This window comes from Chromobacterium subtsugae (genome assembly GCF_001676875.1).
GTDB lineage: Bacteria > Pseudomonadota > Gammaproteobacteria > Burkholderiales > Chromobacteriaceae > Chromobacterium > Chromobacterium subtsugae.
Window position 1 is genome coordinate 1 of the sequence record NZ_JYKA01000006.1, and the last position, 222,236, is coordinate 222,236.

The window sequence follows — 222,236 nt, forward strand, 5'->3', positions numbered from 1 at the left end:
GGTGCTTGTGCGCCTTCTTGGCTACCGGAGCGGAAGCGTCGGCCTTGGCGGCTTGGGCTTTTCTGAGCGGAAGCTTCTTTCTTCACAGCGTGCTTTTTAGCGGCGTGCTTGTGAGCCTTCTTGGCTTTCGGAGCGGAAGCGTCGGCCTTGGCGGCTTGGGCTTTCTGAGCGGCGGAAGCGTCTTTCTTGGCTACGTGCTTTTTAGCGTGCTTTTTGGCAGCTTTTTTAGCCGGAGCGGAAGCGTCAGCCTTGGCGGCTTGAGCTTTTTGAGCAGCGGAAGCTACTTTTTTCTTTTCAACTTTTTTGGCCTTGTGGATGGCCGGAGCGGAAGCAGCAGCTTTTTCAGCGGCGAAACCGTTAGCGGATACCAGGCTGAAAGCAGCGGTCAGGGCGAGCAGAGCCAGCTTTTTCATTTACGAAACTCCTAAGTTTCTTTCGATTGGGGTGAAACGGACCCGTAAAAGTCCTAATTCAGGCCGTGATGCTATCTATGGCAAGGGGGAGCGTCTAGGGGAGGCGTGTATCTCTATGTTACAAAATGTACATCAGGCTGTCGGCCAGCGAAGCAAAAAGCGCGCGCCGCCCATCGGCGAGCTTTCCACTTTGACGTCGCCGCCATGGGCGCGGGCAATGCCGGCGACGATGGCGAGGCCCAGGCCGTGGCCGCCGGTCTTGCGGCCGCGGCTCTCGTCCAGCCGCACGAAGGGGTCGAACACCCGCTCGCGGTCTTCGGCCGGAATGCCGGGGCCATCGTCGTCGACGATGATGCAGTAGTGCTGCTTGTCGATCAGGATATGGGTGGCGACGATGGAGCCGGCGTGGCGGCGGGCGTTGGACAGCAGATTGTCCAGCGCGCGGGTGATCAGGTGCTCGTCGGCGATGATTTCCAGCGTGTCGCCCACTGGTTCTATCCAGTGGATTTCCTGCGCCAGCGCCGCCTGGCCGGCGATGCGGTCGCGCGCCCAGGGGATGGCGTTGAAGCTGGTCAGCTTCAGCGGCGCTTCCGGGCGGTCCAGCCGGGCGTGGAACAGCAGCTCTTCCACCAGCTTGTCGATGGCGGTGAGGTCGCGTTCTATCGCCTGGCGCTCCTTGGACTCCTCGTCGCCCTCCAGCAGCGCCAGCCGGTAGCGCAACCGCGCCAGCGGCGTGCGCAGCTCATGGGCGACGGCGTTGGTCAGCGTTTTCTTGCTGTTGATCAGCGCGCCGATGTTGTCGGCCATGTGGTTGAACGCCACGGCCAGGTGCTGGACGCCGGAGTGCGGCGGCAGGTCGACGCGGGCGGAGAGGTCGCCGTTGGCCAGCCGGCCGGAGGCGCGCTCCAGCGCCACCAGGTCGCGCCAGTGCGGCCGCATCCACAGGAACACCGGTATCGCCAGCGACAGGCCCAACAGGCCCAGCAGCGCGTAGTCGAACCACTTGAGCCTATGCAGGAAGAACAGGTAGCGCAGCGGGCCGGCCACCAGCAGGTAATTGCTGTCCTGCAGCTTTTGCAGGAACAGGTATTTGTCCTCCAGCATCACGATTTCGCCGCGGTCCAGCGCCTGCCTGGACTCGTCGTCCAGGATGTAGTTGCTCATCTTTTCCACTTTGACGCGGAAGGTGAAGCCGTAGTCGGCGTTGGCCAGGGTTTCGCTCCAGCGGTCCTCCGGCACGCCGCGCAGGTCGGCCTCGATCAGCGACAGCGTGGTGCGCAGCAGGTCGGCCAGGTAGCGTTCGCCGACATCGTCCACCGCCTGCTTGTAAACCACGCCAACCATGATCACCGCCACCAGGAAACAGGACATCAGCAGCAGGTAGAACTGGATGAAAAGACGGCGCATCCGCGCTTACTCCCAGCCGGACAGCGAGAACAGATAGCCGCGGTTGCGCACCGTCTTGATGCGGAACGGTTCGCTGGGGTTGTCGCCCAGCTTCTTGCGCAGCCGCGAGATGGCCACGTCTATGCTGCGGTCGAGGCCGTCGTAGCTGACGCCGCGCATTTCCTTCAGCAGCACGTCGCGGTTCAGCGTTTCGCCGGCGTGGCTGGCCAACAGCCACAGCAGGTCGAAGTCCGAGGTGGACAGCGGGATCTTCTCGCCGGCCAGCACCACGTCGCGGCTGACCGGGTCGATCGACAGCTGGCCGAACACCGCCTTGCGCGAGCCCTTGGCCGGCTGCTGCGCTTCCGCGGCCGTTTGCGCCGGGCGCAGATTGCGCAGCTGCGCGCGCAGCCGCGCCACCAGCACCGACGGCGGCGTGGTTTTCAGGATGTAGTCGTTGGCGCCCAGCTCCAGGCCCAAGATCTGGTTCATGTCGCTGTCCAGCGAGGTCAGCATGATGATGGGGCCGTCGAACTTGGGGCGCAGCTCGCGGCAGATCGACAGGCCGTCCTTGCCGGGCAGCATGATGTCCAGCAGCACCATGTCCGGCGCTTGGCGCGCGATGGTGTCCAGCGCGGCGTCGCCGCGCGGCTCCACCACCACTTCCATTTCATGGCGCGACAGGAAGTCGCTGATCAGTTCCGCCAGATCGGCGTCGTCTTCTACAAATACGATGCGGTGGGTCATGCGTGCGTCCATGCGAGTGATTGCCGGTTTGACGGCAAGTATCTCGCGCCGGGGGCCGCGGCTCAAGTGCGGGCGGATCTCAAGCCGGCTCCCGGCCAGGCAGAAACAGCGGATTGAAGCCGATGCGGGCGAAGCCGGCCTCGCCGGCCAGCAGGTCCAGCGCCAGGCTGGCCAGGTCGTCGGCGCCGGCTTCCGCGCTGGTGTCCAGCAGCAGCGAGATCTGCTTCAGCGCGCCATGGCACTCGCCGCAGGCTTCCACTTCGCGCGCGCCGCGCGCCTGGTGCGGTTGCTGATGGTCGGGCGCGGCGGGGACATGGTCCTGCGCCGCCAGCGAGTAGTAATGCAGGTCCCGGCTGTTGCCGCAGGACAGGCAGCGCACCCGCCCCACCGGCCAGGCATGGCTGCACATCGAGCACAGCACGTAGCGCTGGGCATGGCCGCTGTCGCCGCGCAGCAGCAGCGAGGCCAAGGGCAGGCCGCCGCAGCACGGGCACCTCGCCTGTTGGCTTTGCGGCTCGGGCAGCGGGCGCTGGCGGATGCTGCGCGTGGCCTGCGCCTGCAGCGCGGCGCCCAGCAGCGGCAAGGCGGCGAACAGCGGGCCGTCCGTCGGATACTCGCCGTTGAGCAGATGTTCCGCCAGCCGGCTGAGCGCGGCGGCGTCCTGCGCCAGCAAGAGGCCCGCAGAGCCCCGGACCGGATCGGGCAGTTCCGACTCCAGCGACTGGAGCAGTTTTTCCAGCGCGGAGCGCGGATCCAGCCGGGAGGCGTCGTGCAGCGCCTGCTGTTGCTGGCAGATGGCGGCGCACAGCCGCAGAAAATCGGCCATCGCGTGGCCGTCGGCCAATTGCAGCAGCCGCGCGGCGCGGCGGGCGAAGATGTCGGGCGGCGGCCGCAGCACGGGCAGGCTCATCAGCGGGGCGTCGCCGGCGCGGATCTGCTCGGCGGGGAGGATGGGTTGGGTGGGTGTCATGGTTGATATTGAGGCTTTGAGATTGTTTGCCATTTACATCGTAAGAAATCGATCTTTATCGACGCTAGGATCGAGTCGACGTGGCTGATTCCCCATCAGCGCAAGCCGGCTCCAAAGCCATTTCTAAGGTTTTAAGACGCCGGTTGTTCGACGCGGGGCGACGTTAGCGCCCCGCTAGTTCCGGCGGCTCCTTGGGAATGGGTTTGGTGCCGGGGTTTCGCCGCGCTGTTGGGGCGGCCTGGGATTGCCTCTGCGTGTGAATCTTCGATTCACTCAGCGATAGGGCTGGCCGCTCAGCCCCTGGCCCGTCTGCCGGGCGGAACCGGCACCTAAACATGTCGTCCGCGCAGCGGACACTCGCTATTTCTTCCCCGTCATTTCCTTATACCAGCCGGGATGGTGCTTCTTGGCCCAGGCATGGGTGACCACCCCCTCCACCATCGCCCGTATCGTGCCCTTCACCCACAGCGCGGCGTAGACGTGGACGATGATGCTGGCGATCAGCGCGGTGGCGGCCCAGGCGTGCAGCAGCAGCGCCAGCCGGATCACCGGGATGGGAAAATAGCCGGAAAAGTACTGGCGCCAGGCGATGACGCCGGTGACCAGCATGGTGGCCACGCACAGGGTCATGGTCCAGAACATCGCCTTCTGGCCGCCGTTGTACTTGCCCACCTCCACCGTCTCATGGCCGCGCAGCACGTCCTTCACCGCCAGCATCCACTGGATGTCCTGGCCGTTGATCAGGTTGCGCCGCCAGTAGCGGAAAAACTGGACGAAGAAGCCGACGAACATCAGCACGCCGACGAAGGGGTGCACCATGCGCGCCAGCTGCGGCGTGCCGAACACGCCGGTCAGCCAGAAGAAGGCCGGGTAGAACAGCGCCAGTCCCGACAGCGCCAGCAGCACGAAGCAGATGGCGACGATCCAATGGTTGATCCGCTCGGCGGCGCTGTAGCGTTGCAGCAGTTTTTCCTTCATCGCTTATCCTCCTCGCGGGTTTCGTTTTCCTCATCGCCGTCGGCGCGGTTGGGGCCGACGGTGATGTAGTGCAGGAAGCCGAACAGGCCGGCGGCGGCGATGCCTATCGTCGCCAGCGGCTTGAGCCAGCCCTTCCACAATTGCACGGTGGGGCTGATCTCCGGGTTGTTGGGCAGGCCGGAGTACTGCTCCGGCTTGTCGGCGTGGTGCAGCACGTACATCACGTGGGTGCCGCCTACGCCTTGCGGATCGTACAGGCCGGCATGCTGATAGCCGCGCCGCTGCAGGTCGGCCACCCGTTCCGCCGCCACTTCCTTCATGTCCTCCTTGGAGCCGAACTGGATGGCTCCGGTGGGACAGGTCTTGACGCAGGCCGGCTCCAGGCCGACGGCGACGCGATCCGAGCACAGCGTGCACTTGTAGGCTTTGTTGTCTTCCTTGCTGATGCGCGGGATGTCGAACGGACAGCCGGCGATGCAGTAGCCGCAGCCTATGCAGTTTTCCTGGTGGAAATCGACGATGCCGTTGCTGTACTGGACGATGGCGCCCGGCGACGGACAGGCTTTCAGACAGCCCGGGTCGGCGCAGTGCATGCAGCCGTCCTTGCGGATCAGCCATTCCAGCTTGCCGTTGCTTTCCTCCTCGGCGAAGCGCATCACCGTCCAGGCCTTGGCGGACAGGTCGGTGGGATTGTCGTAGACGCCGATGTTGTGGCCGACCTCCTCGCGGATGTCGTTCCATTCGGAACAGGCCACCTGGCACGCCTTGCAGCCTATGCAGGTGGAGGTGTCGATCAGCTTGGCCACTTCCAGCGTCTGGCGGACCTTGGGGCTTTCGGTCGGGCTGGCGGAGCGGCGCTTGATATCCAGGGATTGCAATGGCATGGCGGCGGCTCCTTACAGTTTTTCCAGTTTGACCAGGAAGGCCTTGTACTCGGGCGTCTGGGTGTTGCAGTCGCCGACCGCGGGCGGCAGCGCATTGGTCAGATAGCCCGGCCGCGCCACGCCCTCCCAGCCCCAGTGCAGCGGGATGCCGATTTGGTGCACGGTCTGGCCGTTGACCTTCAGCGCCATCAGCCGCTTGGTGACCACCGCCTTGGCCTTGACGAAGCCGCGGTTGGAGCTGACCTTGACCATGTCGCCCTGGACGATGCCTTTTTCGCGGGCCAGCGCCTCGCCGATTTCGACGAACTGCTCGGGCTGGGCGATGGCGCTCAAGAGCACCGACTTGGTCCAGAATTGGAAGTGCTCGGTCAGCCGGTACGTGGTCCCGACATAGGGGAAGTCTTTGTGCGTGCCCAGCCGCTTCTTGTCGCTGTCGAACAGCCGCACCGCCGGGCTGGAGACAACTTTAGGATGCAGCGGGTTGGTGCCGATCGGGCTTTCCATCGGCTCGTAGTGTTCGGGGAAGGGGCCGTCCACCAGCTTGTCGGCGCAGAACAGCCGGCCCACGCCCTCGGGGTTCATGATGAAGGGCATCATGCCGGAGTCCGGCGCGGCGTCGGCCTTGAAGTCCGGCACGTCGCCGCCCACCCATTTGTCGCCGTTCCAGCTGATCAGCTTGCGCTTCGGGTCCCACGGCTTGCCGGACGGATCGCAGGAGGCGCGGTTGTACAGGATGCGGCGGTTGGCCGGCCACGACCACGACCAGCCCGGCGTATTGCCGAGGCCGGTGTCGGTGTTGTCGCGGCGCGCCATCTGGTTGCCGGCCTGCGGCCAGCAGCCGGAGAAGATCCAACAGGCGCAGGCGGTGCGGCCGTCGTCCTGCAGTACGGCGAAGCCGGGAATCTGCTCGCCCTTCTTCACCAAGGTCTTGCTGGGGTCGGCCGGGTCCGGCAGGTCGGCCAGCGCTTTGCCGTTCATTTCCATCGCCAGCTCGCTCGGCGTCGGGGCCTTCGGGTCGCGGTAGTTCCAGTTCACTTTCAGGATCGGTTCGGCCAGCTTGCCGCCTTCCTTGCGGTAGAGGTCGCGGATGGCGACGAACAATTCGCCGATGATCTCGTTGTCGCCGCGGGCCTCGCCCGGCGGTTCGGCGCCTTTCCAGTGCCATTGCAGCCAGCGCGCGGAGTTGACGATGGAGCCGTCCTCTTCGGCGAAACAGGTGGAGGGCAGCCGGAACACCGTGGTCTGGATCTTGGCCGGGTCGACGTCATGCGCCTCGCCGTGGTTTTGCCAGAAGGTGGAGGTCTCGGTGGCGATCGGGTCGATGATCACCATGTACTTGAGCTTGGAGAAGGCCTCGGTCACCTTGGCGGCGTCAGGGAAGCTGGCCAGCGGGTTGAAGCCCTGCACGATGAAGCCGTTCATCTTGCCCTGGTACATCAGCTCCGCCATGTGCAGCACGTCGTACATCTTGTCCCACTTGGGCAGCCAATCGTAGCCCCAGTCGTTTTCCTTGCTCGCGTTGTCGCCCCACATCCATTTCATCAGGCTGACGAAGAACTTCGGCGTGTTGCTCCAGTAGTTGAACTGGTTGGCCTGCAGGCTCTTGGGCGTGGTCTTGGCCAGATAAGTGGCCAGGTCGGGATGGTCGGCTTCGCTCGGCAGCGTCAGGTAGCCGGGCAGACTGGTGGACAACAGGCCCAGGTCGGACAGGCCCTGGATGTTGGAGTGGCCGCGCAGCGCGTTGACGCCGCCGCCGGGCATGCCGACGTTGCCGAGCAAGAGCTGGATCATCGCCATGGTGCGGATGTTCTGCGTGCCGGTGGTGTGCTGGGTCCAGCCCAGCGCGTACAGGATGGTGCCGGCCTTGTCGGGGCGGGCGGTCTCGCCCAGTTCCTTGCACACCTGCAGAAAGCCGTCCACCGGCGTGCCGCAGATATTGTTGACTACTTCCGGCGTGTAGCGCGCGTAGTGCTGCTTCAACAGCTGCCAGACGCAGCGCGGGTGTTGCAGCGTGGGGTCGGTCTTGGCGTAGCCGTCGTCGCCCAGCTCGTAGTTCCAGCTGCTCTTGTCGTACTTGCCTTTGGCGGCGTCGTAGCCGGAGAACAGGCCATCGTCGAAATGATAATCCTCGCGCACGATCAGCGCGGCGTTGGTGTAGGCCTTGACGTAGTCCCAGTGAATCTTGTCGTTTTGGATCAGCCAGTTGATCACGCCGCCCAGGAAGGCGATGTCCGAGCCGACGCGGATCGGCAGGTAGAGGTCGGACACCGAGGCGGTGCGGTTGTAGCGCGGGTCCACCACGATCAGCCGCGTGCCGCGGGTCTTTTTCGCCTCTATCGCCCACTTGAAGCCCACCGGGTGCGCCTCGGCGGCATTGCCGCCCATCACCAGGATGAAGTCGGCGTTCTTGATGTCCACCCAGCTGTTGGTCATGGCGCCGCGGCCGAAGGTGGAGGCCAGCGCCGACACCGTCGGGCCGTGGCAGACACGGGCCTGGGCGTCGGTGGCGACGATGCCCAGGCTGCGGATGAATTTCTGCGAGATGATGCCGGTTTCGTTGGAGCCGGCCGAGGCGGTCAGCATCGCGGTGGACAGCCAGCGGTTGATCGGCACGCCGGCGGCGTTCTTCTCGACGATATGCGCGTCGCGGTCGTCCTTCATCAGCCGGGCGATGCGGGAAACCGCCTCGTCCCAGCTGATTCGCTTCCACTCGCCGCTGCCGGCTTCGCGCACTTCGGGGTATTTCAGCCGCTTGGGGCTGTGGATGAAGTCGAGCAGGCCGGCGCCCTTCGGACAGAGCGAGCCGCGGCTGACCGGATGGTCCGGATCGCCCTCGATATGGTAGATCTCGCCGTGCGTGTTCTTGGCACCGTCGCCCAGGCCGTACAGGATCAGGCCGCAGCCGACGGAACAGTAGGTACAGGTGTTGCGGGTTTCGCGCGCGCCCATCAGCTTGAACTGCCTCACTTCGGCCAGCGCCAGCTGCGGCGCGAAACCCATGGCGACCAGGCTGGATGCTCCCAGCTGCGCGGCGGTCAGCTTGAACAGCTGGCGTCGGGTGACTTCCATCGTCCATCTCCTCCAGGCGATCCGCCGATTGGCAGGATGCGGATATTCCCATTTCATGCAAGTGCTGCGGTCGGTATTTTTTTATCGTACTCCGATACGGAGTTTATGACCATTTTATTGACATGGTTTTGCGGTGGGCATCGCGCCTGGAACGGCGCCGCGCGGCAGGATGCCGCGGGGGAGGGGAAGAAAGCCTGCCGCTGTGAAACCGTCCGCTCAGCCCGAAGGGGCCGAGCGGCCTGTTCCATTCTTTGTAGCAGTTTTATTACGATTTACAGAATGCAATTGCAGAATATGCGAATTCAATCGCCGCTTTGCCAGCCGCCGCCCAGGGCCTTCAGCAGGCTGACGCTGGCGATCAACTGGCTGCCGCGCAGTTGCGCCAGCGTCCGCCGGGCCGCCAGCTGGCTTTGCTGGGCGATGGCCAGCGTCAGCGCGCTGTCCAGCCCCTCGCGGTAGCGCAGTTGGGTGATGGCATAGGCCTGGTCCTGATTGCGGACGGCGATGTCCTGCTGCCGGCGCGCCTCGTCCAGGCCGCGCAGCGCGCCCAGCGCGTCCTGGGCTTCCTGCACCGCCTGCAGCACGGTCTGGCGGTAATTGGCCAGCGCGGCGCGGTAGCCGGCTTCGGCGTAGCCGACATTGGCGCGGGTCTTGCCGTTGTCGAACACGGTCTGGCTGGCTTGCAGGCCGATGGACCAGATCAGCGCCGGGGTGGAGAACAGGCCGGCCAGCGACGCCGATTCGCTGCCGGCGTAGGTCGGCGTCAGCGTCAATTGCGGGAAATAGGCCGCCTTGGCCACGCCGATCTGGGCATTGGCCGCCGCCATCGCGCGTTCGGCCGAGGCGATGTCCGGCCGGCGCTGCAGCAACTGGCTGGGGGCGCCGGCCGGCGCCGCCGGCATGGCCGCCGGCAGCGCGCCGGGCGCCAGGCGAAAGGCGGGAGCGGGCGCGCCGCTCAGCGTGGCCAGCAGGTCTTCGCCGACGCGGCGCTGGTTCAGCAGCAATTCTCGCTGGGCGCGGCTGGCGCTCACCGCCGCCGCTTGCAGCGCTTCGTCGCCGGCGGCGGCCAGTCCGGCCTGATGGCGGATGCGGGTCAGCTCCAGCACGCGCTGCTGCGCGGCGATGGTGCCGTCCAACAGCCGGATTTCCTCGTCCTCTTGGCGCAGCTGCAGGTAGGCGCTGGCCAGCTGGGCGGTGAGCAGCAGCTCGACGTTGGCGCGGTCGGCGGCGGCTTGTTCGGCGCCGGCGCGCGCGCTTTCGATGTCGCGGCGCACCCGGCCCAGCCAGTCGATCTCATAGCTGACGCTGAGCGTCGGCTTCAGGTCGTTCTGCACGGCGCTGCTGTTGACGCTGCCGTAGCTGGACAGCGGCCGGTCGGCCGAGACGCGGCTGCGCGCGGCGGCGGCGCCCAGGCTGACGGCCGGCAGCGCGGCCGCGCCATGGACGCGGCTTTGCGCTTCGGCCTGGTCCAGCCGGGCCAGCGCCGCCTGCAGCGTCGGGCTGCGCGCCAGCGCCTCGGCTTCCAGCCGGTTCAGCTCGTCGTCGCCGAAGGTGCGCCACCATTCGGTTTTGGGCTCGGCGTCGGCGGGGGCGGCCGGCAGCCAGCCGTCGCCGCTTTTCCATTGCGCCGGCAGTTCGCTGGGCGGGCGGACGTAATCGGGTCCGACGGCGGAGCAGGCGCCAAGGCTCAGCGCGATCAGCAGGGGAAGGGCGCGCATCGCCTCACTCCCCGGCGGCGGCGATGGCGACCGCCTGGCCGTCGCGGATCGAGTCCGGCGGATTGACGATCACCTTGTCGCCGGCTTGCAGCCCGGCCTTGATTTCCACCTCGTGGCCGTAGTCGGTGCCCAGCGCCACGGTTTGCAGCTTGACCCGGTGGTGGGCGTCCACCAGCGCGACGCGGCTGCCCTTGGCGCCGAATTGCAGGGTGTTGGTGGGCAGGGTCAGCTTGCCGCCGTTGGGCAGCTTGAACGACACGTCGACGTATTGGCCCGGCAGCAGGCCATGGCCGGCGTTGGCCACTTCCACCTCCACTTGCAGCGTGCGGGTGGCGGGGTCGATGGCGCCGGCGGTGCGCGCCACCCTGCCGACGCTAGGCTGGCCGGGCGCTTCCTGGCGCGCGATGTCGGCCTTGTCGCCGACGCGGATGGCGCCGGCCTGGGCTTGCGGCACGTAGGCGTACAGATGCAGGCGGTCGATCTGGGCGGTGGCGAACAGGGCCTGCGCGCTGCCGCCGTTGCCGGCGTTGACCAGGCTGCCGGTGTCGATGTTGCGGCGGGTGACGATGCCGTCGAACGGCGCGACGACGCGGGCGAAGTCTTGCTGGTCGCGCAGGCGCTTCAGCTCGGCCTCGGTCTGGCGGTAGGCGCTTTCCTTCTCATCCAGTTCCTGCTGCGACACCGCGTCCTGCGCGCGCAGCGTCTTCCAGCGCAGGTAGGCGGTTTTGGCCAGGCCGAAATTGGCCTGGGCTTCCTGCACCTGCTTGTCGATGTCGGGAATGTCCAGCTCGGCCAGCAGCTCGCCCTTTTTCACCGGCTGGCCGATGTCCTTGTACCAGCGCTTGATGTAGCCGTTGGTGCGGGCGTAGATCTGCGCCTCGGCCATGCCTTGCAGCGTGGCGGGCAGGGTGAGGCGGGCGTCGGCGCGGGCGGGCGACGGCGTGACCACGCTGACGGTCAGCACCGCGCGGCGCTCGGCCTCCCGGGCCAGCGCCGCGGCGTCGGCGTGGCGCACCAGCAGCGTGCGGGCGAGGCCGGCCAGCAGCAGGATCACGATCACGGCGGCGGCGACGCGGGCCTTGCGCGCCACCGCGCCGCGGCGTTCATGGTGCAAATGCAGTTCGGGCAGGCCCTGGTGGGCATGGCGGGATTCGGTCATGTCATGCGTCCTGTGCGGCAGCCGGCGCGTCGGCCGCCTGTTGTTTGCGTTTGGCCAGATGGCGGTGGAAGCTGGCGAACACCACCGGCACGAACAGCAGCGTGGAGACGGTGGCGAACAGGAGGCCGCCTATCACCGCGCGGCCCAGCGGCGCGTTCTGCTCGGCGCCTTCGCCGAAGCCGATGGCCATCGGGATCATGCCTATGATCATCGCCAGCGCCGTCATCAGCACCGGGCGCAGCCGGGTGGCGCCGGCTTCCAGCGCGGCCGACAGCGGCGGCAGGCCCTCGTCCAGCCGCTGGCGGGCGAAGGACACCACCAGGATGCTGTTGGCGGTGGCCACCCCCATGGTCATGATGGCGCCGGTCAGCGCCGGCACCGACAGGTCGGTGCCGGTGAGAATCAGCATCCAGGCGATGCCGGCCAGCGCTGCCGGCAGCGCGCTGACGATGATGAAGGGGTCGAGCCAGGACTGGAAATTCACCACGATCAGCAGGTAGACCAGCACGATGGCGCCGAGAATGCCGACCGACAGGCCCAGGTAGGAGGACTGCATGGTTTCCACCTGGCCGCGCATGTGGATCTGGCTGCCCTTGGGCAGGTGGGCCTTTTCCTCGTCGATGATGCGCTGGATGGCGGCGGCCACCGAGCCCAGGTCACGGCCGCGCGCGCTGGCGTAGATGTCGATCGACGGCAGGATGTTGTAGCGGGTGACGATGGCGGCTTCGCGTCCCGGCGCGGCGGTGACCAGATTGCCCAGCGTCTGCTGGCTGGCGGCGTGGCCGCCGGGCGGGTTGATCGGCAGCTGCATCAACTGGTCCAGGGTGCCGATCTGGTACTGCGGCGTCTGCGCCTGCATGTTGTAGACGATGCTGTTGGCCGGATTCAGCCAGAACGCCGGCTGGGTCTGCTGGCTGCCGGACAGCGGCAGCAGCAGGTTCTGCGCCACGTCGAACGGCGCGATGCCCATGCCCTGCAGCCGGGTCCGGTCCATGTTCAGCCGAATCGACGGCGCGTCCAGCCGCTGGTGCACGTGGACGTCGGCGGCGCCCGGCACCGCCTGGATCCGGGTCAGCAGCCGGCCGGCGAAGGCGGCGTTGTCGGCCTGGCTCTTGCCGACGATTTGCACGTCGATGGCGGCCGGCGAGCCGAAGTTGAGGATCTGGGTGATGATGTCGGCCGGCTGGAAGAAGAACTCCACGCCGGGGAAGCGCTTTTCCAGCGCCTTGGGCAGCGCGTCGACATAGCCTGCGCTGGGGCGGTGGCCGGGCTTCAGCGAGATCAGCACTTCGTCGTCCAGCGTGCCTATGGTGCCGGAGTTGCTGTAGGACAGGTTGATGCCGCTGTAGGGCAGGCCGATGTTGTCGATGATGGAGTCCAGGTCTTCCGGCGGGATCGCCTTGCGGATTTCGGCGTCCACCTGGTCGGCCAGGATGGCGGTGTTCTCGATGCGGGTGCCGGTGGGCGCGCGCACGTGCAGCTTGATCTGGCCGGTGTCCACTTCCGGGAACAGGTCGCGGCCCAGCAGCAGGTATAGCGCGCAGGAGGCCAGGCAGAAGCCGAGGAAGCCGGCGATGAAGCGCTTGCGGTGGGTCAAGAGGTGGCTGAGCAGGTGCACATAGGTTTCGCGCAGCCGCTCGAAGCGGGCATTGAAGCGCTCGTGCACGCGGTGGATCCAGGCGTCGACGCGGCCGCCGCGGTGCTGGTGCCCCATCAGCAGCAGCGCCAGCGTCGGCACCAGCGTGCGCGACAGCACGTAGGAAGCCAGCATCGCGAACACCACGGCCTCGGCCATCGGCACGAACAGATAGCGCGCCACCCCTTCCAGGAAGAACATCGGCACGAACACGATGCAGATGCACAGCGTGGAGACGAAAGCCGGGATGGCGATTTCGCCGGCGCCGTCCAGAATGGCGGTGTACAGCGGCGAGCCCATGTGCAGGTGGCGCTCGATGTTTTCTATCGTCACCGTGGCGTCGTCCACCAGGATGCCCACCGCCAGCGCCAGGCCGCCCAGCGTCATCACGTTGATGGTCTCGCCTATCGCGTGCAGCGCGACGATGGACGAGAAGATGGACAGCGGGATGGAGACGGCGATGATGGAGGTGGTGCGCCAGTTGCCGAGGAACAGCAGCAGCATCACCGCGGTCAGCGCGGCGGCCACCAGCGCCTCGTGGATCACGCCTTCCACCGCGGTTTTGACGAAGATCGACTGGTCGGCCAGCAGGCTGACCTGGATGCCCTTCGGCAGCAGCGGCAACAGGCCGGGCAGCTTTTCCTTCAGGTGGCCGACCACGTCCAGCGTGGAGGCGCCGCCGTTTTTGTAGATCGACATCATCAGGCCGCGCTGGCCGTTTTGCTTGACGATATTGGTCTGTGGCGAGAAGCCGTCGCGCACGTGCGCCACTTCGCGCAGGAATACCGTGGCGCCGTTCGTCGTCTTCACCGGGATGTTGTTGAGGCCGGCGATGCTGTCGGGCGAGCCGTTCAGCGCCACATCGTATTCGGTGCCGCCGATCTTGGCGGTGCCGGAGGGCAGGGCCAGGTTTTGCGCGTTGACCGCGTTGACCACGTCGGCGGGCGTCAGCCCCTTGGCGGCGATGGCGCGGGTGTCCAGGTCCACCGACAGCAGGCGCACCTTGCCGCCGTAGGGATAGGTGATGGCGACGCCCGGTATCGTCACCAGCTGCGGCCGCAGCGTGTTGACGGCGGTGTCGAACACGTCCTGTTCCGACAGCGTCTTGCTGGACAGCCCCAGCTGGATCACCGGCACGCTGGAGGCGGTGTACTTGATGATCAGCGGCGCGGTGGCTCCGGGCGGCATCTGCTTGACCACCGCCTGCGACACCGCCACCACCTGGGCGATGGCGGTCTGGATGTTGACGCCGGGCTGGAAGAAGATCTTGATGATGGCGATGCCGGACAGCGATTGCGACTCGATGTGCTCGATGTCGTTGACGGTGGTGGTCAGCACCCGTTCATGAATCTGGGTGATGCGGTCGGCCATCTGCTGCGGCGGCAAGCCGCCATAGCCCCAGATCACGCTGATCACCGGAATGTCGATTTCCGGCAGCACGTCCACCGGCGTGCGCATGATCGCCAGCGGCGTGGCCAGCAGGATGATGATGGCCATCACGATGAAGGTATAGGGCCGTTTCAGGGCCGTTTCTACAATCCACATCTGGACGTGTTGCCTCTTGATTGCGGCGCGCGCGGCGGGCGCATGGCTGGGGGCGGCGAGCGGCCGCCCAAGCAGGCATGAGCCGCGCGGGCTGGCCGGTGGTGCCGATGGCAATCCGGGCCGCCCTTGTTGCAGCTTATGTCAGCTTTGGCGCGGTTTGGGGCCGGATTGTGCTTGCGGACGCCGCGGCGCATCGCCAGGGGTCCAAGCTGCATTAACTGGCCAGGCGGCCATGCCGTTGACACTTTTTCCCATCGTAGTAAAAAAATAATCTACTTTACTATTTCGGCTAGTAAAAACCCCGCGGCGCATCGGGCGCGGCGGGGTTGGCAGCGGCGCGCCGGACGGCTCAGGCGTGCTTGCTGTGGGCGTAGGTGTTGAGCGAAACCACCCGGGTCTTGCCGATGCGGTGGCGGTAGATCTCGCGCAGATAACACACCGCTTTTTGCACGTGCTCGCGGGTCAGGCGGATGTCGTTGATCGAGACGAACTTCTTGGAGTCGCGGATCAGCTCGCGGTATTTCTTCTCGTACATCGGCTTGATGGCGAACCAGTTGGTGTCGAGGATCTTGGCCGGATTCTCGTACTCGTTCAGCAGCCGCTCCAGCACCGTTTCATCGAAATGCTCGGCGGTGATCAGGTCCAGTATCGTCTTGTCCAGGCTGTCGTCGAAACGGTGGTTGCCGTGGGCGAAGCAGCGCTTGATGAAGGCGACGATCAGCGTGAGGAAGTCGTCGCTCAGGCAGGGGCTCTTCGCCACCAGCGTGGTCAGGGACAGATTGGTGGACGCGCCTATCACCAGCGCGTAGCGCTTCAGCGTGGTGCTGGGGAACAGGTCGTTCAGGTGGCGCTTCAGGCGGTTCAGGTCCAGGTAGGACAGCTTGTAGCCCTTGGGCAGCGACAGGATGGCCACCACCGACGAGCAGTTCTGGAAGAAGAACAGCTGGTTCAGTTTTTCCGCCGCGTAGCCGGACTGCTTGTAGTCGGCCAGCGCCGCGCGGTAGCTGGCCGATTCTATCGGCAGCAGGCTGATGCCTTCTATCGCCTGGGTCTGCTGGTTGAAGTGCGGCAGGTCGATCGAGCGGAAGAACAGGTCGTCGATGTCCAGCTTGTTGACGAAGCCGTCCGATCCCAGCGGGTCGGATACCACCGATTCGGCGTAAGCCACCGCCACCGGGCCGGCCAGGCTCATGAACAGGTCGTTGGCGTCCAGCCGTATGGTTTCGCCCATGTCGATGCCGGCGCGCAGGAAGTAGTTTTCGTCGTAGTCGCTGGTGACGGCCTGGGCGGTGAGGATGTTGAAGATCTGCTGCGAGATGTACTGGTTGGCGTGGCGCTCCATCGCGTTGACGTCGAGGTTTTCGATGCTGCCGGCGTCGTTTTCCTCGGCGTAGCGCATGATGTCGTTGGAGATCAGCATCATCGCGTTCCACGGCCGGATCCGACGCATCACGCTTTCGGCGCCGGCTTCCTCGTTGTCGAAGTTGTAGGAGAAGTCCCACTCTTCCGACAGGTATTTGCACAGCAGCCGGCCGGCGTTGATGTGCAGCGCTTCCGAGCCCTCGGCGTGCTGGCCGGAGATATTGGGCAGGATGCAGATGCCGCTGGTGAAGATGGGCTCGAATACGAAGCTGTAGTCGTCGGCTTGCTCCGGCTTGCCTTCGCTGCGGGTTTCGAAGGTCTTGCTCATGTAGGCGTACTGCTGGGCCAGGCCGAATTCCGAGGCCATGCCCGAGCCGGTGCCGCCGCCGGCGCTGAAGATGTAGAAGTACAGCCGCGACTGGTTGGCCTTGATGCCGCAGGAGTCCACCAGATAGGAATGGATCAGCGTCCAGTCCGGATCGGAGAAGCTCAGCGTGTCCTTGTTGAGGATGATCTTGGCCAGGTATTGGCCCAGTATCGGCGCGTTGCCGGCGCCGCCGGCGTGGACCTCGGCCAGGTCCATGATCTTCAGCTTGTTGTAGTTGTTGATGAAGTCGCCCTGCTCGCCGCGGCGCGAGAAGCGGATGCGGCCCTTGATGTCCTTGTCCAGGTCGCCCAGCATCACCATCGGCTCGATCAGGAAGGCCGGCTTGGCCGCCTTGTGCGGCGACAGCAGGTTGCGGCGTATCCAGCGCCGCGGCCGCTGCTCCTGTTCCGGCGCGCTCTTGTCGTCCTGGTTGAACTCGTTCAGGTAGAACTTGCGGGCGTTGTAGACCAGCGTCGCCACGTCCAGCGCGATATTGGAGCCGCAGCGGCCGAGGCCGATCAGGCAGACCGACGGGAACGGCCGCTCCGGCGGGCCGACCTGGCCGTCTTCGGCGTCCTGGGTGAAGGCCATGCCGCGCAGCGTGTCCAGATGCTGCAGGATGCGGTTGGTGTCGTGCTCGATGAAGTACTGGTACAGCCCGGCATGGCCGCGCTCGTTCAGGCTGAGCAGGTGACGGGCGGACACCGGCGGCGGGGAGGCGGTCGCGGCGTCGTTGTCGTCGGTGGATGGGGTGTTCGAGGATTGGTCGTACATTGATTGCATGATCATCCATTCTCTATTCAGGTTACCCGGGTGAGGGGTGGTTGCGCCGGCGCGGGGCCTTGCGTCCTGTTGCAGCGAAGCTTTTTTGATAATTTTTGGTGTTATTCACACTACATTGTCAGGTGCAATTACCTTTTTGACTACAAAATTCTGTGATAGGCGGCGGGATGGGCCAGGCGCGTGCGGCGAACATGCCGCAGCGGATGGAGGCGGGGATGCGCGCGCGGCGCGCGGCAATGAAAAACGCCGCCTGCAGGCAGGCGGCGCGTGGCGGTGCGGGACGGCGGCGCGTCAGATGCGGCGCGCCAGCTCCTCGGCCTTGCCCAGGTAGTTGGCCGGGGTCAGCTCCAGCAGCGAGGCCTTGACGCTTTCCGGCAGGTCCAGGCTCTTGATGAAGGCGTGCAGCGTCTCGCGGGTGATGCCGCCCTTGCCGCGGGTCAGCTCTTTCAGCTGCTCGTACGGGTTGGCGATGCCGTAGCGGCGCATCACGGTTTGCACCGGCTCGGCCAGCAGCTCCCAGGCATTGTCCAGCTCGGCGGCGATCAGCGCCGGGTTGATCTCCAGCTTGTTCAGGCCCTTCAGGCAGGACTTCAGGCCCAGCATGGTGTAGCCGAAGCCGACGCCCATATTGCGCAGCACGGTGGAGTCGGTCAGGTCGCGCTGCCAGCGGGAAAGCGGCAGTTTTTCCGCCAGGTGGCCCATGATGGCGTTGGCCATGCCCAGATTGCCTTCGGAGTTTTCGAAGTCGATCGGGTTGACCTTGTGCGGCATGGTGGAGCTGCCCACTTCGTCTTTCTTCACCTTTTGCTTGAAGTAGCCCAGCGAGATGTAGCCCCAGATGTCGCGGTTGAGGTCGATCAGGATGGTGTTGACCCGCATCGCCACCTGGTACAGCTCGGCCATGTAGTCATGCGGCTCGATCTGGATGGTGTACGGATTGAAGGTGATGCCGAGGCCGGTGACGAAGCGGCCGCACAGGCTTTCCCAGTCGATGTCCGGGTAGGCCACCAGGTGGGCGTTGTAGTTGCCCACCGCGCCGTTGATCTTGCCCAGGATTTCCTGGTGCACCAGCTGTTCGCGCTGGCGCTTCAGGCGGTGAACGGCGTTGGCCAGTTCCTTGCCCATGGTCGACGGGGTGGCCGGCTGGCCGTGGGTGCGACACATCATCGGCACATTCGCCAGCTCGTGCGCCAGCTTCTGCAGCTTGTGGATGACTTCGTCCAGCGTCGGCAGCAGCACGGTGTTGCGCGCGGTTTTCAGCATCAGCGCGTGGCTGAGGTTGTTGATGTCTTCGGAGGTGCAGGCGAAGTGGATGAATTCGCTGGCGGCCATCACTTCCGGGTTGCCCGACAGGCGTTCCTTCAGCCAGTACTCGATCGCCTTGACGTCGTGGTTGGTGCGGACTTCGATCGCCTTCACCTCTTCGCCGTGCTCGACGCTGAAGTTGGCGATCACGTCGTCGATTTCGCGGATGGTGGCGTCGGAGAACGGCTTGACCTCTTCGATGCCCGGCTCGGCGGCCAGCATCTTCAGCCATTCCAGCTCCACCTTGACGCGGCATTTCATCAAACCGAACTCGGAGAACAGGTTGCGCAGGGCTTCGACCTGGCTGGCGTAGCGGCCATCCAGCGGGCTCAGGGCGGTCAACGTAGTCAGATTCATGCGGGGTATTTCCAAACGTGGTTTGCCAAACAGCGGCAGGTTGCAATACAAACGGCGCTAAGCCGGGCGTCGGGCATGTCGGCCATGCCTTCGCTGCGTGCTATTCAATGTAGCGGGTCGGCGCGGGCTTGCCGCCGATTCGCAGCTTGTCTTCATCTCAAAACAAACGGGCGACTGGCGCCCGTTTGTTTTCGCTTACATGCCGGGCATCATGCCCTTCATGCCGCGCATCATTTTCATCAGCCCGCCCTTGGAGGAGAACTGCTTCATCATTTTCTGCATCTGCTCGAACTGGGCCAGCAGACGGTTCACCTCCTGCACCGTCACGCCGGAGCCGGTGGCGATGCGGCGCTTGCGGCTGGCCTTGATCAGTTCCGGCTTGCGGCGCTCGTCCGGCGTCATCGAGTTGATGATGCCTTCGATGCGGCGCATCGATTTTTCCGCCTCGGCGCCCTGGATGCCCTTGGCCATCTGGCCGATCTGCCCAGGCATCTTTTCCAAGAGATTGGACATGCCGCCCATCTTCTTCATCTGCTGCATCTGGGCCTTGAAGTCTTCCAGGTCGAAACCCTTGCCGGACTTCAGCTTCTTGGCCATCGCCGCGGCTTCGTCCTGATCGATGCCCTTCTGCACTTCCTCGATCAGCGACAGCACGTCGCCCATGCCCAGGATGCGGCTGGCGATCCGGTCGGGGTGGAAGGGCTCGATGGCGGCGACCTTCTCGCCGACGCCGATGAACTTGATCGGTTTGCCGGTGACGTGTCGCACCGACAGCGCGGCGCCGCCGCGCGAGTCGCCGTCCATCTTGGTGAGGATCACGCCGGTCAGCGGCAGCGCTTCATTGAAGGCCTTGGCGGTGTTGACCGCGTCCTGGCCCTGCATCGCGTCGACCACGAACAGCGTTTCGATCGGATTGACCGCGGCGTGCAGCGCCTTGATCTCGTCCATCATCGCTTCGTCGATGGCGAGGCGGCCGGCGGTATCCACCAGCAGCACGTCGAAGAAGTGGCGGCGGGCATGGTCTATCGCGGCGCGGGCGATGTCGACCGGCTTTTGCGCCGCGTCGGACGGGAACCATTCGACGCCGACCTGCGCGGCCAGCAGTTTCAGCTGCTCGATGGCGGCCGGACGATAGACGTCGGCCGAAACCACCAGCACCTTCTTTTTCTGGGTTTCCTTCAGCCTTTTGGCCAGTTTGCCGACGGTGGTGGTCTTGCCGGCGCCCTGCAGGCCGGCCATCAGTACGATGGCGGGGGGAACGGCGGCCAGGTTAAGCTCGTCGTTCTTGTCGCCCATCAGCTTGACGAGCTCTTCGTTGACCACGCCGACCAGCGCCTGGCCCGGGGTCAGGCTGCCCATCACGTCCTGGCCCAGCGCGCGCTCTTTCACCTGGGCGATAAAGGTTTTGACGACGGGCAGCGCCACATCGGCTTCCAACAGCGCCATGCGCACTTCGCGCATCGCGTCCTGGATGTTGGATTCGGTCAGCCGCGCGTTGCCGCGCAAGGTTTTCATCACGCCGGACAGGCGGTTGGTCAGGTTGTCTAGCATGGTGCTGTCCTTACTCTCTGCCACCGGACGGCAGGTTGGTGTAGACTTTCAAACTGTCGATTTTACCACGAGCCGCCGGGTGAGCGCCCGGATTTGATCACACTCCATAAATAATATGACCAGCATCCTGCTCGTTTTGTCGCTGTTCCTGATCCTGTCCTACGGGGCGTTTACCTGGCACTACCTGGCCAACTGGCGGGGCACGGCCCGCTGGCCGCGCAATCCGAGGGTGGAGCACAGCCTGCTTGGCGTGCTGTTGCTGGTGCAGGCGCTGGTGGTGGTGGCGCCGCTCAGCGTCAGCGGCGGTCTGTCGCTGGGCGTCGGCCACGCGCTGGGGGTGATGGTATGGATCATGCTGCTGATTTACTGGACCTGCAGCTTCTTTTATCGAGTGGAAGGCCTGCAGCTGTTCATGATGCCGCTGGCGATGGCCGCGCTGGCCTTCGCCATCGCCTTCCCCGGCCGGCACATGGTGAGCGACCTGTCCAATCCGGCCTTCGTGCTGCACATCCTGGTGTCGATGCTGGCCTACAGCCTGTTCGCCATCGGCGCGCTGATCGCGGTGCTGATGCTGTTGCTGGAGCGTTCGCTGCACCATAAGCGGATGTCGCTGCTGGCGCGGCAGTTGCCGCCGCTGCTGACGCTGGAAAAAATGATGTTCCAGGTGATCGCCGTCGGCTTCCTGCTGCTGACCGTGGCGCTGGTGACGGGGGTGGTGTTCTCCGAAGAGGTGTTCGGCAAGGCCGCCGCGCTGACCCACAAAACCGTGTTCAGCGTGATTTCCTGGCTGTTGTTCGCGGCTTTGCTGCTGGGGCGCCGCCTGCAGGGATGGCGCGGCAGGGTGGCGATACGCTGGACGCTGGCCGGTTTCCTGTCATTGATGCTGGCATACGTGGGCAGCAAGGTGGTTTTAGAATTGATCCTGCAGCGCGGCTGAGCGCTGCGATGTCCATTCAATGACAAAACCCGTCTTGCACCTTCAATCAAGGAGTTTGCCATGAAGAAGCTGTTCGCTGCCTTTGCCGGCCTGATGCTGCTGTGCAATTTCGCCTGGGCCGCCGTCAACCTGAACACCGCCACCGCGCCGCAACTGGAGGCGCTGCAGGGAATCGGCCCGGCCAAGGCCAAGGCTATCATCGACTACCGCGCCAAAAACGGTCCGTTCAAGACGGTGGATGATTTGAAGAAGGTTTCCGGCATCGGCGACAAGACGCTGGATAAGCTGCGCAAGGACCTGACCGTGGGCGGCGCGGCGCCGGCCGCCAAACCGGGCGCCAAGCCGGTGGCCGCCAAGTAGTTTCCCCGCATTCGCGCCGGCCTTTCCGGCGCGGCCGACATCACCGCCAGTCAGCGAGCCGCCGACTGGCGGTTTTTTCATGCATTCGCGATTTATGGCGGGTTGGGAAAACCGGCCGTGGCGGGAAATTAACTGTTGTGAAATTGAAACAATTGGATGGTTTTGTTGTTTTTCCATCGCCGTTTGGCAGGTTCTGGTCGAGTTAGAACTATTTGTTAACAATGGTTTAGCGGGATGCTGTTGTTTTTTTGGTAATTTTCACTGGTCTTTCCTGGGTGAGCTTTGTTTTTTTGCAACGCCGGTCTTATATTGCTTTCAGCGATCGGCGGAATATACCGTCGGCACATAAATGTCCGGACAGACGGCGCTGCCGCGAAGTCAACAGGACAAAATCAACTGACTTGAAAGGATCTGCAATGAACAAGAAGCTCATCGCACTCGCACTGGCCGCCCTGCCTGCCGCCGCCATGGCGGACGTCACCATCTACGGCACCATCGCGGCCGGCGTCGAATCCCTGAAAACCTACAACGCCAACACCACGTCGTTCGGCGGCGCGCTGCAGGCCGGCGGCCTGCAATCCCGCACCGAGATCAATGACTGGGTCTCCTACATCGGCTTCAAGGGCAATGAGGACCTGGGCAGCGGCCTGAAGGCGATCTGGCAGGTGGAAAGCCGCCTGAACATGGACGGCAGCAACAGCACCGGCTTCGGCACCCGCGACAGCTTCATCGGCCTGGCCGGCGACAGCTGGGGCAAGGTGCGCGTCGGCAAACTGTCCGACTACGCGAACTCCGACATGGAGCAGGTTGACCCGGGCCATTACTCCAACAATGGCGGCGCGACATTCGGCGGCGCGCCCAGCGTGGGCGGCCTGGCGATGTTCACCCGCGTGGACGGTCGCCACAACAACGCCGTCCGCTACGACGGCCCCGAGTTCTACGGCTTCAACATCTCCGTGCTGTACGCGGCGGACGAGGCTCGCAAGAACGTAGCCGGCATCGTGACCAACGGCCAGTTCTCCAACATCGGCCTGAGCTATGAAAACTCCGGCTTCTTCGGCAAGTACAACTTCGGCAGCTGGGGTTCCCCGAGCGAGCTGGCCTCGCTGAAGGACTGGCACCGCTTCGAGGGCGGCTATAACGCCAACAACATCTACGTAGCCTTGGGCTTCCAGCAAGTGCGCGGCTATGTAGGCATCAACTCGGCGGGCGGCGTGGCTACCAGCATTACCGACAATGGCGGGCTGCTGTACAACGGCAACGCCGCGAGCGCGAACTTGGCTGGCCTGGTTGCGCAGAATCCGGGGCTGGTGAATTCCAAGACGGTGCAACTGGGGCGCACGCGTGAAATCGCGCTGACCGGCGGCTACACCTTCGGCGCTTTCACTCCGTACCTCAGCTATGCCAAGGGTTACAATGTCAACTTGGCGAACTTCGGCGACGTGAGCAACTCCGGCTACGACCAATGGGTGCTGGGCCTTGATTACGCGGTGTCCAAGCGCACCGACGTCTACACCTCCTACGGCCACGTCAACTGGAAGCTGCAAGGCGCGCAAAACGAAAGCTCCTTCGGCCTCGGCCTGATTCACCACTTCTGATCCGGCGCTTCGCCTATCGGAAAGGGACTGCCTCGGCAGTCCCTTTTTCATGGCAATATGGCGTTTGCCCCACCCGATTCGGATGCCGCGGCAGGCCTGGCGGGATTCGCGGCGGAGGCGCGGCCGGATTTTGCATATAATATCGTCACAGCCTGCGCCTGATCGTGACCACAACGTCAAAACTGGATCGATTTCGCCTATGGAAGCTTCGGCAGGGATTTCCGGCCTGGGTAGGGCCCTGGTTCAGCACAATATGCTGCTGCAGCAGGACGCGGACGCCATCATGCGCCAGGCGGGCGCTTCGCATATCACTTTTGTCGAGCAACTGATACTCAGCAAGAAAATGAGCGCGCGGGACATCGCGGTATTCGCGTCGCGGGTTTTCGGCTACCCCTTGCTGGACATGAGCTCTCTGGATACCGAACAGCTGCCCAAGGGGCTGATCGACGACGAGTTGATCGCCAGCCGGCGCCTGCTGCCGCTGCTCAAGCGCGGCAACAAGCTCTATATCGGCACTTCCGACCCCACCCAGACTTCCGCTTATCACGCGATCACCTTCAAGACCGGTCTGACGGTGGAAATCGTCGTGGTCGAGGATGACAAGCTGTCCAAGACGCTGGGACGCTATCAGGACAATTCCACCTCGGCGCTGAAGGAGCTGGAAAACGAGGATTTCGGCGACCTGGAGTTCGCCGATCCGGACGCCCAGGTAGACAGCGGTCCCCAGGTGGAGGTGGACGACGCGCCGGTGGTCAAATTCATCCACAAGATGCTGCTGGACGCCATTGCCGGCAGCGCGTCGGACATCCACTTCGAACCGTATGAAAAGTATTACCGCATACGCTACCGGATAGACGGCGAGTTGAAGGAGGTGGCGCAGCCGCCGCTGATCCTGAAGGAAAAGATCGCCTCGCGCATCAAGGTGATTTCCAAGCTCGACATTTCGGAAAAGCGTCTGCCGCAGGATGGCCGCCTCAAGCTGGTGATCTCCAAGAGCCGCGCCATCGATTTCCGCGTCAGCACGCTGCCGACGCTGTATGGCGAAAAGATCGTGATGCGGATACTGGATTCGTCGGCGGCGACGCTGGACATCGAGCAGCTGGGCTTCGAGCCGGAACAAAAACAGCTGCTGATGACGACGATAGCGCGTCCCTACGGCATGGTGCTGGTGACCGGGCCGACCGGCAGCGGCAAAACGGTGTCGCTGTATACTTTCCTTAACCTTTTGAACCGGCCGGACACCAATATTTCCACCGCGGAGGACCCGGTGGAGATCAACCTGCCCGGCATCAACCAGGTCAACGTCAACGAGCGGGCGGGCCTGACTTTCGCTTCGGCGCTGAAGGCTTTCCTGCGGCAGGACCCGGATGTGATCATGGTGGGCGAGATCCGCGACTTTGAAACCGCCGACATCGCGATCAAGGCGGCGCAGACCGGCCATATGGTATTTTCCACCCTGCACACCAATAATGCGCCGGCGACGCTGACCCGGATGCTGAACATGGGGGTGGCGCCGTTCAATATCGCCAGCTCGGTGCTGCTGATCATGGCGCAGCGGCTGGCGCGCCGCCTGTGCAGCCATTGCAAGAAGCCGGTCGACATTCCGGAGGAGGCGCTGCTGCGCGCCGGCTTTCGCAAGGAAGACCTGGACGGCAGCTGGCAGCCCTATGGCCCGGTCGGCTGCGAGGAGTGCCGCAATACCGGCTATCGCGGGCGCACCGGCATTTACGAGGTGATGCCGATCACCGACGCGATGACGCGGCTGATCATGAAAAACGGCACCGCGGTCGATATTTCCGACCTGGCCCTGCAGGAGGGCATGGTTGATTTGCGCCACGCCGGCTTGCTCAAGGTCAAGCGCGGGGTGACCTCGCTGGCGGAAATCGAAGCGGTGACCAACGACTGAGCGCGTACGGTCTTCAAGCGCGGATGGCATGCAGACAGGGAAGGTTGGATCGATGGCGACGACAGCTGCGAAAAAGACGAATCCCGGCTACATCTGGGAATGGGAAGGGAAAGACCGGGCCGGCAAGGCGATACGCGGAGAATTGCGCGCCGAGTCGGAAACCGTGGCCAAGACTCAATTGCGGCGCCAAGGCATCAACGTATCCAAAATCCGCAAGCGCCGCACCGGCTTCGGCAAGCGGATCACCGAAAAGGACATTGCGTTGTTCACGCGCCAACTGTCGACGATGATGCGGGCGGGGGTGCCGCTGCTGCAGGCTTTCGACATCGCGGCGAAAGGCCACAGCAATCCGGCGGTGACGCGGATGCTGCTGGAGGTGCGCGCCGACGTGGAAACCGGGCTGTCGCTGGCCGAGGCCTTCCGCAAGCGCCCGCTGTATTTCGACAAGCTGTTCTGCAACATCATCGCCGCCGGCGAAACCGGCGGCGTGCTGGACACGCTGCTGGACAAGCTCGCCACCTACAAGGAAAAGGTGATGGCGATCAAGGCCAAGATCAAGTCGGCGATGATCTACCCGTCGGCCATCGTCGGCACCGCTTTCATCATCACCGCGGTGATCATGATCTACGTGATCCCGGCCTTCAAGGACTTGTTCTCCAGCTTCGGCGCCAATCTGCCGGCGCCGACGCTGTTCGTGATCTGGCTGTCCGATCAGTTCGTCCATTTCTGGTGGCTGATCTTCGGCACGATTTTCGGCGGCCTGTTCGCCTTCTTTTACGCGTTCAAGCGCACCCCCAAGATGCAGGAGCAGATGGACCGCATCCTGCTGCGGCTGCCGGTGATAGGCGACATCATCCGCAAGGCCACCATCGCGCGCTGGGCGCGCACGCTGTCCACGCTGTTTTCCGCCGGCGTGCCGCTGGTGGAGGCGCTGGATTCGGTGGGCGGCGCCGCCGGCAACCAGGTGTACGCCGAGGCCACGCGCCGGATCCAGGCTGATGTCAGCACCGGATCCAGTCTCAACTATTCGATGCAGCGCACCGATCTGTTCCCCAATATGGTGCTGCAGATGACCTCGATAGGCGAGGAGTCCGGCTCTCTGGACCAGATGCTGGACAAGGTGGCCGACTTTTACGAAGAAGAAGTGGATAATGCGGTGGCCGCGCTGTCCAGCCTGCTGGAGCCGGCCATCATGGTGATACTGGGGGTATTGATCGGCGGTCTGGTGATCGCGATGTACATGCCTATCTTCAAAATGGGTCAGGTGGTGGGTTGATGCTGGAGGATATTACGTGGTTGCTGGCCACGCATCCGGGTTGTCTGACGGGCGTGGCGCTGGTGTTGGGCTTATTGGTGGGCAGCTTTCTCAATGTGGTGATCCACCGGCTGCCGCAGATGCTGGATGGCGAGTTTTTGGCGGACAGCGTCGAATACCTGGCGGAAAACCGCCGCTTTCCCGAATTGCGGCTGGCGGCGCAGGGCGCGGCGGCGGCGATGGAGGGCGAGGCGGGCTGCAATCTGTGGCGGCCCGGCTCGCATTGTCCGGCTTGCGGCGCGCCGGTGCGGCCCTGGCAGAACGTGCCGCTGCTGAGCTTTGTTTTGCTGCGCGGCCGTTGCCGCGCTTGCGGCGTCGCGATCAGCCTGCGCTACCCGCTGGTGGAGGCATTGTGCGCGGCGATGTTCGGTTTTCTGGCCTGGACGCTGGGCTGGGGCTGGCCGCTGGCCGGCGCTTTGGCGCTGACGGCTTGCCTGCTGGCCTTGGCTTTCATCGATCTGGACACCAAGCTGCTGCCGGATAGCCTGACTCTGCCGCTGCTGTGGGGCGGCTTGCTTTTCAACCTGCACACCGGCTTGGTGCCGCTGAGCGATGCGATATGGGGCGCGGCATTCGGCTATCTGTCGCTGTGGCTGGTGTTCCATGGCTTCCGGCTGCTGACCGGCAAGAATGGCTTCGGCTACGGCGACTTCAAGCTGCTGGCGGCGCTGGGGGCCTGGCTGGGATGGGGCATGCTGCCGCTGATCGTGCTGCTGTCGTCGCTGGTGGGCGCGGTGTGCGGGCTGGCGATGCGCTGCGCCTCGCGGATCGGCCCCGGTCAGGAAATCCCGTTTGGCCCCTATCTCGCCGCCGCCGGCTGGATCGCGCTGGTGTGGGGGCCGCAAATCGTAAATGGATATTTGACATGGCTATCCCGGTAGTCGGTTTGACCGGCGGCATAGGCTCAGGCAAGAGCGCCGCGGCCGACAGGTTTGCCGAGCTGGGCGTGCCGGTGGTGGATACCGACCGCATCGCGCATCAGCTGACCGGCCCGCAAGGCGCGGCGATGGCGGCGATCGCGCGCGAATTCGGCGCCGCGGCGCTGACGGCGGACGGCGCGCTGGACCGGGCGGCGATGCGCGAATTGGCCTTCGCCGATCCGGCTTGCCGGCGCCGGCTGGAGGCGATCCTCCATCCCGCCATCCATGAGGAAAGCCTGCGGCAGCTGGCGGCGGCGCGCGGCGATTACGCGCTGCTGGTGGTGCCGCTGCTGTTCGAGAGCGAGCGCTACACGCCCTTGCTGGCGCGCAGCCTGGTGGTGGATTGTCGCGAGGAGATCCAGTTGGAAAGGGTGATGCGGCGCAGCGGCCTGGAGGAAAGCGCGGTGCGCGCGATCATGGCCGCGCAGCTGCCGCGGGAGCGTCGGCGCCAGTTGGCCGACGATATCATCGACAACAATGGCGGCTTGGCAGAATTGAGGCTTCAAGTTGATGCCAAACACAGTTATTATCTGGCAAATCTTGTCAATGCATTGTTATAGGCTTGCTGCAAGCCTTGGAGAAGGGCAGATCTGCCGTGATCAGTTTTGAATTTCCTGTCACCGAGCGCACCCGTATTCTGCTTCGCCTGGAATACCTGTATGGGCGGCTGTCCTACTTCGTCGGCAAGGATGACCCTTACGATCACCACGCCGCGCTGCTGGTGTTGTTCGAGCTGATGGAGACCGCCTCGCGCGCCGATCTCAAAGCGGATCTGCTGCAGGAGCTGGAGCGGCAGAAGCAGGTGCTGGAGGCGCTGCGCGAGAATCCCAACGTGGCCGAGGAGACGCTGGAAGGCGTGCTGGAGGAAATCGAACGGGCGTCGGGCAAGCTGCTGGCATTGACAGGGAAATTCGGCCAGAACCTGCGCGAGAACGAATGGCTGATGGCCATCAAGCAGCGCGCCGGCATTCCCGGCGGCACCTGCCAGTTCGACCTGCCGTCCTATCACCTGTGGCAGCAGCGCTCGGCGGAGACGCGCCGCCAGGACCTGCTGCGCTGGGCGGCGCCGCTGATGCCCACCGCCGACGCGTCGGACATCCTGCTGCGGCTGTTGCGCGACAGCGGCAAGACCCATCATTACGTCGCGCGCAAGGGCGCGTTCCAGCAGATGTCGGGCGGCAAGGTGGTGCAGCTGATCCGCGTCGCCTACGATGACAATCTCGAATTGCTGCCCGAGCTGTCGGCCAACAAATACGCGCTCAACATCCGCTTCATCAACGCGGTCACCGGCGAAGCCCGGCCGCGCCAGATCGAGCAGGATGTCGAGTTTTACCTCACCAATTGCAAATTCTGAGTTTCATGTCCGATTCCGTCCGCATCGTCGCCTGTCCCACCTGCCGCGCAGAAGTGCGCTGGGAGCCGCAAAGCCGCTACCGTCCGTTCTGCAGCGAGCGCTGCCGTCTGATCGACCTGGGGCAATGGGCCAGCGAGTCGTACAAGGTGCCGGCCGAGGAAGAGTCGCCGTCAGGCGACGCCCTGCCGCCGGCGCATTGAGCCGCGCCCGTCAGACGATAAAAAAACCGCCGGCAGAGACCGGCGGTTTTCATTTGGGGCGGCGCGCTCAGGCGCGGGCGGCCAGCGCGGCGCCGGAGGCGAAGTAGTGCTTGACGCCGCTGAAGATGGCGTTGGCCATCTGCTGCTGGAATTCGGCGGTCAGCAAGCGCTGTTCTTCGTCCGGATTGGAGATGAAGGCGGTTTCCACCAGGATGGACGGAATGTCCGGCGCTTTCAGCACCGCGAAGCCGGCTTGTTCCACCGCGTTCTTGTGCAGCTTGTTGAGGCCTCCCAGCTGGCCCAGCACCGTCTTGCCCAGTTTCAGGCTGTCGTTGATGGTGGCGGTCTGGGTCAGGTCCAGCAAGGTGTGGGCCAGGTATTTGTCCTTGCTGCCTATCTTGACGCCGCCGATCAGGTCGGAGTCGTTCTGCGTCTGCGCCAGCGCCTTGGCGAAGGCGCTGGTGGCGCCCTTTTCCGACAGCGCGAACACCGACGAGCCGCGGGCGGCGCGGTTGGGCGCGGCGTCGGCGTGGATGGAGACGAACAGGTCGGCGTTGAGCTTGCGCGCTTTTGCCACCCGCACGCCCAGCGGGATGAAGACGTCGTCGCTGCGCGTCATGTAGGCGCGCATATTCGGCTCGGCGTCGATCAGCTGCTTGAGCTGATGACCTATCTTCAACACCACGTCCTTTTCGCGGGTGCCGACCATGCCGATGGCGCCGGGGTCCTCGCCGCCATGGCCGGGGTCCAGCATCACGATGATGGGGCGGCCGTTGTTCTTGGCCTTGGGCTTCACTTGCGCCGGCGGCTGTTCCAGCTTGCCCTTGTTGTAGTCCTGCAAGAGCGCCAGCAGCGGGTCGTCCTGCTGGCCGCTGGCCGGGTACAGGTCCACCACCAGCCGGTGCTGGTATTCGGCGACCGGCGTCAGCGAGAAGGCCTGCGGCTTGACGTCGGTTTTCAGTTCCAGCACCAGCCGCACGGTGTCCTGGTCGAACTGGCCGGCGCGGGCGGTGGCGATATAGGGATCGGCGGCGGCGATCTGGCCGCTGATGTCCTTCAGCACGCCGTTCAGCTGCACGCCTTGCAGATCTATCACCAGCCGGCTGGGATTGGCCAGCGTGAACTGCTTGTACTGGATGGCGGCGCTGGACTCCAGCGTGATGCGGGTGTAAGTGGAGGAGGGCCAGATGCGCAGGGCGACGATCTGGCTGCCGGCAGCGAAACCATTGCGGCTGACGGCGAGCAAAAAGGTGGCGGCGGCTGCGCCTAGCAGCGCGCGGCGCTTGGGGTCGAAAGTCGATTGAGGCATGACTGTCCGGTTTGAGTCTGGGCTTTGAAATGATAAGTGCGACCCTCGCCGGCTACGGCAAGTTCCAGCACGATGTCGGCGGGCGGCAGCAGGTCGCCGGCCTTGTCCGGCCATTCCACCAGGCACAGGCTGTCCTGGCCGAAGTATTCGCTGAAGCCGGCGTCGTTCCACTCTTCCGGATCGGCGAAGCGGTACAGATCGAAATGGTGGACACTATATTCGTTAAGGGCGTAGCTTTCCACCAGGGTATAGGTGGGACTTTTCACCTTGCCGGCATGCCCCAGCGCGCGCAGCAGGCCGCGGGTGAAGGTGGTCTTGCCGGCGCCCAGGTCGCCGTGCAGCTGGACGGTCAGGCCGGGGGCTGCGGCGGCGGCGAAGGCCGCGCCCAGCGCCAGGGTCGCGCCCTCGTCCGGCAAGCTGCCGCTGTGAACGCTGGTATCATCCATCGCCATGACTGAGAATCCTCCTCAAAAACCGGATTATCCCGAATTGTCGCGCCAAATCAAAGCCTGGGCCGTCGAGGCCGGCTTCGCCGAGGCGCGCATCACTCGCGCCAGCCTGCCGGCCGAGGCCGAGCAGCGGCTGGCGGCTTGGCTGGCGGCGGGCTTCCATGGCGAGATGGAGTATATGGAACGCCATGGCGCGCTGCGCCTGCGGCCCGCCGAGCTGGTGCCGGGCACGCTGTCGGTGATCTCGCTGCGGATGAACTATTGGCCGGCGGCGCGGGCCGCCGAGCAAGTGCTGGCCGACCCGTCGCGCGCCTACCTGTCGCGCTACGCGCTGGGCCGCGACTACCACAAGGTGCTGCGCAACCGGCTGCAGAAGCTGGCTGAACGCATCGAAGCCGCCGCCGGGGCTTTCGGCTACCGGGTGTTCACCGACAGCGCGCCGCTGGCCGAGGTGGCGCTGGCGTCGCAGGCCGGCCTTGGCTGGCGCGGCAAGCATACCTTGCTGCTGACCAAGCGCCAGGGCTCACTGTTCTTCCTGGGGGAAATCCTCACCGATCTGCCGCTGCCGGCCGACGACACCGAGGACGGCCACTGCGGCCGCTGCCGCAAGTGCCTGGACGTCTGTCCCACCGGCGCCATCGTCGAGCCGTACTCAGTGGATGCCCGCCGCTGCATTTCCTACCTGACTATAGAATTGAAGGCCGCGATTCCCCAGGCATTGCGCCCTTTGATTGGTAACCGAGTGTACGGCTGCGACGACTGTCAGCTGTTCTGTCCATGGAACCGTTTCGCGGTGCAGACGGCGGAAACCGATTTTGCGGTGCGTCATGGTTTGGACGACGTGAGTCTGGTAGAACTGTTCGGCTGGAGCGCGGACGATTTTCGCGAGCGGATGGCGGGCAGTCCCATTTACCGCATCGGCTATCACAAATGGCTGTCCAATCTGGCGGTGGGGCTGGGCAATGCGCCTAGCTCTGCGGAAGTGATCGCCGCCTTGCGGCGGCGGCTGGATTTTCCCGACGAGCTGGTGGCCGAACCGGTGCGCTGGGCGCTGGCCCGGCACGGCGAGTCCTGTTGACTCAGCCGCGCGACGGCGCGATCACCAGCGACTCGCCTTCCAACACCACCTTGTCGCCCACCAGGCACTGGGTGGCCAGCTTGACCCGCTTCTTTTCCGGAAACAGCTCCACCACGCTGACCCGGGTGGTGACGGTTTCGCCTATGCGCACCGCGGATTTGAAGCGGGTGGATTGCGACAGGTAGATGGTGCCGTAGCCGGGCAGCTGGGTGCCGATCACGCCGGAGATCAGGCTGGCGGTCAGCATGCCGTGGACGATGCGGGTTTCGAACTTGGTGGCGGCGGCGTAAACCTGGTTCAGGTGCACCGGGTTGTTGTCGCCGCTGACGGCGGAGAACAGCAGCACGTCGGCTTCGGTGAGGGTTCTGCCGGCTTCGGCGCTGTCGCCGACGGCGATGTCTTCGAAATAGACGGTCATGAGGACTCCCGCTGGTTATGACAGGGAAATGCTGCGGTGCATTGTGACAGCTTCCGCCTGAAATGCAAACCACCGGCAAATGGCGTACTATCGACGCCGAGTTGCATTTTCACCACGCGCCATGCGCTGGCGCACAAACCAAACGCTCGTTTGAATTTTGCTTGGGGCATAATCAGGCTCAGCTGGCCGTCGTTGCCTTCCGCGTTCGATTAACCCACAGATGTTTGCTGGAGGAATATGAAAGTTCTAGTCGCAGTGAAGCGCGTTGTCGATTACAACGTGAAAGTCCGCGTCAAAGCCGACGGCAGTGACGTAGACATCGCCAACGTCAAGATGTCGATGAACCCGTTCGACGAAATCGCCGTGGAAGAGGCTGTGCGTCTGAAGGAAGCCGGCAAGGTCAGCGAGATCGTCGTCGTTTCGATGGGCGTCAAGCAGTGCGAGGAAACCCTGCGCACCGCGCTGGCGATGGGAGCCGACCGCGCCATTCTGGTGGAAACCGACACCGAACTGCAGCCGCTGGCGGTGGCCAAGCTGCTGAAGGCGGTGGCCGACAAAGAACAGCCGCAACTGGTGATTCTGGGCAAGCAAGCGATCGACGACGACGCCAACCAGACCGGCCAGATGACTGCCGCGCTGTTGGGCTGGGCGCAAGGCACTTTCGCCTCCAAGGTGGACGTGGCGGCCGAAACCGTCGAAGTGATCCGCGAGATCGACGGCGGCCTGGAAACCGTCAAGCTGCGCCTGCCGGCGGTGGTCACCGCCGACCTGCGCCTGAACGAGCCGCGCTTCATCAAGCTGCCCAACATCATGGCCGCCAAGAAAAAGCCGCTGGACAAGACCACGCCGGCCGATCTGGGCGTCGACGCCGCTCCGCGCCTGAAGACGCTGAAAGTGGCCGAGCCGGCCAAGCGTTCCGCCGGCATCAAGGTGGCCAACGCCGCCGAACTGGTCGCCAAACTCAAGAACGAAGCAAAGGTGCTGTAAGACATGGCTATTCTCGTTATCGCTGAACACGACAACCAGAGCCTGAAAGCAGGCACCCTGAACACCATCACCGCCGCCGCCAAGCTCGGCGAAGTGCACGTGCTGGTGGCCGGCCACAACGCCGCCGCCGCCGCCGACGCCGCCAAGAGCGTGGCCGGCGTGGCCAAGGTGCTGCTGGCCGACGCCGCCCACTACGCGCACGGCCTGGCCGAAAGCCTGTCCGCGCTGGCGGTGGACCTGGCCAAGGGCTACAGCCACGTGCTGGCCCCGGCTTCGTCCTTCGGCAAGAACCTGCTGCCGCGCGTCGCCGCGCTGCTGGATGTCGCCCAGATTTCCGAAATCGTCGCCATCGAATCGGCCGACACCTTCGTGCGCCCGATCTACGCCGGCAACGTGCTGGCCACCGTGCAGTCGGCTGACGCCATCAAGGTGATCACCGTGCGCACCACGGCCTTCGACGCCGCCGGCCAGGGCGGCTCCGCCGCCGTGGAAAGCATCGCCGCCGCGGCCGACGGCCAGCTGTCCGCCTTCGTCGGCCAGGAGCTGACCAAGTCCGACCGCCCGGAGCTGGGCTCGGCCAAGGTCATCGTCTCCGGCGGCCGCGCGCTGGGCTCGGAGGAGCAGTTCAAGGCGGTGATCGAGCCGCTGGCCGACAAGCTGTCCGCCGCCGTCGGCGCCTCCCGCGCCGCTGTCGATGCCGGCTACGCGCCGAACGACTACCAGGTTGGCCAAACCGGCAAGGTGGTGGCGCCGCAACTGTACTTCGCGGTCGGCATTTCCGGCGCGATCCAGCACCTGGCCGGCATGAAGGACTCCAAGGTGATCGTCGCGATCAACAAGGACGAAGAGGCCCCGATCTTCCAGGTGGCCGATTACGGCATCGTCGGCGACCTGTTCACGGTGGTGCCGGAGCTGATCGCCGAGCTGTCGAAATAATCGGCAGCCGGGGGCGCGGCCGCAAGCGCCCCCGACCGAGCAGGCAGCATAGCCGCCGGAACCCACAACAGCAGCCGGCGCCCAATCAGGGAGCGCCGGCTTTTTCACGGCCCGGTCTAGTCGGGCCAACGCGAGAAAACAGAGGAGAGGGCGATGATTTACCAAGCACCCGTCAAAGACATGCGTTTCGTACTGAACGAGCTGGCCGAGCTGCCGGCGATCTGCGGCCTGCCGGGCTACGGCGAATGCTCGGTGGAGCTGGTGGACGCCGTGCTGGAGGAAGGGGCCAAGTTCGCCGAGGGCGTGCTGGCGCCGATCAACAAGCAGGGCGACCAGGGCGCCAAGTGGCACGATGGCGACGTGACCGCCGCGCCGGGCTTCAAGGACGCTTGGCAGCAATATGTCGAATCCGGCTGGGTGGGCCTGCGCGCGCCGGAGGAGTTCGGCGGCCAGGGCATGCCGGCGCTGGTGGCGGCCGCGGTGGAGGAAATGTGGTGCGCGTCCAACCTGGCGTTTTCGCTGGCGCCGCTGTTGACGCTGGGCGCGGTGGAGGCCATCCATCACCACGCCTCCGATGAACTGAAACAGATCTACCTGCCGATGATGGCCGGCGGCCAGTGGACCGGCACCATGAACCTGACCGAACCGCAAGCCGGCTCCGACCTGGCCCAGGTGCGTTCGCGCGCCGTGCCGGCGGCGGACGGCAGCTACCGCGTGAGCGGCCAGAAGATCTTCATCACCTGGGGTGAGCACGACATGGCCGAGAACATCGTCCATCTGGTGCTGGCGCGCCTGCCGGACGCGCCGGCCGGGGTGAAGGGCATCTCGCTGTTCATCGTGCCCAAGTTCCTGGTGAACGCCGACGGCTCGCTCGGCGCGCGCAACGACGTGCGCTGCGTGTCGCTGGAGCACAAGCTGGGCATCCATGGCAGCCCGACCGCTGTGATGAGCTTCGGCGACAACGACGGCGCGGTCGGCTACCTGGTGGGCGAGCCCAACAAGGGCCTCAACTACATGTTCACCATGATGAACCACGCCCGGCTGGGCGTGGGCATCGAGGGCATGGCGGTGTCGGAGCGCGCCTATCAGAAAGCGGTGGAGTACGCGCGCGATCGGGTGCAGAGCCGCGCCGTCGGCTCGCCGGACCCGGCCGGCGTGCCCATCATCCAGCACCCGGACGTGCGCCGCATGCTGATGACCATGCGCGCCCAGATCGAGGCGCAGCGCGCGCTGACCTTCTATACCGCCGCCGCGCTGGACCGCGCCGGCCGCCACCCGGCGCCGGGCGAAGCCGCGCGCAACCAGGCGCTGCTGAATTTCCTGATTCCCATCGTCAAGGGCTGGAATACCGAGCAGGCCAACGAGATCACCAGCCTGGCCATCCAGGTGCACGGCGGCATGGGCTTCATCGAGGAAACCGGCGTCGCCCAGTACTATCGCGACGCCCGCATCACCGCCATTTACGAAGGCACCACCGGCATCCAGGCGCTGGACCTGATCGGCCGCAAGACGGCTGCCGATCACGGCGTCGCCGCGCGCGCGCTGCTGGGCGAGGCGCATGCCACGGTCGCCAAGCTGCAGGCGGCGGGGTTCGCCAGCATCGCTGCCAATCTTGAAGCGGCCAGCGCCGACGCCGAGCGCTGCGTGGCCTTCATCCTGGAGACCTTCGGCAGCCAGCCGCAGCTGGCGGCCGCCGGCTCGGTGCCGTTCCTGAAGCTGATGGGCATCGTTCTGGGCGGCTGGCAGCTGGGCCGCGCCGCATTGATCGCCAAGGACAAATTGCAGGAGGCCGACGCCGACGTCGAATTCCTCAATGCCAAGATCGTCACCGCGCGCTTCTTCGCCGAGCATCTGCTGCCGCAGGTATCCGGTTTGGCCGCCGCCATCCTGCATGGCGCGGACAGCGCGCTGGCGCTGGATGACAGCCAGTTCTGAGCGGAAAAAAACCAGAGACGGCGCCACGGCCTTGCCGTGGCGTTTTTTTATGCGAAAATGCCAAAAATTTGCTTTTACGTGTCGGTAAATCCATTGGCAATGAGCGTGAAACCAAGAACTGGGTTGTCTGGCTGTAAATATTAACAATGGCTGAATTTCCACTTGTCATCAAATCTGCGAGCCGGCTATTGCAAAAGCACCCTCTTGCTGCTTAATCTAGCAAGCCTGCAGCCACAGCTGTTCAGCATAATTTTTATAACGGGAAGCCGATGGGTTCTGGGGATAAGACAAGATTGGGTCGCAAGCCGGATTTCAGCCGCTGGACGCTGCCTGGCCGGCAATGGCACAAGGGACTGCCGGTCCTGGCCATGGGGCTGGCCGCGTTCTGGCTGGGCCAGCAGCTGACCGCCCTGTTGGCGCCGTCGGCGCAGACCTACCGCACCCTCGCCCCGGCCCAGCCGCAAACCGCGGCGGCCGCCGCCGCGCAGGCGCACTGGTTTGGCGAGGCGCCGCAGCAGCCGGTGGCCGCGCCGCCGCCGATACGCTTGCTGGGCGTGTACGCGCCGACCCGGCCCGGCGTGGAGGGCTTCGCCATCATAGACAGCAACGGCCACAGCCAGCCGCTGTTGCAGGGCAAGCAGACCGCCGACGGCTGGGAGCTGGTGAAGGTCGCGCCTAATGGCGTCACCATCCGCTCCGGCGGCAATGAGCAATTCGTGCCGTTGCAGGCGCGCAGCGGCGGCGCGGTTGCCGGCGACGGCGATGCCGGACAGCCGCTGCCGCCCCCGCAACCCGGCCAGGCGCCGCAGGCCGGTCCCGGCGCCGTGCCGGTGCCTGTCCCCAGCCAGAATTCCGTACCCGATACTCCGCCCCAACCCGCGGTCGATCCTGCCGCGATGATTCGCCAATAAGAGAGTGCAATGCGAATTTCCAAACTCGTCGCCACCCTGGCCCTGGCATATAGCTGCCAACTGCTGGCAGCCCCGCAGAACGACACGGTCATGCTCAATTTCGTCAACGCCGACATCGAGACCGTGGTCAAGGCGATAGGCGAGATCAGCGGCAAGAATTTCATCATCGACCCGCGCGTCAAGGGCACGGTCAACATCGTCTCCAGCCGGCCGGTGCCGCGCGCGATGTCCTACCAGGTGCTGCTGTCGTCGCTGCGGCTGCAGGGCTTCGCCGCTGTGGAGGGCAACGGCGTGGTCAAGATCGTGCCGGAGGCCGACGCCAAGCTGCATGCCAAGGCGAGCCGCGGCATTCCGCGTGGCGACGGCGACCGGCTGATCACCAAGGTGTTCGCGTTGAAGAACAGCAACGCCAACCAGCTGGTGCCGGTGATCCGCCCCATCGTCTCGCCCAACAACACCGTGGCGGCCTATCCGCAATCCAACGCGCTGATCGTCACCGACTACGCGGACAACATCCAGCGCATCGAATCCATCATCGAATCGGTGGAGTCCGCCGCCGCCGGCGACACCGTGGTGCTGCCGGTGCTGTTCGGCTCGGCGGTGGAGTTGTCCAACACCCTGAACAAGCTGATGCAGGAAGGCGGCGCCGACGGCGGCAAGACCACCATCCTGGCCGACCCGCGCGCCAATGTGCTGATGGTGCGCGCCGACACCCCGGGCAAAATAGGCAAGATCAAGAGCCTGCTGAAAATGCTGGATCAACCTAGCCAGGCCGGCTCCAACGTCCGGGTGGTGTACCTGAAGAACGCCGAGGCCGGCAAGGTGGCGCAGACGCTGCGCGCGCTGCTGACCGGCGATCCGGGCCCGCTGCAGGGCCGCACCGCGGTCACCACCAACGGCGGCAGCTCGGCCGGCAGCAGCGCGCTGAGCGGCAACACTTCCAGCTCCGGCTTGGGCAGCAGCGCCAGCAATAATGCGGTAGGCGGCGCGCCGGCCAACGCCAACGCGCCGGCGGCGGCCAGCCCGCTGGTCAACGACAGCGCCAGCAGCGGCGCCGGCGGCGGCGGCTCGATGATCCAGGCCGACCCCACCAACAACGCGCTGATCCTCAACGTGCCGGACAGCATGTACCAGAACCTGCGCAACGTGATCGACATGCTGGACAAGCGCCGCGCCCAGGTATTGGTCGAAGCGCTGGTGGTCGAGGTGTCGGCCACCCGGGCGATGGAACTAGGCGTGCAGTGGCAGGCGGCCGGCGGCGCGGTGATAGGCGGCACCAACTTCTCCGGCGCGACCACCAGCGGCACCAGCGGCACCTCCATCATCGGCGCCGGCGCGGCGCTGGCCGCCGGCGGCGTCGGCGGACTGGCCACCAGCCTGGCGGGCTCCGGCGGGGTGAACCTGGGCTGGATCCGGCACGGCAATCTGGCCGCGCTGGCCAAGGCGCTGGAAAGCGAGAGCGGCAGCAATGTGGTGGCCAGCCCCTCCTTGCTGGCCACCGACAATGAAAAGGCGCGCATCCTGATCGGCCAGGAAGTGCCGATCCCGATCGGCAACCAGAGCACGCCCAGCAGCAGCACCAGCGGCCAGCCGGTGATAACCACCAGCTACGACCGCAAGACCATAGGCTTCAACCTGGAAATCACGCCGCAGATTTCCGAGGGCGGCAGCATCCGGCTGAAGATCCTGCAGGAAACCGCCAGCCTGGTGGCGTCCAGCCCCAATCTGAACGCCGGGAGCAACGCCGGCCCCACCACCAACCGCCGCGTGCTGGAAACCATCGCCAATGTCGACGACGGCAGCATCCTGGCGATAGGCGGCCTGCTGCAGGACCAGGTGGACGACGCCGAACAGAAGGTGCCGCTCTTGGGCGACATCCCCTGGCTGGGCGCGCTGTTCCGCTACAGCGCCAAGACCCATAACAAGACCAACCTGATGATATTCCTCAAGCCGACCATCCTGCGCGGCGAGCAGGACGGCCGCGTCATCGCGCAGGATCGCTACCAGTACATCCTGGGAGATCTCAAGCGCGACGGGAAAAAACTGCCGCTGGACTTGGAGTCGGCGATCCAGTCGCTGCCGGAAGGCGGGATCAAGGCCAGCCTGGAGCGGGACGTGAAGGCCGTGCCGAAATGAACAAGCCCACGCTGATGCCGCTGCTGGCCTTCCCCTTTGCCCGCGCCAACGGTGTGATCCTGCTGGACGGCGAAAGCGGCCGCCAGCTGCTGCTGCGCGAAGACGCGCGGCCGGCGGCGTGGGCGGAGGCGCTGCGCCTGCACGGCGGCACGCTGGTGGGGGTGGAGACGCTGACGCAGGCCCAGTTCGAGAAGCGGCTGTCCGAGCACTACGCCAGCCGCGACGGCGCGGCGGCGGAGATGGTGGACGACATCGGCCAGGACATGGACCTCAACCAGATGGTGGAGTCGCTGCCGACGGTGGAGGACCTGCTGGAAAGCGAGGGCGACGCGCCCATCATCCGCATGATCAACGCGCTGCTGACCCAGGCGCTGCGCGACGGCGCGTCCGACATCCACATCGAGGCCTTCGAGGATCGCTCGGTGGTGCGCTTCCGTCTGGACGGCACGCTGCGCGACGTGGTCAGCCCGCACCGCGCGCTGCACGCGGCGATGGTGTCGCGGATCAAGATCATGTCCGGCATGGACATCGCCGAGAAGCGCATCCCGCAGGACGGCCGCATCTCGCTGCGGCTGGGCGGCCGGCCCGTGGACGTGCGGGTGTCGACGCTGCCGACCAGCCACGGCGAACGGGTGGTGCTGCGTTTGCTGGACAAGGAAAACGCGCGGCTGGACCTGGCCACCCTGGGCATGGCCGCCGACACGCTGGCCTCGGTGGACAAGCTGATCAACCAGCCGCACGGCATCCTGCTGGTCACCGGCCCCACCGGCTCCGGCAAGACCACCACGCTGTACGCGGCCTTGTCGCGGCTGGACGCCAGCCACACCAACATCATGACGGTGGAAGACCCGGTGGAGTACCACCTGGACGGCGTCGGCCAGACCCAGGTCAACCCCAAGATAGACATGAGCTTCGCCAAGGCGCTGCGCGCCATCCTGCGCCAAGACCCGGACGTGGTGATGATAGGCGAGATCCGCGATCTGGAAACCGCGCAGATCGCGGTGCAGGCGTCGCTGACCGGCCACCTGGTGTTGGCCACCTTGCACACCAACGACGCCGCCAGCGCGGTGACCCGCCTCACCGACATGGGGGTGGAGCCCTTCCTGCTGGCTTCCAGCCTGCTGGGCGTGATGGCGCAGCGGCTGGTGCGGCGCGTCTGCCCGCAGTGCAAGGCGCCGCATCCGGTGCCGCTGGAAGACGAGCCGGATGCCATTCATTACCGTCCGGTGGGCTGCCCGGCCTGCGGCAACTCCGGCTACAAGGGGCGCTACGGCGTGTATGAATTGATGCTGGTGGACGACACCATGCAGCGGCTGATCCACGACCGCGCCTCCGAGCAGCGGCTGCGCGACCACGCGCAGCGCCACGGCATGCGCAGCCTGCGCGACGACGGCCTGCGCTGGGTCAAGGCCGGCGAAACCAGCCTGGAAGAAATCCTGCGGGTGACGAGAAGCTGATATGGCCGCCTTCCGATACACCGCCTACGATGCGGCCGGCAAGGAGCAGAATGGCCTGCTGGAGGCCGACTCCGCCCGCGCCGCCCGCGCGCAGCTGCGCGAGCGCGGCCTGCTGCCGGTGGCGGTGGACAGCGTCAACGCCAAGACCGGCAACTCCGGCAGCAATGTGTTGCGCCGCGGCCTGCCGCGCGCCGAGCTGGTGATGCTCACCGAGCAGCTGTCGACGCTGCTCAACGCCGGCCTGACCCTGGAGAAGGCGCTGACCGCGGTGACCGAGCAGGCGGAAAGCCCGCGCGCCCGCACCGTGCTGGCGGCGCTGCGCAGCGACATCCTGGAAGGCAAGAGCTTCGCCCAGGCGCTGTCCGCCGCGCCCGGCGTGTTCTCGCCCTTGTACCGCTCGCTGGTGCAGGCCGGCGAGCAGTCCGGCCACCTCGACATGGTGATGGCGCGGCTGGCGGAATACCTGGATAAGCGGCAGAACACCCAGCAGAAAGTGACGCTGGCGCTCGCCTACCCGGCGGTGGTGACCTTCGTCGCCATCCTGGTGGTGTCCGGCCTGATGACCTATGTGGTGCCGCAGGTGGTCAGCGTGTTCGCGCAGACCAAGCAATCGCTGCCTTTCCTCACCCGCGCGCTGGTGGCGTGCAGCGATTTCCTGCGCCAATGGGGCCTGCTGCTGCTGGCGTCCATCGTCGCGGCGGTGGCGCTGACGGTGCGCGCCTTGCGCGCGCCGCTGCTCAAGCGCCGTTTCCATGCCTGGGTGCTGAGGCTGCCGGTGTTCGGCCGCCTGTTCCGCGCGCTCAACACCGCGCGCATGGCCAGCACCATGTCCATTCTGGTGGGTTCGGGCGTGCCGCTCTTGACCGCGCTGGAGACCGCGCGCGGCCTGATGACCATGCTGCCGATGCAGGACGCGGTGGCCGACGCGATGGCCAAGGTGCGCGAAGGCGTGTCGCTGTCGCGCGCGCTCAACGCCAGCAAGCAGTTCCCGCCGGTGCTGATCCACCTGATTTCCAGCGGCGAGGCCAGCGGCACGCTGTCGCAGATGCTGGACCGCGCCGCGCAGCAGCAGGAACAGGAGGTGGAGCGCAAGCTGGCCACCTTCACCACGCTGATGGAGCCCTTGCTGATCCTGGTGATGGGCGGCATGGTGCTGCTGATCGTGCTGGCGATCATGATGCCCATCATCGACATGAACCAGATGGTGCATTGAGCCGTGCCCATGGCGAAAGACAAGATGCTGGACGCCGACCCGATCCGCAACCGCGAATACCGGAAATTGCTGGACGCGGTGGCGGATAGGGACAAGGCGCGCGCCGCGCTGGCGGCGCGGCGGCCCTTGCCCATCCAGGCCTGGCATCCGGCGCTATGGCTGGCGGTTGCCGCCAGCATCGGCGCCGTGGTTTTTCTTCAGTCGGGAGCGTGGATGGCCTTGCTGGCCCTGACGGCCATCGCGGGCTATCTGTTTGCCGTGTCGGCCTTGCGCGAGTGCATCAGCCTGCGCCGGCGCGTCGACGCGCTGCAGACGCTGCTGCAACAGGCGCTCGATCAGGAAAAATGACTTGCAGGCCGGGAGGATGAGATCCTGCCCGGCTGTTTGACGGATATTCGGAAATTGGAAGCAACCCGGCATGGCCAAGCGCCGCCGGATCAAATGATGGAGAAGCGATGAAACAGTTGAAACGTACCGCCCAGCGCGGTTTCACCCTGATCGAGATCATGGTGGTGATCGTCATCCTCGGCGTGCTGGCCGCGCTGGTGGTGCCCAAGGTGATGAGCCGTCCGGACGAGGCGCGCATCGTCGCCGCCAAGCAGGACATCGGCGCCATCAGTCAGGCGCTGAAGCTGTACCGGCTGGACAATGGCCGCTATCCCAGCTCTGACCAGGGCTTGTCGGCGCTGGTGCAGAAACCGACCGCGGCGCCGGAGCCGAAGAACTGGAAGCCGGGCGGCTACCTGGAGCGCCTGCCGAAAGACCCGTGGGGCAACGCCTACCAGTACGCCAACCCGGGCACGCACGGCGAAATCGACATCTGGAGCTTCGGCGCCGACGGCGAGCCGGGCGGCGAGGGCAACGACGCCGACATCGGCAACTGGGACAGCGGCAAGTAAGCGCGCCTGAGCGAGAACCGGCATGATGCGCCCGCGCCAGCGCGGCTTCACGCTGATCGAGGTGATGGTGGTGATGCTGATCATCGGCGTCCTGGCCACCACCGTGACCCTCAGCCTGCGGCCCGACACCCATCGTCTGCTGAACGACGAGGCCTATCGCTTCGCGCGGGTGCTGGAGCAAGCCGGCGACGCCGCCGAAATGGGCGACACGCTGGCCTTGAGCTGGAACGCCAAGGGCTATGCCTTCAGCCGGCAGGACGACGACGGCAACTGGGTGGCGGCCGGCGACGACCTGCTGGCTGAGCATCCTTGGCCGGACGGCATCCAGGGCGAGGGCGTGCTGTTGGACGGCAAGCCCTGGCCGGCGGGCAGGCCCCTGCTGTTGTGGCAGGACGGCCGGGCGGCGACGCTGGCGCTCAGGCTGGGCGGCGCGGGCCGGCGCTTGACGATATTGCAGTCGCCGCTGGGCCGGGTGACGGTGGCGGACGGCTCATGAGGCGGCAGCAAGGTTTCACTCTGTTCGAAGTGCTGGTGGCGCTGGCCATCATCGCGGTGGCGCTGGGAGCGTTGCTGCGCGCCACCGGCCTCGCCGCCGACAACGCCGAAGGCATGGAGCGGCGGATGCAGGCCAATTGGGAGGCGCAGAACCAGATCGCCGCGCTGCAGGCGCTGCGGCAGTTCCCCGAACCCGGGCAGCAGGCCGGCGAGAGCAAGGAGGACGGCATCGCCTGGCGCTGGGAGCGCGATATCACGCCGACTCCCAATCCCAATTTCCGCAAGGTGGTGGTGCGCATCCTGGCGCCGGGCAGCGGCCATTACGTGTTGGCCGAAGTCACCGGCTACCTGCGCCAGACGGCCGGGAGCGGCGGTTGAGCGCGCGCGGGCAGGGCGGCATGACGCTGCTGGAAATCCTGGTGGCGATGAGCCTGCTGGCCATCTTGTCGGTGATGGGTTACAAGGCGTTCGGTTCGCTGCTGATCGCGCGGGAGCGGCTGATGCAGACCGGCGAGCAATGGGTGGACGCGGCGCGCGCCTTCCGCCGGCTGGAGAGCGACCTGAGCGGCCAGCAGCCGCAGCCCAGCGCCGGAGACCAGCAGCAGGGGCTGGCGCTGGGCGCCAGCAGCCTGACGCTGTTGCAGGACGGCAAGGGCCAGTCGCTGGTGCTGGAGTCGGTGTCCGCCCGTTATCCGAGCGGCATGGAGCGGATTTCCTATCACGCCGGCGGCGGCGTACTCAGCTGGTCGGCCGGCGACGCCGCCGGCGGCGAGCCGATCCGCTACGCGCTGCTGGGGCCGGACATGAAGGTGAGCTGGCGGGTGATGTTGAACGACGGCAGTTGGCAGGACGCCTGGCCGATGGGCGACGCCGCCCAGGGCCGGGTGGCGCGGGCGCTGGAAATGCGGGTGCTGATGCCGGGCCAGCAGCCGGTGCGCCGCATCTGGAGCCTGCCATGAGACGGCGGCAATCCGGCATGGCGGTGATCATGGCGCTGCTGATCGTGGCGCTGGCCACCACCGCGGCCAGCCTGGTGCTGTGGCAGCAGGGGCTGTGGTGGCACCAGCTGGAAAACGACAAGAGCCGCGCGCAGCTGCGGCTGGTGGCCGACGCCGGCCTGGGCTGGGCGATGGAGATTCTGCGCTTCAACAGCGGGCCGGCCGGCAACGGCGTGGTGGCGCTGTCGCAGCTGTGGGCGCAGCCCTTGCCGCAAACCGAGGCCCAGGGAGTGAAGGTGAGCGGCTCGCTGTCCGACCTGCAAGGCCGCTTCAATCTCAATTCGCTGGTGGCGAACGGCCAGACCAATACCCGCCAGGTGGTGTTCTACAAGCGCCTGCTGGTGACGCTGGGGCTGCCTAGCAAGCTGTCGGAGCCGCTGCTCAAGTCGCTGCGCGGCGGCCGGGAGGACGATGGCCGCCAGCCGGCGGCAGACAGCGGCAACGCGGCCGCGCCGCAGCCCAACCATCCGCTGCTGCGGGTGGAAATGCTGCGCTGGCTGCCCGGCTACACGCCGGAAGTGATGGAGAAGCTGGCGCCGCATGTGGCGGCGCTGCCGCCCGGCGTCAGCCAGATCAACGTCAATACCGCCACCGACATGGTGATGAAGACGCTGCTGCCGGGGATAGGCGACGGCAATCTGCTGGTGCTGTTGAACCAGCGCAAGAGCAATTATTTCAAGGACGCGGCCGACTTCAAGGCCCGCTTGCCGGGCGCGGTGGCCGTCGCCGACACCGACTACGGCGCCGCGTCCAGTTATTTCCAGCTCGACAGCCGCTCCAGCTTCGGCAAGGCGCGCCTGCAGATGCGAGCGATGATTTACAGTAGCCCGAACGCCGTCAAGCTGTTGTGGCGGCAGGACGGCAATGACGGCCGCAGCCAGTCGGCGCGGCCCGGTGGAGAAAAACATGACGACGCTGCGACTCTATCTGCGGGCGGGCTGGCCCGATAGCGAGCCGGGCTTGCCCTGGGCGCTGCTGGGCGCCCGCGGCGAGCTGAGCGCCCAGGGCGACAGCGCGCCGGGGGGCTGGCCCAAGGCCGACCATTGCGAACTGGTGCTGCCGGCCGGCCGCACCCTGTTCGCCGAAGCCAGGCTGCCGGACGCGGTGAAGCAGCCGACGCCGGCGGTGATGGGCTTCGCGCTGGAAGAGGGGCTGGGCAACGATCCGGGCGCCAATCTGTACGCGCCGGGGCCGACGCTGGCCGACGGCCGCCGCCTGGTGGCGGTGACCGAGGCGGCGGCGCTGCGCCGAGCGGTGGCGATGCTGAAAAGCCTGGGCCGCTTGTGCGACCGCATCGTACCGGAGGAGTGCCTGCTGCCGCCGCCGCCGGCCGACGGCTGGAGCGTGACGGCGCTGGCCGACCGCTATCTGGTGCGCGCGGCCTCGCCGTACGCCGCTTGCCTGCCGCGCGGCGGCGCGGCGGTGGAGCAGGCGCTGTTCGCCTCGCTGCTGGCGCTGTCGCCGCCGGCGCGGCTGCAACTGCACGGCGTGGAGCGTCCCGAGGAGCTGCTGAGCCGCCTGCCGGGCTGGCAGGGCGACAGCGCGCGCGGCGAAGCCCACGACTGGAAACAAGGGAAACGCGAGGGCGGCTTCGACTTCGCCCAGGGCGAGCTGGCGGCCAACCGCCGCTGGCGCGACTGGGCGCCGTCGCTGAAGCGGGCCGGCTGGCTGCTGGGCGGCCTGCTGGCGGCGCAATTGCTGCTGACGCTGTGCCAGTCCGGCTGGTACGCCTGGCAGAAGCACAGCTTGTCGCAGCAGATCAAGAGCGCCGCCGCGCCGTGGACCGGCGGCCAGGCGATGCCGGGCAGCAGCGCGCTGCTGATGACGCGCGCGGTCGACAAGCTGCGGCTCAGCCACGGCTTGCCGGCGCGCGACGACATGCTGGAGCTGATGGGCGCGCTGGCCGCGGCCAGCGGCCGCGATCTGCAAGCGCGCTCGCTGGAGTACGAGGCCGGCCGGCTGAAGCTGCAGGTGAACGAGGTGCCGGCGGAAAGCCTGGCGCGCTGGCGCAAAGTGCTGGCGGCGCGCCAGATCATGCTGGATGCGACGAGCAGCCAGCCTGGCAGCAAACAACTGGTGGTGGCGCGGGAGCCGTGATGACAGCCTACAAGCAACAATTTCTCGACTACTGGCAGCAACGCAGCGCGCGCGAGCAGCGCCTGCTGGCGGCGATGGCGCTGGTGCTGGGCGCGGCGCTGCTGTACCTGGCGGTATGGGAGCCGGCCAGCGCCTCGCTGCAGCGCAACCGCGCGTCGGTGGCGCGGCTGCAGGCCGAGCTGGGCGCGGTGCGCAGCCTGGCCGCCGAGGCCGACAAGCTCAAGCGCCAGCCGGCGCAGACGCCGCTGCCGGCCAAGGAACTGATTCCGCTATTGCAGCAGACCGCCAAGAGCCAGGGCCTGGCGGTCGCCGCGCTGCAGTTCAGCCAGGACGGCGAGTCCGGCGTCGACATGGAAGGCGTGGTGGGGTTCGACGCCTGGGTGCGTTTCGCCGGCGTGTTGGCGGCGCAGCAGCAGGTGCGGGTGGTGAACGTGAAGATGGAGGCGCAGCCGGTGCCGGGCCAGGTCAAGATCAAGGCGCTGCTGGCGCACGCGGGAGCGGCGGCATGAGGCGGCGGATGATCAAGTGGCTGGGGCTGGCTGTCCTGCTGCTGGCCGGCGCGCTGTCGGCGCTGCCGGCCAGCCTGCTGGCGGTGCCGGTGGCGCGCTGGAGCGATGGCCGCTGGGGCGTCAGCGACGCCAGGGGCACGGTCTGGAACGGCGGCGCCCAGCTGGTGTACCTGGGGCCGGCCGGCGAAGTGCAGGGCATGAGCCCGCTAGGCTGGCAATGGCAGCCCAAGGCCTTGTTGTCCGGCCTGTTGGTCTGGCATCTGGACAGCGCCGGCCAGCCGGGCTTGCTGCAGCTGGGCTTGGGCAAGCAGGAAGTGCGCGGCCTGGCGTTGTCGATGCCGGTGGCGGCGCTGGCCAATCTGTCCAAAACTTGGCAGGTGGCCAGGCTGGGTGGCGAATTGCAGCTGAACATTCCCCAATTGGCGCGCCAAGGCAAGGAAGTCAGCGGCGCGGTGCAGCTGGCTTGGCGCGGCGCGGCGTCGCCGCTGACCACGGTGCTGCCTTTCGGCAGCTACCAGCTGGACGCCGCCGGCACGCCGCAGGGGCTGAACTTCACGCTGTCCACGCTGGAAGGGCCGCTGATGATCAACGGCCAGGGCAGCTGGCCAGCCGGCGGCGCCTTCAGCATGGCGGGCACCGCCGATAGCCCGCCGGAACAGTACGACGCGCTCAAGCCGTTGTTGCTGATGCTGGGCCAGCCGGCGGGCCCCACCAGCGTCAGCTGGCAGGTGAAGCCGGGGATGTGACGGTTTTTTTGCAAAAAATGACGGTTGGCGTATTGTGCGATCGCAATATGCGCGATATTATAGAAAGGTTTATCCAAACGGGACTGGCGCAAGGCGCTCAGTCCCGTTATTCACATAAGAAATTCGAAAATCCCAGGGTGGAAAACGAAACCGGCGCAGCCGGTTTTTGTACAAGCGCCCAGGCAAATGCAACAGGAGCCAGCCAGTGTCAAACACCCCCGCAATCCTTGTCTTGGCTGACGGCACGCTTTTCAAAGGTAGTGCTATCGGTGCCGCTGGCCACACGGTCGGCGAGGTGGTATTCAATACCGCCATCACCGGTTACCAGGAAATCCTCACGGATCCTTCCTATACCAGGCAGATCGTCACTCTGACCTATCCCCATATCGGAAACGTCGGCGCGAATTCGGAAGATACCGAATCCAGCGCCGTTTTTGCATCCGGCCTGATCATCCGCGATCTGCCGCTGCTGCACAGCAACTTCCGCGCCGAAGACTCGCTGTCCGACTACCTGAAAAAGCATAACGTCGTCGCCATCGCCGATATCGACACCCGCCGCCTGACGCGCATCCTGCGCGAGAAGGGCGCGCAAGCCGGCTGCATCATGGCCGGCGACATCGACGAGGCCAAGGCGCTGGAACTGGCCCGCGGTTTCGGCAGCATGGCCGGCCAGGACCTGGCCAAGGTTGTCAGCTGCCGTAAACCGTACGCCTGGACCGAGAAACAATGGCAGCTGGGCGCCGGCTACCAGGTGCAGTCGTCCACCCGTTTCCACGTGGTGGCCTACGACTTCGGCGTCAAGCACAACATCCTGCGCATGCTGGCCGAGCGCGGCTGCCAGCTGACCATCGTGCCGGCCCAGACCCCGGCCAAGGACGTGCTGGCGCTCAATCCGCACGGCGTGTTCCTGTCCAACGGCCCGGGCGATCCGGAACCGTGCGACTACGCGATCGACGCCATCCGCGAAATCCTGGAAACCAAGCTGCCGGTATTCGGCATCTGCCTCGGCCACCAGTTGTTGGGCCTGGCTTCCGGCGCCAAGACCTCCAAGATGAAGTTCGGCCACCACGGCGCCAACCACCCGGTGCAGGACCTGGACTCCGGCCGCGTGATGATCACCAGCCAGAACCACGGCTTCCAGGTCGATGAAACCAGCCTGCCGGCCAATGTCCGCGTCACCCACCGTTCGCTGTTCGACGGCACGGTGCAGGGCATCGCGCTGACCGATCGTCCGGCGTTCTCGTTCCAGGGCCACCCGGAAGCGAGCCCGGGACCGGAGGACGTGGCTTACCTGTTCGACCGTTTCATCGGCGCGATGACCGAGCGCAAGTGATCCGGAGCACAGCATGTTAGGCATTACCGACCTCACTACCTATCTGATCGGCACGCTGATCATCGTCCTGCTGCCGGGGCCGAACATGATGTTCGTGCTGTCGGTGGCGGCGCAGCGCGGCATCCGCGCCGGCTTTTCCGCCGCCGCCGGCGTGATGAGCGGCGACTTCACCCTGATGACGCTGGCCGCCATCGGCGCGGCGGGCCTGCTGCAGGCCAATCCGGCGCTGTTCGCGGTGATCAAGTACCTGGGCGGCGGCTATCTCGCCTGGCTGGGCTTCAATATGGTGAAGGGCGCCATCGTCGGCTGGCGGCGCATGCGGCGCGGCGAGGAAGCGTCGGCGGCGCCGTCGGCGCTGGCCAGCGGCCATCCGTACCGCAAGGCGCTGCTGATCAGCCTGATGAATCCGAAGGCCATCCTGTTCTTCGTGTCCTTCTTCGTCCAGTTCGTCGATCCGGGCTACCCGTACCCGGCGCTGACTTTCGCCGGCCTGGGCCTGATCGTGCAGGTGTGCAGCCTGAGCTACATGACGCTGCTGATCCTGGCCGGCAACCGCCTGGCCGCGGCCTTCCGCCGCCGCCGCAAGCTGTCGGCGGCGCTGGGCGGCTCGGTGGGCGCGGTGTTCGTCGGCTTCGGCGCCAAGCTGGCGGCGGCGGGGCTGGGTTGAGTGTGAGGGCGCCGCGCGGGCTGCCGCGCGGCCAGACCGAATTGATTATTGAAATAGAGTTAAGACCATGCCAAAGCGTACCGACATTAAAAGCATCCTGATCATTGGCGCCGGCCCCATCGTCATCGGCCAGGCCTGCGAATTCGACTATTCCGGCGCCCAGGCGTGCAAGGCCCTGCGCGAGGAGGGCTACAAGGTAGTCCTGGTGAACTCCAACCCGGCCACCATCATGACCGACCCGGACATGGCCGACGTCACCTACATCGAGCCCATCACCTGGAAAGTGGTGGAGAAGATCATCGCCAAGGAGCGTCCGGACGCCATCCTGCCGACCATGGGCGGCCAGACTGCGCTGAACTGCGCGCTGGACCTGGCCAAGCACGGCGTGCTGGAAAAATACAAAGTCGAGCTGATCGGCGCCACCGAAGACGCCATCGACAAGGCTGAAGACCGCGGCCGCTTCAAGGAGGCGATGGCCAAGATCGGCCTGTCCTGCCCGCTGTCCTTCGTCTGCCACACGATGGAAGAGTCGCTGGAAGCGCAGACCAAGGTGGGCTTCCCGACGCTGATCCGCCCGTCCTTCACCATGGGCGGCTCCGGCGGCGGCATCGCCTACAACAAGGAAGAATTCCTGGCGATCTGCGAGCGCGGCTTCGAAGCCTCCCCCACCCATGAGCTGCTGATCGAGCAGTCGGTGCTGGGCTGGAAGGAATACGAGATGGAAGTCGTTCGCGACAAGAACGACAACTGCATCATCATCTGTTCGATCGAAAACTTCGACCCGATGGGCGTGCACACCGGCGACTCCATCACCGTGGCCCCGGCGCAGACGCTGACCGACAAGGAATACCAGATCATGCGCAACGCCTCCCTGGCGGTGCTGCGCGAGATCGGCGTGGATACCGGCGGCTCCAATGTGCAGTTCGCCACCAATCCGGCCACCGGCGAGATGATCGTCATCGAGATGAACCCGCGCGTCAGCCGTTCCTCCGCGCTGGCGTCCAAGGCCACCGGCTTCCCGATCGCCAAGATCGCCGCCAAGCTGGCGGTGGGCTTCACGCTGGACGAGCTGAAGAACGACATCACCGGCGGCGCCACCCCGGCTTCGTTCGAGCCGTCGATCGACTACGTGGTCACCAAGATCCCGCGTTTCGCGTTTGAAAAATTCCCACAGGCCGACGACCGTCTGACCACCCAGATGAAGTCGGTGGGCGAAGTGATGGCGATGGGCCGCACGCTGCAGGAATCGATGCAGAAAGCGCTGCGCGGCCTGGAGACCGGCTTGTCCGGCTTCGACCCTGTCACCACCGACGAAGCCGCCATCCGCCACGAGCTGGGCACCCCAGGGCCGGAGCGCATCCTATACGTCGCCGACGCCTTCCGCATCGGCATGAGCCGCGACGACATCCACGCCGTCAGCAAGATCGACCCGTGGTTCCTGGCGCAGATCGAGGACCTGATCGGCGAGGAAAAAGCGCTGGGCGGCCGCAAGATCGAGGAACTGGACTACGCCGAGCTGCGCCGCCTGAAGCGCAAGGGCTTCTCCGACCGCCGCCTGGGCGAATTGTTGGGCTCTGATCAGGCCGCGGTGCGCGCCAAGCGCTGGGCGCTGGGCCTGCATCCGGTGTACAAGCGCGTCGACACCTGCGCGGCGGAGTTCGCCACCAACACCGCCTACATGTACTCCACCTATGAGGAAGAGTGCGAATCCCAGCCCACCGACCGCAAGAAGGTGATGGTGCTGGGCGGCGGGCCGAACCGCATCGGCCAGGGCATCGAGTTCGACTACTGCTGCGTGCACGCGGCATTGAGCCTGCGCGAATCCGGCTTCGAGACCATCATGGTCAACTGCAATCCGGAAACCGTGTCCACCGACTATGACACCTCCGACCGCCTGTACTTCGAGCCGCTGACGCTGGAAGACGTGCTGGAGATCTGCCGCATCGAGAAGCCGTTCGGCGTCATCGTCCAGTACGGCGGCCAGACGCCGCTGAAGCTGGCGCGCGCGCTGGAGGCCAACGGCGTGCCCATCATCGGCACCACGCCTGACATGATCGACGCCGCCGAAGACCGCGAGCGCTTCCAGAAGCTGTTGCAGGAGCTGGGCCTGAAGCAGCCGCCGAACCGCACCGCGCGCGCGCCGGCCGAGGCGATGACGCTGGCCGAGGAGATCGGCTACCCGCTGGTGGTGCGTCCGTCTTACGTGCTGGGCGGCCGCGCGATGGAAATCGTCCACGAGCCGGCCGATCTGGAGCGCTACATGCGCGAGGCGGTGAAGGTGTCCAACGACAGCCCGGTGCTGCTGGACCGCTTCCTCAACGACGCCATCGAAGTGGACGTCGACTGCGTGTCCGACGGCGAGCAGGTGGTGATCGGCGGCATCATGCAGCACGTCGAGCAAGCCGGCGTCCACTCCGGCGACTCGGCCTGCTCGCTGCCGCCGTACAGCCTGTTCCCGGCGCTGCAGGATGAAATCCGCCGCCAGACCGTGGCGATGGCCCGCGCGCTGAATGTGGTTGGCCTGATGAACGTGCAGTTCGCGATTCAGGGCGAAACCATCTACGTGCTGGAAGTGAACCCGCGCGCCTCGCGCACCGTGCCCTTCGTCTCCAAGGTGACCTCGGCGCCGCTGGCCAAGATCGCCGCCCGCGCGATGGCCGGCATCAAGCTGGCCGATCAAGGCTTCACCAGCGAGGTGATTCCGCCGTTCTACGCGGTGAAGGAAGCGGTGTTCCCCTTCATCAAGTTCCCGGGCGTCGACACCATCCTGGGGCCGGAAATGAAGTCCACCGGCGAGGTGATGGGCGTGGGCAAGACCTTCGCCGAAGCCTACGTCAAGGCGCAGCTGGGCGCCGGCGACCGCCTGCCCAAGACCGGCAAGGTGTTCCTGTCGGTGCGCGACTCCGACAAGAACGGCGCGGTGGACGTGGCGCGCGAACTGCAACGGCTGGGCTTCGGCATCTGCGCGACGCGCGGCACCGCCAAGCATCTGACCGAGGCCGGCCTGATCGTGCAGGTGGTGAACAAGGTGAACGAAGGCCGTCCGCACATCGTCGACATGATCAAGAACGGCGAAGTGGATCTGGTGGTCAACACCGTGGATGAAAAGCGCCTGGCGATCCAGGACAGCCACTCCATCCGCCGCTCGGCCCTGCAGGCGCGGGTGCCGCAATACACCACGCTGTCCGCCGCCAAGGCGGTGTGCGTGGGGATGAAGCACGCCGAAGCCTTCGACGTCTACAGCGTGCAAGAGCTGCACGCGCAGATCCGCGGCTGAGGAAGGGGTATTGACGGGTAGGCTTTGATGTAGAGGCGATTTGCCGTTACAATCCCGCTGAAACCCGCTTGTGCAAGCCGCCGTCCCGTACGGCGGCTTGTGCTTTTGATGAAGGCGGACAACCGCCTGTGGAGAATACTGTAATGATCAAAGTCCCGTTGACTGTACGCGGCGCCGAGCTTCTGAAGGAAGAACTGCAACGCCTGAAGAGCATCGAGCGTCCGGCGGTGATCGAGGCCATTGCCGAAGCGCGTTCGCATGGCGACCTGTCGGAAAACGCCGAGTACGACGCCGCCAAGGAGCGCCAGGCTTTCGTGGAGGGCCGGATCGCCGAGCTGGAAGCCAAGCTGTCCAACGCCGTGATCATCAATCCGTCCGAACTGGACGCCGATGGCCGCGTGGTGTTCGGCGCCACGGTCGACCTGATGGACCTGGAAACCGAAGAGAGCGTCACCTACCAGATCGTCGGCGACGACGAAGCCGACATCAAGGTCAGCAAGGTGTCGGTCAATTCGCCGATCTCGCGCGCGCTGATCGGCAAGGAAGCCGGCGACGTGGCCGAAGTGGTGGCGCCGGGCGGCATCCGCGAATACGAAGTACTGGACGTCAAATACATCTGAGTCCGGCCTGAACGACGCGCGGCACGCTGTTCCGCGCGTTTTTTCCGGCCGCGACCGTTGCCGAGTTTGGGGGAAAGATGGACGGCTTGCGTGCTCTCGCCAAAACCTTCTGGATTGGCGGATTGTGGGTGATCGGCATCATCGTGGCGCCGGTCTTGTTCAAGTCGCTGGACGCGGCCACGGCCGGCATGGTGGCGGGCAGGTTGTTCGCCGTCATCGCCTGGGTGGGCCTGGTGTGCGGCGTGATCCTGCTGGTGGACCAGGTGTGGCGCAACGGCGTGGCCGGGCTCAAGCACGGCGGCTTCTGGCTGATCGTCGGCATGCTGGTCTGCACGCTGATCAACCAGTTCGGCGTGGCCCCCATCATCGTCACGCTGAAGCAGCAGATGAACCACGCGGCCGAAGGCCTGTTCGGCGGCGGCTTCGCCACCTGGCACGCGATCTCCAGCCTGATCTACCTGCTGCAGAGCCTGCTGGGCCTGGCCTACGTCTGGCAGGACCGCGGCTAGCGCGGCCGGCGGCGGGGCAAAGAAAAAGCGGTGGCCGCGGCCACCGCTTTCTCACATCCGGCGCGCGGCGCTCAGCCCTTGAGCGCCTGCTTGTTCTTCGGCAGCGCGATGCGCTGCTTGTCGCTGGGGCGCCACAGCACCAGCAGCTTGCCGATGTGCTGAACCGGGGCGGCGCCCAGTTCTTCGCAGATCTGCTCGAACATGGCGACGCGGGCTTCGCGGTCGTCGCCTTGCACGCGCACCTTGATCAATTCATGGGCGTCCAGGCTGATGGCGATTTCGCGGACTACGGCTTCGGTCAGGCCGTTGTTGCCTACCATCACCACCGGGTCGATGCCGTGCGCCAGGCCTTGCAGGTACTTGCGCTGAAACGGCTTGAGGTCAATTTTCATGGAAACTAGGGAATTCAAAGCAAAACCCGATTCTACTAGAATTTGGCCCCGCACCCAAAGTCCGGGCCTGAAATAACCGAAAAACAACAGGATAGCGCGATGCAAAGCGGCCAATTCGGCTATCCTGACGATTGAACCGACAGAAAGCATCCGCCACGATGGCAAGAAGCAAGAGCAGCAACTCCTGGTTGCAGGAACACGTCAACGATCAATATGTGCAGATGGCGCAAAAGGATGGCTACCGCGCCCGCGCCGCCTACAAGCTGCTGGAAATCAACGACAAGGACAAGCTGATTCGTCCCGGCACCGTGCTGGCCGACCTCGGCTCCACGCCGGGCAGCTGGTCGCAGGTGGCGGCGCGCATTGTCGGCGAGCAGGGCAAGGTGTTCGCGCTCGACATCCTGGATATGGACCCGGTGCCGGGCGTCAGCTTCATCCAGGGCGACTTCCGCGAAGAGGACGTGCTCAGACAATTCGAAGCTTTGCTGGACGGCCGGGCGCTTGACCTTGTAATTTCCGACATGGCGCCCAATATGTCAGGAATGAGCGCCATCGATCAGGCCAGAAGCTTCCTGCTTTGCGAACTGGCTCTGGATTTTGCGCGCGATCATTTGAAACCCGGCGGCCACTTTCTCGTCAAAGTGTTCCAGGGCAGCGATTTTCAGTCCTACCTCAAGGCCATGCGCGAGCTGTTCGACGAGGTGGTCACCCGCAAACCCAAGGCATCGCGCGATCGTTCCAGTGAAATCTATCTGCTGGGCAAGGGTCGCCGCTGACACAAGTTGCCGCGGGGCGTACAATCGTAGCAATTTACTACAAGCAACCAAAAAGTCAGGGCACAGAGGAGTCCGCTACTCGTGAACAATATCGGCAAAAACATCGCCATCTGGGTAATCATCGGCCTGGTGCTGATGACAGTCTTCAATCAGTTCAACAAGCGCCAGGACACCCAGAACCAGCTCGAGTACTCGCAGTTCGTCAGCGATGTCGAGTCGGGCAAAGTGCAATCCCTGACCATCGAGGGGCATCCGCTGCGCGGCCAATGGCTGAAGGGCAAATTGACCGACGGCACGGCTTTCTCCACCTATGCGCCGTATGATCCGGAGCTGGTGGGCGACCTGATCAAGAACAACGTGCGCTTCTCCGCCAAGCCGGAAGAAGAGCCTTCGATGCTGATGAGCATCTTCATCAGCTGGTTCCCGATGCTGCTGCTGATCGGCGTGTGGGTGTTCTTCATGCGCCAGATGCAGGGCGGCGGCAAGGGCGGCGCGTTCTCGTTCGGCAAGAGCAAGGCGCGCATGCTGGACCAGGACGCCAACACCGTGGTGTTCGCCGATGTGGCCGGCTGCGACGAGGCCAAGGAAGAGGTTAAGGAGATCGTCGACTACCTGCGCGATCCTTCCCGCTACCAGAGCCTGGGCGGCCGCATCCCGCGCGGCATCCTGCTGGCAGGCAGTCCCGGCACCGGCAAGACGCTGCTGGCGAAGGCCATCGCCGGCGAAGCCAAGGTGCCGTTCTTCAGCATCTCCGGCTCCGACTTCGTGGAAATGTTCGTCGGCGTCGGCGCGGCCCGCGTGCGCGACATGTTCGAGCAAGCGAAGAAGAACTCGCCGTGCATCATCTTCATCGACGAAATCGACGCGGTCGGCCGCCAGCGCGGCGCCGGCCTCGGCGGCGGCAACGACGAGCGCGAGCAAACGCTGAACCAGCTCTTGGTGGAGATGGACGGCTTCGACACCAATTCCACGGTGATCGTGATCGCTGCCACCAACCGTCCGGACGTGCTGGACCCGGCGCTGCAGCGGCCGGGCCGTTTCGACCGCCAGGTGGTGGTGCCGCTGCCGGACATCCGCGGCCGCGAGCAGATCCTGAACGTGCACATGCGCAAGGTGCCGATCGCCGCCGACGTCAACGCCGAGGTGATCGCGCGCGGCACGCCGGGCTTCTCCGGCGCCGACCTCGCCAACCTGATCAACGAGGCCGCCCTGTTCGCCGCCCGCCGCAACAAGCGCCTGGTGGACATGGAAGACCTGGAATCCGCCAAGGACAAGATCATGATGGGCGCCGAGCGCCGCAGCATGGTGATGACCGAGGAAGAGAAGAAGAACACCGCCTACCACGAGTCCGGCCATGCGGTGGTCGCCAAGCTGCTGCCGAAGTCCGACCCGGTGCACAAGGTCACCATCATCCCGCGCGGCCGCGCGCTGGGCGTGACCATGCAGCTGCCGGAGCAGGACCGCTTCGCCTACGACCGCGGCTACCTGATGGACCGTCTGGCCATTTTGTTCGGCGGCCGCATCGCCGAAGAGCTGTTCATGAACCAGATGACCACCGGCGCCAGCAACGACTTCGAACGCGCGACGCAGATGGCGCGCGACATGGTCACCCGCTACGGCATGTCGGACAAGCTGGGCCCGATGGTGTATGGCGAAAACGAGGGCGAAGTGTTCCTCGGCCGCTCGATCACCACCCACAAGAACCTGTCGGAAGCGACGCTGCAGCAGGTGGACCAGGAAATCCGCCGCATCATCGACGAGCAGTACGCGCTGGCGCGCCGCCTGCTGGACGAGAACCGCGACAAGGTGGAGGCGATGACCGCCGCGCTGCTGGAGTTCGAGACCATCGACGCCGAGCAGATCAACGACATCATGGACGGCAAGCCGCCGCGTCCGCCGAAGCCGGGCAGCAGTTTCGCCGCCAAGCCTGAGGACAAGCCGGCCGAGCCGACGGCTCCGGTCGAGGCGACGTCCGATCCGGCCCAGGAAGTCTGATAACCGGATCCGTATCCTAACCGGGCAAGCCTTTACGGGCTTGCCCGGTTTTTTGCATCCATAAATGGCCTTTCCCCGCTTGCGTCAGCCGCCAAACGACGCTGGCCGCGCCTTGATTAGAGAGTGACATGAAAACTTTGCTGTGCGGGCGTTTCACGCTCGATCTGTCGCGCCCGCTGCTGATGGGCATCCTCAACGTCACGCCGGACTCGTTTTCCGACGGCGGCCGCTTCAGCCGCGTCGACGCCGCGCTGGCCAGAGCCGAGGCGATGCTGGCCGAAGGCGCGGACATTCTGGACATCGGCGGCGAATCCACCCGCCCCGGCGCGCCTTTCGTCAGCCCGGAAGAAGAGATGGATCGGGTGCTGCCGGTGCTGGAGCAGCTGCGCGGCATCGGCGCGCCGCTGTCGCTGGATACCCGCCGCGCGGCGGTGATGCGCGAGGCGATCGCATTGGACGCGGTGGACCTGATCAACGACGTGTCGGCGCTGGAGGACGAAGGCGCCTTGGCGCTGGCGGCGCGCAGCCAGGCGGCCATCTGCCTGATGCACAAGCAGGGCAATCCGGACAGCATGCAGGACAAGCCGGCATACGAAGACGTGGTGGCCGAGGTGGCAGGCTATCTGCAGCGCCGCGTCCAGCTGTGCCTGGACGCCGGCATCGCCCGCGAACGGCTGCTGGTGGATCCGGGCTTCGGCTTCGGCAAGACGCTGGCGCACAACCTGGCGCTGCTCAAGCGGCTGGACGAGATCGAGCGCATCGCCGGCGTGCCGCAGCTGGTGGGTCTGTCGCGCAAGTCCATGCTGGGCGCGATCACCGGCGAGGAAACGCCGGCCGAGCGCCTGGGCGCTAGCGTGGCGGCGGCGCTGGAATCGGCGCGGCGCGGCGCGGCGGTGATCCGCGCGCACGACGTCAAGGCCACCCGCCAGGCGCTGCAATTATGGCAAGCCTTGCGGGAATCTTGATCTGAAACTGGTTTTTGTCCCCGCGCTGATGGCAAAATGGCGCAGGTTTTGTCCGGGATCCGACATCGACCCGGCATTCAATCGACGATAGAGAACACTGATGAGTCGCAAATACTTTGGCACCGATGGCGTGCGTGGCGAGGTCGGCAAGTTTCCGATCAACCCGGAATTCGTGATGAAGCTCGGTTACGCCGCCGGCCGCGTGCTGGTCAACCACGACCGGGACAGCCGTCCCACCGTGCTGATCGGCAAAGATACCCGCATCTCCGGCTACATGTTGGAGGCCGCGCTGCAGGCGGGCTTCACCGCCGCCGGCGTCAATGTGCTGCTGACCGGCCCGCTGCCGACGCCCGGCATCGCCTATCTGACCCGCGCGTTGCGGCTGGAAGCCGGCGTGGTGATTTCGGCCTCGCATAATCCGTTCCAGGATAACGGCATCAAGTTCTTCGCCGAAGGCGGCAACAAGCTGGATGACGCGCTGGAGCTGGAGATCGAAGCGATGCTGGAGCAGCCGATGGCGACCAATCCGTCGCAGGAGCTGGGCCGCGCCCGCCGCATCGACGGCGCCGCCGAGCGCTACATCGAGTTCTGCAAGAGCACCTTCCCCAATGAGCTCAGCCTGAAGGGCCTGAAGCTGGTGGTGGACTGCGCCAACGGCGCCACCTACCACATCGCGCCCAAGGTGTTCCACGAGCTGGGCGCCGAATTGGTGGAAATCGGCTGCGAACCCAATGGCTACAACATCAACGACAAGGTGGGCGCCACCTATCCCAAAACCCTGCAGCTGGCGGTGCTGGAACACCATGCCGACTTCGGCATCGCGCTGGACGGCGACGGCGACCGCCTGATCATGGTGGACGCCGCCGGCCGCGTCTACGACGGCGACCAGCTGATCTACGTGATCGCCAAGGCGCGCGCGGCGAAGGGCGAACTGAAAGGCGGCGTGGTCGGCACCGTGATGACCAATCTGGCGATGGAGCTGGCGCTGCAAAAGCAGGGCGTGCCCTTCGGCCGCGCCAAGGTCGGCGACCGCTACGTGCTGGAAATGCTGCATGGCGATGGCTGGCAGGTGGGCGGCGAGGCGTCCGGCCACATCCTGTGCCTGGACAAGCACAGCACCGGCGACGGCATCATCTCCAGCCTGCAGGTGCTGGCCAGCGTCAAGCAGCTGGGCCTTGGCCTGGCGGAAATCTGCAGCGACTGGCAGCCGTTTCCGCAGACGCTGATCAATGTGCGCCACAACGGCTGCGACTGGAAGCAGGCGGCGGCGGCGCCGCTGGCCGAGGCCGAGGCGGCGCTGCAGGGCCGCGGCCGCGTGGTGCTGCGTCCGTCCGGCACCGAACCGGTGGTGCGGGTGATGGTGGAGGCCGACGACAAGTCGCTGGCTGACAACTGGGCGCGCGCCATCGCGCAGGCGATCGAGCGGGTGGCCTGACGGTCCGAGCCGCCGTTTTCTCGTGTAATGCCAACCTGTCCGGGTTGGCATTTTTTTTGTAAATCCCTTCATTTTTAGCAGGGTTAAATCCTAATGTCATATCGTGGCGGCTAGAATTGCCGCTCCTTCACTCGGGATGACCTATAAAAATGAAGCGATTGTTCACCAGCCAACCCGCGCGCGGCGGGTTGGCTTTGTTGCTGGCCGCGGCCAGCCTGCCGGCCGGCGCGGCCTGTTCGACGGCCGCGACGCAACGCATCCACCAGATCCAGGGCGCGGGCGCCGCCAGTCCGCTGCAGGGTCAGACCGTTGTCGCGCAGGGCGTGGTCAGCGGCCTGCTCTACGGCAAGGACGGCCCGGTGGGCTTCTTCATGCAGGAAGCGCCGCAAAACCAGGATCAGGACCCGGCCACCTCGGAAGGCATCTATGTCTACACCGGCAAGCTGGCGGTGCCTGCGCTGAGGCGCGGCGATGTGGTCGGCGTGCGCGGCAAGGTGGTGGAGTTCGCCCGCAAGGGCGACGCCGGCAGCGAAACGCAGCTGCAGCCGGCGGCGGCCGCCGACGTGCAAGCCTGCGGCGCGCAAGGCGCGCTCGCGTTGACGCCGCTGCGCCTGCCGCTGAGCGGGGATCCGGCTCAGCTGGAGGCGCTGGCCGGCATGGCGGTGGCTTTAGAGCAGCCGCTGTACGTGGCTGACAGCTACAACTACGGCCGTTACGGCGAACTGACGCTGTCCAGCCAGTCGCGGCAATGGCTGCCGACCCAGCTGCATCCGCCGGGCAGCGCCGCGGCCCAGGCGCTGCGCGCGGCCAATCTGCGCGACCGGCTGCTGCTGGACGATGGCAAAACCTGGCAGAACGCCGACGCCTGGCTGCCCGGCCCGGGCGGTCTGTCCGCGGCCCACACGCTGCGGGTGGGCGACCGTCTGGACGGCTTGACCGGCGTGGTGTCCTTCAGCAACGGCGGCTACCGCATCCAGCCCTTGGACTTGCCGCGCGTAGTGGCCGCCAATCCGCGCCCGGCGTCGCCGGCCCGGCTGGCGGGCCAATTGCGGCTCGCCAGCTTCAATGTGCTCAACTTCTTCAACGGCGACGGACTGGGCGGCGGCTTTCCCACCGCGCGCGGCGCGAAGACCCGCGCCGATTTCCTGCGGCAGAAAGCCAAGATCGTCAGCGCCATCCGCGCGCTGGACGCCGACGCGGTGGGGTTGATGGAGATAGAGAATGACGGTTTCGGTCTGCAGTCGGCGATCCAGGAACTGGCGGCGGCGCTGAACGATGGCCAGCCTGCGGACAAGCAGTACCGCTTCGCCGCTCCCGGCGCGGAGAGGATAGGCAGCGACGCCATCTCGCCCGGCATGCTGTACCGGCCGGCGCGGCTGAGCCCGCAAGGCGCGGCCGAGGTGGTGGCGGTGGGCGACCCGGCGCGCAATCGGCCGATGCTGGCGCAGACTTTCGCTCTGGGCGACGGCAGAAAGCTGACGCTGGCGGTGAATCATCTGAAATCCAAGGGCAGCAGCTGCGCCGACAGCCAGGTGGACGGCGTGGCCGATATCGATCTGGGCGACGGCCAGGGCAATTGCAACCTCACCCGCTCGCAGGCGGCGCGCGATCTGCTCAAATGGGCGCAGGCGCGCGCGCAGGGGCCGCAGTCCGGCTTGCTGGTGATGGGAGACATGAACGCCTACGCCAAGGAAGACCCGATCCGGATTCTGGAGCAGGGCGGGCTAGCCAACCAGCTGGCGCGTTTCCAGCCCGACGCCTATTCCTATGTCTACGGCGGCGAGTCCGGCAATCTCGATCACGTGCTGGCCGACGCGACGCTGGGGCAATGGGTGAGCCGGGCGGGGGAGTGGCATGTCAACGCCGACGAACCCGGCGTCCTGGAATACGGCAGCGAGTTCAAATCGGCCGCGCAACAACAAAACTATTACGCCGCCGATGCCTACCGCTCGTCCGACCACGATCCCTTGTATGTCGACCTGCAGGCTGCCGCGGGCGCGCCGCAGCGGCAGGATCCATCGTTGCCGCCATCGTCGGCCAGTCCGGGGGGGGCCGCCGGCAGCGTAGCGGCCGCCGATCCGCTGCTGCTGGCCTTGCTGGGACTGGGCGGCCTGCTGGCTGTCCGACGGCGGCGGTGAGATTGCCGTCCAGCCTGCTGCCGGCCTTGTTGCCGCTATGCCTGCCGCTGGGCGCGGCGGCGCGGCGCTGGCGTTTCGATCCGGCGTTGAGCGAAGAGTGGTGGCGCGCCTGGAGCGGCAGCTGGGTGCATGCCGATTGGCGGCATGCCGCGCTCAACTGCGCTGGCCTGCTGCTGCTGGCCGGGATAGGCGGCGCGGGCCAGGCGCGAATGCTGTGCTGGCTGGCCTTGCTGCTGCCGTGGCCGATAGCCTGGGCGCAACTGCTGCTGCCCGGCGCGGGGCCGTTTCTGGGCGCGTCCGGCGTGCTGTACGGCTGGTGGGCGGCATTGGCGTGGCAAGGGCGGGCCGTTTGGACGGGGCGCTTGCTGGCGGCGCTGCTGCTGTTGCGGCTGGCCTGGCAATGGGCCTGGCCGCAGCCGGGGGCCGGCGGCTTGCCGATATTGTGGTCGGCCCACGCCTGCGGGGCGCTGGCGGGGCCGCTGCTGGCGGAATGCCTTAAGCGCGCAGGCTGCGCGGCACCCGTGCCGCCACCGCGCACATCAGCTCATAGCTGATGGTGCCGGCGGCGGCGGCCACGCGCTCGATCGGCGCTTGCGGCCCCCACAGCTCGACGCGGCTGCCGACGCCGGCCTGCGGCAGATGGCTGAGATCCACCGCCAGCATGTCCATCGACACCCGGCCCACCGTGCCGCTGGCCGCGCCGTCCACCGCCACCGGGGTGCCGTTGGCGGCGATGCGCGGATAGCCGTCGGCATAGCCGCAGGCGACGATGCCGATGCGCATGTCGCGGTCTGCGACGAAACGGCGGCCATAGCCGACCGCGTCGCCGTTGCGCAGCTGCTGCACGGCGATGATGTCGGCCGACAGCGTCATCGCCGGCCGCAGGCCCAGCGCCGCGCCGGTGGAGTCCTCAAACGGCGAAGCGCCGTACAGGACGATGCCGGGGCGGCCGATGTCGCCGTGGGTATGCGGATGGCGCAGCAGGGCGGCGGAGTTGGCGGCGCTGACCGGCAGGGCGCTGTCGCGGGCCAGCGTTGCGAAGTCGCGCCACTGCTCGTCGACGCCATAGGCTTCGTCCGCGGTGGCGAAGTGGGTCATGATGGCGGCGGGGCGGATGGCGGGTTCGGCGCGCAAGCGGGCCAGCGCGTCGCCGGCTTGCTCGGGGCGGAAGCCCAGCCGGTTCATGCCGCTGTTGATCTTCAGCCAGACTTCCGCCGGCCGCGCGGCGGAACCTTTGGCCAGCCAAGCCATCTGTTCTAGTGAGTGCACGGCGCCGCAGAGCCGATATTCGCCCATGGCGGCGGCTTCGGCGGCGTCGAACGGGCCTTCCAGCAGCGCGATGGGGCGATCGATGCCGGCTTCGCGCAGCGCGACGGCGTCTTCGATATTGAGCAGGGCAAAACCGTCGGCCAAGTCGGCCAACGCCTTTGCAGTGTCCAATATCCCGTGGCCGTAGGCATTGGCCTTGACCACGGCGAACAGGCGCTTGGCTTGAGCGCGCTGGCGGGTAAACAGGAAATTGTGGCGGATGGCGGAGAGGTCGATCTCCAGCCGGATAGGGCGTGTCATGTCAAGAAATCGTGAACTAGAGGTGTGCTATTATACACCCCCGTTCTTGGACTTTTGCCGAACTGCCGGCCGCCTGGTCGTGATGACTTGATTGCCGGCAGACGGAACAATAATGGATACACTGCAGATACTTCTCGACTTTTTCACCGGTTATGGCTACCTGGCTGTATTTGCGGTGTTGCTGGTTTGCGGTTTCGGCGTGCCGATTCCAGAGGACATTACCTTGGTGGCCGGCGGCGTGATTTCCGGCCTGGGGTATGCCAATGTGCATTACATGTTCCTGGTGGGCATGGCCGGCGTGCTGGTGGGCGACGGCATCATGTTCATGGCCGGCCGCACCTTCGGCAACAAGGTGCTGAAATTCCGCCCGATCGCCCGCATCCTTACCCAGGAGCGTTTCGAGGCGGTGCAGGAGAAGTTCGCCAAGTACGGCAACTGGGTGCTGTTCGTCGCCCGCTTCCTGCCGGGCTTGCGCTCCCCCATCTTCATCACTGCCGGCATGACCCGGCGCGTGCCTTACTGGCGTTTCCTGCTGATGGACGGCTTCGCCGCGCTGATTTCGGTGCCGGTGTGGGTATACCTCGGTTATTACGGCGCGGCCAACCGCGAATGGCTGATGACGATGGTCCATCGCGGCCAGGCCGGCATTCTCGGCGCGGTGGCGCTGCTGCTGCTGGTGGTGGGCGGGGTCTGGCTGAAGCGCCGCCGGGTGTCCTGCGCGAAGAAGTAATTTCTTCTGATCATAAAGATGACTCGGCAGATTGTGGCAAGCGATCTGTGATGGGAGTTAAGGCTTTGTCAATCTGGATACGTTCCTTGGCTTAGTTAGGTCATCGTCCGTGTTAGATTGCCATGTCCATTGGCCGGGTGGTCGATCCTTGAATATAGGACGCTTGACCTGAATCGAGTATGGGTAGTCAATCAGCATCGATTCGAGGTCGTTATAGAATTGATGAAGGAAAGCAAGCTCCCCATCTGGCATTTTGGTAGTGCTTCCAAGATTTGGCATACGAGTGGCGGCAGCGTGCAGTTCTTGTTGCGTATACATCTACTTCTCCTTTGTGCTACTGACTGTTAAGTATAGCTAAGCTATCGTGTTTTTTAGGACGATAGTTTTTTACTGCTGCTTTTGCAGTTTGGAGAGATGTATGTTTTCCCATAAAGCCAAATGCAATAAAAATGGCCTTCGCACGCGAAGGCCATTTTTACATTGAGCAGTTGGATCAGCCCACCTGCAGCAGTTCCACTTCGAACACCAGGGTGGCGTTGGGCGGAATCACGCCGCCGGCGCCGCGGGCGCCGTAGCCCAGTTCGGCCGGGATGGTCAGCTTGCGCTTGCCGCCGACTTTCATCCCTTGCACGCCCTGGTCCCAGCCCTTGATCACGTAGCCGGCGGCCAGCGGGAAGCTGAACGGCTGCATGCGGTCCTTGCTGGAGTCGAATTTGGTGCCGTCGGTCAGCCAGCCGGTGTAGTGGACGGTGACTTCCTGGCCGGCTACCGCTTCGGCGCCTTCGCCGACAACCAGTTCTTCGATGATCAGTTCGCTCATGGCGTTTCCTTGCGCGTGATTGGGTTTGATCGCCGGATTGTAGCAGTCCGGCGGCGTCTTTGTGTTTTCCCCGGGGTGGCATATAACGAAATTCAGAGCGCCATGTCTCTGTCTTTCCACGCGATGCAAGGGGTATGCCATGGATGTCACTCAACATGAAGTCCCTCCTGTGCGCCCAGTCGCGCGCCGGGTAGCGTTTTCGCAGCCGTTTGTGTGGTTGAAGAAAGGATTCCGCGACTTCCAGAAAGCGCCGGCCGACTGCCTGTTCTACGGCGCGGTGTTCGTGCTGATGGGCTACTTGCTGGGCGTTTACGCCGAGCAGGCGCCGGAGCTGGTGATCACCTTCGCCACCATCTTCCTGCTGGCCGGCCCCTTCCTCGCCATCGGCATCTACGACATCGCCAAGCAGATGGAGGCCTTTGATGGCCACGGCCGGGTGAAGCTGCTGCACAGCATGGCGGCCTGGCGCGTCAACATGCCGGGTTTCAGCTTGTACGCGGTGCTGTTGGCGGTGCTGGTGTTCGGCTGGTTCCGCGTGTCGCTGCTGATGTTCGCGCTGTTTTACGACACCGCGGCGCTGCCCAACCTCAACGAGATCGTCGCCGACGCGTTCAATCCGGACAATCTGGAATTCCTGATCGCTTATTTCGCCGTCGGCTTCCTGTTCGCCCAGGTCGTGTTCTCGGTCAGCGTGGTGTCGATCCCGCTGCTGTTGGACAAGGAAGTGGACACCATCACCGCGATGATAGCCAGCGTGCAGGCGGTGTTCCGCAATGTGCTGACGATGGGGCTATGGGCCGTTATCATTGTGGCGATGACGGTGGTGGGCTTCGCCACCTATTACCTGGGCCTGATCATCATCATGCCGGTGCTGGCGCTGGCCAGCTGGCATGCTTATCGGGATTTGATCACTTTCGAGCGATGACCGCCGCGCAATGACTTCTCGCAACATTGTATTTCTGGACCGGGACAGCCTGCCTGTCCCGGTTCCCGTTTTCAGCTTCCCCGCCCATTACCGCGAATATCCGGCCACCGCCGCCGAGCAGCTGCTGGAGCACGCCGCCGGCGCCGAAGTGCTGATCAGCAACAAAGTGCCGCTCGACCGCGAGGCGCTGGCGCGGCTGCCGGGGCTGAAGCTGGTCGCCATCGCCGCCACCGGTTACAACCACGTGGATGTCGAGGCCTGCCGCGAGCGCGGCATCGCGGTGTGCAATATCCGCCACTACGGCGACCACACCGTGGCCGAGCATGCGCTGACGCTGATGCTGGCGCTGATGAAAAACCTGCCGGCCTACCAGCGCGACGTGGCGGCCGGGGTATGGAGCCAGGCCAAGCAGTTTTGCCATTTCGGCGCGCCGATACGCGAGATGCGCGGCGCGGTGCTGGCCATCATCGGCTCGGGCGGCATAGGCGGCGAACTGGCCGCGATGGCGCGCGCTTTCGGCATGGAGGTGCTGTTCGCCGAGCGCAAGGGCGCGGGCCTGGCCAGGGAAGGACGGGTGCCGTTCGACGCGGCGCTGGCGCGCGCGGACGTGGTGTCGCTGCACTGTCCGCTGACCGACGAAACCCGCGGCATGATCGCGCAGGCGGAACTGATGGCGATGAAGCCGGGCGCCATCCTGATCAACACCGCGCGCGGCGGCCTGGTGGACGAGGCGGATCTGGTGGCGGCGCTGAAGTACGGCCAGCTGGGCGGCGCCGGTTTCGACGTGCTGAGCAGCGAGCCGCCGGCGCCGGACAATCCGCTGTTGAAAGCGCGGCTGCCCAATCTGATCGTCACCCCGCATGTGGGCTGGGCCAGCGCCGAAGCGATGCGCAGGCTGGCGGCGCAGCTGGCGGAGAATATCGAAGCCTTTGTCCGCGGCGAGGCGCGCAATCGGATTGTGTAAGAGAATATTTAAGCAGGAAAAATCAGAATTGATAAAAGCTGGCTATTTCTGATGGGATAGCCGGCTTTTATTCGAGATGACAGTGTCTATTTTATTGATTTTATTTAAAAAGATTTTGATATCGCTTGATTTTCTGACTATGTTGGGAAGGCTTGAACAGCCGTGGCTGTTTGAGTTGCCCCGCTTGTTGCACCGTGGCCGGTCCTCCTCCACGGTGTTTTTTTGTCGGCCGCGCCAGGCTTAGTCAGGGACATCGTTGGGGTTGACCCGCGGCTGTTCTTCTTCGCCCATGTCCAGTTTGCCGCGCACGCAGGAAATGTAGCGGTTGACGTCGGGGCCGCCGCCGTAGCGTTGGGCGTGCCAGATCATCTCGCCCAGGCATTCCATGATTTCGTGCTGGGCGCGGTGCTCGTCGCCGTGGCGCAACGCCAGCTGCGCGTACAGCGCGCGGATGCCGAAGGGCTGGTCTATCGAGCGCTGCTCGGCGATGGCGACGTGCAGGCCCAGGTGCAGGAAGGGATTGGTCTCGCCCATGTCCGGCGTCCACTCCTGTTCCAGGAAGGCCTCCGGGTTTTCCAGGATGGGATGATACTCAGGGTGGTCTATAAGAATGGATAGGACGATTTGTTCCAGATCGGACAAAGCCTGGCCGGATTTGGACTTGCTCCAGGTATCGAAGAAAAAGCGGCGGGCGTCCTGGCGGCTGGGATTGAACAGCATGGATATGAACCTCGGGGGTGACTGACTGGGGCGCGGCGGGGCTTCCGCCTGCCCGGGCCTGGGGTGTCGGGCCGCAGGCGGTTGCCGTTCCGGGCTGCGGCATTATACGGGATGGAGGTTGCGATGGCCACGTTCTACGATTTCACCACGCGGGCCGCGGACGGCACCGTCTGCGACTTGTCGGCGTATCGCGGCCAAGTGCTGCTGGTGGTCAATACCGCCAGCGAATGCGGCTACACCCGCCAGTACGCCGGCTTGCAGGAGCTGCAGGATTTCTTCGCCGGCCAGGGATTCTCGGTGCTCGGCTTTCCCTGCAACCAATTCGGCGGCCAGGAGCCGGGCGGCGCCGACGAGATCCTGGCTTTTTGCCAGAGCCGCTTCGGCGTCAGTTTTCCGCTGATGGCGAAGCTGGAAGTCAACGGCGCCGGCGCCGATCCGCTGTGGCGCTGGCTAACCCAGGCGGACTCCGACCACCCGCATCCGGTGAAGTGGAACTTCACCAAATTCCTGATCGACGCGCGCGGCCGGGTGGTGAAGCGTTACGAACCGGCGGTGGAGCCGCATGAGCTGGTAGACGACATCAAGGCTTTGCTGGCGAGGTGATCGATATGAAAACGGCCCGCCAAGGCGGGCCGCGAGCGATGGGCGAGGCTTATTTGCGGCGGAAGATCACATCCCACACGCCGTGGCCAAGCTTGATGCCGCGGGCTTCGAACTTGGTCAGCGGACGGTAGTCCGGCCGCGGCGCGTAGCCGTCGGCGCTGTTTTCCAGGCCATCGACGCTGTTCATCACTTCCAGAATCTGGATCGCGTAGTCTTCCCAGTCGGTGGCGGCATGGATATAGCCGCCCGGCTTCAGCTTGCGCAGCAGCTTTTCCACCAGCGGCGCCTGGATCAGCCGGCGCTTGTTGTGGCGCTTTTTGTGCCAAGGGTCGGGAAAGAAGATGTGCACGCCGTCCAGGCAGCCGTCGGCCAGCATATTGTCCAGCACTTCCACCGCGTCGTGGCGCATCAGCCGCAGGTTGGTCAATTCCTTCTCTGCGATCAATTTGCACAGATTGCCTACGCCGGGGCCATGCACTTCAATGCCCAGATAGTCGTTGCCCGGGTTGGCGGCGGCGATTTCGGCGGTGGCGCCGCCCATGCCGAAGCCGATCTCCAGGATTTTGGGCGCGGCGCGGCCGAAGGCCTGTTCCAGATCGATCGTCTCCGGATGGTAGGCTATGCCCCACTTGGGCATGCCTTCGTCCATAGCCCGTTGCTGGCCTGCGGACAGGTGGCCCTGGCGCAGCACAAAGCTGCGGATCGCGCGATTGAAAGCCGGATTTTCCATTTTGCTGGCCTGCTGAAAACTCAAAAAAACCGCGATGTTACCGAATCTTGGCCTGGCTTGCGAGTATTGCCGCCTTGCGCGGCTCATCCTGGGCCAGCGCCGCCAGATAGTCGAGCACGCTGGGCCAGCGCAGCCGCACGCCCAATTCCCGTTTGATGCGCAGATTGTCCAGCCGGCGCGATTCGGCGAGGAACGACCATTGCTGCGGCGTCACCCGCGCCTGGACTTCGGCGCGCGGCAGCTCGGGCAGGCTGGGCAGCTGGAGCGTAGCGCCCAACTGGCGGTACCAGCGGCTGACCGGCAGCGGCAGGTCGTCGCAGGCGTTGTAGACGCGGATGCCCTGGCGGCGGCGCAGTGCGGCGGCGCACAGGCTGGCCAGGTCGTCGGCGTGGATGTGGTTGCTGTAGCTGTCCTCCGCGTCGACGATCAGCGGCGAAGCGTTGGCGAAGCGCGCCAGCGGCAGCCTGTCGTCGGCGTAGATGCCGGGCGCGCGCAATATCGTCAGCGCGCCGCCGTGGCGGCCAACAAAGCGGCGCAATTGCCGCTCGGCGTCGACGCGGCGCCGGGCGCGCTCGCTTTGTGGCAGCAGCGCCGCAGTTTCATTTATCAGCATGCCGTTGGCGTTGCCGTAAACGCCGCTGGTGCTGATATAGACAAATCGCTGTGGTATGCTGTCGCCTTTTGCCAGCGCGTACAATAACTTGCGCATTCGCGGGTCTTCCGCGCCGGATGGCGGCGGCGGCGCGCACAGCAGCACGGCGTCGGCGATGCCGGCCAGCCGCGCCAGGCTGTCGCCGCGGTCGAGGTCGCCGAGGATGGGCCGGGCACCGAGCGCCCGCCAGGATTCGGCGGCGGCGGGGTGGCGGCATAGCGCCAGCACCCGCCAATGGGCGAGCAAAGAGGGCAGGGCGCGGCGGGCCACATCGCCGGCGCCGATAATCAGCAAAGTACGCATGGTGTGCATTTTAGCCAGAATTCGGGATTGAGATACGATATGACTTGCCAGGTGAAGGTGCTCCCCAGCGGGCATGCATTCGGTGTGGAAGCGCACGAAACCATTCTAGAAGCCGCGCTGCGCCAGGGCGTGGGCCTGCCGTACGGTTGTCGAGACGGCGCCTGCGGCGCCTGCAAAGGCAAGGTGGTGGAAGGCGAAGTGAGCCAGGACGGCTTCCAGGAGAAGGCGCTGTCGGCCGGCGAACGCGCCCAGGGCATGGCCTTGTTCTGTTGCGCGCGGCCGCAGGGCGATGTCAGCATCGAGGTGCGCGAAGTGACCGGCGCCGGCGACATCCAGATCAAGACGCTGCCGTGCCGCGTGGAGAAGATGGACAAGATCCACGACGTGGCGGTGCTGAAGCTGAAGCTGCCGGTGTCGGAGCGCCTGCAGTTCCGCGCCGGCCAATACATCGACATCCTGATGAAGGACGGCAAGAAGCGCAGCTTCTCCATCGCCAACGCGCCGCACGACGACGCCTTCCTTGAGCTGCATATCCGCCACCAGCCCGGCGGCTCGTTCTCCGACTACGTGTTCAGCCAGATGAAGGAGCGCGAGATCATGCGCTTCAAGGGCCCGCTGGGATCGTTCTTCCTGCGCGAGGAGTCGGACAAACCCATCGTCTTCATCGCCAGCGGCACCGGCTTCGCGCCGGTGAAGGGCATCATCGAGCATGCGATCCATCACGGCATCCAGCGTCCGATGCTGTTCTACTGGGGCGCGCGCAGCAAGGCCGACCTCTACATGGCCGATCTGGCCGAGAGCTGGCAGGCGGCGCACCCGCACATCCGCTACATCCCGGTATTGTCCGAGGCGCTGCCGGAAGACAACTGGAGCGGCCGCACCGGCTTCGTGCACCAGGCGGTGCTGGAAGACTTCGCCGACCTGTCCGGCCACCAGGTTTACGCCTGCGGCGCGCCGGTGATGGTGGAGGCGGCGCATGGCAGCTTCACCCGCGAGCGCGGTTTGCCGGAAGACGAGTTCTTCTCCGACGCCTTCTTCCTGTCCAAGGACATGAATGGCGGCAAGTAGACAGATAAAACACTGATTTACATACAGAAAGCCCTCGGCCGCCGCCGAGGGCTTTTTTATTTGCTCTGCATCAAATGGCTGGGTTCTGGCATTTGATGTGGGTCAATTTCCGACATGGCTGAGTGGGTAATATGTCGTCAGCAAGGAGCTGAGGCCGCGGGCCGGGAGGAGTAATCATGGAATTGCTGACCCTGTTGATGTCTGACGACGTGGGCCGTTTGAGCCTGCTGACTATCGTAGTGACGATGCTGGTGGTGCTGGGCGCGCTGTGGATGATCTTCAAGAACATCAACAAGCCCGGCAAGTAAGGTTTTATCCCTGCAGTTTGGCATTTCCTCTTGATGTGTGTGTTGGCGGATACGGTGGTGGGCCGTATCCGTTTTTTTATCCGCCGCCAGGCTGCGCCCGCAGGCTGAACTTTCCGCGCCGCCCGGGAGTCTGTCTAAGCATGGCGGACGCATGATTTGGCCGCCGCGCCGATCGCATTTGTCCTGACAGGCCGCGCCTGTTCCGCTGTTCCTCACTTCAATACAGCCTGAAATTCTGTAGTTTTTGTCCAAGGTCATGGCGTTGGCGATGCCGGCTTCCGTTTCACCCCCCTCCGGCTATGCTGAATCTGGCCGCGGCGCCAGCGCCGGCATCCCCTTTCGGCAAGTTGCCGTGACGCCTTGTCGTAAGGCCTGGTCGCATCTGCATGAGGTCGAGGGCGGCGCGGGAAAGCCCGCTTGATGTAGGTCAACTGAATACACGACATGCCTGGAAAGCCTGATTTTAACGGGTATACCATTATTTCAGATGATAAGAATTTAATAATAAAACAGTACGGAATGCTCGGTTTCACATCTCAGATCGGAGAACGAAAATGTCCACAGAAACTGCAAGCCAAGCCGGTGTGGCGGAAGGCGCCGCACCCAGGCTGAAGCTGGGCGCGCTGACGGCGCTGGTCGTTGGCTCGATGATAGGCGGGGGCATCTTCTCCCTGCCGCAGAACATGGCGGCCGGCGCCGGCGCCGGCGCCATCTTGATAGGCTGGGCCATCACCTTCGTCGGCATGCTGGCGCTGGCCTTCGTGTTCCAGATGCTGGCCTCGCGCAAGCCTGAGGTGTCGGGCGGCGTATATGGTTACGCCAAGGCCGGCTTCGGCGACTACATGGGTTTCAACTCGGCCTGGGGCTACTGGATTTCCGCCTGGATAGGCAATGTGTCCTACTTCGTGGTGATGTTCTCGGCGCTGGCCTTCTGGATTCCGGCTTTCGGCGATGGCAATACGCCCACCGCCATCGCCTGCGCTTCGGTGCTGCTGTGGTGCCTGCACTTCCTGGTGCTGCGCGGCGTGCATGGCGCAGCCTTCATCAACACCATCACCACCATCGCCAAGCTGGTGCCCTTGGCCCTGTTCATTCTGTTGATCGTGTTCGCCTTCAAGGTCGATACCTTCAGCCTGGACTTCTGGGGCAACGCCAAGCTCGGCTCCATCGTCGACCAGGTGAAGAGCACCATGCTGGTGACGGTGTGGGTGTTCATCGGCATCGAGGGCGCTTCGATGTTCTCCGGCCGCGCCGAAAGCATGAAGGATGTGGGCAAGGCCACCGTGATCGGCTTCCTGCTGACCATCGCGCTGTTGGTCGCCGTGTCGGTGCTGTCGCTGGGCGTGATGACCCAGCCTGAGCTGGCCGCGCTGAAGAACCCGTCCACCGCCTACGTGCTGCAGAAGGCCTTCGGCACCTTCGGCGCCAACCTGATGAACGCGGGCCTGGTGATCTCCGTCGGCGGCGCGCTGCTGGCCTGGACGCTGCTGGCCGCCGAAGCGCCCTACCTCGCCGGCAAGGACGGCGTGATGCCCAAGGTGTTCGGCACCGTCAACGGCAACGACACGCCGGCCGCCTCGCTGTGGCTGACCAACGGCCTAATCCAGCTGTTCCTGATCATCACGCTGTTCAGTTCGGCCGGCTACCTGGCACTGCTGTCGCTGGCCACCTCGATGATTCTGATTCCCTACCTGCTGTGCGCCGGCTACTCCTGGCTGGTGGCGCAACGCGGCGAAGGCTATGCCCAAGGCGAGGGCCGCGGCAAGGAGCTGGGCACCGCCATCCTGGCCACCGTCTACGGCGGCTGGCTGATCTACGCCGCCGGTCCGAAATACCTGTTCCTGTCGATGGTGCTGTACGCCCCTGGCCTGCTGTTCTACCTGTGGGCCAAGAAGGAGCAGGGCCAGAAGCCGTTCAACCTGATCGAAGCCGCGCTGGCCGCCATCGTGGTGGTGCTGGCGGTGATCGCGGCCTACATGCTGGCCGTCGGCAAGATCGGCCTGTAAGCGAAAGATTTCGAAACCAGTCGTGGGGGCGGATCGCCCGCCCCTGAAGTCAAACAAGACTCAAGGAGTATCGTTATGACCAAGTTTGGTGTTCATTCCGAGTGCGGCAAGCTGCGAACCGTGATGGTGTGCCGTCCCGGCCTCGCCCACAAGCGCCTGACCCCGGACAACTGCCACGACCTGCTGTTCGATGATGTGATCTGGGTGGAGCGCGCTCAGCGCGACCACGCCTACATGGTGGAGCAGATGCGCGCCCGCGGCATCGAAGTGATCGAAGTGCACGACGCGCTGGCCAAGGTGCTGGACGACAAGGCCGCCCGCAACTGGGTGCTGGACCGCAAGGTCAAGGCTGACAACGTCGGCATCGGCATGCTGCAGGATCTGCGCAGCTGGCTGAACGAGATGCCGTCGTCGCAGCTGGCCGACCACCTGGTGGGCGGCATCGCCAAGTTCGAGCTGCCGTTCGACCCGAAAGGCCTGTTCGGCGGCTATCTCGACCAGTCCGAATTCGTGATTCCGCCTATCCCCAACAGCCTGTTCCAGCGCGACCCGTCTTGCTGGATCTATGAAGGCGTGACGCTGAACCCGATGTACTGGCCGGCGCGCCGCCAGGAAACGCTGATCCTGCAATCGATCTACCAGTTCCATCCGTACTTCGCCGGCAAGGTGAACATCTGGTGGGGCGGTTGCGATTCCGATCACGGCCCAGCCACGCTGGAAGGCGGCGACGTGATGCCGATCGGCAACGGCACCGTGCTGATCGGCATGGGCGAGCGCACCAGCCCGCAGGCGGTGGTGCAAGTGGCCAAGCGCGTGCTGCACCGCGAGGGCGGTGCCAAGCGCGTGATCGCCTGCCAGATGCCGAAATCGCGCGCGGCGATGCACCTGGACACCGTGTTCAGTTTCCTCGACATCGACCTGCTGTCGGTGTTCCCGGACGTGGTTGATGAAATCACCTGCACCAGCATGTACGCCGGCGACCGCGAGGGCGAGATCCGCTTCGAGCGCCATGAAGGCGTGAAACTGGTGGAAGTGGTGCGCCAGGCGCTGGGGCTGAAGGAGATCCGCGTGATCCAGACCGGCGGCGACGCCTACCAGCGCGAACGCGAGCAATGGGACGACGGCAACAACGTGGTGGCGCTGGACCGCCGCGTGGTGGTGGCCTACGACCGCAACACCTACACCAACCGCCTGATGCGCGAGCACGGCGTGGAGGTGATCGAGATTCCGGCTTCCGAACTGGGCCGCGGCCGCGGCGGCGGCCACTGCATGACCTGCCCGATCATCCGCGACGAAGTGAAGCTGTAAGGCTGTTGTCCCGGCCGGCGCGTCCGGCCGGAAAAAGAAATCCGCATCTAGTTTGTTTGCAATACGACAGGTTGACCGCCGGCTCCTCCGGGAGCGACGGCCGGCTTGCCCAGACTCTAATCAGGAGCAACATCATGGCTTTCAATCTGCGCAACCGTAACTTCCTTCGCATGCTGGACTTCACCCCGCGCGAGATCCGCTACATGCTGGATCTGGCCCGCGATCTGAAGCGCGCCAAGTATTCCGGCACCGAACAGCAGCACCTGAAGGGCAAGAACGTCGCCCTGATCTTCGAAAAGACCTCCACCCGCACCCGCTGCGCCTTCGAGGTGGCCTGCTTTGACCAGGGCGCCAACGTCACCTACCTCGGGCCGTCCGGCTCGCAGATCGGCATCAAGGAGTCGATGAAGGACACCGCCCGCGTATTGGGCCGGATGTACGACGCCATCGAATACCGCGGTTTCGACCAGGACATGGTGGAAAACGAGCTGGCCAAGTTCGCCGGCGTGCCGGTGTACAACGGCCTGACCGACGAATGGCATCCGACCCAGATGCTGGCCGACGTGCTGACCATGTGGGAAAACAGCGACAAGCCGATCTCGCAGATCCGCTACACCTATCTTGGCGACGCCCGCAACAATATGGGCAACTCGCTGCTGGTGATCGGCGCCAAGCTGGGCATGGACGTGCGCATCGGCGCGCCCAAGCACCTGTGGCCGACCGACGAGCTGGTGGCGGAATGCCGCGAAATCGCTGCCAAGACCGGCGCCCGCATCACGCTGACCGAAGATGCCAAGGCCGCGGTCAAGGGCACCGATTTCATCCACACCGACGTCTGGGTGTCGATGGGCGAGCCGGCCGAAGTGTGGGCCGAGCGCATCCGCCTGCTGAAGCCGTACCAGGTCAACAGCGCGCTGATGGCCGCCGCGGAAAACCCGCAGGTGAAATTCATGCACTGCCTGCCGGCCTACCACAACAGCGAAACCAAGGTGGGCAAGGAAATCGCCGCGCAGTATCCGGAGCTGGCCAATGGCATCGAGGTGACCGAGGACGTGTTCGAGTCCGAGGCCTGCATCGCTTTCGAGCAGGCGGAAAACCGCATGCATACCATCAAGGCCATCCTGGTGGCCACGCTGGGCGAATGATCCAGCGCTAGCCATCCGCAGCAACTTCGCCGGCCAAGGCTTCCCTGACCGGGAGCCCTGGCCGGTTTCACATTCAGAACGCGGCTCGCCGCCACGCGCGGCGGGCCCGGCAAGACCGAGGAACAGAATATGCGAGTCGTCGTAGCCTTGGGCGGCAATGCCCTGCAGCGTCGTGGCGAAGCCATGACCGCCGATAACCAGCGCGCCAACGTCAAAGTGGCCGCCGAGCAGCTGGCCGCCGTCACCCGGCTGGGCCACAACCTGGTGATGTGCCACGGCAACGGGCCGCAAGTGGGCCTGTTGGGCCTGCAGAACGACGCCTACGCGCGCCACGTGGACGGCAAGGTGACGCCATATCCGCTGGACGTGCTGGGCGCGCAGACCGAGGGCATGATCGGCTACATGGTGGAGCAGGAACTGGGCAATGTGCTGCCGTTCGAAGTGCCGATCGCCACCATCCTGACCCAGACCGAAGTGGACGCCAAAGATCCGGCGTTCAAGAACCCGACCAAGTTCGTCGGCCCGGTGTATTCCAAGGACGAAGCCGAGAAGCTGGCGGCGGAGAAGGGCTGGGCGGTGAAGGCCGATGGAGAGTACTTCCGCCGCGTGGTGCCCAGCCCGAAACCGAAGCGCATTTTCGAGATGCGGCCGATCAAGTGGCTGATCGAGAAGGGCGTGGTGGTGATCGCGGCCGGCGGCGGCGGCATCCCCACCATGTACCAGGGCGACAAGCTGGTCGGCGTGGAGGCGGTGATAGACAAGGATCTGGCTTCGGCGCTGTTGGCGCGCGAAGTGGACGCCGATTATTTCGTGATCGCCACCGACGTGAAAAGCGTGTTCGTCGGCTGGGGCACGCCGGAAGCCAAGGCCATCCGCCATGCGCATCCGGACGAGATGGACAAGCTGGGCTTCGCCGCCGGCTCGATGGGCCCCAAGGTGGAGGCCGCCTGCGAGTTCGCCCGCCTGACCGGCAAGAAGGCGGTGATCGGCGCGCTGGAAGACATCGAAAAGATCGTCAAGGGCGAGGCCGGCACGGTGATTTCCACCGCAAAGGCCGGCATAGACTGGTACTAAGCTGGCTCGAAGCGAAACGGTTTGACGAGAGAAAAGGGCTGCCATCCGGCAGCCCTTTTTCTATGCGGCGCGCCGGCGCTATTCGGATTTGAGCTGGTGGATCAGCGCCTCCAGCTCGGCCGCGTCCATCGGCCCGAGCGCCGGCTCGCCGGCGTCCACGCTGTAAATCTGGATCACGCCCTGGTTGCTGGCGGCCTGGCCCGCGATGGCGAGCTGTTGCTGCGACGAGGCGGCGTTTTCGTACAGGATGCCGGCGGAGTGGGCGAGGGACTGGTAGAGGTCGCCCATCGCCATGGCGGGGGCATCGCCCACCACCTTGACATTGGCCTGGGTGACGGCGTCGGTGATCTGGCTGTTGACTGCGGTGGGTAGTGCCATGGTCTGCCTCCTGGAAATCCGCGCAGCGGTCGCGCGCGCCAGCTTCAGAGTAACCGGCCGCCTCGCCGGATTGAATAGTTGCAACTACGCAGCTCAGGCCTGGATGCCCAATTGCCGCGCATGCTGCCGGCAGGCGTCCTTGCCGGCCTGGTAGCCGGCCTGGTACAGCCTGGCCAGGTTGGAGTACGACCAGTCCAGCTCTTCGCGCGCGCTTTCCTTGCCGATGTGGGCGTCGAAATTGATTCTCAGCACCTCGGTGCGCGGCTGGCCCTGCTCGTCGCGGTTGTGCAGCGCCTCGAACAGCCTGAGGTCGTCGCGGGCGATGGCGGTGAGCGGGGCGATGATGGACTGAACCCAGGCGTCGTACAGATTGCGCGGCGGGTGCAGCAGCCGGTCGCTGCCCAGCACGTCGAACACCACGGTGTAGTCGATGTGTGGATGCAGTTCGAACAGGCGCTTGAAGTTGAGGGTGTCGATGGCGGCGCCTTCGATGTAATAGCCGTCCTCCAGCGGGTACGGCGGATAGATGAAGGGGAAGGACAGCGCGGCCAGGAAGTGCTCGTGGGTGACCTCGCGCTTGTCCCAGCAACGCATGGCGCCGTGGCTGATGTTGTAGGCGTTCAGGTAGAACTCGGGACGGATGTCCTTGAGCTTGGCGAAGTCCACCACCTGCTCGATGAAGGGCACGTGCGCGCACAGGCCCTGGCTGTCGCTGGCCAGGCTGCTGGGGCAGAAGCTGGCCAGCAGCAGCGAGGTCCAATCGGCCAGCAGCCTTTGCGCCGGCCCCTGGTCGGCCTGGCTCTGGATGGCCTGCAGCAGCGGATTGCTCGATTGCAGCCGGCGCCAGGCGTCGGCCAGGCTGCCCGGCTTGTTGAACACCTTGTAGTTGACCGGAAATAGATTGTAGATGGGATCGGACACGCCCAGATCGGCCAGCTTGCTCAGCGCCGAGATGGCATCGCCCTGCCGCGGCGCGGCGTAGAGCAGGCCGACGATGGCGCCGGCGCCGGAGGCGGAGATGATGTCGAAGCTGACGCCGGCTTCGGTGAGCGCCACCAGCGCGCCGGCCATCAGCGTGGCGTTGGGGGCGCCGCCGCCCAACACCAGGGCGATGGAGGGTTTTGCGGATTCAGCCATTACGCGTTTCTCCCGTTTCATGTCGTTGGCGAAGACAAAAGCATGGCTGAAGTATGGTTGCTGATCCGGTTTTTGCAATGCAGCAGGGATGACAATGTTGTGGCGGAAAAACGTCATTGCCATCGGCATGCCATTCTGCAATGAAAGATACCTTGCGATGCAAGGTATCTTGTCATACAGTTCAGTCACAGATGCGGATGCAGCAGTCCACCTTGGTTCCTTGTAATGCAAGGTATCGTGTATTGCCAGTCGGCTAGGAAGGTTAAAGATGAAAACGCAATTGAAGAAGGGCACGCTGGACATGTGCGTGCTGGCGGTGCTGTCGCAGGCGGACAGCTACGCCTACGAACTGGTCAGCAAGCTGTCGCAGGGAATGGAGATCAGCGAAGGCACCATTTACCCGCTGATGCGCAGGCTGCAGAACGAGTCCTGGGTCAGCACCTACCTGGTGGAGTCGTCGTCGGGCCCGTCGCGCAAGTATTACAAGCTGACGGATATCGGGCGGCGGGAGTTGGCGGTGATGCGCCAGGAATGGCAGGAGTTTGTGACGGAAGTGGAAAACGTGCTGCGGGACGAACCGGCGGCCTCGACTGAAGGGACATCGCAATGACTCGCAAGGACTTTTTACAGCAGCTGGAGAGGGCGCTGTCCGGGCAGAGGCCGGAAATGGTGCGCGAAATCCTCTCCGATTACGAAGAGTATTTCAACGACGCGCTGGCCGACGGCCGCGACGAGGCCGACGTGGTGGCGGCGCTGGGCAGCCCGCAGAAGCTGGCGCGCGAACTGAAGGCGCAGAACCACTACCGGCAATGGGAGCAGCACCGCTCCTTCGGCAATCTGTCGCGGGTGGTGGCGTCGATCGCCGGGCTGGGCGTGCTGAATTTCTTCCTCGCCATCCCCTTCATGGTCTACCTGATGTTCCTGACCATCGGCTACGTGGTGTCGGTCAGCTTCCTGGTGGCCGGCCTGGCGGTGGTGCTGGGCTGGGGCAGCCATAGCTTGTTCGGCTGGCCGGAGTTCAGCGTCGACAGCCTGGATATCGGCCATCGCGGCGCGCCGGGCTTGGTGGACGTCAAGGCGGACGACGGCTCGGCCTCGGGCGAGTTCCGCATCGAGCATGGCCGCCTGGTGCTGGAGCCGGACTCCGGCAGCACGATCCGGCTGACTACCCGCCAGGGCGATCCCATCGTAGTGAGCCGCAACGGCGACAGCCTGAAGGTGGACGCCAGCCAGCCGGCGCGCCTGCTGCTGCAGCAGACGGACGACGACGAAGTCAGCATCAACAGCCATGCGGTGGCGGCGCTGGCCTACAGCGGCAGCGGCGGCGACCAGGCCGCGTTCCGGGTCGACGACAACGGCCGGCTGACCAGTCTGCAGGCGTCGGCCGGCGGCCAGGAGGTGAAGATCGAGGCCAGCGGCCCGCATGGATTGACGGTGCTGAAAGACGGCAACAGCGTGCTGGAGATCAGCGAGAAGAAGATCACGGTGAAGGACGGCATCAGCTTTGTCCATCTGGACGCGCTGCCGGGGATGTCGGTGGGGATGAGCGCGGCCATCGTCGGACTGGGCCTGCTGCTGGCCGGCGCGCTGGGACTGGTGTTCTGCGTGTGGCTGACCCGGCTGACTTGGCGCGTGCTGGTGTCCTATGTGAAGTATCAAATCGAGTTGGTTTCCGGCAAGGACCGCGAAAACGCCGCGGCTTGAACCAGAGCTTCGCCATCCATTGGGAGTGTTGATCATGAAAAACGATGCCTGCCTGCAGCAATTGCAACTGACCCTGGTCGGGTTGCCGGAAGCCGAGCTGCGCAAGATTCTCAACGACTACCGTTGCTACATCCGCGACGCGGTATCCGACCGCGGCAGCGAAAACCGCCTGCTGGCGATCCTGACCGAAACCCGGCAGCTGGCCGCCGCCGCCTTCGCCCGCCGCCGCATCCTGCGCCACAGCCGCGGCCAGCTGGCGATCCACGCGCTGGCCGCCGCCGCCGCGGTGGCGGTCAATGTCGCCAGCTACTGGCTGTACCTGCACTGAACCATGACGAGGAGACGCATGATGGATATCGCCAAGACCGCCGCCTGCCTGCTGCTGATCGGCAGCGGCGCGGCCCGGGCCGAGGAGGCCGGCAACATCGACCGGCTGATTTTCCGCGGCGACGCCGCCCGGCTGGAGCTGACCGCCGACGCCGCCAAACCGTATAAATTGAGCCTGGAGAAGCGCAATTGGTCCGACGCCGACTGCAAGGTGGCGGCCACCCGCCAGGGCGGCGACCTGACCTTCCGGATCGACCTGGGCGCGGTGGCGGCGGAGCGCTGCCGGCTGGTGATACGCGGCAACGTCAAGCCGGGCAAGAAGCTGGATGTCGACTTGAAGGCGGTGGACGGCGACGTGTCCGGCCGCTTCGACCAGGTGCAGATGCGGGGCCAGGCGCTGCATGTCGATTTGAACGGCGAATACGGCGCGGTGAGGTTGTCCGGCGAGGCGGTCAAGAGCGACGTCAAGGGCCAGGTCGGCGAACTGCGGCTGAAGGGCAACGCGGTGAATCTGGACTTCGACGGCGCCAGCCGCGCGGTGGCGCTGGATGGCCAGGCGATCAAGGCGGACATCGCGCTGCAGGGCGCGCAGCCGGCAGCCAGCGTGGATGTCAACGGCCAGATGGTGAAGCTGGAATTCACCGGCAGCAAGGCCGCCAAGCTGGACTACCAGGTCAGCGGGCAGGCCAGCAAGGTCAGCGGCGACTGGGCCAATACTCCCGGCGCGCCGCTGAAGCTGCGGGTCAAGGGCCAGGCGGTGAAGGTGTCGCTGGAACAGAATTGAGCAACGGTATGACTCCGTGTCCCTTGCCCGGCCTTGCGCCGGGCTTTTTTGCGCGCGCAAAAAAGGAGCCCGGAGGCTCCTGGTTCGCGTGCGCGGGCTCAGTGGCCCTTGTAGCTGCAGACGGTGAACAGGTCCAGGCCGCCGTCGCGCACCAGCTGGCCGCCGCCCAGTTCCGGCAATTCGATGATGGCCGCGGCTTCCAGCACGTCGGCGCCCATGCGCTTGAGCAGCTTGTAGCCGGCCAGCATGGTGCCGCCGGTGGCCACCAGGTCATCGATCAGGACCACGCGGTCGCCGGGCTTGCAGGCGTCGGTGTGGATTTCCACCGCGGCGTTGCCGTATTCCAGTTCGTATTCCTCTTCCACCGTGGTGAACGGCAGCTTGCCCTTCTTGCGGATCGGCACGAAGCCGACGTTCAGCTCGTAGGCCAGCACCGAGCCGATGATGAAGCCGCGCGCGTCCAGGCCGGCCACCAGGTCCACCTTCTCGGTCATGTAGCGATGGACGTAGATGTCGATCAGCATGCGGAAGGTTTTCGGGTTTTGCAGCAGCGGGGTGATGTCGCGGAACATCACGCCTTGTTGCGGCCAGTTGGGCACGGTGCGGATCCAGCCCTTCAGGTAGCTGGAGTAGTCGAGATTGCTGAGGTTTTCCATGGCGCTATTGTACTTCGAAATCAAGAGACTGCGTGGTTTGCCGACGGGCGGCGCTCAGCAAAAAGGCCTGCCGCAAAGGCGGCAGGCCAGATTTGCAAGCCGATTATTGTGCTTTTAGGCGAAGAAAGCCAGCTTGAACACCCACAGCGCGGCGATCACCAGCACCGCCGGCTTCAGGTCGGCGAAGCGGCCGGCCAGGATCTTGATCACCGCGTAGCTGATGAAGCCGAAGGCGATGCCGTCGGCGATGGAGAAGGTGAACGGCATCGCCAGCGCGGTCATCACCGCCGGCGCGGATTCGGTCAGGTCGTTCCATTCGATTTCGGCGAGGCCGCGCGCCATCAGCACGGCGACGTAGCACAGCGCCGGCGCGGTGGCGTAGGCGGGCACGGTGGCGGCCAGCGGCGACAGCCACAGCGCGGCCAGGAACAGCAGCGCCACCACCATGGCGGTGAGGCCGGTGCGGCCGCCCACCGCGGTGCCGGCGGCGGATTCGATGTAGGCGGTGGTGGACGAGGTGCCCATCACGGCGCCGGCGGTGATGGCGATGGAGTCGGCCATCAGCGCGCGCTTCAGGCGCGGCAGCTTGCCGTCCTTGTCCAAAAGGCCGGCGCGGTGCGACACGCCGACCAGGGTGCCGGTGGTGTCGAACAGGTCGACGAAGAAGAACACGAAGATCACGCCGATCAGGCCGGCGTTGAGCGCGCCCTTGATGTCCATCGCCATGAAGGTGGGCGCCATGCTGGGCACCGGGGCGACGATGCCCTTGAACGGCGACAGGCCGAGCGCGATCGACAGCACGGTCACCACCAGGATGCCGATGATGATGGAGCCCGGCACCTTGCGGTATTCCAGCGCCACGATCAGGAAGAAGCCCAGGATGGCCAGCAGCGTGGTCGGGCTGTGGATGTTGCCCAGCGTCAGATAGGTGGCCGGATGGGCGGCGATCACGCCGGCGTTCTTCAGCGCGATGATGGCGAGGAACATGCCGACGCCGGCCGAGATGGCGAACTTCAGCGATTGCGGGATGGCGTTGACGATGGCCTCGCGCACCTTGAACAGGCTGACCGCCAGGAAGACCAGGCCGGAGATGAACACCGCGCCCAGCGCGGTTTCCCACGACAGGCCCATGCCCTTGACCACGCTGAAGGTGAAGTAGGCGTTCAGGCCCATGCCCGGCGCCAGCGCGATCGGGTAGTTGGCCACCAGGCCCATGATGGCGGTGCCGAGCGCGGCGGCGAGGCAGGTGGCGACGAATACCGCGTTGAGGTCCATGCCGGTGCTCGACAGGATCAGCGGGTTGACCAGGATGATGTAGGCCATGGTCAGGAAGGTGGTGAAGCCAGCGATGACTTCGGTCTTCACCGTGGTGCCGTGTTCCTTGAGCTTGAACAAGCTTTCCAGCAGTTGCATGAAGCGGTACTCCGGGCGAGTTACAGGGGTATGAAAACGGCGGCATTATCGGCCAGCAAGCGTTCAAACGCCTAAATCTTGACGTGAAAATATGTCTTTGCTTAACAATTGCCGGGCCGCTGTGCTATCCTGAAAAATTACTCTCCGGCAAACGTTTGTATTTATGAGCCAGCTTATCGGGAACATTTACATCGTGGTCGCGCCGTCCGGCGCCGGCAAGACTTCGCTGGTGGCCGCCTTGCTGCAGGCCGAGCCCAGCGTCGAGCTGTCGGTGTCCTACAGCACCCGCGCGGCGCGCAAGGGCGAGATCGACGGCAAGCATTACCACTTCGTCGAGCGCTCGGTGTTCGACGCCATGGTGGAGCGCGGCGATTTCCTCGAGCACGCCGAGGTGTACGGCAACTGCTACGGCACCAGCGCGCCGTGGATCCGCGGCCGCCTGGAGGCCGGCCAGGACATCCTGCTGGAAATCGACTGGCAGGGCGCCGAACAGGTGCGCGCGGTGTTTCCCGACGCCATCGGCATCTTCATCGCGCCGCCCTCGATCGAGGAGCTGGAGCGCCGCCTGCGCGGCCGCGACACCGACGCCGAGGAAGTGATCCTGCGCCGGCTGGCCTCTGCCCGCGCCGAGATCGACAAGATCGCCGAGTACGACTACATCGTGGTCAACGACGACTTCGAGCGCGCCCGCCAGGACCTGATCAGCATCGTCCGCGCGCAGCGCCTGAAGAGCGGGCCGCAGTGCCGTCGCCTGGCCGAGATGTTCCGCCGCATGGGCACCGCCGGCGCGCAGTAAAAATAGTCCGCCGACGCTGTATTGCAAAGGCGAAAATTCGATATAGTGAACCCTGCAACCTTTAATCCATCCGAGAGAAACCATGGCCCGCATTACTGTTGACGACTGCCTGGACCGCATCCAGAACCGCTTTGACCTGACTCTGGCCGCCGCCTACCGCGCGCGCCAGGTGGCTTCCGGCGCCAGCGCCTTTGTCGAGCCGGGCCGCCACAAGCCGACCGTGGTCGCCCTGCGCGAGATCGCCGCCGGCCACGTCGGCAAGGAAATCCTCAACCGCGGCAAGGCCTGATAGCTGACGGAGCGGACGATGGGCACCGGCATAGAGACAGGCATTGATTACAACGCCCTGATCGATTCCGACGCGGCGGCATTCTTCGAGAATGCCGGGCGTTACCTCAAGCCGGAAGACATCGAGCTGCTCAAGCTGGCCTTCGCGGTCAGCCGCGAGGCGCACGAAGGCCAGACCCGCAAGAGCGGCGAGCCCTACATCACCCATCCGCTGGCGGTGGCCACGATGCTGGCCGAGTGGCGGCTGGACGTGCAGGGCCTGGCGGCCGCCTTGCTGCATGACGTGCTGGAGGACACCGGCGTCACCAAGCCGACGTTGATCGAGAAATTCGGCAAGATCGTCGCCGATCTGGTCGACGGCCTCTCCAAGCTGGAGCGGCTGGAATACCAGACCAAGGAAGCCGCGCAGGCGGAAAGCTTCCGCAAGATGGTGCTGGCGATGGCGCGCGATATCCGCGTGATCATCGTCAAGCTGGCCGACCGGCTGCACAATATGCGCACGCTGGACTCGATGCGCGAGGACAAGCGCCGCCGCATCGCGCTGGAAACGCTGGAAATCTACGCGCCGATCGCCAACCGCATCGGCCTGAACAAGGTCTACCGCGAACTGCAGGACCTGGCGTTCAAACATCTGCACCCGCACCGCTACGGCGTATTGTCGAAGGCGGTGCGCGCCGCGCGCGGCAACCGCCGCGAAGTGGTGAACAAGATCCTGCAGGCGGTCAGCCAGCGGCTGGTGCAAAGCAATATCGAAGCCACCATCAAGGGCCGCGAGAAGAACCTCTACAGCATCTACAAGAAAATGCAGGAGAAGCACCTGTCCTTCTCCGAGGTGCTGGACATCTACGGCTTCCGCGTGGTGGTCAACGACATCCCGGCCTGCTACCTGGCGCTGGGCGCCTTGCACAGCCTGTACAAGCCGATTCCCGGCAAGTTCAAGGATTACATCGCCATCCCCAAGGGCAATGGCTACCAGAGCCTGCACACCACGCTGTTCGGCCCCTACGGCACGCCGGTGGAGATGCAGATCCGCACCCGCGAGATGCACAGCGTGGCCGAGGCCGGCGTCGCCTCGCACTGGATGTACAAGAGCGGCGGCGGCGTCAACACCGCGCAGCAGCGCACCCACCAGTGGCTGCAGAAGCTGCTGGACATGCAGGAGGAGAGCGACGACGCCGTCGAATTCCTCGAGCACATCAAGATCGACCTGTTCCCGGACGAGGTCTATGTGTTCACCCCCAAGGGCAAGATCATGGTGATGCCGCAAGGCGCCACCCCGGTGGATTTCGCCTACGCGGTGCACACCGATGTCGGCCACCGCTGCATCGCGGCGCGCGTCAACCACGCGCTGGTGCCGCTGCGCACCGTGCTGCGCAACGGCGACACCGTCGAGATCATCACCTCCACCCAGGCCAAGCCCAATCCGTCGTGGCTGGCCTTCGTGCAAAGCGGCCGCGCCCGCTCCGGCATCCGCAACTACCTGAAGAGCCTGCAGCGCGAAGAGGCGGTGGCGCTGGGCGAGAAGCTGCTGCGCCAGGCGGTGGGCGCGCTGGCCACCACGCCGCTGGCGGTCAGCGACGACCTGCGGGTCGAGTATTTCGCCGCCTACGGCGAGAAAATGAGCAGTTTCGACGACGTGCTGGCCGAGATCGGCACCGGCAAGCTGCTGCCCATCGTGGTGGCGCGCCGGATGCTGGAGCTGGCCGGCGAGCGCCTGGGCGAGGGCGTGCGCGTCGGCCCGATCACCATCCGCGGCAACGAGGCCGGCATGGTGCAGCTGTCGCCGTGCTGCAACCCGCTGCCGGGCGACGAGATACTGGGCGTCATCACCAAGGGCCAGGGCCTGGTGATACACCGCGTCGATTGCCCGAACGCCCGCCGCGCCGACCACGACAAATTGCTGGAAGTGAACTGGGAGGCGCAGCGCGACCGGATGTTCGGCGTCACTGTCGGCGTGCTGTCGCGCAACGAGCGCGGCGCGCTGGCCGACATCGCCACCGCCATCTCGCAGGCGTCGGCCAATATCGAAAGCGCCGACACCCAGGACAGCAGCCGCGACGGCGACGGCCTGTTCAACATCCACTTCCGCCTGCAGGTGGAAGGCGTCGAGCACCTGGAGCGCGTGCTGAACGCCGTCCGCCAGCTGGCGGTGGTGCAACGCGTGGAGAGAAGATGAGTCAATTGAATTTGCGCATCAACGGCGAAGACCGCAGTTTCGCCGGCATCGCCACCTTCGCCGAGCTGGTCGACGCGCTGCAGCTGGGCGGCAAGCGCATCGCCATCGAGCGCAACGGCGAGATCGTCCCGCGCAGCCAGCATGCGGCGGAGCTGCTGGCGGACGGGGATGTGCTGGAGATCGTGGTGGCGGTCGGCGGCGGCTGAGACCATCCGCCCGCGCCATGTCGACGTCAACGGAAGAAAAGGAACGCAGGTGGACGATAAACTGGTGATAGCCGGCAGGGAGTTCGGTTCTCGCTTGCTGGTGGGGACCGGCAAATACAAGGATTTCGAGCAGACCGCGGCGGCGCTGGACGCGTCCGGCACCGAGATCGTCACCGCGGCGATCCGCCGGGTGAACCTGGGGCAAAACGCTAACGAGCCGAATTTGTTGGACTTTTTGCCGAAAAGCCGGTATAACCTGCTACCCAACACGGCGGGCTGCTATTCCGCCGAGGATGCCATCCGCACCTTGCGGCTGGCGCGGGAATTGCTCGACGACCACCGTTTCGTCAAGCTGGAAGTGTTGGGCGATCCCAACAATCTGTACCCCAATGTGAAGGAAACCCTCAAGGCCGCCGAGGTGCTGGTGGCGGAGGGCTTCGATGTTCTGGTTTATACCTCGGACGATCCCATCATCGCGCGCGAGCTGGAGCAGATAGGCTGCTGCGCGATCATGCCGCTGGCCAGCCTGATCGGCTCCGGCATGGGCATCCTGAATCCGTGGAACCTGCAACTGATTATCGAGCAGTCCAAGGTCCCCGTTATCGTGGACGCAGGCGTCGGCACCGCTTCCGACGCGGCGATCGCGATGGAGCTGGGCTGCGACGGCGTGCTGATGAATACCGCGATTGCCGGCGCCCGCAATCCGGTGTTGATGGCGCGCGCAATGAAACTGGCCGTGGAAGCTGGCCGCGCCGCCTATCAGGCCGGCCGGATGCCGAAACGTTTTTATAGTGCAACGCCAAGTTCTCCTAGTGAGGGGGTGATTTCTTCCGTCAAGTCGTGATGTTCATGGCCCAGGCTGGCCGCGCCCGAACGCGCAAAACACCACAAGATGACCTGACGTTGTCGTTTCAGACTTTTACAAATGCAGTAACATTGCTAAAATGCTGTTTTTACAGGCAGCGGCCCTGGCCGCGCCCTAAAGAAATCTAAGGACCCTTAAGTAAATGCCGAATATTCGCGTTAAAGAGAACGAACCGTTTGAAGTTGCTCTGCGTCGCTTCAAGCGCGCTGTGGAAAAGACTGGTCTGCTGACCGAACTGCGCGCCCGCGAGTTCTACGAGAAGCCGACCACCGAGCGCAAGCGCAAGCACGCCGCCGCGGTTAAGCGCCACTACAAGCGCATCCGCAGCCAAATGCTGCCGCCGAAACTCTACTAAGAGTTTTCCCGGCACCAAGCAGGACCGCAGGCCATGCCTGCGGTTTTGCCATTTGTACTCCCGCCTTTTCCTCGCTGCCGCCGCAGCGCCTGAATCCCAAGCGAGCACGACCATGAGCCTCAAAGTTCGAATCACCGACGACATGAAGTCCGCCATGAAGGCGAAGGAAGCCGACAAGCTGGGCGCGATCCGCCTGCTGCTGGCCGCCGTCAAGCAAAAGGAAGTGGACGAGCGCATCGAGCTGGACGACGCCGGCATCACCGCCGTCATCGACAAGATGCTCAAGCAGCGTCGTGACTCCATCGCCCAATACCAGAGCGCGCAGCGCCTGGACCTGGTGGCCAAGGAGCAGGCCGAGATGGATGTGTTGATGGTGTACATGCCTCAGCAGCTGAGCCAGGCCGAGATCGAGGCGCTGATCGCCAAGGCCGTGGCCGACACCGGCGCCGCCGGCATGCAGGACATGGGCAAGGTGATGGGCGCGCTGCGCCCTCAATTGGCCGGCCGCGCCGACATGGCGCAGGTGTCCGGTTGGATCAAGGCCGCGCTCAGCGCCTGAGCGTAGCCGGGCCGCGCTGTCTTGATTCCGCAGGACTTCATCGATCAACTGCTGTCCCGCGTCGACATCGTCGACGTGGTGGACCGCTACGTCCCCTTGAAGAAGGGCGGGCAGAACTATATGGCCTGCTGCCCCTTCCACAAGGAAAAATCGCCCTCATTTACGGTAAGTCCCAGCAAGCAGTTTTATCACTGCTTCGGTTGCGGCGCCCACGGTTCCGCCATCGGCTTCGTGATGGAGTACCAGGGCGTCGGCTTCGTCGACGCCGTCAAGCTGCTGGCCGAAGGCATAGGCATGCAGGTGCCCGACGAGCGGGCGGTCAATCCCGAGGCCAGCCGCAAGGCGCGCGAGAAGCAGGTGTCGCTGGAGCAACTGATGCAAATGGCCAGCGACTACTACCGCCGCGAGCTGAAAGGCGGGCCCAACGCGGTGGCCTACTGCAAGGGCCGCGGCCTGTCCGGCGAGATCGCCGCCCGTTTCGGGCTGGGTTACGCGCCGGACGGCTGGCAGAACCTGGAGGCGATCACCGCCAACTACCAGGACGAAAAACTGGTGGAGGCCGGCTTGGTGATCGTGGCGGAGGACAGCGGCCGCCGCTACGACCGCTTCCGCGACCGGCTGATGTTCCCGATCCGCAATCAGCGCGGCGCCATCGTCGGCTTTGGCGGGCGGGTGCTGGGCAAGGGCGAGCCGAAGTATCTGAACTCGCCGGAAACGCCGCTGTTCGAAAAGGGCCGCGAGCTGTACGGCCTGTACGAGGCGCGCCAGGCGATACGGGATAAGAACCGGGTTTTGGTGGTCGAAGGCTATATGGACGTGGTGGCGCTGGCGCAGTACGGCGTCGGCTACGCGGTGGCCACGCTGGGCACCGCCACCACCGGCGAGCATGTGCGCAAGCTGCTCAAGCACGCCGACCAGGTGTACTTCTGCTTCGATGGCGACAAGGCCGGGCAGAAGGCGGCCTGGCGCGCGCTGGAGAACAGCCTGCCGCAGCTGGTGGACGGCAAGGCGCTGAGCTTCCTGTTCCTGCCGGCCGAGCACGATCCAGACAGCTATGTGCGCGAATTCGGCACCGATGCGTTTGAGGAAGTGTTGGAGCAGCAAAGCCTGCCCTTGTCGGTGTATTTCACCCGCGAGCTGTGCAAGGAGGTCAATCTCAGCACGCCGGAAGGCAAGGCCGACCTGATACGGCGGGCGGCGCCGCTGCTGGCGCAGATCAGCGCGCCGGCGCTGGGCTTCATCATCAAGAAGCGCCTGGCCGAACTGGCCGGCGTGGAGGTCGACGAGTTCGACATGCTGACCGGCGGCAAGCCGCGGCAGGCAAGCGGCAAGAGCGGCAGGCGAGATTACAAGCTGCCGGCCGAGTCGCAGCGGGTGATGAATACCTCAATGGTCAGGAAGCTGATCAAGTGGCTGTTGATGAACCCCGGCTGGGCGCCGGACGTGCGGCTGCCGGACAGCCTGGCGCTGTCGGACGAGCTGGCCTGCTTCGCGATGCTGGCCGAGCGCGTGCAGGAGCACGGCGAAGAGCCCAATACCGCGCAGCTGGTGGAAGGCTTGCGCGGCACGCCCTACGAGGGCTTGATCGACAGCGTGCTGCAGCAGGCGATGCAGGACCCGGACGAGTTCGCCGACCCCGGCGCGGACGACCGGCAGCAGTTCCAGGACGGCAACGCCAGGCTGCTGAAAATGCTGCATGCGGCCCAGCTGGAGCGGCTAAAACAGAAGGACCGGCACGAAGGGCTGACCTCCGAGGAGAAAGCCCTGCTCGGCCAGTTGTTGCGGGAAATGTTCTCGTCGCCGAACTAACAGGTTCGGCGGAAAAACCCAGGTAGTTGTGTTATAATCAACTGTTTTTTTCGGCTTTTTTTCAAGCAGGAAGCGAAATGGCGGCCTCTCCCGAAAACCAGAAAGATGTGCAGGACAGCCAACAGGAGGTGATGAGCCTGGAAGAGCAGCGGAAACGCTTGCGCCAGCTGATCGCCCTGGGCAAGGAGCGTGGGTATCTGACCTACGCCGAAATCAACGACCACCTGCCGGAAGACGTATCCGACGCGGAGCAGATCGAAAACATCGTGACGATGATTTCCGGTCTGGGCATCCAGGTATGCGAAGAAGCGCCTGACGCCGAAACCCTGCTGATGTCCGACGCCACGCCGGCGGTCGCCGACGAGGACGCGGTGGAAGAAGCCGAGGCGGCGCTGTCGTCGGTGGATTCCGAATTCGGCCGCACCACCGACCCGGTGCGCATGTATATGCGCGAAATGGGTTCGGTCGAGCTGTTGACCCGCGAAGGCGAAATCGAAATCGCCAAGCGGATCGAAGACGGCCTCAAGTACATGATCCAGGCCATCTCCGCCTGCCCCGGCACCATCGCCGAGGTGCTGGAGCTGATGGAACGCGTGGCGCGCGATGAAATCCGCGTCGACGAGGTGGTGGATGGCTTCATCGACCTCAACGCGCCCAGCGGCGACGAAGCCGCCTACGCCGAGCCGGAAGCCGAAGACGAGCTGCTGGAAGAGGACGAGGACGAGGAGGAGGACGCCGAGGAAGTCGACGCCGACGCCGACGCCGCCGCCAATCTGGAAGAGCTGAAGCAAGAAGCGCTGGAGCACTTCGCCGGCGTGCGCCTGCTGTTCGACAAGATGGTCAAGGTGCTGAACAGCAAGGGCCATCAGAGCAAGGAATACCTGGAGCTGCAGGACGCGATCACCACCGAGTTCATGCTGGTGCGCTTCGCCACCCGCCAGGTGGAAAGCCTCTGCGAGTCGCTGCGCGGCCGCGTCAACGAGATCCGCACTTACGAGCGCGACATCCAGGACATCTGCGTCAGCCGCGTGCGCATGGAGCGCGCCCACTTCATCAAGGTGTTCCCGGGCAACGAGATCAATCTTGACTGGGTGGAGAGCGAAATCTCGTCCGGCAAGGCCTGGAGCGAGGCGCTGACCCGCTTCAAGCACGCGATCATCGAGAAGCAGACCCGCTTGTCGGACCTGCAGGACCGCGCGATGCTGTCGATCAAGGCGCTGAAGGAAATCAACCGCCAGATGTCGGCCGGCGAGTCCAAGGCGCGCCGCGCCAAGAAGGAAATGATCGAGGCCAACCTGCGTCTGGTGATTTCCATCGCCAAGAAGTACACCAACCGCGGCCTGCAGTTCCTCGACCTGATCCAGGAAGGCAACATCGGCTTGATGAAGGCTGTGGACAAGTTCGAATACCGCCGCGGCTACAAGTTCTCGACTTACGCCACCTGGTGGATTCGCCAGGCGATCACCCGCTCCATCGCGGACCAGGCGCGCACCATCCGCATTCCGGTGCACATGATCGAGACCATCAACAAGATGAATCGCATCTCGCGGCAAATCCTGCAGGAAAGCGGCCGCGAGCCGGATCCGGCGGAGCTGGCCGAGAAGATGGAGATGCCGGAAGAGAAGATTCGCAAGATCATGAAGATTTCCAAGGAGCCCATCTCCATGGAAACCCCGATCGGCGACGACGACGATTCCCATCTTGGCGACTTCATCGAGGACCAGAACAACCTGGCTCCGTCCGACGCGGCGATGTATTCCAGCCTGAAGGACGCCACCAAGGAAGTGCTGGACACCCTGACCCCGCGCGAGGCCAAGGTTCTGCGCATGCGTTTCGGCATCGATATGAACACCGACCACACGCTGGAAGAGGTGGGCAAGCAGTTTGACGTGACGCGCGAGCGGATTCGCCAGATCGAAGCCAAGGCGCTGCGCAAACTGCGTCATCCGACCCGTTCGGAACGCCTGCGCAGCTTCCTCGACAACGAGCCGGGCGGCCAGTAAAGCGGCATTTGACGGCTAAGGAATCCCCAAGCATCTTGAATAAAGCGCTTGGGGATTTTTGTTTTTTACTGTTATAATGGCGCGCTCTGGGCCTCTAGCTCATGCCTGGTTAGAGCAGCGGACTCATAATCCGTTGGTGCCGAGTTCGACTCTCGGGGGGCCCACCAAATAATACGGCGGCTTACGGTTTATTCCGTAAGCCGTTTCGCATTTCCGGCGGTAAGCCTAGGCGGCGAATAGCGGCGGCTGTGGCTTCAAAGCGGGTGATTTTCCTGGTTTGCGGGCTTTGCGCAGCTAATGAGGGCCGAAACCCGCCGCCGAATGACCCTGGCCGCTGTTTGCGGCATGCGGGCGCTATCAATTGAGCCGTCATGTCGGGTTTATCCGCCAGCCGCTGGCGTGGACATCAATTTTTGAATGGCGCGGGTCGTTTTTTCCTTTCCAATTTGTTTTCCCGCTGCGATTTTCTTTAGTTTCTTTTCCGTTCCCTATTCTCGCGGCAAGCGACGGTTCCGATTGTTTTTTCATTCCCGGCCTGTGGATGCGTGCGGCTTTTCAAAAAGCATGAAGCGGATTTTGTCTTATCTAGATTAGTCTGCCGCTGTCTTGATGGAATGGCATTGCATCCTGCCGCCTGCGGATTTCGGCGAAGCTCCGCGCTTGCGTTTCCCGCATTCCATGCGGCGGGCTTCCGGCGCTGCGTTGCGCGCCGGCGAGGAGGCCGGCCGCGAGCGGAGCGGATGCCGCTTTGCCTGTAAGGCCGCGCAAGTCCGCCCGACTAACAAGCGTATTGTCGCCGGGAGCGCCGCATGATCCGCATATTCATCGCCTGCTGCCTGTCCGCCGCAGCGTGGGCCGCGCCGGCCGCTTCGCCGCCGTGCCGGGCGCATGGCGAGTCCGGCCCCGCGCGCCAGGTTTCCCTGTTGGAGCTGTATACCTCGGAAGGCTGCAGCAGCTGCCCGCCGGCCGAGCGCTGGCTGTCGGCCCTGCCGCCGGCCTTTGTCGATGGGCGGCAGGCGCTGGCGCTGGCCTTTCATGTCGATTACTGGGACGGCTTGGGCTGGCGCGACCGCTTCGCCAGCGCCGCTTATTCCGAGCGTCAGCGCCGGCATGCCGCCCAGGCGGGCGGCGCGGTGGTTTACACGCCGCAGTTCTTGCTCAACGGCCGCGATTGGCGGCCCGGCGGCGATGGCGAGCTGGCGCAGGCCTTGCCGCAGAGCGCGTCTGGCGCGACGCTGCAGCTGGATAGCCGGACGTTCGCGGATGGGGTGGATGTGACGCTGCGCGCGCAAACGCCGGTGAAAACGGGGCAGAGGCTGATGCTGGCACTGTTTGAGAATGGCCTGCAAAGCTGGGTGGAGGCGGGGGAGAACCGCGGCAGCCTGCTGCGGCATGATGCAGTGGTGCGCGGCCTGTGGGGGCCGTTCGCGCTGGATGGCGGCGGCCATGCCGCGCTCAGCAGGCATTTGGCGTTCGCCGCGGGCCAGAGGCCGGAGTTCAGCGGCGTGGCGGCTTGGCTGGAAGACGTGGACAGCGGCGCGGTGAGCCAGGCGGTGGTGGCCGCTTGCCGGCGCTGAGGAGTGGCTGAACTGACAGGCGGCCGGGTGGCTTCGCGCTGCTATGATTTTGCGGTTGTTTCGCCAGCATTCGCCTCGCCATCGCGTTTTCCGGGAGCCCGCGCATGTCGCCAACCGAAGCCCGCAGCATAATCGAAGCCCTCGCCAATGGAGTCGATCCGGATGGGGGCCAACCCTTGCCGCCGCTGGCGGTGTTTGATCAGCCCGAAGTGATCCGGGCCTTGTTTCTGGCGGCGCGGGCGCTGGAAATGATGGATGGTCGGGCGCGGCGCGCGCCGCCAGACCATGCCGGCCATCCCTGGTCGGAGCTGGAGGAGACCCAGTTGCTGCAGGCTTTCGATTCCGGCTTGCCGCTGAAGCAGATCGCGGCCGACCATGGCCGCAGCCGCGGCGCGATCAATGCCAGGCTGCAGCGGCTGGGCCGCATCGGCGAACAGGTGGAGGGCTGAGCGCGGCGGATGCCCAGCATCGAATGCGTGCGGATCCGGCTGGGCGGCTTGCGCTTGGGGCCGGAAGGAAAACGCGGGGGCGGGCGGCCCCCGCGCTCGTTTACAGCGTCGCCGACGGCGACAGGCCCTTGGGCAGCAGCAGCCACAAGCTGCCTTGCTGCTTCATCCGCCCGGCGTACATGCCAGCCTCGGTGCCGTAGCCCCAGAACAGGTCGGCGCGCAACGCGCCCTTGATGGCGCTGCCGGTGTCCTGAGCGTGGACCAGCCGCACCAGCGGTTCGGCGGAGTGCGGCCAGGTGGTGGACAGATAGATCGGCGCGCCCAGCGGGATGTAGCGGGGGTCGACCGCGATGCTGTAGCCGCCGGTCAGCGGCACGCCCAGCGCGCCGACCGGCCCGCCGTTGTCGCCCGGGGTGGTCTTGAAGAAGATGTAGCTGGGATTCACCGCGAACAGCTCGTCGCGGCGTTGCGGATTGCGCGCGAGCCAGTCCTTGATGCCTTGCATCGACGCGTCGGAGAGCGTCAGCTGGCGCTGGTCGACCAGCCATTTGCCTATCGACTGGTAGGGATAGCCGTTTTGGTCGGCGAAGCCGACGTGGATGAAGCTGCCGTCGTCCAGCTGGATGCGGCCGGAGCCTTGCACTTGCAGGAAGAACAGCTCCACCGGGTCTTCCACCCAGGCCAGCACCGGCGCGCTGCCGGCGATGCTGCCCTGATTGATCTGGCCGCGGGTGAAGTAGGGCAGCAGGCGCGAGCCGGACAAGCGGCCCTTCAGGCGGATGCCGCGCGGATCGGCCGGGAAATCAGCCGGGTTGACTTCGATATCGCCGCCGGCGGCCAGCGCCAGGCGGTTCGGGCCGATTTGCCTGGCCCGCAGCGCGCCGCGATTGCGCTGGCTTATCGGCACGTCGACGCTGACCATGTCGCGCGGCACGCCGTATACCGGCCACGGCGTGCGCTCGGAGCGGGTGCGGCTGCCGCTGAGCAGCGGCTCGTAATAGCCGGTGATCAGGCCGCTGTCGCGGTTGCCGTCGCGCAGCTTCCAGGCGGTGAAGCGGTTTTCGAAGAAGCGGCGCACCGCATCGCCATCGTTGTCGGCCAACTGGCCGGCTTCGCGGCACACGCCGCGCCAAGCCGGTTTTTTCTGCAGGCTCTTGCAGCTTTGCCGCAGGCCTTGCAGCGTGTCGCCCAGCGTCTGGGTGTTCCAGGCGGGCAGGGCGGCCAGGCTGCTGGCGTCGCCGCCGCCGGCGCTAGGGAGGGAGGGGAGGCTGCCGGTCGGCGTAGTGGTGCCGCAACCGGCGAGAAGCAGCAAGGCCAGCCATAGCGGCCAGCGTTTCGGGGACAGGATATGGGTCATGCCTACTGGCCGGGCGGCCTTCTCTTGATGAATGGGATGGATTGTAACCTGCGGGTCGCGCAGCGTGTCGCTGGAATGCCGCAGTCAGCTCAGTGTCATTGAGCTGCAACAAAACGGAAAAGTTTCATCGCTAACATGGAGCCGTTCCGTGTGGTGCGCCGGATGGGAATTGCGCCAGCCGGCATTTGTCGCGAGAAATCTGGAGAAAATGATGAAACGTTTTGCAAGCCAAACCCTGCTGTTGGCCGCACTGGCCTTTTCGGGCGCCTTCGCCACTCAGGCTTATGCCGAAGGCGCCGTTGCGGTTGCCGCGCCGACCGACGCCGAGCTGGCCGCCTCCGTCAAGCAGGCGCTGGATAGCGATGCCGAACTGAAGGCGCTGGGCCTGAAAGTGAGCAGCAACAAGAGCGAAGTGACGATCGAAGGCCAAATGAGCGACGACCAGCAGATGTTCCGCGCCGGCCAGATCGCCGAGCAGATTCCGGGCGTCAAGTTCGTGATCAACAAGATGGAACTGAAGAACTGAGTCTTCCATCCAGGCGGGATGCGCGAAAAGCCGGGCATTGCCCGGCTTTTTCACGTTTGCCGGCGGCGGCTCAGGCTTCCAGCGCCAGCAGCTCGGCCATGGTCTGGCGGCGGCGGATCTGGCGCACCGCGCCGCCATCCACCAGCACTTCGGCCAGCAGCGGCCGACTGTTGTAGTTGGAGGACATCGTCGCGCCGTAGGCGCCGGCGTCATGGAACAGCAGCAGGTCGCCGACCGCGGCCGGCGGCAGCGGCCGGGCTTCCACGGTGCCGCCCTCGCGCTGGGTGAACACATCGCCCGATTCGCACAGCGGGCCGGCGACCACGGTGTCGACGCTGCCGGATTTCGCCGCGCCCTGCGCATCGAGGACGGTGATGTGGTGGTAGCTGCCATAAAGCGACGGCCGCATCAGGTCGTTGAAGCCGGCATCCACCAGCACGAAGCGGCGGCTGCCCATGTTTTTTACCGCGCGTACCTCGCTGAGCAACACCCCGGATTCTGCTACCAGAAAACGGCCGGGTTCGATTTCCAGCCGCAGCGGATGGCCGAGCCGGTCGGCTATCTGGCGGCGCGCCTCGTCCCACAGCTCGAAGTAATGATCGGCGTCGATGCGGGCGTCGCCGTCGCGGTAGGGGATGGACAGGCCGCCGCCGGCCGAAATGGCCTCGATGTCGCAATCCAGCCGCTGCACCAGCTCCACCATCGCGCCGCATACCCGCTGCAGGTGGCCGTAGTCGACGCCGGAGCCGATGTGCATGTGGATGCCGACCAGTTGCAGCCGGTGGCGGCGAATCTCCGCCAGCGCCAGCTCCAGATCGGCGTGCCAGATGCCGTGCTTGCTGTTTTCGCCGCCGGTATTGGTTTTCTGGCTGTGGCCGTGGCCGAAGCCGGGATTGATGCGCAGCCATACCGGGTGGCCGGGGGAGGCCGCGCCCAGCTGGCTCAGCATGTCTATCGAGCCGGCGTTGACCGGAATGCCAAGCTCCGCCACCCGCGCCAGCGTGGCGCGGTCCAGCACATCGGCGGTGAAGATGATGTCGGCTTGCGCGCCGCCCTGATAGCCGGCGGCCAGCGCGCGTTCGATCTCGCCCAGCGACACCGCGTCCACTTTCACGCCCTGTTCGCGCATCAGGCGCAGGATGTGGGTGTTGGAGTTGGCTTTCTGCGCATAGCGTATGGTATCGAAGTGCGAGAGTTCGGCGATGCGCCGGCGTATGGTGTCGGCGTGGTAGATCCACAGCGGCGCGCCGTATTGCTGGGCGATGGCGGCGAGCTGGCGGGTGTCGAATGCGTGCATGCTGGGGCTTCCGGATGGGTTTTTCCCATCATCAGCCGCTTTTCCATAAAAATAAAATAGCAATTTGTGGCCATATCTTTCATTTATGATATGGGCTGATTTCCAGGGGGAGCGGCTGTGTCCGTCAATCTGCGTCATATCGAAGTGTTCCGCGCGGTGATGACCAGCGGCAGCGTCAGCGGCGCCGCGCGGCTGCTGCATACCTCGCAACCCACGGTCAGCCGCGAGCTGGCGCGTTGCGAGCAATTGCTGGGGCTGGCGCTGTTCGAACGCAGCCGGGGACGGCTGCGGCCCACCCAGCAAGCCTTGCAGCTGTTTGCCGAAGTGGAGCGCAGCTTCATCGGCCTGGAGCGCATCGTCGGCAGCGCGGCGGCGATCCGCCAGTTCGCCGGAGGCCAGCTCGCCATCGCCTGCCTGCCGGTGTTCGCCCAGACGCTGCTGCCGGCAGCGTGCGCCGACTTTGTCGCCGGATTTCCCGATGTCGGCATAGACATCAGCCCGCAGGAGTCGCCATGGCTGGAGGATTGGCTGGCGGCGCAGCGCTTCGATCTGGGGCTGACCGAGCAGCAGCAGGCGCCGGCCGGTTGCCAGACGCAGACGCTGTGGCAGGGCGATGAAGTGTGCGTGCTGCCGGCTGGCCATCCGCTGGCGGCCAAGCGCAGGCTGGAGGCGGCCGACTTCGCCGGGCTGTCCTTCATCAGCCTGGCCGCCAGCGACAGCTACCGCCAGCAGGTGGATGCCTGGTTCGCGCGCGAGAGGGTGTCGCGGCGCATGCAGCTGTCCAGCCACAGCGCGGCCTCGGTGTGCGCGATGGTGAGGCTGGGGCTGGGCGTGGCCATCGTCAACCCGCTGACCGCGTTGGCCGAGGCCGGCGATGGCCTGGTGGCTAGGCCGCTGGCCGCATCCATCCCCTTCAGCGTGCAACTGGCCCTGCCGCAATATCGGCCGGCGTCGCCGCTGCCGGGACGCTTCGCCGATTCGCTGCGGCGGCAAGCGGCCGCGCAAGAGCGGCTGCTGGCCGCCTTGCTGGCCTAGGGCCGGGCGGTGGCCCAGGACTTGGGATTGTTTTCGTCCGGCGTAGCCGGCTTGTCCGGACAGTCGCTGGCGAACAGGCAGCACCACTGCGGCTTGGCCGGGCACATTTGCGCCACCTGGTCCCAGGTTTGCGCCGGATCGGGCTTTTCGGCGCGGAAGTGGCTGTAGTTCTGGCTGACGATGGGCGCGTCCGGCTCCGGGCTGGGGTCGCCGGAGAAGTAGAACGATTGCGGATGGCGATAAGGCTTGCCGCCGTCGGCGTCGGGGGCGGCCTGCTTGTAGAAGGCGTAGCCGAACAGGATCTTCTGCGGACCGACCAGCCGCGAATAGGCTTGCAGGCTGTTGTCAAGGTGGCTGCTTTCCGCCTTGTTGTACGGCAGGTGGCGGATGAAGTCCTGCCGCGGCGGATGGTTGTTCAGCGAGAACTGGCAGCATTGCGGCATGCCCGGCAGGCGGTCGGCGTAGGTCAGGAAATAGGCCTTGTTGCCCAGCGAGACGAAGCTGCAGCTGTAGTGGTTGCTGCCGGGAAAAATGGGCAAGCAGCGCTTCTCGTAGTGTTCCATCATCGCGCCCTTGCCGTCGCCGTCGGCCGGTACGTAGCTGGCGTCGTAGTAGCTGGCGCCGTAGGACACTTCATAATCGTCGGGGCTCAGGCCGGCCGGTGGAGAGCTGTACGGCGGCGGGTATTGCTCGTAGTTCTTGAACACCCGGTACATGGTCCAGTCGCTGACCCACCATTTGGGGAACAGCGGGTTGCTGGGCTGGCCGGGGCTGCGCGGATAGGTGCAGTTGAACGGTGGCAGGCACCATTTTTCATTGTGGACGCCGCCGGTGTAATAGGTGTGGCGCAGGCGGGCCGCCAGTTCCTGCCAGGGCAGCGGGGTGGGATCGAAAGTCGGATTCGGCGCGGCGCGGACTGGCAAGGCGAGCAGGCACAGCAGCGCGAGGCTGAGGCGGGGCAGCGGCATGGCGGGCGTCCTTTCTTCTGGCATGTACTTGGAGGAATAGTCCGTGGGGATGCCGGCTGTCCTGTTCTTTTGGCCAGGTTGTGCGATGCCGGACCCGCCAGGGGCGGCAAGGGGGTGATTTCAATGCGCCGCTTAAAATTGCAATTAAATGCTTAAATTTCTTACAAAAAGAAATATAAATCGTATTTGCTGTGAAAAATAATAATTTCCACGTTAAATTATCTAATGCTTAACTATATGTTGCCAGTGCTGTTGGGATATTTTGGGCTGTTGGCGGCATCCCGCATTGACAGCAAGGTCCATATGCTTCATCAATAGTTCCTGAATGCTATCTTTCATCGATTGATGCCTGCAATTTCGGTGTTTTTCTGATTGATGGCGGAAGTTTGCTTAATTTTTCAGTAGTGACCACTGTCTGTCCCATCTTGGCGCGACCGGCAACGGCCGGCGCGCTGAGCGTCCGTCGTCGTCGTTGCCGCCGTGGAGGCCCTTCAGGGCATCGCAGCCGTGGCATCGCGAGGAACTTATTCATGACGTCGACCGCGCTCAACCCCCTGCGGCAGCCCAAGCCGTTTTACCTGATCTTCTCGATCGAATTCTGGGAACGTTTCGGTTTCTACGGCCTGCAGGGCATTCTGGCCGTCTACCTCGTCAAGGCGCTGGGTCTGCGCGAGGCTGACTCGTTCACGCTGTTCTCGTCCTTCATCGCGCTGGTGTACGGCCTGATCGCCGTCGGCGGCTGGCTGGGCGACAAGGTGCTGGGCACCAAGCGGACCATACTGCTGGGCGCGCTGGTGCTGGCCGCCGGCTACGGGATGGTGACCGCGTCGGCCGAGCATATCGGCCTGCTCTACCTGGGCATGGGCACCATCGCGGTGGGCAACGGCCTGTTCAAGGCCAACCCGTCGTCGCTGCTGTCCAAGTGCTACGAGGAAAACGATCCGCGGCTGGATGGCGCCTTCACCATGTACTACATGGCGATCAACATCGGCTCGCTGCTGTCGATGCTGGCCACGCCGTGGCTGGCCGACAAGTTCGGCTACGCCCACGCCTTCGCGTTGTCGGTGGTGGGCATGCTGATCACTGTCGCCAACTTCCTGCTGATGCAGGGCTGGGTGAAGCATTACGGTTCCGACGCCGACTTCCGCCAACCCAAGCTGTCCACCTGGCTGGCGGTGCTGGCCGGGGTGGTGGTCGCCTGTGGCGCCGCCGCGCTGCTGCTGAAGCACGAGATCATCGCCAACGTGGTGCTGGCCGCGCTGTCGATCGGCGTGGTGGGTCTGTACGTGAAGGAAACGCTGCTGCTGAAGGGCGCCGAGCGCAAGAAGATGATTGTGGCCGCCATCCTGATGCTGCAGGCGACGGTATTCTTCGTGCTGTACAACCAGATGCCGCTGTCGCTGAACTTCTTCGCCATCCACAATACCGAGCACACGCTGTTCGGCATCCCGGTGCAGCCGGAGCAGTTCCAATCGCTGAATCCGTTCTGGATCATGCTGGCCAGCCCTTTGCTCGCCGTCTGCTACAACAAGCTGGGCAACCGGCTGCCGATGCCGCACAAGTTCGCGATCGGCATGGTGCTGTGCGCCGGCGCCTTCCTGGTGCTGCCGCTGGGCGCCAAGTACGCCAACGCGCAAGGCCTGGTATCGTCCAACTGGATGGTGTTGAGCTATCTGTTGCAGAGCGTGGGCGAATTGCTGATTTCCGGCCTGGGCCTGGCGATGGTGGCGCAATTGGTGCCGCAGCGTCTGATGGGCTTCATCATGGGCGCATGGTTCCTGACCTCGGCAGCGTCGTCGGTGATCGCCGGCTGGGTGGCGGGCCTGACCGCCGCGCCGGACAACGTCACCAGCCCGCTGGCCACGCTGGAGATCTACAGCCGCGTGTTCACCCAGATCGGCGTGGTGACCGGGGCGATCGCGCTGCTCACCATCATCATCGCGCCGTGGCTGCACCGGATGACGCTGGACGAGAAGCCGGAGCAGCCGGAACACGAAATGGCGCTGGACGCGCGCTGAGCCGCCGGCCGCATGCGCAAACGGGAGCCAAGGCTCCCGTTTTCGCTTAATCCGCCAGTTCCACCACCACCCGCTTGTTGCGCGCGCCCTTGCTCTCTATCTTTTTCACCCGCACCCGGCCGATTTCGCCGGTGCGCGCCACATGGGTGCCGCCGCAGGGCTGCAGGTCCACGCCTTCCACTTCGATCAGCCGGATTTCCGGCAGGTGAAGGGGCGGCGTCACCGACATGGTCTTGATCAGCTCCGGCTGCGCCTTCAGCGCCTCGCCGCTGGTCATTTTCACCGCGAGCGGCAGGTCGGCGGCCACCAGCCGGTTCAGCTCGGCCTCTATCTGGTCCTTGTCCAGCTCCATGCCCTCCGGCAGATCGAAATCGAGCCGGCCGGATTCGGCGGTGAGATTGCCGCCGGTGACGCCGGCCTTGATCACGACCGACAACAGGTGCAAACAGGTATGGATGCGCATGTGGCGATGGCGGCGGTCCCAGTCCAGCTCCAGCGTCACCTCGGTTCCCGGCGCGAGGCGGACGTCGCCCTCGGTCTGGTGCCGGATGGCGCGGGTGTCGCGGTCGCGGCGGGTGTCGGCGACGCGCAGCGCGGCGCCGTCGGCCAGCGTCAGCATGGCGCTGTCTCCAGGCTGGCCGCCGCCCAGCGGGTAGCACAGCGTGTCTTCCAGGATCAAGCCCGCGTCGTCGTGGGACAGCACGCGGGTGGACAGGCGGGTCTGGTAGGGGTCTTGATAGAAGCGTTCCGTCATGATGCGTCCTTTGTCGTCTTGTCAGGACAGGGTGACGGCAGCTCGCCGGGATTTCAAGTGACAGCGCCGCGGAGAAAAGACGGTAACAGCTTGTGGCGAAAGGCTTTAGCGCCGATAATCGCCGCCAATCGATTTTCAAAGCCGTTAGCCATGCAAAGACATAATCTGGAACACTACAATCCGCCGCCGGACACCGGCCTTTCCGTGATCTACGCCGATAGCTGCCTCCTGGTGCTGGATAAGCCGAGCGGCCTGCTATCGGTGCCGGGGCGCGGCGAGGACAAGGCCGACTGCCTGATCAGCCGCGCGCAGAAGGCGTATCCGGACGCGCTGACCGTGCACCGGCTGGACATGGCCACCTCCGGCCTGGTGGTGATGGGGCGCGGCCCCGAGATGCAGCGCGCGCTGTCGATCGCCTTCATGGAGCGCAAGGTCAAGAAGCGCTACATCGCGGTGGTGGACGGCATCGTCGAGAACAATAGCGGCACCATCGACCTGCCGCTGCTCATCGATTGGCCGAACCGGCCGCGGCAGAAAGTAGACCTGGAGCACGGCAAGGAAGCCATTACCCATTTCCGCGTGATTTCGCGCGACACCGGCCGCGACATCACCCGGGTGGAGCTGGACCCGCAAACCGGCCGCGCCCACCAGCTGCGCATGCACATGCTGCACCTGGACATGGGCCACCCGATCCTGGGCGACGACATCTACGCGCCGCCGGAGGCGCTGGCCAAGGCCGACCGCCTGCTGCTGCACGCGTCCCGGCTGGTGTTGCGCCACCCGGTGACTTTCGAGGAAATGGAATTCGAGGCGCCGGCGCCGTTCTGACGCCGGGCCAGGCGCATAAAAAAGGGATGCCGGCAGGCATCCCTTTTGTTTTGGCCAACGCGGGCGCTTACTGCCGCGCGGTGCGGATATTGTCCGTCGGCGCGGCGTCGGCGTTGCTGCGCCAGGGGTTGATGTCCAGGCCGCCGCGGCGGGTGTAGCGGGCGTAGACGGTGAGCTCGGTCGGCGCGCAGGCGCGCAGCACGTCGACGAAGATGCGCTCCACGCATTGCTCGTGGAACTCATTGTGCTGGCGGAAGCCGATCAGGTAGCGCAGCAGCGCCTCGCGGTCTATCTTCGGCCCGGTGTAGCGGATGGAGACGCTGCCCCAGTCCGGCTGGCCGGTGACCAGGCAGTTGGATTTCAACAGATTGCTGCACAGGGTTTCGCTGACGATGTCGGCGGCGTCGGCTTTGAGAATCTCGGGGCAGGGCGCGTAGTGGTCGACCTCTATGTCCAGGTCGTCGATGTACTCGCCTGCCAGTTCGCGTACCTGTTCGGCGGCGAAGGCTTGCGGCAGCGCGATGGAGACGGCGACTTCCGCGCCGGCGGCGTCGGTCAGGTCGCGCGCCAGTTGGGCGGCGAGGGCGTTGACGCTGTCCATCCGCGTCTGGTTGTAGCTGTTCAGGTACAGCTTGAACGATTTGGACTCGATCAGCCGGGGGCTGGCGGCGGGGATGCGGAAGGTGGCGATGCCGACTTGCGGCTTGCCGCGCGCGTTCAGCCAGGACAGCTCGAAACCGGTCCAGATGTCGACGCCGGCAAACGGCAGCGCGGCTTCCGCCACGCCGATCTCGTCGCGCTTGGTCTGGCGCGCGATCGGGAACAGCAGGCTGGAATCGTACTGATCCTGATAGCTGACGGTTTTGCCCAGCGGCGAATGTTCGGGAGTGGCGTGTGTGCTCATATCGGTTTCCTTTACAGCAGGCCCTTGCGCCATAGCGCCATCAGGTCCATGGTCAGCGCCACGCTGCAATGCAGCGCGACGCCCAGCCAGATTGATTTATAGCGGTAGCTGAGCCAGCCCAGCGCCGCGCCGGCGAGAATGGCGGCCAGGCTTTCCAGCGCCGGCTTTTCGAAATGGATCATGCAATAAGGAATGATCATCACGAAAATCGCCAGCCAGCCGAGGCGCGGCTTCAGGCCGTGCACCATATAGCCGCGGAAGAAGAACTCCAGCGCGGCGAATTGGGCGAAATACAGCAGCTCCCACAGCAGCCAGTGCGGCCACAGCGTCTCGCCCGGGCTCAGGCGGAAGAACGGGTAGATCGCCAGAAAGCCGGGCTGCGCCGACGCCCACCACACCAGCGGCAGCATCAGCGCGTAAAACAGCGGAAACAGCTTGAGGTCGGTTTTCAGCGCGGCGCGGTCCGGCCAGGCTACGCCGTAGTCGGCCAGCCGCTCGCCTTTCAACTTGATGTGCAGCAGCGGCAGCAGCGCATAGCCGGCGATGCTGGCCAGCGCCCAGTAGGCGGCGCGGAACAGCTCGGTATGCGGATTGGCGATCACGGCGGCGCGGAAGGCGTCCGCCGCCCGGGGCTGCGCCAGCGCCAGGGTTTCCAGCATCCAGTAGCGGTTGGCCGGATACTGCAGCCAGACCATGCACAGGCTGCTGACCAGCAGCACCGCCGCCGCCTGGCGCTCGGCGCGCGGCAGCAAGTCAAGCGTCCGGCGCATGCTCAATGCTCGCGGCGCATGAATTGGCGCGGGCGGAAGCCCAGCGCGAACAGCACGGCGAAGTAGACCACCGCGCCGATCACGACCAGCAGCAGCAGCCACAGCGCGCGCAGCCAGGCGTGGCCGTGCCAGTCTATCGGCAGCAGCCATTGCGCCGCCAGCAGCGCGGCGGCCATCGCCGCGATGGCGGTGGCCAATTTGGCGAGGAAGCTTTTCCAGCCGGCCTCTGGGCGGTAGATGCCGCGTTTTTGCAGCGTGTGCATCAACAGGCCGGCGTTCAGGCAGGAGGCCAGGCCGATGGATAGCGCCAGGCCGGCGTGCTTGAGCGGAAACACGAAGGCCAGGTTCATCGCCTGGGTGGCGATCAGCGTGGTCACCGCGATGCGCACCGGCGTCTTGATGTCCTGGCGCGCGTAGAAGCCGGGCGCCAGCACTTTCACCAGGATCAGCCCCAGGAGGCCGAAGGAGTAGGCGATCACCGCCTGCTGCGACATCAGCGCGTCATGGGCGCTGAACTTGCCGTACATGAACATGGTGTAGAGCAGCGGGCCGGACAAGAGGCCCAGGCCGACGGTGGCCGGCACCGCCAACAGCAGCGACAGGCGGATGCCCCAGTCCAGCAGCACGCTGAACTCGGCGTCGGACTTGCTGGCGGCGTGCTTGGACAGGGACGGCAGCAGGATGGTGCCGAGCGCCACGCCCAGCACGCCGGACGGGAATTCCATCAGCCGGTCGGCGTAATACATCCACGACACGCTGCCGGTGGGCAGGAAGGAGGCGAAGGTGGAGTTGATCAGCAGCGAGATCTGCGCTACCGACACGCCGAAGATGGCCGGGCCCATCTGGCGGATCACCCGCCAGACTTCGGGATCGCGGAAGGCGAACACCGGACGCGCCAGCATGCCTATCTGTTTCAGGAAGGGCAGCTGCCATACCAGCTGCACCAAGCCGCCGAGGAACACCGCCCAGGCCAGCGCCATGATCGGCGGATGGAAGTAGTGGGTGAAGGCCAGCGTGAACACGATGAAGCTGAGGTTCAGGAAGGTGGGGGTGAAAGCCGGGATCGAGAACTTGCCCCAGCTGTTGAGGATGCTGCCGGTCATCGACGACAGCGAAATGAAAAAGATATAAGGAAAGGACACCCTGAGGATGTCGGCGAACAGCGCCGCCTTGGCCGGCTCGCGGTAGAAGCCCGGCGCCGAGATCCACATGATCAGCGGCGCGAACAGCATGCCTATCGCGGTCACCAGCAGCAGCACCGATCCCAGCACGCCGGTCACCTTGGCGACGAACTCGCGGGTTTCCTCGTGGGTCTTGTTCTGCTTGTATTCGCCCAGTATCGGCACGAAGGCCTGGGAAAACGCGCCTTCGGCGAACAGCCGGCGCAGCATGTTGGGAATCTTGAAAGCGGCGTTGAAAGCGTCGGCGGACAGGCCGGCGCCGAAAGTTCGTGCAACCAGGGTATCGCGGACCAGGCCGAGGACGCGGGACACCATGGTCATGCTGCTGACTGCAGCCAGAGCCTTGAGCAGGTTCATTGGGAATTAGGCAACACAGGGCGGGTTGAGCAAGGGCGCTAGTTTACGCCGGCCCGTTTATTGTTGCAAAACCTGAGTTTAGGGCTTAGAATCGCGAGTTTCAGATTCCGCTCATCAGGAGATAGATTCATGGCTAACAGCGCACAAGCTCGCAAGCGTGCACGCACAGCCCTTAAGCAGCGCGCGCACAACGCCAGCCTGCGTACTGCGTTCCGTACCGCAGTTAAGAAAGTGCTCAAGGCAATCGAAGCCGGTGACAAGGCTGCCGCTAAGGTAGTATTCCACGCTTCCGAAAAAGTGATCGACCGCATTGCAGACAAGGGCGTGTTCCACAAGAACAAGGCCGCTCGTCACAAGAGCCGTCTGTCCGCTCAGGTCAAGGCAATGGCCTGATCTTCAGCCCAGGCTGAAAAGAATACGCAAAGGCTCCGCAACGCGGGGCCTTTTGTGTTTGGAACTGCCCCCGCCGGCTTCGCGCCGCGGGGGCTTTTCGTCGCCTACAGCAGCCGCGCCGCCTGGCGGGCCATTTCGCCTTCTTCGTCGGTGGGCAGCACATAGGCCGGCAGGCGGCTGCCGGCAGTGGTGAGCCGGCGCGCGTGCGCCAGGTTGGCGGCGTGGTCCAGCTCGAAGCCCAGCCAGGACAGCTGCTGCAGTATCCTGGCGCGCACCTCGGCGGAATGCTCGCCGATGCCGGCGGTGAAAACCAGCGCGTCCAGCCCGCGCAGCGCCGCCGCCAGGCTGGCCGCCTCGCGCGCGGCGCGGTAGCAGAACAGCTCCACCGCTTCGCGCGCGGCCGGCTGCTCGCTGGCCAGCAGTTCGCGCATGTCGGCGGAGATGCCCGATACCCCCAAGAGGCCGGAGTTCTTGTACAGCTCGCGTCGCACGTCCTTCACCCCCATGCCCTCGTGCTCCTGCCAGTACAGGATCACCTCGGGGTCGATATAGCCGGGGCGGGTGCCCATCATCAGGCCGTCCACCGCGGAAAACCCCATGCTGGACGCCACGCTCTGGCCGGATTCGATCGCGCAGGCGCTGGCGCCGCTGCCCAGGTGGCACACCACCACCTTGGCGTGGGCGAGGCCCACCTCCGGCAGGCGGCGGGCGATGGCGGCGTAAGAGAGGCCGTGAAAGCCGTAGCGGCGCACGCCTTCGTCGTGCCAGTGGCGGGCGATGCCGAAGCGGGTGGCGATGGCGGGCTGGCCGGCGTGGAAGGCGGTGTCGAAGCAGGCGATTTGCGGCAGGCGGCTGTCCAGGCCGGCGAAGGCGTCGATCACTTCCAGGCTGACCGGCTGATGCAGCGGCGCCAGCGCGATGTAGTCGTCCAGCGCGGCGCGGACGTCGGCGTCTATCTTCACCGCTTGCAGGAAGCGGCTGCCGCCGTGCACCACCCGGTGCGCCAGCGCCCGCGCTTCCAGGCCTTGGTCGGCCAGGCCGTGCAGCACCGCCGCCAGCGCGGTGTCGTGAGCGGCATCGCCGAGACCGCGCTCGTCCAGTTGCTGGCCTTTGGCGTCGGCCAGGCTCAGCCTGGCGTCCTTGGCGCCGAAGCGGTCCACCATGCCGCGCGCCAGCAGCGTTTGTCCGTCGGCGCTGAACGCGCGGAACTTCAGCGTGGACGAGCCGGCGTTGATGGCCAGCAGGCAGGCGCTCATGGCCGTTCTCCGTCCTGCCGGCGAGTGTGGGCCAGCAGATTGGCGATGGCGCTGGAGGCGAGGCGGCCGCTGGCGTCGTCGGCGCGGCTGGTCAGCACCATCGGCACGCGCGCGCCCATCACGATGCCGGCGGAGGCGGCATTGGCCAGATAGGTCAGCTGCTTGCCCAGCATATTGCCGGCCTCCAGGTCCGGCACCAGCAGGATGTCCGGATCGCCGGCCACCGCCGAGACGATGCCCTTGCTCTGGGCGGCTTCCTTGGAGATGGCGTTGTCGAAGGCCAGCGGACCGTCCAGCACCGCGCCGGTGATCTGGCCGCGGTCGGCCATTTTGCACAGCGCGGCGGCGTCCAGCGTCGAGCGCATGTCCGGATTGATGGTTTCCACCGCCGCCAGTATCGCCACTTTGGGGCAGGGAATGCCCAGCGCGTGGGTCAGGTCGATGGCGTTCTGGCAGATGTCGCGCTTGGTGACCAGGTCCGGTTCGATATTGATCGCGGCGTCGGTGATGAACAGGTAGCGAGGGTAGCTTTCCACCTTCATCACCCAGACATGGCTGATGCGCCGGTCGGTGCGGATGCCGGTATCGCGGGCGAGCGCCGCGCTCATGAACTCGTCGGTGTGCAGGCTGCCCTTCATCAGGATGTCGGCGTAGCCGTCGCGCACCAGTTGAACCGCCCGTTCGGCGGCGGCGTGGCTGTGCTCGACATCGATGCATTCGAAGCGCTTGAGGTCGATTTCCAGTTCGCCGGCCAGTTTTTTCAGCTTGGCGAGCGGCGCCACCAGGATGGGGGTGGCGATGCCGTTTTCGGCGGCCTCCACCGCGCCCAGCAGCGATTCGCGGCTGCAGGGGTGGGCCACCGCCATTGGCAGGGCGCCCAGCTGGCGGGCTTGCTGCAGGATGTCGTCGAAAGCGTGGTCGTCGTGGGTCATGCTGAGCTCCTCAAGCCTTGATGTGGTGGCCGCCGTCTACATAAATGGTCTGGCCGGTCAGGCCGCTGGCGGCGTCGGAAATCAGGAAGGCGCAGGTCATGCCGACTTCTTCGATGTCGACCAGGCGGTTTTGCGGCGCGCGGGCGATGGCGTCTTCGATCAGTTGGTCGAAATGGGCGATGCCGGAGGCGGCGCGGGTTTTCAGCGGGCCGGGCGATACCGCGTGCACGCGGATGCGCTTGGGGCCGAGCTCGTTGGCCAGGTAGCGCGACACGCTCTCCAGCGCCGCCTTGACCGGCCCCATGATGTTGTAGTTCTCCACCACCTTGTCGGCGCCGTAGTAGCTCATGGTGATCAGGCTGCCGCCCTTTTTCATCAGCGGCTCGGCCAGCCGCGCCATTTCGATGAACGAGTAGCAGGATACCCGCATCGCCTGCTGGAAGCCGGCCAGCGAGCAATCGGCCACGCGGCCGTGCAGGTCGTCGGCCGGACAGTAGGCGATGGAGTGGATGATGAAGTCGAGTTCACCCCAGTGGCCGGCGATGCGTTCGAACACCGCGCGCATCTGCTCCGGCTGCTCCACGTCCAGCGGCAGCAACAGCGGCGCCTGCAAGGCCTCGGCCAGCGGCCGCACGTGTTTCTCGGCCTTCTCGTTCAGATAGGTGACCGCGCATTCCGCGCCCAGCTGGCGCAGCACGCTGGCGCAGCCGTAGGCTATGCTGTTCTCGTTGGCGATGCCGACGATCAGTCCCTTCTTGCCGGCGAGAATGTTGCGAATGCTTTCCATCTGACCCTCTTGGTAAACCATGTAGACCTCCGGGATAGCGTTGCAGGACGGTGTTGCGATGCGATGATGTAAAAGTGGTTTTTGTATTGCCGTTTCAGTCGGATATAATCGCAGGTTTGCGAGGCGGCGCACTTGAGTTTGAAAGCAGGTGGCCGCACCTGTACAGTCAGCCTTGCGCGCAGTTTAGTTCCAGCTGTGGTGCAGTGCAGCATCCGGTTGTATTATGCCATTGTGGTCAATTGGCGGGGAAATAAAACTATGCCGATCTATGAATATCGTTGCGGCGCCTGCGGCGTCGCCAAAGAGCATCTGCAAAAACTGAGCGACGCTCCGCTCGCGGCCTGTCCCGATTGCGGCAGCGCCGACTATCACAAGCAGCTGTCGGCCGCCGGCTTCCAGCTGAAGGGCTCGGGCTGGTACGCCACCGACTTCAAGGGCGGCTCCTCCTCCAGCGCCGCGGGCGGCGCCGCCAGTTCCGGCGGCCATAGCTGCGGCACCGGCTGCGGTTGCGATTGATGTCGGTATCGCCAAAGATAAAAATGACCCTGCGGGGGTATCTGATCGCCGGCCTGCTGATCTGGCTGCCGCTGGCGGTGACCCTGTGGGTGCTGAACCTGATCATCGGCTCGCTGGACCAGACGCTGACGCTGCTGCCGGTGGAGTGGCGGCCCGAGGCGCTGTTCGGCCGCCATGTGCCGGGCCTGGGCGTGGTGTTCGCGGTGCTGGTGGTGATGGGCACCGGCATGCTGGCCGCCAATGTGCTGGGCCGCAAGCTGGTGGCCTTCTGGCACGGCCTGCTGTCGCGCACCCCGGTGGTGCGCTCGATCTACAACAGCGTCAAGCAGGTCAGCGACACGCTGTTCTCCGATTCCGGCAACGCGTTCAAGAACGCGCTCTTGGTGCGCTGGCCGCACCAGAACGCCTGGACCGTGGCCTTTCAGACCGGCACGCCGGCCCAGGAAATCCTCCGCCACGCGGAGAACGGCGAGGAACTGGTCAGCGTGTACGTGCCGACCACGCCGAACCCGACTTCCGGCTATTTCATCGTGGTGCCGCGCAGCGACACTCGCCAACTGGACATGAGCGTCGACGACGCGCTCAAGTACGTCATCTCGATGGGCGTGGTGGTGCCCAATCCGCCGCCGGGCGCCCAGCGTCCGCGCCTGAATGACGAACATAATCGGCAGGGCTAGGCCGTCACCCTGTCTAGCCCCTAAACGCCTTCCTCCCTCGCGGGAGATTCACCGGATTCAATAAAAAGGTTTACCCAATGCGTACCGATTACTGTGGACTTATCGATAAAAAATACCTCGGCCAGACCGTAACCGTGAAGGGCTGGGCGCACCGCCGCCGCGACCACGGCGGCGTGATCTTCATCGATCTGCGCGACCGCGAAGGCCTGGTGCAGGTAGTGATCGATCCGGACACCCCGGAAGCATTCAAGCTGGCTGACAGCAGCCGCGGCGAGTACGTGCTGTCGATCAGCGGCATCGTGCGCGAGCGCCCGGCCGGCACCGCCAACAGCAAGATGATCTCCGGCGAGATCGAAATCCTGGCCAAGGAAATCGAGATCCTCAACGCCGCGGCCACGCCGCCGTTCCAGATCGACGACGAGAACCTGTCGGAAAACGTCCGCCTGACCAACCGCGTGATCGACCTGCGCCGCCCTGCGATGCAGAAGAACCTGCGCCTGCGCTACAAGGTGGCGATGGGCGTGCGCAACCACCTGGACAAGCAGGGCTTCATCGACATCGAAACGCCGATGCTGACCCGCTCCACCCCGGAAGGCGCCCGCGACTACCTGGTGCCGTCCCGCGTGCATCCGGGCGAGTTCTTCGCGCTGCCGCAATCGCCGCAGCTGTTCAAGCAGCTGCTGATGGTGGCCGGCTTCGACCGCTACTACCAGATCACCAAGTGCTTCCGCGACGAAGACCTGCGCGCCGACCGCCAGCCTGAATTCACCCAGATCGATATCGAAACCTCGTTCCTGAACGAGGACCAGATCATGGACATCACCGAGACCATGACGAAGGAGATCTTCAGCGACGTGCTGGGCGTGACGCTGCCGACCTTCCCGCGCATGACCTACGGCGACGCCATGTTCTACTACGGCTCCGACAAGCCGGACATGCGCGTTTCGCTGAAGTTCACCGAACTGACCGACGTGATGAAGTCGGAAGAATTCAAGGTGTTCCGCGGCGCCGCCGATATGGCCAATGGCCGCGTGGTGGCCCTGCGCGTGCCGAACGGCGCCGGCATCAGCCGCAAGGAAATCGACGACTACACCCAGTTCGTCGCCATCTACGGCGCCAAGGGCCTCGCCTACATCAAGGTCAATGACATCACCAAGCTGAACGAAGAGGGCCTGCAGTCGCCTATCGTGAAGTTCCTGTCCGCCGACGGCATCAAGGCCATCATCGAGCGCACCGGCGCGCAAAACGGCGACATCATCTTCTTCGGCGCCGACAAGGCCAAGGTGGTGAACGAGGCGATCGGCGCGCTGCGCATCAAGATCGGCCACGAGCGCGGCGAGAAGGACGGCTACTTCGTGCGCGAATGGCGTCCGCTGTGGGTGGTGGACTTCCCGATGTTCGAACACGACGAGGAAGCCGACCGCTGGACCGCCTGCCACCATCCGTTCACCAGCCCCAAGCCGGGCCACGAAGATCTGATGGCTACCGATCCGGGCAAGTGCTTGGCCCGCGCCTACGACATGGTGCTGAACGGCTGGGAAATCGGCGGCGGCTCCATCCGTATCCACCGCGCCGACATCCAGGAGAAGGTGTTCGGCGCGCTGAAGATCAGCCCGGAAGAACAGCAGAACAAGTTCGGCTTCCTGCTGGACAACCTGAAGTTCGGCGCGCCGCCGCACGGCGGCCTGGCTTTCGGCCTGGATCGTCTGGTGACGCTGATGTGCGGCGCGGAATCGATCCGCGATGTGATCGCCTTCCCCAAGACCCAGCGCGCCCAGTGCCTGCTGACCAACGCGCCGAACGCGGTGGACGACAAGCAGTTGCGCGAACTGAACCTGCGCCTGCGCCAGAAGGCCGAGCCGAGCGCCTGAGCCCGGCCGGAGCCAAGATGAAACGGACAGTTCTCTGTCCGTTTTTTTTGCGTCCGGCGGCGGCCGCGCAGACGGCAGCGGGCTTGAAAGCTGAACTCGGCACCCCCATCTTGGTCGGATAGATCAGCGGCGTTTCGCCGGCCGGCCGCGCGCCCGGCGCCGATTGCAAAACTTTATCGCAACGATATCGATTTACAATTTGCCGGGCCTGGCCAGGCTGATTTATAAAGCCTCGCATTCCGCGACGTTTTCCGATGCCCGATCAGGGAAGCGTTGTCATACCAAGACCTTTAAGGAGATCCAAATGGCCGTACTCGTTGGCAAGCAAGCCCCGTTCTTCGCTGGTGAAAAAACCTTCTCCGCCGTGCTCGGCGATGGTCAGATCGTTGACAACTACTCCTTCAAGCAAGCCACCGCCGGCAAGTACGCCGTGGTGTTCTTCTACCCGCTGGACTTCACCTTCGTGTGCCCGTCCGAACTGATCGCCTTCGACCACCGCCTGGCCGACTTCAAGGCCAAGAACGTGGAGGTGATCGGCGTGTCCATCGACAGCCAGTTCACCCACGCCGCATGGCGCAACACCCCGGTGGAAAAGGGCGGCATCGGCCAAGTCGGCTACACCCTGGTCGCCGACATCCAGCACGACCTGTGCAAGGCCTTCGACGTGGAAGCCGATGGCGGCGTCGCTTTCCGCGGCTCCTTCCTGATCGACAAGTCCGGCGTGGTGCAGCACCAAGTGGTGAACAACCTGCCGCTGGGCCGCAACGTCGACGAAATGCTGCGCATGGTTGACGCGCTGCAATTCACCGAAGAGCACGGCGAAGTGTGCCCGGCTGGCTGGAACAAGGGCAAGAAGGGCATGAAGCCGTCCGCCGAAGGCGTGGCTTCCTACCTGGCCGAAAACGCCAAGGACCTGTAATCCGCGGCTGATCCGGATTCCGTCCCGCACCCCGCCCGCGCAAGCCGGCGGGGTGTTTTATTTGGCCGCCGGCGCGCGCTCAGGCGGCGGCCGGGCTCAGCATCCTCTTCAGCGCGCCGTGCTGGATGGCCACGCCCAGGCAGGCGGCCAGCGCGCACAGCCACCACAGCGCCGCGCCGCCTAAATGGCCGTACAGCGCGGTGCCCAGCGCCGGCGCCACCAGGGTGCGGCCGTTCCAGGCGGCGTTGTAGAGGCCCAGATAGCTGCCGCGCAGCCGGCCTTCGGAGCGGTGCATCACCAGCAGCGCGTAGCACGGCGACAGCAGCAGCTCGCCGCAAGTCAGCGTCACCATCATCAGCACCGCCCACGGCGCGCCGTGGCCGGCGTTCAGCCACAGGAAGGAACAGCCGGTCAGCAGGATGCCCAGCTGGGTGCTGCGCCCCAGCCCCCAGCGCAGGATGCGGCGGCTGATCGGGATCTGCAGCGCCACCACCATCAGGCCGTTGACGGTGAACAGGTAGCCGACCCACTGCGCGCCCAGCTGGTAGTGTTCGCGCAGGAACAGCGCCAGGGTCACGTACATCTGGTCGAAAGCCAGCGTCACCAGGATCAGCGCGGCGATGCTGCGCAGGAAGCTGACGTCGCGCCAAGGGCCCGCCAGCGCGCCGCCGCTTTCCTCATCGCGGCGGACGGGGAGGGTGAGCGCGCGGCGGCGGCTGTACGACCAGGCCAGCCAGCAGGCGGCCAGCAGCGTGCCGCCGGCGTTGGCGGCGTAGACCCACTGGTAGCCGTAGGCGGCGAGAAAGCCGCTGCTGATGCCGGCGATGGCGACGCCCAGATTGAACGCCACCCGCATCATGCCCTGCGCCACCGGACGCTGTTGCGGCGTGCACGGCTCCAGCGCCAGCCGCTGGTTGACCGGGCGGAAGCCGCCGTCGGCCATGCCGGACAGCACCAGCACCGGCATGAACAGCCACACCGGAATCCGCAGCGCCAGCAACAGCATGCACAGGCCGGACAGCGATAGCGCCAGCACCGCCAGCGCCCGGCTGTCGAAGCGGTCGCTCAGGCTGCCGCCCTTCAGCGAGCCGGCCAGCATGCCGGCGCCGTAAAAGGCCATCAGCGCGCCGATCTGGCTGTAGGGCAGGTGGTAGCTTTCGCGCAGGTAGAGCGGCAGGAACAGCTTGGAGATGCCGCCGACGTTGTTGATGAAGCTGCACAGCGTCTGGATGTAGACGCCGGCCGGCAGGCCGCGGTACGGCCGCAGCCAGCGCCGCCAGAGCGAGGGGGGATGATCGGGCATGTGGGTGGGCCGGCAGGGCGGGAAATTTCGCGGGGCGAAGCTCCGGGGCGCGGCCGGCGGATGTTATTATGCGATTGGCCTATTTTGTTCGTGCTGATGCGAACAAGTCAATCTTGTTGCTGGATTATTTCACTGGCAGTTTCGCCTTCACCGTGCGCATCATGGTGCTCTGCTTCTCGGCGCGCGGATGCAGGCCGTCGGGCTGGAAGCTGGCCAGGTCGCCGGCGAATCCCGCCACCAGCAACGGCACATAGGCCAGATGGTTGCGTTTGGCGATTTCGTCGTAGGCGGCGCGGAACTCGGCGCCGTAACGGGGGCCATAGTTCGGTGGCAGCGCCATGCCCACCAGCAGCACCCGGGCGCCGCGCTGGCTGGCCAGGTCCACCATTTGCTGCAGATTGCGCCGCATGTCGGCCAGCGGCAGGCCGCGCAGGCCGTCGTTGGCGCCCAGCTCCAGGATCAGCACGTCCGGTTTGTGGCGGGCGAGCGCGTCGGGCAGGCGCGACAGGCCGCCGGCGCTGGTTTCGCCGGACACGCTGGCGTTGACGACCTTGTGGCGCGGCGCCAGCTCGCGGGCCAGCAGCGCCGCCCAACCCTGGCCGGGCGCCAGGCCGTAGCCGGCCGACAGGCTGTCGCCGTACACCAGGATGGTGGCGGCGTGCGCCGGCAGCTGCCACAGCAGCAACAAGGGGAACAGTATCTTGCAAACGATAGAGCGCATGAGCAATCCAGAGAAAAAGGCGGTGCTGGCCGCCAGGGAGTTGGCCAAACAGGTGCATTTCCGCGGCGACGTGCTGCACATCCTGCGCAGCGCCTCGCTGACCCTGTATCCCGGCGAGAGCGTGGCCATCGTCGGCACCTCGGGTTCCGGCAAGTCCACGCTGCTGTCGCTGCTGGCGGGGCTGGACCATCCCAGCGATGGCGAGGTGGCGCTGTTCGGCAAGCCGCTCTCCAGGCTGAGCGAGGACGCGCGCGCGCTGCTCCGGCGCGACCGGGTGGGCTTCGTGTTCCAGAACTTCCAGCTGCTGCCGCAGCTGACCGCGCTGGAAAACGTCATGCTGCCACTGGAGCTGGCCGGACGCAACGACGCGCGCGAGGCGGCGCGGCAGATGCTAGAGCGGGTGGGGCTGGCGGCGCGCCTCGGCCACTATCCGCGCCATCTGTCCGGCGGCGAGCAGCAGCGGGTGGCCTTGGCGCGCGCCTTCGTCATTCATCCCGGCCTGCTGTTCGCCGACGAGCCCACCGGCAATCTCGATCCGCACACCGGCCGCCAGATCATAGACCTGCTGTTCCAGCTGAACGCCGAGCAAGGCACCGCGCTGGTGCTGGTCACCCACGACAACGAGCTGGCCAGCCGCTGCGACGCCATCCACCGCTTGGTGGACGGCAAGCTGAACGGAGCGCGCGCCGGATGACGCTGCGAGGACGGCTGACCCTGCTGCTGCGCTTCATCCGCCGCGAACTGGTGTCGGGCGAGTTGACCATACTCGGCCTGGCGCTGCTGGTGGCGGTGGCGGCGATGAGCAGCGTCGCCTTCTTTTCCGACCGGGTGGAGAAGGCGCTGACCACCCAGGCCACCCAGTTGCTGGCCGCCGATCTGGTGCTTAGCGGCAACGCGCCGGCGCCGGAAGCCATCCGCGCCGAGGCGCGCAGGCGCGGCCTCGCGATGGCCGACAACATCGTGTTCCCGTCTATGGCCTTCGCCGGCGGCCAGGCCGCCTTGGCCCAGTACAAGGCGGTCAGCGCCGGCTACCCGCTGCGCGGCGAAACCACGGTGCGGCTGGCCGACGGCAGCGAACAGAGCGGCCGCCTGCAGCTGCAGCCTGGCCAGGCCTGGATGGATGCCCGGCTGATGAGCCGGCTCAAGCTGAAGCTGGGCGACGAGATCGGCGTCGGCAATCTGCAGCTGAAGCTGTCCGGCCTGATCGTGCGTGAGCCGGACGGCAGCATGGACGTCTACAACTTCATTCCGCGGCTGATGTTCAACAGCGCCGACCTGGCCGCCACCGGCCTGGTGCAGGAAGGCAGCCGCATCCGCTGGCGGCTGCTGTTCGCCGGAGAGGACCGCAAGGTGGCCGCTTTCCGCGGCTGGCTGAGCGCGCGCAAGCCGCCGGGCAGCCGGCTGGAGGATGTGGAAGAGATGCGGCCGGAAATCCGCACCGGCCTGGAGCGGGCGCGGCGCTTCCTCGGCCTGACCGCGATGCTGACGGTGGCGCTGGCGGCGTCGGCGGTGGCGCTGGTGGTGCGCCGCTACCTGCAGCGCCATTGGCAGCAGGTGGCGGTGCTGCGCTGCCTGGGCTTGGGCTCGGGCGAGGTGTGGGGGCTGTTCGTCAGCCTGTTCCTGCTGCTGGGCCTGCTGGCCGGCCTGCTGGGCACGCTGGCCGGCTTCCTGATCCAGCTGGGGCTGATGCAGCTGTTCAGCGGCTACGTCGGCGAGATGCTGCCCGATCCCGGCTGGCTGCCGTGGCTGATCGGCCCGCTGGCGGCGCTGCTGCTGCTCTCCGGCCTGGCGCTGCCGCCCTTGATGGGCATCCGCGACGTGTCGCCGGCGGCGGTGCTGCGCAATGAGCTGCCGCCGACGCGGCAGGGCGTGATCGCGCCGGTGCTGGCGCTGGCCACGCTGCTGGGGCTGGCATCCTGGCAGGTGGGGGAGTTCGCGCTGGCCGGCTGGCTCCTGGCGGCGATGCTGGGCTTTCTCGGCGTGGCCGGCGCGCTGGCGCTGGGCATGGTGATGCTGTTGCGGCGGCTGCCGCGCGGCGGCAAGGTGGGCTGGCGCTTCGGCATCGCCAATCTGGCGCGGCGGCGCTGGCTGGCGGTGCTGCAGATCGCCTCGCTGTCGGTCGGGCTGATGGCGCTGCTGACGCTGACCGTCGTGCGCGACGACCTGATCGGCGCCTGGCAGCGCAGCGTGCCGGCCGACGCGCCCAACAAGTTCGTGATCAATATCCAGCCCGGCCAGCTGGACGCGCTGCGCGATGCCTTCGCCGTCGCCGGCAGGCCGCAGCCGGAGCTGTCGCCGATGGCGCGGGCGCGGCTGATCGCCATCAACGAGCAGCCGGTGCGGCCGGCCGCTTACGACAGCGAGCAGGCGCGCCGGCTGGCCGAGCGCGAGTTCAATCTGTCCTGGCGCCGCGACCTGCCGCCGGGCAACCAGGTGACGGCCGGCAAATGGTGGCCGGACGAGAAGCGGGTGAAGCCGCAGTTCTCGGTGGAGCGCGGCCTGGCCGACAAGCTGGGCATCCGCCTGGGCGACACGCTGGCCTTCGACCTGGCCGGCACCACCTACCGGGCCAAGGTCACCAGCCTGCGCGAAGTGCCGTGGGACAGCTTCCGCGTCAATTTCTTCGTGATCGGCACGCCGGGGCAATTCCGCCAGCAGCCGGCCAGCTGGATCACCAGCTTCCGGCTGGAGGCGGCGGACGAATCCTTCGCCAGCGCGCTGGTGGAGCGTTTCCCCAATATCACGGTGATAGACGTCGGCAGCATACTGGCGGAGGTGAGGGCGATGGTGGACAAGCTGACGCGCGGCATCGAGGCGATGTTCCTGCTGGCGCTGGCCGCCGGCGTGCTGGTGCTGTGGGCGTCGCTGACGGCCACCCGCGACGAGCGGCTGGCCGACATCGGCCTGATGCGCGCGCTGGGGGCCTCGCGCCGCCAGCTGCGCAGCGTGGTGCTGGCCGAGCTGGTGTGGCTGGGCGCGGTGTCCGGCTTGCTGGCGGCATTGGGAGCGATGGGCATAGGCGTGCTGGCGGCGGTGAAGCTGTTTTCGCTGCCGGTGCTGATCAATTGGTGGCTGTTGCCGCTGGGCATGGGCGGCGGCGTGCTGGTGGTGACGCTGACGGGCTGGCCGCTGGTGGGCAGGGTGACGCGCGCGCCGCCGCTGGCCGCGCTGCGCGCGGCGGCTTGAGCGGGCAAGAACAAACAGGCGGGCGGCGCCCGCGGGAGAAGCAGGATGGACGCAATGGTATTGGCCGCGATGGCCAAATGGCCCAATGTGCCGGCGGTGTTCGGCTGGCTGCGGCTGGACGCGCGCGGGCAGTGGTGGATCAAGGACGAACGGCTGCAGCACGAGGCGATGGTGGAGTTCTTCAACCGCAACTACGGCCGCGACGGCCAGGGGCGCTGTTATGTGCAGAACGGGCCGCAGAAGGTGTACGTGACGCTGGACGCGGCGCCGCTGGCGGCCCGGCGCACGCCCAGGGGCTGGAGCACCTTGCCTTACGACGACGATGTCGCCGCGCGCACCGCCTGGCTGACGCCGGACGGCATGCTGCTGCTGGAGATAGGCGGCGAATTGGCGGTGGTGGACGACCGCGATCTGCCTGCCCTGCTGGACGAGGCGCTGCCGGACTGGGACGGCGCGGCGGACAGCCTGCCCGCCAGCCTGCGTCTTGGCGAGGCGGAGCTGCCGCTGGCGCGCGAAGAGCTGGCGGCGCTGTGGCGCCGCTACGGCATCGTCGCCAAGCCGCGCTGAGTCCGGCCGCTTTCGGCATGAAAAAGCCCGCCTTCACGGCGGGCTTTTCGCATTCGGCAGCGGATTCAGACGGCGACCGCGCGCACGCCCACCAGCTGCTTGCGGCCGGCCAGCATGCCGACGGTGAGCGCGGCGGCGGCGATCAGGCAGAACAGCATCGCCAGCGGCCAGGCCGCGTGGCTGTGGCCGCGGATCACGCCCACCGCGAACGGGCCGAGCGAGGCCAGCATATAGCCGATGCCCTGGGCCATGCCCGACAGGTGGGCCGCCACGTGCTGGTCCGGCGAGCGGTGCGCCAGCAGGCTCAGCGCGGTGCTGAACAGGCCGCCTTGGCCGAAGCCCAGCAAAATCGCCCACAGCAGCAGACTGCCGGTCGGCGCGTACAGCATGCCCAGCAAGCCGGCGATCACCGCCAGCAAGGTGATGGCGATAGGCGGGCGCTGGTTGCGGCAGCGGTGCGCCAGCATCGGCACCAGCAAGGAGGCCGGCACCTGCACCATGGTGGACAGCGACAGCATCAGTCCGCCTTCCATCGCGCTGAGGCCGCGGTCCATCAGGATGGACGGCAGCCAGCCGAACACGATGTAGGCCAGCGACGATTGCAGGCCCATGAACAGCGTCACCTGCCAGGCCAGCGGGTCGCGCAGCAGCCCGCGCACCTGCCATTGGCCGGCGGCGGCGGCGTGGCGGGTTTTCAGCTGCGGCCACCACACGGCGATGGCCAGCAACGCCGGCAGCGCCCACAGCGCCAGCGCCGGACGCCAGTCGCGGCCGAAATGCTCGGCGACCGGCACGGTGAAGCCCGCCGCCAGCGCCGCGCCCAGGCACAGCGCCATGGTGTAGACGCCGGTCATCAGGCCGGCGCGGCTGGCGAAGTCGCGTTTGACGATGCCGGGCAGCAGCACGCCGATCACGCCGATGCCGGCGCCGGCCAGCGCCGAGCCGGCGAACAGGCCGAACACGCCCAGTTGAGTGCGCAGCGCGATGCCGGCCGCCAGCAGCGCCAGCACCAGCGCGATGGTTTTTTCGCTGCCCAGGCGGCGCGCCAGATGCGGCGCCAGCGGGCCGAACAGCCCTAAGCAGGCCACAGGCAGCGTGGTGAGCAGGCCGGCCAGCGCCGGGGTCAGCCCGGTGTCGCGGCTGACCATGGCCAGCACCGGGGCCAGGCTGGATAGCGCCGGACGCAGGTTGAGGCCGACCAGCACCAGCCCCAGCAACAGCAACAACGCGCTGCCGCGGCTGGCAGGCAGGCTGGTGGCGGGCGGCGCGTCGTCGTCGATCAGCAATTCGTCGGCGATGGGCGGATTTTGGATATCGCGGTCGGGCATGGCGTTTCCTGGTTATTGGTTTTGCGCGGCCAGCAACTGGTCCAAGGTGGCCAGCAACGGGCGGGTGATGGCGGCGGCGGCGTCGCCGGCGGCGTCCGGCCGCTTTTGCCGTATGGCTTCGAAGATGGCGGCGTGCTCGGCGAGGCCGGGATCCGGCAGCGCTTCGTCGCGGATGGCGTCCTGCACGCTTTGCTGCACCGCGCGCGAGAAATAGCGGTACAGGCCGGCCAGCGCCTGGTTGCCGCTGGCGTCGGCGATGGCCAGATGGAAGGCGATGTCGCGCTCGGCGTAGCTTTCGGGCGTATCGTCGGCCTGGCGGGCCAGGGTATGCAGCGTCGCCTCGATGCGGACCAGGTCATCGGCGCCGGCGCGCAGGGCGGCCAGGCGCGCCGCGCTTTCCTCCAGCAGGCAGCGCACTTCCAGGTGCTCGCGCAGGCTGGCGCGGCTGATGGCGCGCATCGCCTCGCCGGGATTGACGGTGGCGCGGACATAGGTGCCATCGCCCTGGCGCACTTCCAGCAGGCCGGCGTACAGCAGCACGCGCACGGCTTCGCGCACGGTGTTGCGGCTGATGCCCAGCTCGTCGGCCAATTCGGGCTCGGTGGGGATGCGGCTGCCCACCGGCCACCGGCCGTCGGCCAATTGCCGGCCCAGGCTGTCGAGCGCGATATCCACCAGCGAGCGTTTGATTGCGGGGTTCGGATTCATCTGGGTCTTCTAATTCATCCAATCATCCGATGAATTTTACGCGCAAAACACGGGCAGGGTCAAAAGCGGGCGATCAGGCGGTGGCGGAGAAGGTGCCGTTGGGAGACAGGCCCAGGCCCTGTCCTACCAGCAGCGAGTCCAGCGCGTAGGGCGCGCCCAGCGAGTAGACCAGCGCGTAGGTGGCCAGGCCGCTGATCTGCTGGGCCGACAGATTGCTGTTGGTCTGCAGCAGGTCGTTCAGGTTGAATGGGAAGGTGTTCGGCGTCAGCGGGGTGTTGCTGGCCAGCTGGTTGGTGCGTTGCTGTTTCAGCAAGGCGTTGGTCTCGTTGACCAGCGAGCCGTTGCCGTAGGTGGTATAGCTGTTGGCCAGCGAGTTCAGCGCCTGCTCCACCGCGTACAACAGATTGGCGGTGCCGGTGGAGTCGCTGTTGTAGGCGGCCTGGAGCGAGCTGACGTTCAGGTTCAGCGTGCCGCCCAGGCCGTATTGCGCCGGGCTTTGATAGCTCAGGCCGATCTGGCTCAGCGAGGTCAGCAGCGAGCTGCCGTTGCTGTAGGTGGTTTGCGCCTGTTGATTCAGCAGCTGGGGCAGCTGGCTGGCGATGGGATCGTTGCTGAAGCTGACCTGGTTGCCCAGCAGGCTGTTGATGCTGCCCTGCGCGGTATTGAAGGCGGTGGCCAGCGATTGGGCGTTGGTATTGAGTTGGCCGAAGTCGATGTTGACCGAGATGGTGCTGCTGCCGGTGGCCAGCAGGTTGGCCGATACGCCGCTGCCCAGCTGGATGCCGAAATTGCTGCTGCTGGAAGCCGATGCGCCGTTGACGGTATAGGCGGCGTTGAGCGCGCTCTGGGTCTGAGTGAGGTTCTGGCCGCTGCCCACTGCCAGGGTCTGATCGAAGGCGAGGCGCGACAAGCCGCTCTGGTCGGTGTTGGTGCCGTCGTTGTCGCTGACGGCGATGCGGAAATTGTTGCTGCTGCCGGTGCTGGCCGCGCTGACCTGCAATTGATAGGCGCCGGAGGCGTTCTGGATCACGTTGGCGACCACGCCGGCATTGGCGCCGTTGATGGCGCTGGCGATGCCGGACAGCGTGCCGTTGGTGATGCTGACCGTTACCGGCGTGTCATTGGCGGTGAAGCTGCTGGCCGAGGTCGAGCTGGTGTAGGTGTAGCTGCCGGTGGTGATGGTCAGGCTGCCGGTGCCCACCGAGGTGGAACTGGTATCCGGCAGGGTGAAGCTGGTGCTGGCGCTTTGCGCCTGCGCCAGCTGCGACACGGTCAGCAGGTAGTTGGCGTTCTGCGCGCCGCTGGCGGCGCTGACGCTGGCCACGCCGGGATTGCTGCTGCTGGCGCTGCTGTTGTTGTATTGCAACTCCGGAGCGTACAGTTGCTGCAAGCTGCTTTGGAAGGTATTGAGGATGGACATCAGCTGGCCGAGGCCGGACAGTTCCACTTGGATGGGGTCGGCGGTGGAGCTGGCCGAGGCGCTGCCGGTGCTGCTGTTGGCGCCCAGCAGCAAACCGCTGGACAACAAACTGCTCAAGTTCGGCAAAAGACTGTCGAAAGACGAGAGAGAGGAGTTGTATCCAGACAGCGAGTTCATTGCCAACACTCACAAGCCATACCTTGTTCAAGTGTAGACTATTGCGTCCAAGTCATTGTTGATTGGGCGTTTTTTCGGCGTCTGGATTGTTTATTTTTTTGCGCTGCGGCAAGCGGCGCAAAAAAAACGGCGGGAAGCCGGGCTCCCCGCCGTTTCGCGATGGACTGGCGCGGTTTATTTGGCCAGCGCGTCCTTCACGCACTTCTTGGCGAAACTCTGCTTGGCGGCGCCGGCCAGCTTCTTGTCGGCCGCCTTGGCGTCGCAGCTGGCCTGGGCCGCGGCGGTGTCCTTCTCGCATTTTTTCAGGAAGCTTTGCTTGGCGGCGCCGGCCAGTTTCTTGTCGGCGGCCTTGGCGTCGCAGGCGGCGTCGGCCAGCGCCAGATTGGCGCTGAACAGGGCAAACAGGGCGAGCAATAGCGTTTTGCGCATCACGGTTGGTCTCCATGGCTGAGGAAAGGCCTGCGGACAGGCCGTTGAAAAGGGGTCATGCGTCTTTGTCGCGCCTGGCGTTCAGCCAGTAGACGGCGGTCAGCGCCGCCAGCGCGAACAGCAGCAGCATCAGCGCCAGCTGGTGGGCGGCGCCATAATTGGCCTGCTCCACCTGATTGTACAGCGCGATCGAAATCACCCGGGTTTCGCCGTCGATATTGCCGCCTATCATCAGCACCACGCCGAACTCGCCGACGGTATGGGCGAAGCCCAGGCAGGCCGCGCTCAGCACGCCGTTGCGGCAGGAGGGCAGAATCACGTGGCGCATGCGCTGCCAGCGTCCCGCGCCCAGCAGCAGCGCGCTCTCCAGCTCTTCCTGCCGCACCGCGCGGAAGCTGGCCAGCAGCGGCTGCAGCACGAAGGGCAGCGAATACAGCACCGAGGCGATCACCACGCCGTGAAAGGTGAAGGCGAGTCCGGGAAGATCCAGGGCCGAGGTCAGCTTGCCCAGCGGCCCGCGCGGGCCGAAAGCCAGCAGCAGGTAAAAGCCCAGCACGGTGGGCGGCAGCACCAAGGGCAGCATCGCCGCCGCTTCCAGCATCGGCCGCAGCGGCGAGCGGCTGCGCGCCAGCCACCAGGAGCAGGGCACGCACAAGAGCAGCAGCAGCAGGGTGCTGATGCCGGCCAGCTTCAGGGTGAGGCCGATGGCGCCCCAGTCTTGCGGAGTCACGGCTTGAAGCGGTAGCCAGCCTGGGCCATCAGCGCGCGCGCCTGCTCGCCCTTGAGGAAGGCCATCAGGGCGGTCGCGGCGGGCGAGGGCTTGATCAGCAGCGCGTCCTGGCGGATAGGCTGGTGCAGCTTCTCCGGCACCAGCCAGTAGCGGCTGCGTATGCCCTGCTCCAGCAGTTGGGAGTAGGCGACGAAGGCGAAGTCGGCGCCGCCGACTTCGGCGAATTGCATGGTTTGGCCGATATTGTCGCCGGTCAGCAGCTTGGCTTTCACCGCCGCCTCCAGCTTCAGCGCCGCCAGCGTTTCCATCGCGGCGCGGCCGTAGGGAGCGGTGGCGGGATTGGCCACCGCCAGCTTGTTGAACTTGCCCTGGCGCAGAGCGGCTTCGCCGGCGTCGTCGCGTTTTTTGCTCCACAGCGCCAACTGGCCGTAGGCGTAGGTGAACTGGCTGGCGGGCTGGCCGACGCCGGCGCGGACCAGTTCGGTCGGACGCTCGTCGTCGGCGGACAGGAATACGTCGAACGGCGCGCCCTGGCGGATCTGCGCGGCCAGCTTGCCGGATGCGCCGGCGCTGGCTTTGATCTCATGCCCGGTGGCGGCCTTGAAGGCGGCGGCGATTTTGTCCAGCGTTTGCTGGAAATTGCTGGCCACCGCCACATTGACGGTGTCGGCGAGGGCCAGCGGAGACAGGCAGAGGCAAAGCAGGGCAAGACGCAGGCGGGGCATGGCGGCGCTCCGGAGGGGTGAGGTGGCCGTCATTATGCAGCCAAAATCGCCATCCTAGCCAGCTGCCAGCGGCGCCTGCTCGACTTGCAGCACTTGCTGCCAATTGCAGGCCAGCAGATCCGGCCAGCCTTTGCCGGCGGCCGCGGCCTGGCCGGCGCGGCCGCCGCGCAGATTGACGCCGCCGCCCAGCAGCCTGCCGTCGCCGGCGTCCTCCAGCTGCACGATGCTGGACACCTGCTCTAGATACGGGGCGATGCCGCGTGTCAGCGGCGCGCGGTCATCGGACTGGCGCGCCGCCGGCAGGCTGCCGATCTCGCCCTGGAAACTGCGCAAAGCCAGGCGCAGCCTGGCCACACGCGGGCCGGCCTCCTCCGCCAGCGGCAGCGCCGGCATCCAGGCGCGCAACAGCGCCTGCAGCCGCAGATTCATGCTGTTGCCCAGCGCGGTGGACACCAGTTGCCAGCGGCCGTCGCGGCGCTGGTCAAGCAGCCATAGCGGCTCGAGCAGCACCGCCTGGTAGGAGGCGAGCGACTGCGGCGAGCCGGCGTAGACGAACTGGTGGCTCTGGCTGCCCTGGCACAAGGCCTGCGGCGGCAGCGGGTCGGCGCCGGCCAGGGCGCCTGGGGTTCGCGCCACCCGGCACAGCTCGCTCCAGGCGACCAGCGCGCAGCCAAAATTGAAGAAAGGTTTCATCGCCGTCCGTAGCGTGGATGAGTTGGGTCCGCAAGGGCGGATTGCATACCGAAACATAAGGTAAAAGCGCGCTGTCCGCAGTTGATGTGGGACAAACTCTCCGGCTGAAGGACAGTCTGACCTGTCATGTCGTACAGGACGGCTTGCTGGTATGATTCCGCCTTTGCCGCCCGAGCGGCTATAGATACCGAATTCTCGACGCATTCAAGATGAAAAAACTATCCGGCTTTCTGTTGATTGTCCTGCTGTGCGCGGCGGGCTGGCTGGCCTGGGCCGCGCTGCTGCCGGTCGCGCTGCCCGAAGGCGGCTACAAGCTGCTGGTGGGCCCGAACCGCACGATGAAGCAGATCGCCCGCACGCTGGAACAGGACGGCGCCATCCGCAACCGCCAGCTGATGACGGCGTTGGCGCGGCTGTCCGGCGCCGACCGCAAGGTCAAGGCCGGCCTGTACCGCTTCCAGGGTCCGCAGAGCATGCTGGACGTGCTGCAGCGGCTGGTGCAGGGCCATCCGGACGAAGCCAGCGTCACCGCGATAGAGGGCTGGACCTTCCGCCAGCTGCGCCAGGCGCTGGACCGCAACCCCGACGTGCAGCACGAGGCGAAGCCGCTGAGCGACGCCGAGGTGATGGCGCAGCTGGGCATGCCCGGCGCCAGTCCCGAGGGGCTGTTCTTCCCCAGCACCTATCTGTTCACGCCGGGCGCGTCCGACCTCGACATCTACCGCCAGGCCTTCAATGTGATGCAGCAGCAATTGAACGCGGCCTGGGCGGCGCGCAAGGCCGACTTGCCCTACCGCACGCCGTATGAGCTGCTGACCATGGCCAGCCTGATCGAGAAGGAAACCTCCAGCGACGCCGACCGCGGCATGGTGGCCTCGGTGTTCGTCAACCGGCTGAAGAAGGGCATGCGGCTGCAGACCGACCCGTCGGTGATCTACGGCATGGGCGCCAGCTACCAGGGCAATATCGGCAAGGCCGACTTGCGGCGCGATACGCCGTACAATACCTATACCCGCGCCGGCCTGACGCCGACGCCGATTTCGCTGCCGGGCAAGGCGGCGCTGTACGCCGCCGCCCAGCCGGCCGAGTCGGACGCGCTGTATTTCGTCGCCCGCGGCGACGGCAGCTCGCAATTTTCCAGCACCCTGGAGCAACACAACCAGGCGGTGCGCAAATACATCCTGAAGAAAGGCCAGTAATGCCTATAGAGCAGTCCGCCCGCCGCGGCCGCTTCATCACCCTGGAGGGGATAGACGGCGCCGGCAAGAGCACGCATCTGGGCTTTATCCGCGACTGGCTGGCCGGGCGCGACATCGACGCCGCGTTCAGCCGCGAGCCGGGCGGCACCCCGCTGTCCGAGAAGATACGCGAGCTGCTGCTGGCGCCGGAGACGGTGGTGTCGCTGGACGCCGAGGCGCTGCTGGCTTTCGCCGCGCGCCAGCAGCATATCGCTGAGGTGATCGAACCGGCGCTGGCAGCCGGCCGCTGGCTGGTGTCCGACCGCTTCACTGACTCCACCTACGCGTTCCAGGGCGGCGGCCGCGGCATTCCCTTCGAGCGCATCCGCGTGCTGGAAGACTGGGTGCAGCGGGGCCTGCAGCCGGACTTGACCTTGTTGTTCGACCTGCCGCTGGAAGTGGCGGCGCAGCGGATGTCGGGCACGCGCCAGCTGGACCGTTTCGAGCAGGAGGCCGCCGGCTTCCACCAGCGCGTGCGCGACGCCTATCTGGCGCGCGCGGCGGCGGAGCCGGGCCGCTTCGCCGTGCTGGACTCCAGCCGCGGCATCGCCGAGATCCAGGCCGACATCGCGCTGCATCTGCAGCGCCTGCTGGAGCGCGGCTGATGTTGTACCCGTGGCAGAACCATGACTGGCGGCGGCTGAACGCCGAGCGGCAACGGATGCCCGGCGCCTGGCTGTTCACCGGCGGCGCCGGCATCGGCAAGCTGGCTTTCGCCCGCCACCTGGCGCAGTCGCTGCTGTGCGAGGCGCCGCAAGCGGAGCATCAGCCCTGCGGCCAGTGCCAGGGCTGCCGCTGGTTCGCCAGCGGCACCCATCCCGACTTCCGCCTGCTGTCGCCGTTCGCCGACGAAGAGGAAGAGGGCAAGGAAGCCAAGGCGGTGCGCAAGCTGCCGCAGATCAAGATCGAGGCGGTGCGCGACGTCATCGACTTCGCCCACCTGTCCGCCCACCGCGCCGGCCGCCGGGTGATCCTGGTGGAGCCGGCCGAAAACCTGAACCCGGCCGCGGCCAACGCCTTGCTGAAAATCCTGGAGGAGCCGCCGGAAGCGGTGCTGTTCCTGCTGGTGTCGCACGCGCAGCAGCGCCTGCTGCCGACCATCCGCAGCCGCTGCCGCCAGTTCGCGCTGACCCGGCCGGGCGCGGCCGCCGCGCTGGCCTGGCTGCGGGAGCAGGGCGTGGCCAACGCCGAGATCGAGTTGGCGCACAATGGCGGCGCGCCGCTGTTCGACCACGATCCGGAGCTGGCCGCGCTGCGCGGCCAGTTCGTCAAGGCGCTGGGCCAGCCCAGCTTCGCCGGCATGCTGCAGCTGGCGGAACTGGCCGACAAGAACAAGCAGCTGTCGCTGCTGCAGCCGCTGAACTGGCTGCAGAAGTGGCTGCACGACCTGGCGGCGCTGTGCCTCGCCGGGCGGGTCCGCTATTATCCAGATCAGGAACGCGCGCTGTCGGCGCTGGCGCCGCGCTGCGACCTGGCGCAGCTGATGGCCTGCCAGCAGGCGTTGGCGGCGCTGGCGCCGTTCTCGCAACATACCTTGAACATCCGCCTGCAGCTGGAGGCGGTCTTGATGGACTACCTGAAGATTTTCGCCGGCGCCAAGCCCGCTTGAGCGCGCAGAGGGGACATTTGCATGGATGCCGCCAACACCAGGCCGGACCTGAACAATCCCAACCGCCCCGGCGTGCTGTCGCTGCACATCAAGGAGCGCAGCGCGCTGTTTGCCGCCTACATGCCCTTCGTCCGCAACGGCGGCATCTTCATTCCCACCAACAAGGAAATGCAGCTGGGCGAGGAAGTGTTCCTGCTGCTGACGCTGATGGAAGACCCGCAGCGCATCGCGGTGCAGGCCAAGGTGGTGTGGATCACGCCGGGCGGCGCCAACAACAGCCGCGTGCAAGGCGTCGGCGTCGAGTTCGTTTCCGGCGAGGCGGGCAAGCAGGCCAAGGACAAGATAGAGGCGCTGTTGGGCGGGGTGCTCAACTCCAGCCGCCCCACCCACACCATGTAGCCGGCGCGCGGCTGAAGCGCCGGCCGCCGCCGTGGTATGCTTGCGCGGTTACTGTCAGAGTTTTGCGGCCGCCCCATCATGCTTATCGATTCCCACTGCCACATCAATTTTCCCGACCTGGCCGCCCGCCTGCCCGAGGTGCTGGGCAATATGCGCGAGAACCGGGTCACGCACGCGCTGGTGATAGGCGTCAGCCGGCCCAAGTATCCGCAGGTGCTGGCGCTGGCCGAGGCGCACGCCAATCTTTACGCCACTGTCGGCGTGCACCCTGACGACCCCGAGGCGGAGGAGTACAGCGAGGACGAGTTGGTCGAGCTGGCCGGCCATCCGCGCGTGGTCGGCATAGGCGAAACCGGCCTCGACTACCACTGGTGCAAGGGCGACCTGGCCTGGCAGCACCAGCGCTTTCGCACCCATATCCGCGCCGCCCGGCGCGTGAATCTGCCGCTGGTGATCCATACCCGCGAGTCGGCCGCCGACACCATCCGCATCATGCAGGAAGAGCATGCCGAGCAATGCGGCGGCGTGATGCACTGCTTCACCGAAACCTGGGAAGTGGCCGAGGCGGCGCTGGCGCTGGGCTTCTACATCTCCTTCTCCGGCGTGGTGACCTTCAAGAACGCCAAGCAGGTGCAGGAAGTGGCGCAGAAAGTGCCGCTGGAGCGGATGCTGATCGAAACCGATTCGCCGTACCTGGCGCCGGTGCCGCACCGCGGCAAGCAGAACGAGCCGGCCTACGTCCGCCATGTGGCGGAATTCATCGCCGAGCTGCGCGGTGTGCCGGTGGAGCAGGTGGCGGCCGCCACCACGGAAAACTTCTTCCGCCTGTTCGCCAAGGCGGAACGCTGAGGGAGAGCCGGAATGCATTTGCGCCATTTCGCCGCGGGCATGCTGATCGGGCTGGCTTCGCTGGCCGCGGCGGCCAATTGCGTCAATCTGGGCGGCCGCAGCTTCTGCGCGCCGCCCGGCGGCCAGGCGGTGCTGCACCAGGGCAACGCCTATTGCGGCGCCGGCGCCTGCGTGGCCGACGAATTCGGCAACCTGTTCTGCTCGCCGTACCCCGGCGGCGGCGCCATCCGCGCCGGCGGCGCTTTCTACGCCGGCCCGGGCATGTGCCTGCTGGGGCCGGACGGCTCGCCGCGTTGCGCCGCGCGCCCAGGCGGCAGCTGCCAGGTGGCCGCCGACGGGCAGATACAATGCGACGGCGGCACGGTGGCGGCGCCGGCGGTGCGCCCGCTGTTGTGCCAATGATTGTGCAAGGAGCGCCGTGAATACGTTAGAAGTCACCATCCTGGGCTGCGGCTCCAGTTCCGGCACGCCGGCGATAGGCTGCCGCTGCGCCACCTGCCTGTCCGACGAGCCGCGCAACCAGCGCACTCGCGCCAGCGCCTATGTCCGCGTCGGCGAGCTGGGTTTCTTGATCGACACCGGACCGGATCTGCGCCAGCAGGCGCTGCGCGAGGGTTTGTCGCGGCTGGACGCGGTGCTGTACACCCATCCCCATGCCGACCACCTGAACGGCATCGACGATCTGCGCGCCTTCTGCTACTTGAAGCAGGGGCCGATCTCGCTGTACGGCAACGATTTCACCATGTCCAACATCCGCGAGCGCTTCGGCTATGCGCTGCAGGCGCCGTCGAAGATGTGGGACAAGCCGGTGCTGCTGCCGGAAACGGTGCATGGCCCGTTCGAGCACCAGGGCGTCAAGTTGACGCCCATCCCGCTGCGGCACGGCAGCTGGCCTTGCCTGGGCTGGCGCATCGGCAATATGGCTTGGCTGACCGATCTGTCCGACATCCCGGAGAGCAGCCTGCCCTTGTTGCAGGGGCTGGAGCTGCTGTTCCTGGATTGCCTGAACCACGACCCCTACCCGTCGCATCTGGGGGTGGGGCAGGCATTCGACTGGGCGGCGAGGATAGGCGCCCGCCGCACGGTGCTGATCCACATGACTCACCGGCTGGAATACCATGCGCTGGGCGCGCTGTGCCCGCCGGGCGTCGAGGTGGGGTTCGATGGCTGGCAGGCGAAGCTGGCTATGGGATGATGCCTGTCATCTTAATAATAATGATGAATATCAATAGCTTGCGATAGCTATTTTTTCAGCGGAATTTTCTGATCCAGCACCGCCACCGCGCTGATGGCGTTGTCCGGGCTGCCGTCCACCAGCTTGTCGGAATAGGTGAGATAGGTCAGCACATTGCGTTTGGCGTCGACGATGCGCACCACCCGCACGTGCTTGAACACGAAGGACGCGCTCTCCTTGAACACCTGTTCCTGCGGCGGCAGCGGCCGGCCGAAGCGGATCTGTCCCACCTGGCGGCAGGCGACGGAAAAGCGCGACGGATCCTTGGCCAGCCCGATCGCGCCCTTGTAGCCGCCGGTCTTGGCGCGCGACACATAGCAGGCCACGCCTTGCACCGCCGGATCGTCGAAGGCTTCCACCACCACCTTGTCGTTGGGGCTGAGCAGCTTGAAGGTGGTGGAGACTTCGCCGATTTCCTCGGCGCGGGCGAACGGGGCGGCCAGCAGGCAGGCCAGCAGCAGCGCGGTTTTCTTCATCGCGGTTTCCTTGGGGGAGCAAAGAGGCCGCCATCAAGACGGCCATGATGCCGGAATTGTAGGGAAGCCGGCCGCGCCGCTCAATCGCTGTTTGCGAACCGCTGCCGGTAGGCTTGCAGCTCGTCGGCGACGAAATGGGTGATCATGGCGCGATAGATCGCCGCCGTCAGCGCCGCGTCGGCGCCCATTTCGCCCGCCAGCCGCTCCACCCGCCGCATCACCTGATCCACCCGTTTGCCGCCTTCCACTTCGGCGCGGCTTTCCTTGAAGCGCGCCGCCTGGCGCACGTAGATGCCGCGCTCGGCGATCAGCGCCACCAGCTCGCGGTCGATGCGGTCGATCTGCCCGCGTACTTCGTCCAGGCTCTGGCATTGATAGAGATGTTCCATATTCCCGCTCCGGCTCAGTAGTAGTTGAGGCCCATCGCGGCCTTCACTTCAGCCAGCGTGCGGGCGGCGACGTCGCGGGCGCGGCGGGTGCCGCTCTTCAGCATTTCCAGCACCGCGGCTGGGTCCTGCGCGTAGCGCTCGCGGCGTTCGCGGATCGGCGCCAGCATCTCCTGCAGGCAGTCTTCCAGATGCTTCTTGATCACGGTATCGCCCAGGCCGCCGCGTTGGTAGTGCGCTTTCAGTTGCGCCACCAGCGCCTGGTCGGGATGGAAGGCGTCCAGATAGGTGAACACCACATTGCCTTCCACCTGGCCGGGGTCGGCCACGCGCAGGTGATTGGGATCGGTGTACATCATCTTCACCGCCTGGCGGATTTCATCCGGGCTGGCGGACAGCGTCAGCGTGTTGCCCAGCGATTTGGACATTTTGGCCTTGCCGTCGATGCCGGGCAGCCGCGAACCCACTTCCGGCACCACCGCCCTGGCTTCCACCAGCACGGTCTGATCGACGCTGGCGTTGAAGCGGCGCACGATTTCGTTGGTCTGCTCGATCATCGGGATCTGGTCGTCGCCGACCGGCACGATGGTGGCCTTGAACGCGGTGATGTCGGCGGCCTGGGCGGCGGGGTAGGTGAGAAAGCCGGCCGGGATGTCGCGTTCATAGCCGCGCTGCTTGATCTCGTCCTTGATGGTGGGGTTGCGCTCCAGCCGCGCCACCGTCACTAGGTTCAGGTAGTAGGAGGCCAGCTCGGTCAGTTCCGGCACCAGGCTCTGGATGAAGATGGTGCTCTTGGCCGGGTCGATGCCGACGGCCAGGTAGTCCAGCGCCACCTGCAGCACGTTGTCGCGCACTTTCAAGTAATTGCCCATATTGTCGGTCAGCGCTTGGGCGTCGGCCAGCAGCAGGAATTGCGCGCAGCGCTCCTGCAGGATCACGCGGTTGCGCAGCGAGCCGACGTAATGGCCCAGGTGCAGTTGGCCGGTGGTGCGGTCGCCGGTGAGGATGATGTCTTGCGAGCTGATGTTGTCCAGATTCATTTCGATCTCCACTGTTGGAATGAGGAGACCGGCAGGGCGGACTGGGGGGGAGGTGCGGCTAAAAACAAACCCGGTGCGCCTTGTCGGCAGCCTCCGGGTTTTTTGCGTGCGCGTTCGCCGGTGCCGCCTAAGAGAGGCGCCACCACCAAAAACGGATTGCGAAAGCGGGTGCGGTATTCATGGTTTCATCAAACCATGCGGCAGGGCAGGGCGTCAAGCCTGGGTTTGCAGCAGGAAGCCGGCTTGCGGCAGATCCTTGCCGTAGGCGCGGGCGGCGGAGCGTTGCCGCGCCGGGCGCGCGGGCGGCCGCGCGGGATGGTCGACGGGGCCGCCGGCTAGGGTGAACGGCGATGCGCCGTGCGGGGGGTTTTGCAGCACGGTGCGGAACAGCATCTCGGCGAATTCGTGCTGCTGTTCCGATGTGAGTTGCCGACCCGCCTGCACGCCGGCCAGCTGCTGCGGCCAGCGGCGCGCGGCGGCGATGGGGGGCAGATTGAAATCGGGGATGTTCATCGGTGGTTCTCGCAGACGTGGCTCTTGTTGTTTTTGAAAGCGAGTGGTTTTTATTGTTCCTGTCTTAATAAAAAATTTACAAATAAACAAAGAGATAGAGTTTTATTGCTGATTTTGTCATTGGCATATCAAGGCGCGGGGCTTGTCGGCGCGCGGATTCCCCGCAACCATGGCGGCGATGGCGAAAAGAGATCAATCAAGATGAAGTCGAAACAAAACGAGGCGGGCGGGCTGGTGTATTCCACCGAGCATGGCCGGATGTGTCCGCAATGCCGGCAGCCGCTGGCGCAGTGCGAGTGCGGCAAGCCGGCGGCGCCGGCGGGCGACGGCATCGCCCGGGTGGCGCGCCAGACCAAGGGCAGGGGCGGCAAGGAAGTGACGGTGGTGAAGGGCTTGCCGCTGGCCGCCGATGCGCTGGCCCGGGTGGGCAAGCAGCTGCGCACGCGCTGCGGCAGCGGCGGCACGGTCAAGGACGGCGTGCTGGAAATCCAGGGCGATCACGTGGATACGGTGATCGCCGAACTGGAAAAGCTGGGCTTCAAGAGCAAGCGGGCGGGCGGCTAGCCGTAGACCGGCTCGCAGCGCCAATCGGCGGGCGCGGTGAATTGATAGGACTGGAACAGCCAGCCGCCGTCCGCTTGCAGGGTGTCTGCCGCCAGCTGTATCAGCGGCGCGGTTTCCCCGCTATGAAACGCAAGCCGGAAGGCGGCGTCGAAACGGGCGGCGTAGCCGGGGTCGACCTGGGCCAGGCGTCTGGCAATGGCCTTGCCCTTGGCCGACCACAGGCCGCGCCCGCGCAGATAGTGATTGGCCAGCAGCGGCAGAAGCTGGGCCAGCGCCGCGCGCAAGGCGAAATCGGAGAATGGCGCGCGGATGTCGTCGACGAGGTCGGTGAGGGCGTAGCGCGACGCGTCGCGGGCGGCGGCGTCCCATGGCGGCGGGCCGCGGCGCAGCGCGGCTTGCGCCATGGCCTTGGCTTGGGCGGCCAGCGCTTCGTCGCCGCAGAGCAGCCGGCCGTCGTTGACCATGGACGCCAGCGAAGGCACGCCGCTGGGCCGGTCTACATGGTCGAAGAAATACTGCAGCGTGTGCAGGTCATGGATGAAGGCCTCGACCGGCCAACCCTGTTCCCGCAGCGACTCGCGCCTGGCGGCGGGCAGCTGGCGATGGATGAGCACCAGGTCGATGTCGGACTTGCCGTGGCCTGGCCGCGCACGATGGAGCCGGTCATCAACGCGCAGCCGGCATCGGGGAAACGGCTGCTGGCCACTTGTCTGGCGACGATGTCGGGAGCAGGGCGCACGCGGACTCTTTCTTGTTATGAAAAAGACATCTTGCATGCGCGCGCGGTCGGCGGCAAGCCGCTTAAAACTTACGTCCCAGCGCCGCCTTGTGCATGATGGTGGAGGCGATCTCCTCGATCGACTTGTGGGTGGTGCTGATGAAGGTGACGCCGTGGTGGCGGAACATCGATTCCGCTTCGTTCACTTCGCGCCGGCAGTTGTCCATGCTGGCGTATTTGGAGTCGGGGCGGCGTTCCGAGCGGATATTGTGCAGCCGCGCCGGGTCGATGGTCAGGCCGAAGATCTTGTCCTTGAACGGCAGCAAGAGCTTGGGCAGGGTCGGGCTGCCCAGGTCCTCCGGCGTCAGCGGATAGTTGGCGGCGCGGATGCCGTACTGCAGCGCCAGGTACAGGCAGGTCGGGGTTTTGCCGGAGCGCGACACGCCGACCAGGATCACGTCGGCTTCGTCCAGGTCCTTCAGCTTGACGCCGTCGTCGTGGTTCAGCGAGAAGTTGACCGCCTCCATGCGGTGGTCGTACTTCTCCTCGTTGACCATGCCGTGCGCCTTGCCGACCGACAGCGACGCTTTCTGGCCGATTTCCGCCTCCAGATGGCCGATGAAGGTTTCGAAGAAATCGATCAGCACCACGTTTTCCAGCCGCAGCGCCTCGCGCACTTCCGGATTGACGATGCTGGTGAACACCAGCGGACGCAGGTGGTCGCGCTCGGCGATGTCGCTGATGCGCTGCGCCAACGTCTTGGCCTTGTCGACGGTATCGACGAAGGGCACGGTTTCGCGCTTGAAGTCCAGGGCGTCGAACTGGGTCAGCAGCGTGTGGCCCAGCGATTCGGCGGTGATGCCGGTGCGGTCGGAGATGAAGAAGGCGGAACGACGATGGGACATGATGCACCTTGGCAAAGTGTATTCGGTTGCGGCAAAGTGTATACCGATGCAAGCCATGGCGATACCTGCCGCTGGCCTCCCGTTTTTGACATGTAATCTTCAAACTACATGACAATATCATTGATTGCGCGGCGGTTTTGAGATCAACCGTTTGATTGTATTGGCTTAAACCGTTCTCTTGTCGCAATTAAGTCTTGTGCGCTGCAAAAGTTGCTACGCAATCGGCGCGTAATTCGGCTAGAATGCGGCCCTATCGTCCCAATCCAACACAGGAAGTGAAGTGATGGCAGAGAACTACGTCATCTGGTTCGAGAAGCTGCGCATGACCGATGTGGAAGAGGTAGGCGGCAAGAACGCCTCCCTCGGTGAAATGATCAGTCAGCTGGCCGGTTCCGGCGTGCGGGTACCAGGTGGCTTCGCCACCACCGCCCAGGCTTATCGCGATTTTCTTCAGCACAACGGCCTGGCGGACAAGATCAGCGCCGCGCTGGCCAAGCTGGATATCGACGACGTCAGCGAGCTGGCCCGCGTCGGCAAGGAAATCCGCCAGTGGATCATCGACACCCCGTTCCCTGCCAAGCTGGATGCCGACATCAAGGAAGCCTGGGTCCAGATGGTCGCCGATGCCGGCGGCGCCGACATCTCGGTAGCCGTGCGCTCCTCCGCCACCGCCGAAGACCTCCCCGATGCCTCGTTCGCAGGCCAGCAAGAAACCTTCCTGAATATCCGCGGCCTTGACAACGTCAAGGATGCGATGAAGCACGTATTCGCCTCCCTGTACAACGACCGCGCCATCTCCTACCGCGTGCACAAGGGCTTCGCCCACGACGTGGTGGCCCTGTCCGCCGGCGTGCAGCGCATGGTGCGCTCCGATACCGGCGCGGCCGGCGTGATGTTCACCATCGACACCGAATCCGGCTTTGAAGACGTGGTGTTCATCACCGCCTCTTACGGCCTGGGTGAAACCGTGGTGCAGGGTGCCGTGAACCCGGACGAGTTCTACGTGCACAAGCCGACGCTGCGCGCCGGCCGCCCGGCGGTGCTGCGCAAGACCATGGGCTCCAAGCTGATCAAGATGGAGTTCACCGACGCTTCGCAAGCCGGTCGCTCGGTCAAGACCGTGGATGTGGCGCCCGAGCTGCGCAAGCAGTTCTCGATCACCGACGCCGAAGTGGCCGAACTGGCCCAGTACGCGCTGATCATCGAAAAACACTACGGCCGCCCGATGGACATCGAGTGGGGCCGCGACGGCCTGGACGGCAAGCTGTACATCCTGCAGGCGCGTCCGGAAACCGTTAAGTCGCAGGAAGACCGCAAGGACACCCTGCGCCGCTACCGCCTGAACGGCAAGTCCGAAATCCTGTGCGAAGGCCGCGCCATCGGCCAGAAGATCGGCCAGGGCACCGTGCGCACCATCCGCGACGCGTCCGAGATGGATCAGGTCAAGCCGGGCGACGTGCTGGTGACCGACATGACCGACCCGGATTGGGAACCAGTGATGAAGCGCGCCGCCGCCATCGTCACCAACCGCGGCGGCCGCACCTGCCACGCCGCCATCATCGCGCGCGAGCTGGGCATTCCGGCGGTAGTGGGCTGCGGCGACGCCACCCGCGTGCTGAAGGCCGGCATGGAAGTGACCGTGTCCTGCGCCGAGGGCGACACCGGCAATATCTACGACGGCCTGCTGGACGTGGAAATCATCGATCTGGAACTGGACAAGATGCCGAAGGCGCCGGTCAAGATCATGATGAACGTCGGCAATCCGGAACTGGCGTTCGATTTCGCCCAGCTGCCGAACGAAGGCGTAGGCCTGGCGCGGATGGAGTTTGTCATCAACCGCCAGATCGGCATCCACCCGAAGGCGCTGCTGGAATTCGACAAGCAGACTCCGGAACTGAAGGCGACCATCGCCGACCGCATCGCCGGCTACGCCAGCCCGGTGGACTTCTACGTCGACAAGATCGCCGAAGGCGTGTCGACGCTGGCCGCGGCTTTCTATCCGAAAAAGGTCATCGTGCGGATGTCGGACTTCAAGTCCAACGAGTACGCCAACCTGATCGGCGGCCAGCTGTACGAGCCGCATGAAGAAAACCCGATGATCGGTTTCCGCGGCGCGGCGCGCTACGTGGCGGAATCGTTCCGCGACTGTTTCGAGCTGGAATGCCGCGCGATCAAGAAGGTGCGCGACGTGATGGGCCTGACCAACGTGGAAGTGATGATCCCGTTCGTCCGCACGCTGGCCGAAGCGGAGAAGGTGGTCGAGATCCTGGCCGACAACGGCCTGAAGCGCGGCGACAACGGCCTGCGCCTGATCATGATGTGCGAGCTGCCGGCCAACGCCGTGCTGGCCGAGCAGTTCCTGCAGCACTTCGATGGCTTCTCGATCGGCTCCAACGACATGACCCAGCTGACGCTGGGCGTGGACCGCGACTCCGGCGGCCCGATCGCCAGCACCTTCGACGAGCGCAACGAGGCGGTGAAGGCGATGCTGCACATGTCGATCCAGGCTTGCCGCAAGATGGGCAAGTACGTGGGCATCTGCGGCCAGGGCCCGTCCGACCATCCGGACTTCGCCAAGTGGCTGGTGGAAGAGGGCATCGAGACGGTGTCGCTGAATCCGGACACCGTGGTGGAAACCTGGCTCTACCTGGCCAAGGAACTGAACAGCTAAGGCTGTCGATAATCCATCAGTAAAGTCAAACAAACCGCCCGGCAACGGGCGGTTTTTGTTTGTCCGGCGCCGGCATCGCGTCAGCGGCCGGGGTCGATATTCCTGCCCAGCTGGTCCTGGATCTGCTTGGCCTTCTCCAACAGCCGCTCGGTGCCTTTCTCCCGCTCCGCATCCTGTTGCTGCCGCGCCTCCTCGGCCTCGCGCTCGGCGGCCATCGCCTGCTGTTCGCCTTCTTGCAGCAGTTTCTCGATGGCGTCGAAGTCAAAGAAGTCGCGGGTATTGGCCAGCCGCTCCGAGTAGTGCACCACGTTGGCGGTGTCGGCCAGGATGATGGACGGCGCGGTGTAGCCGCTGAGCGGGTATTCGGTGATCAGCACGCCGTAGCGCTTGTGGAAATCGCGGCCGCGCAGCGTGGACAGCAGCGCGATATTGGGCAGGCCGTGCTCGTGGCGCGCGCGTTCCAGCGACGACGGCGAGTCGACGGTGATCACGATCAGCTTCAGGTGCGGCCAGCTGTCGAGGAAGCGCCGGGTTTCGCGCAGCAGCAGCAGGCCGGCGTGTTCGTCCTCGTCCACCGACAGCAGGGTGACGATCAGTTTGGGCGTGTGGGAGAAGCTCTCCAGCGCGGCGTCGTGTTTCTGGTCGTCCACCAGCATGAAGCTGGGCAGGTAGTTTCCCTTGCGCGGGAAATCGCCGATGACGGGCAGCATGTCATCGCCATACTGTATCCAAAAGTCTTCCATATGCGCTCCTCCTCGAATTTTCATCGTGGACGAGCAGACGGCGAAATCAAGGATTTCGTCCTAAATGAAACGAAAAACCCGCTTCGCAACGGGTTCGACAGCTAGCTGAAGCGAGGCTCAGCGCGTTTGCAGCGCCGGCTCCGGCATGGCTTCCCGCCGCTCCTTGGGCGGGGCCGGCGGCTCGCCGCCTTCCAGCACCAGGCGCATCTTCTCCACGTCCAGCGCCTTTTCCCACTTGGCGATCACCACGGTGGCGACGCCGTTGCCGATCAGATTGGTGATGGCGCGCGCTTCGGACATGAAGCGGTCGATGCCGATCAGCAGCGCCAGGCCCTCCACCGGCAGCTTGCCGCCCAGCGTGGCCAGCGTGGCGGCCAGCGTGATGAAGCCGCCGCCGGTCACCGCCGCCGCGCCCTTGGAGGTGAGCAGCAGCACGCCGATGATGGCCAGCTCCTCGCCCAGCGTCAGGTTCACATTGGTGGCCTGGGCGATGAAGATGGCCGCCATGGTCAGGTAGATGGAAGTGCCGTCCAGATTGAACGAGTAGCCGGTGGGCACCACCATGCCGACCACCGGTTTCGCGCAGCCCAGGTTTTCCAGCTTTTTCATGATGCCCGGCAGCGCCGATTCCGACGACGAGGTGCCCAGCACCAGCAGGATTTCTTCCTTGATGTAGACCAGGAACTTCCACAGGCTGAAGCCGGAGAAGCGGGCGATGGCGCCCAGCACGATGAAGACGAAGGCGAAGCAGGTGAGATACACGCAGGCCATCAGGAAGCCCAGCTGTTTCAGCGAGCCGATGCCGTACTTGCCGATGGTGAAGGCCATCGCGCCGAAGGCGCCGATCGGGGCCAGCTTCATCAGCATGTTGATCACGCCGAACAGCGCGTGCGAGAACTCGTCCAGGATGTGGACGATGTTCTTGCCGTTGTCGCCCATTTTGGTCAGCGCCAGGCCCAGCAGCACCGAGAAGGTCAGCACCTGCAGGATCTCGCCGCTGGCGAAGGCACCCACCACGCTGTCCGGAATGATGTGCAGCAGGAAGTCCACGGTGTTCATGTCCTTGGCGCCAGCGGTGAACTTGGCGATGTCCTTGGCGTGCAGCGTGTGCGGGTCGATGTTGAGGCCGGCGCCAGGCTGCAGCAGGTTGACCACGATCAGGCCGATCACCAGCGCCAGCGTGGTGACGGCTTCGAAGTACAGCAGCGACTTGACGCCGACGCGGCCGACTTCCTTCATATCGCCCATCTTGGCGATGCCGACCACCACGGTGGAAAAGATGATGGGGGCGATCAGCATCTTGATCAGCTTGATGAAGGCGTCGCCCAGCGGTTTCATCTTGGCGGCGAAATCGGGCATGAAGCTGCCCAGCAGCACGCCGGCGGCGATGGCGATCAACACCTGTACGTAAAGGCGCGAATAGAACGGAGTCTTGGTTTGCATGTTTGTCCCGACTGGCGTTGCGTTGCATGGAATGCGGGCTCTTGTTGGCCCATTTGCATCCGATGCTAACAACTGACTCAAGTCGGGAGCATTGTCGATATCCCTATCGGGGATAACCCTGACGACTTATCCGCAATGGCCAGGCTCAGTGCAGCTGCTTCAGATAGGAGGCGAAGCCGCTGAGCAGCATCTCCACCGAGATGGCTGTCAGCACCAGGCCCATCAGCCGCTCCAGCGCGGTGATCGCCTGTTCGCCCAGCAGTTTTTGCAGCCGGCTGGAGAACAGGAAGGTGACGGTGGTGACCAGCATGCAGATGGTCAGCGCGCCCATCCACTCCAGCATCCGGCCCGGCTCGCGCGTGGACAGCAGCAGCACGGTGGCCATCGCCGACGGGCCGGCGATCAGCGGAATGGCGATAGGCACGATGAAGGGCTCGCCGTGCAGCTTGTCGCCGCCGAACACGCTGCCTTCGCCGGGGAAGATCATCTTGATGGCGATCAGGAACAGGATCACGCCGCCGGCGATGCGCATCGACTCGTCGGTCAGGTGCATCAGTTCGAGGAAGTTGCGGCCGAACAGCATGAAGATGGTCAGCACCAGGAAGGCGATCAGGCATTCGCGGTAGACCACGCGGCGGCGGCGTTCCGGCTTCACCTGCTTGAGCGCGGCGATGAACAGCGGGATATTGCCCAGCGGATCGGTAATCAGGATCAGCAGGATGGTGGCGGACAGGAAGGAAGTTTGCATGTCGTGGCGGCGGCTCGGTTGACGCCGGGGCAAGCGTCCCGGCCGTCATGGTGATTGTGTTAAAAATTATTTCGATGACAATGTATTTTCAGCGGCGGCTTTTGTTAGACTGCCAGTCCGTGAAGATACGATGGCGGATTGTCCGCTTTGTGTTTTATTTTCTTTTAGCGTGCTGACTCGCAGAGATATTTACATGATATTCAAAAATTATAAGCTTTTTTCCGGCGCAAATCGCTGGTTCGCAGCATGTCTGCTGGCAGGCAGCTCCCTGCTGACCGGCTGCGCCAGCGTCTATGTCGACACCGCCACCAAGAATGTGCCGGTGTCGGAGCTGAAAAAACCGGCGTCGCCGCAGCCGGTGCAACTGGTGTTCGAATTCCAGAACCAGGGCATGCCGGTGCCGCGCGCCACCGAATTCCTGCAGGCCGCGGTCAAGACCCAGGTGGCGGAATCGGGCCTGTTCTCCGCGGTGGCAACCCAGCCGACCGCTGGCGCGCCGATTCTGAACATCAGCCTGAACAACATCCCGCTGAACCAGGGCAATGCCGGCGGCTTCGTCACCGGACTGACCTTCGGCGCGGTCGGCACCGCGGTGACCGACGGCTATGTCTGCACCGTCAGCTACCTGCCGGCGGGCAGCAGCAAACCGATAGTCAAGACGGCGCGGCACGCCATCCACACCACGATAGGCAACGCCGAGCCGCCGGCGGGGGCGAAAAAGTCGGCCAATGTCGGCGAGGCGGTGCTGCAGATGACTCATGAAGTCTTGAGCAACGCGCTGCGCGATTTGTCGCAGGACAGCGGATTCGGCAATTAATCAAGCAAAAGGCACATCATGCAAAAAATCATCAAACTGGCTATCGTGGCGCTGCTCGGCGCGTCTTCCCTGCTGCTGACCGGCTGCGCGCAGATGGTGATGTCTCCGGCCAAGCCGTCGATGGAAAACATCGCCAAGATCCGCGAGAGCAATCTGACGCCGGTGGCGGTAGGCGCGTTCAAGCCGGCGGCCAGCCTGAGCGCCGACGCTGACAAGAGCCTCAGCGTGCGCGGCGCGAACAGCCTGACGGCGCCGACCGACGGCTCTTTCTCCCAGTATCTGGGCGCGACGCTGAAGGCCGAATTGCAGGCGGCGGGCCTGCTCGACGACAAGTCGGGCGCGCAAGTGAGCGGCGAGTTGCTGGAAAACGCGCTGGACCCGGCGATGTCGACCGGCACGGCGGCCTTGGCCGCGCGCTTCGTGGTGACGCGCGACGGCGCCGTGCGCTACGACCGCAAGGTGGAGGCGAAGTCGCAGTGGGAGTCGTCCTTCATCGGCGCGGTGGCCATTCCGCTGGCGGCCAGCCAGTACGAGGGCCTGTATCGCAAGCTGGTGAGCCAGTTGCTGGCGGACGAGGACTTCCGCAAGGCCTTGGCGAAGAACTGACGCGCGCCGCTGGCGGCGGGCGGGCATAAAAAGGGCCGGGAGGGCATGACGCCTTCCCGGCCCTTTTCGCGCCATCCGGCCGCAGTGCGAGCGGATGGCGGCTGAGGCGGCCGATTATTCTTCGGCCGCGTCGTCGTCGGCCGCTTCGCCGCCGTCCTTTTGCTTGCGCGCGCTGCCTTCCACCATATTGATGACGAACAGGCGGCAGGCCAGCGAACCGTTGTACAGCGGCGTGCGGCGCTTGGGAGACAGGCGGATCAGCTTGCCCAGGCGCAGGTCGCCGCTGAACAGGCAGGCGGTCCAGCCGGAGAAGTGGGCCTTCAGCCAGTCGCCCAGCAGCGGATACCAGGCGGCCAGCTGATCCAGTTCGTCCAGGCGGATGCCGTAGGGCGGGTTGCTGACGATCAGGCCGGCTTGCGCGCCGGGGCGCACGTCCAGGATGTCGGCGGGCATGGCTTCCACCAGGCCGGCCAGGCCGGCGCGCTGCAGGTTGGCGCGGGCGATGGCGATCATCTTCTTGTCGCGGTCGGAGCCGCGGATGTCCAGCGCGGCGGGCGCTTTCTCAGCCTGGCTCGCGGCTAGGCGCAGCGTTTCCCAGCCGACCTGGTCGAAGCTGGCCAGCGCTTCGAAGCCGAAGCGGCGGTTGCGGCCCGGCGCGCGGTTCAGCGCGATGTCGGCGGCCTCCACCAGGAAGGTGCCGCTGCCGCACATCGGGTCGATCAGCGGCTGGCTGCCGTCGTAGCCGGCCAGCATCAGGATGCCGGCGGCCAGGTTTTCGCGCAGCGGCGCCTCGCCGGCCTCTTCGCGCCAGCCGCGCTTGAACAGAGGCTCGCCGCTGGTGTCCAGGTAGATGGTGGCGGTATCGGCGGTGAGGAACACGTTGACGCGCACGTCCGGCGCGCGGGTGTCGACATTCGGGCGGCCCAGCTGCGCCTGGCGGAAGCGGTCGCAGATCGCGTCCTTCACCGTCAGCGCGATGTAGTCCAGGCTCTTGACGCGGGCGGCGATGCCGTCCGCCTTCAGCTTGATGGTGCGCGACACGTCGAACCAGCGCGGCCAGTCCACGCTCAGCGCCAGCCGGTAGATGTCCTGCTCGGCGTGGTAGGGGCCGTGAGCCAGGCGCAGCAGCACGCGGCTGGCGGTGCGCGAGTGCAGGTTGACCGCCATCATCAGGCGGGCGTCGCCGCCGAAGGCCACGCCGCCGTCGGCCGGGGCGATGTCGTCGGCGCCCAGCGCCTTCAGTTCGTCGGCCAGCAGCGCCTCCAGGCCGCGCGGGCAGGGGGCGAACAGCGCCAGCTTGCTGTCCAGGCGGCCGGTCAGGGTGATTTCCGGCTTGCTGCCGCTGGCCTGCCATTGCGGCTTGTCATGGCGGCGCTGCTCGAACTGCTGGCGGCGCTCCGGGCTGTCGACGCGATGGCTGTCGCCGAACGGTTGCAGGCCTTGCGACGGATGCTGGCGCGGGCGCTCGTCGTGATGGTTTTCGCGGCGGAAGCGGTTGTCGCGCTCCACGGCGTCGCGGTCGGCGGACGGCTTGCCGAACAGCGGCTTGCGCGCAGGCTGGTCTTCGCGCGGGGCTCGCTGCTCGCGGTTTTGCCATTGCGGCTTGTCGTCGCGGCGGAAGCGGTTATCGCGTTCGCCGTCGCGGTTATCGAATTGGCGCGGCGCGCGCTCTTCGCGCGGCTGCCACGGCTTGTCCTCGCGCGGCGGGCGGTTGTCTCCGCCTTTGCCGAACAGCTTGCGCGGGCCGTTGTCGTCGCGCGGCGCGCGCTCCTCGCGGTTCTGCCATTGCGGTTTGTCGTCGCGGCGGAAGCGGTTGTCGCGCTCGCCATCGCGGTCGTGGGACTGACGTGGGGCACGCTCCTCGCGGTTCTGCCATTGCGGCTTGTCGTCGCGGCGGAAGCGGTTGTCGCGCTCGCCGTCGCGGTTATCGAACTGGCGCGGCGCGCGTTCTTCGCGCGGCTGCCACGGCTTGTCGTCGCGCGGCGGGCGGTTGTCGCCGCCCTTGCCGAACAGCTTGCGCGGGCCGTTGTCGTCGCGCGGCGCGCTGTCTTCGCGGTTTTGCCATTGCGGCTTGTCGTCGCGGCGCGGTTCTCCTTCGGCGCGCGGCTTGAACTGGCGCGGCGGGGCGTCTTCGGTGTGCAGCGGCTTGCGGCCGGACGGGCCGCGGTCGCGGCTGTAGCGCTTGTCCTGCGGCTGGTCTTCGCGGCGGAAGGCCGGCGCGCGGGCGTCGTCGGCGGGCATAGGCTTGCGGCCGGAGGGGCCGCGGTCGCGGTCGTAACGCTTGTCCTGGAAGCCGCCTTCCTGCGGCGCGCGCGCGGCCGGGCCGCGCTTGTCGAAGCTGCGCTCGCCCTGGCGCGGCGTTTGTTTCCAGTCCGGCTTGCCCGGGCCTGGGCGCTGGCCGGAGTAGGGCGCGCGCGGCTGGCCGGCGTCCTGGCGCTTGTCGGCGCGCGGCGGTTTGCCGCTTGCCGCCGGCGGGCTTTGGTTTCCGCCAGCCGGCGAGTTGGCCGAGCGTTCACGGCTGGTTAGATCGCGGCGCTGGTTATTGCGCTGGCGGGAACGGAAACTGGACATTGAAACGACCTCGACATGATCAAACTTGTAAGTAATCCTTTAATTTTAACGTATTTGGCCGCCGCCTGCTTGGTGATGCTCAGGCTTTCCGCTAACATGACCGGTTCGATTCGATACTGGATTGCAATGTTGCACAGCAGTTTTGCCACCCGCCTGGTGGACTGGCAGCGGCGGCATGGCCGCCACGATTTGCCCTGGCAGGTCAGCGACCCTTACCGCGTCTGGCTGTCCGAGATCATGCTGCAGCAGACGCAGGTGAAGAGCGTGCTGGATTATTATCCGCGCTTTCTCGCCCGTTTTCCCGATGTGGCGAGCCTGGCCGCGGCGCCGGTAGACGACGTGCTGGCGCAATGGAGCGGGCTGGGCTACTACAGCAGGGCGCGCAATCTGCACAAGGCCGCGCAGATGGTGATGGCCGAGTTCGGCGGCAGCTTCCCGCCCGAGCGCGAGCGGCTGGAGCAGCTGCCCGGCGTCGGACGCTCCACCGCCGCGGCGATTTCCGCCTTCGCCTTCGGCCGCCGGGAAACCATTCTGGACGGCAATGTCAAACGGGTGCTGGCGCGCTGCTTCGGGATCGATGGCTTTCCCGGCGACAAGGCGATCGAAAAACGGATGTGGGCGCTGGCGGAGGACATCCTGCCGGCCGACGCGGCGGCCATCCAGCCGTATGTGCAGGGCCTGATGGACCTGGGCGCCACCGTTTGCTGCCGCGGCAAGCCGGCCTGCGCCGCCTGTCCGATGGTTGATGGCTGCGTGGCGGCGCGGGAAGGGCGCACCGGCGAGCTGCCGACGCCCAGGCCGAAAAAAACGGTGCCGACCCGGCAGACGGTGATGCTGCTGGCGCGCCACGGCAACCGGGTGTGGCTTGAGCGGCGGCCGCCCACCGGCATCTGGGGCGGCCTGCTGTCGCTGCCGGAATTCGGCGCGACGCTCGAAATAGAAGACTGGCTGAACGCGCGCGGCGATGGCGACATGCTGCCCGCCTGGCCGGAGCTGGAACATGTATTCACCCATTTTCGCCTGATCATCACGCCGCAGCCGGTGCGCATCGACCAGCTGCGGGCGCATGGCGCCGCCGAGGCCGACGGCCAGTGGCTGGCGTTGGATCAGGCTGTCGATGCCGGCGTGCCGGCGCCGGTTCGCCGCTTGCTGTTGAGGCTGGCGCAAGTTTGAAGAGGGCGGGGCGCATCCCGCCCATGTGGCAAATCCGATGGCCGGGCCCGCCCGGCCGTGGCTAAGACGGCAGGTCCGTCCAGATAGACAGATATGGTTTCCGTAGTCCGCACCGTTGCCGATACCCTGGCCGACGCCGCCGATCCGGCGCGCTGGCTGGAACATATGTCCGCCGCCTTTCCCGCCGAGGATGGCGCGTTGCTGGCGCGCGCCTTCGACGCCGCGCGCGAGCTGTACGCCGGCAAGACCGTCGCCGCCACCGGCGAAGACCTGTTCACCCACGCGGTGGCCGCCGCCGCGGTCGTCGCCGACCTCAACCTGCTGCCCGACGCCATCGTCGCCACGCTGATGTTCGCCGCGCCCGACTTCAAGCCGGAGTGGCAGGCGTGGCTGACCGAAACCTTCAACCCCACGGTGGCGATGCTGGTGGACGGCGTCGGCGGCGTGCGCCGCATCACCGAGCTGGCGCGCATCGACAAGATGGCCACGCCGGAAGACGGCGCGCGCCAGGCCGAAACCATGCGCAAGATGCTGCTGGCGATGGTGGCCGACATCCGCGTGGTGCTGATCAAGCTGGCCTGGCGCACCCAGACCATGCACTACCTGGCGCAGGTGCCGGACGAGGCGCTGCGCCGCCGCATCGCCGGCGAGACGCTGGAGCTGTTCGCGCCTTTGGCCAACCGGCTGGGCGTGTGGCAGATCAAGTGGGAGCTGGAGGATCTGGGCCTCAGGCACACCGAGCCGGACACCTACAAGAAGATCGCCAAACTGCTGGACGAGCGGCGGCTGGAGCGCATCGACTACATCGAGAGGGTGCTGGACATCCTGCGCGAGGAACTGCGCAAGGCCGGCGTCAAGGCCGAAGTGGCCGGCCGGCCCAAGCACATCTATTCCATCTGGAAGAAGATGAAGAAGAAAAAGCTCGATTTCACCGAGCTTTACGACATCCGCGCGGTGCGCATTCTGGTGGACAAGCTGCCGGACTGCTACACCGCGCTGGGCATCATCCACGGCATGTGGCAGCCGATACGCGGCGAGTTCGACGACTACATCTCCCACCCCAAGGCCAACAACTACCGCAGCCTGCACACCGCGGTGATCGGCCCGGAGGAAAAGGCGCTGGAAGTGCAGATCCGCACTTTCGACATGCACGAGCACGCCGAATTCGGCGTGGCCGCGCACTGGCGCTACAAGGAGGGCGGCAAGGGCGACGCCGCCTACGAGGAAAAGATTTCCTGGCTGCGCCAGCTCTTGGATTGGCGCGAGGAGATGTCCGACCGCGAAGGCCTGGCCGAGGCGTTCAAGACCGAGCTGTTCGCCGACACCATCTACGTGCTGACGCCGCAAGGCCGGGTGCTGGCGCTGCCGCAGGGCGCCACGCCGATCGATTTCGCCTACGCGATCCACTCCGGCCTTGGCAACCGCTGCCGCGGCGCCAAGGTGGAGGGCCAGATCGTGCCCTTGTCGACGCCGCTGCAAAACGGCCAGCGGGTGGAGATTCTCACTGCCAAGGAAGGCGGCCCGTCGGTCAACTGGCTGCACGACGGCTGGGTGAAGAGCCATCGCGCCATCTCCCGCATCCGCCAGTACATCCGGCTACAAAACGCCGACACCGTGCGCGAAACCGGCAAGGCGCTGTTCGAGCGCGAACTGGCGCGCCGGCCGCACATCCAGCCCAATCTGCAGCAATTGGCGGAGAAGCTCGGCTACGACAAGCTGGAGGAAGTGCACGGCGCGCTGGGCCACGGCGAATTGACCACCCGCGCGGTGGCCAACGCCATCGGCAGCTTCGCGCCGCCGCCGACGGTGGAAGTGCTGCCGGAGAGCCTGGTCAAGGCCAGCAAGGGCGGGCCGGAAACCGGCGGCGTGCTGATCGAGGGCGTCGACAACCTGATGACGGTGCTGGCCAAGTGCTGCAAGCCGGCGCCGCCCGACCAGGTGATGGGCTTCGTCACCAAGGGCCGCGGCATCTCCATCCACCGCAGCAGCTGCATCACCTTGAAGAAGCTGTCGCAGGAGGTGCCGGAGCGGCTGATCGCCGCGGAATGGGGCAAGCTGAAGAACAGCGTGTTCCCGATCGACATCGAGGTGATCTCGCAGGACCGGCCGGGCCTGCTGCGCGACCTGTCCGACACCTTGTCGCGCGAAAAGCTCAACCTGATAGGCGTCAACACGCTGTCGCGCGATTTGCGCAGCAAGCTGCGCCTGACGGTGGAGGTGCGCAATGTGCAGGACATCAGCCGGGTGTTGTCGCGCTTGATGGAATTGTCCGGCGTGCAGGAAGCGCGCCGGGTGTGACGCTTGATGCGGCCAAGCCGGCTGAAATGTCCGTCTGTCGGGCGTTTCGGCCGGTTTGGCTTTCCAGGGGCCGCCGCGGCGATGCCGGGCGGTTTGCGTTTAAGCAAGCCGCAGTTGTTTGCGATTTGCTTTCACGTGAAGAAATTTTCATAATCCATGTCATTGCCTTTGGCAAACCGCCGTCATGCCGGCCGCGGTTTTTATCCATTGGCCGCATTTCGAGAGAGATAGACCATGTCTGCACTGATTGAAGCCGCGCGCCGCGCGCTGTCGCTGATGGACCTGACCACCCTTAACGACGACGATACCGACGCCAAGGTGATCGCGCTGTGCAAGAAGGCCAAGAGCCAGGACGGCACCGTGGCCGCCGTCTGCGTCTACCCGCGCTTCGTGCCCATCACCAAGAAGACGCTGCGCGAAGCCGGCTGCCCGGAAGTGCTGGTGGCCACCGTCACCAACTTCCCGCACGGCAATGACGACATCGCCATCGCGGTGGCCGAAACCCGCGCCGCCATCGCCTACGGCGCCGACGAAGTGGACGTGGTGTTCCCGTACCGCGCGCTGATGGCCGGCGACCGCGACATCGGCTTCGAGCTGGTGAAGGCCTGCAAGGAAGCCTGCGGCGGCAAGCTGTTGAAAGTGATCATCGAAAGCGGCGAGCTGAAAGACGCGGCGCTGATCCGCGCGGCCAGCGAAATCTCCATCCGCGCCGGCGCCGACTTCATCAAGACCTCCACTGGCAAGGTGCCGGTCAACGCCACGCTGGAAGCCGCGGACGTGATGCTGAACGTGATCCGCGAGCAGGGCGGCAAGTGCGGCTTCAAGGCCGCCGGCGGCGTGAAGAGCGCGGCCGAGGCCAAGCAATACCTGGAACTGGCCGGCGGCCTGCTGGGCGACGCCTGGGTCAATGCCGACCATTTCCGCTTCGGCGCGTCCAGCCTCTTGGCCAATCTGCAGGCCGAGATCGCCGGCGGCGTGGCCAAGCCGACTGCCGGCTACTGATCCACCCACGAATTCGCGGGACTACCGCACTCTGGCCGGGCGATTTCCCGGCCGCACCGCCCATTGCCGTTTTCGCTTTGCCGCGCAATGGGTTTCAGGCAGGGAGAATGCCATGTTTTTGCCGCAGGAAATCATCCGCAAGAAACGCGACGGCCTGATGCTGTCGCAGCAGGACATCCAACAATTCGTCGCCGGCATCACCGATGACAGCGTGGCCGACAGCCAGATCGCCGCGCTGGCGATGGCGATCTACTTCAACGGCATGGAGCTGGAAGAAAACGTGCATCTGGCGCTGGCGATGCGCGATTCCGGCCGCCGCATGCACTGGAAAGACCTGAACCTGCCGGGCCCCATCGTCGACAAGCACTCCACCGGCGGCGTCGGCGACGTGGTGTCGCTGATGCTCGGGCCGATGGTGGCCGCCTGCGGCGGCTTCGTGCCGATGATTTCCGGCCGCGGCCTGGGCCATACCGGCGGCACGCTGGACAAGCTGTCGGCGGTGCCCGGTTATAACCCGTTCCCGGATCCGGAGCTGTTCCGCAAGGTGGTGAAGGGAGTCGGCGTGGCCATCATCGGCCAGACTTCCGACTTGGCGCCGGCCGATCGCCGCTTCTACGCCACCCGCGACGTCACCGCCACTGTGGAGTCGATCGCGCTGATCACCGCCTCCATCCTGTCGAAGAAGCTGGCGGCGGGCCTGGATGTGCTGGTGATGGACGTGAAGGCCGGCAGCGGCGCTTTCATGCCGACGATGGAGAAATCGATCGAGCTGGCCAGCCGCATCGTCAAGGTGGGCAACGGCGCCGGCGTGGCCACCACCGCGCTGATCACCGAAATGAGCCAGCCCCTGGCCTCCACCGCCGGCAACAGCATCGAAACCCGCGAAGCGGTGCGCTACCTGAAGGGCGACGAGCGCAATCCGCGCCTGCACGAAGTGACGATGGCGCTGTGCGCGCAGATGCTGATCGGCGGCAAGCTGGCCAGCGACGAGGCCGACGCCCGCGCTAAGCTGCAGGCGGGCCTGGATTCCGGCCGCGCCGCCGAGATCTTCGGCCGCATGGTCACCGCGCTGGGCGGCCCGGCCGATTTCCTGGAAAACTACGACCGCCATCTGGCGCCGGCGCCCATCGTGCGCCCGGTGTACGCCGACAAGGCCGGCTACGTCGGCGCGATGGACACCCGCGGCATCGGCATGGCGGTGTGCGCGCTGGGCGGCGGCCGCCGCCTGGCCAGCGATGTGCTGGACTTCCGCGTGGGACTGTCGCAGTTCGCCGAACTGGGCCAGAATATCGGCAAAGACACCCCGCTGATGATGATCCACGCCGCCGACGAGGCGAGCTTCGAAGACGCGGCGCGCCGAGTCAAGGCCGCCATCCGCATCGATGAAATCGCGCCGGCCGCGCTGCCGCAGGTTTACCAGATCATCCGTGGCGAATAAGGCCAGGGAGGCATCATGAAACGCGCAATCATATTAATCCTCGACTCGCTGGGCATAGGCGCGGCGGCCGACGCGCCGAAGTTCGGCGATGCAGGCAGCAACACGCTGGGGCATATCGCGATGGAGGCGGCCGCCGGCCGCGCCGACATCGGCCGCTGCGGTCCGCTGAATCTGCCCAATCTGTCCAAGATGGGCCTGGGCCACGCCTGCCAGCTGTCGTCCGGCTATTTCCCGGAAGGGATGGACCCGGCGGCGCCGCTGGCGGCCTACGGCTACGCCCGCGAAATCTCCAGCGGCAAGGACACCCCGTCCGGCCACTGGGAGATCGCCGGCGTGCCGGTGTTGTTCGACTGGGGCTATTTCTCCGACCACGACGACAGCTTCCCGCAGCAACTGCTGGACGCCATCGTCGAGAAGGCCGGCCTGCCGGGCTATCTGGGCAATTGCCACGCCTCCGGCACCGAGATCCTGGACCGCCTGGGCGAGGAGCACATGAAGACCGGCAAGCCGATCTTCTATACCTCGGCCGATTCGGTGTTCCAGATCGCCTGCCACGAAGAAACCTATGGCCTCGAGCGCTTGTACGAGCTGTGCAAGATCACCCGCGAGCTGTTGGAGCCTTACAATATCGGCCGCGTGATCGCCCGGCCCTTCGTCGGCGAAGGCAAGGGCAAGTTCGCCCGCACCGGCAACCGCAAGGATCTGGCGGTCGAGCCGCCGGCGGCCACGGTGCTGCAGAAGCTGGCCGACGCCGGCGGCGATGTGGTGTCGATCGGCAAGATCGCCGACATCTACGCCCACGTCGGCATCACCCACAAGCACAAGGCCACCGGCTTTGACCAATTGTGGGACGCCACGCTGACGGCGATGGACCAGCATCAGGACAAGCCGGCCATCATCATGGCCAACTTCGTCGATTTCGACTCCAGCTACGGCCATCGCCGCAATACCGCCGGCTACGCCGCGGCATTGGAGGAGTTCGACGCGCGCCTGCCCGAAGTGATGGCCGCGATGGGCGACGACGACATCCTGATCCTGTCCGCCGACCACGGCTGCGACCCCACCTGGCCGGGCACCGACCACACCCGCGAGCATATCCCGGTGCTGTGCTACGGCAAGAAGGTGAAGGCGGGCGCCATCGGCGAGCGCGCTACCTTCGCCGACATCGGCCAGAGCGTCGCCGCCCACCTGGGCCTGCCCAGGATGGACTACGGCGCGTCCTTCCTGGACTGATCGCCTGCATCCGGGCCGCCCAGGCGGCCCGGCGTCCCATTTTTCCGCCCGCGATGCCGGGCGGACCTGACACATCGAAAAAAGAGGAGACCTTCCATGGCAACCCCGCATATCAACGCCAAAGACGGCGCTTTCGCCGAAACCGTACTGATGCCGGGCGACCCGCTGCGCGCCCAGCTGATCGCCGAAACCTTCCTGGAAGGCGCGGAGCTGGTCACCAACGTGCGCAACGTGTTCGGCTACACCGGCACCTACAAGGGCAAGCGCCTGTCGGTGATGGCGCACGGCATGGGCATCCCGTCCGCCAGCATCTACACCACCGAGCTGGTGAAGGACTACGGCGTCAAGAACATCATCCGCATCGGCTCCTGCGGCGCGGTGACGCCGGACATCAAGCTGCGCGAGCTGTTCGTCGCCATGGGCGCGTCCACCGACAGCAAGGTCAACCGCATGCGCTTCAACGACCATGACTACGCCGCCATCGCCGACTACACGCTGCTGCGCACCGTGGTGGACACCGCCGCCGAGCAGGGCAAGAAGATCACCGTCGGCAACGTGTTCTCCGCCGACCTGTTCTACGGCGTGCAGCCCAACATGCTGGACGTGCTGTCCAAGATGCAGGTCAACGTGATCGAAATGGAGCTGGCCGGCATCTACAGCGTGGCCGCCCAGTACGGCGCGCGCGCGGTCGGCATTCTGACCGTGTCCGACATTATCCCGACCGGCGAGGCTACCAGCGCGGAGGAGCGCCAGACCTCGTTCCGCGACATGATGGAAGTGGCGCTGGATGCCGCCATCAAGCTGTAAGTCGCTGATTTTGCAGTGAAACAGGCGCGGTAAGCTTGCCGGTCCCGCGCCTGTTCGCGCTTGGCGCGACAGGGTGTCTCATTACCGCACACGATTTATCGTGCACTGCACAAAAACTGCTTGCCTAATCCCGATGGGATACCGATAATCGGTATTGCATCAGGGCGTTACGCACTGTGGCGCTCCTGGTGTTGTCTCCTCCATCCTCCTTCCAAGGTGGAACTTGGCGCAACACGCAGCAGCGTTGCGCTTTTTTTTTGCCGCTTTTCCCGCCTGGATTCCGTCGTTTCCCGCCTGCTGGAAATCTGTTGTGTCACAAGGGTTTGACAGCTACCCGGCCACTGCACTAGAATCCGTAACTTTCAAGAATTACGATGGAAGAGTTCCATGAAGACCTTTTCTGCCAAGCCGCATGAGGTAAAGCGCGAATGGTACGTGGTCGACGCCGCCGATAAGGTGCTGGGTCGCCTTGCTGCCGAAATCGCCCGCCGCCTGCGTGGCAAACACAAGCCGGAATTCACTCCTCACGTTGACACCGGCGATTTCATCGTCGTGGTGAACGTCGAGAAGCTGCGCGTTACCGGTACCAAAGCTCTGGACAAAAAGTACTACCGTCACTCCGGTTACCCGGGCGGTATCTACGAGCGCACCTTCACCGAACTGCAAAACCAGTTCCCGGAGCGCGTTCTGGAAAAAGCCGTTAAGGGCATGCTGCCGAAGGGTCCGCTGGGTTACGCCATGATCAAGAAGCTCAAGGTGTACTCTGGTTCCGAGCATCCGCACTCCGCCCAACAGCCCAAAGTGCTGGAAATCTGATTTTAAGGCATAACAATGAACGGTAAATACTACTACGGCACCGGCCGTCGCAAGAGCTCCGTTGCTCGCGTGTTCATGCAAAAGGGTTCCGGCCAGATCATCGTTAACGGCAAGCCGGTTGACGAGTATTTTGCCCGCGAAACCGGTCGCATGGTTATCCGCCAGCCGCTGGTCCTGACCGAAAACCTCGAATCCTTCGACATCAAGGTGAACGTGGTTGGCGGTGGTGAAACCGGCCAAGCCGGCGCGATCCGCCACGGCATCACCCGCGCCCTGATCGACTTCGACGCAGTTCTGAAGCCGGCTCTGTCGGCCGCTGGCTACGTGACCCGCGACGCTCGTGAAGTTGAGCGTAAGAAGGTCGGCCTGCGCAAAGCACGCCGCGCCAAGCAGTTCTCCAAGCGTTAATTCGCCGGATACTGCTTCCGCAAAAAACCGCCTGGCTTCGGCCCGGCGGTTTTTTCGTTTTTGCGGCGCGCAATGCTTGCGGCCGCGGTCCGCGCTGCCTAAACTGTCGCCTTTGCGACATTTTTTTATGTAAAGGGCTGGCCATGGTCAAGGTTGGTATCGTTGGAGGCACCGGTTACACCGGGGTGGAGTTGCTGCGCTTGCTGGCCAAGCATCCGCAGGCCAGGGTGACGGCGGTCACCTCGCGCAAGGACGCGGGCATCCGCGTCGACGAGATGTTCCCCAGCCTGCGCGGCCGAATCGACCTGGCCTTCTCCACGCCGGACGAGGCTCGCCTGAGCGAATGCGACGTGGTGTTCTTCGCCACGCCCAACGGCATCGCGATGCAGGAGGCGGCGGCGCTGCTGGACGCCGGCGTGCGGGTGATAGACCTGGCGGCCGATTTCCGCATCCAGAACGTGTCCGAGTGGGAAAAATGGTACGGCATGCCGCATGCCGCGCCGCAACTGGTGGAGCAGGCGGTTTACGGCCTGCCGGAAGTCAACCGCGCCGCAATCCGCTCGGCCCGCTTGGTGGCCAATCCGGGCTGCTACCCGACCGCGGTGCAGCTGGGCTTCCTGCCCTTGCTGGAGGCCGGAGCGGTGGACGCGTCCAGCCTGATCGCCGATTGCAAGTCGGGCGTGTCCGGCGCCGGGCGCAAGGGCGAGATCGGCGCCTTGCTGGCGGAGGCCGGCGATTCCTTCAAGGCCTATGGCGTGGCCGGCCACCGTCACCTGCCGGAAATCCGCCAGGGCTTGGCCCGGGCGACGGGCAAGCCGGCCGGACTGACCTTCGTTCCGCACCTGACGCCGATGATACGCGGCATCCACGCCACGCTGTACGCGCGCCTGAGCAAGGATGTGGATCTGCAGCAACTGTTCGAAAACCGCTACGCCGGCGAAGCCTTCGTCGACGTGCTGCCGGCCGGCAGCCACCCGGAGACGCGCTCGGTGCGCGGCGCCAATCTGTGCCGCATCGCCGTGCACAGGCCGCAGGGCGGCGATACCGTAGTCGTGCTGTCGGTGATAGACAATCTGGTCAAGGGCGCGGCCGGCCAGGCGGTGCAGAACATGAACCTGATGTTCGGCCTGCCGGAGCAGGACGGCCTGGACGTGGTGCCCTTGATGCCGTAAGGCGGAGATTCCGCTAGCGGGGCATTCGCCATTCATGATGGCCAGTCGCGGGAGTTGAGCGGGGGACGCCGCGAGGCATCCATCCGACAACAATCGCGGCCCAGGGCTTGAAGGCTCGCCATCCGCCCCGATATCCGACTAAAATAGTGGGCGAATGGCCGCGACCGGCCTGATTGAATTGCGAGGTTACACATGACAGAAGCTGCTACCGAAATGCCGTGCCCGATCAACTTCACCGACAGCGCCTGCGCCAAGGTGCAGGACCTGATCGCCGAAGAGGGCAATCCCGACCTGAAGCTGCGCGTTTTCGTCACCGGCGGCGGCTGCTCAGGCTTCCAGTACGGGTTCACATTCGATGAGATCGCCAACGAGGACGATACCGCCATCGAGCGCCAGGGCGTGACCTTCCTGGTGGATCCGATGAGCTACCAGTACCTGGTCGGCGCCGAGATCGACTACCAGGAAAGCCTGGAAGGCTCTCAATTCGTGATCCGCAACCCGAACGCCACCACCACTTGTGGTTGTGGTTCTTCGTTCTCGGTGTGATACTGGACCCATGGTAAGAACCAGGCCCGGGCACTTGCCCGGGCCTTTTTGCTGGAATCCCGTACATGAACAAGCTGCCGCCGGTGGTATTGCCCAAGATCGAATTCAACCGCGAGTTCGCCTTCAGCGACGCCGACTTCGAACGCATACGCAAGCTGATTTACAAGGAAGCGGGCATCGCCCTCAATCCGTCCAAGAAGGACATGGTCTACGGCCGGCTGGTGCGCCGCATCCGCGAACTGAAACTGCCGGGTTTCGCCGCCTACGTCGATTTTCTGGAATCGGCCGGCGGCAAGCGCGAGTTCGAGCAGTTCGTCAACGCGCTGACCACCAACCTGACCTTCTTCTTCCGCGAGGAGCACCATTTCCCCATCCTGTCCGAGCATCTGAAGAAAAAGGCGGCGGCCAGCGGCGAATTGTCGATCTGGTGCGCGGCGGCTTCCACCGGGGAAGAGCCATACTCGCTGGCCATCACCGCGCTGGAGGCTTTCCCGGGCATGACCAAGCCCAATATCAGCGTGCTGGCCACCGACCTGGATACCAGCGTGCTGGAAACCGGCCGCAAGGGCATTTATCCGGCCGACAAGATCGCTCGCCTGCCGGCCGGGCACGCGGTCAAGTATTTCGACAAGCTGCCGGACGGCAGCTATCAGGCCAAGCCGGCGCTGCGCAATATGATCACCTTCCAGCGGCTGAACCTGGTGGAGGGCAACTGGTCGGTGAAGAAGCAGTTCGACGCCATCTTCTGCCGCAACGTGATGATCTACTTCGACCGCGACACCCAGTTCGGCGTGCTCAAGCGCTTCGCGCCGCTGTTGAAGCCGGACGGCCTGCTGTTTGTCGGCCACTCGGAAAACTTTTATTTCGCTTCCGACTATTTCCATCTGCGCGGCAAGACGGTTTACGAGCACGCGAAAAAGTAGGCATTTGTCCGACAAAACAGTCGCCGCCGCCGGCGATTGCCATTAACATCACGTCTTGAACGGGCAAGCCAGTCTTGCCCGTTGTCTTGTCGGATGGAGGCAGAATGCGAGTGGCGGTACTCGGGGCCGGCGTGGTGGGGGTGTCCACCGCCTGGTTCCTGGCCAGGATGGGGCATGAGGTGGTGGTGCTGGAGCGCGCCTGCGGCGCGGCCCGGGAGACCAGTTTCGCCAACGGCGGCCAGTTGTCGGTCAGCCAGTCGGAGCCGTGGGCCAACCCGCGCGCGCCCTGGCAGGTGCTGCGCTGGCTGTGGCGCGATGATGCGCCGCTATTGTTCCGGCCGCGGCTGGACCCGTCGCAATGGCGCTGGGCCGCCGACTTCCTGCGCGAATGCCTGCCCGGACGCCATCTGGCCAATATGCGGCAGATGGTGGCGCTGGGCCTCTACAGCCGCGACGCCATGCGCCAGTTGCGCGACGAGACCGATATTTCCTACCGCCGCCTGTCGCGCGGCATTCTCAGCCTGCACTACGATGCCAGCCAATTGCGCCGCGCCGAGCGCAGCGCCGCGCATTTGCAGGCGCTGGGCGTCGACAAGCGGGTGCTGTCCCCAGGCCAGTTGCTGGCGTTGGAGCCGGCGCTGGAGCCGGTGCTGCCGCAGCTGGCCGGCGCCAGCTGGTGCCCGGACGACGAGTCGGGCGACGTGCATCTGTTCACCCGCGGCCTGGCCGAGGCCGCCGCCGGCCTGGGAGTGGAGTTTCGCTACAATACCCGGATCAACGCGCTGGAGACCGCCGACGGCGCGGTGGCCGCGGTGTCGGTGACGGGGCCGGACGGCAGCTACCAGCAAGTGAAGGCCGACGCCTATGTGCTGGCGCTGGGCAGCCATTCGCCGCTGCTGGCGGCGCCGGCGGGCCTGAGGCTGCCGATCTACCCGGCCAAGGGTTATTCGGCGACCGTGCCGGTGAAAAGCCTGGTGGCGGCGCCGATGGTCAGCATCACCGACGAAGCCTGCAAGCTGGTGTTCAGCCGGCTGGGCAATGAGTTGCGCATCGCCGGCACCGCCGAACTGGCCGGCTATTCCAGCAGCCTCAATCCGGTGCGCTGCCAGGCGCTGATCCGCCGCGGCCGCGCGCTGTTTCCCGATGCCTGCGACTGGGACGCCGCGCGCTTCTGGAGCGGCCTCAGGCCGGCGACGCCGGGCAATGTGCCGCTGATAGGCAAGAGCGCGCTGGACGGGCTGTATCTGAACACCGGCCATGGCACGCTGGGCTGGACCGAGGGCGCGGGCTCGGGCCGGGCGCTGGCGGAAATCATCAGCGGCAAGCGGCCGCGGCTGGATTTCGCCTTTTGCGGCCTGTAAGATCCGCGGCAGGCGGAAAGCTTTGAATGAATGAGAGCCGGTCTATGCGCCGGCCTGTGGAGCGTGAATGAGCGAAGTGCAGGAAATGACGCCGTACCAGTTGCTGGGCGGCGAGGGGGTGGTGCGTTGGCTGTGCGACCGTTTCTACCAGATCATGGACAGCGAGCCGGCGGTGGCGCCGCTGCGCGCCATGCATCCGGCCGATCTGGCCGGCTCCAGCCAGAAGCTGTTCATGTTCCTGTCCGGCTGGCTGGGCGGCCCCGCGCTCTACATGGAGGCCTTCGGCCATCCGCGTTTGCGCATGCGCCACATGCCGTTCGCCGTGGATGAGGCGGCGCGCGACCAATGGATGTGGTGCATGAGCCGGGCGGTGGATGAGCTGGTGGCGGAGGATTGGCTGAAGCAAAAGCTGCTGGAGGCGTTCTACAATACCGCCGATTTCATGCGTAATCAGTAAGATTCAAGATAGGCTTGAAGTCGGCGCGGCCTTGTCCATGATTAAAGTATCCGTACGCGGAGTCTGGACATGGGGCGCCGTCTGTTGTTGCTGCTTGCCTTGGGATGCCAGAGCGCCTGGGGGGCGTGTTTGCCGCAGGCGCTGATGTGCGCGTCGCCGCGCGACGCCGCCGTCCAGAAGCAGGATCTCGACCCCAAGGGCTTTCAGCTTGGCCCGATCCGCTTCGAGAGCGATCCGGCCAGCCAGACGCTGCGGCTGACGCCGGCGATGGACTTGGGCAAGCACACCCATCTGTCGGTGCGCATGCACCACAAGGATGTCGGCCTGAGGCTGAAATTCAATACCGACTGAGCCGCCGCCGACTCAATGCGGCCGGTGGCCGCGTTCGATCTCCACGCCCACACGCTTCACGCCGGGAAGGATGCCGAGCTTGGTGACGGCAACCCGGACCCAGGGCGCGCCGAATTCCTCGCGCACCAGCTTGGCGATATGCTCCGCCAGCGCCTCGATCAGCAGGAAGTGCTGTTCTGCCAGCGATTTGCGCAGCCGCTCCACCACTACGCCGTAATGGATGGTATCGCCGATATTGTCGCTATGGCAGGGTGTGTCGCTGGGAATGCCGATTTCCAGGTCGATCTCGATGGTCTGTGCGGCTTTGCGCTCCCAGTCGTACACGCCGATCACGGTGTCGGCGCGCACTTCGCGCAGGAATATGATGTCCATCTGTCTGTCAGGTGGTTGGGCTTTGTCGCCCGATACCGTAAAATCCGAAGCCTCCTATTCTAATCTAACGGATACTCCTCCACCATGACCACGACAGCATTTGCTTTTGTCATTGCGGCCTATCTGATCGGTTCGCTGTCTTTCGCCGTGATCGTCAGCAAGGCTATGGGCATGGCCGACCCGCGCAGCTACGGCTCGGGCAACCCGGGCGCCACCAATGTGCTGCGCACCGGCAAAAAACTGGCGGCCGCGCTGACGCTGCTGGGCGACGGCGCCAAGGGCTGGCTGGCGGTGGCGCTGGCCAACTGGCTGGGGCCGCGCTACGGCCTGGGCGAGCAGGGCATTGCGCTGTGCGCGCTGGCGGTGCTGTTCGGCCACATGTGGCCGGTGTTCTTCGGCTTCAAGGGCGGCAAGGGCGTGGCCACCGCGGTGGGCATCCTGCTGGGCATCAATGTCTGGCTGGCGCTGGCGGCGCTGGCCACCTGGCTGTTCATGGCCTTCGTGGTGAAGATTTCTTCATTGTCGGCCATCATCGCCTGCGTGCTGGTGCCGGTGTACGCCTTTTTCATCCTGGGGCCGCACAGCGTGTTCTTCGGCACCTGCATCATCATCGCCATCGTGGTGGTCCACCGCCACAAATCCAACCTGATCAAGCTGATGACCGGTCAGGAAGACAAGATCGGCAACAAGGGCGACGCCGGCTGAGCCGCGCGTCGTGCATGAAAAAAGCCGTCCTCCAGGACGGCTTTTTGTTTGTCCGGCGCGGCTCAGCGGAAGCCGCTGGCGAAGCGCTCCCAGCGCGGCATCCAGTTGGCGGTGATGTCGGCGGAGGCGATCACGCCGACGGCGCGGCCGATCAGCAGATGGCGCGGCACCATGCCGAAGTAGCGCGAGTCGGCGCTGTCGTCGCGGTTGTCGCCCAGCATCAGGTATTGGCCGGCCGGCACGGTAATGGGGCCGAAGCTGCTGCGGGCGTCGACGCCGGACAGCCATTGCACGCGGTGCGCCGGCAGCACGCCGCTTTCTTCGGCGCGCAGCGCCGGCAGCGCGGTGTCGGCGGCGACGTTTTCCATCAGCCGCTGCAGCGGCTGGTAATGGGCGCTGCGGCCGTTGATCCACAGTTCCTCGTCGCGCATCTCGACCACGTCGCCGGGCAGCGCGACCAGCCGCTTGATCAGCCGGGTGCCGTCCTTGGGAGACGAGAAGGTGACGATGTCGCCGCGCCGCGGCTCGCCCAGCGGGTGGATGACGATGTTGGAGAGCGGCAGCTTGAGGTCGTAGGCCAGGCGGTTGACCAGCACCACGTCGCCTTCCAGCAGCGTGGGGCGCATCGAGGCCGAGGGAATCGGATTCCAGTCGGCCACCGCGGTGCGGAACAGGCCGAATACCAGCAGGAACACCAGGAAACCACGATTGTTGCGCAGCCAGTTCTTCATGACAGTCCTTGTGTAGGGAAAGGGAGTTAGCCGTCGGACAGCGCGCGGATATGGGCGGCGACGCTGCGTCCCAGCGCCGACAAGTCATAGCCGCCCTCCAGCACCGACACCACGCGGCCGGCGCAGTACTGGTCGGCGATCTGCATCAGATGCCGGGTCACCCATTCGTAGTCGGATTCGACCAGGCCGAGCGAACCCATGTCGTCCTCGCGGTGGGCGTCGAAACCGGCGGAAATGAACAGCATCTGAGGCTGGAAGTCGTGCAGCAGCGGCAGCCAGACGTTTTCCACCGCCTCGCGGAACTCGCGGCCGCCGCTGCCGGCTTTCAGCGGCACGTTGTGCATGTTCGGCCCGCTGGGCTCGTCGCCGCAATAGGGGTAGAACGGGTGCTGGAAGATGGACACCATCAGCACGCGCGGATCGTCGTGCAGGATTTCCTCGGTGCCGTTGCCGTGGTGGACGTCGAAATCCACCACCGCCACCCGCTCGAACTTGTAGTGCGTCAGCGCGTGGGTGACGCCGACGGCGATGTTGTTGAAGAAGCAGAAACCCATCGCCTTGTCGCTTTCGGCGTGGTGGCCGGGCGGGCGCACCGCGCAGAAGGCGTTGGCCGCCTTGTCCTCGGCCACCAGCTCCACCGCCTTGACCACGGCGCCGGCGGCGCGGCGGGCCGCTTGCAGCGTGCCGGGCGACATCGCGGTGTCCGGGTCCATGCGGAAGGTGCCGACGCTGGGGGCGCAGGCCTCCAGGTATTCGACATAGCGCGGCGGGTGCACGCGGGCCAGTTGCTCGTAGGTGGCTTCCGGCGCCTCCACTTCCTGCAGGCTGTCGTAGATCTGCGAGGCCATCAGCTGGTCGCGGATGGCGGTCAGCCTTTCCGGACATTCGGGGTGGCCCGCCCCCATATTGTGCTGCAGGCAGTCGGCATGGGTGACGTAGGCGGTCAGGCCATTGCGCTGCAAGCGGTTTTTCAGCCAAGTGAACACGAACGCTCCCTGCGTGCTTACAATGAAATATCGTTTATCTATTTTTGATAAATACTGCGCGCAAGCGGGGGCAAATGCAATCACTCTCCCAGGCCTATCGGCAACTGAACACACTGATTCTGGGCAAGCCGCAGGCGCTGAGGCTGGCTTTCGCCTGTTTGATCGCCCGCGGCCACCTGCTGATCGAGGATGTGCCAGGCGTCGGCAAGACCACGCTGGCGCACGGGCTGGCCACGGTGCTGGGCCTCGACTACCGCCGGGTGCAGTTCACCAGCGACCTGCTGCCGGCCGATATCCTGGGCGTCAGCATTTACCAGCGCGACAGCGGCCGCTTCGAACTGCACAAGGGGCCGGTGTTCACCCAGGTGCTGCTGGCCGACGAAATCAACCGCGCTTCGCCCAAGGTGCAGTCGGCGCTGCTGGAGGCGATGGAGGAGCGCCAGGCGTCGATAGACGGCGACACCCACGCGTTGCCGTCGCCGTTCTTCGTCATCGCCACCCAGAACCCGGGCGAGCAGATGGGTACCTTTCCGCTGCCCGAATCGCAGCTGGACCGTTTCCTGATGCGCATTTCGCTGGGTTACCCGCCGCGGGAGGCCGAGCGCGCGCTGCTGATGGGCGAGGACAGGCGCAGCCTGCTGGAACGCTTCCAGGCGGTGATGAAGCCCGACGAATTGCTGGCGCTGCAGCGCAAGGCCGCGGCGGTGGTGGTGAGTCCGGCGCTGGCGGAGTATCTGCTGGCGCTGTTGGAGGCCACGCGGCAGTCCGGCGTGTTCGCCACCGGACTCAGTCCGCGCGCCGGCCAGGCGCTGGCGGCCGCCGCGCGCGGCTGGGCGCTGCTGGCGGGGCGCGACCATCTGCTGCCGGAAGACGTGAAGGCGGTGTTCCTGCCGGTGGCGGCGCATCGGCTGCAGGCCGCGGCCGGCGGCGTGGAGCGGGAACTGGAGCGGCTGCTGACCCATGTCGCCATTCCGTGAGCGCCTGCGGCGCTGGCTGCTGGCCAGGCTGCCGCTGGAGGAGCGCTGCGAGCTGTCCCAGCGCCGCATCTACCTATTGCCCACCCGCTTCGGCCTGCTGCTGCTGGCGGTGGCGCTGGCGGTGTGGGTGGGGGCGCTCAACTACCAGGTAAGCCTCGCTTACGCGCTGGCGTTCTGGATCGTCAGCCTGGTGTTGGTGGCGGTGCTGATGGCCTATCGCCAGCTGTCCGGCCTGAGGCTGCGGGCGGAGCCGGGCGCCGCGGTGTTCGCCGGCGACGCCGCCCGCTTCCGCCTGTTGCTGGACAACCCGTCGCCGCTGCAGCGGCAATTGCAGGCTTATGTCCAGCAGCCTGGCGCGCCAAGATTGCCCTGCACGCTGGATGCGATGGCGAGCGGCTGCGTGGAGCTGGAACTGCGCGCCGACAGCCGCGGCTGGCTGGCGCTGCCGGCCTGCGTGGTGGCGAGCGAGGCGCCTTTCGGCCTGATCCGCGCCTGGGCGGTGCTGCGGCTGCAGGCGCGGCTGCTGGTGTATCCGGCGCCGCTGCCGGACGCGGCGAGCGGCGTCAGCGAAGGCGAGGGCGGGGAAGGCAGGGAAAGCCTGCCCGACGGCGACGATTTCTCCCATCTGGACGCATACCGCCATGGCGACACGCCGCGCCGGATCGCCTGGAAAGTTCTGGCCCAGCGGGATGTGCTGGCCAGCAAGCGCTTCGCCGGCGAGGGCGGGGGCGAATTGATGCTGCTGCGATGGAGCGATTACGCCCTGGAGCCCGATGCCGAGCGGCGCTTGTCGCGGCTGGCCTGGCGGGTGGAGCGTTGCGAGCGCCGCCGCCAGCCTTACCGGCTGTGCCTGCCGGGCGGCGAGATCGGCCCGCAGCCGCGCCAGCGCGAGCAGGCGCTGAGCGCGCTGGCGCTGTATGGAGAGCGGCCATGACGCCGGAGGCGGCGGGCGAGCGCCGCTGGCCGGCGCTGCTGGCGCTGGCCTGGTGCGCGCTGCCGCTGGCCTGGCACTTGCCGCCGTGGCTACTGGCGCTATTCTGGCTGGCGCTGGCCGGCCGGGCCTGGCTGGAGGCGGGAGGGCGCGGCTTGCCGTCGCGCTGGCTGTTGCTGCCGGTTCTGCTGGCTGCTGTCGCGGTGTTGTGGCTCAGCCTGCGCACGCTGGTGGGGCGGGAGGGGGGCGTCGCGCTGCTGGCCTTGCTGATCGCGTTCAAGGCTTTCGAAACCGCCAGCCTGCGCGACTGGCGGGTGCTGCTGGCGCTGGGCTTCTTCCTGGCGGCGATGCCGCTGTTGTTCGACCAGTCGCCGCTGATGGCTGGCTGGCTGGTGGCCTGCCTGTTGCTGCTGACCTGGGCCACCGCGGCGCTGGCCGGCCAATTGCCGCGCGGCAGCTGGCGCAGCGCCGCGCAGGCGCTGCTGTTGTCGCTGCCGATGATGCTGGTGCTGTTCGTGGTGATGCCCAGGCTGCCGGAGCCGTTGTGGAGCATGCCGGGCCAGGAGGGCGCGGCCGCCAGCGGCTTGGGCGACAGCATGGCGCCCGGCAGCATCAGCCAGCTCATCCTCAATCGCGAGCCGGCGTTTTCGGCGGTGTTCGCCGGCGCCGCGCCGCCGCAGGACCAGCTGTATTGGCGGGTGATGCTGCTGGATGATTTCGACGGCCGGCGCTGGCTGAATGTCGGCGGCGAGCGCGGCGAATCCTTGCCGCCAGCGCTGGGCCGCCGGGTGGCGTACAGCCTGACGCTGAAACCGGACCGGGGCCGGCTGCCGGCGCTTGATCTGCCGCAGCAGGCCGGCGGCGACAGTCATCTGGAGGCCGGCGGGCTGTTGCGCCAGGACGAGAAACGGGACGAGTTGGCCCGCTACGCGCTGGCCAGCAGCCTGGGAGGGCGTTATCCGGCTGCCTTGTCGGCCGCCAGCCAGGCGTTCTACCGGCGCTTGCCGCCGGGCAATCCGCGCAGCCGGGCATTGGCGCAGCGGCTGGCGCGCCAGGCCGGCGGCGAGCGGGCTTTCGCCGGCGAGGCGCTGCAATATCTGCGGCTGGGCGGCTTCCGTTACACCTTGAGGCCGCCGCTGTTGGGAGAGCAGGCGGTGGACCAGTTCCTGTTCGATACCCGGCAAGGTTTTTGCGAGCACTATGCCTCGGCGTTCGCCTTTCTCGCCCGCGTGGCCGGCATCCCGGCCCGGGTGGTGGTCGGCTATCAGGGCGGCGAATACAACCCGGTGGGGCGCTTCTGGCAGGTGCGTTCGTCCGACGCCCACGCCTGGGTGGAAATCTGGCTGTCAGATACTGGCGAATGGCAGCGGGTGGATCCCACCGCCGCGGTGTCGCCGGCGCGGGTGGAGCAGGCCGCGGAGCAGGCGCTGCCCGGGCTGAGCGGCGGAGCGGGAGTTTCGGCCATCTTGCCGCCGGGCTGGCTGCGCAGCTGGCGCCTGCAATGGACGGCTGTCAATTTCGCCTGGCAGCAGTGGGTGGTGGGTTACGACGCCAGCCGGCAGCAGCGGCTGTTCCAGCGCTTGGGCCTGGGCGCGCGGGTGGATGCCGGCAGCGTGGCGCGGGGGGTGTCCGCGGGCATGCTGCTGGCGACGCTGCCCTTGCTGCTGTGGTGGCGCAGGCGTCCGGCGCAGGCGCCGATGGCGGAGGGCTGGCGTCTGATACGGGCTGGGTTGGCGCGGCGGCAAATTCCGACCACGGCCGCGCAGGGACCGTTGGAGGTGCTGAAGGCGGCGCGGGGACTGCCGCTGGACGATTACCGCGGGCTGAAGCGGCTGGTCGACGACTACATGGCGCTGCGCTATCGCCGCAGCGAGCCGGATGCGGCGGAGGAGCGGCGCTGGCTGCGGCGGGCGCGGCGCTGGAAATGACAAAGCCCGGCAGGGCCGGGCTTAAGCGGATGGAGCGGGTGCGGCTCAGAGCAGGAAGTCGCGCGAGATGCCCTTGCGGCGCAGGATGCGGCGCAGTTGCTCCAGGCCTTCGATCTGGATTTGCCGGACGCGCTCGCGGGTCAGGCTGAGCGAGGCGGCCAGTTCCTCCAGCGTGCAGATCTCGTAGCCGTTGAGCCCGTAGCGCCGCTCTATCACCAGCCGCTGTTTCTCGTTGAGCTGGCTCAGCCAGTCGTGGACGAACATTTCCAGCTGGTTGTTGTGCAGCTGCAGCTCCGGCTCTTCGTGCTGCTCGTCCGGGATGGATTCGCCGATCGACAGCATCGGATCGATGTCCAGCGGCGCGTCCAGCGAAGCCATGCGCTCGTTGAGGTTCATCACCTTGCGCACATCCTCCACCGGCTTGCCGACCAGGTGGGCGATCTCCTCTATGCTGGGCTCGCGGCCGATCTGGCTTTCCAGATGGCGCGAAGCGCGCAGATAGACGTTCAGCTCCTTGATCACGTGCACCGGCAGGCGGATGGTGCGCGACTGGTTCATGATCGCGCGTTCGATGCTCTGGCGTATCCACCAGGTGGCGTAGGTGGAGAAGCGGAAGCCGCGCTCGGGGTCGAATTTCTCCAGCGCGTGCATCAGGCCGATATTGCCTTCCTCGATCAGGTCGAGCAGGGCCAGCCCGCGGTTGATGTAATGCTTGGCGATGTTCACCACCAGCCGCAGGTTGTGCTCGATCATCTTCTGTCGGGCTTCGAACTCGCCGGCCACCACCCTGCGCGCCAGCGCCAGTTCTTCCTGCGGGGTCAGCAGCGCGTTGTTGCCGATGTCGTTCAGATAAATCTGGGTGACGTCGGCGACCACGTCTTCGAAGACCGCGGTGCTTTCCGCGGCTTCTTCCGCTTCCGTTTCGGCGGCGGCTTCCTCGCCGCCTTCCTCGTCGAGAAGTTCGTTCTCGTCCAGGATATCCATTTCGTTGCTCATCTCTCTACCCCCGTCGCTGTCTTGTCCCGACGGGGGCGGAGCCTACCCGTTCAGGACTTGTGTTCAAGGTACTGCATCGGGTCCACCGGCTTGCCGAAACGGCGGATCTCGAAGTGCAGCTTGACTTGGTCGGCATCGGAATTGCCCATTTCGGCAATCTTCTGCCCTTTCTTGACAGACTGTCCTTCCTTTACCAGCAGCTGGCTGTTATGCGCATACGCTGACAGGAAGGTCTTATTGTGTTTGATGATGATCAGCTTGCCATAGCCGCGAAGCCCGGCGCCGCTGTACACCACCTTGCCATCACCTGCGGCGAGCACCGGCTGGCCCATGCGGCCGGCGATTTCCACGCCTTTATTGCTGTCCGAGTAGCCTTTCGACACCTTGCCCTCGGTAGGCCACCCCCAAGCCACCGCGTCTTCGTCGGCCTTGGCGGCCGGCGCGCTGGCATCCTTGGCGGGAGCCGGCGCGATGACCGCCGCGCTGGCTTCCGGCTTTTTGCCGGGCGCCGGCGCCGCGGCGGAGCCGGACGCCTGAGCGTTGTTCTTGCCGACCTGGCGTCCCTCGCTCTGAGCCGCCAGTTCTTTCGCCGCGTCGCTGCCGTATGGCAGCTTCAAGGCTTTGGGATAGGCCTTGACCGCGCCTGCGCCGGCAGCGGACTGCCCGGCGGCCGGACTCGTCGCGACCGTGACCGGCGCCGTGCCGGCTGCGGCGCTTGGCATCGAGCCGCCCGGCGGCGTCAGCCGCAGCACCTGGCCGACCTTGATGCCGGTGTCCGGCAGATTGTTCCAGGCGGCCACGTCCTTGTACTTCAAGCCATGGTTCAGCGATATGCGGAACAGGTTGTCGCCGGGTTTCACCACATAAGTCTGCTCGCCGGCGGCTGCCGCGCCGCTGTCCACCGGCTGCACGGCCAGGCTGCCCTGGTCCCGGTACGGGGTGGCGACAGTATTGCCCGTCGTCGCGGCCGGAACCGCCGGCGCGGTTTGCGCCGGTTTGCTCTGGCCCACTGGGGCGGGCGCGGCGCTTTCCACCGGCGCGGCCTGTTGCACCATGCTGCTGCAACCGGCCAATCCGGCCCCCAGCGCGGCAACTAATATATACGCATACCTGCAATGCATTTTTAGCATGTTTTTTTGTTGAAACGTTGAATAAGAGTTTTGCTTGATTGTCTGACAGCGATAGTGTTGCGTTTTTGCAGTTTCAACTACGCCCATTCAGCAGCGGAACGAATTTCACCGGGTCGAGCTTGGTTTTCTGCACGCCCTGCGAGGTTTTTTCCAGCAGCCACAAATGCTGCTCGGTTTCGCCCAGCGGCAGTACCATCCGGCCGCCTTCGGCCAGTTGGTCGACCAGCGCGCCGGGTATGCTCCGCGCCGCGGCCGCGACGATGATGCCGTCGAACGGCGCGGCTTCGGGCAGGCCGGCGTTGCCGTCGCCATGCACCAGGCGGGCGTTGACCAGCTTGGAGGCGCGAAGATTGCGTCTGGCTTGGTCAAGAATCGCGGCCAGTCGTTCCATCGAATACACCTCGGCGCCGGTTTTCAGCAGCACCGCGGCCTGGTAGCCGCAACCGGTGCCGATTTCCAGGATTTTCCCCGGCTGGCGCCCTTGCAGCAGCAACTCCGTCATCCTGGCCACGGTCAGCGGCTGGGAGATGGTCTGGCCATGGCCGATGGGCAGCGACACGTCGTCGTAGGCGCGGGTGGCCAGCGCCTGGTCGACGAACAGGTGGCGCGGCACCTCGTGCATGGCCTTGAGTACTCTTTCGTCGCTGATGCCATTCTGGCGCAGGCGGTCGGTCATGCGCCGGCGGGTGCGCTCGGAAAGCATGCCGTATGCCTGGCCGTTCTGTGTCAGCGGTGAAGCCATGTGGAAATCCTGTCCAGTTGCCCGAAGGCGGTCAAATCGAGCATCAGCGGGGTGATCGAAGCCTGGGAGGCCGCGACGCAGCCGAAATCGGTGCCCGCGGCGGCATCCTGCACCGCGCCCACCGGTCCCACCCAGTATATCGTCTCTCCGCGCGGATTCTGAGATTTGATTGCCGGCTGCGCGGCATGGCGGCGGCCCAGACGCGTCACGGACAAGGGACCCAACGCGTCCTCCGGCACATCCGGCACATTGACGTTGAGCAGCACCGGTTGCTGGAAGGGCTGTTCCAGGCAGCGCTCCACCAGTTGCGCCACCACTTTGCCGGCGGTGGAAAAATGCCGGCCGCTATAGCCGGCCAGCGAGACGGCGATGGAGGGAATGCCCAGCATGAAGCCTTCGGTGGCGGCGGCGACGGTGCCGGAGTACAGCGTGTCGTCGCCCATATTGGGGCCGTTGTTGATGCCGCTGAACACCATGTCCGGCTTGAAGTCGAGCATGCCGGTCACGGCCAGGTGGACGCAGTCGGTGGGGGTGCCATTGACGTAGTGGAAGCCGTTGGCGGCGGTGCGGACGGTCAGCGGCCGGTCCAGCGTCAGCGAGTTGCTGGCGCCGCTGCGGTCGCGCTCGGGGGCCACCACCACCACTTCGCCGTAACGCGAGAGCGTGGCGGCCAGCATGGCCAGGCCGGGAGCGGAATAACCGTCATCGTTGCTGAGCAGAAACTTCATACTGTCTTTCCGTTGATATCGCATGATTGTAGCGCCGCCGGGATGACAGCGAATAGGGCCGCCGCGGCGTCGGGCCGTAAAAAAGCCCGCTGCGCGCGGGCTTCTTGGCCTGTGTCAGGCGTAGTAGCGCTGGCTGAATTCCAGCATGCGCTCGATGGGCACCCGGGCGGCGTCCATCTGCGCCGGCGTCAGATAGTCGATCTCCAGACCCTGGCCCTGCTGCGCGCGCTTGACCGCCTCGATGGTGTTCATCTTCATGTACGGACAGGAGTTGCACTGGCAGCCGGCGTAGATCGGCGCCTGGCGCAGGTCGAGGTCGGGGCGGGCCAGGCCCATGTTGTACAGGATGCCGTCTTCGGTGGCGACGAAGATCACCGCCTTGGCGTCGCCCTGGTAGGCCTTCACCCAGTTGAGCATGCCGGAGGTGGAGCCGACGTAGTCGGCTTTCTTCAGCACCGGCAGCGGGCTTTCCGGGTGGGCGATCAGGTATTTCTCGCCGGGCACGGCCTCGAAGGCCTCGTTCAGCGCGGCTTCGTTGAACTTGTCGTGGACCTCGCACACCGCCGACCACAGCGGCATGTCGTAGCCGTACTGGTCGTTCAGGTAGCCGCCCATGTTGCGGTCGGGCGAGAAGATGACTTTCTTACCTTCGGCGTACAGGTGGGCGATGATGTCGTCGACGTTGCGGCTGGTGACGATCCAGTCGGACACGGCTTTGTGTTCGGCGCTGGAGTTGATGTAGGACACGTGGACGTGGTCCGGGTAGCGCTTGCGCCACTGCGTCAGCTCCGCCACGTCGGTCTGGGTGACCAGCGAGCAGGTGGAGCCGGCGTCCGGCAGGATCACCGTGGCTTGCGGATTCAGGATCTTGGCGGTTTCGGCCATGAAGCGCACGCCGGCGAACACGATGATGTCGGCTTGGGCTTCCTTGGCGTACAACGATAATTCCAGGCTGTCTCCCACCTTGTCCGCCATCTGCTGGATTTCGGGCTGGGTGTAATAATGAGCGAGGGTGACGACGCGTTTCGTCATGGTTGAGTCGGCTCCTGCCTGACCGGGCGCGCGGGCCGCGGCGGCTGAATGGTGCAACGCAACAAGGTTTGTTGCGGAATAGTAAAGATTAGCAATATTGTAAAGTCTGCGCTACTGGCTGGGCGCGGCGGCGGGGAAAATCGTCGCTGCCTGTGACATGAAATGCATTTGTCCGCCGCTTGCCCAAAGTCAATATGACGAAAAGATTTAGCCCGCATGATCAAGGCCGGCCGCGCTGCCGCGCCGCGCGGGCCCGGGATCGCGTAAGCTGGCGCTCGGAGCGGCTGCCCGAGCGCGCCGGCGCCGATAGACATTGTTTCCGAGGATGAACGCGCATGAGGCCACATTATCTGACCCCGCTGTTTTCTCCGCGCACCGTGGCCGTGGTGGGCGCCAGCGACCGTCCCGGCTCGATCGGCCAGGCGGTGTTCGCCAATCTGCTGGCCAGTTCCTTCCAGGGCAAGCTGTTTCCGGTCAACCTCAATCATAAGGTGGTGGGGGGCATTCCGGCGGTGGCTTCGGTGCGGCAGATAGACGAGCCGGTGGAGCTGGCGGTGGTGGTGACCGCCATCCGCTCCTTGCCCGCCATCGTCAAGGACTGCGGCAAGAAGGGCGTCAAGGCGGTGCTGCTGGCCAAGGAGTTTTCCGACAGCGAGCAGCTGGAGCAGGAGCTGATCAACGAGGCGCTGTCCATCGCCCGCCATTTCGGCATCCGCATCCTGGGGCCGAATGTGCTGGGCCTGATGCGGCCGGTGGCGGGTTTCAACGCCAGCAATTACAGCGGCAAGGTGCGGCCGGGCAATCTGGCGCTGGTGTCGGAGTCGTCGGCGCTGTGCGCGGCGATGCTGGACTGGGCCGATAGCAAGGAAATCGGCTTTTCCAGCGTGATTTCGCTGGGCGGCGCGCTGGATGTCGGTTTCGGCGAAATTCTCGATTACCTGGTGGCCGACAACGCCACCCAGGGGATTTTGTTGCATGTGCACCACATTCACGACGCGCGCCGCTTCATGTCGGCGCTGCGCGCCGCCGCCCGCACCAAACCGGTGGTGGTGATCAAGTCGGGCCGCTTCGAGAGCGATGCCCGCGGCCTGACTCATTCCAGCAATCTGGTGGCCAGCGGCGAAGTCTTCGACGCGGCGCTGGCCCGCGCCGGCGTGCTCAGGGTGTCGTCGATCGCCCAGCTGTTCACCGCCGCCAAGGTGCTGGCCGCCAATTACCGCGTCGGCGGCAAGCGGCTGGCCATCGTCACCAACGGCTTCGGCCCCGGCATGCTGGCGGCCGACAGCGCCGTCGATTACGGCGTGGAGCTGGCGAAGCTGGGCGAGGGCACCGTCAAGCTGCTGGACAGCGTGCTGCCGCGCAACTGGTCGCGCGGCAATCCGCTGGACATCATCGGCGACGCCAGCCCGATGCGTTTTCGCACCGCGGTCAAGGCCTGCGTCGACGACTCCGGCGTCGACGGCGTGATGGTGATCTTCACGCCGCAGGCCGGCACCGACCACCTGACCACCGCGCAGCTGATGATAGGCCTGCAGCGCGAGACCACCAAGCCGCTGTTCCTGTCCTGGCTGGGCGACGCCAAGGTGTCGGAAAGCCGCGAACTGTTCTCCAAGGCCAAGTGCGCGCATTTTCGCGCGCCGGAATACGGCATCGAGGTGTTCCGCCACCTGGCGGCCTACCAGCACAACCAGCAGTTGCTGCTGCAGACGCCGGGGCCGCTGGAGGGCAAGCGCTCCGGACCGGACGCGGCGGCGGCGCGCAAGGTGATAGACAGAGCGCTGGCCGAAGGCCGCAACATCCTGTCCGAGCGCGAATCCAAGCAGGTGCTGGCGGCCTTCCGCATCCCGGTCAATCCCACCACGCTGGCGCGCAACGCCGACGAGGCGGTGAAGCAGGCCGACAAGATAGGCTATCCGGTGGTGCTGAAGATCGATTCGCCGGACATCATCTATAAGTCCGACGTCGGCGGGGTGGAGCTCAACATCAGCAACGAGGCCACGCTGCGGGCGGCGTTCGACGCCATCCTGTCGCGGACCCGCCAGGCGCGGCCGGACGCGCGCATCGACGGCATCTCGGTGCAGCCGATGCGAAAGCGCCGCTTCGCCCGCGAAGTGATGGTGGGCGTGGCGCACGACATCGCCTTCGGCCCGGTGATCGCCTTCGGCGCCGGCGGCATCGCGGTGGAGGTGATGCGCGATCTGGCGTTGGCGCTGCCGCCGCTCAACGACTACCTGGTCGACAATATGGTGGCGCAGACTCGCATCGGCGAGCTGCTGGGGCCGTTCAAGAACCTGCCGCCGGTGGACCTGGACGAATTGCGCCACGTGCTGCTGCAGGTGTCGGAAATGGTGTGCGAGCTGCCGCAGCTGCGGGAAATGGACATCAACCCGCTGGTGGCCGACGAGAAAGGCGTGATCGCGCTGGATGCGCGCATCTTCGTCGAGCCGGCGCGCGCCGACCTCAAGCGCTACGGCCATATGGCCATCATGCCTTACCCTTCGCACATGGTGATCTGCGCCAAACTGTCCGACGGCACGCCGGTGATGATACGGCCGATCCGGCCGGAGGACGCCGACATGCAGCAGGCCTTCGTGCGCAATTTGTCGGAGGAAAGCCGCTACAACCGCTACCTGTCGAGCATCAAGCAGCTGTCGCAGAGCATGCTGGTCCGCTTCACCCAGCTGGATTACGACCGCGAGATGGCGCTGGCGATGACGCGCGACGACCAGGGTGCCGAGCAGATGCTGGCGGTGGCGCGCTTCATCACCGATCCGGACAACGAAGCCTGCGAGTTCGCGCTGGAAGTGGCCGACGACTGGCAGGGGCGCGGCATAGGCAATCTGTTGATGCAGGCCTTGTTCGACGCGGCGCGCGAGCAGGGGCTGAAGATCATGCGCGGCGAGGTGCTGGCGGGCAACAAGGGCATGCTGAAACTGATGCATAAACTGGGATTTAGCATCGAGGCCCACCCCGAAGACCGGGCGCTGAGCCTGGTGCTGAAGACGCTGCAATAGGCTGGCGGAACAGGGACTTGCATTAAGCGCTTGCAAGATAAGGGAAATCTGCCCTAAAATCGTGGGCTTTTCTATACACAGTTTTTTTCAAGGACAATCGACAATGGTAGTGATTCGTCTGGCACGCGGCGGCGCCAAGAACCGTCCGTTCTACAACATCGTGGTGACCGACTCCCGCAACCGTCGTGACGGTCGCTTCATCGAGCGCGTTGGCTTCTACAATCCGGTAGCCAACGAAAAGCAAGAGCGCGTTCGCTTCACCATGGACCGTCTGAACTACTGGGTTGGCGTCGGCGCTCAGCTGTCCGACTCCGTTGCCAAGCTGCTGAAAGAGCAGAAAGTCGTAGCCGCTTAATCCGGCTATCCGACATCAAGACGGAATTGGGCGCATGCGCGACGAAGATCTGGTGGTAATGGGCTTTGTGCGCGGCGCCTTCGGTATCAAGGGCTGGGTGAAAATCCACGCCGATACCGAACACGCTGACGGCCTGTTCGACTACCCAGTCTGGTGGCTGGGCAAGGACGGCAGCTGGAAGCCGCATGCATTTGAGAACGGCACCATCCAGCCCAAGGCGCTTGCCGCCAAGCTGGAAGGCGTCGAGGACCGCGACGGGGCGGAAGCCCTGCGCGGCATGCAGATCGCCGTGCCCCGCAGCGAACTGCCCGAGGCTGGCGAAGGCGAATACTACTGGAGCGATCTGATCGGTCTGGCGGTGGTCAACCAGCAGGGCGAAACGCTGGGCGCGGTGGACAGTCTGATGGAAACCGGCGCCAACGACGTGTTGGTGGTGAAGGGCGAGCACGGCCAAAGGCTGATCCCCTTCGTCGACCAGTACGTGCTGGAAGTGATGCCGGCCGAAGGCCGCATCCTGGTGGACTGGGGCCTGGACTACTGATGCAGATCGACGCGGTTACGCTGTTTCCGGAGATGTTCGACTCTATCGCCCGCTTTGGCGTCAGCCAGCGGGCGCTTGACTTGAATCTCTGGGGCTTCAAGGCTTGGAATCCGCGGGATTTCACCCACGACAATTATCGTCGGGTGGATGACCGGCCATATGGCGGCGGTCCGGGCATGGTGATGCAGATCGAGCCGCTGGAGCAGGCCATCGCTTCCGCCCGCAACCGCCAACAGGCGGCCGGCGTCGAACGCAGCCATGTGATCTACCTGTCGCCGCAAGGCGCTAGGCTCAGCCACGCCAAGGCGGTGGAGCTGTCGCAGCGGCCGGGATTGATCCTGCTGTGCGGACGCTACGAAGGCATAGACGAGCGCCTGATAGAAACCGCGGTCGACGAGGAAATCTCCATCGGCGACTACGTGCTGTCCGGCGGCGAGTTGCCGGCGATGGTGCTGACCGACGCGGTGGTGCGCTTGTTGCCTGGCGCGCTCAACGATGCGCAGTCGGCCTATGAAGACTCATTTGTGGACGGTCTTTTGGACTGCCCGCACTATACCCGACCCGAAGAGTATCGAGGCATGCGGGTGCCGGACGTGCTGTTGTCCGGTAATCATGCCCTGATCGCCAAATGGCGGCTCAAGCAGTCGCTGGGCAGGACGTGGAAGCGTCGGCCCGAGCTGCTGCAAGACCGCGTTTTGACAAAACAGGAATCTCGGCTGCTGGCGGAGTACCAGCAGGAACAAGATATCCGCAAAAAACCGGAGTAAAACATGGATCTGATCCAGAAACTCGAGCAAGAAGAAATCGCACGCCTGGGCAAAACCCTGCCGGAATTCGCTCCTGGCGATACCGTAGTGGTTCAAGTCAAGGTAAAGGAAGGCAACCGCGAGCGTCTGCAGGCTTACGAAGGCGTTGTCATCGCCAAGCGTAACCGCGGCCTGAACAGCGCGTTCACCGTGCGCAAGATGTCCGCCGGCGAAGGCGTTGAGCGTACCTTCCAGACCTACTCCCCGCTGGTGGCTTCCGTTGAAGTGAAGCGCCGCGGCGACGTGCGTCGCGCCAAGCTGTACTACCTGCGTGGTCGTACCGGCAAGTCCGCACGCATCAAGGAAAAGCTGCCGGCTCGCAAACAGGGCTAATCCTGTCGGCGACAGCCGTTATGATCAAAGCGCAAGGCTCGGCCTTGCGCTTTTTTTATTGGGAGACGGGGATGGAGTATCCGGTGGTGATCGCCGCGCCGTTCGGGCGCTTGGGCGTGCGCTGCGAAGACGGCGAATTGCGCGGGCTGCGCTTTCTGCCGGCCGGCGCGGTTTTGCGGCCGCCCGCGCCGGGCAGCCTGGAGGCTGAGGTGGAGCGGCAGCTGGACGCCTACTACGCCGACGCGGACCATGCGTTCAGCGTGCCGTGGCGGCTGCTTGGCACGCCGTACCAGCTGCGGGTGTGGCAGCAGATCGCGGCGATACCGCGCGGCGAGACCCGCCGCTATTTGGACCTGTCCCGCGATCTGGCGTCGTCGCCGCGCGCGGTCGGCGGGGCCTGCGGCCGCAATCCCATTCCCATCATCGTGCCTTGCCACCGGGTGGTGGCGAGCGCGGGGCTGGGCGGTTTCAACCAGTCCCGCGGCGACGAGACGCTGGACATCAAGCGATGGCTGTTGCGGCATGAACTCGGATAAGGACGGCATCGACGCTTTTCTCGACCAACTGTGGCTGAGCGACGGCCTGTCGCAGAACACGCTGGCGGCGTACCGGCGCGATCTGGCCAAATTGTCAGGCCGTTTGCAGGCAGCGGGCGCCACGCTGGCGCAGGCCGATGCCGAGCAGCTGCGGCAAGCGCTGCTGGCCGGCGTCGACAGCGAAAAGCCGGCGACGCGGGCGCGGCTGACATCGGCGCTGCGCCGCTATTACCAGCACTTGGCGCAAAGCGGGCAAAGGGCCGACGATCCCAGCGCCGGACTGGCCACGCCCAAACAGGGACTGCGGTTGCCCAAGTCGATGTCGGAGCAGGCGGTGGAGGCGCTGCTGCTGGCGCCGGACGTGGCGACGCCGCTGGGCCTGCGCGACCGGGCGATGCTGGAGGTGCTATACGCCAGCGGCCTGCGGGTGTCGGAGTTGGTGGGCATGACGCTGACCCAGCTGAACCTGCTGGACGGCGTGGTGAAAACGATGGGCAAGGGCAGCAAGGAGCGGCTGGTGCCGCTGGGCGAAATCGCCCAGGACTGGCTGCTGCGCTATATGCGCGAAGCGCGGCCGCTGCTGCTGGCCGGCCTGCCGTGCGACGCGGTGTTCGTCACCCAGCGCAAAGCCGGCATGACGCGGCAGATGGCCTGGCATTTGATTTCGCAATACGCCGCGCGCCAAGGGCTGGCCAAGGTCAGTCCGCACGTGCTGCGCCACGCCTTCGCCACCCACCTGGTCAACCATGGCGCCGACCTGCGGGTGGTGCAGTTGCTATTGGGCCATGCCGACATTTCGACTACCCAGATCTACACCCACGTCGCGCGCGAACGGTTAAAGCAGTTGCACGCGCGCCATCATCCGCGCGGCTAGCGCCATGAAAAACGCCCGCTTGCGCGGGCGTTCAGGCATCGTTTCCAGGCTTGCCGGACTCAGGCGGGCTCGGCGGCCAGCGCGGGCTGGTCGAACAGCAGCTCCACCTTGCCGTCCGCTTCGGTGACGGTCACTTCGCCGCCGCCGACCAGGCGGCCGAACAGCAGCTCGTCTGCCAGCGCCTTGCGCAGCGTGTCCTGGATCAGGCGCGCCATCGGCCGCGCGCCCATCAGCGGGTCGAAGCCGTTCTTGGCCAGGAAGCGGCGCAGCTCGTCGGTGAAGTGGATGTCGACGTGCTTCTCCGCCAGTTGCTGCTCCAGCTGCATCAGGAACTTGTCCACCACCTGCAGGATGATCTGCTCGTCCAGCACGCCGAACGGGATGATGGCGTCCAGGCGGTTGCGGAATTCCGGACTGAACATCCGCTTGATGTCGCCCATCTCGTCGCCGGCCACCTTGGTCTGGGTGAAGCCCAGCGCCGGTTTGGACAGCGACTCCGCGCCCGCGTTGGTGGTCATGATCAGCACCACGTTGCGGAAGTCCGCCTTGCGGCCGTTGTTGTCGGTCAGCGTGCCGTGGTCCATCACCTGCAGCAACACGTTGTAGATGTCCGGATGCGCTTTTTCGATCTCGTCCAGCAGCACCACCGCGTACGGATGCTTGTTGATGGCCTCGGTCAACTGGCCGCCCTGTTCGAAGCCGACATAGCCCGGCGGCGCGCCGATCAGCCGCGACACCGCGTGGCGCTCCATGTACTCGGACATGTCGAAGCGGATCAGCTCGACGCCGAGGATGTAGGCCAACTGGCGCGCCAGCTCGGTTTTGCCGACGCCGGTGGGGCCGGAGAACAGGAACGATCCGATCGGCTTTTGCGGATTGCCGAGGCCGGAGCGCGTCATCTTGATCGCGCTGGCCAGGCCTTCGATCGCCTTCTCCTGGCCGAACACCACGTTCTTCAGATCGCGCTCCAGGTTCTTCAGCACGTTCTTGTCGTCGCTGGAGACCGTCTTCGGCGGAATGCGGGCGATCTTGGCGACGATCTCTTCGATCTCCGACTTGTTGATCACCTTCTTCTGCCGCGATTTGGGGAGGATCTTCTGCGCGGCGCCGGCCTCGTCGATCACGTCGATGGCCTTGTCCGGCAGATGGCGGTCGTTGATGTAGCGGGCCGCCAGCTCGGCCGCGGTGGACAGCGCCGACTGCGTGTACTTGACGCCGTGGTGCGCCTCGAAGCGCGATTTCAGTCCCTTGAGGATTTCCACCGTCTGCTGCACGGTGGGCTCGGAGACGTCTATCTTCTGGAAGCGGCGCGACAGCGCGTTGTCCTTCTCGAAGATGCCGCGGTACTCGTTGTAGGTGGTCGCCCCTATGCAGCGCAGGCTGCCGTTGGACAGGGCGGGCTTGAGCAGGTTGGAGGCGTCCAGCGTGCCGCCGGAAGCCGCGCCGGCGCCGATCAGCGTGTGGATCTCGTCGATGAACAGGATCGCGTTGCTGTCGTCGGTCAGCTGCTTGATCACCGCCTTCAGCCGCTGCTCGAAATCGCCGCGATACTTGGTGCCGGCCAAGAGCGCGCCCATGTCCAGCGCGTAGACGGTCGACTTGGCCAGGATTTCCGGCACTTCGCCGCCGACGATGCGCCGCGCCAGCCCTTCGGCGATGGCGGTCTTGCCGACACCGGCCTCGCCGACCAGCAGCGGGTTGTTCTTGCGGCGGCGGCAAAGGATCTGCACCGTGCGCTCCAGTTCGTGCTCGCGGCCGATCAATGGGTCGATCTTGCCGTCGCGCGCCATCTGGTTGAGGTTCTGGGTGTAATTCTCCAGCGCCCCGCCCGGACCGGTGCTCTGCTCTTCGTTCTCGACATCGTTGCCGCTGTTGTCGCGCGGTTCCTGCGGCGGCTGCTGCGACCGCTGCTTGGTGATGCCGTGCGAGATGAAGTTGACGACGTCCAGCCGCGAAATGCCTTGCTGGTGCAGGTAGTAGACCGCGTGCGAATCCTTTTCGCCGAAGATGGCGACCAGGATGTTGGCGCCCGACACTTCCTTCTTGCCGGACGATTGCACGTGCAGGATCGCGCGCTGGATCACGCGTTGGAATCCCAGCGTCGGTTGGGTCTCGACCTCGGTTTCGCCGGGCACGGTGGGCGTGTGCTCGTCGATGAAGTCGGATAGTTGCTTCTTCAGTTGGTCGATATTGGCGCCGCAAGCTCGCAAAACTTCTGCGGCCGACGGGTTGTCGGTCATCGCGAGCAGCAGATGCTCCACGCTGATGAACTCGTGGCGCTTGCGCCGTGCGTCCATGAACGCCATGTGCAGGCTTACTTCAAGCTCCTGGGCAATCATCAGTTTTCCTCCATTACGCACTGAAGCGGATGCTGATGCGCTTTCGCATATTGCAACACCTGCTCGACCTTCGTTGCAGCCACGTCTTTGGTATAAACGCCACACACGCCGTGACCTTGCGTGTGGACTTGCAGCATGATGTGTGTGGCTTTCTCGCGGTTCATGTGGAAGAACTGCTGGAGAACCTGCACCACGAAGTCCATCGGGGTAAAATCATCGTTCAATAACAACACCTTATACATCGGGGGCGGGTTTTCCCTAACCCGTGACGCCTCAAGCTGGGCATCGTCTTTGACCGAGGTGGACATGTCGACTTTCATGGAAACGGTGCCTTACTTCAATTTTGGTTCCCTCTGACTTTTTTTCAAGGGGGGACTCAAGCCGGCAATCACTTGACGGCACTGCCCGGGTTGCGTAGAAATGCAGCTGGTGCTTGGCTTAACTGTTTGGCATTTTGCGTCACAGCATCTTGTCAAAGTCTATTAAGCTCTAAGTTGGTCGGCTTCACCAGCCTTTTTTCCCAAGGATGTGAAATGGCATTTGGTACCGTGAAGTGGTTCAATGACGCAAAAGGCTTCGGCTTTATTACCCCGGACGAAGGCGGCGAAGATCTGTTCGCTCACTTTTCGGCCATCAACATGCAAGGCTTCAAGACCCTGAAAGAGGGTCAGCGCGTAAGCTTTGAAGTGGTGTCCGGCCCGAAGGGCAAGCAAGCGTCGAACATCCAGAACGCTGCCTAAGGGCGGTTCTGCCGCAGCCCCGCCGCGCGGTGGGCTGTAAGTCGTATTCAAAAAAGCCCGCCTCTGGCGGGCTTTTCATTTGCCGATGCGCAGGCGCCGGCAGCCGGCATGAAAAAAGCCCCCGGACATCCGGGGGCCTGGTTGACGCGGGCGGAGACGCTTAGCCTTGCACCGCCGCGATGGCGGCGTTGAAGGTGGCGCTCGGGCGCATCACCGCGCTGCACTTGGCGGCGTCCGGCAGGTAGTAGCCGCCGATGTCGGCGCTCTTGCCTTGCACGGCCTTCAGTTCGGCCAGGATCGTTTGCTCGTTGTCGGCCAGTTGCTTGGCTACCGGTGCGAAGCGGGCTTGCAGATCCTTGTCTTCCGCCTGCTCGGCCAGCGCCTGCGCCCAGTACATGGACAGGTAGAACTGGCTGCCGCGGTTGTCCAGCTCGCCGGTGCGGCGCGACGGGGACTTGTTCTCGTCCAGGAGCTTGCCGGTGGCCAGATCCAGCGTTTTGGCCAGGATCTTGGCCTTGGCGTTGCCGGTCTTGATGCCCAGGTCTTCCAGCGATACCGCCAGCGCCAGGAATTCGCCCAGGCTGTCCCAGCGCAGGTGGTTCTCTTCCAAGAGCTGCTGCACGTGCTTCGGCGCCGAACCGCCGGCGCCGGTTTCGTACATGCCGCCGCCGGCCATCAGCGGCACGATGGACAGCATCTTGGCCGAGGTGCCCAGCTCCATGATAGGGAACAGGTCGGTCAGGTAGTCGCGCAGGATGTTGCCGGTGACCGAGATGGTGTCGAGGCCGCGGGCCACGCGCTCCAGCGTGAAGCGCATCGCGCGCACCTGCGACATGATGTGAATGTCGAGGCCGTTGGTGTCGTGATCCTTCAGGTAGGCGTGCACCTTCTTGATCAGCTCGTTCTCGTGCGGGCGGTACGGGTCCAGCCAGAACACCGCCGGCATGCCGGAGTTGCGGGCGCGGGTCACGGCCAGCTTCACCCAGTCGCGGATCGGCGCATCCTTCACCTGGCACATGCGCCAGATGTCGCCGGCTTCCACGTTCTGGGAGAGCAGCACTTCGCCGGTGGCGAGGTCGACGATGTTGGCGACGCCGTCTTGCTGGATTTCAAAGGTCTTGTCGTGGGAGCCGTATTCCTCGGCTTTTTGCGCCATCAGGCCGACGTTGGGCACGGTGCCCATGGTGCGCGGGTCGAAGTTGCCGTGCCATTTGCAGAAGTTGATCATCTCCTGGTAAATGCGGGCGAAGGTCGATTCCGGCATCACGGCCTTGGCGTCGTAAGGCTTGCCGTCGGCGCCCCACATCTTGCCGCCGGCGCGGATCATGGCCGGCATCGACGCGTCGACGATGATGTCGTTCGGCGAGTGGAAGTTGGTGATGCCCTTGGCGGAGTCCACCATCGCCAGGCGCGGACGGTGTTCCTGGCAGGCGTGCAGGTCGCGGATGATTTCTTCGCGCTTGGAGGCCGGCAGGGTTTCGATTTTTTCGTACAGCGTGGCCATGCCGTTGTTGACGTTGACGCCCAGCTCGTCGAACAGCTTGCCGTGCTTCTCGAACGCGTCCTTGTAGTAGATCTTGACGCAGTGGCCGAACACGATGGGGTGGGACACCTTCATCATGGTGGCCTTCACGTGCAAGGAAAACAGGATGCCGGATTCGCGGCAGTCTTCCATCTCGCGTTCGTAGAAGTCGCACAGCGCCTTCTTGCTCATGAACATCGAGTCGATGATCTCGCCGGCCTGCAGCGCGACCTTGGGCTTCAGCACCACGGTCTGGCCGCTCTTGGTCGTCAGCTCCATCTTGACTTCGCGCGCCTTGTCCAGCGTGATGGACTTCTCGCCGTGGTAGAAGTCGCCGTGGTGCATGTGGGAGACATGGGTCTGCGACCACTGCTTCCATTCGCCCATCGAGTGCGGGTGTTTCTTGGCGTAGTTCTTCACCGCCAGCGGCGCGCGGCGGTCGGAGTTGCCTTCGCGCAGCACCGGGTTCACCGCCGAGCCCAGACACTTGGAGTAGCGGTCCTTGATCGCCTTTTCGGCGTCGTTGGCCGGATTTTCCGGGTAGTCCGGCACATTGTAGCCCTTGGACTGCAGTTCCTTGACGCAGGCGGCCAACTGGGCCACCGAGGCGCTGATGTTGGGCAGCTTGATGATGTTGGCTTCCGGCTGCAGCGTCAGCTTGCCGAGCTCGGCCAGGGTATTGGGGACTTTCTGCGCGTCGGTCAGATAGTCGGGGAATTCGGCCAGCACGCGGGAGGCCACGGAGATGTCGGCGGTGTCTACCTGAACGCCGGCGGAACCCGCGAAGGCCTGGACGATGGGCAGGAAGGAGCTGGTCGCCAGCGCCGGCGCTTCGTCGGTGAGGGTATAGATGATTTTCGATTGTTCTGCAGGCATGACTCTATCTCCATGTTGATCTTGTGATGACAGAACGATTGCGCGAAGAGTTTAGCGCTCGGACGACAGCGCCGGGCGTGTCGGAGCGCGCGGCCGGCCGGATGCGCGCATTCGGCGGCTCTAGGGCAATTTTCAAAAGCGAATTATACCCCTTCTCATCGGCTTGGTTGGCGGCGCAACTGAAACTTTTATGCCTGATAACTGGCCGGCTGGCGTTCGGATGCGAATAAAACACCTGTTCGAGCGCCGTCAGATTCGGCGGTGAAGGAGAACCGCGCGGGATAGCCGGCCGCGCGGCGGCCTGGCCTGTTATCATTCGCCTACTTCATTTCACCGTTTTCGCCGCATGCCCCAGCTGATTCTGCTCAACAAGCCGTATGGCGTGATCTGCCAGTTTTCCGACCACCCCACGCATCCGACGCTGAAGTCCTGCGTGCAGCAGCCCGGCGTCTATCCAGCCGGCCGGCTGGATACCGACAGCGAAGGCCTGTTGCTGCTGACAGGCGACGGCGCGCTGCAGCACCGCATCGCTGACCCGCGCTGGAAGCTGCCGAAGACTTATTGGGTGCAGGTGGAGGGCGAGCCGAAAGAGGAACAGCTGGAGCTGCTGCGCCGCGGCGTGGACCTGGGCGACTTCGTCACCCGGCCGGCCGAAGTGCGGCGCATCGATAATCCGGAGTTGTGGCCGCGCAATCCGCCGGTGCGTTTTCGCAAGACGGTGCCGGATTGCTGGCTGGAAATCATCATCAGCGAAGGCAAGAACCGCCAGGTGCGGCGGATGACCGCCAAGGCCGGACTGCCGACCCTGCGCCTGGTGCGGGTGGCCATCGGCCCGTGGAAACTGGACGGCCTGCAGCCGGGCGAGATGCGCGCGCTGGAGGTGGATTTGGCGGCGTTGCCGCGGAGCGGGTCCGCCGGCCGCGGCGGCAAGCCCGGCGACAGGACGCCGCCGCGCCAGGCTCAGGCGGCGGACAGGGGCGGCAAGGCGCCGACTTTCCGTTTCGCCCGCGGCAAGAAGCCCTGATAGCCAGTGGGCGCGTCGAATTTCCGCGCCATCATGACAAACGGGGAAGCGTGGCTTCCCCGTTTTGTTTGCGCGCTTTGCGGCGCGCTGTAATGGCGTTCACGGAAGATGCCGCTAGTGGGAATGATGATCCTCGAAGTAGGCGATCGGGCCCGCGCTGGTCAGGCCGACGTGGAAGTTCGAGTTTTCCGAAAACAGCTCGCCGGCGCTTTCCGCGGCGCGGACCAGCTCGAACAGAACCTCAATTTCCTTGAACTTGCGGGCCAGGATCAGGTTGCCATCCAGCCACTCATGGATCTCGGCTTCATGCGGATGCTGATTTTCCAATACCAGCTGACATTGATCATTGCTGACCAGGCTGATCGCCGGCGGCATGCTGATGTCGAACTGGTGCAACTCCTGCTGCGCCAGATTGGCGAAGTAGGAGAGTTCCTGGTTGGCCTTCTCCCGGATATCGGATAGGGCGATGGTTCCGTCGTCCTCGATCTGGCCGAGAAGCTGGCTCAGACTGGATACGGCGGAGGCGGTTTCAAACGACATCATATTGCTCCTTTATCAATACTACTATTTAGTAATAATAGATAACGTCCAGCCTGATAGCTGTTCAATCGGTCAGTTTCTTGAGTTCGTACAATATTTCCATTGCCTGTCGTGGACTGAGATTGTCCGGGTTTAGTTCCTGCAGCTTTTCCAGCGCCGGATGCGGCTCCGGTTCGGCGGCTGGCGCTGGCGCGGCGAACAGGTCCGGCTGCACACGCGCGGCCGACTGGTTTTCCAGGTCGGCCAGGTGGCGGCGCGCGTCGCGGATCACCTTGCCCGGCACGCCGGCCAACTGCGCCACCGCCAGGCCGTAGCTCTGGCTGGCCGGGCCGTCCTCCACGTGGTGCAGGAATACGATGCGGTCCTTGTGCTCCACCGCCGACAGGTGCACGTTGGCCACCGCCGGGTATTCGCCGGCCAGCGTGGTCAGTTCGAAATAGTGGGTGGCGAACAAAGTATAGGCGCGGTTCTTTTCAATCAATGCGCGGGCGATGGCCCAGGCCAGCGCCAAGCCATCAAAAGTGGACGTCCCGCGGCCCACTTCGTCCATCAGCACCAGCGAGTGCTCGCTGGCGTTGTTGAGGATGTTGGCGGTTTCGGTCATCTCCACCATGAAGGTGGAGCGGCCGCCGGCCAGGTCGTCGCTGGCGCCGATGCGGGTGAAGATGCGGTCTATCGGGCCGATCACCGCGGAATCGGCGGGCACGAAGCTGCCGACGTGGGCCAAGAGCGTGATCAGCGCGTTCTGCCGCATATAGGTGGATTTACCGCCCATGTTCGGGCCGGTGATCAAGAGCAGCTTGCGCTCGGCGGATAGCCTGGTGTCGTTGGCGATGAAGCGCTCCACTTCCGCCTCCACCACCGGGTGGCGGCCGGCGACGATGTCGAGCTTGGGTTCCGGCACGAATTGCGGCTCGGCGTAATTGCCGATGGCGGCGCGCTGGGCGAAGGCGGACAGCACGTCGAGCGCCGCCACCGCCTGGGCGATCAGCTTCAGCTCGGCGATGTGCGGGGCCAACTCGTCCAGCAGCGCCTCGTACAGCTGCTTTTCCAGCGCCAGCGCGCGGTCCTGCGCGGTCAGCGCCTTGTCCTCGAATTCCTTCAGTTCCGGCGTGATGTAGCGTTCGGCGTTCTTCAGCGTCTGGCGGCGGCGGTAGTCGTCCGGCACCTTGTCCGACTGCGCCTTGGACACCTCGATGTAGAAGCCGTGCACGCGGTTGAACTCCACTTTCAGCGTGGTGATGCCGGTGCGTTCTTTCTCGCGCGCTTCCAGTTTCAAGAGGAAGTCGCCGCAATCGGTCTGGATGGCGCGCAGTTCGTCCAGCGTCGGGCTGAAACCGTTGTTGATCACGCCGCCGTCGCGCAGGAAGGTGGCAGGTTCCGGCAGGATGGACGCGACCAGCATCTTTTGCACCGGCGAATCGACCGGCAGCACGCCGGCCAGTTCCTTCAGCAGCTCGGAGTCCAGCGAGGCCGCCAGCGCCTTGACGCCGGAGAGCGCGGTCAAGGAGTCGCGCAGCGCCGACAGGTCGCGCGGGCGGGCGGAGCGGAGCGCCACCCGCGAGGTGATGCGTTCGATGTCCGATACCTGGTCCAGCTCGGCGTGGATGTCCTGGTAGCGCGCCAGCAGCGCGCGCACCGCGCCGTGGCGGCGGGCCAGCTTGCCGTGGTTGCGCATCGGATGGTGCAGCCAGTGGCCGAGCAGGCGGCTGCCCATGCTGGTGGCGCAGGTGTCGAGCAAGGACGCCAGCGTCGGCGAGGCCTCGCCGCGTATGGTTTCGGTCAATTCCAGATTGCGGCGGGTGGCGGCGTCCATGCGGATCAGCTCGCCGGCTTCCTCCACCGACAGCGCGGCGATGTGGGCCGGGTTCACGCCCTGGGTGGACTTCACGTATTCCAGCAAGGCGCCTGCAGCGCCGACGGCCACTGGCAGCGTGTCGGCGCCGAAGCCGGCCAGGTCGCGGGTGCCGAAGTGGCGGGTCAGCGCCAGCTTCGACGATTCGATGTCGAACTGCCACGGCGGCAGCTTTTTCTTCGGCGTCGAGATGCCTTCGAAGGCGGCCAGGCCGGTGTCGTCCGGGATCACCAGCTCGGCCGGCTTCAGCCGCTCCAGCTCGCTGGAGAGGTCTTCCACATCGGCCTGCATCACCTTGAACTCGCCGCTGGCGAGAGACAGCCAGGCCAGGCCCAGCACGCCCTTGACCATATTGACCGCCAGCACCAGGTTGTCTCGCTTGTCGTCCAAGAGCGCGGCGTCGGTCAGCGTGCCCGGCGTGACGATGCGCACCACCTTGCGCTCCACCGGGCCCTTGGCCAGGGCCGGGTCGCCGATCTGCTCGGCGATGGCCACCGATTCGCCCATCTTCACCAGCCGCGCCAGATAGCCCTCGGCGGCGTGGTAGGGAATGCCGGCCATCTTGATCGGCACGCCGGCGCTGGCGCCGCGCGCGGTCAGCGTGATGTCCAACAGCCGCGCCGCCTTTTCCGCATCCTCGTAGAACAGCTCGTAGAAGTCGCCCATGCGGTAGAACAGCAGCTTGTCTGCGTGGTCGCGCTTCAGGGAGAAATATTGGGCCATCATCGGGGTGTGCTGGGGCGTGCTCATCGGGTGTCGGGCTCTGCTCTTGTGTCGGTCTGGGAAAATGCGTAACGCCCCGAATGAAGGCGGGGCGTTGGAATCGCCGCCATTCTAACGCGCGGCGGCGGGGGTGTCAGCCGCGGCCGGCTGCGGCAAAATGGCGTCATCGCCATTGGAGAACCCGTCATGTCCGATCTTGACTCGCAATCCACGCTGCGCCGTCTGTTCGACGCGGCCGTCGCCAGCGCGCTGCCGAAACGGCTGGTCGATCATCTGCCGCCGCCGACTAAAGGCCGCACCGTGGTTGTCGGCGCCGGCAAGGCCGCCGCGGCGATGGCGCGGGAGTTGGAGCGGGCCTGGCCGGGCGAATTGTCCGGCGTGGTGGCGACGCGTTACGGCCATGCGGTGGCGACCGAGCGGATAGCAGTGCTGGAGGCCGCGCACCCGGTGCCGGATAAGGCGGGCTGCGCGGCCGCGCAGCGGATACTGGAGGCCGTGAGCGGATTGACCGCCGACGATCTGGTGATCTGCCTGTTGTCCGGCGGCGGATCAGCCTTGCTGACCCTGCCAGCCGATGGCGTCAGCCTGGCGGACAAGCAGGAGGTCAGCCGGCAGTTGCTGGCCTGCGGCGCCGGCATCGATGAAATGAACGCGGTGCGCAAGCATCTCTCCGCCATCAAGGGCGGACGGCTGGCGCTGGCCTGCGCGCCGGCCAAACTGGTGACGCTGGCGATTTCCGACGTGGTGGGCGACGATCCGGCGGTGATCGCCTCCGGCCCGACGGCGGCGGACCCAAGCACCTATGCCGATGCCCGCGCGGTGGTCGCCAAATATGGTTTGACCTTGCCGCCCGCCGCAAGGGCATTGCTGGCGGCGGAGCCGGACGAGACGCCCGCGCCCGGCGACGCCAGGCTGGCGCATGCCGAATACCGGCTGATCGCGACGCCGCAGCTGGCCTTGCGGGCGGCGGCGGCCGAGGCGAAGCGGCTGGGGCTGAACGTGCTGTTGCTGGGCGACAGCATAGAAGGCGAGGCGCGCGAGGCGGCCAAGGTCCACGCCGGTATCGCGCGCCAGATCGCCGCGCACGGCTCGCCGGTGGCCAGGCCGGCGCTGATCCTGTCCGGCGGCGAGACCACGGTGACCTTGAAGGGCAAGGGCAGGGGCGGGCGCAACAGCGAGTTTCTGTTGGCGCTGGCCATCGCGCTGAACGGCTTGCCGGGCGTATACGCGCTGGCGGCGGACACCGACGGCATAGACGGCAGCGAGGACAACGCCGGCGCTTTTATTTCGCCGGACACGCTGGCGCGGGCGGCGGCGCTGGGCGTGGATGCCGGCGCGCGGTTGGCCGACAACGACGGCTACGGTTTCTTCGCGGCGCTGGGCGATCTGCTGGTCACCGGGCCCACCCACACCAACGTCAACGATTTCCGCGCCATCCTGCTGTTGTGAGGCGGCGAGGTGCCGCATCCGGGCCATGCCGCGCATGGCCTTTTTCGCGTCCTGATTCATGACGTGGAAATAGGGTCAAGCCTACAGATCATACCTTGTTCATCTTGACCCGAACTATTCCCGGCAATTATGATTCATATCAAAGTTTCAGAAATTACTGAAAATTGAGAAAATCATGAACACACCACCTCTGGTGCAGGCCTTCGTGCTGCACTTCGGCGAGATGGGCAGCCGCTGGGGCATCAACCGCACCGTCGGCCAGATCTACGCCTTGCTGTACGTATCGGAAAAACCGCTGAACGCCGACGAGATCGGCGAGGCGATAGGCTGTTCCCGCTCCAACGTCAGCATGGGGCTGAAGGAGCTGCAGTCGTGGCGGCTGGTCAAGCTGCAGCATTTTCCCGGCGACCGCCGCGAATACTTCTCCACGCCGGAAGACGTGTGGCTGATCTTCAAGACCCTGGCCGAGGAGCGCAAGAAGCGCGAGGTGGAGCCGACGCTGACCATGCTGCGCGGCGCGATGATGGAGCATCCGGCCAGCGAGGCCGAGCAGCACGCGCAGGCCAGGATGAAGGAGATGTACCAGCTGATCGAATTGGTCACCACCTGGTTTTCCGACATCCAGCACATGGACGTGGAGACGCTGCAGCGGCTGATGAAGCTGGGCTCGCAGGTGCAGAAGGTGCTGCAGTTCACTCAGTCGCTATCGCGGCTGGGCCATCGCGAAGAAGAAAAGGAGTAGACCATGGAACTCGACCCCGTCACGCTGGCGCGCATCCAGTTCGCCACCAACATCTCCTTTCATATCCTGTTTCCCACCATCAATATCGCGATGGCCTGGGTGTTGCTGTTCTTCAAGGTGCGCTTCCGCCAGACCGGCGACCAGGGCTGGATGGACGCCTACGCCTTCTGGGTGAAGATCTTCGCGCTGTCGTTCGCGCTGGGCGTGGTGTCCGGGGTGACCATGAGCTTCCAGTTCGGCACCAACTGGCCCGGCTATATGCAGACGGTGGGCAATATCGCCGGCCCGCTATTGGCTTACGAGATCCTGACGGCTTTCTTCCTGGAGGCCGGTTTCCTCGGCATCATGCTGTTCGGCCGCTCCCGGGTGCCGGAGAAGGTGCACACGCTGGCCACGCTGCTGGTGGCGGGCGGCAACACGCTGTCGGCGTTCTGGATCATCGCGCTCAATTCCTGGATGCAGACCCCGGCCGGCTTCGTGATGCGCGACGGCCGCGCCCATGTGCTCAGCTGGATTGAAGTCATCTTCAATCCGTCGATGCCGTACCGGCTGACCCATATGCTGCTGGCCTCCGGCCTGACTGTGGCTTTCCTGATCGCAGGCCTGTCCGCTTACCGCTACCTGCGCGGCGACCGCGGCCGCGGCGTGATGCTGGCGCTGAAGAGCGGGGTGTTCCTGGCGGCGTTGCTGATTCCGCTGCAGATGTTCGTCGGCGACATGCACGGCCTCAATACGCTGAAGCACCAGCCGGCCAAGCTGGCGGCGATAGAAGGCATCTGGCATACCGAGAAGAATGTGCCGCTGCTGTTGTTCGCGCTGCCCAACGCCGAAACCCGCAGCAACGATTATGCGGTCGGCGTGCCCGAATTGGGCAGCCTGATCCTCACCCATAAGTGGGGCGGCGAGATCAAGGGCCTGAACGAGTTCGAGCAGCACCCGCCGGTGGCCAAGGTGTTCTGGAGCTTCCGCGTGATGGTGGCGATGGGCGGCCTGATGCTGTTGGCCTCCTGGCTGGCGGCCTGGCAGTTGAAGAAGCGCGGCGAGCTGGCCAAGCCGCTGGCGCGCCTGCTGGTGGGCATGACCTTCGCCGGCTGGATCGCCACGCTGGCCGGCTGGTTCGTCACCGAGATCGGCCGCCAGCCCTGGCTGGTGACCGGGGTGCTGACCACCGCCCAGGCGGCGGGCAAGGCCACCGCGCCGATGCTGTTCACTTCCCTGGGCACCTACCTCGCGCTGTACGCGCTGCTGCTGCTGGCCTACATCTCGGTATTGTTCCACCTGGCGCGCAAGGCCGGCGCGCATGAGACGGCCGACGCCAAGCAACTGAAGGAGCAACTGGCATGAACGAGGCATATTTCCTGCCGGCGATTTTCGCCGGACTGATGGCGCTGTCCATGCTGGTGTACGTGGTGCTGGATGGCTTCGACCTGGGCGTCGGCATCCTGCTGCCGCTGGCGGACGACGAAGAGAAAGATCTGATGATCGCGTCGATCGGGCCGTTCTGGGACGCCAACGAGACCTGGCTGGTGTTGGGCGCGGGCTTGCTGCTGGTGGCCTTCCCGCTGGCGCACGGCGTGGTGTTCGGCGCGCTCTATCTACCGGTGCTGGCGATGCTGGTGGGGCTGATCCTGCGCGGCGTCGCCTTCGATTTCCGCGTCAAGGCGCAGGACCCGCACAAGCCGTGGTGGAACGCCGCGTTCGCCGGCGGCTCGCTGCTGGCGGCGCTGGCGCAGGGGGTGATGCTGGGCCGCTACCTGACCGGCTTCGCCGATAGCTCCACGTCCTGGCTGTTCTCGCTGGTGGTCGGCGTCGGCCTGGCCTTGGCCTACGCGCTGCTGGGCGCCTGCTGGCTGGTGATGAAAACCCACGGCACGCTGCAGGCCAAGGCGATACGTTGGGCGCAACTGAGCCTATACGGCGCCGGCGCCGCGGTGGCGGCGGTGTCGCTGGTGACGCCGCTGGCCAATCCGGCCATCGCCGCCAAATGGTTCGCGCTGCCGCAGTTCCTGCTGTTGTTGCCGCTGCCGCTGGGCTCGCTGGCGCTGTTCGGCCTGTTGATGCTCAGCCTGCCGCGGCTGGCGCGGCGCCAGGCGGCGGGCAACGATGCCTTCTGCTGGCTGCCGTTCGCCGCCAGCGTCGGCATCGTGCTGCTGTCGTTCTGGGGGCTGGCTTACAGCGTGTTCCCGGAAGTGGTGCTGGGGCAGATGACCATCTGGCAGGCGGCGGCCGATCCGGAGGCGCTGTGGGTGATATTGTGGGGCGCCATCGTGGTGCTGCCCTGCATCATCGGCTACACAGCCTTCGCCTATCGGGTGTTCTGGGGCAAGGCCGACAAGCTCAGCTATCAGTAATGAGCGGAGGAAAACCAAAAAGCGCGCCTGCATGGCGCGCTTTTTTTGCGTCTTCATTCCATTTTTGCGCCTTGATGTAAACTTAATGTCATATTATTGTAACGATACTGTCATTTTGCCCGGCCACAATCCGCCGCGTGAATGCCAGCCGCCATAATGATAAATGGAGAAGCCGATGTCCCTAGCCCTTTCCCGCACTTTACGCCGCGCCGCCGCGCTCGCGCCGCTGACGCTGGCCTTGTCGCTGCCGGCTCACGCCGCCACCGAAATCCAGTTCTGGCATTCGATGGAAGGCTCGCTCGGCGACCGGGTCAACGCCATCGCCGCGCAGTTCAACGCCAGCCAGAAAGACTACAAGGTGGTGCCGGTGTACAAGGGCCAGTACGACGAATCGCTGGCGGCCGCCATCGCCGCCTACCGCAGCGGCAACGCGCCGGCCATCGTGCAGGTGTTCGAAGTGGGCACCGCCACCATGATCCAGGCCAAGAAGGCGGTCAAGCCGGTGTACCAGGTGATGGCCGACGCCGGCGAGAAACTGGACGAGAAGGCCTTCATTCCGGCGGTGGCCAGCTATTACAGCGACGCCAAGACCGGCCACCTGCTGTCCTTGCCGTTTAATGCGTCCACCCCGGTGCTGTACTACAACAAGGACGCGTTCAAGAAAGCCGGCCTGCCGGAGGCGCCGCCCAAGACCTGGCCGGAACTGGCCGCCGCCGCCGCCAAGCTGAAGGCTTCCGGCATGCGCTGCGGCTACAGCACCGGCTGGCAGGGCTGGGTGCAACTGGAGAACTTCAGCGCCTGGCACAGCCTGCCGTTCGCCAGCCTGGACAACGGCTTCGGCGGCGCCGGCGCGACGCTGCAGTTCAACGGCCCGGTGCAGGTCAAGCACATCGAATTCCTGGCCAAGATGGCCAAGGACGGTGCCTTCAGCTACGCCGGCCGCAAGGACGAGGCCACGCTGAAGTTCTACAGCGGCGAGTGCGGCATCATGACCGGCAGCTCCGGCTCGCTGGCCAATATCCGCAAGAACGCCAAGTTCAACTTCGGCATGGGCATGATGCCGTACGATCCGGCGGTGAAGGGCGCGCCGCAAAACGCCTTGATCGGCGGCGCCAGCCTGTGGGTGATGGCCGGCAAGTCCCCGGCCGAGTACAAGGGCGTGGCCCGCTTCTTCAAGATGCTGGTGTCGCCGGAAGTGATGGCCAAATGGCACCAGGACACCGGCTATCTGCCGGTGGTGAACGCCGCCTATGATTTGTCGCGCAAGCAGGGCTTCTACGACAAGAACCCGGGCGCCGACATCGCCACCCGCCAGATGCAGAACAAGCCGCCCAAGTCCTACACCCGCGGCCTGCGCCTGGGCTATATGCCGCAGATCCGCACCGTGATGGACGAGGAGCTGGAAGAGGTGTGGACCGGCAAGAAGACCGCCAAGCAGGCGCTGGACAGCGCCGTGCTGCGCGGCAACGAGCTGCTGCGCCGTTTCGAGAAAACCGCCAACTGATCCCTCCGGAAACGGGCGCGCCGCGAGGCCGCCCGTTTTTCTCGATAGAGTCCACGCATGCAGAATCGCATTCATTTTTCCAATCGCTGGCTGGGCTTCGCCTTGATGGCGCCGCAGCTGGCGATCACCTTGATCTTCTTCCTGTGGCCGGCGCTGGAGGCCTTGTGGCAGTCGGTGCAGCAGCAGGACCCGTTCGGCCTGGACAGCCAGTTCGTCGGCCTGGCCAATTTCAGCCTGCTGTTCCATGACCCGCTGTATCTGGGCACCATCCAGACCACGCTGCTGTTCAGCGCGCTGGTGACCTTGCTGGGCACCGGCAGCGCGCTGATCCTGGCGGTGATGGCCAACCAGATCACGCGCGGCCGCCGCATCTACCAGACGGTGCTGATCGCTCCGTACGCGATCGCGCCGTCGGTGGTGGCGGTGCTGTGGCTGTTCCTGTTCAACCCCAGTCTCGGCTGGATCAGCTATCTGCTGCGCGAGGCCGGCTACGAGTGGAACCACGCGCTCAACGGCGGCCAGGCGCTGCTCTTGGTGGTGCTGGCTTCGGCCTGGAAGCAGATCAGCTACAACTTCCTGTTCTTCTACGCCGGCCTGCAGGCGATACCGGCGTCCTTGATTGAAGCCGCCGCGATAGACGGCGCCGGCCCTCTGCGCCGCTTCCGCGACCTGGTGTTTCCGCTGTTGTCGCCGACCAGTTTCTTCCTGCTGGTGGTCAACCTGGTGTACGCCTTCTTCGATACCTTCGCGGTGATAGACGCGGCCACCGGCGGCGGGCCGGGCAAGTCCACCGAGACCATGATCCTCAAGGTATACCTGGAAGGCTTCAAGGGCCTGGATCTGGGCAGCTCGGCCGCGCAGTCGGTGGTGCTGATGGCGGTGGTCGGCCTGTTGACGCTGGTCCAGTTCCGTTACGTGGAAAGAAAGGTGCAGTACTGATGGTGGAGAACCGCAAAGGGCTGGACCTGTTCTGCCACGCGATGCTGATCGCGGGCATGCTGGTGGTGGCCTTCCCCTTGTATCTGATGTTCGCCGCCGCCAGCCAGGACGCCGATCAGGTGACGCGGGTGCCGCTGTCGCTGCTGCCCGGCAGCCAGCTGTGGACCAACCTCTCCACCGTGCTGTGGAGCGGCAGCGGCGGGTTGGCGGTGCCGTTGGCGCGCACGCTGTGGAACAGCTTCGTGATGGCGATGCTGATCGCCGTCGGCAAGATCGTGATTTCCTTCCTGTCGGCTTACGCCATCGTCTATTTCCGCTTCCCCTTGCGCAAGACCGGCTTCGCACTGATCTTCGCCACGCTGATGCTGCCGGTGGAGGTGCGCATCTTCCCGACGGTGGAAGTGGTGACCAAGATGGGGCTGATCAACAGCTATACCGGCCTGACGCTGCCCTTGATCGCGTCCGCCACCGCCACCTTCCTGCTGCGGCAGTTCTTCATGACGCTGCCCAAGGAATTGATGGAGGCGTCGCGGGTGGACGGCGCGGGGCCGATCCGCTTCCTGATTGACGTGGTGCTGCCCTTGTCGCGCACCAATATCGCGGCCTTGTTCGTGATCACCTTCATCTACGGCTGGAACCAGTATCTGTGGCCGCTCTTGGTCACCCACGATCCGGCGATGTCCACTTCGGTGATCGCGATCAAGGGCATGCTGGGCGAGGGCGCGGTGCAGTGGCACCTGGTGATGGCGTCCGCGCTCTTGACCCTGCTGCCGCCGCTGCTGGTGGTGATCGGCATGCAGCGCTGGTTCGTCAAGGGCCTGGTGGACAACGAGAAATGAGAAAGAGCGCCAAATGGCAAAACTAAGTCTGAAGAACATCGCCAAGCGCTATCCCGGCGCTGAGCGCCGGGTGCTGGAAGAGATTTCGGTGGAGATCGCCGACGGCGAGTTCGTGGTCATCGTCGGCCCGTCCGGCTGCGGCAAGTCCACGCTGCTGCGGATGGTGGCCGGGCTGGAGAGCACCGAGGACGGCGAGATCCGCATCGGCGAGCGGCTGGTGAATCAGCTGGAGCCCAAGGACCGCGACATTGCGATGGTGTTCCAGAACTACGCGCTGTATCCGCACATGACGGTGGCGGAGAACATGGGCTACGCGCTCAAGCTCAAGGGCCTGAAAAAGGCCGAGGTGATGGAGCGAGTGCTGAAGGTGGCGGCGGTGCTGGAGCTGGAGCAGCTGTTGCAGCGCAAGCCGCGCGAGCTGTCCGGCGGCCAGCGCCAGCGCGTGGCGATGGGCCGCGCCATCGTGCGCGAGCCGGCGGTGTTCCTGTTCGACGAGCCGCTGTCCAACCTCGACGCCAAGCTGCGCGGCCAGATGCGGCTGGAAATCCAGCGCCTGCATCGCCGGCTGGCCACCACCAGCCTGTACGTCACCCACGACCAGGTGGAGGCGATGACGCTGGCCGACCGCGTGATCGTATTGAACAAGGGCCATATCGAGCAGATCGGCGCGCCGGACGAAATCTACGACCGGCCGGCCAGCGCCTTCGTCGCCGGCTTCATGGGCTCGCCGGGAATGAATCTGTTCGACGCGCAGGCGGACGAGCGCGGCGAGCGGCTGCTGCTGGGCGACGGCGTGTCGCTGGCGCTGCCGGCGGCCGCGCCGGCGCTGGCCGGCCGCAAGCTGAAGGTCGGCATCCGGCCCGAGCATTTGCGCGCGGCGGACGAGGGCGGCGAGGCGCTCAGCCTGCGGGTGGACAGCGTGGAGATGCTGGGCGCCGACAATTACGTTTACGGCCTGATGGCCGGCCACAACGTGGTGGCGCGGCTGGCCCATGGCCACCGGCCCGAGCCGGGCAGCCGGCTGGAAGTGACGGTGCGCGCCGAGGCGCTGCACCTGTTCGACGCAGAGAATCAACGGAGAATCGCGCATGCCGCAGCAGAACAAGCAAGCCTGGCCGTATCCTGAATTCGTCGCCCACCGCGGCGGCGGCACGCTGGCGCCGGAAAACACCGTCGCCGGCTTCCGCGAAGGCATTCGCTACGGCTACCGCGCCGCCGAGTGCGATGTGAAGCTATCGGCCGACAACGTCTGCTTCCTGCTGCACGACGACACGGTGGACCGCACCAGCAACGGCAAGGGCGCGGCCCAGGGCAAGACCATGGCCGAGCTGTCGCAGCTGGACGCCGGCGGCTGGAAGGGCGGCGCTTTCGCCGGCGAGGCGTTGCCTACGCTGGCCAATGTGGCGGCCTATTGCCTGGCGCAGGATATGCTGCTGAATATCGAGATCAAGCCTTGCCCGGGCCGTTTCGAGGAAACCGGCCGGCTGGTGGCGCAAGAAGCCGCGCGGCTGTGGGCCGGCGCGGCGGTGCCGCCTTTGCTGTCCTCGTTCGAGATCGAGGCGCTGCGCGCGGCCCAGGCCGCCGAGCCGGCGCTGCCGCGCGCCTTCCTGTGCGAGGAGATCCCGGCCGACTGGCGCGCCATTCTGGCGGAGCTGGATTGCGTGGCGCTGCATTGCGACCATAAAACCCTGACCGAGCCGCTGGCGCGCGGCATCAAGGCCGCCGGCTACCAATTGCTGTGCTACACGGTCAACGACCCGGCCGATGCCCGCCGGCTGCTGGCCTGGGGCGTGGACAGCCTGTGCACCGACAGGCTGGATCTGCTGCCGGCGCGCGGCTAGATCAGCGCTGCGACCAGCGCTGGAATATCGGCTGCAGCGCGCCGTTCTGCTGCAGCCGCTTCAGCGCCGCCTCGAACTGCCGCGCGCGCGGATCTCCCTTGGCGAAGGCCACGTAGCGCGGCATTTCCACCAGCGGCTTGGACAGCACCCGCACCTGGCTTTCCCCCTGTAGTTGCTGGATGAAATACAGCAGCTGCAGCTTGTCGCCGACGATGACATCCACCCTGCCGGCCAGCAGCATCGCCACCAGCTGGCGCGGCGAGGTGGCGTGCAGATCGCGCTCCAGATCCGCCTTGTCGAAATCGGTGTCGTAGGCGTAGCCGTGCACCTGGCCTATCAGGTAGGGCTTGAGGTCGTCCAGCACGCGCCAGTATTGCAGCGGGCCCTGGCTCAGGGTGATGAACACGGTTTGGCCCTTGCGCAGCGGCCCCACCAGATCGTATTGCGCGCGCCGCTCGGCGGTGCCGGTGAAGACGAAGCCTGCATCCGCTTCCTTCTGCGCCAACTGCAGTTTCACTCTTTCCCACGGCAGCAGGCTGATGCGAAACGGCGCGCCGATTTCTAGCATCACCGCCCGCACCAGTTCCACATCCAGCCCTTGCGGCGTGCGCTCGTCCTGCCCCAGATAACTGTAGGGTTCGAAGCTGGCGTCGGCGACCAGCCGCCAGGGAGCGGGGGCGGCCGCCATGCAGAACAGGCTCCAGAGCAGGAACAGGACGCTGCCGTATTTCATCATTTCGCCTTCGGACTGGGAATGGCCGCCGCGCGCGCCGCCATTCGCTTCAGCTTAGCATCGCGATGCCCGACGCGGCGGACGGGAATATTTGTTGCGCCGGAGGTTCGCCTTGCCATCCGCATGCGCGCGCGGGTCTATCCGTTGCTAAGCCGGGCTGGGCCGGACTTCTTTTTTCTTATATAGCGCTGAGTGGCTGGCAATGATTTCGCCGTTTATCCGGCATGGCCAACGTTGAATTGCCATCAATCGCTTTCTTTTGCTAGATTCGACCCGATCGCGCTTGCGCGCGGGCGATATTCGGCAGGGGCTCACACCGAATGCCATGCCGGCTCTCACGGCATCGTTCCCATCCCGGCGTCAGACCGGGACTGTTCCAAACTTTCCCTCCTTCGCTTCCGCGGCCTGCGCCGCCGGAACGGGGAGGGCTTCGCTCAGATGTCCTAAGGAGAATCATGCAGTTGTTTCATTCTTTGATCGGCGCGATCAACGACGTGCTGTGGGGCAAGATCCTGATCGCCCTGCTGCTGGCGGTCGGCCTGTATTTCAGCCTGCGTTCCGGCCTGCTGCAGCTGCGGCTGTTTTCCCGCGGCTGGCGCGAGATGGTGGGCGGCCGCGGCGGCCATGTCAGCAAGGACGACATCTCGCCGTTCCAGGCCTTCGCCACCGGGCTGGCCAGCCGGGTCGGTACCGGCAATATCGCCGGGGTGGCCATCGCCATCGCCGCTGGCGGCCCCGGCGCGGTGTTCTGGATGTGGCTGACCGCCTTGCTCGGCATGTCCAGCGCCTTTGTCGAATCGACGCTGGCGCAGCTGTTCAAGACCAGCCACCACGACGACACCTTCCGCGGCGGCCCGGCCTACTACATCCAGAAAGGCCTGGGCCAGCGCTGGCTGGGGGTGTTGTTCGCGCTGTGCCTGATCCTGGCTTTCGGCCTGGTGTTCAACGCGGTGCAGGCCAACTCCATCGTCGCCGCCACCCAGGGCGCCTGGGGCTGGCAGCCGTGGGCGGTGGGGCTGGCGCTGGTGGCGCTGACCGCGCCGGTGATCTTCGGCGGCGTGCGCGCGGTGGCGCGGGTGGCGGAGTGGCTGGTGCCGGTGATGGCGCTGATCTATCTGGCGATGGCCTTCTACGTGCTGGCCATCCACGCGGCGGAGCTGCCGGGCCTGGTGCTGCTGATCGTCAAGAGCGCGCTGGGGCTGGAGCAGGCCGCCGGCGGCGTGGCCGGCTACGCGGTGAGCCAGGCGATGATGCTGGGCATCAAGCGCGGCCTGTTTTCCAACGAGGCCGGCATGGGCTCGGCGCCGAATGCCGCGGCGACGGCCACTTCCAAACATCCGGCCAGCCAGGGCGCGATCCAGATGTTCGGCGTGTTCATCGACACCATGGTGATCTGCACCGCAACCGCCGCCATCATCCTGCTGTCCGGCGCGCACGACCAGGGCCTGAGCGGGGTGGCGCTGACGCAGAAGGCCATCGAGTCGCAGTTCGGCCCGATAGGCGTGTCCTTCCTAGCGGTGGCGATGTTCCTGTTCGCCTTCTCGTCCATTCTCGGCAATTACGCTTACGCCGAGGGCAACGTCGAGTTCATCCGCAACAGCAAGAAAGCATTGCTGGCCTTCCGCCTGGTGGTGCTGGCGATGGTGCTGTTCGGCTCGCTGGCCAGCTTGCCGCTGGTGTGGGACATGGCCGACCTGGCGATGGGGCTGATGGCGCTGATCAATCTGGCGGCCATCGCGCTGCTGTCGCGCTATTTCTTCATCGTGCTGGGCGATTACCAGCGCCAGCTGAAGGCCGGCGTCGCCGCGCCGGAATTCAAGGCGGACCAGTATCCGGAGCTGGCCGCCAAGGTGGAGAAGGGCATCTGGTAAGCGCGGCGGTTTGTTTGCGATGACCCAGCCCGCCGCATCCGGCGGGCTTTTTGCTGGCCGGCTCAGACGGTGAAGCGCTCGGCCAGCCCCATCAGCCGCTGCGAGATCGCCTGCAGTTCGCCGGCGGTTTGCGCGCTGTCGCGCATCGCCAGGCTGTTTTGCTCGGACATCCGCGCCACCTGCTCCACGCTCAGCGCCAGCGTCTGGCTGGCGCTGCTTTGTTCGCGCAGCGAGGACGTGATCTGGTGGATGCTGTCCAGTACGTCGCCGACGCAGTGGCGGATGTTGTCCATGCTGGAGCCGGCCTCGCGAGCGCGCTCCTGGCCGGTCATGATGGCTTTCATGCCCAGCTGCATGCTGTCGTTGCCCTTTTGCGCGGTGTTCTGGATCTGGCCGACGATAGTGCTGATCTCGGTGGTGGACAGCGCGGTGCGCTCGGCCAGCTTTCTCACTTCGTCGGCCACCACAGCGAAGCCGCGGCCCATTTCGCCGGCGCGCGCCGCCTCGATCGCCGCGTTCAAGGCCAAGAGATTGGTCTGATCGGCGACGTCGCGGATCACGTCGACGATCCCGGCGATGGATTGGGATTGGCGGCCCAGGTCGGAGATGGTGTCGGACACCGACGACACGTCGCGGACGATGCCGTCCATGCTGCTGGCGGTGGCGGCGATCACCCGGTTGCCGTCGGATGAGCGGCTGGCGGCGTCGCTGGACAGGCGGTCGGCCTGTTCCGACTGCTCGGCGCATACCGACAGGCTGGTGCTCAGCTGCTCTATCGCCGCGGCCATGCTGGCGGCGGCCTCGTTCTGCTGGGCGCTGCCGGCGGTGATGCTTTGCGCGCTCAGCGCCATCGCGTCGGCCGCGCGGTGGGTTTCGCGCGCGGTGTCCAGCAGCTGGGCCACGGTTTCCCGCAGCTGGTTGCGCATCTGGCGGATCGCCGCCAGCAGGCTGATTTCATCGCGGTCGCGCAATTGGATGCGGGTGTCCAGCCGGCCCGCCGCCAGCTGCTCTACCACCTGTTGCACGTAAAGCGGCTCGCCGCCCAGCTGCAGCGTGATCGACAGATAGAGCTGCTGGAACAGGAAAATGGCCAGCAGCATCGACGCCACGCCGATGGCGATATAGGTGTTGCGCTGATTGGCGGTGCGGTCTATCCGCGCTTGCAGCAGCTGGTCCAGCTGCCGCAAGCCGGCGGCGATGTAGGCGGAGACGGCCTGGGCGGCGTCGGCGCTGTGGCCGGCCACTTTGAGGCCGGCGGCGCCGGTCTTGCCGCCGACCGCGTCGTCTATCGCCGGCAGCTGGTTTTTCAGCACCGCCGCCAGCTTGTCCGCCTGGGTTGCCATGTCCGGCTTCAGGCTGGGGTTGTAGGCGACTGCCTTGGCGATGTCGCCGGCCAGGCCGTCGTTGACCTCGGCGATCAGCGGCCGCAGCTCCACCAGCCGGTCGCGCTGGGCGGGGGCGAGCGGATGGTTGGCCGCTGCCAGCGCGGCGACGGCGTTGGCCTCGCCCAGATGGCTGACCAGCGTGGTCAGCTTGGCGGTGGCGGCGTCCATCAGGTAATAGGTGTCGATGTCGGGGTCCAGCGTCAGGTTGGAGTTGTCGCTGATGGCGCCGATCAGATTGTTCAGCTTGTCGCTGAGATTGCCGTAGGCGGCTATCCATTGTTCGGCCGAGCCGGACGGCGCGGTTTTCAGCTTGTCCCAGGCCGCGGCGGCGTCTTTCCAGGCGGCGTCGCTGGCCAGTTCCGCCCCCAGCCGGCTGTTGCTGTCCTGCAACGCCTGCCATCTGGCCTGCAGCTGCTGGGCGGCGGCGGGCAGCTCGTTGCCGGCCTGGGCGTCGCCCAGGGCCGCGCGCACTGCCAGCTCCTGGGCCTGCTGGGCTTGCGCCAGCATCGCGGCCAGCGGTTGCATGTAGACCACGCCCACTCTTTCCTTGGCGGTGGAGTCGATATTGTCCTGATTGCTGCGGTACAAGCCGTATACCAGATAGAGCAGGGCGATGGCGAAGACCAGGCCGATCACGGCGAAGCGCTGGGGATAGCTCAGGCGCTGCATCAGCCTGACGATGGGGGTGGACATGGCGGGGCTCCTTCGATATCGACCATGATTACAACGCTCCCGCACCGGACATGCGAACGGCGTGCTTCGCTCTTCACTGTATAAGTGAATCCGCTTAGCGCAAGGCGGGATTCAGGGAGGATGCGGCCAGGGCCGCCGGCGCGGTGGCCGGCGGGGGCGCTCAGATGGTCTTCGAGTAGCGGGCGTGGGTGCGGCGTTCGCGCAGGTGGCGGTCGAAAATCATGGCGATATTGCGGATCAGGAAGCGGCCCTTGGGCTCCACCATCAGGAAGTCGCCATCGAAAGACAGCAGCCCCTGCTGCTGGAATTCGCGTATCTGTGGCATTTCCGCCGCAAAATATTGGGCGAAATTGATGGCGTAGATGTCTTCTATCGCCTCGATCGACAGCGAGAAGCGGCACATCAGCCCCTGGATGATGGTGCGGCGCAGCACGTCGTCCTTGTCCAGCGTCAGCCCGCGCACCACCGGCAGGCGCCCCTCGTCCAGCGCGGCGTAATAGCCTTCCAGCGTCTTGTCGTTCTGGCTGTAGCTGGAGCCCACCTTGCCGATGGACGACACGCCGAAAGCCAGCATGTCGCAGTCGGCGTGGGTGGAGTAGCCCTGGAAATTGCGTTGCAGCCGGCCCTGGCGCAGCGCCACCGCCAGCTCGTCGTCCGGCTTGGCGAAGTGGTCCATGCCGATGAACACGTAGCCGGCGTCGCTCAGCATCTTGACCGCGTCCTGCAGGATGTCCAGCTTGGCGGCTGCGCTGGGCAGGTCGGCTTCGTTGATGCGGCGCTGCGGCATGAACACCGTCGGCAGGTGGGCGTAGTTGTACAGCGCCAGCCGGTCGGGATCGAGGGCGATGGCCTTTTCCAGCGTGCGCAGCATCGAGTCGCGGCTTTGCAGCGGCAGGCCGTAGATCAGGTCCAGGCTGACCGACTTCATGCCGGCCTCGCGCCCGGCTGCTATCACCTGGCGGGTTTCCTGTTCGCTCTGCACGCGGTTGACGGCGCGCTGCACCGCGGGGTCGAAATCCTGCACGCCGACGCTGATCCGGTTGAAGCCATATTCTGCCAGGCGGAACATGGTTTCGCGTTTTACCTTGCGCGGATCGATCTCAATGGAATATTCTCCGTCGCTCAGGAACTCGAAATGCGTGCCGAGCATGGTCATCAGCCGCGCCAACTGGCCGTCGTCGAGGAAGGTGGGGGTGCCGCCGCCGAAGTGCAGCTGTATCACCTTTTCCCGGCAGCCCAGCTGTTCGGCCACCAGCAGGATTTCCTTTTCCAGGTAGCCCAGGTATTGGTCGGCCTTGCTCTTGTTTTTGGTGATGATCTTGTTGCAGGCGCAGTAATAACAAACTGTGTTGCAAAATGGTATATGAGCGTACAATGATAAAGGTTTGCGGTTGGCGCCGATGCGGCGCTGCTGCAGGCCGTGCTGGTAGTCATGTGCTGAGAAACCCGGCGTAAAGCGATCCGCAGTCGGGTATGACGTGTATCTTGGTCCCGATCCATCCAGGCGTTCGATCAGCTCTCGGTCGAACTCGAAATGGGCGGGGGAAAACGGATGGGTGGTTTTCATGTCGTATTCGGATGGTAAAACTTCTGGTGGACTGGTAAATTTGCGCAAAACCTGCGAATTCCGCATTGACAAGGGTCAAGCTTCACCAGCTTGCAGCAAACACAGCATGTCTGAACAAAACCATACAGCGTTACACACACTGAAAATTTCCTGCTCCAGCTGCAGCCTGCGCGAGCTGTGCCTGCCGGTCGGCCTCAACCGCGAGGAGATGAGCCAGCTGGATACGGTGATCCGCCAGAGCCGCCGCCTGAAGCGCGGCGAGTACCTGTTCCGCAGCGGCGAGGGCTTCAAGTCGCTGTACGCGGTGCGCACCGGCTTCTTCAAGACCTGCGTCGCCAGCCAGGATGGCCGCGAGCAGGTGACCGGCTTCTTGATGTCCGGCGAGCTGATGGGCCTGGACGGCATCTCCACCAACAACCACAGCTGCGACGCCATCGCGCTGGAGGACAGCGAGGTGTGCGAGCTGCCGTTCAACCGGATGGAGTCGCTGAGCCGCGACATTCCCAGCCTGCAGCATCACTTTTATCGGCTGATGAGCCGCGAGATCGTGCGCGACCAGAACGTGATGCTGCTGCTCGGCAATATGAAGGCGGAGGAGCGCATCGCCGCCTTCCTGCTGAACCTGTCGCAACGGCTGTCCACCCGCGGCTTCGCCGCCAACGACTTCATCCTGCGGATGAGCCGCGAGGAAATCGGCAGCTTCCTCGGCCTGAAGCTGGAGACGGTCAGCCGCACGCTGTCCAAGTTCCAGCAGCAGGGCTGGATCACTGTCGATCACAAGCACATCCAGCTGGTGAAGGTGGAGGAGTTGAAAAACCTGATCGCCGGCTGCGTGCACGCCAACGGCCACTGAGCCCGCCGCTGGGCAAAAAAGGCAGGTCTTCGGACCTGCCTTTTTTCATGGCTGCGGCAGTTTGCTTTGCAGCTCCGCCAACCGGGCCGGATCGGGCCAGCCGTCCGGGGTGACGAAGCCGCGCGCTGTCTCCCGCCACAGGCCGCCGCCGGCCGGCTGCAGCTCCGCCACCAGCTGCGGCGCGGCGCAGGCCAGCAGTTGTTCGCGCAGCGCGGCCTGGCTGTGGACGCGGGATGCGTCGAGCAAGGCCGGCGCCAGCCAGGACAGGCGTGGCAGCCAGGCCCAGCGCGAGCCGGGCAGCGTTTGCGGCCAGGCCGGCAGCAGCGGCGCGTGCCAGCCGCGCAATGCGCCGGAGGGTGGCGGCCAGGCCTGGCCGGCGGGGTAGAACAGCCAGCCGCTCAGGCGCGCGCCGGTCTGGCAGGCGGCGAAGCCATCGGGCAGTTGCGCGGCGGCCGCGGGATGGCGGCTCAGTTGCAATTGTGTTGCGAGTTTGGTCGCTTTCAGCCGCCAGGCATCGCGCAGGCTGGGGCCGACCAGCGTGTCCGGCCCGTTGCCCAGTTGCAGGTAGAATTTGCTGGCGGTTTCCAGGTGCCAGGGTTCGCCGTCCAGCCACAGCAGGAAGTCGAATTCGCCCAGGGTGCGGCGCGTTTCGTTGATGACGGTGAGATTTTCCGCCGCCAGGCGAATGTGCGGCGCGGTGCGGAACCAGAAAGAAAACAGTCTTTCGGCATATTTTCCCAGCCGCTTGGGATGGGACGCCGCCAGCCAGTCCAGCAGCGGCGCCGGCTCGCGCTCCAGCCGGCCCAGCAGCGCCGCGCCGTCGGCGCCCAGCAGCCGCTCGGGCGGCAGGTCGGCGCCGGATGGCCAGGGGGAGGGGGAGGTCAGCAGGAAGGCGAGATCGCGCACCGCCGGGTGTGCGTAGGGCAGAGAGAACGGCTGTTCAGTCTTCATCCCGTTTCAGGCTGCCGTCGGCGGCGCGCTGCACCTGCTTGAAGAAGCCGCGCAGGATGTCGATTTCGTCGCGCAGCACGCCGGAACGGTTGAACAGCGCGCGCATGCGGCGCATCAGCCGCTCGCTGTTGCGGCGGCGGAAGTAGCCGATGTCGTCCATCGCCTGCTCCAGGTGGCCGCACATGCCTTCCACCTCGCCCTGGGTGGCGGCTTCGCCGTCGGCGCGCAGGTATTCCACGTTCACGCCGGTGTGGCTGAACAGCTCGTAGGTCATCACCTGCACCGCCATCGCCAGGTTCAGCGAGAAGTAGTCGGGGTTGCCGGGGATGGTGACCAGGCGGTTGCACTGCTCCACTTCCTCGATCGACAGGCCGAAGGTTTCGTTGCCGAAAACCAGCGCCACCTGCTCGCCGTCGCGCGCGCGCGCCACCAGCTCGGGCGTGGTTTCGCGCGGGGTGGACAGCGGGGTGGTCAGCTCGCGGCGGCGGCTGGTCAGCGCGCAGGCGACGGTGACGTCGGCCAGCGCCTCTTGCAGCGAGCCGACCACGGTGGCGCTCTCCAGCACGTCCACCGCGCCGGAGGCCAGCGCGTTGGCTTCGTCGCTGGGAAACACCTTGGGTTCCACCAGGTAGAGGCGGGTCAGCCCCATGGTTTTCATCGCGCGAGCGGCCGAGCCGATGTTGCCCGGATGGTTGGGCCTGGCCAGCACGATGCGGATGTTTTTCAGAAAATCAGGTACTTGGGGTTTATTCATTGGCGGTTTCACATTAAAATAGCGGGCATATATCAAAAGCCCGCGCCCAGGCGTCGGGTTTTTTTGTTCCTTAACCCAGATTGTTACCGGCAGGCGTCGCGTCATCGAACGCCGCGCCTGCCCATTGTTCAAGTGTAGAGGCCGTCAATGCATCCGATGCTCAATGTCGCGGTTAAAGCCGCTCGCCGCGCTGGCAGTGTTATCCAGCGCGCGTCGCTTAACCTCGATACCATTCGCGTAGAGAAGAAGAAACACAATGACTTCGTTACCGAGGTGGACCGCGCAGCCGAAGAGGCTATCATCCAAACCATCCTCGAGGCCTACCCGAAACACGCGATTCTAGCAGAAGAGTCGGGCGCCAAAGGCGTCGGCTCCTCCGAATACGAGTGGATCATCGACCCCATCGACGGCACCACCAACTTCCTGCGCGGCCACCAGCAGTTCGCGATTTCCATCGCGCTGGCGCACAAGGGCCAGATCCAGCAGGCGGTGGTGTACGACCCCAGCCGCAACGACCTGTTCACCGCCTCGCGCGGCGTGGGTTCCTTCCTCAACGACCGCCGCATCCGCGTGTCCAAGCGCTTCATGATGAACGAGTGCGTGATCGCCACCGGCTTCCCGGTGTCGGACCAGAGTTATCTGGACCAGTATATGGGCATGCTGAAGGACGTGATCGGCAAGGCCGCCGGCGTGCGCCGCGAAGGCGCGGCCTCGCTCGACCTGTGCAATGTGGCCTGCGGCCGCGTCGAAGGCTTCTTCGAGCTGAACCTGAAGCCGTGGGACATCGCGGCCGGCAGTCTGATCGTGCAGGAAGCCGGCGGCATCGTCACCGACTTCACCGGCGAGCAGGGTTGGCTGGAATCGGGCGACATCGTCGCCGCCAACCCGAAAGTGCTGGCGCAGCTGCTGCACACTCTGGCGCCGCACGTCGGCAAGTAAGCGCCAGTCTTCATCCCCAAAAACGGCAAGCCTCAGGCTTGCCGTTTTTTTATGGCCGCGCGGAACGGTTGCCAGTTGGCGCGCTCTAGGTTTCAATATACCCATGTGGGGTATCTGATGGAGTGTGAGATGCAACGTCGACAAGTGATGCAGTGGGGAGGCGCGCTGGCCCTCTCGTCCTGGCTGGGCCGCCCGGCCCTGGCCGCTTCCAGCCATGCCGGACACGGCGGCCAGGATATCGCGGCCGCGTTGCCGGCAGCGGCCGGCCTGGAGTTGGCGCGCGGCCAGCCGTTGCCGGCGTTGCCGCGCTTGCCGCTGGAGGGCAAGGAGGGCGCGCTCAGCGGCTGCTTGACCGCCGCCGCGTTGAATCTGCCCTTGCTGCCCGGCAAGGCGGCCACCGCTTTCTGGGCCTACAACGACAGCGTGCCGGGGCCCGCCATCGAATTGTACGAAGGCGATGCGCTGCATCTGCGCTTCGACAACCGCCTGCCGCAGGCCACCACCGTGCATTGGCACGGTCTGCCGATTCCGGCCGATCAGGACGGCAATCCGCACGATCCAGTGGCGCCCGGGCAAACGCGCGACTACCGCTTCGCGCTGCCGCCAGGCTGCGCCGGGACTTATTGGTACCACCCGCATCCGCACGGCCATACCGCCGAGCAGGTATACCGCGGTCTGGCCGGGGTGTTTGTGGTGAAGCGCCGCGACGATCCGCTGGCGCATCTGCCCGAACGGTGGCTGGTGCTGTCCGACCTGAAGCTGGACGAGCAGGGGCAAATCGCCGCCAATAGCGAGGCGGACCAAATGGACGGCCGCGAGGGCCAGTTCGTGCTGGTCAACGGCGCCTGGCAGCCGAAGCTGACGCTGGGCGTCGGCGAGCGCCAGCGCTGGCGCGTCTGGAACGCCACCAGCGCCCGGGTGCTGAAGCTGGCGCTGCCTGCGCACGAGGTCTGGCTGGTGGGCACCGACGGCGGGCTGATCGAAAAGCCGCTCCGCATCGATTCGCTATTGCTGCCGCCGGGAGCGCGCGCCGAGCTGGCCGTCACCGGCCGCTTCGCCGCCGGCAAGCCGGCCGGCTTGTTGGCCTTGCCGTACGCGCGCGGCAAGATGATGGGGCCGGAGCAGGACAAGGTTTTGCCGCTGCTGGATGTTGAGGCCGGACCGGCGGTCGCGACGGCGGCGCTGCCGTCCAGGCTGCGGACGATCGCGCCGCTGCCGAAGCCGGCGGTGAGGCGCCGCGTGGCGTTCAGCGAGGACATGGCCAATCCGGCGGCGATGTTCCTGATCAACGGCAAGACCTTCGATATGGACCGGATGGACTTCACCGGCAAGGTCGGCGTGGTGGAGGAGTGGGAAATCGACAATCAGGCCGATATGGACCACCCCTTCCACCTGCACGGCACCCAGTTCCAGGTGACCGAGCGGCATGACGGCAAGGGCTGGCGGCGCGAACCCTACCTTGCCTGGCGCGACGTGGTCAATGTGCCGCCGGAGCAGAAGGTGAGGCTGCGCTTCCGCCAGGACCTGCCTGGGCCGCGCATGTTCCACTGCCACATTCTGGAGCACGAGGACGCCGGCATGATGGGCATGCTGGATGTCAGCGCCTAGGCCGGGCGCGCCGGCGCCGGATGCGCGATAATGCCGACATCGACAATTCAGGATGAGCCATGACCGATACCCGTCACCCGCATGAGGAATGCTGCCACGACGCCCCCGCCGCCGAGCGGGTGGTGGTGCAGCCGGGCAAGGCCGCGCTGCTGAAGCGGCTGGCGCGGATAGAGGGCCAGGTGCGCGGTATCGGCGGCATGATAGAGGCCGACCGCTACTGCGTCGACGTGCTGACGCAGGTGGCGGCGGTGAAGTCGGCGATGGACGCGGTGGCGCTGCAGTTGCTGGAAAACCACATGAAAGGCTGCGTGGCGCGCGCCTTGCAGCAGGGCGACGCCACCGGCATGGTGACCGAGCTGATCGACGTGGTGAAGAAGGTGCGCTAGGGCGCGTGGCGATGGCGGCTTGGGCGCGTGTCGAGTATGACCAACTGAATGCCAGGCAGAAGGAAAACTACAATTTCCAGAAGCTGGCGGCGGTGTTGGCGGATTACGGCTTCAACTGCCTGCGCTTGACGGATGACTGGCAGGGAGCCGATTTCATAGCCTGCCATATCGACGGCGAGACTTTTCTCAAGGTGCAGCTGAAAGGTTGTCGACTGTTGTTTGACCGCAAGTACTGCGGCAAGAATTTCCATATCGCTTTTCGTGATGGCGAGCAGTTTTACCTTTATCCCCATGACGAGTTGTTGAGGCAAATGATGGAGTTGGGGATCATTGCCGGGACCAAGTCTTGGGAGTCGGGTGGGAATTACCACTTTCCTCGCATGACAGAAAAACAACTCCGCTTGCTGCATCCCTATCGCCTCTAATGCTGTTCACGCTTACCGGAGACATGCAATGAAAACCACACTCGCCATCGCGGCGCTATTGTTGACCGGCGCCGCCAGCGCCGACCCGATTCCGTTCGAAACCTTCATCAAGCTGCACAACGGCATGCTGGAGGCCGAGCTGGTGTCGGTGGCTGGCAAGCCCGACTACGGCAGCGACAGCAACCAGGGCGGGCTGGCCAGCGGCATCGCCACCGTCTCCACTACCCGCCAGCTGTCCTGGCTGGCCAACGGCAACATTCCCTACACCACCATCGTCACCTTGCGCGACGGCGTGGTGGTCAACATCAAGCGCAGCAAGAAGTTGTAAAAGCGCCGCGTTTTGCCGGCGCCGCGCCGCGAAGTCGCTGAAAAATCGCGCTTAAAGTTTGCCTGGCCGCGGCAAAGTGCGTAGAATGCTGCGGTTTACTACCTTGCCTTTTGCAACCGCATGGCAAAAGGCTACGAATAGCCAAAAGGAGTTCACATGCGCCATTACGAAATCGTGTTCATCGTGCACCCGGACCAGTCCGAACAGGTCCCGGCCATGATCGAACGCTACAAGGGTATGGTTCTGGCCGCCGAAGGCAAGATCCACCGTCTGGAAGACTGGGGCCGTCGCCAACTGGCTTACCCGATCCAGAAGCTGCACAAAGCTCACTACGTTCTGATGAACGTTGAGTGCCAGTCGGAAACCCTGGCCGAGATCGAGCACGCCTTCAAGTTCAACGACGCTGTTCTGCGTCACCTCAGCATCAAGCTGGACCGCGCCATCACCGACGCGTCCCCGATGATGAAGGACGAAAAGGCTAAAAACCTGCTGGACGCCCAGCAGCCGGCAGCCGAGGCCGAAGCTTCTGCCTAATCGGCAGAGGTAGCGGACTTGCAGAACCGTCTGGTATTGACCGTCACGGTTGAACGCGAGGATGCGCTGAGATACACGCCCGCCGGCTTGCCGGTAGTGGAAATGTGGCTCAAGCATCAGTCTAGACAGACAGCTGGCGGATTCGAGCGTGATGTGGCCTGCGATATACAGGCCGTGTGGATAGGCGACGACGCCCGGAAGCATTCCGGGAAACTGGCGGGGCAGGTGATCAACGTCACCGGGTTCCTTGGCCAGCGCAGTCTGCGCAATCCGCGGTTGGTACTCAATATCGAATATGTTGAATTTGTAAAAGGTTAGTCAAAATGGCTCGTCAACTCTTCAAGCGCAAGAAGTTCTGCCGCTTCACGGCAGAAGGCATCAAGGAAATCGACTACAAATCCGTTGATCTCCTGAAGGATTTCATCGCCGAAAACGGCAAAATCATCCCGGCTCGCATCACCGGTACCAAGGCTCGCTACCAGCGTCAGCTGACCACCGCTATCAAGCGTGCTCGCTTCCTGGCTTTCCTGCCGTACACCGACCAGCACTAAGACCGGGAAAGGAACTTAAAAGATGCAAATCATTCTGCTCGAAAAAGTTGCCAACCTGGGTCAACTGGGTGACGTGGTCAACGTGAAGAACGGCTTCGCCCGCAACTTCCTGATCCCGCAAGGCAAAGCCAAGCGCGCGACCGAAAACAACCTGAAAGAGTTCGAAGCTCGCCGCGCCGAACTGGAAGCCAAGCAAGCCGAAATCCTGGCCGACGCCAAGGTTCGCGCTGAAAAGCTGGTTGACGCTGTTATCACCATCGCTCAAAAAGCCGGTGTTGACGGTCGTCTGTTCGGCTCCGTGACCAATGTGGACGTGGCTGAAGCCGTGACCGCGTTCGGCGTGGAAGTGAAGCGTTTCGAAGTTCGCCTGCCGAACGGCCCGTTCAAGGCCATCGGCGAGTACGACATCGAAATCGCCCTGCACCACGACGTTGTGAGCCCGATCAAGGTTGTCGTAGTTGCTGAAGCCTAATTCCTGATTCAGGACGGCTTGAAGAAAAACCCGCTTTCGAGCGGGTTTTTTCACGCCTATCGCCACAGTGGTTGCGATACGCAACGAATGACGATATGGTTGCGTGTCGCAACTGAGTGAGGGGGCCGCCATGCGGGAGAGGGAGCTGCGCGCATTGTCGCGCGATGTGGTGCGCGCGCTGGGCATGTTGTCCAGCCATTGCGGCGAAGTGGCGCTGACGCCGGTGGAGGCGCATCTGCTGATCGAGCTGGAAAGCGGTCCGGCCAGCAATCAGCAGCTGGCGGACCGTTTGCGGGTGGATAAATCCAATAGCAGCCGGCCGCTGCAGCGTTTGTCCGAGCGCGGGCTGATCGCCTGGCGCGCCGATCCGGCCGACGGCCGCAGCAAGCAGGCCGAATTGACCGGCTCCGGCCGCGACTGGCTGGCGCGGCTGCACGCGGCGATGGACGCCGACATGGCGCGGGTGCTGGCGCAACTGGACGAGGCGGAGCGCGCCCGGCTGGAGGATGGCCTGAGGTTGTACCGGCGCGCGCTGCGCGACGCCGACAGCCAGCAGGGCTTCGCGATCCGGCCGCTGGCGGCGGCCGACAACGGCCCGCTGGCGGCGCTGATCCGCCGGGTGTCGGCCGAGTACGGGCTGGGCGATGGCTGCAGCTTCCTGGATCCGCAGTTGGACGCGTTGTTCCCGGCGTACAACCGGCTGGATTCGCGCTACCTGGTGGTGGTGGCGCCGGACGGGCGGCTGTTGGGCGGCGGCGGCATCGCGCCGCTGGCCGGCGGCGCCCAGGGCGTGTGCGAATTGCAGAAGATGTATTTCGACCCGGCCTTGCGCGGCCGCGGGCTGGGGCGGCGCCTGCTGCGGCTGCTGCTGGCCAAGGCCAGGGCGCTGGGCTACCGCCAGTGCTATCTGGAAACCACCGCTGCGCTGGCCGAGGCGACGGCGCTGTACCGGGCGGAAGGCTTCGCCCTGCTGGACGAGCGCTGGGGCGATACCGGCCATGGCGGCTGCGAAATTCGCATGGCGCTGGCGCTGCAGCGCTGAGCGGCTTTGCGCTCGTCGCCGGATTTTGCATAAGCAAGTACTGATTTTCGACAAGTACGCGGCGCCAGGATGCTGGGACAATCAGGCTCGGATATCTTGGGAGCCGCATCATGGTTTACCTGCAACTTCTGGTGGTGCTGGGCGCCATTTTCCTCGGCGTGCGCATGGGCGGCATCGGCCTGGGCGTCACCGGCGGCGCCGGTCTGTTCATCCTGACTTTCGTCTTCGGCCTCAAGCCCGGCCACGCGCCGATAGACGTGATCCTGATCATCATCTCGGTCATCACCGCCTCGGCGGCGTTGCAGTCGGCCCGGGGGCTGGACTACATGGTGGGCATCGCGGCGCGCTTCTTGCGGCGCAACCCGCGCCATATCGTGCTGCTGGCGCCGCTGGTGGGCTGGCTGTCCACTTTTCTCGCCGGCACCGGCTTCATCGCGCTGGCGCTGATGCCCATCGTGGTGGAAGTGGCGGAGAAAACCGGCATCCGGCCGGAGCGGCCGTTGGCGGGCCTGACGGTGGCATCGCAAAACGCCATCGTCGCCTGCCCGGTTTCGGCGGCCACGGTGGCGCTGGCCACGGTGCTGGCGCCGCACGGCGTGGCGCTGACCGACATCATCATGATCAGCATTCCGGCCACTCTGATCGGCGCGCTGGCCGGCAGCCTGGTGATGTTGCGCTATGGCCGCGAGCTGGCCGATGATCCGGTGTATCGGCACCGGCTGGCATCGGGCGGCATCGCGCGGCCGCAGGCTGCCGGCGTGCAAGCGCTGCCGCGCACCGCGGCCTGGTCGGTGTATGGGTTTCTGTTCACGGTGGCGCTGATCGTGCTGCTGGCGGCCATGCCGCAGCTGCGTCCCGCATGGCAAGGCGCGAAGGGCCTGGAGCCGGTGGCGATGGTGGACGTGATCCAGATGTGCATGCTCAGCTATTCGGCGTTGGCGGTGCTGTTGTGCAAGGCCGACCTGCAGGCGATGGTGTCCGGCAGCATGTTCCGCTCCGGCGCGGTGGCGGCCGTCACCATCCTGGGCGCGGCGTGGATGAGCGATACCTTCATCCAGGCCAATCTGCCGTTGTTCCAGCACAATATCGTCAGCATCATCCACCAGGCGCCGTGGCTGTTCGCCTTCGCGGTGTTCACCATGGCGGTGATCCTGTTCAGCCAGGGCGCCACCACCAAGGTGATGATGCCGCTGGGGGTGTCGCTGGGGCTGGCTGCGCCGACGCTGATAGCCATCTTTCCAGCGGTGGTGGGGGTGTACGTGTTGCCGAGCTATCCCAGCCTGATCGCGGCGGTGGAGATGGATTACACCGGCAGCACCCGCATCGGCCGCTGGGTGTTCAACCACAGCTTCATCCTGCCGGGGCTGGCGACGACGGCGGCGTCGATCGCCGCCGGTTTCGCGCTGATGGCGCTGCGCGGCGTTTAGTCCTCGCTAGCCAAAACCAGGCGGGCGCGCAGGCCGGGCGCGTCCTGCTCGGCGATGGCCAGCAGGCGGTCGATATTGGGATGGCTGCCCGGCTGCGCGCGGGCGGCGGCGGTGTGCTCGGCGAACAATTCCAGTCCCTCGCGCGCGGCCTTGCGGTCGATGTGGCCGTGGCGTTTCACCAGCGCGTGGTAGACGCGCAGCGAGCCGGCGGTGCCGGGCTGGTTTTCCAGCCGGTGCACGGCTTCGCCGGCCGGGTTCAGCAGCACGATGGCGGCGACGCCGTCGGTGGCGGGCAGGGTGGACAGCTGTTCCTGGAAGGTGGTCATATCCGTTCTCCTTGTTATGTTTGCGGCTTCAGCCTATGAGAATAAGGGCAAAACATGACAGTTCCAGTACGTCTCTGTCTTTTATGTGACGGGTAATGTTAATTTGTGTTTCAGTTTGGTGCTGGCTAACTGATTTTTGCACCAGTTTGGTGCATTTCTGGCTGGTTTGATTATCAGCGCAGCGCCAAAACCCTGACTTGCCTGAGCATGGTTGGCTGGCACGGCGCTTGCTTAGTAAAGGGCAAGCTAGTGAGCGGGGCCGCAAGGTCCGCAGCGCCAGTCTGCAAAGGGGAGGACGAGAGCGGCTCAGCCGCCATTGGAACGGGGTTGTCGAAGAGGTAAGCTTCGACAACCCCGCTTCATTTTCGCGGCCTGCTCAGGGCTGCTCGCCCATCAGGTAGCGTTGGCTCATCTGTTTGAAGTGATCGCTGCCGGATTGGCGCAGCAGCTCGAACAGCACCATCTCGCGGCTGACGATCTGCGCGCCGGCCGCGCGCATCCGCGCCAGCGCCAGCTCCACGTCGGAGGCCTTGCGGCTGGACACCGCGTCCGCCACCACGAATACCTGCTTGCCGGCCTGCAGCAGTTCCAACGCGGTCTGCAGCACGCAGACATGCGCCTCCATGCCGCAGACGATGATCTGGCGCTTGTCGGTCAGCAGCGGCGGCAGACAGTCCGCCGCCACGCAGGAGAAATGCAGCTTGTCCACCGTTGGCGCTTCCGGCGCCGCCTCGCGCAGCGCCGCCGCCGTGCCGCCCAGCCCGCGCGGGTATTGCTCGGAAAACACGATGGGCAGCTGGTGATCGCGCGCGGCGGCCACCAGCCAGCGGCTGCGTTTGAGCAGGCCGTCGGCGTCGTGCACCGCCGGCAGCAGCTTGTCCTGGATGTCGACGACCAGCAGCGCGGCGTCCTGTCTTTGCATCAGCATGTTCAGCTCCGGTGGAATCGAACCGCCAGCTTAGCGCCAATGCCGGCCGCCGGCATCCTTGCCATGGCCGGAATATGCCTATGTGTTGTTTGCCTGGTCGGCCAGGTGGAGGGCGGCCATCGCGCCCAGCAAGGCGCGGCCGGGATTATCGCCGCGCAGCCATTCCTCAACCGGGAACAGATCGAACAGCCCGACCTTGAACAGGGTCGGCACGGCCAATTCCAGCTGGCGCTCCACCTCGCCGCGTTCGCCGCGGTTATAGGCGGCGATATTGACCAGCATGGCGGCGACGGTGCCGGTCTGCACCGTGCTGCCGTCGCGCAGCTTCACCGCCGGCAGGGTTTCGCCGTCGGCGATCACCTTGCTGTTGATGGCGGCCAGTTCGTTGGTGTGGGCGACGGTCTGGATGGATGGTTTCATGGTTTGGCTCCTGTTGGGTTGGGGTGAGGCCAGTATCGCGCTGGCGCGATCGGCGCGCTTTGTATAGAGTGCCAATGGATATTGAAAAAGGGCCAATATGGCAGCGGATGCGTTAATGGCTGGCGGCGTCAGGCTGACGCCGCTGAAGCGGCGGGCCGGCGACCACACCGCCATGCATGCCCATGAAGGCGGCCAGCTGACGCTGGTCCGCCGCGGCGCGCTGGAGCTGGTCGCCGCGGAGCGGCGCATGCTGCTGCCGGCGGGGTGCCTGGGCTGGCTGCCGGCCGGCTTGCCGCATGGCGCGCATTATCACGGCGACCTGGAGGGCTGGAGCCTGGAGGGGCGCGGGGCGGCGCTGGATCGGCTGCCGGCGCAGCTGCAGGCATGGAGCGGCAGCCCCCTGCTGGACGGCATCTTCCAGCGCCTGGCCGCCTGGCCGGAAGCGGGCGGCGCGGCGGCCGCGGCGCGCCTGCTGCAGGTGCTGGTGGATGAACTGGGCTGGGCCGCGCCGCACCCGTCCTGCCTGCCGTGGCCGAAGCATCCGGCGCTGCGCCGGCTGGCGCAAGATCTGCTGCGGGAGCCGGCATTGGATTGGGATCTGCAACGCTGGGCCGGCCATATCGGCATGTCGCGCCGCAGCCTGATCCGCCATTTCCGCGCCGAAACCGGCCTGGGGCTGGGCGAATGGCGCGAGCGGCTGCGGATGATGCGGGCGCAGGCGCTGCTGGCGGAGGGGAGAGCGGTGGGTTTCTGCGCGCTGGAGCTGGGCTATTGCGACAGCAGCGCCTTCATCGCCGCCTTCCGCCGCTGTTTCGGCGCGACGCCGGGCCGGTTTTTGTCGGGCTGAAAATTATATTGCTATGCACAATAAATATTTGGCATGATGGTCTGCCGGGCCACGCGGCGATCCCGCCGGCGCCCACCAACTTCGGAGACCGCCATGTCCCAGTCCTTGTCGATTCGTTCCGTCGAACCTTCCGACGCCGCCGCCATCCATCGCATCACGACCGCTCCCAGCGTGTATCCCGACACCCTGCAATTGCCGTATCAGCCTTTGTCCGCCACCGAAAAGCGGCTGAGCGAGCGGCCCGCCAACCTTTACCAACTGGTGGCCTGTAGCGGCGACGGCGAGGTGGTCGGCACCGTCGGCCTGATCGTCAACGAGGGCATGCGGGTGCGCCACAGCGCCAGCCTGTTCCTGATCGTGCGCGACGACTGGCAGGGCAAAGGGGTGGGTGGGGCCTTGATGCGCGCCATCGTCGACCTGGCCGACAACTGGCTGGGGCTGATCCGCATCGAGCTGAAGGTGGTGCATGACAATGCCCGCGCCATCGCGTTGTATGAAAAGTGCGGCTTCGAGTACGAGGGGCGGATGCGGCAGGAGCAGCTGCGCGCAGGCAAGCTTGAAGACGTGCTGGTGATGGGCCGGCTGAACTGGCCGGGGAGGGCGCAAGCATGAACGATTATCGCATCCGCCATGCCGAGCCATCCGACGCCGAGGCCTTGAACGCGCTGTTCAGCGACCCGGCGGTATTCGGTTCCATGCTGGGCCTGCCTTGCCCCGCCTTGAGCAAGCGCCGCGAATGGCTGCAGAAGCACGAGCCAGGACGAACCGTGCTGGTGGCGGTGGACGCGGCTGGCCTGGCAATCGGCTGGGCCGCGCTGATCCCGGCCCGCCGCGAGCGCCTGCTGCGCGGCGCCGAAATCGGCATCGGCGTCGCTTCCGCGCAGCATGGCCGCGGCGTCGGCTCGCTGCTGATGGCGGCGACGCTGGATTTGGCCGACAACTGGCAGGGACTGCGCCGCATCGAGCTGACGGTGTTCGCCGATAATCTGCGCGCGCAAGCCCTATACCGCAAATTCGGTTTCGTCGAAGAAGCGCGGCTGCGCGCCTATGCGCTGCGCGACGGCGTTTACCACGATGTGCTGGCGATGGCGCGGCTGCGCGAGGGGGAGTGGAAATGAGCGAATTGCGCATCCGCCATCTGGAGCCGGCCGACGCGGCCGATTTGCAAGAGTTAGCCTCGGACCCGTCGGTATACGGCAATACTCTGCAGCTGCCTTTCCCGTCTTCCGCCACCATGGCCTCGCGCATGGGCAAGTTGCTGTGCGCCGGGCGGTATCAGCTGGTTTCCCAGAACGCGGCGGGCAAGGTGGTCGGCAGCGCCGGCTTGTGGCGGCTGGACGAAGCCAGGCTGGAGCATATCGCCGGTTTGGGCATCAATGTCCACCGCGACTGGCAGCGCCGCGGCGTCGGCACGCTGCTGATGGCGGCCATGCTGGACCTGGCCGACAGCTGGATAGGCTTCGAACGGATCGAGTTGACGGTTTATCCCGACAACCAGGCGGCGCAGGCCTTGTACCGCAAGTTTGGCTTTGTCGAGGAGGCGCGGATGCGCGCGCATTCGTTCCGCAACGGCGCTTACCATGATGCCTTGCTGATGGGGCGTTTGCGTCCCGACTCCTGACTGAGGAGCGCTTAACGCAAAACAACGCCGCGAACCGGAAGGTTCGCGGCGTTGTCTTTTGGCCAGCGGGAGCGGCGGCTTACTTTTGCGCCGGCGCTTGTTGCTGCACTTGCTGGGTTTGCTCGCTGGCCATGCGGTCGCGCATCGCCTTCATGTTGGCGTAGCCGTCGCTGCCGGCCATGGCGGCGCCGGACAGCAGGATCAGGGACAGGGCGGCAAGAGTGGTTTGCTTCAGCATGGCGGTTTCCTTTATTTGTGTGTGGTGCCAGCAAGTGGTTATGGATCAAAAATATTGATGCCTTGTTCGGTTTTTGCTGGTGTCTTGTTACGGAATTCATTCTATTGCGGCTTTGAACGCGATAAAATCGAAAAGAACCGAACAAAGTGTTCAAAAAAAATGAATGAGTGGCGCAGATGAAACTGACTTTGGAAGCTCTGCAGGTATTGGATGCGATCGAGCAGCACGGCAGTTTCGCCGCGGCGGCGGAGGCTTTGTACAAAGTGCCGTCGGCCTTGACCTACACCATTCAGAAGCTGGAGCAGGGACTGGGAGTGGCGATCTACGACCGCAGCGGCCATCGCGCGCGGCTGACGCCGGCCGGCGAGCGGCTGCTGCGCGACGGCCGCCATCTGCTGGACGCCGCGCGCCAGCTGGAGCTGAGGGTCAGCAAGCAGGCTCAGGGCTGGGAGGACAAGCTGCGCATCGTGGTGGGAGACCTGGTCGGTTTCGAGCAGCTGTTGCCATCCATCGCCGATTTCGACCAACTGCAGTCCGACACCCGGCTGCAATTCATCCGCGAAAGCTTCGGCGGCATCTGGGACGCCTTGTACGACGACCGCGCCGACCTGGTGATAGGCGCGCCCAACCAGCCGCCGCCCGGCGATTATTTCACCCGCAATATCGGCGACTACGACTTCGCGCTGGTTGTGGCGGCCGGCCACCCGCTGGCCGACGCGCCCAATCCGCTGCCGCCGCATCTGCTGCGCCGCCATCGCGCGGTGGCGGTCGGCGATACCTCGCGCCGCCTGCCGGCGCGCACCGGCGGCTTGCTGGAAGGGCAGCAGGTGCTGACCGTGCACAGCAGCCAGGCCAAATTGAAGGCGATTCTGGCCGGGCTGGGCAGCGGCCACCTGCCGCGCTCGCATGTGCAGCGCTGGCTGGACAGCGGCCATCTGGTGGAGAAAGAGGAAGAGGAGAACGGCACCTTCCCGCCGATGTGCTTCGCCTGGAAACTGGAGCAGCCGGGGCGGGCGCTGCAATGGTTCGTGCAGCGGCTGGAGCGGGCGGTGGCGGACGGCGAGCTGACGATCTGAGACGTGAAACCGCCTGCCGGCGGCAGGCGGTTGGGGCTGCTTGCGCTTAGCGGTCGGACGGGATGGAATTGAACTGCGGCACCATCGGCGCCGGCTGGTTGTGCAACTGGGCGTCCATCCGGCCGCGCATCGCCCACATCACGGACAGGCCGTCGCTGCCGGCCATGGCCGATGCGGAAAGCAGCAGGAGAGACAGGGAACTGGCGAGTATGGTCTTCAACATGGCTTTATCCTTTTTGCTGTAGGAGGTCAGGCCGTGTCAAGCCGCTGTGGGCAAGTGAAGCTGGGTTGGGCAGCAGTTTGGCTCCGGTCAACGGCGCCGCGGCCTCGTGCCGAGGCGCTGATTGCAGTGTAGGCAGCGTCAGCGTCTTTGACATGTGCCCAATTGTAAACATGTTTATAGAATCAGCGCCTTAGGCGCGGCGGCTCCATGGCGGAGCCGCCGCCGGAGGCTAGATGTCCTGGCCTTCGACGATGCCGTCGTGGCTGGCCGCCTGGCGCGGCAAGATCAGGTTCAGCAGGATGGCCAGCAAGGAGCACAGGCCGACGCCGGCCAGCGCGAAGTCGCCCAGCTTCAGCGTCAGGCCGCCGATGCCGGCGGTCAGCACCACCGAGATGATCACCAGGTTGCGCGGCTCCATCAGGTCCACCTTGGCCTCGATCAGCGTCTTCAGGCCGATGGAGGCGATGGTGCCGAACAGCAGCACCATGATGCCGCCCATCACCGGCATCGGAATCGATTGCAGTAGCGCGTTGAACTTGCCGAAGAAGGCCATGCAGATGGCGAAGATGGCCGCCCAGGTCATGGTCACCGGGTTGAAGTTGCGGGTGATCATCACCGCGCCGGTCACTTCGGCGTAGGTGGTCACCGGCGGGCCGCCGATCAGGCCGGCCACGCACACGCCCAGGCCGTCGCCGGCCAGCGTGCGGTGCAGGCCGGGGGCTTTGGTGTAATCCTTGCCGGTGACGCCGCCTATCGCCATCACGCCGCCGATGTGCTCGATGGCCGGGGCGATGGCCACCGGCAGCATGAAGGCAGCTGCCGCCCAGTTGACTTCCGGGCTGTGGAAGGCGGGCGCCGCGAACCACGGCGCGGCGGCCAGTTTGGCGAAGTCCACCGCGCCGAGGAAGGCGGCCGCGATGTAGCCGACGACGACGCCGGCCAGGATGGGCACCAGCTTGAACATGCCGCGGGCGTAGATGGAGACGACGATGGTGGTGGCCAGCGAAATGGCCGCCAGCAGCAGCGAGGTTTCATACGGCAGCACCTGCTTGCCGCCGGCCTGGCCCATCGCCATGCCGGAAGCGGCGGTGGCGACCGACAGGCCGATGATCATGATCACTGGGCCGATCACCACCGACGGCAGCAACTTGTTGACCAGCGCCATGCCGCGCCAGCGCACGATGGCGGCGAACACGAAGTACATGAAGCCGGCGGCGAACAGGCCGAACATGGTCGCGCCCTGGCCCCAGGTGTGGATCGAGTAGATGATGGGGCCGATGAAGGCGAAGGAGGAGCCGAGGAAAATCGGCACCTGGCGGCCAGTGCAGGCCTGGAACAGCAGGGTGCCGAGGCCGGCGCCCAGCAGCGCCATCGCCGGATTCAGGCCGGTGAGCAGCGGCACCAGCACCAGCGCGCCGAAGGCGACGAACAGGATCTGGGCGCCGGACACCGCCAGCTTCAGTTGTTGCATCATCATTCTTCCTTGTTTTGGTTTTGTAATCTTGTCGGGCTCAGACGGCGCAATACATCACCGCCTGCGCCAGCACATTGTCGACATCGGCAGCCACCATGCTGCGGCGCTTGAAATCCTGCACCATACGCTGCACCGCCTCGTAGCATTCATAGTTCGGCTTGGCTTGGTAGCGAATGTCCACGCCCAGGCGCGCCGCCACTTTCTTCACCGTGGTCGGCTTGACGCAGACATGGACCTGCGGATCGAAGCAGGCCAGGAAGCAGCTGACGATCGGCCATTTGGCGGCGTTGGCCTTGGGGTCGGTCCGCGCCATCGCCAGCGTGTCCACATAGGCGGCGAAGCTGTCCGGGCTGAAATCATGCAACACATCGCGCAGCGCCTGGACGAAGGGCAGGTTCAGGTCGCGGTTGTCCAGGTAGTTGCGGAAGGCGATCTTCTCGAAAGTGCTGACCGTGGTGGCCAGCGAGATGATCTGGCGGCAGGCGTGGGTGGCGTCGGCCAGCTTGCCGCTGGCGAGCGCCGCGTCCAGCTTGGCGCGGGTCAGCTCGCTCTGGCACAGCGCCTCGGCCTTGGCGTAGCTTTTGTGCCGGCGGGCGAGCGTTTGCCAGTCCGGGTCCTGGAAGCCGCCGGGGAAGCGGGCGAGAAAGTCGGCGTCTATCGCGGCGTAGCGGTCCATGGCGTTCCTCGTTGCGGGCTTGCAAAAAAGCCGCCGGCTGCGGAGGCAACGGGCGGCTGATGGAAAAGCATGGCCGATCAGGCCTGCTGCTTGGTGCCGAAGATCTTGTCGCCGGCATCGCCGAGGCCGGGGATGATGTAGCCGTGCTCGTTCAGATGGCTGTCGAGCGAAGCGGCATAGATTTGCACGTCCGGGTGGGCGTCGTTGACGATCTTCACGCCTTCCGGCGCCGCCACCATCACCACCGCCTTGATGGTTTTGCAGCCGTTGCGCTTCAGGAGGTCGATGGTGGCGACCAGCGAGCCGCCGGTGGCCAGCATCGGGTCGATGATGATGGCGATGCGCTCGTCCAGATTGCCGACGAATTTTTCAAAGTAGGATACCGGCTCCAGCGTCTCTTCGTTGCGGGCCAGGCCCACCACGCTGATCTTGGCCGACGGCACCAGGTCCAGCACGCCGTCCAGCATGCCGATGCCGGCGCGCAGGATAGGCACCACGGTCACTTTCTTACCCTTGATCTGCTTGACGTCTATCTTGCCGCACCAGCCGTCGATGGAGACGGTTTCCAGCTCGAAGTCGCGGGTGGCTTCGTAAGCGAGCAGGCGCGCCAGCTCCTGGGTCAGCTGGCGGAATTTCATGGTGCTGGTGTCCGCTTCGCGCAACAGGCCCAGCTTGTGCTGGACCAGCGGGTGATCGACGATGGTGATGTTCAATTCTGGCTCCCTACCTTGGCAAAAAGCTGCTTGCCGCGGAGGTTTCGCGCGGCAAACAGCTTTCGAATACATATGACAGCGGCAGCCGCAGGGCTGCCGTGGGTGGTATGGGTGCGTATTTTAACGCTTCTCGCGCCGGGAAATCCACAGGATAAAGTCCGTTTGCGGACAAATTTGCCGCGGCGCAAACGACAAACCCGGCCAAGGCCGGGTCGGGGAGCGCGCGAAGACCGCGATTACAGGTCTTTCAGCATTTCCTGCAGTTCGCCGTTCTGGAACATCTCGTACATGATGTCGGAGCCGCCGACGAACTCGCCCTTCACGTACAGCTGCGGAATGGTCGGCCAGTTGGAGAAGTCCTTGATGCCCTGGCGGATGTCCGGGTCGCGCAGCACGTCGACGGTGAGAAAGTCCTCGACGCCGCAGGCTTTGAGGATCTGCACCGCGCGCGAGGAGAAGCCGCACTGCGGGAACTGGGCCGAGCCCTTCATGAACAGCACCACGGTGTTGGCGGCGACGGTTTGTTGAATATCTTGTTGAATCGACATGTGTGCAATCCTTAGCGTTGCGCCGGGGGGATGACGCCGCCCGGCAAATACCCGATCTTTTCAATAAGTTATTCTACGTGCGGCCACCGGGCTGGTCAATTTGCCTAAGCCTGGCGTGCCATTGCGGCAGGAACAGCCGCACTTGGCCCTCGTACAGCGCGCGGCGGCTGACCAGCCGCGAAACCGACGCCGCGACCAGCGCGGTGGCCATCAGCGGAATGATCATGCCCGAGGTGTCGGTCATTTCCATCACGATGACGAAACCGGTCATCGGCGCTCGGGTCATGCCGGCGAAAAAGCCGACCATGCCCAGCAGCACCACCATGGTCTGCGGCAAGAACGGCAGAAGCTGTGACATATTGAGGCCGAAGCCGGCGCCCACCGCCAGCGACGGCGCGAACATGCCGCCAGGCACCGCGCTGATGTGGCTGACGAACATGCTGATCAGCTTCAGCGCGCCGTAATCCTGTAGCGCCGCGCCGTGGCCTTCGATGATGTCGCGGGCGCGGAAGTAGCCGGTGCCGAAGGTGCTGCCGTGGCTGGCGATGCCTATCACCGCCAGCGCCAGGCCGCAGCCGGCGGCGAAGCGTATCGGGTAGCGGACGCGCCAGCCGTGCAGCGGGCCGGGCAACCGCTGAGACAGCGCCAGCAGCACCCGGCAGGCCAGGCCGCCGACCAGGCCGCCGATCACGCCGCATACCGGGATGGCCAGCCAGGTCTGGTTGCTGTCCATCGCCACCTGCACCACGCCGAAATAGTTGTAGTTGCCGTTGATGGCGAAGGTGGTGAGGCCGGCCACGATCACCGACAGCAGAATGGTGGAACTGGCGCGCATGTCGAAGGTGCGGCCCATTTCCTCGATGGCGAACAC

The 222,236-nt window shown here is 65.3% G+C and carries 222 protein-coding genes, 1 tRNA gene and 1 pseudogene (1 of these 224 running past the window's edge); 141 read left to right on the forward strand and 83 right to left on the reverse strand.

The features are described from left to right. From MY55_RS22630 to ffh, 13 genes are all read right to left on the reverse strand, one after another. Positions 1-413 (reverse strand): hypothetical protein (locus MY55_RS22630; RefSeq protein ID WP_208856033.1); only part of this gene is annotated, 413 nt, incomplete at its 3' end. Positions 414-545: 132 nt separating this feature from the next. Next, the gene (gene rstB, locus MY55_RS09430) at positions 546-1,820 is read right to left on the reverse strand and encodes a two-component system sensor histidine kinase RstB (RefSeq protein ID WP_043578537.1); all 1,275 of its coding nucleotides are present in this window, start codon (positions 1,818-1,820) and stop codon (positions 546-548) included. Positions 1,821-1,826: 6 nt separating this feature from the next. Continuing rightward, positions 1,827-2,546 carry a two-component system response regulator RstA gene (rstA, locus tag MY55_RS09435; protein WP_043578811.1) on the reverse strand — a complete coding sequence of 240 codons (720 nt, stop codon included), beginning with the start codon at positions 2,544-2,546 and terminating at the stop codon, positions 1,827-1,829. Between the two features lie 79 nt (positions 2,547-2,625). Then, positions 2,626-3,516 (reverse strand): formate dehydrogenase accessory protein FdhE domain-containing protein, encoded by an 891-nt coding sequence (gene fdhE, locus MY55_RS09440; RefSeq protein ID WP_043578541.1) that lies wholly within the window; start codon positions 3,514-3,516, stop codon positions 2,626-2,628. Positions 3,517-3,876: 360 nt separating this feature from the next. Beyond that, positions 3,877-4,494 (reverse strand): formate dehydrogenase subunit gamma, encoded by a 618-nt coding sequence (locus MY55_RS09445; protein WP_043578544.1) that lies wholly within the window; start codon positions 4,492-4,494, stop codon positions 3,877-3,879. Further along, positions 4,491-5,378: a formate dehydrogenase subunit beta gene (fdxH, locus tag MY55_RS09450; protein WP_047243307.1), complete on the reverse strand. Its 888-nt coding sequence runs from the start codon at positions 5,376-5,378 to the stop codon at positions 4,491-4,493. Before fdxH ends, MY55_RS09445 begins: the two co-directional genes overlap by 4 nt. A gap of 12 nt (positions 5,379-5,390) precedes the next feature. Further along, the gene (gene fdnG, locus MY55_RS09455) at positions 5,391-8,447 is read right to left on the reverse strand and encodes a formate dehydrogenase-N subunit alpha (RefSeq protein WP_076098021.1); all 3,057 of its coding nucleotides are present in this window, start codon (positions 8,445-8,447) and stop codon (positions 5,391-5,393) included. A gap of 302 nt (positions 8,448-8,749) precedes the next feature. After that, a complete protein-coding gene (locus MY55_RS09460; RefSeq protein WP_047243306.1) occupies positions 8,750-10,165 on the reverse strand; it encodes an efflux transporter outer membrane subunit in 1,416 nt (471 codons plus the stop codon). Between the two features lie 4 nt (positions 10,166-10,169). After that, entirely contained in the window at positions 10,170-11,324 is a 1,155-nt protein-coding gene (locus MY55_RS09465) for an efflux RND transporter periplasmic adaptor subunit (RefSeq protein WP_047243305.1), read from the reverse strand. A gap of 1 nt (position 11,325) precedes the next feature. Then, on the reverse strand, positions 11,326-14,505 hold the full coding sequence (locus MY55_RS09470) for an efflux RND transporter permease subunit (RefSeq protein ID WP_047258468.1): 3,180 nt from the start codon (positions 14,503-14,505) through the stop codon (positions 11,326-11,328). A 349-nt stretch (positions 14,506-14,854) separates the two neighbouring features. Then, complete coding sequence (locus MY55_RS09475) at positions 14,855-17,023, reverse strand: hypothetical protein (protein WP_081284664.1); 2,169 nt, start codon at positions 17,021-17,023, stop codon at positions 14,855-14,857. 285 nt (positions 17,024-17,308) lie between these two features. Then, the gene (gene purB, locus MY55_RS09480) at positions 17,309-18,679 is read right to left on the reverse strand and encodes an adenylosuccinate lyase (RefSeq protein WP_043578566.1); all 1,371 of its coding nucleotides are present in this window, start codon (positions 18,677-18,679) and stop codon (positions 17,309-17,311) included. A 195-nt stretch (positions 18,680-18,874) separates the two neighbouring features. Next, positions 18,875-20,230, reverse strand: coding sequence for a signal recognition particle protein (gene ffh / locus MY55_RS09485; protein ID WP_043578569.1), 1,356 nt, complete (start codon positions 20,228-20,230; stop codon positions 18,875-18,877). 115 nt (positions 20,231-20,345) lie between these two features. On the opposite strand from ffh, the gene MY55_RS09490 reads away from it, so the two are divergent. The 9 genes from MY55_RS09490 to yacG all read left to right on the forward strand — a co-directional run bounded on the left by MY55_RS09490 (position 20,346) and on the right by yacG (position 28,820). Further along, the gene (locus MY55_RS09490) at positions 20,346-21,167 is read left to right on the forward strand and encodes a cytochrome C assembly family protein (RefSeq protein WP_043578572.1); all 822 of its coding nucleotides are present in this window, start codon (positions 20,346-20,348) and stop codon (positions 21,165-21,167) included. A gap of 60 nt (positions 21,168-21,227) precedes the next feature. After that, on the forward strand, positions 21,228-21,527 hold the full coding sequence (locus tag MY55_RS09495; protein ID WP_043578575.1) for a ComEA family DNA-binding protein: 300 nt from the start codon (positions 21,228-21,230) through the stop codon (positions 21,525-21,527). A gap of 416 nt (positions 21,528-21,943) precedes the next feature. Beyond that, a complete protein-coding gene (locus MY55_RS09500; protein ID WP_043578577.1) occupies positions 21,944-23,125 on the forward strand; it encodes a porin in 1,182 nt (393 codons plus the stop codon). 199 nt (positions 23,126-23,324) lie between these two features. Continuing rightward, on the forward strand, positions 23,325-25,031 hold the full coding sequence (pilB, locus tag MY55_RS09505) for a type IV-A pilus assembly ATPase PilB (protein ID WP_043578580.1): 1,707 nt from the start codon (positions 23,325-23,327) through the stop codon (positions 25,029-25,031). Between the two features lie 52 nt (positions 25,032-25,083). Then, entirely contained in the window at positions 25,084-26,307 is a 1,224-nt protein-coding gene (locus tag MY55_RS09510) for a type II secretion system F family protein (RefSeq protein ID WP_043578583.1), read from the forward strand. Further along, positions 26,307-27,227, forward strand: a complete 921-nt coding sequence (locus MY55_RS09515) for a prepilin peptidase (protein ID WP_043578586.1) — start codon at positions 26,307-26,309, stop codon at positions 27,225-27,227. Before MY55_RS09510 ends, MY55_RS09515 begins: the two co-directional genes overlap by 1 nt. Beyond that, positions 27,212-27,826, forward strand: coding sequence for a dephospho-CoA kinase (gene coaE / locus MY55_RS09520; RefSeq protein WP_043578588.1), 615 nt, complete (start codon positions 27,212-27,214; stop codon positions 27,824-27,826). Before MY55_RS09515 ends, coaE begins: the two co-directional genes overlap by 16 nt. Before the next feature lie 35 nt (positions 27,827-27,861). Further along, on the forward strand, positions 27,862-28,620 hold the full coding sequence (gene zapD, locus MY55_RS09525; protein WP_043578820.1) for a cell division protein ZapD: 759 nt from the start codon (positions 27,862-27,864) through the stop codon (positions 28,618-28,620). Between the two features lie 5 nt (positions 28,621-28,625). Next, the gene (yacG, locus tag MY55_RS09530; protein ID WP_043578592.1) at positions 28,626-28,820 is read left to right on the forward strand and encodes a DNA gyrase inhibitor YacG; all 195 of its coding nucleotides are present in this window, start codon (positions 28,626-28,628) and stop codon (positions 28,818-28,820) included. Between the two features lie 67 nt (positions 28,821-28,887). On the opposite strand, the gene MY55_RS09535 is transcribed toward yacG, so the two are convergent. Both MY55_RS09535 and tsaE read right to left on the reverse strand, forming a co-directional pair. Then, positions 28,888-30,129, reverse strand: coding sequence for an N-acetylmuramoyl-L-alanine amidase (locus MY55_RS09535; RefSeq protein ID WP_043578595.1), 1,242 nt, complete (start codon positions 30,127-30,129; stop codon positions 28,888-28,890). Then, positions 30,087-30,575, reverse strand: coding sequence for a tRNA (adenosine(37)-N6)-threonylcarbamoyltransferase complex ATPase subunit type 1 TsaE (gene tsaE, locus MY55_RS09540; RefSeq protein WP_369816073.1), 489 nt, complete (start codon positions 30,573-30,575; stop codon positions 30,087-30,089). The genes MY55_RS09535 and tsaE overlap by 43 nt, the downstream gene beginning before the upstream one ends. A 43-nt stretch (positions 30,576-30,618) precedes the next feature. On the opposite strand from tsaE, the gene queG reads away from it, so the two are divergent. Beyond that, positions 30,619-31,656 carry a tRNA epoxyqueuosine(34) reductase QueG gene (gene queG, locus MY55_RS09545; RefSeq protein WP_341864707.1) on the forward strand — a complete coding sequence of 346 codons (1,038 nt, stop codon included), beginning with the start codon at positions 30,619-30,621 and terminating at the stop codon, positions 31,654-31,656. 1 nt (position 31,657) lies between these two features. On the opposite strand, the gene MY55_RS09550 is transcribed toward queG, so the two are convergent. Beyond that, on the reverse strand, positions 31,658-32,074 hold the full coding sequence (locus tag MY55_RS09550) for a MaoC family dehydratase (protein ID WP_047236827.1): 417 nt from the start codon (positions 32,072-32,074) through the stop codon (positions 31,658-31,660). A gap of 237 nt (positions 32,075-32,311) precedes the next feature. Here MY55_RS09550 and MY55_RS09555 point away from each other — a divergent pair, with 237 nt between their 5' ends. From MY55_RS09555 to MY55_RS09655, 21 genes are all read left to right on the forward strand, one after another. After that, positions 32,312-33,061 carry an electron transfer flavoprotein subunit beta/FixA family protein gene (locus tag MY55_RS09555; RefSeq protein ID WP_043578607.1) on the forward strand — a complete coding sequence of 250 codons (750 nt, stop codon included), beginning with the start codon at positions 32,312-32,314 and terminating at the stop codon, positions 33,059-33,061. A gap of 3 nt (positions 33,062-33,064) precedes the next feature. Then, on the forward strand, positions 33,065-33,997 hold the full coding sequence (locus MY55_RS09560; RefSeq protein WP_043578611.1) for an electron transfer flavoprotein subunit alpha/FixB family protein: 933 nt from the start codon (positions 33,065-33,067) through the stop codon (positions 33,995-33,997). A gap of 153 nt (positions 33,998-34,150) precedes the next feature. Next, entirely contained in the window at positions 34,151-35,932 is a 1,782-nt protein-coding gene (locus MY55_RS09565; RefSeq protein ID WP_065202307.1) for an acyl-CoA dehydrogenase, read from the forward strand. A 293-nt stretch (positions 35,933-36,225) separates the two neighbouring features. Beyond that, positions 36,226-36,843, forward strand: a complete 618-nt coding sequence (locus MY55_RS09570; RefSeq protein WP_043578617.1) for a type II secretion system protein N — start codon at positions 36,226-36,228, stop codon at positions 36,841-36,843. 9 nt (positions 36,844-36,852) lie between these two features. Continuing rightward, on the forward strand, positions 36,853-38,979 hold the full coding sequence (gene gspD, locus MY55_RS09575) for a type II secretion system secretin GspD (protein WP_043578619.1): 2,127 nt from the start codon (positions 36,853-36,855) through the stop codon (positions 38,977-38,979). After that, positions 38,976-40,436: a type II secretion system ATPase GspE gene (gspE, locus tag MY55_RS09580; protein ID WP_043578621.1), complete on the forward strand. Its 1,461-nt coding sequence runs from the start codon at positions 38,976-38,978 to the stop codon at positions 40,434-40,436. The genes gspD and gspE overlap by 4 nt, the downstream gene beginning before the upstream one ends. A gap of 1 nt (position 40,437) precedes the next feature. Further along, positions 40,438-41,649 (forward strand): type II secretion system inner membrane protein GspF, encoded by a 1,212-nt coding sequence (gene gspF, locus MY55_RS09585; protein WP_043578624.1) that lies wholly within the window; start codon positions 40,438-40,440, stop codon positions 41,647-41,649. Positions 41,650-41,658: 9 nt separating this feature from the next. Next, positions 41,659-41,997 carry a hypothetical protein gene (locus MY55_RS09590; RefSeq protein ID WP_065202308.1) on the forward strand — a complete coding sequence of 113 codons (339 nt, stop codon included), beginning with the start codon at positions 41,659-41,661 and terminating at the stop codon, positions 41,995-41,997. A gap of 107 nt (positions 41,998-42,104) precedes the next feature. After that, positions 42,105-42,548 (forward strand): type II secretion system major pseudopilin GspG, encoded by a 444-nt coding sequence (gene gspG / locus MY55_RS09595; RefSeq protein ID WP_043578630.1) that lies wholly within the window; start codon positions 42,105-42,107, stop codon positions 42,546-42,548. Between the two features lie 22 nt (positions 42,549-42,570). Beyond that, complete coding sequence (locus MY55_RS09600) at positions 42,571-43,044, forward strand: prepilin-type N-terminal cleavage/methylation domain-containing protein (RefSeq protein WP_043578633.1); 474 nt, start codon at positions 42,571-42,573, stop codon at positions 43,042-43,044. Beyond that, positions 43,041-43,421, forward strand: coding sequence for a type II secretion system minor pseudopilin GspI (gspI, locus tag MY55_RS09605; RefSeq protein WP_047236832.1), 381 nt, complete (start codon positions 43,041-43,043; stop codon positions 43,419-43,421). Before MY55_RS09600 ends, gspI begins: the two co-directional genes overlap by 4 nt. Then, positions 43,418-44,002 (forward strand): type II secretion system protein GspJ, encoded by a 585-nt coding sequence (locus tag MY55_RS09610; RefSeq protein ID WP_047236833.1) that lies wholly within the window; start codon positions 43,418-43,420, stop codon positions 44,000-44,002. Before gspI ends, MY55_RS09610 begins: the two co-directional genes overlap by 4 nt. After that, positions 43,999-44,991, forward strand: coding sequence for a type II secretion system minor pseudopilin GspK (gene gspK / locus MY55_RS09615; protein WP_080509373.1), 993 nt, complete (start codon positions 43,999-44,001; stop codon positions 44,989-44,991). Before MY55_RS09610 ends, gspK begins: the two co-directional genes overlap by 4 nt. Next, positions 44,948-46,138, forward strand: a complete 1,191-nt coding sequence (gene gspL, locus MY55_RS09620; protein WP_047236834.1) for a type II secretion system protein GspL — start codon at positions 44,948-44,950, stop codon at positions 46,136-46,138. Before gspK ends, gspL begins: the two co-directional genes overlap by 44 nt. Then, a complete protein-coding gene (gene gspM, locus MY55_RS09625) occupies positions 46,138-46,647 on the forward strand; it encodes a type II secretion system protein GspM (protein WP_043578653.1) in 510 nt (169 codons plus the stop codon). Before gspL ends, gspM begins: the two co-directional genes overlap by 1 nt. Positions 46,648-46,655: 8 nt before the next feature. Continuing rightward, positions 46,656-47,393: a type II secretion system protein N gene (locus MY55_RS09630; protein ID WP_065202310.1), complete on the forward strand. Its 738-nt coding sequence runs from the start codon at positions 46,656-46,658 to the stop codon at positions 47,391-47,393. 205 nt (positions 47,394-47,598) lie between these two features. After that, positions 47,599-48,726, forward strand: a complete 1,128-nt coding sequence (gene carA, locus MY55_RS09635; RefSeq protein WP_043578823.1) for a glutamine-hydrolyzing carbamoyl-phosphate synthase small subunit — start codon at positions 47,599-47,601, stop codon at positions 48,724-48,726. Between the two features lie 13 nt (positions 48,727-48,739). Then, positions 48,740-49,393, forward strand: coding sequence for a leucine efflux protein LeuE (gene leuE / locus MY55_RS09640; RefSeq protein ID WP_043578658.1), 654 nt, complete (start codon positions 48,740-48,742; stop codon positions 49,391-49,393). A gap of 67 nt (positions 49,394-49,460) precedes the next feature. Continuing rightward, entirely contained in the window at positions 49,461-52,670 is a 3,210-nt protein-coding gene (carB, locus tag MY55_RS09645; protein ID WP_043578660.1) for a carbamoyl-phosphate synthase large subunit, read from the forward strand. Between the two features lie 143 nt (positions 52,671-52,813). Next, positions 52,814-53,290, forward strand: a complete 477-nt coding sequence (greA, locus tag MY55_RS09650) for a transcription elongation factor GreA (protein WP_043578663.1) — start codon at positions 52,814-52,816, stop codon at positions 53,288-53,290. Between the two features lie 77 nt (positions 53,291-53,367). Continuing rightward, positions 53,368-53,799 carry a DUF4149 domain-containing protein gene (locus MY55_RS09655; protein ID WP_043578666.1) on the forward strand — a complete coding sequence of 144 codons (432 nt, stop codon included), beginning with the start codon at positions 53,368-53,370 and terminating at the stop codon, positions 53,797-53,799. Positions 53,800-53,870: 71 nt separating this feature from the next. Here the strand turns inward: MY55_RS09655 and yhbY are convergent, their stop codons facing one another. Next, entirely contained in the window at positions 53,871-54,191 is a 321-nt protein-coding gene (gene yhbY / locus MY55_RS09660) for a ribosome assembly RNA-binding protein YhbY (protein ID WP_043578669.1), read from the reverse strand. A 158-nt stretch (positions 54,192-54,349) separates the two neighbouring features. Between yhbY and rlmE the strand changes: the two genes are divergently transcribed. From rlmE to MY55_RS23410, 6 genes are all read left to right on the forward strand, one after another. Beyond that, positions 54,350-54,967 carry a 23S rRNA (uridine(2552)-2'-O)-methyltransferase RlmE gene (gene rlmE, locus MY55_RS09665; protein ID WP_047236837.1) on the forward strand — a complete coding sequence of 206 codons (618 nt, stop codon included), beginning with the start codon at positions 54,350-54,352 and terminating at the stop codon, positions 54,965-54,967. A gap of 81 nt (positions 54,968-55,048) precedes the next feature. Then, positions 55,049-56,962 carry an ATP-dependent zinc metalloprotease FtsH gene (ftsH, locus tag MY55_RS09670; RefSeq protein WP_043578675.1) on the forward strand — a complete coding sequence of 638 codons (1,914 nt, stop codon included), beginning with the start codon at positions 55,049-55,051 and terminating at the stop codon, positions 56,960-56,962. Between the two features lie 128 nt (positions 56,963-57,090). Further along, complete coding sequence (gene folP, locus MY55_RS09675; RefSeq protein ID WP_047236838.1) at positions 57,091-57,927, forward strand: dihydropteroate synthase; 837 nt, start codon at positions 57,091-57,093, stop codon at positions 57,925-57,927. Between the two features lie 100 nt (positions 57,928-58,027). Next, a complete protein-coding gene (gene glmM / locus MY55_RS09680) occupies positions 58,028-59,362 on the forward strand; it encodes a phosphoglucosamine mutase (protein ID WP_047236839.1) in 1,335 nt (444 codons plus the stop codon). Positions 59,363-59,511: 149 nt separating this feature from the next. Continuing rightward, positions 59,512-61,500: an ExeM/NucH family extracellular endonuclease gene (locus tag MY55_RS23405; protein ID WP_065202311.1), complete on the forward strand. Its 1,989-nt coding sequence runs from the start codon at positions 59,512-59,514 to the stop codon at positions 61,498-61,500. After that, complete coding sequence (locus MY55_RS23410) at positions 61,497-62,054, forward strand: rhomboid family intramembrane serine protease (protein ID WP_157889284.1); 558 nt, start codon at positions 61,497-61,499, stop codon at positions 62,052-62,054. The genes MY55_RS23405 and MY55_RS23410 overlap by 4 nt, the downstream gene beginning before the upstream one ends. Here MY55_RS23410 and alr read toward each other — a convergent pair. Further along, on the reverse strand, positions 61,996-63,069 hold the full coding sequence (gene alr, locus MY55_RS09695; protein WP_043578686.1) for an alanine racemase: 1,074 nt from the start codon (positions 63,067-63,069) through the stop codon (positions 61,996-61,998). The genes MY55_RS23410 and alr overlap by 59 nt on opposite strands. Positions 63,070-63,181: 112 nt before the next feature. Here alr and MY55_RS09700 point away from each other — a divergent pair, with 112 nt between their 5' ends. Then, a complete protein-coding gene (locus MY55_RS09700; protein ID WP_047243295.1) occupies positions 63,182-63,799 on the forward strand; it encodes a DedA family protein in 618 nt (205 codons plus the stop codon). Positions 63,800-64,292: 493 nt separating this feature from the next. On the opposite strand, the gene MY55_RS09705 is transcribed toward MY55_RS09700, so the two are convergent. Next, positions 64,293-64,619 carry an FKBP-type peptidyl-prolyl cis-trans isomerase gene (locus MY55_RS09705; RefSeq protein ID WP_043578692.1) on the reverse strand — a complete coding sequence of 109 codons (327 nt, stop codon included), beginning with the start codon at positions 64,617-64,619 and terminating at the stop codon, positions 64,293-64,295. Positions 64,620-64,830: 211 nt separating this feature from the next. On the opposite strand from MY55_RS09705, the gene MY55_RS09710 reads away from it, so the two are divergent. Both MY55_RS09710 and MY55_RS09715 read left to right on the forward strand, forming a co-directional pair. Further along, positions 64,831-65,544, forward strand: coding sequence for a DUF2189 domain-containing protein (locus tag MY55_RS09710; RefSeq protein WP_230623415.1), 714 nt, complete (start codon positions 64,831-64,833; stop codon positions 65,542-65,544). Between the two features lie 10 nt (positions 65,545-65,554). Continuing rightward, positions 65,555-66,508 carry a D-2-hydroxyacid dehydrogenase gene (locus tag MY55_RS09715; RefSeq protein WP_065202312.1) on the forward strand — a complete coding sequence of 318 codons (954 nt, stop codon included), beginning with the start codon at positions 65,555-65,557 and terminating at the stop codon, positions 66,506-66,508. A 240-nt stretch (positions 66,509-66,748) separates the two neighbouring features. Here MY55_RS09715 and MY55_RS09720 read toward each other — a convergent pair whose 3' ends face one another. Beyond that, positions 66,749-67,228: a DUF1841 family protein gene (locus MY55_RS09720; protein ID WP_201775349.1), complete on the reverse strand. Its 480-nt coding sequence runs from the start codon at positions 67,226-67,228 to the stop codon at positions 66,749-66,751. Positions 67,229-67,351: 123 nt separating this feature from the next. On the opposite strand from MY55_RS09720, the gene MY55_RS09725 reads away from it, so the two are divergent. Next, positions 67,352-67,831, forward strand: a complete 480-nt coding sequence (locus MY55_RS09725; RefSeq protein ID WP_043578709.1) for a glutathione peroxidase — start codon at positions 67,352-67,354, stop codon at positions 67,829-67,831. A gap of 49 nt (positions 67,832-67,880) precedes the next feature. On the opposite strand, the gene trmB is transcribed toward MY55_RS09725, so the two are convergent. Together trmB and MY55_RS09735 are read right to left on the reverse strand one after the other, a co-directional pair. After that, on the reverse strand, positions 67,881-68,561 hold the full coding sequence (gene trmB / locus MY55_RS09730; RefSeq protein WP_043578712.1) for a tRNA (guanosine(46)-N7)-methyltransferase TrmB: 681 nt from the start codon (positions 68,559-68,561) through the stop codon (positions 67,881-67,883). 37 nt (positions 68,562-68,598) lie between these two features. Next, a complete protein-coding gene (locus MY55_RS09735; RefSeq protein WP_043578829.1) occupies positions 68,599-69,516 on the reverse strand; it encodes an SDR family oxidoreductase in 918 nt (305 codons plus the stop codon). Positions 69,517-69,555: 39 nt separating this feature from the next. On the opposite strand from MY55_RS09735, the gene MY55_RS09740 reads away from it, so the two are divergent. The 6 genes from MY55_RS09740 to arcC all read left to right on the forward strand — a co-directional run bounded on the left by MY55_RS09740 (position 69,556) and on the right by arcC (position 76,425). Further along, a complete protein-coding gene (locus tag MY55_RS09740; protein WP_043578715.1) occupies positions 69,556-70,584 on the forward strand; it encodes a CDP-6-deoxy-delta-3,4-glucoseen reductase in 1,029 nt (342 codons plus the stop codon). Between the two features lie 176 nt (positions 70,585-70,760). Further along, complete coding sequence (locus MY55_RS22635; protein WP_080509377.1) at positions 70,761-70,892, forward strand: DUF3149 domain-containing protein; 132 nt, start codon at positions 70,761-70,763, stop codon at positions 70,890-70,892. A 554-nt stretch (positions 70,893-71,446) separates the two neighbouring features. Continuing rightward, positions 71,447-72,898: an arginine-ornithine antiporter gene (arcD, locus tag MY55_RS09745; RefSeq protein WP_043578718.1), complete on the forward strand. Its 1,452-nt coding sequence runs from the start codon at positions 71,447-71,449 to the stop codon at positions 72,896-72,898. 75 nt (positions 72,899-72,973) lie between these two features. Next, positions 72,974-74,206 (forward strand): arginine deiminase, encoded by a 1,233-nt coding sequence (locus MY55_RS09750; RefSeq protein ID WP_047237194.1) that lies wholly within the window; start codon positions 72,974-72,976, stop codon positions 74,204-74,206. A 134-nt stretch (positions 74,207-74,340) separates the two neighbouring features. Beyond that, positions 74,341-75,351 (forward strand): ornithine carbamoyltransferase, encoded by a 1,011-nt coding sequence (locus MY55_RS09755; RefSeq protein WP_047237193.1) that lies wholly within the window; start codon positions 74,341-74,343, stop codon positions 75,349-75,351. A 129-nt stretch (positions 75,352-75,480) separates the two neighbouring features. Beyond that, complete coding sequence (gene arcC, locus MY55_RS09760) at positions 75,481-76,425, forward strand: carbamate kinase (protein ID WP_047237192.1); 945 nt, start codon at positions 75,481-75,483, stop codon at positions 76,423-76,425. A gap of 78 nt (positions 76,426-76,503) precedes the next feature. Here arcC and MY55_RS09765 read toward each other — a convergent pair whose 3' ends face one another. Both MY55_RS09765 and MY55_RS09770 read right to left on the reverse strand, forming a co-directional pair. Continuing rightward, entirely contained in the window at positions 76,504-76,803 is a 300-nt protein-coding gene (locus MY55_RS09765) for a RebB family R body protein (RefSeq protein WP_047237191.1), read from the reverse strand. A 93-nt stretch (positions 76,804-76,896) separates the two neighbouring features. Continuing rightward, positions 76,897-77,940, reverse strand: coding sequence for a patatin-like phospholipase family protein (locus MY55_RS09770; protein WP_043578731.1), 1,044 nt, complete (start codon positions 77,938-77,940; stop codon positions 76,897-76,899). A gap of 268 nt (positions 77,941-78,208) precedes the next feature. On the opposite strand from MY55_RS09770, the gene MY55_RS09775 reads away from it, so the two are divergent. The 4 genes from MY55_RS09775 to MY55_RS09790 are packed head-to-tail and all read left to right on the forward strand — an operon-like array spanning position 78,209 to position 80,755. Next, positions 78,209-78,550 carry a PadR family transcriptional regulator gene (locus tag MY55_RS09775; protein ID WP_043578734.1) on the forward strand — a complete coding sequence of 114 codons (342 nt, stop codon included), beginning with the start codon at positions 78,209-78,211 and terminating at the stop codon, positions 78,548-78,550. Further along, the gene (locus tag MY55_RS09780; RefSeq protein WP_043578736.1) at positions 78,547-79,644 is read left to right on the forward strand and encodes a DUF1700 domain-containing protein; all 1,098 of its coding nucleotides are present in this window, start codon (positions 78,547-78,549) and stop codon (positions 79,642-79,644) included. The genes MY55_RS09775 and MY55_RS09780 overlap by 4 nt, the downstream gene beginning before the upstream one ends. Positions 79,645-79,678: 34 nt before the next feature. After that, positions 79,679-79,972 carry a DUF1700 domain-containing protein gene (locus MY55_RS09785; protein WP_047237190.1) on the forward strand — a complete coding sequence of 98 codons (294 nt, stop codon included), beginning with the start codon at positions 79,679-79,681 and terminating at the stop codon, positions 79,970-79,972. A 21-nt stretch (positions 79,973-79,993) separates the two neighbouring features. Continuing rightward, on the forward strand, positions 79,994-80,755 hold the full coding sequence (locus MY55_RS09790) for an AsmA family protein (RefSeq protein WP_047237189.1): 762 nt from the start codon (positions 79,994-79,996) through the stop codon (positions 80,753-80,755). A 98-nt stretch (positions 80,756-80,853) separates the two neighbouring features. Here MY55_RS09790 and MY55_RS09795 read toward each other — a convergent pair whose 3' ends face one another. Beyond that, a complete protein-coding gene (locus MY55_RS09795) occupies positions 80,854-81,411 on the reverse strand; it encodes an adenine phosphoribosyltransferase (RefSeq protein ID WP_043578832.1) in 558 nt (185 codons plus the stop codon). 114 nt (positions 81,412-81,525) lie between these two features. Continuing rightward, positions 81,526-82,824: an NCS2 family permease gene (locus MY55_RS09800; RefSeq protein WP_043578744.1), complete on the reverse strand. Its 1,299-nt coding sequence runs from the start codon at positions 82,822-82,824 to the stop codon at positions 81,526-81,528. A 163-nt stretch (positions 82,825-82,987) separates the two neighbouring features. Between MY55_RS09800 and gmk the strand changes: the two genes are divergently transcribed. From gmk to MY55_RS09860, 13 genes are all read left to right on the forward strand, one after another. Then, positions 82,988-83,620, forward strand: a complete 633-nt coding sequence (gmk, locus tag MY55_RS09805) for a guanylate kinase (RefSeq protein ID WP_043578748.1) — start codon at positions 82,988-82,990, stop codon at positions 83,618-83,620. An 82-nt stretch (positions 83,621-83,702) separates the two neighbouring features. Then, entirely contained in the window at positions 83,703-83,909 is a 207-nt protein-coding gene (gene rpoZ, locus MY55_RS09810; protein WP_043578754.1) for a DNA-directed RNA polymerase subunit omega, read from the forward strand. Positions 83,910-83,927: 18 nt separating this feature from the next. After that, on the forward strand, positions 83,928-86,084 hold the full coding sequence (locus tag MY55_RS09815; RefSeq protein ID WP_043578757.1) for a RelA/SpoT family protein: 2,157 nt from the start codon (positions 83,928-83,930) through the stop codon (positions 86,082-86,084). After that, a complete protein-coding gene (gene thiS, locus MY55_RS09820; protein WP_043578759.1) occupies positions 86,081-86,290 on the forward strand; it encodes a sulfur carrier protein ThiS in 210 nt (69 codons plus the stop codon). The genes MY55_RS09815 and thiS overlap by 4 nt, the downstream gene beginning before the upstream one ends. A 49-nt stretch (positions 86,291-86,339) precedes the next feature. Then, positions 86,340-87,134: a thiazole synthase gene (locus tag MY55_RS09825; protein WP_043578762.1), complete on the forward strand. Its 795-nt coding sequence runs from the start codon at positions 86,340-86,342 to the stop codon at positions 87,132-87,134. Positions 87,135-87,297: 163 nt separating this feature from the next. Then, positions 87,298-87,510, forward strand: coding sequence for a 30S ribosomal protein S21 (gene rpsU / locus MY55_RS09830; protein ID WP_043578765.1), 213 nt, complete (start codon positions 87,298-87,300; stop codon positions 87,508-87,510). Positions 87,511-87,622: 112 nt separating this feature from the next. Further along, entirely contained in the window at positions 87,623-88,069 is a 447-nt protein-coding gene (locus MY55_RS09835) for a GatB/YqeY domain-containing protein (RefSeq protein ID WP_043578768.1), read from the forward strand. A 21-nt stretch (positions 88,070-88,090) separates the two neighbouring features. Further along, entirely contained in the window at positions 88,091-89,878 is a 1,788-nt protein-coding gene (gene dnaG, locus MY55_RS09840; RefSeq protein WP_043578771.1) for a DNA primase, read from the forward strand. A gap of 77 nt (positions 89,879-89,955) precedes the next feature. Further along, positions 89,956-91,881, forward strand: coding sequence for an RNA polymerase sigma factor RpoD (gene rpoD / locus MY55_RS09845; protein ID WP_043578774.1), 1,926 nt, complete (start codon positions 89,956-89,958; stop codon positions 91,879-91,881). Between the two features lie 88 nt (positions 91,882-91,969). Continuing rightward, a tRNA-Ile gene (locus MY55_RS09850) sits at positions 91,970-92,048 on the forward strand. A gap of 194 nt (positions 92,049-92,242) precedes the next feature. Beyond that, the gene (locus MY55_RS23415; protein WP_152680251.1) at positions 92,243-92,449 is read left to right on the forward strand and encodes a hypothetical protein; all 207 of its coding nucleotides are present in this window, start codon (positions 92,243-92,245) and stop codon (positions 92,447-92,449) included. 241 nt (positions 92,450-92,690) lie between these two features. Beyond that, positions 92,691-93,458: a DUF1223 domain-containing protein gene (locus tag MY55_RS09855; protein WP_043576709.1), complete on the forward strand. Its 768-nt coding sequence runs from the start codon at positions 92,691-92,693 to the stop codon at positions 93,456-93,458. A gap of 104 nt (positions 93,459-93,562) precedes the next feature. After that, complete coding sequence (locus MY55_RS09860; protein ID WP_043576707.1) at positions 93,563-93,907, forward strand: hypothetical protein; 345 nt, start codon at positions 93,563-93,565, stop codon at positions 93,905-93,907. A gap of 100 nt (positions 93,908-94,007) precedes the next feature. Here MY55_RS09860 and mltA read toward each other — a convergent pair whose 3' ends face one another. After that, a complete protein-coding gene (gene mltA, locus MY55_RS09865) occupies positions 94,008-95,264 on the reverse strand; it encodes a murein transglycosylase A (protein ID WP_047236562.1) in 1,257 nt (418 codons plus the stop codon). Between the two features lie 211 nt (positions 95,265-95,475). On the opposite strand from mltA, the gene MY55_RS23420 reads away from it, so the two are divergent. Continuing rightward, positions 95,476-95,790 carry a BON domain-containing protein gene (locus MY55_RS23420; protein ID WP_052258111.1) on the forward strand — a complete coding sequence of 105 codons (315 nt, stop codon included), beginning with the start codon at positions 95,476-95,478 and terminating at the stop codon, positions 95,788-95,790. Between the two features lie 70 nt (positions 95,791-95,860). Here MY55_RS23420 and lysA read toward each other — a convergent pair whose 3' ends face one another. Further along, entirely contained in the window at positions 95,861-97,087 is a 1,227-nt protein-coding gene (lysA, locus tag MY55_RS09875; protein ID WP_065202314.1) for a diaminopimelate decarboxylase, read from the reverse strand. 117 nt (positions 97,088-97,204) lie between these two features. On the opposite strand from lysA, the gene MY55_RS09880 reads away from it, so the two are divergent. Continuing rightward, positions 97,205-98,122 (forward strand): LysR family transcriptional regulator, encoded by a 918-nt coding sequence (locus tag MY55_RS09880; RefSeq protein ID WP_047236561.1) that lies wholly within the window; start codon positions 97,205-97,207, stop codon positions 98,120-98,122. On the opposite strand, the gene MY55_RS09885 is transcribed toward MY55_RS09880, so the two are convergent. After that, positions 98,119-99,090, reverse strand: a complete 972-nt coding sequence (locus MY55_RS09885) for a hypothetical protein (RefSeq protein ID WP_052258110.1) — start codon at positions 99,088-99,090, stop codon at positions 98,119-98,121. The two genes, MY55_RS09880 and MY55_RS09885, sit on opposite strands and share 4 nt — an antisense overlap. 530 nt (positions 99,091-99,620) lie before the next feature. Here MY55_RS09885 and dtpA point away from each other — a divergent pair. Continuing rightward, positions 99,621-101,108, forward strand: a complete 1,488-nt coding sequence (gene dtpA / locus MY55_RS09890; protein WP_047236560.1) for a dipeptide/tripeptide permease DtpA — start codon at positions 99,621-99,623, stop codon at positions 101,106-101,108. Between the two features lie 46 nt (positions 101,109-101,154). Here dtpA and MY55_RS09895 read toward each other — a convergent pair whose 3' ends face one another. Beyond that, positions 101,155-101,862: an alanyl-tRNA editing protein gene (locus MY55_RS09895; protein ID WP_047236559.1), complete on the reverse strand. Its 708-nt coding sequence runs from the start codon at positions 101,860-101,862 to the stop codon at positions 101,155-101,157. A gap of 150 nt (positions 101,863-102,012) precedes the next feature. Between MY55_RS09895 and MY55_RS09900 the strand changes: the two genes are divergently transcribed. After that, the gene (locus MY55_RS09900) at positions 102,013-102,690 is read left to right on the forward strand and encodes a pseudouridine synthase (RefSeq protein WP_047236558.1); all 678 of its coding nucleotides are present in this window, start codon (positions 102,013-102,015) and stop codon (positions 102,688-102,690) included. A 67-nt stretch (positions 102,691-102,757) separates the two neighbouring features. On the opposite strand, the gene queF is transcribed toward MY55_RS09900, so the two are convergent. The 3 genes from queF to murJ are packed head-to-tail and all read right to left on the reverse strand — an operon-like array spanning position 102,758 to position 105,902. Continuing rightward, positions 102,758-103,594, reverse strand: coding sequence for an NADPH-dependent 7-cyano-7-deazaguanine reductase QueF (gene queF, locus MY55_RS09905; protein ID WP_047236557.1), 837 nt, complete (start codon positions 103,592-103,594; stop codon positions 102,758-102,760). An 11-nt stretch (positions 103,595-103,605) separates the two neighbouring features. After that, on the reverse strand, positions 103,606-104,364 hold the full coding sequence (locus MY55_RS09910) for a CPBP family glutamic-type intramembrane protease (protein ID WP_052258109.1): 759 nt from the start codon (positions 104,362-104,364) through the stop codon (positions 103,606-103,608). Positions 104,365-104,366: 2 nt separating this feature from the next. Then, positions 104,367-105,902, reverse strand: coding sequence for a murein biosynthesis integral membrane protein MurJ (gene murJ, locus MY55_RS09915; protein WP_065202315.1), 1,536 nt, complete (start codon positions 105,900-105,902; stop codon positions 104,367-104,369). A 129-nt stretch (positions 105,903-106,031) separates the two neighbouring features. Here murJ and rpsT point away from each other — a divergent pair, with 129 nt between their 5' ends. Continuing rightward, entirely contained in the window at positions 106,032-106,295 is a 264-nt protein-coding gene (rpsT, locus tag MY55_RS09920) for a 30S ribosomal protein S20 (protein WP_043576687.1), read from the forward strand. Positions 106,296-106,399: 104 nt separating this feature from the next. On the opposite strand, the gene MY55_RS09925 is transcribed toward rpsT, so the two are convergent. Genes MY55_RS09925 through fabI form a run of 3 tightly spaced genes read right to left on the reverse strand, consistent with a single transcriptional unit; the run spans position 106,400 to position 109,270 of the window. After that, on the reverse strand, positions 106,400-107,551 hold the full coding sequence (locus MY55_RS09925) for an acetate/propionate family kinase (RefSeq protein ID WP_043576685.1): 1,152 nt from the start codon (positions 107,549-107,551) through the stop codon (positions 106,400-106,402). After that, on the reverse strand, positions 107,548-108,483 hold the full coding sequence (locus tag MY55_RS09930; RefSeq protein ID WP_043576682.1) for a phosphate acetyltransferase: 936 nt from the start codon (positions 108,481-108,483) through the stop codon (positions 107,548-107,550). Before MY55_RS09930 ends, MY55_RS09925 begins: the two co-directional genes overlap by 4 nt. A gap of 10 nt (positions 108,484-108,493) precedes the next feature. After that, complete coding sequence (fabI, locus tag MY55_RS09935; RefSeq protein ID WP_043576763.1) at positions 108,494-109,270, reverse strand: enoyl-ACP reductase FabI; 777 nt, start codon at positions 109,268-109,270, stop codon at positions 108,494-108,496. 258 nt (positions 109,271-109,528) lie between these two features. On the opposite strand from fabI, the gene MY55_RS09940 reads away from it, so the two are divergent. From MY55_RS09940 to MY55_RS09955, 4 genes are all read left to right on the forward strand, one after another. Continuing rightward, entirely contained in the window at positions 109,529-109,786 is a 258-nt protein-coding gene (locus MY55_RS09940; RefSeq protein WP_043576678.1) for an FmdB family zinc ribbon protein, read from the forward strand. 23 nt (positions 109,787-109,809) lie between these two features. Next, entirely contained in the window at positions 109,810-110,463 is a 654-nt protein-coding gene (locus tag MY55_RS09945; protein ID WP_236687468.1) for a DUF502 domain-containing protein, read from the forward strand. A 77-nt stretch (positions 110,464-110,540) separates the two neighbouring features. Then, on the forward strand, positions 110,541-112,334 hold the full coding sequence (aspS, locus tag MY55_RS09950; protein WP_065202316.1) for an aspartate--tRNA ligase: 1,794 nt from the start codon (positions 110,541-110,543) through the stop codon (positions 112,332-112,334). Between the two features lie 304 nt (positions 112,335-112,638). Continuing rightward, positions 112,639-113,253 (forward strand): peroxiredoxin, encoded by a 615-nt coding sequence (locus MY55_RS09955; protein WP_043576674.1) that lies wholly within the window; start codon positions 112,639-112,641, stop codon positions 113,251-113,253. Positions 113,254-113,332: 79 nt separating this feature from the next. On the opposite strand, the gene MY55_RS09960 is transcribed toward MY55_RS09955, so the two are convergent. Together MY55_RS09960 and MY55_RS09965 are read right to left on the reverse strand one after the other, a co-directional pair. Further along, the gene (locus MY55_RS09960; RefSeq protein ID WP_047243284.1) at positions 113,333-114,556 is read right to left on the reverse strand and encodes an MFS transporter; all 1,224 of its coding nucleotides are present in this window, start codon (positions 114,554-114,556) and stop codon (positions 113,333-113,335) included. A gap of 124 nt (positions 114,557-114,680) precedes the next feature. Next, positions 114,681-115,277 (reverse strand): arylesterase, encoded by a 597-nt coding sequence (locus MY55_RS09965; RefSeq protein ID WP_047236554.1) that lies wholly within the window; start codon positions 115,275-115,277, stop codon positions 114,681-114,683. On the opposite strand from MY55_RS09965, the gene MY55_RS09970 reads away from it, so the two are divergent. Genes MY55_RS09970 through MY55_RS09980 form a run of 3 tightly spaced genes read left to right on the forward strand, consistent with a single transcriptional unit; the run spans position 115,276 to position 119,030 of the window. Continuing rightward, positions 115,276-115,971, forward strand: a complete 696-nt coding sequence (locus tag MY55_RS09970) for an ABC transporter ATP-binding protein (RefSeq protein WP_043576668.1) — start codon at positions 115,276-115,278, stop codon at positions 115,969-115,971. The two genes, MY55_RS09965 and MY55_RS09970, sit on opposite strands and share 2 nt — an antisense overlap. Next, on the forward strand, positions 115,968-118,463 hold the full coding sequence (locus MY55_RS09975) for an ABC transporter permease (RefSeq protein ID WP_047243283.1): 2,496 nt from the start codon (positions 115,968-115,970) through the stop codon (positions 118,461-118,463). The genes MY55_RS09970 and MY55_RS09975 overlap by 4 nt, the downstream gene beginning before the upstream one ends. A 45-nt stretch (positions 118,464-118,508) precedes the next feature. Then, on the forward strand, positions 118,509-119,030 hold the full coding sequence (locus MY55_RS09980) for a DUF2946 family protein (protein ID WP_047236551.1): 522 nt from the start codon (positions 118,509-118,511) through the stop codon (positions 119,028-119,030). Between the two features lie 65 nt (positions 119,031-119,095). Here the strand turns inward: MY55_RS09980 and MY55_RS09985 are convergent, their stop codons facing one another. The 7 genes from MY55_RS09985 to MY55_RS10015 all read right to left on the reverse strand — a co-directional run bounded on the left by MY55_RS09985 (position 119,096) and on the right by MY55_RS10015 (position 125,240). Then, on the reverse strand, positions 119,096-120,358 hold the full coding sequence (locus MY55_RS09985; protein ID WP_065202317.1) for a CynX/NimT family MFS transporter: 1,263 nt from the start codon (positions 120,356-120,358) through the stop codon (positions 119,096-119,098). 12 nt (positions 120,359-120,370) lie between these two features. Then, positions 120,371-121,066, reverse strand: coding sequence for a FadR/GntR family transcriptional regulator (locus tag MY55_RS09990; protein ID WP_047236549.1), 696 nt, complete (start codon positions 121,064-121,066; stop codon positions 120,371-120,373). Between the two features lie 73 nt (positions 121,067-121,139). Then, a complete protein-coding gene (gene fliD, locus MY55_RS09995) occupies positions 121,140-122,591 on the reverse strand; it encodes a flagellar filament capping protein FliD (protein WP_157889285.1) in 1,452 nt (483 codons plus the stop codon). A 246-nt stretch (positions 122,592-122,837) separates the two neighbouring features. Further along, entirely contained in the window at positions 122,838-123,092 is a 255-nt protein-coding gene (locus MY55_RS10000; RefSeq protein ID WP_043576656.1) for a hypothetical protein, read from the reverse strand. Between the two features lie 55 nt (positions 123,093-123,147). Beyond that, positions 123,148-123,822, reverse strand: coding sequence for a molybdate ABC transporter permease subunit (gene modB / locus MY55_RS10005; protein ID WP_043576654.1), 675 nt, complete (start codon positions 123,820-123,822; stop codon positions 123,148-123,150). Beyond that, positions 123,819-124,547 (reverse strand): molybdate ABC transporter substrate-binding protein, encoded by a 729-nt coding sequence (gene modA, locus MY55_RS10010; protein ID WP_043576652.1) that lies wholly within the window; start codon positions 124,545-124,547, stop codon positions 123,819-123,821. Before modA ends, modB begins: the two co-directional genes overlap by 4 nt. Positions 124,548-124,601: 54 nt before the next feature. After that, a complete protein-coding gene (locus MY55_RS10015) occupies positions 124,602-125,240 on the reverse strand; it encodes a DUF3313 domain-containing protein (RefSeq protein ID WP_047236545.1) in 639 nt (212 codons plus the stop codon). A 209-nt stretch (positions 125,241-125,449) separates the two neighbouring features. Between MY55_RS10015 and mltG the strand changes: the two genes are divergently transcribed. The 7 genes from mltG (at position 125,450) to MY55_RS10050 (ending at position 130,530) form a co-directional block, all read left to right on the forward strand. Then, positions 125,450-126,439 carry an endolytic transglycosylase MltG gene (mltG, locus tag MY55_RS10020; protein WP_043576648.1) on the forward strand — a complete coding sequence of 330 codons (990 nt, stop codon included), beginning with the start codon at positions 125,450-125,452 and terminating at the stop codon, positions 126,437-126,439. Beyond that, the gene (tmk, locus tag MY55_RS10025) at positions 126,439-127,083 is read left to right on the forward strand and encodes a dTMP kinase (protein WP_043576646.1); all 645 of its coding nucleotides are present in this window, start codon (positions 126,439-126,441) and stop codon (positions 127,081-127,083) included. Before mltG ends, tmk begins: the two co-directional genes overlap by 1 nt. Further along, positions 127,083-128,087: a DNA polymerase III subunit delta' gene (locus MY55_RS10030; protein WP_043576644.1), complete on the forward strand. Its 1,005-nt coding sequence runs from the start codon at positions 127,083-127,085 to the stop codon at positions 128,085-128,087. Before tmk ends, MY55_RS10030 begins: the two co-directional genes overlap by 1 nt. A gap of 21 nt (positions 128,088-128,108) precedes the next feature. After that, complete coding sequence (locus tag MY55_RS10035; protein ID WP_043576641.1) at positions 128,109-128,486, forward strand: PilZ domain-containing protein; 378 nt, start codon at positions 128,109-128,111, stop codon at positions 128,484-128,486. A gap of 78 nt (positions 128,487-128,564) precedes the next feature. Continuing rightward, complete coding sequence (locus MY55_RS10040; protein ID WP_047236544.1) at positions 128,565-129,335, forward strand: TatD family hydrolase; 771 nt, start codon at positions 128,565-128,567, stop codon at positions 129,333-129,335. A gap of 12 nt (positions 129,336-129,347) precedes the next feature. Next, positions 129,348-129,737: a hypothetical protein gene (locus MY55_RS10045; protein ID WP_065202318.1), complete on the forward strand. Its 390-nt coding sequence runs from the start codon at positions 129,348-129,350 to the stop codon at positions 129,735-129,737. 16 nt (positions 129,738-129,753) lie between these two features. Further along, positions 129,754-130,530, forward strand: coding sequence for an MBL fold metallo-hydrolase (locus MY55_RS10050; RefSeq protein ID WP_065202319.1), 777 nt, complete (start codon positions 129,754-129,756; stop codon positions 130,528-130,530). A 47-nt stretch (positions 130,531-130,577) separates the two neighbouring features. Here the strand turns inward: MY55_RS10050 and MY55_RS10055 are convergent, their stop codons facing one another. The 4 genes from MY55_RS10055 to MY55_RS10070 all read right to left on the reverse strand — a co-directional run bounded on the left by MY55_RS10055 (position 130,578) and on the right by MY55_RS10070 (position 132,984). Next, positions 130,578-131,045, reverse strand: a complete 468-nt coding sequence (locus MY55_RS10055) for a CreA family protein (RefSeq protein WP_043576630.1) — start codon at positions 131,043-131,045, stop codon at positions 130,578-130,580. A gap of 80 nt (positions 131,046-131,125) precedes the next feature. Then, positions 131,126-131,434: a chorismate mutase gene (locus tag MY55_RS10060; protein ID WP_043576627.1), complete on the reverse strand. Its 309-nt coding sequence runs from the start codon at positions 131,432-131,434 to the stop codon at positions 131,126-131,128. 14 nt (positions 131,435-131,448) lie between these two features. Beyond that, a complete protein-coding gene (trpS, locus tag MY55_RS10065; protein WP_047236539.1) occupies positions 131,449-132,471 on the reverse strand; it encodes a tryptophan--tRNA ligase in 1,023 nt (340 codons plus the stop codon). Positions 132,472-132,684: 213 nt separating this feature from the next. Beyond that, positions 132,685-132,984, reverse strand: a complete 300-nt coding sequence (locus MY55_RS10070; protein ID WP_047248817.1) for a hypothetical protein — start codon at positions 132,982-132,984, stop codon at positions 132,685-132,687. Positions 132,985-133,185: 201 nt separating this feature from the next. Between MY55_RS10070 and MY55_RS10075 the strand changes: the two genes are divergently transcribed. Continuing rightward, on the forward strand, positions 133,186-133,548 hold the full coding sequence (locus MY55_RS10075) for a translation initiation factor Sui1 (RefSeq protein WP_043576618.1): 363 nt from the start codon (positions 133,186-133,188) through the stop codon (positions 133,546-133,548). Here the strand turns inward: MY55_RS10075 and MY55_RS10080 are convergent. Continuing rightward, positions 133,545-134,162: a hypothetical protein gene (locus tag MY55_RS10080; protein ID WP_081284667.1), complete on the reverse strand. Its 618-nt coding sequence runs from the start codon at positions 134,160-134,162 to the stop codon at positions 133,545-133,547. The genes MY55_RS10075 and MY55_RS10080 overlap by 4 nt on opposite strands. A 187-nt stretch (positions 134,163-134,349) precedes the next feature. Then, positions 134,350-135,171, reverse strand: a complete 822-nt coding sequence (gene ppsR / locus MY55_RS10085; RefSeq protein WP_043576615.1) for a posphoenolpyruvate synthetase regulatory kinase/phosphorylase PpsR — start codon at positions 135,169-135,171, stop codon at positions 134,350-134,352. 283 nt (positions 135,172-135,454) lie between these two features. On the opposite strand from ppsR, the gene ppsA reads away from it, so the two are divergent. Beyond that, positions 135,455-137,842, forward strand: coding sequence for a phosphoenolpyruvate synthase (gene ppsA / locus MY55_RS10090; protein WP_065202320.1), 2,388 nt, complete (start codon positions 135,455-135,457; stop codon positions 137,840-137,842). A gap of 80 nt (positions 137,843-137,922) precedes the next feature. On the opposite strand, the gene MY55_RS10095 is transcribed toward ppsA, so the two are convergent. The 3 genes from MY55_RS10095 to MY55_RS10105 all read right to left on the reverse strand — a co-directional run bounded on the left by MY55_RS10095 (position 137,923) and on the right by MY55_RS10105 (position 140,776). Next, positions 137,923-138,552 carry a redoxin family protein gene (locus MY55_RS10095; RefSeq protein WP_244270674.1) on the reverse strand — a complete coding sequence of 210 codons (630 nt, stop codon included), beginning with the start codon at positions 138,550-138,552 and terminating at the stop codon, positions 137,923-137,925. 150 nt (positions 138,553-138,702) lie between these two features. Next, positions 138,703-140,028, reverse strand: a complete 1,326-nt coding sequence (locus MY55_RS10100) for a dicarboxylate/amino acid:cation symporter (protein WP_047248814.1) — start codon at positions 140,026-140,028, stop codon at positions 138,703-138,705. Positions 140,029-140,173: 145 nt separating this feature from the next. Continuing rightward, the gene (locus MY55_RS10105) at positions 140,174-140,776 is read right to left on the reverse strand and encodes a MarC family protein (protein WP_043576605.1); all 603 of its coding nucleotides are present in this window, start codon (positions 140,774-140,776) and stop codon (positions 140,174-140,176) included. A gap of 193 nt (positions 140,777-140,969) precedes the next feature. On the opposite strand from MY55_RS10105, the gene MY55_RS10110 reads away from it, so the two are divergent. Further along, complete coding sequence (locus MY55_RS10110) at positions 140,970-141,593, forward strand: hypothetical protein (RefSeq protein ID WP_047238720.1); 624 nt, start codon at positions 140,970-140,972, stop codon at positions 141,591-141,593. 18 nt (positions 141,594-141,611) lie between these two features. Beyond that, positions 141,612-142,199: a hypothetical protein gene (locus MY55_RS10115; protein WP_197465961.1), complete on the forward strand. Its 588-nt coding sequence runs from the start codon at positions 141,612-141,614 to the stop codon at positions 142,197-142,199. A 114-nt stretch (positions 142,200-142,313) separates the two neighbouring features. Here MY55_RS10115 and MY55_RS24540 read toward each other — a convergent pair whose 3' ends face one another. Then, a complete protein-coding gene (locus tag MY55_RS24540; RefSeq protein ID WP_065202322.1) occupies positions 142,314-144,770 on the reverse strand; it encodes a THUMP domain-containing protein in 2,457 nt (818 codons plus the stop codon). Positions 144,771-144,899: 129 nt separating this feature from the next. On the opposite strand from MY55_RS24540, the gene mutY reads away from it, so the two are divergent. From mutY to MY55_RS10190, 14 genes are all read left to right on the forward strand, one after another. After that, complete coding sequence (gene mutY / locus MY55_RS10125) at positions 144,900-145,943, forward strand: A/G-specific adenine glycosylase (RefSeq protein ID WP_081284670.1); 1,044 nt, start codon at positions 144,900-144,902, stop codon at positions 145,941-145,943. Between the two features lie 93 nt (positions 145,944-146,036). Then, complete coding sequence (locus MY55_RS10130) at positions 146,037-148,241, forward strand: RelA/SpoT family protein (protein WP_047237087.1); 2,205 nt, start codon at positions 146,037-146,039, stop codon at positions 148,239-148,241. A 234-nt stretch (positions 148,242-148,475) separates the two neighbouring features. Beyond that, entirely contained in the window at positions 148,476-149,243 is a 768-nt protein-coding gene (deoC, locus tag MY55_RS10135; RefSeq protein WP_065202323.1) for a deoxyribose-phosphate aldolase, read from the forward strand. Positions 149,244-149,355: 112 nt separating this feature from the next. Continuing rightward, positions 149,356-150,681 carry a thymidine phosphorylase gene (deoA, locus tag MY55_RS10140; protein ID WP_047237086.1) on the forward strand — a complete coding sequence of 442 codons (1,326 nt, stop codon included), beginning with the start codon at positions 149,356-149,358 and terminating at the stop codon, positions 150,679-150,681. A 15-nt stretch (positions 150,682-150,696) separates the two neighbouring features. Beyond that, positions 150,697-151,914 carry a phosphopentomutase gene (locus MY55_RS10145; RefSeq protein ID WP_065202324.1) on the forward strand — a complete coding sequence of 406 codons (1,218 nt, stop codon included), beginning with the start codon at positions 150,697-150,699 and terminating at the stop codon, positions 151,912-151,914. Between the two features lie 96 nt (positions 151,915-152,010). Further along, on the forward strand, positions 152,011-152,721 hold the full coding sequence (gene deoD / locus MY55_RS10150; protein WP_043576588.1) for a purine-nucleoside phosphorylase: 711 nt from the start codon (positions 152,011-152,013) through the stop codon (positions 152,719-152,721). Positions 152,722-153,108: 387 nt separating this feature from the next. Next, a complete protein-coding gene (gene rplM / locus MY55_RS10155; RefSeq protein WP_043576584.1) occupies positions 153,109-153,537 on the forward strand; it encodes a 50S ribosomal protein L13 in 429 nt (142 codons plus the stop codon). A 15-nt stretch (positions 153,538-153,552) separates the two neighbouring features. Then, complete coding sequence (gene rpsI, locus MY55_RS10160) at positions 153,553-153,945, forward strand: 30S ribosomal protein S9 (RefSeq protein ID WP_043576582.1); 393 nt, start codon at positions 153,553-153,555, stop codon at positions 153,943-153,945. A gap of 143 nt (positions 153,946-154,088) precedes the next feature. Next, entirely contained in the window at positions 154,089-155,117 is a 1,029-nt protein-coding gene (argC, locus tag MY55_RS10165) for an N-acetyl-gamma-glutamyl-phosphate reductase (RefSeq protein ID WP_047237085.1), read from the forward strand. A gap of 213 nt (positions 155,118-155,330) precedes the next feature. Then, the gene (erpA, locus tag MY55_RS10170) at positions 155,331-155,663 is read left to right on the forward strand and encodes an iron-sulfur cluster insertion protein ErpA (RefSeq protein ID WP_369816066.1); all 333 of its coding nucleotides are present in this window, start codon (positions 155,331-155,333) and stop codon (positions 155,661-155,663) included. 65 nt (positions 155,664-155,728) lie between these two features. Beyond that, positions 155,729-156,586, forward strand: a complete 858-nt coding sequence (locus MY55_RS10175) for a CheR family methyltransferase (protein ID WP_043576574.1) — start codon at positions 155,729-155,731, stop codon at positions 156,584-156,586. Between the two features lie 104 nt (positions 156,587-156,690). After that, entirely contained in the window at positions 156,691-157,947 is a 1,257-nt protein-coding gene (locus tag MY55_RS10180) for a D-amino acid dehydrogenase (RefSeq protein ID WP_065202325.1), read from the forward strand. Positions 157,948-158,014: 67 nt separating this feature from the next. Beyond that, positions 158,015-158,404, forward strand: coding sequence for a group II truncated hemoglobin (locus MY55_RS10185; protein WP_172670387.1), 390 nt, complete (start codon positions 158,015-158,017; stop codon positions 158,402-158,404). A 69-nt stretch (positions 158,405-158,473) separates the two neighbouring features. After that, a complete protein-coding gene (locus tag MY55_RS10190) occupies positions 158,474-158,755 on the forward strand; it encodes a hypothetical protein (RefSeq protein WP_047237083.1) in 282 nt (93 codons plus the stop codon). Between the two features lie 12 nt (positions 158,756-158,767). Here the strand turns inward: MY55_RS10190 and folB are convergent, their stop codons facing one another. Next, a complete protein-coding gene (gene folB / locus MY55_RS10195; protein ID WP_043576567.1) occupies positions 158,768-159,127 on the reverse strand; it encodes a dihydroneopterin aldolase in 360 nt (119 codons plus the stop codon). A gap of 84 nt (positions 159,128-159,211) precedes the next feature. Between folB and plsY the strand changes: the two genes are divergently transcribed. Beyond that, complete coding sequence (plsY, locus tag MY55_RS10200) at positions 159,212-159,832, forward strand: glycerol-3-phosphate 1-O-acyltransferase PlsY (RefSeq protein ID WP_043576564.1); 621 nt, start codon at positions 159,212-159,214, stop codon at positions 159,830-159,832. 62 nt (positions 159,833-159,894) lie between these two features. On the opposite strand, the gene lepB is transcribed toward plsY, so the two are convergent. Next, on the reverse strand, positions 159,895-160,563 hold the full coding sequence (gene lepB / locus MY55_RS10205) for a signal peptidase I (protein WP_043576561.1): 669 nt from the start codon (positions 160,561-160,563) through the stop codon (positions 159,895-159,897). Positions 160,564-160,589: 26 nt separating this feature from the next. Further along, positions 160,590-161,549: a histone deacetylase family protein gene (locus MY55_RS10210; RefSeq protein ID WP_065202326.1), complete on the reverse strand. Its 960-nt coding sequence runs from the start codon at positions 161,547-161,549 to the stop codon at positions 160,590-160,592. Positions 161,550-161,623: 74 nt separating this feature from the next. On the opposite strand from MY55_RS10210, the gene MY55_RS10215 reads away from it, so the two are divergent. Genes MY55_RS10215 through MY55_RS10225 form a run of 3 tightly spaced genes read left to right on the forward strand, consistent with a single transcriptional unit; the run spans position 161,624 to position 165,385 of the window. Continuing rightward, positions 161,624-162,526 (forward strand): AAA family ATPase, encoded by a 903-nt coding sequence (locus MY55_RS10215; RefSeq protein ID WP_043576556.1) that lies wholly within the window; start codon positions 161,624-161,626, stop codon positions 162,524-162,526. Further along, positions 162,510-163,460 carry a DUF58 domain-containing protein gene (locus MY55_RS10220; protein ID WP_065202327.1) on the forward strand — a complete coding sequence of 317 codons (951 nt, stop codon included), beginning with the start codon at positions 162,510-162,512 and terminating at the stop codon, positions 163,458-163,460. Before MY55_RS10215 ends, MY55_RS10220 begins: the two co-directional genes overlap by 17 nt. Then, complete coding sequence (locus MY55_RS10225; RefSeq protein ID WP_065202328.1) at positions 163,457-165,385, forward strand: transglutaminase TgpA family protein; 1,929 nt, start codon at positions 163,457-163,459, stop codon at positions 165,383-165,385. Before MY55_RS10220 ends, MY55_RS10225 begins: the two co-directional genes overlap by 4 nt. A 45-nt stretch (positions 165,386-165,430) precedes the next feature. Here the strand turns inward: MY55_RS10225 and rpoS are convergent, their stop codons facing one another. The 5 genes from rpoS to nadA all read right to left on the reverse strand — a co-directional run bounded on the left by rpoS (position 165,431) and on the right by nadA (position 170,013). Continuing rightward, positions 165,431-166,381 (reverse strand): RNA polymerase sigma factor RpoS, encoded by a 951-nt coding sequence (gene rpoS / locus MY55_RS10230; protein ID WP_043576550.1) that lies wholly within the window; start codon positions 166,379-166,381, stop codon positions 165,431-165,433. Positions 166,382-166,431: 50 nt separating this feature from the next. After that, complete coding sequence (locus MY55_RS10235; RefSeq protein WP_081284668.1) at positions 166,432-167,436, reverse strand: peptidoglycan DD-metalloendopeptidase family protein; 1,005 nt, start codon at positions 167,434-167,436, stop codon at positions 166,432-166,434. A 148-nt stretch (positions 167,437-167,584) separates the two neighbouring features. Continuing rightward, the gene (locus MY55_RS10240; RefSeq protein WP_043576548.1) at positions 167,585-168,253 is read right to left on the reverse strand and encodes a protein-L-isoaspartate(D-aspartate) O-methyltransferase; all 669 of its coding nucleotides are present in this window, start codon (positions 168,251-168,253) and stop codon (positions 167,585-167,587) included. Next, positions 168,238-168,981: a 5'/3'-nucleotidase SurE gene (gene surE / locus MY55_RS10245; protein WP_043576546.1), complete on the reverse strand. Its 744-nt coding sequence runs from the start codon at positions 168,979-168,981 to the stop codon at positions 168,238-168,240. The genes MY55_RS10240 and surE overlap by 16 nt, the downstream gene beginning before the upstream one ends. A gap of 114 nt (positions 168,982-169,095) precedes the next feature. Continuing rightward, on the reverse strand, positions 169,096-170,013 hold the full coding sequence (nadA, locus tag MY55_RS10250; RefSeq protein ID WP_043576544.1) for a quinolinate synthase NadA: 918 nt from the start codon (positions 170,011-170,013) through the stop codon (positions 169,096-169,098). A 335-nt stretch (positions 170,014-170,348) separates the two neighbouring features. Here nadA and MY55_RS10255 point away from each other — a divergent pair, with 335 nt between their 5' ends. The 7 genes from MY55_RS10255 (at position 170,349) to xerD (ending at position 176,472) form a co-directional block, all read left to right on the forward strand. Further along, a complete protein-coding gene (locus MY55_RS10255) occupies positions 170,349-173,027 on the forward strand; it encodes a bifunctional acetate--CoA ligase family protein/GNAT family N-acetyltransferase (RefSeq protein WP_043576542.1) in 2,679 nt (892 codons plus the stop codon). 103 nt (positions 173,028-173,130) lie between these two features. Then, positions 173,131-173,382, forward strand: coding sequence for a 30S ribosomal protein S16 (rpsP, locus tag MY55_RS10260; protein ID WP_011137222.1), 252 nt, complete (start codon positions 173,131-173,133; stop codon positions 173,380-173,382). 34 nt (positions 173,383-173,416) lie between these two features. Further along, positions 173,417-173,923: a ribosome maturation factor RimM gene (gene rimM / locus MY55_RS10265; RefSeq protein ID WP_043576540.1), complete on the forward strand. Its 507-nt coding sequence runs from the start codon at positions 173,417-173,419 to the stop codon at positions 173,921-173,923. Beyond that, complete coding sequence (trmD, locus tag MY55_RS10270; protein ID WP_043576538.1) at positions 173,923-174,690, forward strand: tRNA (guanosine(37)-N1)-methyltransferase TrmD; 768 nt, start codon at positions 173,923-173,925, stop codon at positions 174,688-174,690. The genes rimM and trmD overlap by 1 nt, the downstream gene beginning before the upstream one ends. A gap of 3 nt (positions 174,691-174,693) precedes the next feature. After that, a complete protein-coding gene (gene rplS / locus MY55_RS10275) occupies positions 174,694-175,062 on the forward strand; it encodes a 50S ribosomal protein L19 (protein ID WP_011137219.1) in 369 nt (122 codons plus the stop codon). 71 nt (positions 175,063-175,133) lie between these two features. After that, positions 175,134-175,598, forward strand: a complete 465-nt coding sequence (locus tag MY55_RS10280) for a methylated-DNA--[protein]-cysteine S-methyltransferase (protein WP_043576740.1) — start codon at positions 175,134-175,136, stop codon at positions 175,596-175,598. Next, entirely contained in the window at positions 175,585-176,472 is an 888-nt protein-coding gene (gene xerD, locus MY55_RS10285; protein WP_043576535.1) for a site-specific tyrosine recombinase XerD, read from the forward strand. The genes MY55_RS10280 and xerD overlap by 14 nt, the downstream gene beginning before the upstream one ends. A gap of 59 nt (positions 176,473-176,531) precedes the next feature. On the opposite strand, the gene clpA is transcribed toward xerD, so the two are convergent. Together clpA and clpS are read right to left on the reverse strand one after the other, a co-directional pair. Beyond that, positions 176,532-178,811 (reverse strand): ATP-dependent Clp protease ATP-binding subunit ClpA, encoded by a 2,280-nt coding sequence (gene clpA, locus MY55_RS10290; protein ID WP_043576533.1) that lies wholly within the window; start codon positions 178,809-178,811, stop codon positions 176,532-176,534. Beyond that, positions 178,811-179,131: an ATP-dependent Clp protease adapter ClpS gene (clpS, locus tag MY55_RS10295; RefSeq protein WP_011137215.1), complete on the reverse strand. Its 321-nt coding sequence runs from the start codon at positions 179,129-179,131 to the stop codon at positions 178,811-178,813. The genes clpA and clpS overlap by 1 nt, the downstream gene beginning before the upstream one ends. Positions 179,132-179,344: 213 nt before the next feature. On the opposite strand from clpS, the gene MY55_RS10300 reads away from it, so the two are divergent. Further along, complete coding sequence (locus MY55_RS10300) at positions 179,345-179,551, forward strand: cold-shock protein (protein ID WP_043576527.1); 207 nt, start codon at positions 179,345-179,347, stop codon at positions 179,549-179,551. 160 nt (positions 179,552-179,711) lie between these two features. Here the strand turns inward: MY55_RS10300 and MY55_RS10305 are convergent, their stop codons facing one another. Beyond that, positions 179,712-181,949 carry an NADP-dependent isocitrate dehydrogenase gene (locus MY55_RS10305; protein ID WP_047249657.1) on the reverse strand — a complete coding sequence of 746 codons (2,238 nt, stop codon included), beginning with the start codon at positions 181,947-181,949 and terminating at the stop codon, positions 179,712-179,714. Positions 181,950-182,295: 346 nt separating this feature from the next. Between MY55_RS10305 and MY55_RS10310 the strand changes: the two are divergent. Beyond that, positions 182,296-182,820: pseudogene (locus MY55_RS10310) on the forward strand (pseudouridine synthase); the annotation flags it as partial. A gap of 267 nt (positions 182,821-183,087) precedes the next feature. Here MY55_RS10310 and MY55_RS10315 read toward each other — a convergent pair. Together MY55_RS10315 and mutS are read right to left on the reverse strand one after the other, a co-directional pair. Next, a complete protein-coding gene (locus MY55_RS10315; RefSeq protein WP_047238781.1) occupies positions 183,088-183,513 on the reverse strand; it encodes a hypothetical protein in 426 nt (141 codons plus the stop codon). Positions 183,514-183,577: 64 nt separating this feature from the next. Further along, entirely contained in the window at positions 183,578-186,118 is a 2,541-nt protein-coding gene (gene mutS, locus MY55_RS10320; RefSeq protein WP_065202330.1) for a DNA mismatch repair protein MutS, read from the reverse strand. Positions 186,119-186,277: 159 nt separating this feature from the next. On the opposite strand from mutS, the gene MY55_RS10325 reads away from it, so the two are divergent. From MY55_RS10325 to ugpQ, 9 genes are all read left to right on the forward strand, one after another. After that, the gene (locus MY55_RS10325; RefSeq protein ID WP_047237655.1) at positions 186,278-187,540 is read left to right on the forward strand and encodes a glycerate kinase type-2 family protein; all 1,263 of its coding nucleotides are present in this window, start codon (positions 186,278-186,280) and stop codon (positions 187,538-187,540) included. 175 nt (positions 187,541-187,715) lie between these two features. Beyond that, positions 187,716-188,282, forward strand: coding sequence for a GbsR/MarR family transcriptional regulator (locus MY55_RS10330; protein ID WP_043576511.1), 567 nt, complete (start codon positions 187,716-187,718; stop codon positions 188,280-188,282). Between the two features lie 3 nt (positions 188,283-188,285). After that, entirely contained in the window at positions 188,286-189,626 is a 1,341-nt protein-coding gene (locus tag MY55_RS10335) for a cytochrome ubiquinol oxidase subunit I (RefSeq protein ID WP_043576508.1), read from the forward strand. Further along, a complete protein-coding gene (locus tag MY55_RS10340) occupies positions 189,623-190,633 on the forward strand; it encodes a cytochrome d ubiquinol oxidase subunit II (RefSeq protein WP_043576506.1) in 1,011 nt (336 codons plus the stop codon). The genes MY55_RS10335 and MY55_RS10340 overlap by 4 nt, the downstream gene beginning before the upstream one ends. A 175-nt stretch (positions 190,634-190,808) precedes the next feature. Continuing rightward, positions 190,809-192,137: a sn-glycerol-3-phosphate ABC transporter substrate-binding protein UgpB gene (ugpB, locus tag MY55_RS10345; protein ID WP_043576735.1), complete on the forward strand. Its 1,329-nt coding sequence runs from the start codon at positions 190,809-190,811 to the stop codon at positions 192,135-192,137. 57 nt (positions 192,138-192,194) lie between these two features. Continuing rightward, on the forward strand, positions 192,195-193,076 hold the full coding sequence (ugpA, locus tag MY55_RS10350; protein WP_043576503.1) for a sn-glycerol-3-phosphate ABC transporter permease UgpA: 882 nt from the start codon (positions 192,195-192,197) through the stop codon (positions 193,074-193,076). Then, positions 193,076-193,915 carry a sn-glycerol-3-phosphate ABC transporter permease UgpE gene (gene ugpE, locus MY55_RS10355; RefSeq protein ID WP_047237654.1) on the forward strand — a complete coding sequence of 280 codons (840 nt, stop codon included), beginning with the start codon at positions 193,076-193,078 and terminating at the stop codon, positions 193,913-193,915. The genes ugpA and ugpE overlap by 1 nt, the downstream gene beginning before the upstream one ends. A gap of 13 nt (positions 193,916-193,928) precedes the next feature. Further along, positions 193,929-195,041, forward strand: a complete 1,113-nt coding sequence (locus MY55_RS10360) for a sn-glycerol-3-phosphate import ATP-binding protein UgpC (RefSeq protein WP_065202331.1) — start codon at positions 193,929-193,931, stop codon at positions 195,039-195,041. Continuing rightward, complete coding sequence (gene ugpQ, locus MY55_RS10365; protein ID WP_065202332.1) at positions 195,004-195,756, forward strand: glycerophosphodiester phosphodiesterase; 753 nt, start codon at positions 195,004-195,006, stop codon at positions 195,754-195,756. Before MY55_RS10360 ends, ugpQ begins: the two co-directional genes overlap by 38 nt. 1 nt (position 195,757) lies before the next feature. Here ugpQ and MY55_RS10370 read toward each other — a convergent pair whose 3' ends face one another. Then, positions 195,758-196,489: a substrate-binding periplasmic protein gene (locus tag MY55_RS10370; RefSeq protein WP_043576733.1), complete on the reverse strand. Its 732-nt coding sequence runs from the start codon at positions 196,487-196,489 to the stop codon at positions 195,758-195,760. Positions 196,490-196,944: 455 nt separating this feature from the next. On the opposite strand from MY55_RS10370, the gene MY55_RS10375 reads away from it, so the two are divergent. Further along, positions 196,945-198,360 (forward strand): alanine/glycine:cation symporter family protein, encoded by a 1,416-nt coding sequence (locus MY55_RS10375; RefSeq protein ID WP_099049631.1) that lies wholly within the window; start codon positions 196,945-196,947, stop codon positions 198,358-198,360. 62 nt (positions 198,361-198,422) lie between these two features. On the opposite strand, the gene MY55_RS10380 is transcribed toward MY55_RS10375, so the two are convergent. After that, on the reverse strand, positions 198,423-200,438 hold the full coding sequence (locus MY55_RS10380) for a methyl-accepting chemotaxis protein (RefSeq protein WP_065202333.1): 2,016 nt from the start codon (positions 200,436-200,438) through the stop codon (positions 198,423-198,425). A gap of 160 nt (positions 200,439-200,598) precedes the next feature. Further along, entirely contained in the window at positions 200,599-202,005 is a 1,407-nt protein-coding gene (gene hemN / locus MY55_RS10385; RefSeq protein WP_065202334.1) for an oxygen-independent coproporphyrinogen III oxidase, read from the reverse strand. 106 nt (positions 202,006-202,111) lie between these two features. Here hemN and fnr point away from each other — a divergent pair, with 106 nt between their 5' ends. After that, positions 202,112-202,858: a fumarate/nitrate reduction transcriptional regulator Fnr gene (fnr, locus tag MY55_RS10390; protein WP_043576482.1), complete on the forward strand. Its 747-nt coding sequence runs from the start codon at positions 202,112-202,114 to the stop codon at positions 202,856-202,858. A gap of 45 nt (positions 202,859-202,903) precedes the next feature. On the opposite strand, the gene MY55_RS10395 is transcribed toward fnr, so the two are convergent. Continuing rightward, on the reverse strand, positions 202,904-203,809 hold the full coding sequence (locus MY55_RS10395) for a DUF1853 family protein (RefSeq protein ID WP_080509438.1): 906 nt from the start codon (positions 203,807-203,809) through the stop codon (positions 202,904-202,906). Next, positions 203,799-204,563, reverse strand: coding sequence for an RNA methyltransferase (locus tag MY55_RS10400; RefSeq protein ID WP_043576479.1), 765 nt, complete (start codon positions 204,561-204,563; stop codon positions 203,799-203,801). The genes MY55_RS10395 and MY55_RS10400 overlap by 11 nt, the downstream gene beginning before the upstream one ends. A 147-nt stretch (positions 204,564-204,710) precedes the next feature. On the opposite strand from MY55_RS10400, the gene MY55_RS10405 reads away from it, so the two are divergent. From MY55_RS10405 to MY55_RS10455, 11 genes are all read left to right on the forward strand, one after another. Continuing rightward, the gene (locus MY55_RS10405) at positions 204,711-205,502 is read left to right on the forward strand and encodes an inositol monophosphatase family protein (protein WP_043576476.1); all 792 of its coding nucleotides are present in this window, start codon (positions 204,711-204,713) and stop codon (positions 205,500-205,502) included. Between the two features lie 129 nt (positions 205,503-205,631). Then, a complete protein-coding gene (locus tag MY55_RS10410; protein WP_065202335.1) occupies positions 205,632-207,110 on the forward strand; it encodes a multicopper oxidase family protein in 1,479 nt (492 codons plus the stop codon). Positions 207,111-207,169: 59 nt separating this feature from the next. Continuing rightward, on the forward strand, positions 207,170-207,496 hold the full coding sequence (locus MY55_RS10415; protein WP_043576471.1) for a metal-sensitive transcriptional regulator: 327 nt from the start codon (positions 207,170-207,172) through the stop codon (positions 207,494-207,496). Between the two features lie 11 nt (positions 207,497-207,507). Then, positions 207,508-207,921 carry a hypothetical protein gene (locus tag MY55_RS10420; protein ID WP_065202336.1) on the forward strand — a complete coding sequence of 138 codons (414 nt, stop codon included), beginning with the start codon at positions 207,508-207,510 and terminating at the stop codon, positions 207,919-207,921. 28 nt (positions 207,922-207,949) lie between these two features. Continuing rightward, positions 207,950-208,249, forward strand: a complete 300-nt coding sequence (locus MY55_RS10425; protein WP_047243266.1) for a hypothetical protein — start codon at positions 207,950-207,952, stop codon at positions 208,247-208,249. 156 nt (positions 208,250-208,405) lie between these two features. After that, a complete protein-coding gene (rpsF, locus tag MY55_RS10430; RefSeq protein ID WP_021476675.1) occupies positions 208,406-208,783 on the forward strand; it encodes a 30S ribosomal protein S6 in 378 nt (125 codons plus the stop codon). Between the two features lie 18 nt (positions 208,784-208,801). After that, a complete protein-coding gene (gene priB / locus MY55_RS10435) occupies positions 208,802-209,101 on the forward strand; it encodes a primosomal replication protein N (protein WP_021476674.1) in 300 nt (99 codons plus the stop codon). A 5-nt stretch (positions 209,102-209,106) separates the two neighbouring features. Then, positions 209,107-209,334: a 30S ribosomal protein S18 gene (gene rpsR, locus MY55_RS10440; RefSeq protein ID WP_011137185.1), complete on the forward strand. Its 228-nt coding sequence runs from the start codon at positions 209,107-209,109 to the stop codon at positions 209,332-209,334. Between the two features lie 22 nt (positions 209,335-209,356). Continuing rightward, the gene (gene rplI, locus MY55_RS10445) at positions 209,357-209,806 is read left to right on the forward strand and encodes a 50S ribosomal protein L9 (RefSeq protein WP_043576464.1); all 450 of its coding nucleotides are present in this window, start codon (positions 209,357-209,359) and stop codon (positions 209,804-209,806) included. Positions 209,807-209,909: 103 nt separating this feature from the next. Next, positions 209,910-210,848, forward strand: coding sequence for a MarR family winged helix-turn-helix transcriptional regulator (locus tag MY55_RS10450; RefSeq protein WP_244270675.1), 939 nt, complete (start codon positions 209,910-209,912; stop codon positions 210,846-210,848). 110 nt (positions 210,849-210,958) lie between these two features. Further along, a complete protein-coding gene (locus MY55_RS10455) occupies positions 210,959-212,275 on the forward strand; it encodes an anaerobic C4-dicarboxylate transporter family protein (protein WP_047238075.1) in 1,317 nt (438 codons plus the stop codon). On the opposite strand, the gene MY55_RS10460 is transcribed toward MY55_RS10455, so the two are convergent. The 3 genes from MY55_RS10460 to MY55_RS10470 form a co-directional block, all read right to left on the reverse strand. Beyond that, positions 212,272-212,601, reverse strand: coding sequence for a DUF2322 family protein (locus tag MY55_RS10460; protein WP_043576456.1), 330 nt, complete (start codon positions 212,599-212,601; stop codon positions 212,272-212,274). The genes MY55_RS10455 and MY55_RS10460 overlap by 4 nt on opposite strands. A gap of 376 nt (positions 212,602-212,977) precedes the next feature. After that, positions 212,978-213,529 carry a hydrolase gene (locus MY55_RS10465; RefSeq protein WP_043576453.1) on the reverse strand — a complete coding sequence of 184 codons (552 nt, stop codon included), beginning with the start codon at positions 213,527-213,529 and terminating at the stop codon, positions 212,978-212,980. 78 nt (positions 213,530-213,607) lie between these two features. Next, positions 213,608-213,949 (reverse strand): DUF7709 family protein, encoded by a 342-nt coding sequence (locus tag MY55_RS10470; protein ID WP_043576452.1) that lies wholly within the window; start codon positions 213,947-213,949, stop codon positions 213,608-213,610. A gap of 115 nt (positions 213,950-214,064) precedes the next feature. On the opposite strand from MY55_RS10470, the gene MY55_RS10475 reads away from it, so the two are divergent. The 4 genes from MY55_RS10475 (at position 214,065) to MY55_RS10490 (ending at position 216,417) form a co-directional block, all read left to right on the forward strand. Then, positions 214,065-214,796, forward strand: a complete 732-nt coding sequence (locus tag MY55_RS10475) for an AraC family transcriptional regulator (RefSeq protein WP_047238074.1) — start codon at positions 214,065-214,067, stop codon at positions 214,794-214,796. 93 nt (positions 214,797-214,889) lie between these two features. Further along, positions 214,890-215,408 carry a GNAT family N-acetyltransferase gene (locus MY55_RS10480; protein ID WP_043576449.1) on the forward strand — a complete coding sequence of 173 codons (519 nt, stop codon included), beginning with the start codon at positions 214,890-214,892 and terminating at the stop codon, positions 215,406-215,408. After that, entirely contained in the window at positions 215,405-215,914 is a 510-nt protein-coding gene (locus MY55_RS10485) for a GNAT family N-acetyltransferase (RefSeq protein WP_065202338.1), read from the forward strand. Before MY55_RS10480 ends, MY55_RS10485 begins: the two co-directional genes overlap by 4 nt. Beyond that, a complete protein-coding gene (locus MY55_RS10490; RefSeq protein ID WP_065202339.1) occupies positions 215,911-216,417 on the forward strand; it encodes a GNAT family N-acetyltransferase in 507 nt (168 codons plus the stop codon). The genes MY55_RS10485 and MY55_RS10490 overlap by 4 nt, the downstream gene beginning before the upstream one ends. A gap of 79 nt (positions 216,418-216,496) precedes the next feature. Here the strand turns inward: MY55_RS10490 and MY55_RS23995 are convergent, their stop codons facing one another. Beyond that, positions 216,497-216,655: a hypothetical protein gene (locus MY55_RS23995; protein ID WP_162837607.1), complete on the reverse strand. Its 159-nt coding sequence runs from the start codon at positions 216,653-216,655 to the stop codon at positions 216,497-216,499. 176 nt (positions 216,656-216,831) lie between these two features. Here MY55_RS23995 and MY55_RS10495 point away from each other — a divergent pair, with 176 nt between their 5' ends. Beyond that, a complete protein-coding gene (locus MY55_RS10495; RefSeq protein ID WP_043576443.1) occupies positions 216,832-217,731 on the forward strand; it encodes a LysR family transcriptional regulator in 900 nt (299 codons plus the stop codon). A 46-nt stretch (positions 217,732-217,777) separates the two neighbouring features. On the opposite strand, the gene MY55_RS24000 is transcribed toward MY55_RS10495, so the two are convergent. The 6 genes from MY55_RS24000 to MY55_RS10520 form a co-directional block, all read right to left on the reverse strand. Continuing rightward, complete coding sequence (locus MY55_RS24000; RefSeq protein ID WP_162837606.1) at positions 217,778-217,954, reverse strand: hypothetical protein; 177 nt, start codon at positions 217,952-217,954, stop codon at positions 217,778-217,780. Positions 217,955-218,183: 229 nt separating this feature from the next. After that, positions 218,184-219,425, reverse strand: a complete 1,242-nt coding sequence (locus tag MY55_RS10500; protein WP_099049638.1) for a uracil-xanthine permease family protein — start codon at positions 219,423-219,425, stop codon at positions 218,184-218,186. Positions 219,426-219,465: 40 nt separating this feature from the next. After that, positions 219,466-220,104 carry a hypothetical protein gene (locus MY55_RS10505; protein WP_065202341.1) on the reverse strand — a complete coding sequence of 213 codons (639 nt, stop codon included), beginning with the start codon at positions 220,102-220,104 and terminating at the stop codon, positions 219,466-219,468. Positions 220,105-220,181: 77 nt separating this feature from the next. Further along, the gene (gene upp / locus MY55_RS10510) at positions 220,182-220,817 is read right to left on the reverse strand and encodes a uracil phosphoribosyltransferase (protein ID WP_047243261.1); all 636 of its coding nucleotides are present in this window, start codon (positions 220,815-220,817) and stop codon (positions 220,182-220,184) included. 236 nt (positions 220,818-221,053) lie between these two features. Next, positions 221,054-221,365 carry a Grx4 family monothiol glutaredoxin gene (gene grxD, locus MY55_RS10515; protein WP_043576435.1) on the reverse strand — a complete coding sequence of 104 codons (312 nt, stop codon included), beginning with the start codon at positions 221,363-221,365 and terminating at the stop codon, positions 221,054-221,056. Positions 221,366-221,438: 73 nt separating this feature from the next. After that, positions 221,439-222,236 carry the 3' portion of a chloride channel protein gene (locus MY55_RS10520; protein WP_047238071.1) on the reverse strand. It continues 570 nt past the right edge of the window, so the window shows 798 of its 1,368 coding nt (coding positions 571-1,368); its start codon lies off the right edge, out of view — the gene reads right to left on this strand; it ends in the stop codon at positions 221,439-221,441.

What these genes read in the sequence shown, in the direction of transcription:
- rstB (WP_043578537.1), bottom strand. Translation starts at nt 1,820, where the DNA reads ATGCGCCGTCTTTTCATCCAGTTCTACCTGCTGCTGATGTCCTGTTTC.
- rstA (WP_043578811.1), bottom strand. Translation starts at nt 2,546, where the DNA reads ATGACCCACCGCATCGTATTTGTAGAAGACGACGCCGATCTGGCGGAA.
- fdhE (WP_043578541.1), bottom strand. Translation starts at nt 3,516, where the DNA reads ATGACACCCACCCAACCCATCCTCCCCGCCGAGCAGATCCGCGCCGGC.
- MY55_RS09445 (WP_043578544.1), bottom strand. Translation starts at nt 4,494, where the DNA reads ATGAAGGAAAAACTGCTGCAACGCTACAGCGCCGCCGAGCGGATCAAC.
- fdxH (WP_047243307.1), bottom strand. Translation starts at nt 5,378, where the DNA reads ATGCCATTGCAATCCCTGGATATCAAGCGCCGCTCCGCCAGCCCGACC.
- fdnG (WP_076098021.1), bottom strand. Translation starts at nt 8,447, where the DNA reads ATGGAAGTCACCCGACGCCAGCTGTTCAAGCTGACCGCCGCGCAGCTG.
- MY55_RS09460 (WP_047243306.1), bottom strand. Translation starts at nt 10,165, where the DNA reads ATGCGCGCCCTTCCCCTGCTGATCGCGCTGAGCCTTGGCGCCTGCTCC.
- MY55_RS09465 (WP_047243305.1), bottom strand. Translation starts at nt 11,324, where the DNA reads ATGACCGAATCCCGCCATGCCCACCAGGGCCTGCCCGAACTGCATTTG.
- MY55_RS09470 (WP_047258468.1), bottom strand. Translation starts at nt 14,505, where the DNA reads ATGTGGATTGTAGAAACGGCCCTGAAACGGCCCTATACCTTCATCGTG.
- MY55_RS09475 (WP_081284664.1), bottom strand. Translation starts at nt 17,023, where the DNA reads ATGATCATGCAATCAATGTACGACCAATCCTCGAACACCCCATCCACC.
- purB (WP_043578566.1), bottom strand. Translation starts at nt 18,679, where the DNA reads ATGAATCTGACTACGTTGACCGCCCTGAGCCCGCTGGATGGCCGCTAC.
- ffh (WP_043578569.1), bottom strand. Translation starts at nt 20,230, where the DNA reads ATGCTAGACAACCTGACCAACCGCCTGTCCGGCGTGATGAAAACCTTG.
- MY55_RS09490 (WP_043578572.1), top strand. Translation starts at nt 20,346, where the DNA reads ATGACCAGCATCCTGCTCGTTTTGTCGCTGTTCCTGATCCTGTCCTAC.
- MY55_RS09495 (WP_043578575.1), top strand. Translation starts at nt 21,228, where the DNA reads ATGAAGAAGCTGTTCGCTGCCTTTGCCGGCCTGATGCTGCTGTGCAAT.
- MY55_RS09500 (WP_043578577.1), top strand. Translation starts at nt 21,944, where the DNA reads ATGAACAAGAAGCTCATCGCACTCGCACTGGCCGCCCTGCCTGCCGCC.
- pilB (WP_043578580.1), top strand. Translation starts at nt 23,325, where the DNA reads ATGGAAGCTTCGGCAGGGATTTCCGGCCTGGGTAGGGCCCTGGTTCAG.
- MY55_RS09510 (WP_043578583.1), top strand. Translation starts at nt 25,084, where the DNA reads ATGGCGACGACAGCTGCGAAAAAGACGAATCCCGGCTACATCTGGGAA.
- MY55_RS09515 (WP_043578586.1), top strand. Translation starts at nt 26,307, where the DNA reads ATGCTGGAGGATATTACGTGGTTGCTGGCCACGCATCCGGGTTGTCTG.
- coaE (WP_043578588.1), top strand. Translation starts at nt 27,212, where the DNA reads ATGGCTATCCCGGTAGTCGGTTTGACCGGCGGCATAGGCTCAGGCAAG.
- yacG (WP_043578592.1), top strand. Translation starts at nt 28,626, where the DNA reads ATGTCCGATTCCGTCCGCATCGTCGCCTGTCCCACCTGCCGCGCAGAA.
- MY55_RS09535 (WP_043578595.1), bottom strand. Translation starts at nt 30,129, where the DNA reads ATGCCTCAATCGACTTTCGACCCCAAGCGCCGCGCGCTGCTAGGCGCA.
- tsaE (WP_369816073.1), bottom strand. Translation starts at nt 30,575, where the DNA reads ATGGATGATACCAGCGTTCACAGCGGCAGCTTGCCGGACGAGGGCGCG.
- MY55_RS09550 (WP_047236827.1), bottom strand. Translation starts at nt 32,074, where the DNA reads ATGACCGTCTATTTCGAAGACATCGCCGTCGGCGACAGCGCCGAAGCC.
- MY55_RS09555 (WP_043578607.1), top strand. Translation starts at nt 32,312, where the DNA reads ATGAAAGTTCTAGTCGCAGTGAAGCGCGTTGTCGATTACAACGTGAAA.
- MY55_RS09560 (WP_043578611.1), top strand. Translation starts at nt 33,065, where the DNA reads ATGGCTATTCTCGTTATCGCTGAACACGACAACCAGAGCCTGAAAGCA.
- MY55_RS09565 (WP_065202307.1), top strand. Translation starts at nt 34,151, where the DNA reads ATGATTTACCAAGCACCCGTCAAAGACATGCGTTTCGTACTGAACGAG.
- gspD (WP_043578619.1), top strand. Translation starts at nt 36,853, where the DNA reads ATGCGAATTTCCAAACTCGTCGCCACCCTGGCCCTGGCATATAGCTGC.
- gspE (WP_043578621.1), top strand. Translation starts at nt 38,976, where the DNA reads ATGAACAAGCCCACGCTGATGCCGCTGCTGGCCTTCCCCTTTGCCCGC.
- gspF (WP_043578624.1), top strand. Translation starts at nt 40,438, where the DNA reads ATGGCCGCCTTCCGATACACCGCCTACGATGCGGCCGGCAAGGAGCAG.
- MY55_RS09590 (WP_065202308.1), top strand. Translation starts at nt 41,659, where the DNA reads ATGGCGAAAGACAAGATGCTGGACGCCGACCCGATCCGCAACCGCGAA.
- gspG (WP_043578630.1), top strand. Translation starts at nt 42,105, where the DNA reads ATGAAACAGTTGAAACGTACCGCCCAGCGCGGTTTCACCCTGATCGAG.
- MY55_RS09600 (WP_043578633.1), top strand. Translation starts at nt 42,571, where the DNA reads ATGATGCGCCCGCGCCAGCGCGGCTTCACGCTGATCGAGGTGATGGTG.
- gspI (WP_047236832.1), top strand. Translation starts at nt 43,041, where the DNA reads ATGAGGCGGCAGCAAGGTTTCACTCTGTTCGAAGTGCTGGTGGCGCTG.
- gspK (WP_080509373.1), top strand. Translation starts at nt 43,999, where the DNA reads ATGAGACGGCGGCAATCCGGCATGGCGGTGATCATGGCGCTGCTGATC.
- gspL (WP_047236834.1), top strand. Translation starts at nt 44,948, where the DNA reads ATGACGACGCTGCGACTCTATCTGCGGGCGGGCTGGCCCGATAGCGAG.
- gspM (WP_043578653.1), top strand. Translation starts at nt 46,138, where the DNA reads ATGACAGCCTACAAGCAACAATTTCTCGACTACTGGCAGCAACGCAGC.
- MY55_RS09630 (WP_065202310.1), top strand. Translation starts at nt 46,656, where the DNA reads ATGATCAAGTGGCTGGGGCTGGCTGTCCTGCTGCTGGCCGGCGCGCTG.
- leuE (WP_043578658.1), top strand. Translation starts at nt 48,740, where the DNA reads ATGTTAGGCATTACCGACCTCACTACCTATCTGATCGGCACGCTGATC.
- carB (WP_043578660.1), top strand. Translation starts at nt 49,461, where the DNA reads ATGCCAAAGCGTACCGACATTAAAAGCATCCTGATCATTGGCGCCGGC.
- greA (WP_043578663.1), top strand. Translation starts at nt 52,814, where the DNA reads ATGATCAAAGTCCCGTTGACTGTACGCGGCGCCGAGCTTCTGAAGGAA.
- MY55_RS09655 (WP_043578666.1), top strand. Translation starts at nt 53,368, where the DNA reads ATGGACGGCTTGCGTGCTCTCGCCAAAACCTTCTGGATTGGCGGATTG.
- yhbY (WP_043578669.1), bottom strand. Translation starts at nt 54,191, where the DNA reads ATGAAAATTGACCTCAAGCCGTTTCAGCGCAAGTACCTGCAAGGCCTG.
- rlmE (WP_047236837.1), top strand. Translation starts at nt 54,350, where the DNA reads ATGGCAAGAAGCAAGAGCAGCAACTCCTGGTTGCAGGAACACGTCAAC.
- folP (WP_047236838.1), top strand. Translation starts at nt 57,091, where the DNA reads ATGAAAACTTTGCTGTGCGGGCGTTTCACGCTCGATCTGTCGCGCCCG.
- glmM (WP_047236839.1), top strand. Translation starts at nt 58,028, where the DNA reads ATGAGTCGCAAATACTTTGGCACCGATGGCGTGCGTGGCGAGGTCGGC.
- MY55_RS23405 (WP_065202311.1), top strand. Translation starts at nt 59,512, where the DNA reads ATGAAGCGATTGTTCACCAGCCAACCCGCGCGCGGCGGGTTGGCTTTG.
- alr (WP_043578686.1), bottom strand. Translation starts at nt 63,069, where the DNA reads ATGACACGCCCTATCCGGCTGGAGATCGACCTCTCCGCCATCCGCCAC.
- MY55_RS09700 (WP_047243295.1), top strand. Translation starts at nt 63,182, where the DNA reads ATGGATACACTGCAGATACTTCTCGACTTTTTCACCGGTTATGGCTAC.
- MY55_RS09705 (WP_043578692.1), bottom strand. Translation starts at nt 64,619, where the DNA reads ATGAGCGAACTGATCATCGAAGAACTGGTTGTCGGCGAAGGCGCCGAA.
- MY55_RS09715 (WP_065202312.1), top strand. Translation starts at nt 65,555, where the DNA reads ATGACTTCTCGCAACATTGTATTTCTGGACCGGGACAGCCTGCCTGTC.
- MY55_RS09720 (WP_201775349.1), bottom strand. Translation starts at nt 67,228, where the DNA reads ATGCTGTTCAATCCCAGCCGCCAGGACGCCCGCCGCTTTTTCTTCGAT.
- MY55_RS09725 (WP_043578709.1), top strand. Translation starts at nt 67,352, where the DNA reads ATGGCCACGTTCTACGATTTCACCACGCGGGCCGCGGACGGCACCGTC.
- trmB (WP_043578712.1), bottom strand. Translation starts at nt 68,561, where the DNA reads ATGGAAAATCCGGCTTTCAATCGCGCGATCCGCAGCTTTGTGCTGCGC.
- MY55_RS09735 (WP_043578829.1), bottom strand. Translation starts at nt 69,516, where the DNA reads ATGCGTACTTTGCTGATTATCGGCGCCGGCGATGTGGCCCGCCGCGCC.
- MY55_RS09740 (WP_043578715.1), top strand. Translation starts at nt 69,556, where the DNA reads ATGACTTGCCAGGTGAAGGTGCTCCCCAGCGGGCATGCATTCGGTGTG.
- MY55_RS22635 (WP_080509377.1), top strand. Translation starts at nt 70,761, where the DNA reads ATGGAATTGCTGACCCTGTTGATGTCTGACGACGTGGGCCGTTTGAGC.
- arcD (WP_043578718.1), top strand. Translation starts at nt 71,447, where the DNA reads ATGTCCACAGAAACTGCAAGCCAAGCCGGTGTGGCGGAAGGCGCCGCA.
- MY55_RS09750 (WP_047237194.1), top strand. Translation starts at nt 72,974, where the DNA reads ATGACCAAGTTTGGTGTTCATTCCGAGTGCGGCAAGCTGCGAACCGTG.
- MY55_RS09755 (WP_047237193.1), top strand. Translation starts at nt 74,341, where the DNA reads ATGGCTTTCAATCTGCGCAACCGTAACTTCCTTCGCATGCTGGACTTC.
- arcC (WP_047237192.1), top strand. Translation starts at nt 75,481, where the DNA reads ATGCGAGTCGTCGTAGCCTTGGGCGGCAATGCCCTGCAGCGTCGTGGC.
- MY55_RS09765 (WP_047237191.1), bottom strand. Translation starts at nt 76,803, where the DNA reads ATGGCACTACCCACCGCAGTCAACAGCCAGATCACCGACGCCGTCACC.
- MY55_RS09770 (WP_043578731.1), bottom strand. Translation starts at nt 77,940, where the DNA reads ATGGCTGAATCCGCAAAACCCTCCATCGCCCTGGTGTTGGGCGGCGGC.
- MY55_RS09775 (WP_043578734.1), top strand. Translation starts at nt 78,209, where the DNA reads ATGAAAACGCAATTGAAGAAGGGCACGCTGGACATGTGCGTGCTGGCG.
- MY55_RS09780 (WP_043578736.1), top strand. Translation starts at nt 78,547, where the DNA reads ATGACTCGCAAGGACTTTTTACAGCAGCTGGAGAGGGCGCTGTCCGGG.
- MY55_RS09785 (WP_047237190.1), top strand. Translation starts at nt 79,679, where the DNA reads ATGAAAAACGATGCCTGCCTGCAGCAATTGCAACTGACCCTGGTCGGG.
- MY55_RS09790 (WP_047237189.1), top strand. Translation starts at nt 79,994, where the DNA reads ATGGATATCGCCAAGACCGCCGCCTGCCTGCTGCTGATCGGCAGCGGC.
- MY55_RS09795 (WP_043578832.1), bottom strand. Translation starts at nt 81,411, where the DNA reads ATGGAAAACCTCAGCAATCTCGACTACTCCAGCTACCTGAAGGGCTGG.
- MY55_RS09800 (WP_043578744.1), bottom strand. Translation starts at nt 82,824, where the DNA reads ATGCAACTGCTGGAAAGCTTGTTCAAGCTCAAGGAACACGGCACCACG.
- gmk (WP_043578748.1), top strand. Translation starts at nt 82,988, where the DNA reads ATGAGCCAGCTTATCGGGAACATTTACATCGTGGTCGCGCCGTCCGGC.
- rpoZ (WP_043578754.1), top strand. Translation starts at nt 83,703, where the DNA reads ATGGCCCGCATTACTGTTGACGACTGCCTGGACCGCATCCAGAACCGC.
- MY55_RS09815 (WP_043578757.1), top strand. Translation starts at nt 83,928, where the DNA reads ATGGGCACCGGCATAGAGACAGGCATTGATTACAACGCCCTGATCGAT.
- thiS (WP_043578759.1), top strand. Translation starts at nt 86,081, where the DNA reads ATGAGTCAATTGAATTTGCGCATCAACGGCGAAGACCGCAGTTTCGCC.
- rpsU (WP_043578765.1), top strand. Translation starts at nt 87,298, where the DNA reads ATGCCGAATATTCGCGTTAAAGAGAACGAACCGTTTGAAGTTGCTCTG.
- MY55_RS09835 (WP_043578768.1), top strand. Translation starts at nt 87,623, where the DNA reads ATGAGCCTCAAAGTTCGAATCACCGACGACATGAAGTCCGCCATGAAG.
- rpoD (WP_043578774.1), top strand. Translation starts at nt 89,956, where the DNA reads ATGGCGGCCTCTCCCGAAAACCAGAAAGATGTGCAGGACAGCCAACAG.
- MY55_RS09855 (WP_043576709.1), top strand. Translation starts at nt 92,691, where the DNA reads ATGATCCGCATATTCATCGCCTGCTGCCTGTCCGCCGCAGCGTGGGCC.
- MY55_RS09860 (WP_043576707.1), top strand. Translation starts at nt 93,563, where the DNA reads ATGTCGCCAACCGAAGCCCGCAGCATAATCGAAGCCCTCGCCAATGGA.
- mltA (WP_047236562.1), bottom strand. Translation starts at nt 95,264, where the DNA reads ATGACCCATATCCTGTCCCCGAAACGCTGGCCGCTATGGCTGGCCTTG.
- MY55_RS23420 (WP_052258111.1), top strand. Translation starts at nt 95,476, where the DNA reads ATGAAACGTTTTGCAAGCCAAACCCTGCTGTTGGCCGCACTGGCCTTT.
- lysA (WP_065202314.1), bottom strand. Translation starts at nt 97,087, where the DNA reads ATGCACGCATTCGACACCCGCCAGCTCGCCGCCATCGCCCAGCAATAC.
- MY55_RS09885 (WP_052258110.1), bottom strand. Translation starts at nt 99,090, where the DNA reads ATGCCGCTGCCCCGCCTCAGCCTCGCGCTGCTGTGCCTGCTCGCCTTG.
- dtpA (WP_047236560.1), top strand. Translation starts at nt 99,621, where the DNA reads ATGACGTCGACCGCGCTCAACCCCCTGCGGCAGCCCAAGCCGTTTTAC.
- MY55_RS09895 (WP_047236559.1), bottom strand. Translation starts at nt 101,862, where the DNA reads ATGACGGAACGCTTCTATCAAGACCCCTACCAGACCCGCCTGTCCACC.
- MY55_RS09900 (WP_047236558.1), top strand. Translation starts at nt 102,013, where the DNA reads ATGCAAAGACATAATCTGGAACACTACAATCCGCCGCCGGACACCGGC.
- queF (WP_047236557.1), bottom strand. Translation starts at nt 103,594, where the DNA reads ATGAGCACACACGCCACTCCCGAACATTCGCCGCTGGGCAAAACCGTC.
- MY55_RS09910 (WP_052258109.1), bottom strand. Translation starts at nt 104,364, where the DNA reads ATGCGCCGGACGCTTGACTTGCTGCCGCGCGCCGAGCGCCAGGCGGCG.
- murJ (WP_065202315.1), bottom strand. Translation starts at nt 105,902, where the DNA reads ATGAACCTGCTCAAGGCTCTGGCTGCAGTCAGCAGCATGACCATGGTG.
- rpsT (WP_043576687.1), top strand. Translation starts at nt 106,032, where the DNA reads ATGGCTAACAGCGCACAAGCTCGCAAGCGTGCACGCACAGCCCTTAAG.
- MY55_RS09925 (WP_043576685.1), bottom strand. Translation starts at nt 107,551, where the DNA reads ATGAGCGCCTGCCTGCTGGCCATCAACGCCGGCTCGTCCACGCTGAAG.
- MY55_RS09930 (WP_043576682.1), bottom strand. Translation starts at nt 108,483, where the DNA reads ATGACCCACGACGACCACGCTTTCGACGACATCCTGCAGCAAGCCCGC.
- fabI (WP_043576763.1), bottom strand. Translation starts at nt 109,270, where the DNA reads ATGGAAAGCATTCGCAACATTCTCGCCGGCAAGAAGGGACTGATCGTC.
- MY55_RS09940 (WP_043576678.1), top strand. Translation starts at nt 109,529, where the DNA reads ATGCCGATCTATGAATATCGTTGCGGCGCCTGCGGCGTCGCCAAAGAG.
- MY55_RS09945 (WP_236687468.1), top strand. Translation starts at nt 109,810, where the DNA reads ATGACCCTGCGGGGGTATCTGATCGCCGGCCTGCTGATCTGGCTGCCG.
- aspS (WP_065202316.1), top strand. Translation starts at nt 110,541, where the DNA reads ATGCGTACCGATTACTGTGGACTTATCGATAAAAAATACCTCGGCCAG.
- MY55_RS09955 (WP_043576674.1), top strand. Translation starts at nt 112,639, where the DNA reads ATGGCCGTACTCGTTGGCAAGCAAGCCCCGTTCTTCGCTGGTGAAAAA.
- MY55_RS09960 (WP_047243284.1), bottom strand. Translation starts at nt 114,556, where the DNA reads ATGCCCGATCATCCCCCCTCGCTCTGGCGGCGCTGGCTGCGGCCGTAC.
- MY55_RS09970 (WP_043576668.1), top strand. Translation starts at nt 115,276, where the DNA reads ATGAGCAATCCAGAGAAAAAGGCGGTGCTGGCCGCCAGGGAGTTGGCC.
- MY55_RS09965 (WP_047236554.1), bottom strand. Translation starts at nt 115,277, where the DNA reads ATGCGCTCTATCGTTTGCAAGATACTGTTCCCCTTGTTGCTGCTGTGG.
- MY55_RS09975 (WP_047243283.1), top strand. Translation starts at nt 115,968, where the DNA reads ATGACGCTGCGAGGACGGCTGACCCTGCTGCTGCGCTTCATCCGCCGC.
- MY55_RS09980 (WP_047236551.1), top strand. Translation starts at nt 118,509, where the DNA reads ATGGACGCAATGGTATTGGCCGCGATGGCCAAATGGCCCAATGTGCCG.
- MY55_RS09985 (WP_065202317.1), bottom strand. Translation starts at nt 120,358, where the DNA reads ATGCCCGACCGCGATATCCAAAATCCGCCCATCGCCGACGAATTGCTG.
- MY55_RS09990 (WP_047236549.1), bottom strand. Translation starts at nt 121,066, where the DNA reads ATGAATCCGAACCCCGCAATCAAACGCTCGCTGGTGGATATCGCGCTC.
- MY55_RS10000 (WP_043576656.1), bottom strand. Translation starts at nt 123,092, where the DNA reads ATGCGCAAAACGCTATTGCTCGCCCTGTTTGCCCTGTTCAGCGCCAAT.
- modA (WP_043576652.1), bottom strand. Translation starts at nt 124,547, where the DNA reads ATGCCCCGCCTGCGTCTTGCCCTGCTTTGCCTCTGCCTGTCTCCGCTG.
- MY55_RS10015 (WP_047236545.1), bottom strand. Translation starts at nt 125,240, where the DNA reads ATGAAACCTTTCTTCAATTTTGGCTGCGCGCTGGTCGCCTGGAGCGAG.
- mltG (WP_043576648.1), top strand. Translation starts at nt 125,450, where the DNA reads ATGAAAAAACTATCCGGCTTTCTGTTGATTGTCCTGCTGTGCGCGGCG.
- tmk (WP_043576646.1), top strand. Translation starts at nt 126,439, where the DNA reads ATGCCTATAGAGCAGTCCGCCCGCCGCGGCCGCTTCATCACCCTGGAG.
- MY55_RS10030 (WP_043576644.1), top strand. Translation starts at nt 127,083, where the DNA reads ATGTTGTACCCGTGGCAGAACCATGACTGGCGGCGGCTGAACGCCGAG.
- MY55_RS10035 (WP_043576641.1), top strand. Translation starts at nt 128,109, where the DNA reads ATGGATGCCGCCAACACCAGGCCGGACCTGAACAATCCCAACCGCCCC.
- MY55_RS10040 (WP_047236544.1), top strand. Translation starts at nt 128,565, where the DNA reads ATGCTTATCGATTCCCACTGCCACATCAATTTTCCCGACCTGGCCGCC.
- MY55_RS10045 (WP_065202318.1), top strand. Translation starts at nt 129,348, where the DNA reads ATGCATTTGCGCCATTTCGCCGCGGGCATGCTGATCGGGCTGGCTTCG.
- MY55_RS10055 (WP_043576630.1), bottom strand. Translation starts at nt 131,045, where the DNA reads ATGAAGAAAACCGCGCTGCTGCTGGCCTGCCTGCTGGCCGCCCCGTTC.
- MY55_RS10060 (WP_043576627.1), bottom strand. Translation starts at nt 131,434, where the DNA reads ATGGAACATCTCTATCAATGCCAGAGCCTGGACGAAGTACGCGGGCAG.
- trpS (WP_047236539.1), bottom strand. Translation starts at nt 132,471, where the DNA reads ATGAATCTGGACAACATCAGCTCGCAAGACATCATCCTCACCGGCGAC.
- MY55_RS10070 (WP_047248817.1), bottom strand. Translation starts at nt 132,984, where the DNA reads ATGAACATCCCCGATTTCAATCTGCCCCCCATCGCCGCCGCGCGCCGC.
- MY55_RS10075 (WP_043576618.1), top strand. Translation starts at nt 133,186, where the DNA reads ATGAAGTCGAAACAAAACGAGGCGGGCGGGCTGGTGTATTCCACCGAG.
- ppsR (WP_043576615.1), bottom strand. Translation starts at nt 135,171, where the DNA reads ATGTCCCATCGTCGTTCCGCCTTCTTCATCTCCGACCGCACCGGCATC.
- ppsA (WP_065202320.1), top strand. Translation starts at nt 135,455, where the DNA reads ATGGCAGAGAACTACGTCATCTGGTTCGAGAAGCTGCGCATGACCGAT.
- MY55_RS10095 (WP_244270674.1), bottom strand. Translation starts at nt 138,552, where the DNA reads ATGCTGCCCGTCATCGGCGATTTCCCGCGCAAGGGAAACTACCTGCCC.
- MY55_RS10100 (WP_047248814.1), bottom strand. Translation starts at nt 140,028, where the DNA reads ATGCAAACCAAGACTCCGTTCTATTCGCGCCTTTACGTACAGGTGTTG.
- MY55_RS10105 (WP_043576605.1), bottom strand. Translation starts at nt 140,776, where the DNA reads ATGCAAACTTCCTTCCTGTCCGCCACCATCCTGCTGATCCTGATTACC.
- MY55_RS10110 (WP_047238720.1), top strand. Translation starts at nt 140,970, where the DNA reads ATGATATTCAAAAATTATAAGCTTTTTTCCGGCGCAAATCGCTGGTTC.
- MY55_RS10115 (WP_197465961.1), top strand. Translation starts at nt 141,612, where the DNA reads ATGCAAAAAATCATCAAACTGGCTATCGTGGCGCTGCTCGGCGCGTCT.
- MY55_RS24540 (WP_065202322.1), bottom strand. Translation starts at nt 144,770, where the DNA reads ATGTCCAGTTTCCGTTCCCGCCAGCGCAATAACCAGCGCCGCGATCTA.
- MY55_RS10130 (WP_047237087.1), top strand. Translation starts at nt 146,037, where the DNA reads ATGGTTTCCGTAGTCCGCACCGTTGCCGATACCCTGGCCGACGCCGCC.
- deoC (WP_065202323.1), top strand. Translation starts at nt 148,476, where the DNA reads ATGTCTGCACTGATTGAAGCCGCGCGCCGCGCGCTGTCGCTGATGGAC.
- deoA (WP_047237086.1), top strand. Translation starts at nt 149,356, where the DNA reads ATGTTTTTGCCGCAGGAAATCATCCGCAAGAAACGCGACGGCCTGATG.
- MY55_RS10145 (WP_065202324.1), top strand. Translation starts at nt 150,697, where the DNA reads ATGAAACGCGCAATCATATTAATCCTCGACTCGCTGGGCATAGGCGCG.
- deoD (WP_043576588.1), top strand. Translation starts at nt 152,011, where the DNA reads ATGGCAACCCCGCATATCAACGCCAAAGACGGCGCTTTCGCCGAAACC.
- rplM (WP_043576584.1), top strand. Translation starts at nt 153,109, where the DNA reads ATGAAGACCTTTTCTGCCAAGCCGCATGAGGTAAAGCGCGAATGGTAC.
- rpsI (WP_043576582.1), top strand. Translation starts at nt 153,553, where the DNA reads ATGAACGGTAAATACTACTACGGCACCGGCCGTCGCAAGAGCTCCGTT.
- argC (WP_047237085.1), top strand. Translation starts at nt 154,089, where the DNA reads ATGGTCAAGGTTGGTATCGTTGGAGGCACCGGTTACACCGGGGTGGAG.
- erpA (WP_369816066.1), top strand. Translation starts at nt 155,331, where the DNA reads ATGCCGTGCCCGATCAACTTCACCGACAGCGCCTGCGCCAAGGTGCAG.
- MY55_RS10175 (WP_043576574.1), top strand. Translation starts at nt 155,729, where the DNA reads ATGAACAAGCTGCCGCCGGTGGTATTGCCCAAGATCGAATTCAACCGC.
- MY55_RS10180 (WP_065202325.1), top strand. Translation starts at nt 156,691, where the DNA reads ATGCGAGTGGCGGTACTCGGGGCCGGCGTGGTGGGGGTGTCCACCGCC.
- MY55_RS10185 (WP_172670387.1), top strand. Translation starts at nt 158,015, where the DNA reads ATGAGCGAAGTGCAGGAAATGACGCCGTACCAGTTGCTGGGCGGCGAG.
- MY55_RS10190 (WP_047237083.1), top strand. Translation starts at nt 158,474, where the DNA reads ATGGGGCGCCGTCTGTTGTTGCTGCTTGCCTTGGGATGCCAGAGCGCC.
- folB (WP_043576567.1), bottom strand. Translation starts at nt 159,127, where the DNA reads ATGGACATCATATTCCTGCGCGAAGTGCGCGCCGACACCGTGATCGGC.
- plsY (WP_043576564.1), top strand. Translation starts at nt 159,212, where the DNA reads ATGACCACGACAGCATTTGCTTTTGTCATTGCGGCCTATCTGATCGGT.
- lepB (WP_043576561.1), bottom strand. Translation starts at nt 160,563, where the DNA reads ATGAAGAACTGGCTGCGCAACAATCGTGGTTTCCTGGTGTTCCTGCTG.
- MY55_RS10215 (WP_043576556.1), top strand. Translation starts at nt 161,624, where the DNA reads ATGCAATCACTCTCCCAGGCCTATCGGCAACTGAACACACTGATTCTG.
- MY55_RS10220 (WP_065202327.1), top strand. Translation starts at nt 162,510, where the DNA reads ATGTCGCCATTCCGTGAGCGCCTGCGGCGCTGGCTGCTGGCCAGGCTG.
- MY55_RS10225 (WP_065202328.1), top strand. Translation starts at nt 163,457, where the DNA reads ATGACGCCGGAGGCGGCGGGCGAGCGCCGCTGGCCGGCGCTGCTGGCG.
- rpoS (WP_043576550.1), bottom strand. Translation starts at nt 166,381, where the DNA reads ATGAGCAACGAAATGGATATCCTGGACGAGAACGAACTTCTCGACGAG.
- MY55_RS10235 (WP_081284668.1), bottom strand. Translation starts at nt 167,436, where the DNA reads ATGGTGCAACAGGCCGCGCCGGTGGAAAGCGCCGCGCCCGCCCCAGTG.
- MY55_RS10240 (WP_043576548.1), bottom strand. Translation starts at nt 168,253, where the DNA reads ATGGCTTCACCGCTGACACAGAACGGCCAGGCATACGGCATGCTTTCC.
- surE (WP_043576546.1), bottom strand. Translation starts at nt 168,981, where the DNA reads ATGAAGTTTCTGCTCAGCAACGATGACGGTTATTCCGCTCCCGGCCTG.
- nadA (WP_043576544.1), bottom strand. Translation starts at nt 170,013, where the DNA reads ATGACGAAACGCGTCGTCACCCTCGCTCATTATTACACCCAGCCCGAA.
- MY55_RS10255 (WP_043576542.1), top strand. Translation starts at nt 170,349, where the DNA reads ATGAGGCCACATTATCTGACCCCGCTGTTTTCTCCGCGCACCGTGGCC.
- rpsP (WP_011137222.1), top strand. Translation starts at nt 173,131, where the DNA reads ATGGTAGTGATTCGTCTGGCACGCGGCGGCGCCAAGAACCGTCCGTTC.
- rimM (WP_043576540.1), top strand. Translation starts at nt 173,417, where the DNA reads ATGCGCGACGAAGATCTGGTGGTAATGGGCTTTGTGCGCGGCGCCTTC.
- trmD (WP_043576538.1), top strand. Translation starts at nt 173,923, where the DNA reads ATGCAGATCGACGCGGTTACGCTGTTTCCGGAGATGTTCGACTCTATC.
- rplS (WP_011137219.1), top strand. Translation starts at nt 174,694, where the DNA reads ATGGATCTGATCCAGAAACTCGAGCAAGAAGAAATCGCACGCCTGGGC.
- MY55_RS10280 (WP_043576740.1), top strand. Translation starts at nt 175,134, where the DNA reads ATGGAGTATCCGGTGGTGATCGCCGCGCCGTTCGGGCGCTTGGGCGTG.
- xerD (WP_043576535.1), top strand. Translation starts at nt 175,585, where the DNA reads ATGAACTCGGATAAGGACGGCATCGACGCTTTTCTCGACCAACTGTGG.
- clpA (WP_043576533.1), bottom strand. Translation starts at nt 178,811, where the DNA reads ATGATTGCCCAGGAGCTTGAAGTAAGCCTGCACATGGCGTTCATGGAC.
- clpS (WP_011137215.1), bottom strand. Translation starts at nt 179,131, where the DNA reads ATGAAAGTCGACATGTCCACCTCGGTCAAAGACGATGCCCAGCTTGAG.
- MY55_RS10300 (WP_043576527.1), top strand. Translation starts at nt 179,345, where the DNA reads ATGGCATTTGGTACCGTGAAGTGGTTCAATGACGCAAAAGGCTTCGGC.
- MY55_RS10305 (WP_047249657.1), bottom strand. Translation starts at nt 181,949, where the DNA reads ATGCCTGCAGAACAATCGAAAATCATCTATACCCTCACCGACGAAGCG.
- MY55_RS10315 (WP_047238781.1), bottom strand. Translation starts at nt 183,513, where the DNA reads ATGTCGTTTGAAACCGCCTCCGCCGTATCCAGTCTGAGCCAGCTTCTC.
- mutS (WP_065202330.1), bottom strand. Translation starts at nt 186,118, where the DNA reads ATGAGCACGCCCCAGCACACCCCGATGATGGCCCAATATTTCTCCCTG.
- MY55_RS10325 (WP_047237655.1), top strand. Translation starts at nt 186,278, where the DNA reads ATGTCCGATCTTGACTCGCAATCCACGCTGCGCCGTCTGTTCGACGCG.
- MY55_RS10330 (WP_043576511.1), top strand. Translation starts at nt 187,716, where the DNA reads ATGAACACACCACCTCTGGTGCAGGCCTTCGTGCTGCACTTCGGCGAG.
- MY55_RS10335 (WP_043576508.1), top strand. Translation starts at nt 188,286, where the DNA reads ATGGAACTCGACCCCGTCACGCTGGCGCGCATCCAGTTCGCCACCAAC.
- MY55_RS10340 (WP_043576506.1), top strand. Translation starts at nt 189,623, where the DNA reads ATGAACGAGGCATATTTCCTGCCGGCGATTTTCGCCGGACTGATGGCG.
- ugpB (WP_043576735.1), top strand. Translation starts at nt 190,809, where the DNA reads ATGTCCCTAGCCCTTTCCCGCACTTTACGCCGCGCCGCCGCGCTCGCG.
- ugpA (WP_043576503.1), top strand. Translation starts at nt 192,195, where the DNA reads ATGCAGAATCGCATTCATTTTTCCAATCGCTGGCTGGGCTTCGCCTTG.
- ugpE (WP_047237654.1), top strand. Translation starts at nt 193,076, where the DNA reads ATGGTGGAGAACCGCAAAGGGCTGGACCTGTTCTGCCACGCGATGCTG.
- MY55_RS10360 (WP_065202331.1), top strand. Translation starts at nt 193,929, where the DNA reads ATGGCAAAACTAAGTCTGAAGAACATCGCCAAGCGCTATCCCGGCGCT.
- ugpQ (WP_065202332.1), top strand. Translation starts at nt 195,004, where the DNA reads ATGCCGCAGCAGAACAAGCAAGCCTGGCCGTATCCTGAATTCGTCGCC.
- MY55_RS10370 (WP_043576733.1), bottom strand. Translation starts at nt 196,489, where the DNA reads ATGAAATACGGCAGCGTCCTGTTCCTGCTCTGGAGCCTGTTCTGCATG.
- MY55_RS10375 (WP_099049631.1), top strand. Translation starts at nt 196,945, where the DNA reads ATGCAGTTGTTTCATTCTTTGATCGGCGCGATCAACGACGTGCTGTGG.
- MY55_RS10380 (WP_065202333.1), bottom strand. Translation starts at nt 200,438, where the DNA reads ATGTCCACCCCCATCGTCAGGCTGATGCAGCGCCTGAGCTATCCCCAG.
- hemN (WP_065202334.1), bottom strand. Translation starts at nt 202,005, where the DNA reads ATGAAAACCACCCATCCGTTTTCCCCCGCCCATTTCGAGTTCGACCGA.
- fnr (WP_043576482.1), top strand. Translation starts at nt 202,112, where the DNA reads ATGTCTGAACAAAACCATACAGCGTTACACACACTGAAAATTTCCTGC.
- MY55_RS10395 (WP_080509438.1), bottom strand. Translation starts at nt 203,809, where the DNA reads ATGAAGACTGAACAGCCGTTCTCTCTGCCCTACGCACACCCGGCGGTG.
- MY55_RS10400 (WP_043576479.1), bottom strand. Translation starts at nt 204,563, where the DNA reads ATGAATAAACCCCAAGTACCTGATTTTCTGAAAAACATCCGCATCGTG.
- MY55_RS10405 (WP_043576476.1), top strand. Translation starts at nt 204,711, where the DNA reads ATGCATCCGATGCTCAATGTCGCGGTTAAAGCCGCTCGCCGCGCTGGC.
- MY55_RS10410 (WP_065202335.1), top strand. Translation starts at nt 205,632, where the DNA reads ATGCAACGTCGACAAGTGATGCAGTGGGGAGGCGCGCTGGCCCTCTCG.
- MY55_RS10415 (WP_043576471.1), top strand. Translation starts at nt 207,170, where the DNA reads ATGACCGATACCCGTCACCCGCATGAGGAATGCTGCCACGACGCCCCC.
- MY55_RS10420 (WP_065202336.1), top strand. Translation starts at nt 207,508, where the DNA reads ATGGCGGCTTGGGCGCGTGTCGAGTATGACCAACTGAATGCCAGGCAG.
- MY55_RS10425 (WP_047243266.1), top strand. Translation starts at nt 207,950, where the DNA reads ATGAAAACCACACTCGCCATCGCGGCGCTATTGTTGACCGGCGCCGCC.
- rpsF (WP_021476675.1), top strand. Translation starts at nt 208,406, where the DNA reads ATGCGCCATTACGAAATCGTGTTCATCGTGCACCCGGACCAGTCCGAA.
- rpsR (WP_011137185.1), top strand. Translation starts at nt 209,107, where the DNA reads ATGGCTCGTCAACTCTTCAAGCGCAAGAAGTTCTGCCGCTTCACGGCA.
- rplI (WP_043576464.1), top strand. Translation starts at nt 209,357, where the DNA reads ATGCAAATCATTCTGCTCGAAAAAGTTGCCAACCTGGGTCAACTGGGT.
- MY55_RS10455 (WP_047238075.1), top strand. Translation starts at nt 210,959, where the DNA reads ATGGTTTACCTGCAACTTCTGGTGGTGCTGGGCGCCATTTTCCTCGGC.
- MY55_RS10460 (WP_043576456.1), bottom strand. Translation starts at nt 212,601, where the DNA reads ATGACCACCTTCCAGGAACAGCTGTCCACCCTGCCCGCCACCGACGGC.
- MY55_RS10465 (WP_043576453.1), bottom strand. Translation starts at nt 213,529, where the DNA reads ATGCTGATGCAAAGACAGGACGCCGCGCTGCTGGTCGTCGACATCCAG.
- MY55_RS10470 (WP_043576452.1), bottom strand. Translation starts at nt 213,949, where the DNA reads ATGAAACCATCCATCCAGACCGTCGCCCACACCAACGAACTGGCCGCC.
- MY55_RS10475 (WP_047238074.1), top strand. Translation starts at nt 214,065, where the DNA reads ATGGCTGGCGGCGTCAGGCTGACGCCGCTGAAGCGGCGGGCCGGCGAC.
- MY55_RS10480 (WP_043576449.1), top strand. Translation starts at nt 214,890, where the DNA reads ATGTCCCAGTCCTTGTCGATTCGTTCCGTCGAACCTTCCGACGCCGCC.
- MY55_RS10485 (WP_065202338.1), top strand. Translation starts at nt 215,405, where the DNA reads ATGAACGATTATCGCATCCGCCATGCCGAGCCATCCGACGCCGAGGCC.
- MY55_RS10490 (WP_065202339.1), top strand. Translation starts at nt 215,911, where the DNA reads ATGAGCGAATTGCGCATCCGCCATCTGGAGCCGGCCGACGCGGCCGAT.
- MY55_RS23995 (WP_162837607.1), bottom strand. Translation starts at nt 216,655, where the DNA reads ATGCTGAAGCAAACCACTCTTGCCGCCCTGTCCCTGATCCTGCTGTCC.
- MY55_RS10495 (WP_043576443.1), top strand. Translation starts at nt 216,832, where the DNA reads ATGAAACTGACTTTGGAAGCTCTGCAGGTATTGGATGCGATCGAGCAG.
- MY55_RS24000 (WP_162837606.1), bottom strand. Translation starts at nt 217,954, where the DNA reads ATGTTGAAGACCATACTCGCCAGTTCCCTGTCTCTCCTGCTGCTTTCC.
- MY55_RS10500 (WP_099049638.1), bottom strand. Translation starts at nt 219,425, where the DNA reads ATGCAACAACTGAAGCTGGCGGTGTCCGGCGCCCAGATCCTGTTCGTC.
- MY55_RS10505 (WP_065202341.1), bottom strand. Translation starts at nt 220,104, where the DNA reads ATGGACCGCTACGCCGCGATAGACGCCGACTTTCTCGCCCGCTTCCCC.
- grxD (WP_043576435.1), bottom strand. Translation starts at nt 221,365, where the DNA reads ATGTCGATTCAACAAGATATTCAACAAACCGTCGCCGCCAACACCGTG.